Genomic DNA, 230,686 nt, shown 5'->3' with positions numbered 1-230,686 from the left:
TCGACGACCTGGTGGGTGTGATCGCACGACTACGCGAACTGCGCGCCGAGTACGGCCGCGAGAACGAGCCATTCGAAATCCAGACGGTGTGCATCGACCGTTTCGGCAAGGACGGTTACGCAGAGCTCGAAGATGCCGGCGTCACGGACATCATCACCGTGCCTTGGGTTTTCGACGGAATCGGATTCGATGCCCCGCTGGAGGCAAAGCAGGATTCGATGCGCAAATTCGCCGAGCAGTACATCAACTGAGGAGCCGCGATGACCGACGAACACCCCGCCCGCGTCGCGGGTAACGCTTCGCGCGCCGCAGCGAGTGGCAAGAACAAGGAAGCCTGGCTGGACCTCTTCGCCGAGGACGGTTGGGTGGAGGATCCGGTCGGGCCTTCGGGCTTCGATCCCGAAGGCAAAGGCCATCACGGGCGCGAAGCGATCTCCAAGTTCTACGACATGACGATCGCGAACGCGGACAAGCTCGAATTTCTGATCGACGATTCACTGGTGTGCGGCAACGAGAACGTCAACATCGGCAAGATCCGGACCACCATCGGCGGCTCGATCATCGACGCCGAGGGCGTGTTCGTCTATCGCGTGAACGACGACGGCAAGATCGCGTCGCTTCGAGCATTCTGGGAAGTGGACCGTGCGATGAAGACGGCACGCAAAGCCTGAGAACCCACAGTACGAGCGCGGCCCCGGTCATCGACCGGGGCCGCGCTCGTCGTATTCGAATCAGCCTGTCGTACTTGCACCGAGAACCTCGAAATGGTTTCCTGGTTCCCAACGTCGCGTGTCGATGACGGACTGCGTCAGGCATGGAGGCGTCGTACCGCAAGGGGTCACTCATGACCATTTCGTTCAATCACACCATCATCGCCGCAAAAGACCGACAAGAGTCTGCGTGGTTCTTCACTCACATGTTCGGTCTTCCAGGCCCAGTCGAAGCCGGCTACTTTCTCGGCGTTGAACTCGAGCACGGCGTGACGTTGGACTTCGCACAGGTGGAAGAAGGCGCCGAGGTTGCGTCTCAGCACTATGCCTTCCTCGTCTCCGATGATGACTTCGACGGCATCTACCAGCGGATACAGGCGTTGAAACTGGATCACTGGGCCGATCCGCGCCAGTCGAGTACCGGCTTCAACACCAACGACGGTGGGCGTGGGGTCTACTTCCTCGACCCGTCGGGACATTTCCTGGAAGCCATCACCAAACCGTACGGCGGCTGAATTGGAGATTGAACTACAAACGGCGGCGCCTACGGGAGATGAGGGATCCCGCAGACGCCGCCGCAGTTCCAGGTTGCCAACAGGTGGCTTCCCGGAACGTCTACTGTAGTTCCGCGTGTTCGAGAGTGCAGAGGCAACTCCCGAAAACCTACACAGAACCTACTCGCCGGTTACCAGGTCAGTATATGTCCGGATCAGTGTTTGACCGGGCAGCCCGATGTCTTGTAATCAACCTGAAACTCTTTGATGCCGTTGAGCCAGCCCGAGCGAAGGCGTCGGGGATCCCCGAGCCTGGTGATGTCGGGTAGGTGATCGGCGATCGCATTGAAGATCAGATCGATTTCCAGACGGGCCAAGTTGGCGCCGATGCAGTAGTGCGCACCGGTGCCGCCGAATCCGAGGTGCGGATTGGGGTCACGCATGATGTCGAACTTCGTCGGGTTCTCGAAGACGTCCTCGTCGAAGTTGGCCGACGCGTACATCATCACGACGCGATCGCCCTTCTTGATCTTCTGTCCGCCGAGTTCGGTGTCTTCGAGCGCGGTGCGCTGGAAGGAAGTCACCGGGGTCGCCCAACGAACGATCTCGTCGGCCGCCGTCTTGGGGCGTTCCTTCTTGTACAGCTCCCACTGGTCGGGATTGTCGAGGAAGGCAACCATGCCGTGTGTGATGGCATTGCGAGTGGTCTCGTTACCCGCGACCGCAAGCAGGATCACGAAGAAGCCGAATTCCTCTGGGGAGAGCTCATTTCCGTCGATGTCAGCTTCGATGAGCTTGGTGACGATGTCATCGGCGGGACACTTCTTGCGCTGATCCGCCATCTGGTACGCGTATCCCAGAATCTCCATCGACGCTGCCTGCGGGTCGATGTCGAACTCGGGATCGTCGTACGACGTCATCTGGTTGGACCAGTCGAAGAGCTTCATTCGATCTTCCTGCGGCACACCGAGAAGCTCGGCGATTGCCTGCAGCGGAAGTTCGGACGCGACCTGAACCACGAAGTCACCGGCACCGCCGGCAGCCGCGGTCGTGACGATCTTTTCGGCACGCTCGGTCAGTTCCTCGCGCAGGCTGTTGATGGCGCGCGGGGTGAATCCACGAGATACCAGCTTGCGCAGCTTGGTGTGCTCCGGAGCGTCCTTGTTGATGAGAATGAATCGCTGCATCTCGACGTTCTCACGCGGGATGTCGTCGGCGAAGCGAGGAATCGCAGTGTTCTCGTGGGTCGAGAAGATGTCGCTTCGCTGCGAAACTTCCTTGACCTCTTCATGACGGGTGACCACCCAGAAGCCCTCGTCCTGGAATCCACCGATTTCCGGGGGCTGCGGATTCCACCACACGGGGGCCGTCTTCCGGAGTTCGGCGAACTCCTCGAACGGCATGCGTTCCGCGTAGATGTCGGGGTCCGTGAAGTCGATTCCCTCGGGGAATGCGGGCTGTGCCACTGATGTCTCCTGCCCTAAGCCTTTTCATCACAGGGGTGATGGGGATCCGTGATGTGTAACACGTTCTACTCTCATTGAAACACAAGCCTGCTTACTAGGAAAGGAAACGTCGGCAGGTCTTGCTTCCCGCAGAGAACCTGTTCTATTTTTTCATTACAAGGAAAGGAGCCCGCTGTGGGCACACCAGTAATCGTCGAGGCTGTCCGTACACCGATCGGCAAGCGCGGAGGTTGGCTCGCCGGTCTGCACGCCGCCGAGATCCTCGGAGCTGCACAAAAGGGAGTTCTCGACCGGTCGGGAATCGACCCGTTGCTGATCGAGCAGGTGATCGGCGGCTGCGTCACCCAGGCCGGCGCTCAGTCCAACAACATCACGCGCACGGCCTGGCTGCACGCCGGACTTCCGTGGCAGACCGGCGCAACCACCGTGGACTGCCAGTGCGGTTCGGCCCAGCAGGCGAACCATCTGATCGCCGGTCTGATCGCCACCGGCGCCATCGACGCCGGTATCGCCTGCGGCATCGAAGCCATGAGCCAGGTTCCCCTCGGCGCCAACGTCGGCGATCAGGCCGGGCCGCGCCGACCCGCGACGTGGGACATCGACATGCCCAACCAATTCGAAGCTGCAGAACGCATCGCGCGTCGACGCGGACTGACCCGCGACGACATCGAAGCCCTCGGCGTCCGCTCGCAGGCGCTGGCCAAGCAGGCTTGGGAGGAAGGACGTTTCGACCGCGAGGTTCTCGAACTCTCGGCACCCCAGGTCGACAAGGAAGGAAACCTCACGGGCGAGACCAAGGTCGTCAATCGCGATCAGGGCCTGCGCGATACGACGGCGGAGTCCCTTGCCCGACTGAAGCCCGTCCTCGAAGGCGGGATTCACACGGCCGGAACGTCTTCCCAGATCTCCGACGGCGCGGCCGCAGTCCTGCTCATGGACGAGGACAAGGCTCGCGCGCTCGGATTGAAGCCGCGAGCCCGCATCATCGCCCAGGCGCTGGTCGGCTCGGAACCGGAATTCCACCTCGACGGACCGGTGCAGGCAACCAGCCGTGTCCTGGAGAAGAGCGGAATGAAGATCGGCGATCTCGATCTGTTCGAGATCAACGAAGCATTCGCATCCGTCGCACTGTCCTGGGCTCAGGTTCACGAACCTGACTTCGACAACGTCAATGTCAACGGCGGCGCGCTCGCTCTCGGCCATCCGGTCGGCAGCACGGGATCTCGCCTGATCACCACCGCACTGCACGAACTCGAGCGCCGCAACGGCTCGACGGCTCTGATCACGATGTGCGCCGGCGGCGCACTGGCCACCGGAACCATCATCGAGCGTATCTGAGATGACTACTCCCCCAGCCAAACCCAAGGGACTCGACGCTCCGGCGACGGTCAAGATCATCAAGTGGATGTCGAAGGCGAACGTCGCGATGTATCGCGCCACCGACGGGCGGCTGGGTAGCAAGTGGCGGGTCGGCAGCGCGTTCCCTCGCGGGCTGCCGATCTGCCTGCTGACCACCACCGGTCGCAAATCCGGCGAGGAGCGGATCAGCCCGCTGCTGTTCCTCGAGGACGGCGAGAACGTGATTCTGGTGGCGTCGCAAGGCGGTCTTCCGAAGAACCCGATGTGGTACCTCAACATCAAGGCAGACCCGGTGGTGACGGTGCAGATCAAGTCTCGGATCCGCTCGATGAAAGCCCGCGTCGCGGCCGAGGACGAGCGCGCTCGGCTGTGGCCGATGTTGAGGGCGATGTATCCGGATTTCGACAACTATCAGGCCTGGACCGACCGGGTCATTCCCGTCATCGTGTGCGAGCCACTGAAGAGTTAAACGAACTGTTTACAACAAAACGTTTACATTGACCCGGGTTCGTGCCACCCTGGGTTCATGACCGATGACCAGTTCAGACCGATCGATTCCGGCCGCGAACGCGCACATCGCGAGTACGCCGGACTCTTTCGAATCAGCGAGCGCCACGGCGCGACCCCAAGCCAGCGCGCGCGGCAATCTCATCCGGAGATGCTCGAGCCCTACGGCGCGGTGCGCGTCGTGGCTCGTCTTGCGGGTGGCACCGACACACCGCAGCCGAACGAACCCGAGGTCGACGATGCCGACGTCATGGCCGCGTTGACTCTGATCCCCAAGGCCCGAGCCGAAATGGAACAGCTGGAAGCACTGTTCCTCGGGATTGCCCGCGAACGGGGCATGACCTGGCAGGACATCGCTTTCGGGCTGGGACTCGGAAGCACTCAAGCCGCCCGCCAGCGCTACGAACGGCTCGTTCGCCGCACCGGAGGCTGAACGCGTGCCATAACCGGCGAGTTGGAGCACTATTGACTCGTACGGTCCGCACGGCGTTTCGACAGAGCCTCGAACACAGCAAGGAGTCGCATATATGACGACGCATATTCAAGATCAAATCCTGGACCGACGCGAGATCACCTCAGCCCTCGTGCGTGCGCTGGAGCGTCGCCACGAGGTGCTGGACGCAGTGGTCGACAGCAAGGACCACCAGGAGGCACTGACCACCGTCGCGGAACTCCTCGGCACGTCGGAAGCAAATGCCGAAGCAGTTCTGAGCCTCAAGTTCAGCGCACTGACCAAGGCAGCGCGCGATCGCATCCAGGGCGAGCTGGAGAATCTCGACGCCACTCTCGAATGGACGACGCTCGATCGTCCCGCGAGCAGCGGGCAGAACTTCACCCTGCGTCCGTTCAGCGACAGCGCAGAAGACAAGGCACTGTTCACGATTCGCTCGGCCGAGCAGCTCGGCGAAGACGGCAAGCCGTGGAGCGAGGATCGGATCGAAGCCGAGCGCGTCGGCGGTCTCGGTCGGATCGACGACGAGAGCGCTGCCTGGTTCGTCGCCGAGGACGTCTCCGGTGACGGCCCGAAGAGCGTCGGCCTGGTATTCGGCGAACTCGACGGCCAAGAGGTGAACGTGGCGATCTGGATCGCGCCGGAATCTCGCAAGAAGGGCTACGGCACCGCCTGCGTGAAGCATTCGCGGCGCGAACTCGCAGCTGAGTTCCCCGGCACCGTGTTGGTGGTTCGGGCGCCCGCGTAGGCGGCACGCCGCCTGTGAGTGGTTGAGGAGTTCCTGCACTCCTTAACCACTCACAGGGCCGGAGGCCCTACGCCCCGTACACCGGCGTCGGAATCTCCGCCTTCTCCAACAGCGTTGCCACGACGGGCCCGATCTCCTTCGGGTCCCAGCGATCTCCCTTGTCCTCGCTCGGGCCGTGACGCCAGCCCTCCGCGACGGTGATCTTTCCGCCCTCTACCTCGAACACCCGGCCCGTGACGTCCTTGGACTCGGCGCTACCGAGCCAGACGACCAGCGGCGAGATGTTCTCGGGAGCCATGGCGTCGAAGCCCTCTTCCGGAGCTGCCATCGCTTCGGCCATCGCCCCGCCCGCGCCGACAGTCATGCGTGTGCGCGCAGCAGGCGCGATCGCGTTGACACTGACTCCGTAATTCTTGAGCTCGGCGGCGGCCTGGATGGTCATCTCGGCGATGCCGGCCTTGGCCGCGGCGTAGTTGCCCTGGCCGATCGAACCTTGCAGTCCTGCACCCGAACTGGTGTTGATGATGCGTGCGTCGACGGTCTTGCCTGCCTTGGCCTCGGCGCGCCAGTAGGCAGCTGCGTGACGGAGCGGCGCGAAGTGCCCCTTGAGGTGCACGCGAATCACCGCGTCCCACTCGCCTTCGCTCATGCCGACCAGCATGCGGTCCCGCAGGAAGCCTGCGTTGTTCACGAGTACGTCCAGGCCACCGAAGGTGTCGATCGCGGTCTTGATCAGATTCTCGGCGCCCGCCCAGTCGGCGACGTCGTCTCCGTTGACCACTGCTTGACCACCGGCGGCGATGATCTCCGCGACAACCTGCTCGGCCGGACTCTCACCGGTCGCGGAACCGTCGGCACCCGCACCGATGTCGTTGACGACGACCTTGGCGCCCTCGGCAGCAAATGCCAATGCATGCGCACGTCCGATACCGCGGCCAGCCCCGGTGATGATGACTACGCGTCCGTCGACCAATCCACTCATATTTGTCTCCTAATGCACTCTGCTCGGGCTTGTCGGCTCCGCTTGTGTGCTAACTTACCAAGCAATCGCTTGGTTTGGTACACAGACGTAAGGAATCCCGATATGGGCATCAGCACCTCCTCCGACGGAACCGGCATCACCACGGTCACCATCGACTACGCGCCGGTCAATGCAATCCCGTCCAAGGGATGGTTCGAGCTTGCCGACGCCATCCTCGACGCGGGCAAGGATCTCAACACTCACGTAGTGATCCTGCGAGCCGAGGGACGCGGATTCAACGCCGGCGTCGACATCAAGGAGATGCAGGCCACCGAGGGATTCGACGCGCTGGTCGCCGCCAACCGCGGTTGCGCCGCGGCCTTCGCGGCCGTCTACGACTGTGCTGTACCCGTCGTCGTGGCCGTCAACGGATTCTGTGTCGGCGGCGGCATCGGACTCGTCGGCAACGCGGACGTGATCGTCGCTTCCGACGACGCGATCTTCTCCCTCCCCGAGGTCGACCGCGGCGCACTCGGCGCTGCCACACACCTCTCGAGGCTGGTGCCACAGCACATGATGCGCACGCTCTACTACACCGCACAGAGCGTCGACGCACACACACTCAAGCAGTTCGGCAGCGTCTACGACGTGGTCCCGCGCGAGAAGCTCGACGAGTGCGCTCGCGAGATCGCCGCGAAGATCGCCGCCAAGGACACCCGCATCATCCGGTGCGCCAAGGAAGCCATCAACGGCATCGACCCGGTGGACGTCAAGGGCAGCTACCGCCTCGAGCAGGGCTACACCTTCGAACTCAACCTCCTCGGCGTGTCCGACGAACACCGCGACGAGTTCGTCGCCACCGGCAAGCCGCGCGAGAACGCAACCCAGAAGGAAGGCTGAGACAAACATGGCTAGCAAGCGTGACAAGACGAAGTCGCTCGACGAGGTAGTCGGCGAACTCCGCAGCGGAATGACGATCGGCTTGGGCGGCTGGGGATCTCGCCGCAAGCCGATGGCCTTCGTGCGTGCGATTCTGCGTTCGGACATCAAGGACCTGACCGTGGTCACCTACGGCGGACCGGATCTCGGACTGCTGTGCTCGGCCGGCAAGGTCAAGAAGGCGTACTACGGTTTCGTGTCCCTCGACTCCGCGCCGTTCTACGACCCGTGGTTTGCCAAGGCACGCACCGCCGGTGAGATCGAAGTCCGCGAGATGGACGAGGGCATGGTCAAGTGTGGCCTCGAAGCAGCTGCCGCTCGCCTTCCCTTCCTCCCGATCCGCGCCGGCCTGGGTTCGGACGTCCGCAACTTCTGGGGCGACGAACTCAAGACCGTCACCTCCCCGTACCCCGAGGCCGACGGCCGCTCCGAGACCTTGATCGCGATGCCTGCGCTCAACCTCGATGCGTCGTTCGTTCATCTCAATCTCGGTGACAAGCACGGCAATGCCGCGTACAACGGCGTCGACCCGTACTTCGACGACCTGTACTGCATGGCGGCCGAAAAGCGTTACGTCTCCGTCGAACGCATCGTCGAGACCGAGGAACTGGTCAAATCCGTTCCACTGCAGAACCTTCTGCTCAACCGCATGATGGTCGACGCCGTCGTCGAGGCACCCAATGGTGCGCACTTCACGTTGGCCGGCGAAAGCTACGGCCGCGACGAGAAGTTCCAGCGTCACTACGCCGAGTCCGCCAAGACCCCCGAGTCGTGGCAGGCGTTCGTCGACACCTTCCTCTCCGGCAGCGAAGAGGACTACCAAGCCGCAGTAAAGAAGTTTGCCGATTCATCAAAGGCAGGGGAGCAGGCAAAATGAGCGAATCCACCGTCACCCGCGCAGAGTACGTTGTTCTCGCTTGCGCTGAAATCTTCTCCGGTGCAGGCGAAATCATGGCCAGCCCGATGTCGACGTCGTCCACCATCGGCGCTCGCCTGGCTCGACTCACCACCGAGCCCGACCTGCTGATCACCGATGGTGAAGCCCTCATTCTCGAGGACACTCCGGCCGTCGGAACGAAGGGCCCCGTCGAAGGATGGATGCCGTTCCGCAAGGTGTTCGACGTCGTCGCTTCCGGCCGCCGTCACGTAGTCATGGGCGCCAATCAGCTCGATCGCCACGGCAACCAGAACCTCTCCGCCTTCGGCCCGCTTCAGCAGCCGACGCGTCAGATGTTCGGTGTGCGCGGCGCCCCGGGTAACACCATCAACCACGCGACGAGCTACTTCGTCCCCAAGCACTCCAAGCGAGTGTTCGTCGACAAGGTCGACGTGGTGTGCGGTGTCGGCTACGACCAGATCGATCCCGAGAATCCGGCTTACAAGTACCTGAACATCCCCCGCGTCGTCACCAACCTCGGTGTCTTCGACTTCGGCGGACCAGGAAACACCTTCCGCGCGTTGAGCCTTCACCCCGGCGTCACCGCCGAAGAGGTAGCCGAGAACACCTCGTTCGAGGTTGCCGGACTCGCCGAGGCCGGTATCACCCGTGACCCCACCGCCGAAGAACTTCACCTCATCCGCGAAACCCTCGATCCGCGCAACCTCCGGGACCGTGAGGTCTCGGCATGACCCCCACCCTGAAGACCGCGCTGACCGAACTGGTCGGTGTCGAGTACCCGATCGTGCAGACGGGTATGGGCTGGGTTTCCGGTCCCGCTCTCACGTCGGCAACGGCTAACGCCGGTGGTCTCGGCATCCTGGCTTCGGCCACGATGACGTACGACGAGCTCGAGTACGCGATCAAGAAGACGAAGCAGCTCACGGACAAGCCGTTCGGCGTCAACATGCGTGCCGACGCCACTGACGCCCCGCAACGCGCGGATCTGCTGATCCGTGAAGGCGTCAAGGTCGCGTCGTTTGCGTTGGCTCCCAAGAAGGAACTGATCGCCAAGCTCAAGGACCACGGCATCGTCGTCGTGCCCTCGATCGGTGCCGCGAAGCACGCGGTCAAGGTTGCATCCTGGGGCGCGGACGCCGTCATCGTCCAGGGCGGCGAAGGTGGTGGCCATACCGGCGGTGTGGCCACGACATTGCTTCTCCCCTCGGTTCTCGACGCGGTCGATATTCCGGTCATCGCCGGTGGCGGATTCTTCGACGGCCGCGGGCTGGCTGCCGCATTGGCGTACGGCGCTGCCGGTGTCGCAATGGGAACGCGATTCCTTCTCACCAGCGACTCTTCGGTTCCCGATTCCGTCAAGCAGGAGTATCTCAAGCGCGGACTGACGGATACAACAGTCTCCCGCAAGGTCGACGGCATGCCTCATCGTGTGCTCAACACCGACCTGGTCAACAGCCTCGAAGGTTCCAGCTATGCAACCGGTTTGATAGCCGCGGCCAAGAATGCCACGAAGTTCAAGGCCATGACGGGCATGAAGTGGTCGACCCTCGCCAAGGACGGTCTCGCGATGAAGCGGTCGGGTGACCGCACGCTGATGCAGATCATCATGGCAGCCAACACACCGATGTTGCTCAAGGCCGGACTGGTCGAGGGCAATACGGAAGCCGGCGTGCTTGCCTCGGGTCAGGTTGTCGGAATGATCAACGATCTGCCCAGCTGCAAGGAACTGATCGAGAACATCATGGAGGACGCGGCCAAGCGTATCGACGCGCTTGCGGCTCTTCGCTGACGCAGATTCATCCGAGTGCGTCTCCCCCACTGCGCTTTACGCGGAGTCGGAGGAGGCGCGCTCTTTGCGTTTGTCGGACTATCCCGTCTTCTCCTGCTCGAACCCGTCGATCATTCCGAAATACTGCGAGATCGCTGCTGCCGCCATCTGTACGGGAGCGGCGTTCCTCTTGTCTATCGTGCCGCGAATCAAGGGCCCACAAATCGAGAGACCTACTGGCATGTGGTCGAGCACCCCGATTCGCGCGCCGATACAGCCCATCCCGGAATTGCAGATTCCGAACGCAACTGCGTGTTGGCGAACGCCATTGGCGTTGTGCGACGATGCCACCGATCTGTTGCCGGCGCTCAACAGTGACTTCCCGATGGTCGACGCTTGCGCTGGGATACGTGAGCCGACGCGAGTCTGAAGGTCGGGGACCATCAGGCTCCCGATCTTCTGGATGTAGCGCACATGGTTTCCTTCCAACACCCCGAGGTGCACGGCGTGTCCAGTCACGAAATGTAATTGCTGAAGTAGGGGCGTAACCACTCGATCCACTTTGTTTCGATACAGCGAGAGCGCGCCCAGATCTCCTAGCTTGTCGCCTATCTCGTACTCGAGTCCTTCGCGGCGTAGCCAGTTCATCCTCACGAGTTTCAGTAGCATCCGGTGCACGGACGATCGCGGAATCCCGGTTCGGCGCGCCACCTCCCCCAATGTCAGCCGAGGCGCGTCACGAAAGCAGTCCACCACCACCGACAGTCTGTCGAGAGTTGACATGGGGATGGACTCTTCGGTGATCGGTCCGATCAACATCGATGTCTCCGTTCCGGTGGCCCGCCGCTTCGGCAGCCAACATTCGTTCCGCCCATCTGAGCTTCCGTGGACACACGACGCCAGTACGTTTCCCACGCAGCGGGAGATGCATCTGCATGGGCTCTCACCAGCACCTATACCGATGATCGGTCATGTTCGTTGAGCCCGAATCCATCCCTCGTCACAGTGATGACCGGAGCCCATCAGATCATGCGGCGCCGAGCAGAACGCTTCAAAATCAGGAGGACACATGAATGCTTCATCCCCGTCGACAGGCGTGATCATCACCGGCGGCGCATCCGGAATCGGATTGGCCTCCGCCCGCGCGCTCGCGGCGATCCGACGACCAGTCGCTCTCTGGGATATCGACGAGGCAAAAGCGGTCGATCAGGCAGCCGTGATCTCCTCCGAATTCGGCATCGACGCCATCGGAGTGGGAATCGATCTCACGAGAGCGGACGACTACGCGGCCGCATTGGCCACAACCCGTTCCTCACTTCCCTCCATCGGCGGACTTGTTCACTCCGCCGGGGTCGTCGATATCGGATCCCTCGAAGGAGTGACGCTCGACGTGTGGGAGACGGGTATCAACACCCATCTACGTCCGCTCATCCTGTTGGTTCAACAGTTGATGCCTGATTTCACGGCCAATCCCGGTTCGGCAATAGTCGGAATCGCTTCGATCAACGCAACTTTGGGCAATGCAATCAACCCTGTCTACTCCGCTGCAAAGGGTGGGATGTTGTCGATGGTCCGATCGCTGGCGGACCGACTGGGCCCGGACGGCATTCGGATCAACTGCGTCTCTCCCGGACAGATTCTGACCCCTCTGCTTCAGCCGACCGTAGACGCATTGGGTGACGGGGCATTCGAACGACGCATCCTCCTCGGCAGGCTCGGTCGCCCGGAGGAAATCGCACACGCTGTCCGCTTCCTGCTGTCCGACGAAGCAAGTTACATCACCGCAACGGAATTGGTTGTCGACGGCGGCAACATCTCGTCGCAGCGTATGTGACTTGCCCAAAGATTTACCCCCCTTCGACTGTCGTACAACGTCGCTCGGTCCAGCCCACCGGGTGCACTCACGAAAGGAAGAACATGACAATTGCGGATGTCAATGAATCGGAAGAGGTTCGCATCATCGACCAGGGAGAACCTCCCACTCGATTTGCCCGCGGATGGCACTGCCTCGGCCTCGCCAAGGACTACAGCGACGGGAACCCGCATTCCGTCGAAGCTTTCGGTACCAAACTGGTCGTCTTCTCCGACTCGCATGGCGAACTGAAGATCCTCGACGCGTACTGCCGTCACATGGGCGGCGACCTGAGTCAGGGCACGGTCAAGGGCGATTCGATCGCGTGCCCCTTCCACGACTGGAGGTGGGGAGGCAACGGTAAGTGCACCGCGATTCCCTATGCTCGACGTGTCCCCCCGCTTGCCAAGACCCGCGCTTGGACTGCGCTCGAACAAGACGGGCTGCTCTTCGTCTGGCACGACCCCGAAGGCAATCCGCCTCCTGCCGAAGTCGCCATACCGATCATCAAGTCTGCGGAGCACGAGTGGACCGATTGGGTCTGGAAGTCGATAGTCATCGATACGAACTGCCGAGAAATCGTCGACAACGTCGTTGACATGGCGCACTTCTTCTACGTGCACTTCTCGTTCCCCACCTATTTCAAGAACGTCTTCGAAGGACACGTCGCCATCCAGGAGCAGAGCGGCATCAACCGCGACGACATCGTGACCTGGACCGACCCCGACGTACCGAAGTTGGTGTCGAATCTTTCGACAGCGGCCTACCACGGACCGTCGTTCATGATCGACGACTTGCGCTACGTCTACGAGAACTTCACGACCGATTCGGTGCTGATCAACTGCCACTACCCGGTGAGCCCGAACAAATTCGTACTCATGTACGGCATTACCGTCCAGAAGTCCGCAGAGATGCCCGCCGAGTTCGCCGATCAACTTGTCGACGCGATGATCGGATACATCGGTGTCGGGTTCGAGCAGGACATCGAGATCTGGAAGAACAAGACCCGCATCGACAATCCGCTGCTCTGCACCGAGGACGGTCCGGTATACCAACTGAGGCGGTGGTATGAACAGTTCTACGTGGACGTCGCCGACGTCACGCCCGAGATGGTCGACCGTTTCGAATTCGAGATGGACACAAGCAAACCCATCGAAGTGTGGAAGCAGGAAGTCGCTGACAACATCGCACGCAGGGCCGCCGCAGGAGTAGGGCAATGACCATGGAACCGCTGGACTGCGAGCGGTGCGGAACATACGTCCTCGTGGAGAAGAACAGCTGGCATCACACGTCGACCCAGTGGCGATCAGATTCGCGCACGGCATGTTTGGAGTACCGCGACGATGCTGAACCGCCGAGAATTCGATCCGGAAGTTGTTCCGCATTGAGAAATTCCATCAATCAGGCAGCTACCGACGGACGCATAACAGTTCCCGAATGACAATCGTCCTCGCGACCTTAAGGCTCACGTCATAGCGGCGGCCAACTGCTGAGACAACGTACCTTTGTTCTCCACCTCGACGGTGTCGCAGACCTGCCAACGCGCAGTTCTCCGAAGGAGTTCCGCCAACCGCGGCGCAGTGTCGGCGTCCGCGGTGGGTTCGGCCCACGCCGCGCGGACAAGCAGTCGACGGTTCTGACGGTCGTTCTTCAGATCGACTCGGGCGCAGATCTTGTCGTCGAACAACACCGGGAGCACGTAGTATCCGTGAACTCGCTTGTGCGCCGGAGTGTAGATCTCGATCCGGTAGTGAAAGTCGAAGAGCCGCAACGCTCGATCGCGTGCCCACACTACCGGGTCGAAGGGTGACAACAGCGCATCCGCACGGATGGACCTGGGACGCTTCGCTCGCGGATCGATCCACACCTCCCTTGCCTTGCCTCGACGCTCCCAGCCGTCGACGGACACCCGGCGCACGCTGCCGGCGTCTTCGAGTTCCTGCAATGCCGTTCGTGCTTCTGCGCTGGGCAGACGAAAGTAGTCGGCGATGTCGTCGAGGGTGCCGAGACCGTGTGCCTTCACACCCCGCAGCACCAGTTCGCGTATCGCCTCCGACCGCTCGACGTGTGCGTCGAGTATCTCGGGTGCAAGCATCTGCTCGGCCAGGCCGTAACGACGCTCGAAACCGGCGCGCCCCGCCGAGACCACCTCGCCCCAACGGAACAGCGTCTCCAGCCCGACCTTCACGTCGGACCACCCCCACCACGGACCGCGCCGTGTGTTCGCCTCGTGTTCGATCTCGCTCGCCGCCATCGGACCGTTGTCGCGCAACTCCTGCCGCAACCAATCGAGGAAGACACTCCGATCGGAAGCCCACCCGTCCTTGTCACTCAACGCTTTGGCGCGAAACTGGTCCATCCGCCAACGGAACAACGGCCACATGTCCACCGGCAAGAACGTTGCTTCGTGGCCCCAGTATTCGAGGTATCCCGAACCGGGGGCGAAGGCAAGCTGATCGAGTCTGGATTTGTCGTATGCGCCCAATCGCGCATAAACGGGTAGGTAGTGACTGCGTTCGAAGACATTGACCGAGTCGATCTGCAGCACCTGCAGCCGGTCCATCACGCCGACCAGATTGCGACGCGTCACCGTCGTGGGATGCGATTTGCCGAATCCCTGAGCGGCAAGCGCTATGCGACGGGCAGCTGCCAGTGACACGACTTCGCTCATAGTGGGCCAGACTACGCACACTCACCGACACGCTTCAGGCGGCCGAAGCCCGACGGCCGAACAGTACTGCCGACATGAACACCTGCAACATGGCCGCGTTCTCTGCGGCAGCGTCGAACTTCATCATGCGGCCGACATCCGGGACCAGGTTGAGCGCAGCGTGAACTACGAACTTCGCCTCTACTGCCGACAGCTCAGGACGAATCTCGCCGAGCACTCGCGCCCATTCGACCACGTAAAGCTTCTGGCGATTCTTCAGATCGCTTCGATGACTCGGCAGAAGGTTGTTCATCTCGGAGAAGTAGACCGACATCAATTCGTGCTGTGCAAACGACAACTCCACGTACATCGCCGACAGTGACCGGAGCACTTGTTCGTGCGAAGTCGCGGAGTCGAAGACCGCTGCCGTCGCCAAGTCCAAGCGATCTGCAGCTCGATAGAACACGGCGCCGAGAAGCTCTGCCTTGCTGGGAAAGTAGCGGTACATACCGGATGCGTTCAAGCCGGCGGCCGCGGCGATCTCTTCGATGCTGACGTCGTGATACCCGCGAGAGTCGAAGAGGCGCACGGCTTCCTGCAAGAGACGTTCACGTTTGTTCGTGGTCACGGTTCGAGGTAACGAGGACTGCTCCAAGCGGCTAGCGGTGATTGCACCCTCACCTTGATCTATCGCCAGACACGCGTCGAGCAGAACCTTCTCCATCGCTCGCTGGGGCAGCAACAGGTTATGGACGGTGATACTGCCGATGACGCTGAACATCGCTGCCACGACAAGGGTCTCGTCCCTCGCCGTCATCGCGGGTTCGGAACGCGAAAGATACCGGGCTACTCGGCGATTGACCGTACTGGCTTGCGCTCGAACGGATTTCCGATCATCGGTGTCGAGAAACCGGCTCTCCCAACGATAGATTCCGGCCGTACGCCGATTGCGGATCGTCGTTCGTATCACTGCAATCAGATCTTCGCGCAACCGCTGCGCATCGGTTGCCGCAGGCGCAACCGAAACGGCATCGAGGGCACTGGCGAGCGCTCCGGTCAACTCCAGTGCCGCGTGGCGGAACATCGCGTACTTGTTCGGAAAGTGCCGATAGAGCGCCGAACCCGAAATACCGACCGCCGACGCGATGTCGTCGACACTGACAGCAGGATATCCGCGCTCACTGAACGCGATTGCCGCTGCAGCCGCGATCTGCGCCTTGCGGTCCTTTGGTCGCCTCTTGACGGAGTCGGACCTCGGCTGCCGAACAATCCCATTCGACGTCTGCGCGTCGACGAACTGATCGTTCAGGCTCACCGTGTACCCCACTCTCCAGCCCTCACGCACAAAGCACTTCGATCCGCCTGCTCATCAGACGAGAATCAGCATAAGCATGATTCTGAAAACTCGTACACCGATTTCAGCACATCGCGCGTCTAGAGTTTCATACATGCAGGTAACGCTGCCTTTGATCAGAACACACCACTCACCCTTCGCCACCTCCCCCGTTGCTTCCACCGAGAATCTTCGTTAACAAAACGTTGCCTGTGGCCACCAGCAGTGGGTAGGGTCACCGCTCGAAGCATCCAGCCCGCATCCACGAAGCAATCCGACTGACAGATTCGGAATATTCGTAAACATACACAGGATGTCGATATGAACAGTTCCGATATCTCCACGTCAATGAAGGAAACTCGGTCAACAGGGCTGACAGTTCGACGAGAATTTCGGTTCACATAATGCTTGCTTGGACACATATATGTGTGAGATGCTTCACAGGCAGTTCGCTCGACCGCCAGCGCTCGAACAGTTCGAACTCCGTGCCGAACACTGTTGATCTGCAAAGGAATTCAATTAGATGACGTACGAGCTGCCAGCCGCGAAGGGCCCGGTGCGAGACGTAGCGTTACAGGGGGGCTATCTGATCGGATTCTCGGTTCAGGCACTCTTCGGCCTGTTCACGGCAATCCTGCGCAGACGACTCTCATTGCACGAGACGGTTACTCAGACCCTGTTCATCGGTCGCGTCAGCACCGGCCCGTCGCTGCTTCTCATGATTCCGATCGGTGTATTCATCGCCGTCTCGGTCGGTGAACTGGCCGGCCGGATCGGAGCCGGTGGATATTCCGGAGCTGTCGTAGCTTTCATCATCGTCGGTCAGGCCGCGGCGCTGGTGTGCGCGTTGATGATGGCCGGTGTCGCAGGATCGGCGATCTGCACGGATTTGGGTTCACGAAAGATCCGGGAAGAGATCGACGCGATGGAAGTGATGGGCATCGACGTGATCGAGCGCCTCGTCGCACCGAGATTGGTTGCGGCAGTGATCGTCTCCCTTGCACTGTGTTCGATGGTCACCTTCGGCGGTGTGATCGCGTGCTACCTGTACCACATCTACGTCCAGCATCTTCCGGCCGGAACGTTCATGGCAACGTTCAGTCAGTACGGGCGATCTTCCGACTTCGTCATGGCTTTGGTGAAGGCTGCGGTCTTCGGCATCGCTTCGACTTTGGTCGCCACCTTCAAAGGTCTACATGCAAAAGGTGGCCCACGCGGCGTTGCCGACGCAGTCAACGAAGCCGTGGTCATCGCGTTCGCGCTCGTCTTCATCGTGAACACAGTGTTGTCCGCGCTCTACACCGTAATCGTCCCGGCAGTCGGTGAATTCTGATGTCGCTCGTCGATCTCCGTGTTCGAGCACGTCAAGCGAGCAGACCCCTGCGAACCGCGGGCGACGGCCTCGTCTCCCTCGGTCAGCACGTCACTTTCTACGTCCGCACTATCGCATCGATCCCCTTTGCGCTCACCAAGTACCGCAAGCATGTACTCGGTCAGATCAGCGAGGTCAGCTTCGGCACGAACTCCTTGTTGTCCGGCGGCGGCACCATCGGGATCGTCTTCGCGATGTCGCTGGCCGCGGCGATGATGTTGGGCGTCGAGACCCACCGGGGCCTCGAGCTTGTCGGGATGACCTCGCTCTCCGGCATGCTGTCCGCGGTTGCCAACACCCGTGAACTGGCCCCTGTTGTCGTCGCGATCGCGTTGGCCGCCAAGGTCGGAACGGGTTTCACCGCCCAGATCGGGGCCATGCGTATCTCCGACGAAATCGACGCGCTGGACTCGATGGCGATCCGATCGATCCCCTTCCTCGCGGGTACCCGGGTGATCGCTGCCATGATCTGTGTCATCCCGATCTACATGATCGGACTCCTGGCCAGTTACCTCTCGACCCGACTGGTCGTCGTGTTCTTCAACGGCGCATCGGCAGGTACTTACGACTACTTCTTCCATCTGGCGATCTCTCCGCAGGATCTCCTGTACTCGGGTCTCAAGGCCGTGGTGTTCGCCGCTGTTGTCGCGCTGGTTCATTGCGCTTACGGCTACTACGCATCGGGCGGTCCGGCCGGCGTCGGGCAAGCGGCCGGGCGCGCGCTCCGGACTGCGATCCTCGCGATCGGAATCCTCGACGTACTGATGACTTTCGCGCTGTGGGGCCTCGTGCCCCAGATCCCGGGAATGGGGGTCTGAGCCGTGGACAGACTCACTACACGCACGAAGATCGTGTACGCCCTTCGCGGCGCGATCGCCATAGTCGTAGCCGTCGCCGCCGCCGTGACAATGGTTCTACGCGGTTCGGGAAATCTCGAGCAGAGCACCGACATCTTCGTCGCTGTTCCAGCCACAGCCGGTCTCATCAGCGGTGAAGCTCCGGTTCGGTACCACGGCGTCAACGTCGGCCGAATCGGCGAAATCGAATCAGGAACCGCCGAATCCGTTGTGCAGTTGCAGATTCAGACCGATGACGCGTCGAAGATTCCCGCTGACGTGGTGGCTCGCGTTGTTCCACGCACGTTCTTCGGCGACATCTACATTCAGCTCGTGGACAGTCCGAATGAGCAGGGCCAGACGACTCTGGCGGACGGAGACGAGATCCACATGGACGACGGTCCCGAAGCCGTTGCGCTCTACGACGTGTACACCAAGTTGGTGGGCGTCCTCACTGCGATGCAGCCCGAGAAGTTGCAGACAGCCCTGACTGCGCTGGGCCAGGCGCTCGACGGAAACGGAGCCGAGATCGGTACCACGATAGACAATCTCAGTGCCGCGTCCGGCGTACTGACACCCGCCGCACACCAATTCCTCGAATCGACACCCGAATTCAAGTCGGTCGTCGACGCGTTGGACCGTGCGACCCCCGACATTCTCGATACCTTGGCAGCCGCCACAACCGTCTCGAACGACATGGTCGCCAACAGAGCGAATCTCGAGTCCTCGATCGGCGCGGCCGCAGTCTTCGCCGCTACCGTCGACGATTTTGTCGGGGCGAACAACCGAAACATCATCACTGTGATCGATTCCGCCGGAAAGATACTCGCAACCACCGCGGCCAATCCCGGAGGACTGCGTTCCACCCTCGCCAATGCCAGTACGTTCGGCGCCGCGGGCGCTCGAGTCTTCGCCACCGGAAAGTTCGACATCACAGCAGTTGCCACGTTCGCCGAACCGCTCCCATACACGGGTGATGATTGCCCGCAGTATGGTGACTCGCGCGGAGCACAGTGTTCGGGCTCCAACCTGACGCCTGAACAACCCGTCAGTGCCCCGGTCGTGGGCGGCGTAGCCGAAGCGGCCCCCCTGCGGTACCTCGAAGATCAACTACTGGGCGGATCGCCGGAACCCTCGGATACCCCCAACCCGGCAACAACACTGATGTTGGGGCCGATGGTCAGAGGTAACGAGGTGACCGTCCCGTGAAGGTCCGTCCTGGCCAGGTAATTCGGTTGTCACTCTTCTGTCTCACCGGCGTCGCCTGCGCGTCGTTCGTGGCGAACACGTTGTCGGTCCCGGTTCGCGGAAGCACCGATTCGTACTCGTTCGAGTTCACCGACGTCGAAGGACTCAACCCGGGCAACCCGGTCACCATGTCGGGTGTGCGTATCGGCCGCGTGGACTCGGTTGCGTTCGCCGACAACGGAGGCGGGACGAGCAAGGCGATCGTCGACGTCGAAATCGAGTCGCGATATTCCCTCGAGTCGGATGTCCGTGCCGCCGTGCGCTACGGCGACATGCTCGGTGCTCGATATCTGGCACTGACGCAGGACGACAGCGCAACAACGGTATCCGCACGACAGCTCGAACCAGGTGACACGATACCGCTGGCGCAGACAACACCGCCGATCAACTTGACGGCCCTGATGAACGGGTTCAAACCGTTGTTCGCCGCGCTGCAGCCCGAGCAGGTCAACACGCTCACGCGAAGTTTTGTCGAAACCTTCAACGGCCAGGGCCAGGCAATGACCACCCTGCTCGACCAGATCGCGACCATGAGTTCCGGCCTGGTCGACCGTCAGGACGTCTTCGCGCAACTACTCACGAACATGAACACTCTTCTCACCTCCGTCGACGAGCGTCAACCCGAATTAGTCGGTCTGTTGGACGGTTTGAACGATCTGAGTACTTCCGTCGTCGGGCAGAACGATCAACTGGTCTCGCTCTTGGATCAGGGAAACCGCACTGTCTCGTCGTTGGCTCAGATCATGGCCGGGTCGAACGGCGCATTCGGTCAGACCGTGCAACAACTCGAAAGTGTCACCGGGAGTTGGATTGCGAGCACCTACGAGTTCAACAGACTTCTCGTCAACCTTCCCCAGTTCGCCGACGCCGCCAACCGGATCGGAAGTTACGGAAGTTTCATCAGCCTGTATCTGTGCAATTTCACTCTGAAGGCAGGCGACATGGAAGCCAACATCTTCGGTCCGACACACTCGCCGGTGTGCTCATGATGTTCCTGGTCAAGCTGATCGACGTGTTCGTCGGCATCATGCTCTTCCTGTTCAAAGGGGATCGCCGTCGCAGCGGTAGCGGCACCGCTCTCGCCCTGGGCAGTCTCGGAATCTTCGTTCTGGTGGTGGGGCTCGGCGCCGCCTTGGGCATTCCGAAGCTCTGGTACAACGTACGCACGTCGGCATACACAGCGGAGTTGGCCAATGCCAGCGGGCTTTCCGACACCGATCCGGTTTACGTGGCCGGGGTTCCCGCGGGCCGAGTGGATTCGATCGACCTTGCCGGCGACCACGTCGTCGTCAACTTCCGCTTGGACAAGGACCAGCCTTTGGGAAACCAGAGCACGGCGACGGTCAGGCTCAAGACGGTCCTCGGCAAGCGCTACCTGGAGATCGTGCCGGCCGGAGTGGTCGACGACTCCGAGGCGCGGGTCATCCCGCTCTCCCGCACAACCGTGCCGTACAGCCTCGACGACGTCAGCAGTGATGCCACCACTGCGGCAACAGGCGTCGACCTACAGGCGATGGAGTCCATGATGAACACCCTTTCGCAGGTGATTCCCACTGATTCCGATCAGGTGGGCCGGGCTCTGGCCGGAATCAGCGGCGCCTCGGCGGCTTTCGCGCAGAACAGTGAACAGATCGACCAGATTCTCATCACGTCTCGTGAGCTGTCGGACATGGCTGCGGCACAAACCGATTCGATCGTCGGTACTGCGGCCAATGCTCAGACGATCGTTCGAACTCTTGCGATGCGCAAGGACGCACTGACTCAGCTGGTCGACAACCTGACAATCATCATCTCGAAGCTCTCCACCACTTTCGTCGATCGTCAGGACGAGTTCGGAGCCATGACCGACAACCTCGTCGCGGTCACCACCACGCTGAAGAACAACGCAGATCAGATCGACCTGCTGTTGACTCGTCTTCCTTCCGCGCTGCGTTCGGTCACCGATTCAACCGGCACCGGCAATTGGACCGACGTCAACGCGCCGGCGGCCGTGATCCCGGACAATCTGCTCTGCGCGCTCGGCATCATGGAGGGCTGCAAGTGAATACACGAAAAGCCGTCACGGCCATGCTGGTAGTGACCTTGGCGATCGCCCTGCCCGGTTGGTACATATTCGGACGAACAGATCAGTCCAAGACCGTCTACGCCGATTTCAGCTACGTCGGCGGAATCTACGAGGGAAGCAAGGTCACCGTCCTCGGAGTCGGCGTCGGGACGGTCACGTCGGTGGAACCTCGCGGAACTTCTGTTCGAGTAGCGATGTCGATGCCCGACTCCGTGGACCTGCCCGCCGACGCCTCGGCCTATGTCCTCAATCCATCGGTGATCAGCGATCGACACATCGAACTCGGCCCGGCGTACACCGGCGGAGAGACACTGAAAGACGGCGACCAGATTCCGATCGAACGTGCCCACTCCCCCATAGATTTCGACGGCTTGATGGGAAGCGTCAGCACTTTGGCCGACGCATTTGCCGGGGATGGGGGCAATCTCGGCGATCTCGTGAGCCGCGGCGCCGCCGGGTGGCAGGGCCAGGGCGATCAATTCAACACCGCAATTCGCAACCTCAGCACGGCAACCGGAGTTGTCGGCGCTCGGTCGGAAGACATCGGTGCCCTTGTCGACAATCTCAACACTTTGATGAATGCTCTGGACGCACGGCAGGTCAGCCTCGACGAACTTGTCGGCGACCTCGGCGTCCTGGGTGATCAATGGGCGAGCCAGAACATGGACATCTCACAGCCTCTGCAGGATCTGCAGGTGGTCTTCGACCAGTTGAACAGTTTCATGACAACTCACGGCGATGATGTCGGTGCCATAGCCGACAACGTGCGAGTTCTCGGTGACACTCTGGCTGCCAAAGAACCCGGCCTCGCCGAGTTCATGGACCTGGTGCCGTTGATGATGCAGAACCTCTCCCAGACAATCGGTCCTGATCAGCGCGGGCGCATTCGGCTCAACGTCTCGACTGCATTGACTCAGTTCGCGGTGGCGAAACCGCTGTGCGACACCTACAAGTTGCCGATCTGCACCGGAGCCGGGTTCACGAATCCGATTTCCTTCCCCCTCAGCACTTCTGATCCGCTCGGCATCGCCTCCGCGATTTCCGGCGGAGCCGTCCCCGGAGGTGGCAATTGACGCGGCAATCGATTCGAATAATCGCCGGTATCGTGATCATCGGTGTGGGTTCTGCGGCCGTGTTCGCCTTCGGCGGCTGTAGCGCAGGCATTCAAGACCTACCCCTGGGTCGTTCGGCCGACGGTGACGCGTACAACGTGGCGCTGCAGCTGGCCGGCGCCGACGGCCTGGTGTTGGGAGCAGACGTCCGCAGCGGCCAGAAAGTCATCGGTCGAGTATCCGCGCTGTCAGCCGATGTCGTCGGAGCCGATGTGACTCTGAGTCTGGACGCCGCGACGCCATTGCCCGACAACGTCGAAGCTTCCGTCGAACTCCCGTCCGCACTTGGCAATCCGTTCATCAGACTCTTGGTGCCGGAAGTTCCGTCCGGCTCCACGCTCAGCGACGGAGACACAATTCCGGAGTCTCGCACCGAGATCGGTCCGCAGGTCGAAAGTGCGCTTGCCACCCTCGGCACGGTTCTGACCGGAAGCGGCATCGACCAACTCGATACCGTGGTGCGCGAGCTGAACACCGCGTTTTCCGGGCGCTCCGGTGAAGTTCGTTCTCTGACCGAGACCCTCACCTCGCTCATGGCAGAGGCAAGCAGTCACCGCAGCGAGTTCGACGAGGCCGTCGACCTCGCTGCCCGGGTCTCCTCCCAACTGGCCGGCCAACGCGTAGTTGTCGACAACTACCTCGATTCCGTTCCACAGGTGGTGTCGATTCTCGTGGGACAGAAGGATCAGATTGCGAGCCTGTTGAACTCGACCGTTCAGCTCGCCACCAACGCAAACACCATTCTCGACTCGTCTCCCAACGGCCTCGACGCGATGCTGCACGATGCGTCGACCGTTGTCGGGACTCTGGATTCGTTCAACTCGGAGATCGGCCAGACGCTGACGAACATGAACGGGTTGCTCGAAAACTTCACCGGTGCAGTGCAGGGTGACTACCTCGTTTTCGACGGCGCCCTGGATATTCCGGGAACGATCGACAAGCTCTGGAGCGGCGGTATGGCCGGTCAATCGATCGCACCAGCGGGAACTCTCACCGATCTACTTCAGGGAGGTCCGCGTTGAGTCGCCTTGCGCTTGTTCAACTTGTCCTGTTCGCTCTGATCGCTGCTGTGGTCATCCCTTTCGGGATCGTCTACGTGGTCGGCCCTCAGGGTTTCGGGGGTCAAATCCGGCTGCACGCCAACATGTCCGACGCCTTCGGACTGACCAAGGGCACGGTCGTCACGTATCGCGGCGTACAGGTGGGGAAAGTGAGTGAAGTCGAACTCGACGCAGGCACCCGCACGGCTCGGGTGGAACTCTCACTCAACGACAACACCGAGATACCTACCGACAGCGTCGCCAAGGTGACGATGGGGACCGCAGCCGGAATTCAGAATGTCGACATCTACCCCAACACAGACCACGGCCCGTATCTTAGGGACGGCGACGAGATCGCCATGCCCGCGGATCAGCAACCGGTCCAGATGAGCCAGTTGATGCTTCAGGCGTCCGGTGTCTTGGAAGGGATTGATCCACAAGCGATCAGCGACATCGGGACCGAGCTGGGGAATTCGTTCAACGGGCTCGGCCCGAGCTTGGCGACGATGATCGACAACGGTGGGACCATGTCGGCGCAGTTGAACGACCAGTCGGCCGAACTCGCTGCGCTGCTGTCGCGAACCTCCACGTTGGTGGACTCCATGGCGACACAATCGGATTCGTTCGTCCGGGGAATGGCAGCTGCCAAGAACTTCACCGAACAACTCGAATCCAACGCGCCGGTGCTGATCTACCTCACCGATCATTCGCCCGCCGCCCTGAACAGCGCTCAACAGTTGTTCGACAAGTACCACAACACTTTCGGAGCGGTCCTGGCCAATCTCGTCACTGTCGCACCGATCATCTCCGACCGCACAGAGGCCCTGGAAACCGGACTTGTCACGATTCCTGAAGGTCTCGCCAAACTGGCATCCATCGTCAAAGGCGATCGCGCCGACTTTGCCTTGGTTGCGACCCAGGGGCCGGTCTGCAACTACGACACCCCTCGGCGTGAGGTCGGCGATCTGTCTCCCACCAGTCCGAGTCTGGCGATGTACTGTCCCCCCGCCGACGACCTCGTCCAACGCGGAGCACAGAATGCTCCGCGTCCGAACGACCTCGGTTTGCAGAACTCGATCGTCCCGGGCACTCCGATCGGACCGCCCGTCGTCGCAGATCCGATTCTCGTCCCGACCGGAGTCGACGCCCTGAACTACTGGAGATTGATGTTGGAAGGACTGGGAAATGGCACACGGTGACAACGCACTACTCGACGAGACAGAAGCCGAGGTGGCCGAACATCCGACTTCTCCGTCGCTACTTCACCGCCTGAAGGAGCCACGCAACGCACTGATCTCACTAATGGCGGTAGCGCTGGTCGCAGCATTGGCGGTGCTCGGATTCCAGATGTACTCGGCGAATCAGGAAGACACGCTGCGGCAGGAGGCTTTGGACACCGCGCGGGATTACTCGACCATCATGTCCTCCTTCGACTATCAGAACCTCGATGCCAACAAAGACAGCATTGCCTCGATGTCGACCGACGAGTTTGCCGGCACCTACCGAACAATGGTCGATTCACTTCGCGAAGTCGTTGCCGGGGGCCAAGGCCAGGCGAGCGCGACGGCGACAGACGTCGGTATCGAATCGCTGGACAATTCGTCGGCCAAGGTGCTCGTGTTCGTCGACCAACAAGCCAAGAATGTCGCAGCGCCAGAGGGAAACACACAGAAGTACCGCATGGTCGTGTCCCTGGTCCGCTCGGGCGACCGGTGGCTCGTGAGCAACGTCGAGACCAAGTAACTCACCACACGCGGAGGAAGATCCATGCCCACTCACTACCTGGATTCGGAAAAGTCCGAGTCGTCGCTTCGCACCGATCAGACACGCATCACCATCACGGCCGAGCGTAGACGGTGGGCACGTAAGCCCGCACACATCACCGACGCACTCGATTTCTGGTCGTTCGCCGGAGCCGCTGCCAACGTCATCCTGCAACTCGGTTGGCCCGAGGTGGCGTACGGCGTCATGGAGAGCAAGGTCGAATCGGGTGCTCTGACAGCGCATCCGTGGAAGCGTGCACGAACCACGACGCAGTACCTGACGGTCGCGATCCTGGGTGACGAGGAAGAGCGAAAGGCTTACCGCGAGGCCGTGAACTCGGTGCACCGACATGTGAAGTCGGATTCAAACAGCCCGGTCAAGTACAACGCCTTCAATCGCGAACTCCAATTATGGGTTGCTGCATGCCTGTTCATCGGTTTCGAAGACAGTCTTCAGTTGCTGCACGGCAAGATGTCCGAAGAACAGGCGGAGTCGTTCTACAAGTCCGCGTCAACTTTGGGAACGACGCTGCAGGTCACCGAAGAGATGTGGCCGGCCACACGTGCCGACTTCGAGCGCTACTGGAACCTCGGTTGCGAACGCGTCGTCATCGACGAACGCACCAAGCAGTACCTGATCGACTTGGTCAACCTACAGATGATCGCGTGGCCGATACGCCTGGTGTTCCGAAACTTGTTGCGGTTCCTGACGGTCGGATTCCTTCCACCGATCTACCGCGACCAACTCGATCTCGAGTGGACCGAAGACGACCGCCGCCGGTTCGAACACCTCTTCATTTTCGTGTCGTTCGTCAACAGGTTCATCCCACGCTCCGTTCGTCAGGCCGGCAACACCATTCAGATGCGCGACATTCGCCGCCGGATCAAGGCGAGCAAGAATCTCGTCTGAGCCAGCGGCGCGTTATTCGTTGTCAATTCTGCTGCCCTACAGGTAAATCGGGCCGGTCGGTCGACAACAGATCACGGCTAGACATGGGTTCCAGCACGACTGAAAACCGGGTCGAAAAGCCGACAAACCGGGCTGATCGAGTGTCACATTCGCCGCATATCGACGCCGCCGAGGCACGTTTCAGGTGACTTGCATCACATTTCATCTCGTTTATGTAACGCCGGGAGAGGTGGCATATCGCCATGCGACCTGGGAAAACACTCTTTGATGCATTTCTGTTGCACAAACATGTGTCGACACGCCGACCCGTGACCAATCCGTAATCATCTCTTATGGTTGGTGACAGCCCGATCAACCGGGCATTACCGAATCGCCACCGCCCGTCCCACCCCGCGGTTCGGACTCGACAACATTCCTAGTGGTGGGAGCGGAGCTGAGACGGTCACCGTCCTCCGTCGGCGGGACTCGAGAGGATTTACCAAAAATGACCAAGACCACCGTTACCCGTGCACTTGCCTCTGTCGCCGCAGCCGGAGCCCTCGCAGCCGGAGCCCTCGGATTGAGCGCAGGCACCGCATCCGCAGCCACCCACGACTGGTCGGGTGTCGCAGAATGCGAATCTTCGGGCAACTGGGCCGCGAACACCGGAAACGGCTACTACGGCGGACTCCAGTTCAGCCAGAGCACGTGGGAGGCCTACGGCGGAGCGGGCAGCGCCGCCAACGCCAGCCAGGCAGAACAGGTCCGCGTTGCTGAAAACGTCCTTGCCGGTCAGGGCGCCGGCGCGTGGCCGGTGTGCGGACAGTACCTCCGCTGACCCCAGTTCGAGTAGTGCGTCACTGCCCGGTGTTCGTCGAGAATTTCGACGAACACCGGGCAGTGTTGTATACCGATACCTATTTCCCACCACCACTACTGTTGAAAGATGTTACAGCGGTGCGTGATCCGTCGGGATGCCGCGGAGCGAGCGAGGTATATCGACTCGCCTTCCGATCCCCCATCATCCCTCGAAGAGCCATCCACAATTTTTGGGCCGTCCTTGCCAACCGGTTGTGAGAACTGACCGGCGCAGCCGTAGAAGCGTACGGGATGGGGTCCTTACGCACGTAGTGCTCCATAACCCCAGCGTAGCCGTGTTTCGATGCCGAAATGTTCGTTTTCAATCGCTACCTCGCATCCCTCACGGCGACCGAACAAATCGATCCGGCGCACTCGATGGCCCATCCTTGACCAGGCGTGCAAACCGGTCGGGTAAATCGCGTGGCCCGAACACTTCTCGACCACTGTGTGACAAGAGGCGGTCAACGCTCCACCACTCGGAGTGCTCGACCAGCTCGGCGGCCAGCGCTTCGCGCCCCAACGACCCACAGGGCTCGAATACGGTCGCCACCGGCACGAGGAAGTAGTCGTTGATCGCACCGCCCCAACCCGGCAATATCGCCGGGTCACGGATCTCCTCATGCCACACATGGGTGGCTGCGCCGTAGTCGCGCAAGCCGATCTCCTCGTCCAATTCGCGCGCGAGCGCCTCGGACGGGGTTTCGTCTCCTTCCAAGCCTCCGCCCGGAGGACACCAGACCGTCAGCCCACCCCCGGGCGCGATGAGTCGGTAAAGCAGAAGACGGGACTGGTCGTCAACGACCAACCCCCTGGCCGAATGCCTCAGACGCATGAGTGCCACTGTAAACCCGGCTCGCGCCCTGGAACGGTGGATGTGCAGTGCTCACATCAGTATTCAATCACCGTCACGCTCCACGCTCGTAAGTCGTGAGCCTAGGGCAAATCCCAACTCAACCAGCCCTGGTCGACACTCGGAATCCAACCGCCGCATGGCTGTCCGTGCTCCAACGCAAAAACGACGTCCTCCAATAGCGCGGCGACGGAGGGCCAGGTTGTCCCTTGGTCGGCGCTGTCTCCGAGGAATTCGCGTACACATCCGCTTGCTTGACCGGTCCGCGTATCGACGAACAAGAGATCGCCCCGAATGTTGGCAGCTATGGGAATGTATGCCGCCAAGAAGGTGTCAGCCACCGTTCCCGCTGGCTGATCAGGCAAAGCGATGCCACCGGCGGCTGTTGTCGTCTCTCCCCACTCTGTCGTCATCGATTCCCACACAGACGCGACACGATCCAAAGGCAACGGTTGAAACTCCGGAAATATCAGGGCCGAGTGCCCTCCGTCGGGGTTTCCGTTCTGCAAACCGAACCACGTCCGTAGCTCGGCCGGCCACGTCCTGCCCGTAAATGTTTCCACGGATTTCAGGACGTCCACTGGCGCGGGCGGGTCGATAGCGGCAGCCGTTACCGGGGCTTCCCGCTGACACCAACCGTTGAGTCTGCGCCAGTGCTCTTCAACGCTCATGAATGCACGCTATCCCGGCCTCACGGATCCATGACATCTGACGGCCGCGTTCGATCTCGCAGCGGGATTTCTGTCGATAGATTCGAACCATGACTCTTACCGACGCATGGCTCGCCTTCATGGAGGTACTCCGCGACCGTGCACCGGTCACCGCCGCTGCGGTACGTCCGCCTCGGACTCGGTCCGATCGGGAAACCGCCGAACGCGTCACTAATCCATGGCCGGAGGACCTACGCGAGTTCTTCGCCCTGCATGACGGCCAACCCTTCCGCTCCGACGACAACCAGTTCGTCGGCGAAGCCCTACCAGGAGTGGAACTGCTTTCACTCGACCATGTGGTTTCCACGCACAGACGTTGCCGTGAACAATTGCATCCTATCGACTACCTCGGACCCGACTGGCCCATCACCGTTCGAGCACAACACGCAGGTGAAACTGCAGAGATGTTCCTCCCTACCTACATTCCGTTCGCCGAGGACGGAGCCGGTGATTTTCTCTATGTCGATACCCGAGGTGGCCTACACCACGGCTGCATCCGCTATTTCGCCGCCGAAGCCGCCGACGAAGGCGGCTCCCTTTTCGGCTCTCTGGCCGACTACGTGGATTCGGTTCGTCGAAGTATCGAGTCAGGATCCGAGCACTCGTACTTGATGCCGACAGTCACTGACGGCGTGCTGGTCTGGGACGTCGACTTTTCGGATCAGCCGATCCCACATCCCCAGCCGAGCCCGATACCGCTGCACCTGCCGTTTCCGCTGAAGGACTTTCAGCCTTCGCTGGTCAATTCAGATGACGACCTCATCGACCTCGACGCCGTCCGCAAATCTGTCCTCGACACTGCGCAGTCCCTCCACCCCGGTTCGCATGTGCAGGGCGGCGAGGCGATATTTCCGCAGGTCCCGCGCCAGCGCGGGGTGACCGTGAACTCCTACGTCCAGATAGACGGAGTGCCCAGATTTTACCTGACGATCGTCACGGGAGTCGAGAACAACGTCATCGTCTACGAAATGCCTCCAGGAGGATTCGAATTCATAGTCGACGACTGACTTCTCTTGGTAAGTAAGGAGATTCCATGTCAGCGAGACTTTGCTGAGTTGACCTAAATGATCGGCACTTGTCCCCCGTTGTTGCGCCCATTTGATCCAGGCGCGCCGTTCCGGGTCGTCAGGGGACGCCTAAAGTACGGCGAGCGACGCCGATGTGGTCGGGGTCGGGGTATCGGACAGATCTCTATACACGAAATAGTTCCAGTCGATTCATGCGGTCGCTCAGGTGGCACGATCAATCAATAACAGCACGCTCCGGCAGTCCGGCAACCACAACCGCGAGGTTGTATCCCGACATCCGCAGTTCTCCGTTGTCCCCTGTCCTCGCGTACTCCGCATGCCCGAACGCCCGCTCGTGTTTCACTCCATCCGGGGTGATCCCCTCGGCCGTGGACAACCGATGGAACTCGGTGCGCGTCGGATCGCCACCGAAACGGCCGAACCCCGCGATACTGTCGCCTTCCGCTTTCATGACGTAGACGTGCCGGTCGGCGATACCAAGGTCCGACTCCACCTTGGCTCGCACCCCGGGTGAACCGTAGAACACCACGTCGTCGACCGCTGCGCTTGCCCCGCGTTGCAGCGCAAGAGAAGTCGCGAGGGATCCGTAGGAGTGGCCCAACGCGGTGATATGGACTCCGTCGTTGACCGACGCGGCACGAAGACCGTGAAAGAAGCTACCCAATGCGTCGGCGGCTATGCCGGCCTTGGACGATCGACTGACGTCGAAGCTGGCCCGACCGATGTCGAACTTTCCCGGCCCGATCACCTGTGGCGCGTCGTATCCGATCCAGGCGATGGTGGCCACGCTTTCCTTTCGGCCGGCCAGTTCGAGTTGCCGCATCGCCTCGGCTCGTAATCGCGTTGCCTCGCCGACCATTCCGCGCATCGAGTCCTTGACGTTGGTGTTCAGTCCGGGAATCGTCACGGAGATGTGATCCGCTGTGTCCGGATCACCGATCGCAATTGCAGCGAAGCCGCGTTCGCCCGAGCGCATGTCCATGAGCAGTAACCGTCGATCAGGTTCGGCGCGAAACAACTCGTCGAGCGCGTCCAGATCCTCGAGTTTGCGTTCGGCGTACCACTGGCCCGCCCCGGTGTTACTCAGTCTGCCGCCGAAGAACTCGCGGTGAAGTTCTTGCGAGATTCGGACTGAATCATCTTGCAGCCGTGCTCGTTCCGATTGAATTCGATCGAGGTTGGCCGGGCTGCGAATCGCAGCAGGAATGCCGTCGAGGTTGGCGATCAGGCCTGGTGCATGACGCAACATCTGACGCTGCCGATCAGGGCTGAACGCTCGCCACTCCTCCCCCACACGCACAGCTTTGTCACGGAGGTCGGTGCCGACCTGAGACCGCAGAGACAACGCATGATGAAGATCCGCGCTGACCAGCAGTGCCTCACCGATCAGTTCTCGAACTGCGACCTCGAGCAACTGGGCGTGCACGTGGAGCGGGTGACCGTCGGCGATGGGCGCAACAGCAGAGACGGTCCCATCCTGACGAATATGCAAGTCGTCGGCGACGGCCTCTTTGCGCAGCGTATCCAGCCGTCGACGGATGTCGCGAACGCGGTGAGCGACCAGAACGCCTTCCAACCCAGCAGACAGTTGATCCAAGGCTTCGACGTCCCATACGTCGATATCTGTGAGATCCACTCGGGTCAGGACGAACGAGCAGCGATCCGGGCCTGTACTTCCGGGCGACGCAACGGAGGGACGGTCTGAGGTGGCTGTCTGCGAGGCGGCAACGCACTGAGCAGGCGCGTCGTCGTTTCGGTCACCTCACGCACCGCCTGTTCGAAGGCGTCTCGGTTCGCGTCGGACACCTTGGCTATTCCGCTCACCTTACGTACGTATTGGCGAGAGGCCGCCTCGATCTCCTCCGGCGTAGCAGCGGGCTCGAGTCCACGAAGTTCAGTGATGTTTCGGCACATAATTCGACGATAACCCTGCTCACCGACGCCGTCACGGTTCGATACATCAATGTATCCAAACTGCCACGCAGATCCGGGCATCACGGTAGTTTCAGTGAAATTCCCCCAGTGACTGGAAGTAGCCACTAACTCATGGACTCTGCACTCACCTCCGTCGGCCTACCCGCCGCACTCGCCATCATCATGTTCGGCCTCGGGCTTTCCTTGACGGTCGGAGATTTTGCCCGCGTGGCAAAAGCGCCGAAAGCCGTCTCGATTGCCCTGATCTGTCAGTTGTTGTTGCTCCCGGCCGCGGCCTTCGGTCTGGTCACGTTGTTCGACCTCGACCCGCTGCTCGCCGTCGGCATGATGCTCCTCGCCGCATCACCGGGCGGCACCACGGCAAATCTGTTCAGTCATCTGTTCCGCGGCGATGTCGCTCTCAATGTGACACTCACTGCGGTCAATTCGGTGATAGCGGTGGTCACCCTTCCGCTCATCACCAACTTCGCGTTGGGGTACTTCGAACCCGAGGACGCGGACGGCACCCTCGGACTGCAGTTCACGAAGGTACTTCAGGTCTTTGCCGTCGTACTGATTCCTGTCGCCCTCGGAATGTGGGTTCGATTGCGCTCGAGCGCCTTTGCCGAGCGCATGGACAAGCCCGTCCGCATCGGATCCGCGGTGGTTCTGGCACTGGTGATCGTCGGAACGGTTGTTTCCGAGCGCGAGAACATCGCGGACTATCTCGTCGACATCGGCGTCGTCGCTGCCTTGTTCTGCCTACTGAGCCTCTCGATCGGTTACGTCGTTCCCCGGATATTCGGCATCGAGGATCGTCAGGCCATCGCCAGTTCCATGGAAATCGGCATCCACAACAGCACGTTGGCGATCACCATCGCCGTCAGTCTCCTCGACAACGTGCAATTGGCAGTGCCGGCCGCGGTGTACGGCGTTCTGATGTTCCCGCTCGCTGCAGCCTTCGGCGCCGCCATCACCCGCAAGTCACGGACCATGGCCGAAATCGACTAATATCAGGCGGTTTTCGATATAGGTGATCTGGTATCGCCAACCCTACGATCGATACGGACTCAGACCGAAGGGTATCGAAAAAATGCTGACCAACACACCTACCGTGCCGGACGAACGCGTCTGGCAAGAGCTAGTCGACGCACTTACCCGTCGCCAATTCGGCATCGGAGCCGGGATGGCAGCAGTCGCAACTATTCTGTCGTCCTGCAGTTCCAGCGACGGTTCAGGTACCGATGATGACGCTCAAATGCGCACCGTCACCACGCCGTTGGGGACCTACGACATACCTACCAACCCGAAGCGGGTCTTGGCCGTCGACGCCCGAACCGACCTCGAGCTCGCCATTGCCCTGGAACTACCGGTGTTCGGATACAACATCTCGCCCGTCACCAAGTGGGTTCCCGCCGACGGCTCGGCCGAATACCTCAGCGACAAGCCCAATCTGGAGCAGATCCTCGGACTCGCACCCGATCTCATCATCTGCGTCAACGCCGACAACGAGTACTGGCCCGCTGCAAAGCTCCAAGCCATCGCTCCTGTCCTGACGACCGAATCGAAGCAGACGTGGCGGGAGAACCTGACCCGGCTCTCCGATTGGCTGGGCCGAACACCCACCATGGATCGCCTGATCACCGATTACGACGCTCTGATCACCGACATTCGCACTCGACACGCTTCGGCGATCGCGGGCAAAACCGTCGCAAGCTTGTCCTACAGTCCGGACAAGGCCACGATCTACATCGACAGCCTGCCCGTGTCGGAGGAAACGGGAAAGAAGAATCGTCAACCCACCGACATGACGCTCGCCGATATCGGCGGAAGAACATTGAACACAACCGGTTTCGACAATCAGGGACGACTGAGCATCGAAGAGATGGATCGTCTGCAAGACTGCGACGCGTTCATGGTTTCTGTCACCGACAGCAGTGACACCACCTTCGATCAACTCTCGGACAACAAGTTGTGGCAACGACTTCCGGCTGTGCAGGCCGGGAACGTCGCCGTTCTGCAAGGAAGTACGTACTACGGGTCCATCTACACCAACATGTACGTGGCCAAGGGCTGGGACGATCTCTATTCGACGCTCGACTGATCAGCCTTGTCCGTGGAAATGCCGGCCGCTCCCGCGCGGTCGGCTTTTCACGTTTCGAGGTCGATGCCCAACGCTCCGGAGAGGGTCCGCAGACAGATCACTCTCAACTCTTCCTGCGGTATGGAAGGTTGATCGAGCCAGTCGAGGCAGACAGCTCGGACGAACGCGATCCATCCCCGAACTGCAACGGCAGCGAGCTGTCTTCTTTCGCCCTCGAATCCCAGTGCATCGAGGATTCGAATCTGCTGCTGTTCGAGTTCGCGCTCGACAATCGCCCGGATACCGGCCTCGGCCGAGAGCGTCCCGACGTTGATGGCGCGCACTCCCCTGCTGTGCGACTTCACGTACGCGAAGTAGGCGTCCAACCCGGCTGCCACCTGTTCGCGCACCGGTAGCGTCGCATCGGGTGCGGTCACCTCGAGCAGGTGCTGCGATTCGCGCTCGACGATTGCGGCGAAGAAGTCTCGCTTGGTCGGAAAATAGTGGTACATCAACCCGCGCGAGACGCCCGCAATCTCGGCGACCTCTTCGATCCACACATCCTCGTACGAGCGATCGGCAAAAAGTTGCGCGCCGATGTCGAGCAACTGCGTGCGCCGCTGCTCTCGGTCCAGGCGTTTTCGTGGTGCGACCATAGGCAAGTCAGATTACTACTTGACACCGATTCAGTAAGGCGTACTTTGCGTACTAGACATCAATTCAGTAAGCGATCTCACCCCGGGGGACACACAATGAGCGTCGACACCACTCCAGAGGCGACGACCGATGCTCGGATCCCGCATCCGGCGTGGCGCCTGCCGGTCCTCGGGGACGTTCTCGGGATCAATATCCGGACACCGCTGCAGAACTCCGTGAGCATCGGCCGCGAACTCGGCCCGATCTTCGAGAGAAATGTCCTGGGAAATCGCTTCGTCTTCGCCTCGGGCGCGGACATGGTGGCAGAACTGTCCGACGAGTCCCGGTTCGCGAAGCACCTTGCACCTGGAGTCAAAGCACTCCGCGGAATCGGCGGCGACGGCCTGTTCACGGCGTACAACCACGAACCCAACTGGGGCAAGGCGCACAATCTCCTGGCACCGGCGTTCAGCCAGACTGCGATGCGCTCGTACCACCGCACCATGCTCGACGTGGCCGGCGAGTTGGTCGACCATTGGGACAGTCGTGAAAGTGACTCCCCCATCGACGTCTCCGCAGACATGACCAAGCTGACGCTGGAGACCATCGGACGCACTGGATTCAGCTACTCGTTCGACTCCTTCGAACGTGAAGAACAGCATCCGTTCGTCAAGGCAATGGTCGGCGCACTCTCCCATTCGCAGCGCACGACGTTCCTGAAGTCGACCGCCCTCGGGCGAGTGCTCGCACGTCGCGCCGATCAACGTGACGAGGTCCGCAAGGCGTACATGGCCGAGGTTGTGGACGAAGTGATCCGTGCCCGGCGGACAAGTACCGAACCGGGGCCCGAAGATCTTCTCGAACTGATGCTGCGGGCGGCACGCGAAAACGATCCCAACCGTATCGACGAACTGAACATCCGCCATCAGGTCGTGACCTTCCTCGTCGCCGGACACGAAACGACCTCCGGCGCATTGTCGTTCGCGCTGTACTACCTGTCACGAAACCCTGACGTGCTGGCCAAGGCGCAAGCCGAGGTCGACAAGGTATGGGAGGGCGAGGAGCCCGCCTTCGAGAAGATCGCGAAACTTCGATACGTACGACGCGTCCTCGACGAATCATTGCGTCTGTGGCCGACCGCTCCCGCCTACGGGCGCGCGGCGCTCGAAGACACGACGCTCGTCGGCAAGTATCCGATGAAGAAGGGCGATTGGATGCTCGTGCTCATCCCCTCACTTCATCGTGATCCGGTGTGGGGCAACGATCCCGAGGCGTTCGATCCGGATCGCTTCCTGCCCGCCAACATCAAAGCCAGGCCGCCGCACGTGTACAAGCCGTTCGGAACAGGTGAACGCGCCTGCATCGGAAGACAATTCGCTATTCACGAAGCGGTCCTCGTGTTGGGCACCATCTTGCAGAAATACACGATCGAGGCCGATCCGGACTACGAGTTGAAGGTAGCCGAACGGCTCACCCTGATGCCCGAAGGCTTCAACTTGACGGTCCGCCGACGCTGACCTCGCAAAACTGCGTCGCGCAACTCGGTTGAAACAGTCCCGAATGCGGTAATCCCTGAGGTGGCAGCAGCGAGCACTGGCGCACCCTGGGAGTTCACATGACAAAGAGGCCTGCAGTGGGAATCGTCTTACTCTCGGCGGCATTGGCCACGGGAGCTTGCTCGGCAAGCGTCGGGACGCCGCAAGTGGACAAGTCCGAAGTCGCAAGTCAGATCTCCACTCAACTAGCCGAGAAGATCGGCGAGCCACCCGACGACGTGACGTGTCCGGAGAACCTCGACGCCGAAGTCGGCGCATCGATCACGTGCATCCTGACCGAGCAGGGCACCGAATACGACGTCACAGCTACCGTGACCAGCGTTGACGGTGAAAGTGCGAACTTCGACATCAAGGTTGCGGATGTGCCGAACAACTAACTGCTGTGCGCCTTTATTAACCGCCGGCGGTTAATAAAGGCGCACAGCAAGGCGTCAGAGACGCTCGATAATCGTCGCGTTCGCGGTGCCGCCACCTTCACAGATGGTCAGCAAGCCGTAACGACCGCCGGTGCGCTCGAGTTCGTTGAGCAGGGTTGCCATCAGCTTGGTGCCGGTCGCGCCGAGCGGGTGACCGAGTGCGATCGCGCCGCCGTTGACGTTGACCTTGGCCGGATCTGCGCCGATTTCCTTGATCCAGGCCAGGACGACCGGGGCAAAAGCTTCGTTGATCTCGACGATGTCGATGTCCTCGATGCTCAGGCCGGCCTTCGCGAGAGCATGCTTCGTGGCCGGGATCGGCGCACTGAGCATGAAGATCGGGTCGTCGCCGCGTGCGCTGAGGTGATGAATCCGGGCGCGGGGCTTGAGGTTGTACTTCTCCACCGCTTCCGCCGACGCCAGCAGCAGCGCACTCGCACCGTCGGAGATCTGGCTGGCCACTGCTGCGGTCATGCGTCCGTCTTCGACGAGAACCTTGAGCGTCGCCATCTTCTCGAGGCTGGTCTCGCGGGGTCCTTCGTCGACGGTCGCGTCACCCATGGCGACGATCTCGTTGTCGAAGCGACCTGCGGCGATTGCAGCCTTGGCGCGCTCATGGCTCTGCAGGGCCCACTTCTCGAGCTCTTCGCGGCTGATGTCCCACTTCTCGGCGATCATTTCGGCGCCCTTGAACTGCGAGACCTCTTGGTCACCGTAGCGCTCGGTCCAACCGACCGAACCCGAAGTCGGCGTGTCGAATCCGTACTGCTGACCGACGATCATCGCTGCCGAGATCGGAATCTGGCTCATGTTCTGAACGCCGCCGGCAACGATCAGATCCGCGGTGCCCGACAGGATGGCCTGAGCGCCGAAGTGCACTGCCTGCTGGCTCGAACCACACTGACGGTCGACGGTCACCCCGGGAACGTGCTCCGGGAATCCCGCTGCGAGCCAGGACATACGGGCGATGTTGCCGGCCTGGCCGCCGATGGCGTCGACGCAACCGAAGATCACGTCGTCGACGTCACTGGGGTCGATACCGGTGCGCTCGACCAGTGCCTTGACGACGTGCGCACCGAGATCGATGGGGTGCACGCCGGACAGCGCGCCGCCCCTCTTGCCGATCGGTGTGCGAATGGCGTCGACGATGTAAACCTCGGACATAGCGTTAGCTCCTAGTTTCGTTGTGCAGCAATAGTTCTTGAAGTTGATTCAGCAATAGCGTCTGAAGTTGTGGCCGGATCGGAGAGCCCGTCGAGCACGATCGCGAGATATTGAGCCGCGACGGCGTGAGCCGAGAGGGATCCACCCGGGCGGTACCAGCGAACCGCGACCCACACGGTGTCGCGCATGAAGCGGAAGACCAATTCGACGTCGATGTCGGAGCGGAAGGTCCCGTCCGCGACGCCGGCTTCGAGGACGCCGACCCACAGGTCCCGGAATTCGGTGTTGCGCTCGGCCAGGTAAGCGAAGCGCTCGTTCCCGACGAGGTGCTTGACCTCGTCCTGGTAGATCGCCACAGCCGAATGTGAGGCGTCGATGGCCTCGTACGACGTCACGACCAGTGCTTCGAGCGTCGCGCGACTGTCCACCCCCGCCGCGACGATCTCGCGGTATTTTCCGAAGAGTTCGTCGAGGAACTGGTGCAGGATCTCGTCGACCATCGACTCCTTGGAATCGAAATGGTGATACAGGCTGCCGGACAGGATCCCGGCGGCGTCGGCGATGTCGCGGACGGTCGTCGCGCGCACTCCGCGATCGGCGAAGAGCCCCGCCGCGATCTCGAGCAGCTCGTCGCGGCGCCCGGACTTGCCGTTTGATTCGTCGGAATTTCGAGGTGGCGTCATGTATTCAATCCTATCCAGGGCCTTCCCCTGTGCGCGGTCAGCGAGTCCAGGACTCCTTAACCGCGCACGGGGACGCTAGGCCCTCTGCGAAGAAACGGAGACGATCTCGCCGGTCATGTAAGTGGAGTAATCGCTGGCGAGCATCGCGATGACCGTTGCGATCTCCCAGACCTCCGCGGCGCGGCCGTAGGCCTCACCGGAAGCCAACTGGTCGAGCAGTTCCTCACTGGTGACCTTCGCCAGGAACGCGTGACGCGCAATGGAAGGCGAGACCGCGTTGATACGGACTCCGTACTCCGCTGCTTCGATGGCGCTGCACCGAGTCAGCGCCATGACGCCGGCCTTGGCTGCGGCGTAGTGCGCCTGGGAATGCTGCGCGCGCCAACCGAGAACGGACGCGTTGTTCACCAGAACACCGCCGTGGGGAACGCTTTTGAAGTACCGCAGGGCTGCGCGCGTCGAACGGAAGGTGCTGTTGAGGGTGATGTCGAGAACGCGATCCCACTGATCGTCCGTCATGTCGACGACGGGAGTTTCACCGCCAAGGCCCGCGTTGTTGACGACGATGTCGATACGTCCCAACTTCTCGGCGGCGCCGACGAACAACGCGTCGACCTGCTCGGTGCTCGAGACGTCACAGATGATCGATTCGACCTGCTGACCGGGGAATTCGGCCTTCAGCTTCTCCACCGTCTCGCCGAGTCGACGCTCGTGGAAGTCGGAGACGAGAACGTCGCCGCCCTCGAGAAGCACCCTGCGCGCAGTGGAGAAACCGATGCCGGTTCCGGCTGCGGCGGTGATGATCGCCTTCTTGCCCGCGAGCAGTCCGTGGCCCGGGGTTTCCTCCGGCGCAACGGAAAGCGGGGACGCGGCTTTGGTGTCAGACATTAACGGGCCTCTCGGGGAAGACCGAGCACGCGCTCGGAAATGATGTTGCGCTGAATTTCGTTGGAGCCGCCGTAAATCGTGTCGGCGCGGGTGAAGAGGAAGAGGCGTTGCCATTCGTCGAGCTCGAGGTGCTCGGGATCGGTGATGTCCGAGGCATTGCCTTCGGAATCCGCCCACGGTGCAACCAACGACGACGCACCCTGCACGTCCATCGCCAGCTGTCCCAGATCACGATGCCAGTTGGCCCACAACAGTTTTGCGACGGACGCTTCTCCGCCACCGGTTCCGGCGTCGACCGCGTCGAGAGTGCGCATCGCGTGGGCGCGCATCACGCGCAGTCCGACCCACGCGCGGGCGATCTTTTCGCGAATGTGCGGATCCTGGTCACTGCCATTGGCTTTCGCCAGGTCGACGACGCCTTGGAGCTCGCGGGCAAATCCGATCTGCTGTCCGAGCGTGGATACACCGCGCTCGAAGGTGAGCAGCCCCATCGCGATCTTCCAGCCCTCGCCGGGTTCCCCGACCACCAGATCGGCATCGGTGACGGCGTCGTCGAAGAAGACCTCGTTGAACTCCGATGTGCCGGTGAGCTGCTGAATGGGCCGAACTGTCACACCGGGCTGATCCAACGGGACAAGCAGGAAGCTCAACCCCTGGTGACGCTTGGAGCCCACCTCGGTGCGGCAGACCACGAAGCACCACTGCGCGACGTGAGCCAGTGAGGTCCACACCTTCTGGCCGTTGATGATCCACTTGCCGTCTTCGAGGCGTGCGGTCGTGGAGACGTTCGCGAGGTCGGAACCGGCGCCGGGCTCGGAGTAGCCCTGCGACCACAGTTCACTGACCGTGTTGATGCCAGGAAGGAATCGGCGCTTCTGCTCGTCGGTGCCGTACGCGATCAGCGTCGGGCCGAGCAGCTCTTCACCGATGTGGCTGACGCGAGCGGGCGCACCGGCCTTCGCGTACTCCTGATGGAAGATGACCTGCTGGGAGATGCTTGCTCCCCGCCCGCCGAACTCCTTCGGCCACCCGAGGCACGTCCACCCCGACGCTGCGAGGTGCTTGTCCCACTCGAGTCGTTGCTCGAAGAACTCGTGCTCACTGCCGGGGCCGCCCTTACCCTTGAGCTGGGCGAATTTGCCCGTCAAGTTCTCGGCCAACCACTGCGCGACCGTGGCCGCAAACTCGTCGTCCGTCATCTGCCCGTCCGGGCTCTCGCTCTGGTCCACATATGTAAGATAACCTACCAAGCACTTGCTAGGTAGCGTGTCAGGTAGGAGTCCAGTGACCGAACAACCGAGAACCATCCCATCAGCCCTCATCCGGGCCGCCGAGGAGTTCGGTGAGCGCGCGGCTATCGCCGATGGCGACACCCGACTGACCTTCGCACAGCTACATCAGCGCGTCCGCGATTTCGCCGGCGCACTGATCAACCGTGGGGTGAAGGCAGGCGACCGCGTCGTCATCTGGGCGCCCAACACGTACCACTGGGTGATCGCCCTGCTCGGCGCTCAGTACGCCGGCGCAGCCATCATCCCGATCAACACGCGCTACACCGGCACCGAAGCACTCGACATCATCGAGCGCGTCGACGCAGCTGCCCTGGTGGTCGTCGGCACGTTCCTCAAGGCCGACCGGTACCAGCAGTTGCTCGACGCCAATCCGGACCTGAGGATCCCCACCGTCATCCAGGTACCGATCGACGGGGACGACGATTGTGACGGCGTCATCGAGTTCGAGGACTTCCTCGCGCTCGCCACCGACGCCGCCCGCACCGAAGCCGACGCGCGTGCTGCGAAGGTGCAGCCAGACGACGTCAGCGACATCCTCTTCACCTCCGGCACCACGGGACGCAGCAAGGGTGCGATCACCGCGCATCGTCAGTCCATCGCCGTCGCCAAGTCGTGGGGTGAATGCGCCGAGGTCACCGCCGACGACAACTTCCTCATCATCAGCCCGTTCTTCCACACCTTCGGATACAAGGCCGGAATCCTGGTCTGCCTGTTGAACGGTGCGACGATCGTGCCGGTGTCCGTCTTCAACATCGACGACACCCTCGCATTGGTCAGCAGCGAGAAGATCAGCATCCTGCCCGGCGCCCCGACGATCTACCAGACCATCCTCGATCATCCCCGCCGCAGCGAATACGACCTGTCCTCGCTCCGCATCGCGATCACGGGCGCAGCACCCGTGCCGGTTGCTCTCGTCGAGCGCATGCAAGCAGAGCTTTTCGACGCCGTCCTCACGGCATACGGTTTGACCGAGGCAGTGGTCGCGACCATGTGCCGCACCGACGACGACCCGGTCACCGTCTCCACCAGTTCCGGCCGCGCGACAGCCGATTTCGAGGTCAAGATCGGCGACCAGGGTGAGATCCTGCTTCGTGGACCGAACGTCATGCTCGGATACCTCGACGACCCCGAATCCACCGCCAAGGCAATCGACGCCGACGGCTGGCTGCACACCGGAGACGTCGGAACCCTCGACGAGCGTGGCTATCTCGACATCACCGACCGTCTGAAAGACATGTACGTCAGCGGCGGATTCAACGTCTACCCCGCCGAGATCGAGGGCATGTTGGCTCGCCTGCCCGGCGTCCACGAGTCTGCTGCCATCGGCATCCCCGATCACCGGATGGGAGAGGTGGGCCGCGTCTACATCGCCCAACTCGACGGTGCCGGCCTCACCGAAGAGTCGGTGATCGCCTTCCTCAAGGAGAAGATCGCAGGCTTCAAGGTGCCCCGCGAGGTGCGCTTCGTAGATCATCTGCCCCGTAACCCTTCGGGCAAGGTCCTCAAAACGGTTCTGCGCGAGGAACAATCATGACCGTTCCCTTCGAAGCCGACGTCGTGACCTACGAGGTTCGTGACTCGGTCGCCGTCGTGACCTTGAATCGACCCGACTACCGCAACGCCCAGAACTCGGTGGTCACGTACGCCCTCGACGCGGCATTCCAGCGCGCCGTCGAGGACGACGACGTGAAGGTGATCGTCCTGGCAGGCAACGGACCTCACTTCAGTGCCGGTCACGACCTGGGAACTCCGGGACGCGACCATCACGTCGAGTACGAGAACAAGGCCACCATGTGGTGGGATCACGTCGACAAGCCAGGCGGTGACCAGCGTTTCGCCCGCGAGATGGAGGTCTACCTGGGCATGTGCCGCCGTTGGCGGGAGATCCCCAAGCCCACCATCGCGATGGTGCAAGGCGCCTGCATTGCCGGCGGGCTCATGCTCGCCTGGGTCTGCGACATGATCGTCGCGGCCGACGACGCCTTTTTCTCCGATCCCGTTGTCCGCATGGGCATCCCCGGCGTCGAATACTTCGCGCACCCGTGGATGGTCGGTTCACGATTCGCCAAGGAAATGCTCTTCACCGGCGATCGGTTCACCGCGCAACGTGCATACGAAATCGGCATGGTGAACCGCGTCGTCGCCCGCAAGCATCTCGAGAAGGAGACGTTCGAGCTCGCCGGACGTATCGCCGAGATGCCGCGCTTCGGACTGGCTTTGACCAAGAAGGCCGTCAATCAGTGCGAGGATCAGATGGGGATGCGGAACGGCATCGACTCCGTCTTCGGTCTGCATCACTTCGCTCACGCTCACAACGCCGAAGTCGGCAAAGACTCGCTTGGTGGTCTCGACGCCAAAGCTATGGCTGCCAGTGCTCGCGCACCGCAGGAAGGAACAAACTAGTGGATCTCGTATTCGACGACGCCACAACCGCATTCCGTGACGAGGTTCGCTCGTTCCTGGAAGCGAATGTGCCCGCGACTCCCCTGAAGTCGATGGATACCGCCGAAGGCTTCGAAGAGCACCGTCAGTGGGAGCACACACTCGCCGATGCCGGCTACGCCGTCGTCTCCTGGCCCAAGGAACTCGGCGGACGCGATGCGTCCCTGCTCGAATGGGTCATCTTCGAGGAGGAGTACTACCGCTCGGGCGCGCCCGGCCGCGTAAGCCAGAACGGCATCTTCTTGTTGGCTCCCACACTGTTCGAGCATGCAAATGCCGAGCAGTTGGCTCGCATCATGCCGCGCATGGCTCGTGCCGACGACATCTGGGCCCAGGCCTGGTCCGAGCCCGAATCCGGTTCCGACCTCGCTAGCCTGCGTTCGAGTGCGAAGAAGGTCGACGGCGGCTGGCTGCTCAACGGTCAGAAGACGTGGAGCTCACGCGCGAGTTACGCCGACTGGGGCTTCGGCTTGTTCCGCTCCGATCCGGATGCGCAGCGCCACAAGGGCATCACGTATTTCATGTTCGACCTCCGGTCGAAGGGTGTCACCGTTCGCCCGATCGATCAGCTCGACGGTGAGCCCGGCTTCGCCGAGATCTTCCTCGAAGACGTCTTCGTTCCGGACGACCCGGCCAACCCAGGTGAGTCGGGTGTGATCGGAAACGTCAACGAAGGTTGGCGGGTCGCGATGAGCACCGCGAGCAACGAGCGTGGTCTCTCGCTGCGCAGCCCCGGCCGCTTTCTCGCCACCGTCGACCGCCTGCTCGAGCTGTACAAGTCCAGCGGACGCACCGACGACAGCGCTCTGCGCAACCAGGTCGCCGACGCCTGGATCGGCGCTCGCGCTTACCAACTCAACACATTCGGCACCGTCACCCGTCTGGCCGACGGTGGACAGCTCGGCGCCGAGTCCTCGATCAACAAGGTCTTCTGGTCCGAGTGGGATATCGCCACCCACGAGACTGCTCTCGAACTTCAGGGCCCTGAAGCCGAGTTGGCCGACAACTGGATGGACGGATACCTGTTCTCCCTGTCCGGCCCGATCTACGCAGGCACCAACGAGATTCAGAAAAACGTCATCGCTGAGCGTCTGCTCGGCCTACCGAAGGCGGACCGATGAGATTCGCGCTCGACTCCTCCCACCAGGACTTCGCTGCAAGCATCGATGCGCTGCTGACCAAGTCCGACATGCCCGCCGTCATCCGTTCGTGGAACGACGGTGACACCGAGCCGGGCAAGAAGCTCTGGCAGCGCCTCGCCGAGACCGGCGTCAACGGTCTCGTCATCTCCGAAGAGCACGACGGACTCGGCGCCGACGCCGTCGACCTGGTCGTTGCGCTCGAACAGCTCGGTCGGCACGCAGTACCCGGACCGGTCGTCGAAACGATCGCCGTGGCGCCGACGCTCCTGGCTTCCGTTGCACCGGAACGTCTCTCTGCTCTCGCCGAGGGTTCGCTGGCAACCGTCGCAGCTCCCCCGCGCACACCGTTCGCGCTCGACGCCGATGCGGTGGATCTGGTTCTGCTAGCGCAGGACGGTGCCGTATCACTCGGCGTCCCTGGCGAAGCCAAGGCATCAGTGGATCTCTCCCGCAAGCTCTACGAGGTTTCCGCCGGCGAATCACTGGGCTTCGCCGACTTCTCGGCCGCCTTCGACATGGGCGCTCTTGCCACTGCCGCGCAGTTGCAGGGCCTGGGACAGACACTGCTCGAGGTCACCACCGAATACGCGAAGCAGCGCAAGCAGTTCGGCAAGGTCATCGGACAGTTCCAGGCCATGAAGCACCACCTGGCCGAGGTTGCCGTCTCCCTCGAGATGGCTCGCCCCCTGCTGCACGGCGCCGCACTGTCGGTTCGCGATCAGTCGGCCGACGCCTCGCGTGACATCTCTGCGGCCAAGGTCGCGTGCGGGGATGCTGCGTACAAGGCCGCTCGCGTCGGACTCCAGGTTCACGGCGCCATCGGCTACACGATGGAACACGATCTCTCCTTGTGGCTCACCAAGGTACGGGCGCTGCTCACCGCGTGGGGCACACCGTCCGAGCATCGCGCACGCGTCGTCGAAGCGCTGGTTGCATCATGAGCATCGACACCGAAGACCAGGCAGCATTGCGCGCATCGGTACGCGATCTCCTGAGCAAGCATTCCGACTCCGCTGCCGTCCGCGCCGCCATCACCACAGAGATCGGCTACGACGCCGCTTTGTGGAGCAAGCTGTGCGAGCAGATCGGCGTCGCCGCGTTGGCGATTCCGGAGGAGTTCGACGGCGTCGGAGCAGGTTTGGGCGAAGTACACGTGGTCCAGGAGGAATTGGGCCGCACGCTGACCCCGTCACCGATGCTGGGTTCGGCGATTCTTGCCGCACAGGCACTGCTGCTTTCCGGTGACAACGACGCATGCTCGCGACTGCTGCCCGGTGTCGCGTCCGGCGAGAGCACGCTCGCTCTGTGCTGGGCAGGTGCCGCGGGTTGGAGCACCTTCGGCGTCGAGGCAACCGAAGACGCGTTGACCGGCACGGCGTCGTACGTCCTCGACGGACACGTCGCAGACACCCTGCTCGTTCTCACGGCCGACGGGTTCTACGAAGTGGATCCAGCGGCCGAAGGCGTCTCCCGCCGACGCGTCCCCACCATGGATCCGACGCGAACGCTGGCGGAGGTCACGTTCTCCGGTGTTCGTGGTCGGCCACTGGAGTGGTCCGAAGATCTGGTCGATCGGATCCGAACCGTCGTTCTGATCGCCTTGTCTGCTGAACAGGTGGGAGCGGCCGCAGCGATCGTCGAACAGACCGTGGAATACACCAAGTCGCGCAAGCAGTTCGGTCGCGCGATCGGTTCTTTCCAGGCCCTCAAGCATCGGATGGCCGACATGTACACGTTGGTCGAGACGGCGCGCTCGATGACGTACGCCGCCGTGGCGACGCAGTCGGCGGACGACGCGGCAGTGGCGAAGGTCTACTGCTCGGAAGCCTTGCAGCAGATCACCTCCGAAGCGGTTCAGTTGCACGGCGGAATCGCAATCACCTGGGAGCACGACGCTCAGCTGTACTTCAAGCGTGCACACGGCAGCGCTCAGCTCTTCGGTCAGCCGAGCACCTACCTGCCGAGCCTCGCGCAGGCAGCGGGCCTCTAGGAGACGTCGGTGCTTGTTCGCTCGGGATTGCGAGCGAACAAGCACCACTGGTGCCCAGTCAGTGGAATGCCCAGCAGATTAATAGCTCTGGATCGCGCAGAATCGGTCACCAGACAGCTGTCCATCCCACAGACCGGAGTTTTCTCGTGAATCGATTCGACGACAAGCGCGTCCTCATCAGCGGCGCAGGATCCGGAATCGGCCAGGCCACCGTTGCCCGCATCCTGGCAGAAGGTGGCACCGTCGTCGCCGCCGACATTTCCGAGACCGGCCTCGAACAGACGCTGAACACCGCGAAGGACGCCGGCCACTCCGATCGCCTCACCACGGTGAAGGTCGACATCTCCAGCGAAGAGTCTGTTCGCGAACAGGTCGGCGCTGCGCTCAAGGCTCTGGGCGGCCTCGACGTGCTGGTCAACGCGGCGGGCATTCTGCGCTCCGCACACACCCACGAGATGACACTCGATTTCTGGAACACCGTCATCGGGGTCAACCTCACCGGAACATTCCTCATGACGAGGGAGTCCCTGCCGGCACTGCTCGAAAGCGGGGCAGGCGTCGTGGTCAACTTCAGTTCCACGTCGGCCACCTTCGCCCACCCGTATATGACGGCATATGCAGCGTCGAAGGGCGGAATCCAATCCTTCACGCACGCACTTGCACTCGAGTACAGCAAGCAGGGCCTTCGCGCCGTGGCCGTCGCACCCGGCAGCATCGCTTCGGGCATGACCTCCGATCCCGGCTTCCCGGCCGACATCGACTTCACGCTGCTCGGCAAGCTGGCCCCGGCAATCGGTGAGGGTTTCGCTCCCCCGTCCGCGGTCGCCGGCGTGATCGCGATGCTCGCTTCCGAGGACGGCTCGTTTGTCACCGGAACCGAAATCCGCATCGACGGCGGCACGCATATGTGAGTCATAAATCGATCAACAGGTTCTCGTACCGGTCCCCGAATATAACACTAAGGACCGGTACGAAGAATCAGGGAATGTCTCAGATCGCCTCATCTTTCTGCTCGGAGGAATTCGGGTAATTCAAACGCGTCGAATTCCCAAGCGGAATGTCAGCCCTTTCAGGCCACCGGGGTGGCCAGTCCTTCCAGTATCCGGATCGAGGCGATCCCGTAATTAACTTGAATCTCAGCGGGCCCGACTCTCCCACTTCATATTTTGGAAACATCAAGAGACGTGTAGACCTATAGGGCAGGCCCGGAGCCAATTCAACCGACGGGTAGTTTAGCGTGATTATCTTACCCTGACGTTCATATTCAATGGTCTCGCGACCGAAACGATCTATCGAACGTGCTTTCAAGTCATACACGAGGGGGAAAAGACCTGTATCCTCTAATTCTTTGATAATTATCCCTATCTCATTCGCAGCGTCTATCAATCGCTCCGAACTTGGAAAATCTGTATTCCCATGCATTACATCGTTGCGCGTATCACCCAACGATCCAGCCTGACATCTCCGCGACATACTTTTGAGATCTTTAAGTATCATTTCTCTTGAGATTTCACGCAGATTCAGAAACGCACACCGACTCGGAAACGAGAATACCGATGTGCCATAAATACATGGCAACGGAAAGTCTTTCTTAGGTCGTACATACTCCCCCGAACGTGATTCTACAGAAACCAGCCCTTTCGCTAATCGCGCAAACCCCGCCGACAATTGCGATAGCATATTCTTTCCACCGGGTGTCAACCGTAGACGAGGGTCTGCTGTTGGAGACATTTGCTCCACCCACGACAAGGAGTTTGAACCTATATCGAGATCGTAGCTGAATCTCGGGATCTCAAGGTAGTGATCTACGGTAAATGCCCAAGCACAATACGAAAGAGACCTTTGAAGAATCTCCTCAAACGCGACAAAAACATTACTTGATGTACCTCTTAATTCAGATTCATCGGCACCAGATTTCACCAATTCAATCAAGGCGTTGCATTGAGATTTAAGGGACTCAATAATCAAATTTCCTGGAACTATCGGTGCACCGAGTTTCCATTTTAACGCAGCCCCGAAGACGGACCTCCCCTCGCTTAGATAATCAGAAACCCCGTAGTCTTCACCAGCGAAATCCGAAGCCTGACGATTGCTGAGAATCAACCTGTCTATTATTTCATCCGGGGTCTCCTTGACCAGATATGACGCCAACTCGGATTTCAAATCTTTGCCCGGGCTCAAATCAAGTGCGAAAGCTAAATCTTCTGCCGAAAGCACCGAACCTGACCCAAAGTAAATATCGCGGATGAGTTTCGATAGGTTCGATGAAAATCCGGAAACAGTACCGTCGACAAACCTAACCCCGTAAGATCCTATCTCCGCCGATAAATCGTAAGAACCTTCGGGAAAACGAGAGACAACTGACTTTCTTTTTCCATAGGCACTTACACTAATATTCCCGGCCCTAACATTTCGATCGATAGCTCTACAAATCTCTTCGTCCGTAAAATAGAGAATCGCTTGCTCCAACTGCTGAACACTGAATGACTCAATCAAATCAGAAGGATTCGAAAATATTACATTCATCTGCTTGCCGATACGAGTTCTCTCGACAGGATCCCTGCAAATTTCCGAAAATAGTCGCTCGACCACGCAGCGCATCTCTTCAATTGTTAGATCGTCACTAATTACATTAATTAAATCGGTAGAAAATCTTTCTGAAGTTAAACCCATAATCTTTTGGACAATTCGATTTAGGTTTCGCATGGATTCGATATCTCCCTGAGTGGATCTATCCAAGATTTCATCCAGACGATTCTGAGCCTTTGATACGGAACTTTCTCCCGTGGAGATATCCACGGGATGAAGTATTAAGCAGTGAGCCTCGCTGCAAAGATACCCATAAACCTCATGAAATGGAGGCGGAATTGCACGGAATGATCTGCTTCTGAAGGCACCCATTGGTCCCACTACCGTCCGCCCCTCCTGAAAGACTCCTAATGGAAGTTCATCCAGCAGAATCTTGGTCTGCGCCGCAGTCAGTGAGTTCATCCCCGGAAATTTTTCAAATATAAGATCACTGGCAAGACGCCCAAAAACATAAGGATATCGGATCTTGCCATTCAATATCTCTTCAGAAAGTAGCTTCCTAAGCGCATCCGGATCAGTTTCCCTACTAACAAACAGAGAGTCACCGGACCAGATCCTTAGAAATACCACCATCTTGGACTCGTTGGGCTTATGTCGTTTCGCGCGCAGCCTCTCAACATGCTCATTCCCTACCTGATTCAAACTAATTGCATTTACCCAGGAATCAGAAATGCGATACTGCTTGTCGATTATGCATTTTTTTAACAGGCCGACAAGCCCAAGAAGATCGACCAGCCATTCTTGATCCTCGCTCGACCATGCGCTCAGTTTTTGAATATCCAACATGCAAGCAGTGTATTCGATAAGTTCGACTCGCACTTGAGTTCAAGTGCTACAGATCTCGCACCGTTCTTCGGCACGTACAGAAGTTCCCCTAAACCCCTTACTTGCCTACAGTGACATGGGGCGCCACTCTACGGAATAAGGTTCGGTTGGTCATTTTTACATCCGTAACTGTAACGCCGCATCGAAAAATCCGACGTGCGATATACCCGCCCGGACCAACCGACGGCGAACCCCACCGGTCATACTTAGGATTAGTCGATAGGACTACCAAAGATGCCGAGCGAATACCATGGAGAGCCAGCGGTGAGCGAGTCAACAGGCACTACGAACCTCGAGCCCGTGCTGATCAGTCCCGTCGTCGGCGGAAAGATCCGCACCTGGTCCGAGGACGAGACCCGCTTGTGGAGCGTCGACGATCCCGCGGCGCTCGGCGCACTGTTGGGACGCGGTCTCGTAGCCCGTACGACCCTGCCGGACAACAAGTTCCGAGAGGTTGCGTTTCTGGATACCCAGACCCAGGCCCTCACTGTGCAGCCGCGCTTCGCTTCCCCTGACAGCACTGCACTTGCCGCACCGTTCAAGCTCACCGACGCGTCCTCCCCGACCGGCGACGCTTGGGAAGATCTCGAATCGGTACTCGCGTCCATAGCGATCTCCGCTGCTGGACGCGGCGAATTCTGGCTCGCGGAACTCGGCGGGTGGGATTCCCCCCACGAGCCGAACTGCCTCTTCACGACCGTCGACGAATCGGGACTGGCCAACGCGGTCATGGAGGCCACCCCCGCGCCCGCCGGAACCGGCGTCTGGCCGGAGGTTCCGAGCGGACAAACCGGCGTTTCCGTTTCGGCACCAGCCTCACAGGACACCATCGAGGCTGCCGGAATCTTCGCGGTATCAGCGATCGAGACGTGGGGCGTCACACCGTGGGACATCAACCTCACTTTCGGCAAACTGGTCGATTTCGCCTGATCAGCGGCGCCGACACGCGGCGGTGAGTTGTACGTCTCCCCTCAGCCGACGGCTCACGGTTCGTCACAACACGCCCGATGGCGACGACATCGGGCCCCTCGGTGGGCATACTGAGGGAACTGGGGTTACTCCCGGTCACAAATACCCGTGGATCCGCGTCGGGGCGGGTGCGGTCCGACAACACGCGAGCAGCCACAGACACTGGCGGCTCCGAAAGGTTCAATCATGGCAACCGACCAACTACAGACGGTTGTATTGCACGGCGACCAGCTCAAGTACGTCGACCAAGGCAGTGGCCCCGTTGTGGTGCTCATTCACGGCCTACTGGGCGCGCACTCCAATTGGGAGCCGCAGATCGAGACGCTCTCGCGTCATTACCGCGTGATCGCCCCTGATCTCTTCGGACATGGTGCGTCGGACAAGCCTGCCGGCGACTATTCACTCAGTGCTCACGCCGCCACCGTTCGCGACCTCCTCGAAGCCCTCGATATTCCGTCGGCCACCCTCGTCGGTCACTCCCTCGGTGGTGGGATCGCGATGCAGACGCTGTACCTGTTCCCCGACCGGGTGGAGCGGCTGTGCCTGGTGGCCAGCGGCGGACTCGGCCCCGAGGTGAGCCCACTCCTGCGCGCGGCGACTCTGCCCGGCAGCGAACTGGTACTTCCCGTTCTCGCGTCCAGGACGCTGACCGACGTGACGGACAAAGCGCTCGGACTTTTCAACAAGATCGGCCTGTTCAAGCTCGGTGCCAGCGCGAGTGAGGCCCGTAAGAGCTTTGCTTCGGTATCGGACGCGTCGACACGTCAGGCATTTCTGGCGACCGCGCGATCGGTCATCAATTACAACGGCCAAACCGTCAATGCCACTCCGCATTTCGCCAACTTCAAGAACCTGCAGGCACTACTGGTGTGGGGCGAGGAAGACACCATCATCCCCAACGCCCACACCGAGAATGCTCGCGCCGAACTACCGCTGGGGCGGGTGGCGATATTCAAGCGCGCCGGGCATTTCCCGCACCTTGACTATCCGGATCGCTTCGACCGTGTCTTCTCCGAATTCATGACGGACTGCGGAGTCGGTATCGGCACCGGACCCAAGGCCGTCAGCAGCTGAACTAGCTCCCCGCAACCAGCTCTTCGAGGTAGCTCGCCACCCCGTCCTCGTCGTTCGTGGGCAAAATTCGGTCGGCGAGCTCGATGACCTCGGCTCTGGCGTTGGCGGGCGCCAGAGCCGTTCCGGCCCAGGTCAGCATCGCAACGTCGTTGAAGGCGTCACCGGCCGCGGCAACTTCCGACGCGTCGATGCCGTCGATCGCGCACAACTGCGCGAGAGCGCTGGCCTTCGAGACGCCCGCTGCAGCCATTTCCATGTACGGGGCGCCGGAGTGGGTCAACTCCACACCCTCGATGCCCGCAGCGACCGCAGTTCGGTACAGGTCGGCGCTGGGAACCTCGGCATGCCGGGCCACGATCTTGACCATCGGCTCCACGTCCAGCGGCAGCGTATCGGCGAGCACCATCTCGTGCAGGTGCCGGTGATGGTCCGCGAACTCGCACAGAGCGGCATACTCCGGCTCGGCAAAGAACTGCGTGGGTCCGACGTTCGCGAACACGACGCCAGGAATCAGAGCACGAACCTGCTCCATAGCTGTTGCAGCCAAAGATGTTTCGATCGAAACGGTGTCGACGATCTCCGGAGTCCCGTCCGCCAGGTCGAGAATGACAGCTCCGTTGGCACACACAGCTTTACCGCGAAATCCGCACGAGCTCGCCAACGTGTGTACCGAATGCCTGGCCCGGGCCGTCGCCCACACAACTTCGATCCCCGCGAGCCGCGCGTTCTCCATGGCCTGCGCGGTGCGCGCCGAAATCGTTCGGTCGGAGCGCAGCAGGGTGCCGTCGAGGTCGGTTGCGAACATACGAATACGGGTCACCAGACAATGATGGCAGTCCGTTCGCAGCCCTCACCAACTACGTGACATGGGCCGTTGCTCTGTCAATTACTTGCTTGGGCCTCGAGAAGGTGCCGACGCATCTCACCGAAGACCACACCCAGCCGCTCGACATCTCGCGGGCTCAGCAGGTCGAACATGCTCTCCCGTACAGCGGCCACGTGCGCCGGGCTTGCCGACGCCAATTTCTCGGCACCCGAGTCGGTCAGCTCCGCATTAGCGCCCCTCTTGTCGTCGACACACTCGACCCGGCGCACCCACCCGGCACCGACCAGCCGATTGACGGCCCTGGTCACACCACTTCGGGTAGCCATCACAGCGTCGGCGAGCTCACTCATGCGCAGTTGCCGGCCGGGCGCTTCGGCGAGAGCGACCAGCAGTTCGAAATCGGTGAAGGAAATGTCGGAGTCTCGCACCAACTGCTGATCGAGAACACGCTGGAGCAGTCGGGTCGAGTCCAGGTAAGCCCGCCAGGCCGTTTGCTCCGAGTCGCTCAACCACCGCGTCGATTCCATGACACCAGCATATCCGAAGTAGTTGACAACGAAATCAAATGATCTATTCTCAATGTAGTTGATCAGTCAACTACCTGTTCGAAGAGAAGGTTCAACCGAGAGGCGGGCGCTATGAGCGACAACAACGCAGTGCAGTTCGAGGAACGCCGGGCCGAGATCAGGGATCGACATCTGCTCCCCGCCGACAAACGACCCGCATCGACCGCACGCGGCCTGCACCATACGGCCCTGATCAGCAGTGACGTCGAACGAACCGTGAAGTTCTACCAGGATCTCCTCGGATTCCCACTCACCGAGTTGATCGAGAACCGTGACTATCCCGGGTCGTCGCACTTCTTCTTCGACATCGGCAATGGCAACCTTCTGGCCTTCTTCGACTTCCCGGGTCTCGACGTGGGCCCGTACCAAGAAGTACTCGGCGGCCTCCACCACATCGCGATCAGCGTCGAACCTGCCAAGTGGGCGAAGCTGCGCACCCAACTGACCGAGGCCGGCGTCGAACTGATCGAGCACAGCGAGGTCTCGTTGTACTTCCGCGATCCCGACGGCGCTCGACTCGAGCTGATCGCCGACCCTCTCGGCGAGATGTACGGCAATCACGTCCTCTGAAAACTTGCTCTCCCCCACACCCTTCGGAAGGCACACCATGACCTCCACTCTGTCGCAGCCGAACCTCGATATCCGTCGATCCGGGGATCGCTTCAAGTCCAATGCCGGCTGGCTGGACTCGAAGCACTCGTTCTCGTTCAGCAATCACTACGACCCGAAGAACACTCACCACGGTCTTCTCCTGGTCAACAACGACGACATCGTCACGCCCGGAATGGGATTCGACACCCACCCGCACCAGGACATGGAGATCGTCACCTGGGTACTGAGAGGTTCTCTCGTACATCAGGATTCGATGGGGCATTCGGGCGTCATCTACCCCGGTCTCGCCCAGCGGATGAGCGCTGGAACGGGAATCCTGCATTCGGAGAAGAACGATTCGTGGCGACTCGGTGACGTGGCCGGCAGCCATTCCGACAAGCACAGCGACCCGGTTCACTTCATCCAGATGTGGGTCATCCCCGACGAAGCCGGAATCGCCCCCGGCTACGAGCAGTTGGAGATCGACGCCGAATTGCTTGCCGGTGGTCTGGTTCCCGTCGCCTCCGGCATGGACGCGTACGCCGATCACTCGGCAATCCGGATCAAGAACAAGTACGCCGCGATGCACGTTGCGCGTCTGCAACCCGGACAACCTGTGACCCTGCCGGACGCACCGTTCCTGCACGTTTTTGTCGCCGACGGTCAGGCCGCCATGGAAGGCGTCGGAGTGCTCGAACAAGGTGACGCGGTACGCGTGTCCGGCGGCGGAGGTCAGCAGCTCAGCTCCGATACCGGGGCAGAGGTCATCGTCTGGGAAATGCACGCCACCGTTTCGCAGGGATGACATGAAGCCCTTCTCGTACGACGCTTCACCGGCTCGAATTGTCTTCGGCCAAGGGATGATCGATACGATCGCCGAAGAAGTGCGGCGGCTCGGCCGTAGCCGAGTGATGGTGCTGGCAAGTCGTCGACTCGACGCGGTTGCCGCCGCCGTGACCGAATCTCTCGGCGACATGGCGGTGGCCCGCTTCGACGGCGCTGTGATGCATACTCCGATCGAAGTCACGACAGCCGCGCTGAGACTTGCCGAGAACCATCACGTCGACACGGTCGTCGCGATCGGCGGCGGTTCGGCAACCGGGTTGTCCAAGGCATTGGCACTACGAGCGGGGTTCGATCAGATCGTCGTTCCGACAACGTACGCGGGATCAGAAGTCACTCCGGTGTTGGGTGAAACAGAGAACGGACGCAAGACAACTCGCTCCTCTCCCCACATCAGACCGGAAACCGTCATCTACGACGTCGACCTCACTCTCGATCTGCCGCTGGATACCACCGTCACCAGCGCCGTCAACGCGATGGCGCATGCGGTTGAAGCGTTGTACTCCACCGAGTCCAACCCGATCACGGACTTGATGGCGATCGAGGCGATCTCCGGGATCGCCCGTGCGCTGCCGAGCATTGTCGATGATCCGAAAAATCTGGAAGGTAGGGCCGAACTACTGCAAGCAGCCTGGTTGGCCGGAACCTGCTTGGGCACGGTCGGTATGGGGCTTCATCACAAGTTGTGCCACACCCTCGGTGGCAGCTTCGGTTTGCCGCATGCTCCCACCCACACCGTTGTCCTTCCCCAGGCAATGGCGTTCAACGCGCCTGGCGTCCCGGAAGTCATGTCTCGAATAGCGACTGCCTTGGGTGTATCCGACGCCGCCACCGGCGTTTTCGACCTCGTCACCTCGTGCGGCGGACCGACCTCTCTGCGAGAGGTGGGAATGAGTCACGATCAGATCGGCCGTGCAGTCGAACTCGCGAACGCCGCCGCTTATCCGAACCCGCGTGAGATCACCCCGGCAGGCCTGAGCGAACTCCTCGAGAACGCCTGGTCCGGGCGTCGACCCGCCATCAGGTGAGAACGAATCAGGCAGTACCGCCTCGCGGCCTGACATGTTCGAAGATCAGAATCGTCTCGGTCGCAGCAACCGCCGGATGCGCCGAGAGATTGTTGACGACGAAGTCACGCAACTGCGCCGAATCCGTCGTTGCGACGTGCAGCATGTAGTCGTCGACACCGGCAACGAAGTACACGTTGAGCACCGAGTCCAGCTTGGCGAAATCGTCGCCGAGCCGGCTGAGGTGCGACCGTGCGTTGGCCTGCAGTCGAACTGCGATCATCGCCTGCAGATCCATTCCGAGAGCGGCGGGGTCGATGTCCGCATGGAATCCCCTGATCACGCCGTTGTCCACCAAGGCGCGCACACGTCCGAGGCATGTCGACGGCGCAATTCCCGCGATCGCGGCCAGCGCATTGTTCGGAATCCTCGCATCCTTCACCAGCTCTTCGAGCAGAACCCGGTCGATCTCGTCCAACTTCATTGCTGCCCGAACATGCTTCGGCGAGGCAGCCGTCTGAATACCGATTTTTGAACTTTCACGCACCATACATACAGCGTAGAGAATTATCTTCACTTCTCTTCACTATCTGGCGACGAAACTTCATGCTTGGCACCTGCCATTCGAAGAAACAACAGACTCAGTTCGGAGCCGTGTCATGAAGGTCGGAATCCCCCGCGAGATCAAAAACCACGAGTACCGCGTGGCCATCAGCCCAGCAGGCGTCCACGAACTGGTCGGCCGAGGACACGAAGTCGTCATCGAAACGGGTGCAGGCGTCGGCTCCTCGTTCAGTGACGAGGATTTCAAGGCCGCGGGCGCGCAGATCCTCGGATCTGCCGATCAGGTCTGGACGGACGCAGATCTACTCCTGAAGGTCAAAGAACCTATTGCAGAGGAGTATTCGCGACTCCGTAAGGATCAGGTTCTCTTCACCTACCTGCACCTGGCGGCGTCGAAGGAATGCACCGACGCGCTCCTGACGTCGAAGACCACCTCCATCGCCTACGAAACCGTTGTCGGTTCCGACGGTTCACTGCCCCTCCTCGCCCCGATGAGTGAAGTAGCCGGACGCCTGGCACCGCAGGCGGGCGCCTATCACTTGATGCGTCACGGCGGCGGACGCGGAGTTCTGATGGGCGGCGTCCCCGGAGTGCGCCCCGCCAAGGTCGTGGTGATCGGTGCGGGAGTCTCCGGCAAGAACGCCATCGCCGTGGCCTACGGCATGCAGGCCGACGTCACCGTTCTCGACCTGTCGATCGCGCGCCTGCGGGAAATCGACGAGCTGTACCACGGCCAGGTCAAGACCATCACGTCCAACAGCCTCGAACTCGAACAGGCAGTACTCGACGCCGACCTGGTCATCGGCGCAGTGCTGGTCCCCGGGGCGAAGGCGCCGACTCTCGTCTCCAACAGCCTGGTGGCGCGTATGAAGCCGGGTTCTGTCCTGGTCGACATCGCCATCGACCAGGGCGGCTGCTTCGAGGATTCACACGCGACCACGCACGCTGATCCGACGTACCAGGTTCACGGTTCGGTCTTCTACTGCGTTGCGAACATGCCCGGAGCCGTCCCCCGTACGTCCACCTACGCACTCACCAACGCGACGCTTCCGTACGTCGTCGCCTTGGCCGACAAGGGGTGGAAGGACGCGGTCGCGACAGTTCCCGGCCTGGGGTCAGGTCTGAGCACACACGACGGCCTGCTCCTGTCCGACAGTGTTGCATCGGCGCATGGGTACTCGGCTACCACTCTCTGACCCAGGCAGCTCTGACCCAGGCAGCTCTGACCCAGGCAAGGACAGCTCGAGATCGCTAGCCTTGATCCATGAGCATTCCTGACATCACGCTGAATTCCGGAACCACGATCCCGCAACTCGGCCTCGGAGTCTGGCAGGCCACCAACGACGAAACCGAGCATGCAGTACGGTTCGCACTCGACGAGGCCGGCTACCGGCACATCGACACCGCTGCCGCCTACGGAAACGAAGAGGGCGTCGGACGAGGTATCGCCAACTCGTCCGTCGCGCGAGAGGACATCTTCCTCACCACGAAGCTCTGGAATGCAGATCAGGGCTACGAGCCGGCGTTGAAGGCTTTCGACACCAGCATCGACAAGCTCGGCGTCGACTACGTCGATCTCTACCTCATCCACTGGCCTCTGCAGGACAACGACCGACTCCTCCGCACGTGGGACGCACTCGAAAAGATCGCGGAATCGGGCCGCGCCAAGGCAATCGGGGTGTGCAACTTCGAGCCGCATCATCTGCAGCTTCTCGTCGAACGCGGTGGATTGTTGCCCGCAGTCGATCAGGTGGAACTGCACCCGCACCTCACGCAGCACGCCATTCGCGACAAGGCCGCCGAGCACGGGATCAAGGTCGAATCGTGGAGCCCACTCGGCGGTACCAGTAACGCAGGTTGGGGTAAGGCGTCCAAGCCCAACACCCTGCTCACCGACCCGATCATCACACGAATCGGTGACCGCCACAGCAAGACTGCCGCGCAGGTCCTGATCCGCTGGCACCTTCAGAACGGCCTGATCGTCATCCCGAAATCCGTACACGATGCTCGAATCGCTCAGAACATCGACGTATTCGACTTCGAACTCACCGATCTCGACCTGAGCGAAATCGACACTCTCGACGACGGCACCCGCGTCGGCGCGCATCCCGATGAACTCAACATCGGTGCACCGAACTGATCAAGCCGCTCGTTTGGTGGGGCGAAGCGCATCGAATCCGTTTCGCCTCACCATCGTTCCGAGGGTCTTCCACCACGGCCGAGCCGGATCCGGCTCGCTTCCGTCGCCCATCCGGTGCAGCTGATCGGTATGCCACTGCAGGTCGAGTGCACCGTCGAGCATCGAGATGTCGGCAACCTTCCCCAACAACTTCCGCGCTCCGAACTCAACAGTCGGCACGGTCAATCGTTCCCGATCCGATTCCAGGAGAACGGTTGCCGCGTCGGGTATCGTGATCGTCGGCCGGCCGAGGCCGATCACGTCGCACGCGCCGGAAGCCAGTGCCTCGACCATCGCCGATCGCGAGCGGAAGCCGCCGGTGACCGCCAAGGGAATGTCGCCGGCAATCGCTCGGACTGTCTCGGCGTACTCGAGGAAATATGCCTCTCGATCGCGAGTGCTCTGCTTCTGCGCTTTACCCATCATGGCCGGCGATTCATAACTGCCACCGCTGATCTCGATGAGATCCACCGACTCTTCGGTCAACGCGCGCACTACTTCTCGCGACTCGTCTTCCGAGAATCCACCTCGTTGGAAATCAGCCGAGTTGAGCTTGACCGAGACCGCGAATCCCGGAGCAACGGCAGAGCGTATGCGCCGAACGATCTCGATCAGAAAGCGTCGTCGACGCTCAGGATCTCCACCCCACTCGTCCGTCCGCTGATTGGACAAGGGCGAAAGGAACTGCGCAACAAGATAACCGTGCGCTGCGTGTATCTGCACGCCCCCGAAGCCGGAGGACTCGGCGACGCGAGCGGTTTCCGCGAACTTGTCGATGATCTCGTCGATCTCAGCGGTCGAGAGTTCTCGCGGCGTCGCCATTCCCGGAATCTTCAGCGCGATCGCGCTCGGGGCGACCGGTCTACCTCTGCTGGCAATCGGGTTGGATTGCCGCCCTGGGTGGTTCAGCTGCATCCAGATCTCGGCGCCGCCGTTCTTGGCGGTCTTGGCCCAGGCAGTCAGTGCTTCGGCATCACGATCGTCGTCGACGACGACATTGCCCGGTTCGGCGATCTGCGATCGATCGACCATGACATTGCCGGTGATCAGCAAACCGAACCCGCCACTGCCCCAACGACCGTACAGCGTTTCCAAGCGAGTGGACGGTCCATGAGTGCGGTCACCCAGAGCCTCGCTGAGCGCAGCTTTCATCGTGCGATTCCGCAGGATCTGCCCGCAGGGCAAAGTCAATGATTCTCCGAGCGTGGTCATGGATGCCTCTCGTATGAAGGGAAGAAAGTCAATGGCGTGGCGCAGAACCGAAGTGCCGCTTGGTATCGCGCACGAAGCTCGAGAAGATCAGCGAGTTGACCGGTAGCCCGCCGCGCACCGCGAGCGACAGCTTCGGACGCGGCGAGAATGCAAAATTCCACTGCAGTCTCGAACCCACTGCGAGCTCGTCGACGCGGTAGTCCTCCGCGAAGGATTGGAACAGCGGAACATTGGACTGTTCGACGTAAAACGAGTGCCGACGCGTTTCGTCGTCCCAGGTGATGAACTTTTCGCGCATCTGCATCGCACCGCCGCCCACCTCCGCGATTCGGCGCGTGCCGACGCCGTAGGGGCGCGGCGAGGTGTAGTGCACTTTTGTGAGCAGTCGGCACCACGACAAAGGCTCGTCGGCGGTCAGACCGGCCCAGACGGCGTCAGGTTCGGCGGCGAGATCGATCGAGTACGTGAAGATATGCGGTGCCGTGTCGAAGAAATCGACACCGACCGGTTCGAGGTCGAACCAATGTGTCATCGCCTACTCCTGCCCAATTAGCCGTTACATGAAGTTACGGATACTTGACGACCGAAGTCAACCCCCGAAGGCTCAGCCGGACCAAGTCTCAGAACGAGAGAGCCCCTGCAGTGAAGCGATGACCTGTTCGAGCGGCTCGATACTTCGAGTCGTCTGGCACACCGCCACCGCACCTTCGACCGACGTGATCGTCAGGTTTGCCATCGATTTTGCCTGCACTGCAGGATAACCCGCAGTTTCGAGTTGCGATTCGATCAACTTCTGCCATCCCAGCATGACCTCAGCCGACACTTCCGCGACTTCTGGCTCACTGGCACGCGCCAACCCGCCGGCAATCACCGGGCAGCCGATCGCGAAGTCCGAGCGCGTGAGATTGAGTCGCCAGATGTCTCCGACCGCTTCGATCACGTCGGCCGTGGAACCGGTGGCCGCAGCCGAGCTGATTCGTCTGGTGATGATCGCACCAGCCGCGCGCACGGCTTCGACCATCAACTCGGTCTTACCGCCAGGAAAGTGGTGGTAGATCGACCCACGGGGTGCGCCGCTGTGCTTGATGACGTCGCTGAAGGACGTCGCGTCGACACCGTTGCGGCTGATCAGTTCAACCGCACTGCGAATCATGCGATCACGTGAGCTCAGCTCTGCCATGTCACAGATCCTTCGGCCGTCGGTACACCTGTCGACTCATACGCTACGTTATGTATGACGACCTACATAGTGATGGGATGAAACAATGAGTGACGAGACAACCGCGACCGTCGATCCGGCGCAGATGACAGGCCTCGAACTTCTCCGCTGGATGGGAACGCAGGTCAACGACCGACCCAGCATCGGACGCCTCCTCGGCATGGAGATGCGCGAGGTCAACGAGGGATCGGTGAGCTTCGCCCTGACCCCGCGCGCCGATTTCAGCAACCCGCTCGGCACTGTTCACGGCGGCATCTGCGCAACGCTGCTCGATTCGGTCATGGGCTGCGCGGTACACACGATGCTTCCGGCCGGCGTCGGCTACACGACCCTCGAACTCAAGCTCAACTACATCCGCACTGTGCCTCTCGACGGTGACGAGCTGACAGCCCACGGCAGCGTCATTCACGTGGGCGGGCGCACCGCGACCGCAGAGGGCAAGGTCCTCGACAAGAACGGCAAGTTGGTGGCGCATGGAACCACGACGTGCATGATTTTTCGCTGAGCCGACGAAGGATGGCGAGAATGTAGCCGCGCCGACGAAGGATGGCGAGAATGTAGTCGCGCCCGACGTGAGCAGGGTGCGAGTGCCGATGTACGATCGGCTCGTGACCCTGCTCACTGCGCACCTCTGGTGGCCCGACCGCTGACGGTCAGCCGCAACTGCGTGCTGCCCGGACCGACATCGGGTGGTCCAGCAGGCTCCTCTCCAGGATCCCCGATCCGGCAAATGCCGTACGCGTCGTCGCTACGACCGCCAAGATCAGGTACCGAATCCACGAAGGAGAGTTAGTTGACCACCACCCCACTCAACCGTTCGCTCGAGCCTTTGGGCGTCTCCATCCCGTCGAAAGTGCCGACGCACTGGTACAACCTGGCGGCTGACCTCCCCGAGCCTGTTCCCCCGCACCTGCATCCGGGCACTCGTGAGCCGCTCGGCCCCGAGGACTTGGCGCCGCTGTTCCCGATGAACCTCATCGCGCAGGAAGTCGCAACCGAGCGCTACATCGAGATCCCGGAGACGGTTCGCGAGATCTACGGCATGTGGAGGCCCTCTCCCCTGTTCCGGGCGCATCGACTCGAGCGCACTCTGGGCACGCCTGCCCGCATCTACTACAAGTACGAAGGCGTGAGCCCGGTCGGTTCGCACAAGCCGAATACTGCTGTCGCGCAGGCGTACTACAACGCGATCGAAGGAACCACCAAGCTCACCACCGAAACCGGTGCGGGACAGTGGGGTGCGTCGCTGTCGTTCGCGGGCGCGCTGCTCGGACTCGACGTCGAGGTATGGCAGGTTCGCTCGTCCTTCGATTCGAAGCCGTACCGACGCATCCAGATGGAGGCGTACGGCGGAATCTGTCACCCGTCGCCTTCGGACCTGACGGAAGCCGGACGCGCACTGTTGAAGTCGCATCCCGACACCACCGGTTCGCTCGGCATGGCCATCAGTGAGGCCGTCGAGGTCGCTGCGCAGGATCCGAACACGCACTACTCACTCGGTAGCGTGCTGAACCACGTCATGCTGCACCAGACCGTGATCGGTCAGGAAGCAATGGTCCAGCTCGAAGAAGCCGGCGACGCCGTCCCCGACACCGTGTTCGGTTGCGCCGGCGGCGGTTCCAACCTCGCCGGACTCACCTTCCCGTTCCTGGGACGAAACCTTCGCGAAGGCACCAAGACTCGTCTGGTCGCCTGCGAGCCGTCGGCATGCCCGTCCCTCACCCAGGGCGAGTACCGCTACGACTTCGGTGACGTCGCCGGCCTGACGCCGCTGCTCAAGATGCACACTCTGGGTAAGGATTTCGTACCGCCGGCCATCCATGCCGGTGGCCTCCGCTACCACGGCATGTCGCCGATGGTCTCGCACGCGGTCAACCTCGGACTCATGGATGCAATTGCCGTCGATCAGGACGACGCACTCCAGGCAGGTCTGATTTTCGCCCGCGCCGAAGGAATCATCCCGGCTCCGGAATCAACCCACGCGGTTGCCGGCGCTATCGCTCACGCCCGTGCCGTCACCGAACCCGAGGTGATCGTGATCGGGCTGTCCGGCAACGGTCAGTTGGATCTTCCGGCGTACTCGCCTTACGTCTGACGCCGTCGGTGTGGTGGTCTCGTGCGTACGAGGCCACCACACTTCGTCACACCGAGCACGTGGGCTCGATCTCGCGATCGACATCGTGCCGGCCGTCCGCGAAACGAACCGATCAGTTTGATCGATCGGTTACGGTCTTTCGATGCAGCTTCGGTTGAAGGAACATTGGAAACTGGTCGCACTCGGACTGGCATTGCTCGTGGCGATCGCGTTCATCGTCGTATCGGTAATCTCCGACTCCAGTGATGCGGCATGGCCGAAGCAGAAGACAGGCGGTCCGATCGTCGAGCAAGGCGTTGTCGACGTAGACCTCTCCGATCCTCCGCAACAAGCCTGGGAACTCGATGTCCGAGCGCTCACGGACAACCCCGGGGACGTGCTGCTGTCGATGCCTTCCACGCTCGATAGCTACTACGGCTACGGCAACACGTACCAAGTCGGTGACGTGCTGGTGGCCGCGACTGCTTATCCGCTTCCCAAGACCGACGAGTCTTCGTCGAGTCAGGGAGTCGGTGCCGTCACACTCGTCGGGGTGAATCCCGACGACGGAAGTCCGCTGTGGAAAACGCGAATCGGCGGAGTCATCGGCCAGTGCAGTCAGCAGAACGAATCCACGATCATCGCGTGCTGGGGCGATCGACGGATGATCTTTGTCGATACCGCGACCGGAACTCTGATGTCCGACCTCGGAACCGACTTCGATCTCAATGGCGCCACCATCGCCGGAAACACCGTGTACACGTCCGGCGAAAGGATGGACGGAACGGTTCGAACACGAATTCTTGCCAGCGGCACCACAACCAATTTGACTGCCAACTTCGTGCGTACCTTCGAACCAAGTGAGAAGTTCGGAGCCGTCTACACGGTCCCTCACACCGACACTGTCATTGCGATGGAACAGGGCGACGGCGGGGACCCGCAGTACCGCTATCGAATCTACGATCTGCAGTCCGGCGCCGAGCGATTCCGATTCGAGGGCGATTCGCTTGTCCCTACCGGGAACGGATTGTTCCTCACCAGTGTCGGCGGCCGGTCGGGATATGCCGGAACCCAAAACCTCTTGGCTTCCGACGGATCCACGATTCGTGCGATACCGATTCCCTCGTACTCATCGTCGTCCTACCCGAGTAAGCCCTCGACGGCGGTGCCGATGTTTCTCGGCGACGGCGCCTACGATCCGGAGTCGGGTGACGAACTCTGGCGCAGTTCACAAATCGTCAACACCGCGACGGCCGGGACAGGAAGCGCCATCGCCGCAGTGGTAGGAAAAACAATCCTCGTCACGTCGCCGGAGACCCGCACAATCTCGGGTCTCGACGTCGAGAGTGGCCGACAACTGTGGCAAACACCCTGGCAAGACGCGTACTGGGTTCGAAGCGGTGCGACTGATGGCGATCACTTCGTCTTCAGCGACTACACCGGCATGCATTCGATCAGGGCTCGCGACGGAAAGATGATGTGGTCGGTCCCCCTTCCGCCAGAGGTCGATCCGCGCGGAGTCGTCGTCTCGAATGCCGGCAAAAACGTGTCGTTCTCCTGGCAAAACCACTTCACCGTTTGGCGATAGGCCGGCAACATCACCGGTTCAGTGTCGTACTGACCAGCCGGCTCAGCAACCAGCAAATGGATAGACGTACAGCCTCGATGGCCACAATCCAGTCTGGCGCGTTTGTTCAATTTCGGGGGAACGATCTCGAACAACTGCATGTATCTTCGCGACTCCGACTTCGGAAAGATCAGACCAGACCTGCGGTGAAGGGGTGCATACGAATCGCACCGACTCAGGTATCTGATCCAATCCAACGATAAAGGGAGCCAACGCGAATGGATGCTAGATCCCCTGTTTGCAGTCGGCAACAAATAGTCCAGTTCGCGCGCGAACATCTGCGTACCGGGGGACCGAACTCAGACCAAATTCGTCGTCATTTCGGTTTGCAAAAACGCGCGTTCTTCACGCAGCTCGACACCCATCTGGACGATTCTGCACTTTCAATGCCCGAAAAAGTTGCACTCCGCCGCATCTGCCGACAGGAGGATAGAAGGTGCCCGATCAAACGTATGAACGTCTCAGCAGGTCAAGCCAACCCACCCCGGCCGATGTACGACGCGCTTCCTTTCCCACCCCAGAACCATCATGCTTGACGATCGAAAGCCGCCAACTACGTTGAGCCGCTGGATTCTTCCGCAGTCCCCTCTTCTCGGATCGGGATCATCGGAGATCCAACAGCCGCGCGACTTTCAGGCTCAAATGCAAGGCCAACCGGTCGTCGCCGTTTGCCAAGTCTGCTCGTGTTATCTCCTGAATTCGCCGCAAGCGATAGTACAAGCTCCCTCGATGCACACAGAGCGCCTCTGACGTTCGCTTTACGTCACCGGCATTGTCCAAAAAGCTCTCCAGCGTCGCGAGAAGAGCCTCACTTTTCGAGTCCTCATGGCTGAGCAAGGACTGCAAACCTGAGTGAATACTGTTCTCGAGTCGATCCTCCGACAGTTCGGCCAGTAGTCCGTAGACGCCGAGATCCCGATAACGCACAACATTTCCGAGCACCTTGACGACCTGGGCCACATCTGCGGAACGTCTGGACTCTTCGTAGGATTCGCGCACGTGTGCAACCGAGGTTCGCGGTTCACCGATACCGACCCAACATTCGATGTTCTGGCGCCCACTTTCAGACAAGACTCGCTCCCGGGCTGCCACGATCAGCGAGTCCAGATGGGTTTGAGTCGAGCGTTCGGCCACCGATACGATCAACAGACTGTGGTCGGGGCGGTCGAGTTGGATTGCACTGTTCCGCGGGAGCCTCCGTCGAAGCTGATCGACGCCGACGGCAACACTCAGACGATCTCTTTCGGTCAATGTCGACTGGTCGCCAGGACGGAGCAACACAGTGACCACGACTGCTGGACCCGCAGCCAACAAGCCCTCCTCGGCCAACCTGTTTGCCGCGTCCTCGCGCAGCGACCGCTCGCCCGACAGGACGTCTCGAGTAAGTTCCCGCTCCCGACTTCGGGACAACTCGTCCAGCAACTGTTCGCGGTGGAGGATCATCGCTGCCGCATCAGCCGTGCGCCTCAAGACCTCGGCTTGATCCTCGTCAACTTCGCCCTCCGAAGTCAACAGCCAGACGAAGCCCAGCAGCGCATTGCGGTACCGGATCGGCATCCCGACCCGGCCAAGGGTCAGCCCTAGTTCTTCGTTGACGGGAACAGTGAAGAGATCGAGGGCTTCACGGCCTCCACTCGCGTAGATGAAGTCTACGATCTCGCGTGAAACATTCCGCTGTAGAACGGAATTCATTCTGACTGAATCGACGGCACTGTCATGCGAGTTGTACGCGAGCAGACGAATCTGTACATCATCGATCGCAACGGAACGGTCCAGTCGGCGCCCGGTAGTGTCCACCAAATGCTGCAGTTCTCCGACCATGGTCGAACTGTACGAGCCCCCTCTCCGGTTTGCAACATATGCCCAAATTTCTACGTAGAAAATTGAACACATGACAGTGATGCAACTAACTTTCGCACCATAGGCTCGCTTCATGCCAAGCACCCGAGACCCGTGACGTCTTCACTCGGTCCGCAAACCGGCAGACGTGGCAGTGACGAGATCTGTTGCAGCCGTGGGATTTGCGTAATGGGGAGCGAGGCCGGCCGGCACGATCTCCCTCAGACGAAGTCGCCTCCGACCCGAAATCGACAAACGACCTTCGGTCGCCAGTTCAACATCGAATCCCACCGACCTCTTTCAATGTCGAATACCTCGAATGACATCGGTGACCGTGATATCGCAAAGCCGTTGCCATTCAGCATATCCCGAGAGGAATCATCATGACCGGCACAGCAAATGCTCCTGTAGAGCATCAAACCGAGACGTCACCTGGACGTCGATCGGCGCGCCGTAGGGCCCTGATCGCCGGGGCGACAGGCAACATCGTCGAATGGTTCGATTTCACGATCTACGGCTTCACTGCCGCAGTTCTCGCGACAGTGTTCTTCCCTCCGGAGTTCGGCAGTGGCGCACTGCTTGCCACCTTCGCTCTTTACGGAGTCGCCTTCTTGGCCAGACCTGCCGGCGGCATATTCTTCGGACGGCTTGGTGACCGCCTCGGCCGACGGAGATCATTGTCCCTGGCAATTACGCTCATGGGCTGCTCGACAGCGGCAATCGGTCTCCTACCGACGTACGCTTCGATCGGTGTTGCCGCACCGCTGTTGCTGCTGCTGTGCCGATTGGTTCAAGGATTCTCGGCCGGGGGCGAATACACCGGAGCTGCCACCTTCGTCGTCGAGCATGCGCCGTCCCACCGCCGAGGCTTGTACGCAGGGATAATCAGCTCTTCGTCATTTGTCGGCAGCATCTTGGCCACGGTCACAGTCTTGTCATTCAGCTCGGTCGGCGCTGAGCACTTCGCCGACGGAGGATGGCGTTGGCCGTTCATCATCGGAGGCGTTGTCGCCATGGTGGGCCTGTTCATGAGGCTTGCCGTCGAGGAGACTCCGGCGTTCAAGGAAATGCAAGAAAACGATTCCCTTCCAAACCGCCCACTCGCAGATCTGTTCCGCAATCACTGGCGGACTCTGCTCACGTCCTTCGTGTACTTCGCCTCGCTCGGTGTCGTTACTCATATGCTGCTCGGCTACATGCCGACATTTCTGGTTCTCTCAGCCGATGTTCCGAGCACGGTTGCACTGCTGATGACAACCGGCGCTTTGGTTCTCGCAGTACCGCTGTTCATCTTCTTCGGCGCCACAGTCGACCGAATCGGCCGGAGGCCACTCGTCAGAATCGGCATGGTGATGTCAGTTTTCGTCTCGGTGCCCAGCTACATGCTCATCGGTACCGGAAACATTTTCGCGATTGCCGTTGCACTGGCTTCTCTGGTCCTCGCGCTTTCCTTACTCGCGTCCGCTTTGCTCGTAATTCTCGAAATGATGCCGACGCATGCGCGATTCACCGGCACGGCAATCCCCTACAACATCGCATATGCACTTTTTGCAGGGACCGCTCCTCTGGTGTGCGCAGCACTGGTCAACGCCACTGGAAGCGATCTGTCGCCTGCCTTCTATGCGACCGCCATCGCTTTGATCGCGCTTCCCATTCTGTGGCGAGGGATTCCGGAAACGAAAAACTGGTCTGCCACGCAGGGCAGCCCGACGAAGCATTTCTGACAACGGACGCGCCACGGCTGTGATTTTTTGCGCAGCTGTCGATAGCGTTCCGATGGCCGCCACGAGAGAGTTGAGGACGACGAACACCTCTGGACTTTCAGGTGCCAAATTCATTAAGGCAGAGCCGAATCCGAGAAGTCGGGATGAAGCTCTCCAGAGGAAGTCGACGGCGTCGGAATTACCAGAACCCAAGCTTGCCGGATCGAACAACTGTGCTTTCGATCCGGCGAAGCCATCAGTAGAAAGAGAGGCCGAAAGTGCCTACCGACAAGACCGATGCAGTTGTGGTCGGAGCTGGAGTGATCGGCAGCTCCATCGCCTACGAACTGGCCGCTCGAGGCTACGAAGTCCTGGTCATCGACAAGTCTGGTGGTCCGGGCTACGGCTCGACCAGTGCATCCAGTGCGGTTATCCGGTTCAACTACTCCACATTCGACGGTATGGCTGCGGCTTGGGAGTCGCTGCATTGCTGGCAAAACTGGAGCGAGCATCTCAACGCGACAGTCGACGGCGCGCTTGCGAAGTTTCGGCAATGCGGGATGGCACTGCTCGATGTCGACGTCGCGCCCCACGCGCGCACGATCGGATTATTCGAGAAGATAGGAATCGATTACCAGCTTTGGGACGCAACGACACTCGTCGAGAAGATTCCCGGTATCGACGCCGGCAAATACTATCCTCCGAAGCCAGTCGACTCGGAGTCCTTCTTCGCAGATGCCGAAACCACGCTCGGCGCGCTGTACACACCTCAGGCGGGGTTCGTCGACGACCCGCAACTGGCTGCCGCGAATCTTGCTGCGGCAGCACGTTCGCACGGTGCGGTTTTCGCATACAACACGCGTGTAGTGGCAGTCGAGCAGTTGCCTGACGGCATCTGGCAGCTAGGGCTCGACGACGGGGAAAGTGTGAAATCCAAGATTGTCGTCAATGCCGCCGGCCCCTGGTCAGGAGCGTTCAACAAGCTGTCGAACGTCGGGGCCGACTTCAAGGTTTCGGTTCGGCCCTTGCGCCAGGAAGTTCATCACGTCACCGCACCCACTGGCTACAACGACGACGAGATCCTCGGCCCGATGATCGCCGATTTGGATCTCGGAACCTACATGCGAGCCGAACCTGGAAACGGTTTCCTTGTCGGCGGAACCGAACCGGATTGCGATCCGCTCGAGTGGATCGACGACCCTGATACCGCCAACCCGAATCGCACTGTTGCCCGGTTCGAAGCGCAGGTTTTCCGCGCCGCCAGGCGTTTCCCCACCCTGGAGGTCCCGTCACAACCGAAAGGTATTGCCGGCGTGTACGACGCAGCATCCGACTGGACCCCGATCTATGACAAGACAGACAGGCAAGGTTTCTACGTCGCCATGGGCACCAGCGGGAACCAATTCAAAAATGCGCCCATCGCTGGGCGCCTCATGTCCAGGATCATCGACCAGGTGGAAGCTGGACACGATCACGACGCTGATCCCCTGACCTATGTCGGGATGCACACCGGGCTCGAAATCGACCTCGGCGCATTCTCCCGCCTTCGGGCACCCAATGCCGAGTCGACCGGGACGGTCATGGGTTAGAAGTCTTGTCCGGCTTGGAGAATCGATAGCCGCGACAACTGAATAGACACGGCTGTGGGTGTCCACCACGTGGTGGACACCCACAGCCGACTTCTCCTTCAACGGCGTCTACGGAAAATCGCCCTAGAACGTGTCAGCGGCACATCGCCTCCGGGACGGAGAGCTAACGTGCATGGCAGCTCTTCAAGTAGCTCAGGAACGATGCCTGCAGCCCGGTTACGTGCGTCTCGTGCAACAACGCGGTCGAAACATCCTGCGACCGTCCCTTGCCATGCAACTGCTCCACGACGGCGAGAACGTTGCGTGACAGTCCGCGATAGATCGGAATGGGTCCAGTCAGTTCGGCTTCGTTCAGCGTGACGTGCAGCTGCGGAACAACTGAGCCCACGCCACGCTCGGGCAGTGCCTCGACCAGTGTGTGGATCTGGCTGTCGGCGTTCACAACTCCGGGACTACCCGCACCGAAGGTCGCGAATGGGGGCGCGTCGCGCAGCCATGCGTAGAGGGCGAAAAGGCCTCCGTACGAGTACCCGAAGAGTCCGTGCCCGGACTCGCTGACACGTAGCTCCGACGAGTACAGGCGAGGGTGGAGTTCGTTGGTCAGGAAGTCGAGGAAGACGTCCGCGTGGGTGTCTGCCAGCTCCTCGAGGTAGGCGTCCACATACTCCTGGGTCATTGCACCCGAGTCGCGAGCAGCGGCAAGAGTAGCCATCATTTCTTCGCCTACCGGTTCCCCGGGCGGCACGAGATCGCGGTTGCGTAGTCGTGCCCAGTTGGCAGCTTCTTCACCGGCATAACCGACGCTGACCTGGATGTACGGGGCGATCGTCAGATACGGGTCTGCCTGCGTGACGATGAGCGGGGCGGTAAGACCTACAGCCCAGTTGCCGTCCATCACGTATATCAGCGGTAAGGGATCCGTGGAGTCCGCGTAGCCGGGGGGTGTGGTCACCCAGATGCCGTAGCTGTACCCCGACTTCGCCGTGATTTCGAAGTACTCCGTGTCTGCAAAGCATCCGTGCAGCATTGCGCTCATCGAACGTCTCCCTTGACGATATTTCCGGACTTCACGACGAGAACAGCCATGTCCGGATCGGCGAACACCTTTGCGTCTCGGAGTGGGTCTTGCTGCCAGGCAACCATGTCCGCCTGCATACCGACGCGGATCGTCCCGACGCTTTCCCCGATACCGAGAATGTCGGCATTGACGCTGGTGGCCGAAACGAGTGCATGCATCGGCGACTCCAACTCCGCGCGCAAGTGCAACTCCTCACCTCGGCGCTTTTGGTGCGGCCCGATGAGGTCCGAGCCCAGGCCGATCCTCAGGCCTGCTGCGCGAGAGGCCTCGAGCGCTCTGGCCATGCGTTGACGCACTCCGGCTGCACGCTCTCGTATTGCCGGGTCCAGGTCCATGCTTTCGGTGTCCGCCAACTGCTCGACCACGGCGAAGGTGGGGACAAGTGCCACGTCATGTTCCCGCATCAGCTGGGCCGTCTCCGCATCGATGTCGGTGCCGTGTTCCACGCACCGGACGCCGGCCCGCACCGCGTTGCGAATGCCCGCATTGTTGTGCGCGTGGACCGTGACGTAGGTGCCGCGCGACGCTGCTTCTTCCACTGCCACGGAGATTTCCTCGACGGTGAACTGTGTGTCGGTGAGGCTGTCATGGCCTCCGACGACACCGCCGGTGACGCACAGTTTCAGAAATGTTGCGCCTCGGCGGAACGATTCGCGCACGTTGCGTCGTAGCTCGTCGGCATTACCCGACATCAAGGACAAGGCGCAGAGCCCGGGAATGTGGTGCATGTTCCACAGCTCGGTCGGCTCCCACGCGGCCCCGTAGTAGCCGTGTCCACCGGTCTGGCACTGCACAGGACCGCACGAGAGGACGCGCGGACCACGCACCTTGCCGCTCGCGATAACGTCGACGACTCCGCCGTCGATGCCACCGACGTCTCGCACCGTGGTGAAGCCCGCGTCGAGGGCATGGCCCGCGGTGGCGAAGATGCCCGCAGCCAGTTCGGCTGCCGAGAGCTCAAACCCGAATTGCCTTCGGATCGGACTCGAAATGCCCAGGTGGACATGGGCATCGATGAGCCCCGGAGTTAGAAGCATGCCGTCCAAGTCAACCGTGGTCGAACCCGACGGCGCCTGTCCGATCGCGGTGACAATGCCGTCGCTCACGCACACGTCGACTTCGACCGGGTCGGTGCCCGATCCATCCGCGACCATGCCGCCGGCAAACCATACGTCAGTCAAAGGGACCTCCCGAGCATTGGAAACCACTCTCCTAAACACTGGTGAATTCGATATGCGGTACCGTACTCAACAGTGGTGAACCCGTCAATGGAGGTAGCGTGAGATCGCCGGTTGGGGAGGGTCGAGAGCGACTGTTGCAGGCACTGTTCGACGAGTTCGGTGAAACCGGCCCAAGCCCGAAGCTGTCGATGCGCCAAGTAGCGGAACGACTCGGAGTGCACCACACGCTGCTGACCTATCACTTCGGATCACGACCGGGACTCCTCAGCGCCGTGCTGTCGGAAGCTCGCCGCCGTGACAACCTCGTCATCGCCGCGATGGGCAAGGATCTCGGGTTCGCGGCCCTGTGCAGGGCGATCTGGACCTTCTACTCGAACGCCGAGCACGAAGATCGAAGCCGCACCTTTTTTCACCTGGCCGGACTTGCGGTTTACGAGCACAAAGCATTTCAAGATTTCGCCGCCGACCTCGACGATTTGGCGCACCTCCTCGAAGCGGCGGCCCTCCGCGAAGGGTTCACAATGGTGGACGCAAAGCAGCAGAGCATCATCGCAACCGCATGTCTGCGAGGACTGTTGCTACAGAGGTTGCTCACCCCCGACGCCGAGGTCGACGCGGCAGCCGAGCGCTTCATCACCTCGTTGACAGCGTCCACCACGTAAACCCCTCATACACAACCGATCACCCCCGTTCGAGATCACCGGCGCGGGGGCGTTTTCCCTGGGCTCGGGCATGTTTCGGCGTGAGACGGTTCCCTGAGCCCCGGTTGAATGATGGTCGATCACCCTTTCGACATCTGTACGAGCGAAACGCCGAAAGATGCGACAAGTGAATGTATCCCGGCTCAGCAGACACACGACATCATCGACAAGTCCGATGATTCACATGAGTTTCGAAAGTCAGGATTGAATTGTGACCATTACCTTCCGTGCCGCAGAGTTGAACAGCGCAAGTGGGATCTTCCAGCAAGCACTGCTCGGCCAACCCAGTGCAGAGCCACTCGGCGGAGACATCATCACTCGTGCAGATGTCGAGTTCACCAGTGACGACGGCCGCATTCAATCCGGAGTCTGGGAGAGCGAACCGGGAAAGTCGCGGTGGGAGTTCCTCACCCGCGGCGAGATCATCACCATCGTCTCCGGCGCCATGACCGTGGAGGAGGACGACGGCGATCCCGTACATCTCGTTGCCGGTACGAGTGCAATCTTCCCAATCGGATGGAAGGGTACGTGGACGGTCACCGAGACCGTACGCAAGGTGTTCGTCGTATACAACGAATGACCAAGAGAATCCGCAACATCCGACTTTCACGGCCCGTCGTACGGACGGATCTCCCGACGCAGCCCACTTGCCCTGAGTACCTGTCGCTGCACTCCCGCCCTCACGGAATCCTCGGTGCCGATTACTCTCACATGGTTTCTGGCGCGAGTGATCGCCGTGTACAACAACTCCCGAGTCAGCAGTGACGACGCCTCGGCCGGCAACATCACCGATACGGTGTCGTACTGGCTGCCCTGGCTCCGGTGAATCGTCATCGCGTAAACCGTCTGCACCGACGAGAGTTGGCTCGGGTGAATCAGAAACGCATCACTGCCCCGCTGGAATGCGGCAATAGGCACGCCATCCTCACGCTGCACGATCACCCCGGCATCCCCGTTGTAGATCTTCGCCTCGTAGTCGTTGGCCGTCACGAGCAGCGGTTGGCCCGGATACCACCGCGTCGGGTCAAGAAACTGCCCTGATGCCGTGCCGACCCACTCCATCGCCTGCTGCGCCCACCTCCCGACACCGTACGGTCCGTCACGGTGGGCGCACAGAAGGCGGTGCGATTCCAAGCCTTTCAGCGCGCCGATCGCATCACCCACCTCGGCCGACGCCGTCACCACCTCTGAACTCGCAACGATGTCGGCGCGCAATGCGTCAACATCCTCGGGCGAATGGAAGGAGACGGCTGGATCACCGCTGCGCAGGATACGCAGAACCTCAGCGGAATCTCCCGCTCGAACTGCCCTGGCCAACGACGCGATGGTTCCGTCGAAGCGGCGCCCGCGTGAGAGTTGAATGATCCCGCCCCGCAGACGATCCTGTTCATCCGCACTCAATGCCTCTTCGGAACCAGTGGCCGTGAGATCGTCACCCACCAACTGTGTCAGCGTCGGATTTCCACTGACCTTTACCGGGCGGGCGACAAGATCAGCAAGAACAGCGCCCGCGTCGACTGAGGTCAACTGATCGGGATCGCCGACGAGCAGTAGCCGGGCATCGGGGCGAACGGCTTCGAGCAGGCGCGCCATCAACGTGAGGGAGACCATCGACGTCTCGTCGACGACGACCACATCGTAGGGAAGTCTGTTGGTCGCATTGTATTTGAAACGACTCGAACTCCCCCGCTGCCAACCGAGTAGGCGGTGCAGGGTCATGGCCGCGAGTTCTTCGGGAAGGCCAAGGCTCGCGGTCTGCTCACGTACGGACTCCTGCAGCCGTGCTGCGGCTTTACCCGTCGGTGCGGCCAGACCGATGCGAGCATTCGAACCCAATTCCTCCGACAGGAGAGCGAGAATACGTGCGACCGTATGGGTTTTGCCGGTTCCGGGCCCACCGGCGATGACGGTGGTCCACTGTGTCGCGGCGAGAGCAGCTGCTATCCGTTGACGATCCGGCGCGATGGTCGGCCCGTTCTCGTCGACGAACAGCGAATCCAGCCGCGTTCGGACCGCTTTCAGGTCGGCGGGCGGCCACGTGGACGCCCGCTCGTCGAGCACTCGCCGAATCGTCTGCTCCTGCAGAAAATATCGATCGAGGTAGAGGAGTTCACCGTCGTCCGTGTCGACCAGCCGGAGCGGTCTGAGAGGTCCGGCGTTTCCGCCGATCACCAGAGGGCTCAGCCGAAGGGCGGCAACGATCTCCGACGGTTCGGGCCACGGCAACGACGCAAGTTCCTCCTCCGTCGCATTGTCGACGCTCACATCACGCATCCGTCGTAGATCGAGGCATACCGAACCTGATCGCACGGCCCGAACTGCCAACGCCGCGGCCAGCATCACTTCTTCGGAAGTTTCACCGCCCAGGCTGCACACTCTCGTCGCGACATGAACATCGGCGGCAACCAGAACCCCGGCTTCGTTGAAGATTCGCACGATCCCTTTGGCGCGCTGCGCCAATTGCGCCTCGGTCATCGAATCTTCTCCCCTACCGTGTGGGACGCATCAAGACCGGCCAGCAGATCCGATAGTTCAACCGTCAGCTGAGCAGGCGGCTTCCATTCGAAGACACCGCATTCCGGCGGGCTGTCCGGGCCGAGCATCCCACGCACGAATTGATACTGCGCGCCCCCGAGATGACGGTGCGGATCGTAGTCGGGCAGGCGCCACCGCAGATACCGATGCAGTGCAACCGAATACAGCAGTGCCTGCAGCGGATAGTGCGAGCGCATCATCTCCGTCGCCATGAGTTCACGCATGTAGTTGGCAGCCGTCAGATCGCCGCGACCGATCCGGTTGGTCTTGTAATCGACGATCACGAACGACGGGCCCGGGATCCGCAAGACTGCGTCGATACTGCCCGTCAGGAATCCGCGCATCGGTGACGTCTCGACACGGTCCAGATAGTCGGCGTACGACGCCAGAATGTCGTCGGAGGAAAGGTGGCGCCTCAACAGTTCCGATACTCCGCGGAGTGTGACACTCATCGACACCGGATCGTCGCCACCGGCCAGTGGGAGTTCGAAATCGAGTTCGGGAAGACGATCTTTCGGCGCGATCGTGGCCAAGGTTCCGAATCCCAAGGGAGTCTGCATCACCAGATACAGCGCATCCGCGAGTGCTTCGGAGTCGACCTCGGCCGCCCGTACCGAGACCGCCTCGGCGCAACGCATCCCGAGTTCCTCTCTCAGATCTGCCGCAGCCGTATCCACCACCTCGAGCACCTCATGCACCAGCGTGCCGAATGCGGCGCCCGCGGGAAGTTCGTTCATCGGTGAAGGGAACGCCTCCAGGGGCGAGGGGGTAACGGTCCCGAGGTCTACGGAATCCTCTGGCTCGTCGTCCTTTTCGGGATCCTCGACCTCGCTGCCCGTGGTCGTGACCGCGTGGTGCGCTCCGGCGGTGAGTGCCGAGTACGACGTACGACGCCACAGAGTGTCCAGGTCTCGATCGAAACGCGCCGCGGCCAGTTCGGTCACGTCCGCAGCCGCTCTGGACCAGTGGACGGGCGAGGGCGGATGGGGACCAACAGGTTCCACCGAGATCACGTCGGAAGCTGCTGCCGGCCAGGTTGCGAGCCGTGCTGCGGTTGTACCGTCGTCGAGCACCTTCACTACCCGAGCAGGTTCGGCGATGCCGGGTGTACGTCCGAGCATCAACCGGTGCAGCGGCGAGCGGGAGGTCCCGTAGCTGGGTGCCCACCAGAGCACGAGTTGGCACTGCGCCCGGGTCAGCGCCACGTACAGCAGCCGCAGTTCTTCGCCCGCTTCTTCGGCCTCCGCAACAGTCTTTCTGGCGTTGTACCCCGGGCCTTCCTGCCCGCCGACGTCGAGGATGCGGCGTCCCTCCGGGTCGTGCAACAGCTGCGTCGGCGAGTTGAAGCCGCCAACGCTCTCCCAACTGAACGGGACGTAGACGATCGGGAACTCGAGCCCTTTGGTGGCATGCACCGTAGCGATTTGCACTGCGGCAGCGTCACTGTCGAGGCGGCGGCTTCGGTCGGTGGCGCTCCCGGACGTCGGGTCCTTGATCCGATCGGAAAGCCAGCGAACCAGTGCGCTCAACCCGAACGCTTCCTCGGTCGCGACGCGACCGAGGAGTTGTGCGACGTGCCGCAGATCGGTGAAATCTCGTTCGCCGGACGGGGCCGCGAGTACACGCTTCTCCAGGTTTGTTTCGGCAGAGATTCTTTCGAACACAGCCGCAAACCCGACGCGTGCGAACAGCCCGGAATAGGAGCGCAGTTGACCTGCAAGTTCTGCAACGACGTTGTCGCCGTCCTTGTCCAGTTCTTCGGAGGTGCGCCCGAAAATCGGCGAGAGGGCCGTCAACCGGACACGATCGGAGCGATGGGGCTGCTCGATCGCCTGCAACAGCCACAGCCACTGGGTCGCACTGGGTGTCGCGAAAACACTGGACCCTCCGGTCAATACGGAAGGTACACCGACGGCATCGAGAGCATCGCGGATCATCGCCACGTGCTTGTGGGTGCGCACCAACACCGCGACGTCTCCCGGTTCGACCGGGCGTGGATCACCGTCGACTGCCAAGCGGGCATCGCCGCCCAGGAGCGCGACCACGTCTGCTGCGACGTCGTCCGCGACGCGACTGCGAAGTCTGCCTACGGCCGGAAATCCCGAACGATTGAGCGGTCCGGCTCCGGTACGGGGCAGATGGCGTACACGCATCGGCACCGGGCCGAACAACCGAGACTTCTTGTGCGAAGCCTCCACCGGATGCGCGACGATGCCTTCGTTGCCGAGTGCGGCACCACCGTAGAGGTGTTCGAGTGCCGCCAACAACCCTGGGTCGCTACGCCAATTGGTGGTCAACTCCTGGTGCGCATCCGCCTGATCGACCGCATCGAGATAACTCAGGACTTCTGCCCCGCGGAACGCATAGATGGCTTGTTTGGGATCACCGACCAGGACCAGGGTGGTGTGACCGTGGAAGGCCAACCGCAGAATGTCCCACTGCAACGGATCGGTGTCCTGGAACTCGTCGATCAACACGACCTTGAACTTTTCGCGCACCCGACGACACGCGACGGGACCGTATTCCGGATCCGTCAATACACCGTGCAACAGCGTCAGCAGATCGTTGAAGTCGCGAATTCCTTTGGTCCGCTTACGTCGTTCGACCTCGACACGAGCAGCAGCCGCGAAGAGGACGCGCTGACCGGGTGCGGTCTCCTCCTCGCCGTCGGGTTCGAGAATTGCCTGACCATCACCGACTGCGCTTCGGGCGATGGCCAGCGCGTCCTTCGTGGAGAACGGTGGAGACGAGTCCGTCCGGCTGTAGCGGCTGAGGTACAAATCCGAGACGACCTCACTGATCAGGTCGTCGACCGACTCCACAAAAGTTGTGTCCGGTTCGCGTTCCCCGGCGATGCCGAGTCCGTCGAGCATCCTCTGACAGAAACTGTGGGTGGTCGTGATGGTGCCGGCGTCGAACTCCGCGAGAGCGCGCAGGAGTCGACGACGCCGCACGCCGATCTCCTCGTCGTCAGCTGTGGCGAGGTACGCCACCAGATCATCATCCGACCGCCTCGCCGCCTCCGGGTCGACCAGAGCGGCGGACACTCCCGCGAACCTCTCCCTGGCACGCTCACGAAGTTCCTGAGTGGCGGCCCTACTGAATGTCACCAGCAGAACTTGCGAAATGTCAGCGAGGCCTTCGGCAACACAACGGGTCGCGAGTCCGACGATCGCGTAGGTCTTGCCAGTTCCGGCGCTCGCTTCCAACACCGTGGTGCCGGTCGGCAGTGGCCCCAGAAGATCGAAGTCCACGGGTTACTCCGCTCTTTCGTTGGTCAGCAACGGATCCCACAGTCGTCGGGCGAGAACTCCGAACCGAGTCGGTTCCTCGGCCCAGACGAACTCGTCGTCCGACGGCGGATCCGCAGCCAACTCCGCAAGTGTTCGAGCCTCTCCGAAAACGTAAGTGTTGCTCGGATCGATCATCTCGCCGTACTGCCCGGTCCACTGGGTGTCCGCACCGTTTGTCGCATCGTCGACCGACTCCCCACCAAAGCGTCGGCGCGCATATTCGGCTGAAGTCGCGGCCCACATCGGCAACGGGCGCTGCAGCCCCCGCTCCCGTAGGTCCACCAATTGCTGCAGTATCTCGACCGCATTGCCCGGCGCATCGAGCACCGACCGTGCCGCTGCTGTCTTTCCCCGACCCCGTCCGATCGAGACTGCATCGAGCGGACCGGGTCGTCCGTGTGATTTCAAGGCGAGGAGATTGATCCAGGCCGTCATCCGATGTTTAGGCGCCAGTGAGGAATACGACGCTCGCACCACTGAATTGCCGTGCACACCGGTTACCGTTCCGGTGAGACGACGCCCGTTACCGAGGTCTATGTCGACGTCGACAGCTTCGGAGTCTCCGTCGAAGTGCGGCAAGGCAAGTCCGGCAATCTGATCGACCACCCATTCGACGTTGCCCAGAACCGTAGCGCCCAGGTTGTAGGGCGGCAGAGTGCCGCGGCGCCACTCGGCTGCACGAAAATCCGCAGAGCTGCGTCCAGCCAAGCGCGAGAGAAGCATTCGGTCACCCAGAGCCCAGGTGGACAGTGGATCGAGCTCGGTTGCCAGCGAATCCGCGATGTCGTCGTCGAGTTCCGGTACCCGGACGCCGAGGCGTTGGCGCAGAAAACCACGCGCGGGATGTACCAGGAAGTTCACCAAGTCGGCGATGTTAACTTCCTTCGGATGCACCTCGGGTAGCTCGGCCGACAAGACTGTCGGCAATTCGACCGGTGTTCCGGAGGCAGCCCTCGCACCGGCCAGCGCTGCCGTGTCGAAGCTGAACGGCTTGTTCGGCGCGAAGTTTCGATTGTCGAACGATTGCAACGGATGCCGTGTCAGCACTCCGTTGATCGCTTCCGGACCCACCGTCGCACTGAGTACGTCGAGAAGGCCACTGAGGGGGATCGCCGGTGGTCTGACGACACCGGTGACCGGATCGGCACCGGTATACAACAGAATCAGATGTTCGCCCGCAGACATCACGGCATCGAGAAGCAGTTGCCGGTCTTCACTGCGCAGATCACGCTCCCCCACAACGGGATCACGTGACAAGATGTCGTCGCCGTCGACTCCACCGGTTCGAGGGAACACCTCGTCGTCGAGTCCGATCAGCACGACCACGCGATGCGGTACCGAACGCATCGGAACCATCGTGCACACCGTCAGTTCGCCGGTTCGGAAGTTGGCACGCGTCGGTCTGCCCGCGAGGCTGCGCGAGAGCATCGCGCGAACATCGGCCAGACGTAACACCGTCTCTCCGCCGAATTCGACAGCAGCTACCAGTTCGCGGTGGGCCCCCGCGCTCTGCCAGGAATCTGCGGGCGCTGTGTCGGTCAGCAGATCCAGGGCCCGCATCAGCACACGAAGCCATTCGGCCGGTGAATGTGGGCCGGCAAGATCGCGAAGCGAGACGGCCAGGCGATCGACGAACTCTGCGAAACGTCCAGTCAGGTCGATGTCTGTGCCGTCCACGTCATCGAGTGGTAGCGCGAGATCCAACCAGGCATTTTCCGATTCGTCCGCGCTGACCCCCAACAAGATTCGGTCCATGGCGGTGTTGAAGGTGTTCTGCGGAAATGCGTCGAGGCCGAACGTGGCACGCTGCCGACTACCGATTCCCCAGCGAGCACCCGCTTCCGTCGTCCATTCCCGCAGTCTTTCCAACTCGTCGTCGCCCCACGAAAAACGTGTGCGGACAGGCTCGGTCGCGGCCAGGTCGAGAACCTCACTGGCTGTGGCCCGGCCGTCGGCCAATTCGAGGAGAGAGCCGAGAACGGCCAGGACAGGATTGGTCTGACGTAATCCGCGGTCTGCCAGCCTTACTCGAAGGAGATGCCCCGGGTGGCCATGGACGCCTTGCCCGAATGCAGCACGAACCAAAGGTGCGTACGTTTCGACGTCCGGGCACATCACGAGTACGTCGCGCGGCTGCAATGTCGGGTCGTCCTCGAACAATCGGAGCAGACATTCGCGGAGCACCTCGACCTGCCGTGCCGGCCCGTGGCAAGCGTGGACCTGAACTGTCCCATCCGGTTCCGCTGCAACGCTGGGAGCACGATCTGCGATGACATCGGCCTTGACCGTCGCCAGGAGGGATTTCGGGCCGGCTGGTTCGGGAAGATGCACCGACTCGAACTCGGCGGCACCGAGGCTGATCTGAAGTTCACGAACGTCGCGAGCAAGACTCGACAGCAACGGATTGGCGGATATCAGCGCTGACCCGTCTTCCGAACGTCGGATCGTGCTCTCGCTTCGAGGCTGCATGCGCGAGCTCATCTTGGTCCACAGCGCGGGGCTGGGATGCGGGAGCCAGACGTGGACGTCCCGATTCGCACTGAGTGCGCTCAAGATCATTCGCTGATCGACCGGCAGCCGTGTCGGCCCGAAGACCGACAAGCGTTCCGGTAGGTCGACCAAGGCCGGGTCCTCGACCAGCGCGCGGCTCACTTGCCCCAGTCGCTCTGCGGGCCCCGGAACCTCGATCTTGTCCGCGACGATGCACCACAGACGTGCCTGCCATTCGAAATCCTCCGACAGCGCCAATCCGTGTCCGTCGGTCAACCGCCCGGCGGCCCAGTCGATCAGCATCTGCGGGCGTTGCGCGGCATAACTGCGGAAGAGGTCGGTGACATGTGTGGCGGAGGCAAACCGTCGACCTTCACGATGGCCTTCGAGATGTTTCGCCAGGACTCCGCACCAGGGCTCGCCGAGGGACTCGTCGATCACATCGAGAACCGTCCACACCAATCGCGTCGGCGACCATGGGTCGTCGTCAGCCGTGATTCCACTGACCGCGGCCACGGACTCCGCGACCAGGCGCGCGGGTGAAGGAAACGCGATGTTCGCAGAAATTCCGTCCACTGCTGACGGTCCGGACGTGCCTAGCTGGGAGGACAGCCGCTGATTGAGCCAACGCTCGACGCCCTTGGCCGGCACCGCAACAGTTTCCCGGGCGAATGGATCCGACAGCGGGGTACGGAGGAGCGTGGCCAACGCCGAGACCAAGGTGTCCGAACGCTCGGCCCGGTACAACTTCAGCAATCTTCGCTCCCCTCACTCCGTCCAGAGGTCCATCTCACCACGGCGCTATGACAGGAGACGCTGAACCAGCCTCACGCAGCGGTGACGCGTAGGCAACATGACCGCAACCGGACGTTCGTACTGTGCGGGAATGACCAGTCCCGTCACCACACCTCGCCCCGCTGGAACCGGTCTCGACATCTCCGGCCTCGGCAAGACCTTCGAGATGGGTCGTCGGTCGGTGACCGCGCTGACCGACGTGTCCCTTCAAACCAGCGAAGGCTCTTTCCTGTCTCTGCTCGGGCCGTCCGGATGCGGGAAGTCCACCGTTCTCCGCATCCTTGCGGGCCTTGATAGTCCGACGTCGGGAACGGCCCTTGTCAACGGACAGTCGCCGGCCGAGTTACGCAAGCGCCGCGAACTCGGAATCGCCTTCCAGGATTCGGCTTTGCTGCCGTGGCGAACAGTGGCCTCCAACATCAAACTGCCCCTTCAGGTTGCCGGCATCGATCCCGACCCCGACCTGATCGCCGACCTGATCGCTCTCGTCGGCCTCGAAGGATTCGAGAAGGCCAAGCCCGCTCAATTATCCGGCGGTATGCGTCAGCGTGTGTCGATCGCGCGATCGCTCGTGGTCAAGCCGAGTGTCCTGCTACTCGACGAACCCTTCGGCGCGCTGGACGACATGACCCGTCAACGGCTCAACATCGAATTGCTCAGGATCTGGACCGAGAAACCCGCGACCACGTTGATGGTGACTCACGGAATCGCCGAAGCCGTGTTCCTCTCCGACGTCGTCGCCGTCATGACGCCGCGGCCCGGACGCGTCCTCGAAGTCGTGCCGATCGACCTGCCGCGCCCGCGTACACCCGAGATGATGCGTACACCCGAGTTCCACGAGATCCACGACTACCTCTCCGGACTGCTCTTCGGAAAAGCAGGCGTCGCATGACAATTACCGATATCGAGAACGTCGCGACCGCGGCGGCGCAGCCATCTGTGCCCCGCCGGATCCGATTGAAGCGTCCGACGTGGTTCGGTGGTGCAGTCGGCATCTGCGGACTGATCACTCTCTGGTGGATTCTGGCGGCGGCCGGTGTTGCGGGAGGCACGATTCCGACGCCGTGGGTGGTTGTCTCGACGATGTTCGACGACGGTTGGTCGCTGTACGGACCCAATTTCACCGTCACGGCTTCCGGTGCGCTGCAGGGCTTCCTCTGGGGAAACCTGCTGGCGATCACGCTTGCCGTGCTTGTCGTTCTCATTCCGCCCATCGAGGGATTGGCCACACAACTGGCGATCCTGAGCTACTGCACACCGCTGTTGGCGCTTGGCCCAATCATCCTGGTCGTCTTCGGCGGCCGGACCCCCACAATCTTTCTCGCCGCAATGTACTGCTTCTTCACCACGATGGTCGGCACACTCGCCGGCCTGAGATCGGCCGACAAGACGAGCCTCGATCTCGTCGCCGCCTACGGCGGTGGGCGTTGGCAGAAGTTCACCAAAGTTCAACTTGTGAGCGCACTTCCGAGCACCTTTGCTGCCCTCAAGATTGCTGCACCTTCGGCCGTACTGGGTGCAATTCTCGGTGAGTATCTCGGCGGGGTGGACAGCGGGATCGGCGTCGCACTAACGGCCGCTCAGACGTCGTACAACGTCCCGCGAACGTGGGGAATGGCTATCGCCGCCGCCTTGCTCGCCGGTCTGGGGTACGCCGTAGTCGCAGCGATCGCCCGGCTCGTCACGCCGTGGACCAGCGCTCCGGGAGCACAGAAATGACCGCGGTACGAGGAACATTGAGATTCCTCGCCCCGATTGCCATCGCCTCGGCGCTGTTGCTTGTCATCTGGGTGGTCTTCCTCAACGCCTTCCCCCAGGTCGGCCCGCGTGTGGGAAAGACGCCGGCCGACGTCTGGGAGTACCTGTTCTCCGGCCCAAAATCCGCCGACGCTCGTTCGGGCATCATCGACAACCTGTTCATCACTCTGCGCGACGCCGGTGTCGGCTTTGCCGTCGGAATGACTGCCGCGCTCGTGGTGGCATCGATCTTCGTCGTTTCCCGCACTGTCGAACAGACTTTCATGCCCGTTGCAATGCTTCTACGATCTGTTCCTCTCGTTGCGATGACCCCGATCATCGTCCTGATATTCGGCCGCGGAATCGTGGGTGTGACAGTCATGGTTGCGATAGTGGTGTTCTTCCCAGCCCTCGTCATGATCATGGTCGGTCTACGTGCCGCTCCGGCTCAGGCACAAGACCTCATCGCTGCCTACGGCGGGAGTCGTTGGACCGCATTGCGAATGGTGTCCGTGCCGTCCGCACTTCCGGCTGTGTTCGCCGCTGCACGAGTATCCGTACCCGGCGCCTTGATCGGAGCACTGATCGGCGAATGGCTCGGTAGCGGCCAAGGCTTGGGTTCGAGCATGATCAAAGCCATTCCGCGCTACCAGTACAACGAATTGTGGGCATCTATCGTGGTGATCACCGTGGTGTCGATCGTCCTCTACGCCGTGGTCGGGATCTTCGAAAGCATCGCTCTGTCTCGTTTCGGTCCTTCGGCGGGCAAGTCGTGACATCTGTTAACACGACCTCAACAAACTCTCTCTCCCAAGCAAACTGAACGAAACCGACTGGCCCTAGTGTTCCGATTCATGACGCCATTCAAGCCCGTCCGCCAGCTGGACCGCAGGGCCTTCTTCCGCTACTCCGCGCTGACCGGCATCGCAGTCGCCGGTAGTGCGTCATTGCTCGCGTGTAGCAGTGACTCCAGCAGTTCGAGTGGCGGAACCACGGACGACGGTTCCGAATTCGGAACAGTTGCAGTGCAGTTGTCCTGGATCAAGAACATCGAGTTCGCCGGTGAGTACTTCGCTCTCGACAAGGGGTACTACAAGGATGCCGGGTTCGGGAATGTAGACCTGGTGGCAGGCGGCGCAGCCGGCACCGGCGTCGAAGCCGGCCTGGACACCGGCAAGGTGTGGATCGGAATGTCCGCACCGCAGCTCACAGCCCCCGCCGTACTCGACGGACTGGAGGCAAAGATCGTCGGTGCGACATTCCAGAAGAACCCGTTTGCGATTGTCAGTTCCGCTGCGGCACCGATCAACTCACCACAGGACATGATCGGCAAGAAGATCGGCGTCCAGGATTCCAATCAGCTCGTCTTCGGAGCTCTCCTGGCAGCAAACGGCCTGACCGAAAGCCAGATGACGATCGTGCCCGCGCAGTTCGATCCGAGCCCCTTGGCGAACGGCGAGGTGGACGGCTGGGTCTCCTACGTGACCAACGAGCCGATCACACTGGCCGCCAAAGGTTTCCCCAACGCCCACTTCCTCTTCGCGGACTACAACCTGCCGTTGGTCGCCGAATCGTTCACGGTTCTCCAGTCCACCATCGACAACGAGAGGGACAAACTCAAGGCATTCCTGAAGGCCGAGATCCAAGGATGGAAGGATGCGGTCGCCGATCCGGCAGAGTCGGCACGGCTTGCCGTCGAGGTCTACGGCAAGGACCAGAACCTCGAACTCGAAGAGCAGATCAAGGAAGCCACCGCACAGAACGATCTGGTGGTGTCGGCAGATACCAAAGCCAACGGGTTGTTCACGATGACACCACAACTGATCGAACAGAACATCGCGGCACTGTCGAAAGCTGGGCTGGAGATTACGGCGGAGCAACTGTTCGACATGTCGATCCTCGAAGAGGTGTACGCCGAGAATCCGGAGCTGATCTGACTGCCGAGCGTCAGCGAACCTCTCGCGCGAGTACGCCCGAGATGAAAAGCTGTACAAGGACCTCGGCCTTGTACCGGCCATCGGACCCAGCACCGATACAAAGGTTTCCGATGCCTTTGAGCACGTTGTACGCATCGACCCGCGAAGCAGTGCCAACGGACTCGAGCGCTGCCGCGAGGAGGGAGTCACATACCGGGACGAGGCGGTCGACGAAGTAGGTATGCAGAGCGTCGGACCCGGCGCTGTCTCCTTGCAGTGCACCGGCAAGCCCATGCTTGGTTACCAGGAACTCCACGAACAAAGCCACCCATGCCCGCAAAGCCGCCTCGGGCGTTGCACTCTCCGCGAGCATCTGTGGGCCCGCGTCCGCACACGCCTCGACTTGGTGTCGGTATACGGCTACCACCAACTCGGGACGCGTCGGGAAGTGGCGGTAGATCGTCCCCATGCCGACGCCGGCCTTCGCCGCAATCTCCCGCACCGGAGCGTCGACTCCGGACTCCACGAACACTGCTGCCGCCGCGTCGAGCAGCGCCTGCTCGCTTCGACGTGGGCGACCGACTTGCTTGGGAGACGCGACGCGCGACTGCTCGTCCTGGGCATCAGCCATGTGCACTCCTCGCTGACTCACATCATATGTTTGCATTACGGAACAACGCTCCGTAATGTTGCGGAGCGACGCTCCGATAAACAGTATCGCAGGGTGCAGCCTCAGCAAGGAACTTGCCATGACCTCATCAATGATCGACACTCTGAACGGCATCATCGGCGCCGGCACCCCGGTCGTCTCCGTTTCCCCCGTCGAGTTGTTCGCCCCCCGATCGACCTGTCCCGCTGGAAGTACGTGTGTCTGCTCCGGCAGCAGGCACGAACCTCCCCGTTGTGGTGTTCTCCCACGGCAACGGCTGGAACCTCGATGGATACTCGCCACTCACGGCATTCTGGGCATCCCACGGATTCGTGGTGATCCAGCCGACACATCTGGACTCGCGCCGGAACGGTTTCGGGTTCGACCACCCGGTTTTCCCGACGATCTGGACTGAGAGGATCGCGGATCTCACACGCATCCTTGATCAGCTCGACACCATCGAATTTGCCGTGCCCGGGCTTGCCGGCCGCATCGACCGCAGTCGAGTTGCCGCCACTGGTCACTCCTGGGGCGGGCAAACCGCTCAGTCGCTCCTCGGAGCAAGGATCTTCGACGAGGCCGGCCAGGTCGGCCAGGACATGTCCGACAGTCGCGTCACCGCGGGAATCCTGTTCGCGGCAACCGGTCTCGGCGGCGAGAACCTGCATCCGTTCGCGCAGGCGAACTTCCCGTTCATGCGCCCCTCGTTCCAGGAACTGACGACGCCGACACTCGTCGTCGCGGGCGACCACGACCAGTCCAAGATGTCCAGCCGCGGACCTGACTGGTTCACCGACGCCTACACGCACAGCCCCGGAGCCACCGACCTCCTGACCTTCTACGGTGCCGAGCACGCACTCGGCGGAATCGTCGGATACGAAGTCGCCGAGACCACTGACGAGAACCCAGAGCGGGTCGCCGCCATCCAACGGATGAGTACTGCCTACCTTCGGACCACGTTGCGCATCGATGAGACCAGCTGGCCAGCGGCCCGGGCCGCATTCAGCGACAACGCCGACCCGATCGGCCGAGTCGACACCAAGTAATGCGGCAGTGATCCGACTTATTGGCCGAAGTTGAACCTGAGATTCGCATTGATCAAGGTGTTGAGCCGCTTTCGCATTCTGACAACCTCCGCCTCGGGCGGTATCGGATCGTCCAAGAAAAGCGTCCAACGCAGCATCGTGCTGTTTCCGACCGCCTCGATGTCGAATCGGATGACGGCGTCGGGTCGGTCCGGCCAGATCGACGACCAGATCACCAGCTCCGGTTCTTCAGCCCTGACGATCTCCGGTGCGATCTCGCTCTCGAGAAGTTCCAGCCAGTGCCGGGCGGGCTGGCGGTACGGATCGATCAATGCCTCGAACATGAAGCGCGCAGGCGGCGGCTGGCTCCGGCGCCTCGTCGCGACTTGCAGCATGGCACGAGCGTAACCGCCTCTCAAGGGCATACCTCTGCCTTCGCAGTGCTGGATCCACGAAAACTGGGATAAACCGGGCATCGACGGAGGACACTCAGGAGCACATCCGTCTGGGAGGGCCGCTCATGCGTAAACGCCATCAGGTTCTGTTTGCAGTGTCCGCAGCGATCGGACTGTCGCTGACGCCGATCAATGCGTCGGCAACACCGAGCACGGGAGTACACGGAGAAATCCTCGGGCAGGTGACTTTCGACGGCAAGGACTACATCCTGCGCCAGATCACCATCGACCCCGGCGGTTCCACCGGTTGGCACTTCCACGACGGGACGCTCTACGCGCTGATCGCGCAGGGCACGTTGAGCCACTACCGATCCGATTGCTCCGTCGACGGGATCTACAGCGCCGGAAATACTTTGATCGAACCGAGCGGTTCAGATCATGTGCACATCGGAAACAACTCGCAGACAACACCATTGGTGCTCGAGGTCGTCTACGTCAATCCGGCGGGCAGCCCCCTCTCCGAAGATGCTGCGCCTCCTAACTGCCAACTACCCGGCTGACGGGGCAGAAGAGTTAAACCGCACCGGCATCGATTCGAGCCCGGACACGAAGTTGGCCGCACGCCGCTGCAACGGCGCGTCGGTGGCAAGTTCCATGTCCGGCAGCCTGGCGAAGAGTTGCTCGAACATGATCCGTCCCTCCAACCTGGCCAGCTGATTGCCCAGACAGAAATGAGTTCCGAAGCCGAAGGCCACGTGCGGATTCGGTGTGCGGCCGACATCGAACCGTTCGGCGTTCAGGAACACGGACTCGTCGAAATTTGCCGATTCGAAGAGCAGCAGCATCTTCTCACCTGCCTTCAGCTGCGCGCCGAAGAAATCGGTGTCACGGGTCAGGGTTCGAGCCATGTTCTTGATCGGCGAGGACCACCGCAGCATCTCCTCCATTGCCAAGGGAATGGCATCGGGATCGTCGACTAGCTCCCGGCGCTGGTCCGGATGGCGCAGTAGCTGTTCCATGCCGCCGCTGAGCACGTGCCGTGTGGTCTCGTCACCGCCGATCAGGATCAGCAGGGATTCGTTGACGATTTCCTGATCGGAGAGGGCTTCGCCGTCGACCGCACTGTGAATCAACGTGCTCACCAAATCGTCGGCCGGGTCGCTCCTCCGCTCGGCGATGGTTCGCATCATGTACGCGGTGAAATCGACGTACGCAACCATCATGGCCTGCAGTTGATCCTGGGAAGCGTTGCTTCCCAATGCCTTCACCAGATCCTCCGACCACCGCAGAAACAACGCGCGTTCCTCCGGACGGACACCCAACATGTCGCCGATGACGGCCATCGGCAGCGGTGCCGCCAGGTCTGCGACGAAGTCGGCTTCTCCTTTCTCACAGACGGCGTCGATCAGTTGATCGCAGATCTCCCGGATACGGCCGGCCTTGGCTTCGACCTTCTTACGTGTGAAACCCGCATTGACCAAGCGTCGACGTGTGAGGTGCTGCGGGTCGTCCATGTCGATCATCTGCGGCAATGGACCGGTTTCGGGGCGGATGCCACCGGCGTTGGAGAACAGTTCGGGATCCCGCTCGGCTGCGACGACGGCGTCGTAACTCGCGGCCGCGGTGATTCCGTTGGCGTCGTCTCGGTACACGGGCTCGTGATCACGCATCCAGGCGTATGCGTCGCGCACATTCCCGAGGTCTCCGCTGTAGAAGCGTCCGTCGATCAAATCGAAGGTCGGTCTGGTAGCCATCACTCCACCTCTCGCACAACCCTTGCCTCAATAAGTAGAACCTGTTCCTATATAGCGTGGGGCGTTTTCACCGAAGCCGGACCGGAAATCCTCCAGAAGCAGCACGCGAGCCCGCCGGAGCAACGACCAGGAGACACGCATGGACGACGACACCGCCTCAGCGGGCATACCCACTTTCGCCGGCACATCGATACTGGTGACCGGCGGCGGTAGTGGCATCGGCCTGGGCATCGCTCGTTCGCTGGTTGGGTCCGGCGCTCACGTCACGATCTGCGGACGCAACAAGGAGAAACTCGATGCTGCCGCCGAATCGATCCGGCAGTCGAGTCCGGAAGGATCGGTCAGCGTCTCCCCCGCCGACGTCACGATCGAGACAGACGTCGTCGCCGCTGTCGCCGCGGCGGTGTCCGTCACCGGAAAGCTCGACGGAGTCGTGGCCTGCGCCGGCGGGAACGAAACCATCGCACCGGTCACGCAACTCGACGTCGACGCCTGGCGCCGCACCGTCGACCTCAACGTCACGGGGACCATGCTGACGATCAAGCACGGCGCGCGGGCACTGGTGGCAGGAGGCGGTGGATCCATCGTCGCGATCTCGTCGATCGCCAGCAGCAACACACATCGCTGGTTCGGCGCGTACGGAGTCTCGAAATCCGGCGTCGACCACCTAGTGCAGTTGGCAGCAGACGAACTGGGCGCCAGCAACATTCGTGTCAACGCGATCCGCCCGGGGCTGACCCGAACGGATCTGGTCGCGCTCATCACCGACGGTGGCCCCATCCTGGACGATTACCTGGCCAACACGCCGCTCGAACGCGTCGGCGAGGTCGAGGACGTCGCCGGACTCGCTTCCTTCCTCCTCGGACCGCACTCCACCTGGATCACCGGGCAGATCATCAACGTCGACGGAGGCCAAATGCTGCGCCGCGGACCGGATTTCCGCTCGATGCTCGAACCCGTCTACGGCTCCGACGGACTCCGCGGGGTGGTGGCGCCATGAGCTACACGATTCTGGGCAAGAAGGTCGAGATGCCCGTCGAAGTTCGCACCGCGTCTGCCTTCATGGCGTTGTACTCGGTACCCAGCACAACCGCGCAGTCGATCATCGATTACACCGGCTTGACCGTGCTCCAGTACCGTCCCGGCCGGGCGCTGTGCGGCCTGGTTTTTGTCGACTACATCGACGGGGATCTGGGGCCGTACAACGAATTCGGAGTGACGTACATGGTGCGCAGCCACACTGCGCCTCCCGAAACCTCGGTGCTGGGAGATCTACGTTCGCTCGCTGCCGGAACTGCAGGGGCACTCATTCACGAGTTGCCGGTGGACGGCGAGTTCACCAAGGCCGCCGGCCGGGAAATCTGGGGATTCCCGAAGGTGCTCGCCGAGTTCGACACCGAGCACGTCGGCTCGGTAAAGCGCGGATCGGTCTCTCGCGACGGCAAACTCATCACACAGTTGAGTGTGAAATCCGGCGTCAGCGTGCCGGGCGGCGGAGCCAACATGTCGTTGGCCGCGTACTCACATCTCGACGGCGCCACCAGGTGCACGTCGTGGGACATGGCACCGACCGGCGTCAAATCGCGCCCTGGTGGAGCCGAGGTTCAACTGGGCAGTCACCCGATGGCGGCGGAGCTTCGGAAACTGGGACTCCCCCGCCGGGCCCTGATGACCACGACCATCAAGAACCTGGCGATGACGTTCGGGGAGGCCACAACAATCTGAGTGTCGGCCGACGGCACCCCTTTCGGTCACGTGTGACTCGGGCTACACTCCTGGACGGTTGACCAACTCGCGTCAGACCGCCCGAAAGGACACTCGTGCAGATCACCCGACGCACCGTACTGGCAGGCGCTGCCGCCGCACCTGCGCTCGCCGCTCTGTCGACGAACCAGGCCGTCGCAGCTTCGCCGGCACGCACCGTTTCACCCGCACGCACCGACAAGTCGTCGGCGTCACTGCAGGTGGGCGTCGGAATTTCCGACGTGACCGGACCGGTCGCCGAAGTCGGCATGATGGGCTACTCGAGCTTCGATCAACGCGCCGAAGGCCTGCACCAGCGAATGCGCGCACGCGCCTTCATCTTCGAGTCCGGCGGGTCGCGGGTCGCCTACGTGTGCGTCGACAACTGCATGATCTTCCAGTCCGTTCATGACGAGGTCCTGCGCCGACTGGCCGGGAGGTTCGGTGACATCTACACCGAACGCAACGTCATGTTGACGGCCATCCATTCACACGCGGCATGTGGTGCGGCCTCGCACAACTACGCGTACAACCTCGCAGTTCTCGGCTTCGAACTGCAGGTGTTCGAAGCCGAGGTCAACGGCATGGTCGAGGCGATCAGCGCTGCGCACGAGAACCTGGCGCCAGGCACGGTCCGTTTCGGGCGGTCCGATCTCACCGATGCCAGCGTCAACCGATCGCGAGTGGCGTTCGACCTCAATCCCGAAGAGGACAAGGCCTACTACCCCGGTGGCAACGACCACCACATGCGTGTCATGCGGATCAGTCGGGGCAGCAAGGACATCGGAGCGATCAACTGGTTCGCCACCCACTGCGCCTCGCTCACGAACGAGAACCATCTCATCTCCGGGGACAACAAGGGCGCCGCGGCGTACTTCTGGGAGCACGACGACCAGGGCGTGCGCTACCTCGACGGCGACACCAGCTTCATTGCTGCGTTTCCGCAGACCAACAGCGGCGACATGTCACCCAACCTCTTCCTCGAGCCCGGACGCGGACCGACCGAAGACGAATTCGAGAACGCACGCATCATCGGGCTGCGCCAGGTTGCGGCGGCTCGAACTGCCTTCGACGCGGCGTCCGACACCGTCACCGGTGGCGTCGACAGTCGGATCATGTACCTGGACATGGCAAATCAGGTGGTGAGCGGAAGATTCACCCCCGACGGACGCGAGCACCGCACCGCTCCGGCCGCGATCGGCGCGGCAATGAGCGCCGGAAGCGTCGAGGACGGACCGGCAATCCCGATCTTCCCCGAGGGCACCCGAAACCCCATGATCGACGCCCTGGGCGGTATGGATGCTCCTGTGCCTCAATGGCTTCAGGACGCACAGGCGCCCAAACTCGTAGTCGTTCCGGTCGGCCTGCTGCCACCGGGAGGATGGGTGCCGAACGTACTCAAGATCCAGATCCTGCGGATCGGTCAGTTCTACATCGTCGGTGGCCCTGCGGAATTCACCATCGTCTCCGGATTACGAGTGCGTCGAACCGTCGCCGAGGAGCTTGGGGTTCCCCTCGAGAACGTCATCTTCCAGGGATACGCGAACTCGTACTCGAGCTACTGCACCACACCACAGGAATACGATTCGCAGCAGTACGAGGGCGGTTCGACGATGTTCGGTCGTTACACACTGCCGGCCTATCAGCAGGGGTATGCCGCCCTTGCAGCCGCGATGCGCGACGGCACCGAACCTCCTCGCGGCCCCGCTCCGGCCGACCTGTCCGGGTTCCAACCCAGCTTCGGACCTGGCGTCGACTTCGACGAGCCCTTGCCGGGAACACAATTTGGCGACGCAACCGTCCAACCCGGCGACACCTCACCGGGTGGGCAGGTTGCCGTCGAGTTCGTCACCGGCCACCCCAAGAACGACACTCACCGAAACGGGACCTTCTACGAGATCCAGCGCAATACCGGCGGATCCTGGACACGGGTCGCCGACGACAACGACTGGTCCACCAAACTGCACTGGCGCCGGGTCGGGAGCAACGGTTCCGTCGTGCGCATCACGTGGGATGTTCCGGCCGATACTCCGGCGGGTACGTATCGAGTCCAACACTTCGGTGCGTCGAAGGCTCGGGGTAGCGGCGCGATCACGCCCTTCTCCGGGTTGACGTCCGAATTCCGCCTCACCTGACCCGCGTGAACGTATCGCTCCCCTTGTTGGACAAGGGGAGCGATACGTTCACGCGATGGGGTCAGAGCGCAATGGCCAGGTTCAGGCGGCGGTCGGGTGCAGCGAGGTGCTCATCGTCGACTGCTCTGACGCTGCCGGGCGGTCGATCTTCGCCGCGACGATCAGGACCAGCAGACCGGCGACGGTGACCGCCGCCCCCATCCAGATCGGGGAGGTGAAGCCGAGTCCCGCGGCGATGGTGATTCCGCCCAGCCACGCCCCGAGCGCATTGCCGACGTTGAAGGCGGCGATGTTGGCACCCGATGCCATGGTCGGTGCGGCCGACGCGTAGTTCATGATCCGCATCTGCAACCCGGGTACCGTCGCAAAACCGAAGGCGCCCATGAAGAACAGCGAGATCACAGTCATGACCTTGCTCTCCGCGGTGGCGGCGAACACGATCAGAACGACGGTCAGGATCGCGAGAATCCAGACCAGCGCCTTCGTGAGCGAACGGTCGGCCGCCTTGGCGCCGAGGAAGTTGCCGACGAACAGGCCCGAGCCGAAGAGGATGAGCAGCCACGGAACGCTGGACGTCGCGAAGCCGGTCACCTCGGTGAGGGTGAAGGCGATGTAGGTGAACGCTCCGAACATTCCGCCGTAGCCGAGGATGGTGATGATGATCGAGAGCCATACCTGCTTGTTGCGGAACGCCCCCAACTCTCCGCGCAATCCGCCGCCGGTCGTGCTGGCGGGTGTCGTCGGGACGAGTGCTGCAATTCCGATCAGGGCGATGACGCCGATAACGGTGATGGCCCAGAACGTCGAGCGCCATCCGAGTTGCTGGCCCAGCAGCGTGCCGAACGGAACGCCGAGAACGTTGGCGATGGTCAGGCCCGCGAACATCATCGCGATGGCGCCGGCGCGCTTGTTGGGCGCGACCATGTCGGCGGCAACCACCGAGCCGATTCCGAAGAACGCACCGTGGCACAGCGCCGCGACGATGCGTCCGCCCATCATGACCTCGTAGGAGGGAGCGAGCGCGGACATCAGGTTGCCGATGATGAACAGCACCATGAGCGAGAGAAGGACCTTCTTGCGCTCGAAGCGGGTGACGGCAGCGGTCAGGAGGATCGCGCCGATCGCCACCGACAGTGCGTAGCCCGAGATCAGGTAGCCCGCGACGGACTCGGTGACCTCGAAATCAGCCGAGATCTCGGGCAGGAGGCCCATGATGACAAATTCGGTGAGGCCGATCCCGAACCCGCCCATAGCGAGGGCAATGAGACCCAATGGCATCTCGATGTTCCTTTCACAGATTTACGCGTAAGCCGTTAGCGGGCGTGTGCATTAGTTGCAGGCGCGCTATAAATAGTTGCACGCGCGCGCTACATGCGCAAGCTGGTAACCTGGAGGCGCAGGAAACGGACAAGGAGAATCACATGGGGATCGCCGACGACGCCGTCGAAATCCGTTCGCAAGGGTGGCGCACGCTCGCAGCACTGCACGGCGCCCTCGACACCGAACTGGAACGCGCGCTCCAGCGTGAGCACAAACTGTCCGTCGTCGAATACACCGTGCTCGACGCACTGAGCCGCCAGGATGGCTGGCACATGCGGATGGCTCAGTTGGCTCGCGCTGCCGCACTGAGCAGCAGCGCCACGACGCGCTTGGTCAATCGACTCGAAGATCGAGGACTATTGACGCGCATCCTGTGCGCCGACGACCGTCGAGGCATCTACACCGAGCTGACGCCGGCCGGCCGCGAGCTTCTCGAAAGCGCACGGCCGACGCACGACGCCACCCTCGAAGCCGCACTCGACGAGGCATGCAAGACACCCGAACTCGCGCCACTGGTGCGCGCCCTCCACGAGCTCCACGTCGGCTAGAAGTCTGCCGGAAGCAGGGCACGCTCTTTGATGCCCGAGACCACCTGAGCGACAAACACACTCGCATCGACGACCACGCGCCCACCACGCGCGGGGACCAGAACGTCGACGGTGCCGCCGTGCACCTCGTTGTCCCCGATCACCGCGATGTACGGGTCACGGTGAGTGCGTGCCTCGCGGATGCGACGTCCCAACGATCCGTCAGGCGCGATCGCCACTCGAACATCGCGAGCCTCGAGATCGGCCCGCAAACGCTCGGCCTCAACCTGATGCCGGTCGCCGACGGGCAGAATCGAGACTTGGTTGGGTGCCAGCCACGGCGGCATCCGCCCTTCGAACCTTTCGATCAAAAGCGCAGTCATGCGTTCCATCGACCCGAGCAAGCCCCGATGGATCATGACGGGGCGAGCCTTGGATCCGTCCTCAGCGGTGTACTCGAGGTCGAACCGCTCCGGTTGATTGAAGTCGAGTTGCACGGTCGAGAGTGTTTCCTCGCGGCCGTGCGCGTCTCGCACCTGGACGTCGATCTTGGGACCGTAGAACGCTGACTCCCCCTTCGCTTCCACGTACTCGATCGAGCGTGCATTCAGTGCTCCGCGAAGGTGATCCTCGGCGTCCGCCCACTGCTCGTCGGTGCCGAGGTACTGCCCCTCTCCCCCTCTGATCGAGAGGCGGTACTCCCGTTCGGCAATCCCCAGAGTCGAGTAGCAGCGCTCGATCGCGACGAGCGCGACGATCACTTCTGCTTGCACTTGTTCACGACTACAGAAGACATGTGCGTCGTCGAGATTGATCTGTCTGACTCGACTCAATCCGCTGAGAACTCCGGAGAGTTCGCTACGGAACATCGAGCCGAGTTCACGAACGCGGAAAGGTAGCTCGCGATAACTACGACCGCGAGCGGCGAATACCTGAGCGTGATGGGGACAGTTAGCCGGACGAAGGAGAAATGACTCTCCGCCTATCTTCATTTCGGGAAACATGTCGTCCGAGAACTTGGACCAATGCCCAGATCTCTCGTACAACTCTTTCTTCGCCATAACGGGGGTATAGACACCCCGGCATCCGGATCGCGCTGCTTGTTCGGCGGCGAACTTTTCGAGTTCGTTCCTGATGATCGCGCCGTCCGGTAACCAGAGTGGGAGGCCCGCCCCGACGATGGGGGTGGTGGCGAAAAACTCCAGGTCGCGCCCAAGTTCGCGGTGGTCAACGCTCATGAGAGCTCTCCGAATAGTTCAAGGGGAGACGCACACGGAGCGACGAAACAGGAAAGCCCCGGGGCGATAACTCCCGGGGCTGAAAGGGTTCGGTCAGCAGTTGCTAAACGATGCGCCGGAAGAGAACCGGCGTCGTCGTGTTGTGCGCAATACTGACCATGTACGTGAGGTTACATCAACTTCCTACCCACCTACAGCCCGAATTGTCGGGCCTCTATGCTGACGCAACTGGGAAGGCGCAGCAGTAGCCAACGAAACACCCACGAAGAGCGAAGTTTCGGCAATCATGTCCGAACGTGAGGTTCTCGGATATGAGGAGGATGTGCGACGGTGCCGGACCACTTGCTCGAACAGTTGATCACCATTCCTTTGTTCACGGGAATCATCGGGTACATCACCAATTGGTCGGGCGTCCTGATGCTTTTTGCGCCGATCAACTTCCACGGGATCAAAGTGCCCGGACTCAAACTGCTCTTCCCGTTCCTCCCCCGGCGCGTTCAGGTGATCCCCGCGATCACCAGCGACGGCAGATTCGGTTGGCAAGGCATCGTCCCCTCGCGGGCGGAGAAGATGGCGTCGATCGCCGTCGACAAATCCCTCGCGAAAGTCGGCAGCATCGCCGACTTCTATCGCGTCCTGGACCCGGACAGCATCGCCGAGCACTTGGTGAACATTTCTCGCAGTGAAGTGCGCGGCGTGGTCACCAGAATCATGACGGCCGAGAATCCTCAGCTCTGGCACAACCTTCCGACGTCGGTGAAGGAGGCCGTCTTCCGCAAGGTGGAGGACGATCTGCCGGCCAGCGTGCGCATGATCACCGACCGCATCGAAGAGGACATCGACGAGTTCATCGACGCGAAGCTGATGGTGATCCGCTACCTCTCTTCGCACCCCAAACTGCTCAACGACATCTTCCGCACGATGGGCAACAAAGAGCTCAGGTTCATGCAGAACTTCGGCTTCTACTTCGGGTTCCCGATGGGCTTCGTGCTCGTCGGAATCCTCCATCTGGTTCCGCAGTGGTGGGTGCTTCCCATCGGTGGCGTGATCATCGGGTACATCGTGAACTACCTCGGAATCACGATGATCTTCGAACCGATCACCCCCAGCCGTTGGGTGCCGTGGCGGCAGGGACTGTTCCTGAAACGCCGCACCGAGATCATCGCCGGGTACGCAAAAACCCTCGCCGATCACGTCGTGACGCTCGAGAACATCGGCACCGAACTCCTCGAAGGTCCCCGCTCGGACCGAACGCGGCGGATGCTCGATCAGGTACTGCGCGAATCCGTCGACGACGCAGCCGGCTGGGCAAAGTCGGTGGTCAAGATGACCGTTGGTTCGCAGAGCTACAAGCGTCTGCCCGGCCTGGCCACCACCGAAGTGCTCGACCTGTACCCAAGGGTCTTCGAGGACGCGGAGTTCGCCGAGAACCAGTCGGAGAAGATTCGTGTCTTCGTCACCGAACGCATGAGCATCCTTTCACCGGAAGATTTCAGCGAACTACTACGCTCAGCCGTCAAGCAGGACGAGTGGCTGTTGTTCGTACACGGGGCCGTGCTGGGCTCGTTTGCCGGTTTCCTACACCTCGCAATATTCGGAGTATGAGCATGAGTGAGCACGACCATCGCATGATCGTCGAAGCGGAATCGTACGACTGGGCTGCGGACATCGCGCCGGTCGAATCCGTCGAAAAGCGTCTGATCCGTAGCCTTGTCGGGCTTACCGCCACGACGACGCTCACGTCGATCAAGCTGACGGGTTGGGCTTTCGGAACGGCGAAGGAGGCGACGCGGCAAATCGTTCAGGCCGCCGCCGAAGCCGCGGCAGAGGCTGCAGAATCCGCCAACGTGCAATCCGAACGTCGGGCCGAGAACACCAACGGAGACGGCTCGCGGACGGAGAACCTGCGGGCGGCAATGGCTACTCGTACCAATCGCAAACAGAGCGTCGAGGCCACTCTCGCGGCGCTGCGGGCACGTGGTGACAGGTTGCTGGATCGTTCCGCGGACGTGACCGATCGCGACGATCTGCACCCGGCCTACGACCGGATCCTCGACGAGATCGCACCCGACGAAGCTCGAATTCTTCGGCTGTTGGCCACCTCCGGTGCGCAACCGAGCGTGGACGTACGCACGGCGCGGCCGTTCGGTGTCGGCTCGGAGATGATCGACGAGGGTCTGTCGATGATCGGAGAACTGGCAGGCTGTCGTCATCTGGACCGCATCAGCGCGTACCTGAACAACCTGCATCGGCTCGGTTTGGTGGCGTTCTCACGCGAGCCCGTCGAGGCCGACCGGTACCAGGTCGTCGAGGTACAGCCGTCGGTGATCGAGGCGGTCAAGCGAGCCGGACGATCCAACAAGATAGTGCGTCGTAGCATCCTGCTGACGCCGTTCGGTGACGACTTCTGTCATACCTGTTTTTCTCTGTAGGGCCTCCGGCCCTGTGCGCCTTTTTGGTAGTTACCACTACCAAAAAGGCGCACAGGGGGGCTTGCCCCCTACAGCCAGGTATCTTCTGTCGTGGTCGTCAGGAACGCTTCCAGATCGTCACGCCAGGTAGCCGGAACAGTCTTGTCCGGCTCGATGCCCGTGTACTGCCCGCGATAGAAGAGCAGCGGGCGTTCGGTCTTGATCTCACTCATCGACGAAACCCGACCGAAGACGACGTAGTGATCGCCGCCGTCGTGGACGGTTTCCACCGTGCAGTCGATGTGTGCAAGGGACTTGTCGATGATCGGCGAGCCCAGAGGCGATGGCGTCCAATCGATGCCCGCGAACTTGTCCGGCTCACGTGACCCGAAACGAGCACACACCGCCTGCTGTTCCTCCGCCAACACGTTGACGGCGAACTTACCGGTCCGCTCGATTGCCGCCCACGACCGAGAACCCTTGGTGGGGCAGAACAACACCAAAGGCGGGTCGAGTGACAGGGCCGCGAAAGACTGACATGCGAACCCGACAGGCTCACCGTCGTCGACTGTCGTGATGATGGTGATACCCGTGCAGAATTGCCCGAGAACCGTGCGGAACTGGCGTGGATCGATCGCCTGCTCCGCACTCACCGACGCGTCGGGCGAACTCACGGCTTCATTCCCACCGTGAAGTCGTGACCCCACAGGCTCACGGCCGTGCTTTCCCTCGCGATCCAGTTTTCGTCCTCGACCTCTAGCCCCTCACAACCGAATTCGATGTCGAACCCGCCTGGAGTCTTCATGTAGAACGAGAGCATCTCGTCGTTGACGTGGCGACCGAGAGTCGCCGACATCTTGACCTTCTTGCGCAGTGCCCGGTCGAGGCACAGTCCGACGTCGTCGGAGTTCTCCACTTCGAGCATCAGGTGCACGATGCCCGTCGGGTTGGGCAACGGCAGGAACGCCAAGCTGTGGTGACGCGGGTTGCAGCCGAGGAACCTCAGCCACGCCGGGTCGCCGTCCGCGGGCCGGCCGACCATCTGCGGAGGCAGACGCATCGAGTCGCGAAGCTTGAATCCGAGTACGTCGCGGTAGAACCGCAGCGAAGCATCGTCGTCATCGGTGGTGAGCACGACGTGGCCGAGGCCCTGCTCACCCGTCACGAACCTGTGCCCGTACGGGCTCACGATCCGGCGGTGTTCGAGAGCAGCTCCGTGGAACACCTCGAGGGAGTTGCCCGAGGTGTCCTCGAACGCGATCATCTCGACGACGCGACGGTCCTTGAGCTGCTCCGCCGTGCCTTCCTTGAACGGAACACCGGCTGCCGACAACCTGTCACGGATATCCTGCAGCTCAGCGGCATTCGCGGTTTCCCAACCCGAGACGAGCAGACGGTCCGTGTCGTTCGGAACGATGACAAGACGCGCCGGGAAGTCGTCCATACGCAGATACAGCGATTCCGCGTCGACGCCCTTGCCCTCGATCATTCCGAGGATCTTGAGTCCGTATTCGCGCCACGCAGCCATGTCGGTGGCCCCGATGCGCATGTACGCCAGAGATCGAATACCCATCATTTACCTCCGTCGAGCAGGAAGTCGGTTGCGAGCCGGTTGAATTCGTCGAACTTCTCGAGCTGCGCCCAGTGACCGCAACCGCCGAAGACGTGGAGCTGCGCGCGCGGGATCATCTTGAGCGCGACCAGTGCGCCGTCGAGAGGGTTGACCCGATCCTCACGGCCCCAGATCAGCAACACACGCTGACGAAGCTTGTACGCCTCGCGCCAGAGCATGCCGAGCTCGAAGTCACCGCTGGAGAAGGACTTACCCATCGCCTTGGCCGCAGCCAGCGACTCGGGAGTGCTGGCGGCAGCAAAACGTTCGTCGACGAGTTCCGGCGTGATCAGCTTCTGATCGAAGACCATGATCCGCAGGAATGCTTCGAGGTTTTCTCGGGTGGGCTGGTAGCTGAACTTTCCGAGGTTCTTGACGCCCTCGGTGGGGTCCGGCGCAAACAGGTTGACACTCAGACCGCCGGGGCCCATCAGAACGAGGCGACCCGCACGGTCCGGGTAGTCGAGCGCAAAGCGAACAGCAGCGCCACCACCGAGCGAATTGCCCAGCAGATCAACGCGACCGGTGATCTCGAGCGTGTCCAGGAGATCGTTGAGCGCCGACGCACTGTGCACGAAGTACTGCGGATGCTCCGTCGGCTTGTCGGACTGCCCGTAACCGGGCTGATCGACCGCGATGACGTGAAAGCTCTTCGCCAACACCGGAATGTTGCGGGCGAAGTTAGACCACGACGACGCGCCTGGGCCACCGCCGTGCAGCAGCACGATGGTCTTTTCGTTTCCGACGCCCGCCTCGTGGAAGTGCAGTTTCAGATCGGGGCGCACTTGCGCGAACCGTGAAGTGGACTCGTAGGTGAGGGCTTCTTCGGTGGTTGTCACTGAGCCTCCTCTAGACCATCGTGTCGGTGATCGGCAGACCGAATTCGCCGGTTCCGAACATGACGTACGCGCGTTCGGGATCGTTGGCGGCGTGGACGCGACCAGCGTGAGCATCGCGCCAGAAACGCTGGATAGGAGTGCCGTTCTGCAGCGCCGTGGCGCCGGAGTTCTCGAAGAGCTTGTCGATCGAGGCGATCGCGCGGCCCGTGGCGCGCACCTGGTCACGTCGAGCGCGCAGCCGCAGTTCCATCGGAACCTCTTCGCCCGCAAGGATCAACGCGTACTCGTCGGCGACGTTGCCGGAGAGCTGACGCCACGCGGCGTCGATGTCGCTGGACGCTTCGGCGATGCGCACCTTGGCAAACGGATCGTCCTTCGACTTCTCGCCGGCGAACGCAGCGCGCACACGCTTGCCCTGGTGCTCGACGTGCGCTTCGTAGGCGCCGTAAGCCATTCCGACGATCGGTGCCGAGATCGTGGTGGGGTGAATGGTTCCCCACGGCATCTTGTAGACCGGCGCGGTGTTCTTCTCGAGGCCCGGGGCGGTCAATTCGCTCATCGCCCGGAAGCTCAGAACGCGATGCTTGGGAACAAAAACATCCTTGACCACAACGGTATTGGAGCCGGTTCCACGCAGGCCGACCACATTCCACACGTCGTCGATCTGGTAGTCCTCGCGAGGAATCAGGTAGCTCACGAAGTCGACCGCGCGGCCGTCTTTGAACACCGGACCACCGAGAACGGCCCAGCTGGCATGGTCACAACCCGAGGACCACGCCCACGCACCGTTGACCTTGTATCCGCCCTCGACTACTTCACCCATACCCATCGGGGCGTAAGAGGACGAGATGCGAACGTCAGTGTCGTTGCCCCACACGTCTTCCTGCGCCTGCTGAGAGAAGAGGGCGAGGTGCCAGTTGTGTACCCCGATGATCGAGGAGACCCACCCTGTGGAACCACACGCGCTGGCGATCTTCTTGACCGCGGAGTAGAACAGCACCGGATCGGCTTCGTATCCGCCCCACTGCTTCGGCTGCAGCAAGCGGAAGAAGCCTGTTTCCTGAAGAGCCTTGATGGACTCGTCGGGGATACGACGCAGATCCTCGGTCTCCTGTGCGCGCTCGCGCAGTGCCGGCAGTAGTGCGTCGAGCCTCTGCATCACCTCGTGGCTGTCATGGTTACCCACTTCGACGCTCCCGTCTTCCTCGATCGGTTGGTTCACTTACACTTGAGACTAGAACACGTTCTCTTTTCTGTCGAGACGCTGACAAAGGTCCCGTTTGTGGCCGCAATGCTGTAACAAGTGCCCCCAAAATCTGGCGGAACCGGATCGAGTTCTATAACGTGTTCTACTAACAGCTAGAAGGGATGTGAGGTCACAATGGCGCAGATTCGCGAGATCGACGTCGGAACGGTGCAAACTCGTTTCGCCCGCGGTTGGCACTGCCTGGGTCTACTGAAGACCTTCAAGGACGGCAAACCGCACGCGATCGAGGCTTTCGGTACGAAGCTCGTGGTGTTCGCCGACAGCAAGGGCGACATCAAAGTTCTCGACGGATACTGCCGTCATATGGGTGGTGACCTCACACAAGGCGAGGTCAAGGGCGATTCCATCGCCTGCCCCTTCCACGACTGGCGCTGGGGCGGCAACGGCAAGTGCACCGGCATTCCTTATGCCCGCCGCGTGCCTCCGCTCGCACGCACCCGCGCGTGGACGACCCTCGAGCAGAACGGTCAGCTCTTCGTCTGGAACGACCCCGAGGGCAATCCGCCGCCCGAAGAGATCGTGATTCCTCGTATCGAGGGCGCGTACAGCGACGAATGGACCGACTGGACCTGGAACTCCATGGTCATCGAGGGGTCCAACTGCCGCGAGATCATCGACAACGTGGTCGACATGGCGCACTTCTACTACATCCACTACGCCTTCCCGACGTACTTCAAGAACGTCTTCGAAGGTGAGATCGCCACTCAGTACCTCAACACCACGGGCCGTCCCGACATCGGAATGGCCTCCCAGTACGGCGGCGACACGCTGCTTCGCTCCGAAGCTGCGTATTACGGACCGTCGTACATGGTCAATCCCCTGTGGAACAGCTACAGCGGATACGAGGTCGAGAGTGTTCTGATCAACTGCCACTACCCGATCAGCCCGGACTCGTTCGTGCTGCAGTGGGGCGTGACGGTGAAGAAGCCGACGGGTGTCTCCGACGAGATGGCCGACAAGTTGGCCGGCAAGTTCACCGAGGGCATCAGCGAGGGATTCCTGCAGGACGTCGCGATCTGGAAGAACAAGACCAAGATCGAGAATCCCCTTCTCTGCGAAGAAGACGGCCCCGTCTACCAGCTACGACGCTGGTACGAGCAGTTCTACGTGGACAAGGCCGACGTCACCGAGAAGATGACGCAGCGCTTCGAGTTCGAGGTGGACACCACCAAGGCAAACGAAGCCTGGCACGCCGAGGTCGAGGAAAACCTCGCACGCCAGAAGGCCGAGAAGGAAGCTGCAGCAGAAGCGGCAAAGAAGGAAGCAGAGGTCTAGTCGTGAGCGCCTCGATCGGAACCGACGCACGGTGGGCTCGTTGGGCCAAGGCACCGGACTTTGCCGGGCAAACGGAACGGCTCGAGGCGATCGCGGCCCAGACGATCGAGGACAAGCACGAATACCTCGACTCGGGTCTGCAGGAAGTCGACTGCAAGGCATGCGGCGCGTGCGTACTGGTTCGCAAGAACACGTACAAACACACCAGCGTTCAGTGGACTTCCGACCCGGCGCTGCGTTGCCACACCTTCAAAGAGGCAATTGCTTCCGGGCAGTCGTCGGCATTGAAAGACGGATGCCCGAAACTGCACGACAGCATCGCCGACGCGGTTAGGGACGGCACCATCACGGTGCGTGATCCCGAGGTCAGCTGACCTGATTGTGTAGAACGAGGGCCGACCCACGGGTCGGCCCTCGTTTTACGTTCCAGCGCCCGCGCGTCCGTCAGGCAGGCGGTCGCACCTTTCGTGCAGCCACCGCGTAGACGTCGCTCGACGTGGTGAGAGAGTTCTTTCCGCTGGCCGCCGGCACTCCCCCGCGTAGATTCACGGCCCAGTTGAGCGCACCCAGCGGTCCACACCCGCTGGCTCCCGGCGCCGCAAACACCGCATCCGAATGTGGGACTGCCGGGAACACTGCACCGGGGAACTCACCGATAGGTTCCGACGGAGGGTTTCCGGTTGTGGTCAGGTGAAGGTTGATCGGATTCGAAACCGAACCGATGTAGCAATCGTCACCGAGCAAGGGATTAGACAGTTTCAATCGAACAGGCATGGTGAGTTCCTGCTCAAGAACCTTCAGATCCGGCACTCCCACCGATTCCACCGTCGCGCTGATCTGAGTCAGTCCCAGCGGAGTATCGATCCCGAGAGCACCTCCGGGTACCGAAATCGGATTGGAATAGACCCCGTTGGACCCGTCCTGCTTGGCGACGAACGTCTCGATGAAACTGTTGTCCGGCTGGGTCGCGTATTTCACTCCGCCCGCAACCTTGAGGCTTCCGTCCGGGATCGGCACCGAAAGTGCGCCCAATTTCATGGTCCCTCCGCGAACTACGACGCTGGCGCACGTCGTCACCTCGAGATCCTCGATCGGGCACGTGCCCCAACCGTCGAAGGTCAACGGATCAACCGCTGCCGCACCGGAGGAACCGAGCGATCCGCTGCCGGAAGACCCTGACGATGATTCGTCGGCAATTGCCACACCTGCACCGGCCATGACAAATGTTGCAACTAGCGCGACTGTCGACATCACTCGAGATTTGTTGCGGCTCTTCATCTTCGAATTCCTCCACCGTTGACGGAAATTCACGAGAGCCACCCCCTGCGGATCGCACCTCGATCTACGCCCGGCACGCTACCGAGAAGTGAGACGCGGATTCACACATAACGACGATATTTCCCACCAAAGAACTACGGCGATCACGCTCGATCGAACTTCCGTCCTAGCCCGGAAACCGTATCGATCCTGTCGGCTCAGTTCGGTTCGACTGTGCCCGAACCGATGACCTGATCGAGGAACGGCCCGAACATCTCCCCCAGGTTCTCGGCGATCTGATCGGGGGTACCGAAAGACAACGTCACGTGACTGATCGCCAGACGCACTATCGTGCTGCCGAACATCTCGGCATGGATGCGGTCGACGTTCGCCCAACTGGTCATGAAGATCTCGGCCAACCTCGCGCTCGCATGTTCGAGCAGCGGAGTCCCGTCAGTGGTGACCAAGCTCAGCAGGTCGTGCTGCGGCCGGGGACCGACAATGCTGACCACCATCGGATCCCGGGCACCGGCGTCGAAGAAGGCACGGAAGGCTGCCGAGACCGCGCCCCGCGGATCCGAATGATGGAGCGTTACTTCGCGTTCCACCTCTTCGAGGAACTCGTCAACGAAACGGATGAGGTATCCGGACGCCAATCCCTGGCGGGACGTGAACTCCTTGTACAACGTCTGCCGGCTCATGCCCGCAGCTTCCGCGATATGCGCCATCGTGATGTCGTTCCACGATTTCTCGGTCAAGAGTTCGCGTGTGGCGTCGAGCGCTGACGCACGGAGGAGTTGACGAGCTGCCTCGTGGTACGGGACACGGGCACGAGCGGTGGACATATCGGGAAGATTTCCATCGCCCGTGCTCGGTGTCAAAACGGTGGACACGCAAGCCACAGAAGTCACGAGTGCACTCAGAGCACCGGTGAGGCGACAAGACCCGCCGCAAGTTCGGTCAGATCCCTGTTTGTATCGGCGAGTACGTCGGCGCTGATGTCCGGGGAGCGTTCGATAAGGGTTCGCACGGCACGAATGTCCTTCGGCCGGCCCACGCTCACAGCACCGACGATATTTCCGTCGCGCATGCAGATCGCAGTGAAGTCATAGGAGTCCAAGTCTCCTCGAACTATTACGGTGTCGTCCGCGCCTGGCCAACCAGCTACTTGAATGTTGCGGCCGAATTGGTTCGACCAACTCCAAGGGACGGATTCGAAGGGTTCTTCCTTCCCGACGATGGTCTTGGCAACTGCAACTGCGTGGTCCTGCGCGGTGTTCCAGTGCTCACCACGGTGCATGCCGCCGAGAAAACCGTTGGGCACGTTGGCCACATCGCCGATCGCGTACACATCAACGACGGAGGTCCGGAGGTATCGGTCTACCGAAATCCCGTTGTCCACCGCAATACCCGCAGCAGCAGCCACATCGGTATCGGGCAAGGATCCGATTGCGACGACGGCCAAGTCCGCTGTCCACTCGCGTCCGTCACGCGCGCGTGCGGTGACACCGTCGGCACCTGTCGTCAGCGTCTCGAGGTCGACTCCCGTCTGCAAGTCGACGCCCGCCAAGGCGTGCAGCGCGGCGATCTTCTCCGCTATCGACGGTGGAAGCAGCCTGGACAGGGGCAACGGTTGCGCTTCGAGAACCTGCACACTGCAACCCAAGTCGCGTGCCGTTGACGCCACCTCCGATCCGATCAAGCCACCGCCGACCACCAAAAGCGAGGATCCTTCGATCAGCTGGGATTGCAAGCGTCGCATGTCTGCGATATCTCGAAGATAGTGAACACGCTCGGAATCTTCGTTCTCCAACCGTCGGGACCGTCCACCCGTGGCAAGAATCAGAACGTCGTAGTCGATGCTGTCACCGTCGGCTAAAAGTACTGTGCGGGAATCTGTGTCGATACTCGTGACAGTTGCGCCGATCCGAAGATCGATACTCTGCTCGGTCCAGAAAGTCGACGGCCGCAACCGAACCCGATCGAACGACGCTTTCCCGGACAGTAGCTCCTTCGACAGCGCCGGGCGGCGGTACGGCTCCTCAGGTTCGCTGCCGATCAGGATGATGCTGCCGCCGAACCCTTCCTTGCGCAGGGCCTGCGCGGCACCGGAACCGGCGATGCCCGTGCCCACGATCACGACGGTGCGTGTGTCGGGCTCGCTGACCGCTGTCATCAGCGGTTCACCTCCACCATTTCGAAATCGACTTTGGCGGCACCACAATCAGGGCAGGACCAGTCTTCGGGAATCTCGTCCCAGCGAGTACCCGGCTCGATACCGTCGTCGGGCCAGCCGATCGCTTCGTCGTATTCGAACCCGCACTGGAGGCAGCGGAACAATTTGTAAGCAGTGGCAGTCTCGGACATCGGTTTTCCTTTCACCGGTGGGTATTTCGATCAGGATTGCGTGACGAGGGTGAAGTCGACCTTCTCGCGGACGCCGCAGTCGGGGCAGCACCAGTCGTCCGGGATACTCGACCACGGCGTGCCGGGCGGAAAGCCTTCTCGCGCAGCGCCGGTCGATTCGGTGTACGTGTAGTCGCAGATCGGGCAGATGTAGGCGTTCATGCGTTCACCCCGTAGGCTGCGAGGATCTTGGCCCGCTTCTTCGGCGCGATGTTGACCTGAGTGATGTCACCTCGGTAGTGCTCGAGAACGCGGTGGTCCATCACCTTGCGCCACAGGGGCGGAACTGTGGCGAGCATGATCATGCTGGCGTAGCCGCTCGGGAGCTGAGGGGCCTCTTCCATACTGCGAAGCGCCTGGTAGCGCCGTGTCGGATTCGCATGATGATCGCTGTGCCGCTGCAAGTGATAAAGGAAGACGTTGGTGCAGATGCGATCACTGTTCCAGCTGTGCGCCGGCGTGCATCGCTCGTACCGTCCGCTTGCGGTTTTCTGACGCAGGAGTCCGTAGTGCTCGAGGTAGTTGATCGCTTCGAGCAGCGAAAACCCGATGAACGCCTGGATCACGAGGTACGGCGCGATGCCGATCCCGAATACTGCAAGCGCGACACCGAACAGAACAACCGACATGAGCCAGGCGTTGAGCACGTCGTTCTTGATGCTCCAGTGCGTGGTGCCCAAACGCTCGAAGCGGGTCTTCTCGAGATGCCACGCCGACTTCAATCCCCCGCCGACGCTGCGCGGCCAGAAACCGTAGAGGGTCTCACCGAAGCGCGAGGTCGCCGGATCTTCCGGAGTCGACACTCGCACATGGTGGCCACGGTTGTGCTCGAGGTAGAAGTGACCGTAAGCGCTCTGCGCGAGAACGATTTTGGACAACCAGCGCTCGACGCTCTCCTTCTTGTGCCCGAGTTCGTGGGCGGTGTTGATGCCGATTCCGGCCGTCACACCGATCGTCACTGCGAGTCCGATATTGGAGAGAACGCTCAAATCCCAACGCGCCCAGATGTAGCAGGACAGGAAGAAGGCCGTGTACTGCAGCGGCAGATAGGCGTAGGTGCACCACCGGTAGAAGCGGTCGTTCTCGAGTTCGTCGATCACCTCGTCGGGCGGATTCTTCCCGTCCTCACCCGCCAGGATGTCGATGACGGGAATGAGAGCAAACGCGATCAGTGGGCCGGTCCACCAGAAGACATTCCATCCGGTGGCGGTAACAAGCCCCACGGCGATGAAAGTTGCCGATGACGGAATCAGCGCCAACAGCCACAAGTAGCGTTTCCGGTCTCTCCAAGTTGCGAGCCGACCATCTGGCTCGGTGTACACCAACGCAGCCATCGAATTCTCCAGTTCTCGTTCGGATCAGTGCGTGCGTCCTGCGCGGTAATCCGCGACACGAACAACATCTATGTATAGAGAGTGGACAAATGATGGCGTTTTGTCAACGATTTTCAAGGTAAAACCTTTACAAACATGTCAATTTGTACATCTAGATGAACCCTCCGTTCGGGCTGATCGCAAATCTTCCGCCACCGCGCCACACTCGCTACAAAAGTGGAATGGGGACGTCAACGTGCGCAATATGCGCCAAACACCGAGGAACAGGCCCGCTCGTCAGCCCTCGAATATTCGAGGACGACTTCGTCGTTGTCTCCCATCGGCCCCCTCCACCACACGGACGTTCGGTTCCTGGATATGTGTTCGTCGAGACCCGTCGACACGTGTCCGGGTTGCCTTCACTATCCGAACCTGAAGCACTCGCCATCGCACACGCGGTCTGGTGCGTCTCACGTGCCCTCGACTCGGAATTGACTCCGGAATTCGTGTTCTCCGCGATCGCTGGGCTAAGCGTCCCCCACTTTCATCAGCACGTTTTCGTCAGACCTTTCGGCGCTCCGAGTTCAGTGAGTTGGAACGACGTCGATTCATGGGACGACGCGCCACGCGTCGACGAGGTCGAGCTCACGCTTCTGTGCAGGAGAATCGCGCTCGGCTTCGAAGACGAGCAATAGCGCAAAACAGTCGGTGCGCGGACGAACAGTCGGCGCGAGACGCAACCTCTCGATGTCCGATTTGCGCGAATTTCCCCAAAACAAAAGTTCGCGTACCCATACTGAAATGACCGACTGTCCCCGACGTGAGTGGGTCCTCATGGATACCGACGTATTGGTAGCGGGCGCCGGCCCGATCGGATTGACCACCGCGATCGAGCTGCGCAGACGCGGTATCTCCTGTCGAATAGTCGACCCCCTCGACGAACCGCGGCAATACGCGAAAGCAGTCGGGATTCAGCCACGCACTCTCGAACTCTTCGAGAACATGGGGGTGCTCCGCCAGGCACTCGACGCCTCGACATTGATGCGCGGTCAGATCATGTACACGAACGGCGTCGAGGTCGGCCGCGTCGACCTCACCCTCCCCGACGACGTTCCTTACTGGTTTCTCTGCCTGCCTCAGTACTCGACGGAGCGCATCCTCACCGAGCGCCTCACCGAGTTGGGAACAACCGTCGAACGCGGAGTCGGCCTCACCGCATTCGAACAGTCCGACGACGCCGTCACCTGCACCCTCAGCGACGGCAGCACTGTGACAGCCCGGTACCTTGTGGGTTCCGACGGCGCGCACAGCGTGGTCCGCAAAGGGCTGGGCCTGAGCTTCGAGGGCGGCGCGTTTGCCGAGAGCTACATGCTCGGCGACGTCGAAGTCGACTGGTCGATACCCAGCGGCTACTCCGTCCGCGCCAACCACACCGCCGACGACGGAACCACCGACGACCTACTCGTCTGCATCCCACTTCCCGGACACAAGCGGTACCGCATGTCGATGCTCGTTCCGGACGAGTTGATGCCGGACGAATCGTCGAACAAAGCCGCTGTACAACACGGTTTTTCAACCGGAAAGACACCTGAACTCCATCACATCCAGGCTGTGCTCGACAGACTGTCCCCAGAACCGACAACCGCCTCGATGCTGCGATGGTCCTCGGTCTTCCGCATCAGCCACCGCATCGTCGACGCTTACAGCCGCGGACGCGTTTTTGTCGCCGGCGACGCCGCGCACATCCATCCCCCGACTGGCGCGCAGGGCATGAACACCGGGATCCAGGACGCCCACAATCTTGCGTGGAAGATAGCGCTCGCCGTCAAAGGTGTTGCGGAAGCGGATCTTCTCGAGACCTACGACGCCGAAAGGCGGCCGGTCGGTGAAGAAGTCGTCGGGATGACGGTCCGAAATGCTCGAGAAGGAATCGGTTCGGGAGAGTCCTCCATCGACACGGCAATGCGGCGCCAGGCTCAATTGTTGATCGACTACTCGGAGAGTCCGCTGAACACCGGGCGTAATTCTTCGAGTCCACACGTTCAACCGGGCGAGCGTGCACCCGATGCACGCGGAATGCGCCGAGACGGTGTGCAGTATCCAATTCGGTTGTTCGACTTGCTGTCCGGAGTCGACCACACGTTACTGCTGACTTCGGACGGATCCGCGGAGAGCATCAACAGCTTGGAGAAGGTCGCCGACGCCGCAATTCGATCAGCGCACGGCTTGCTGGACGTCTACGCGATAGTGCCACCGGGAACCGTGACCGTCGACTCGCTGGTGCCGATCATCGAGGACAACGCCTCGCAACTGTGCGCCGCGTATGAGGTCGAAGGTACGGCGGCGCTGGTCATTCGCCCCGACGGCTACCTCGGATTCCGTGGTCACCCGGAGAACGTTTCCGATTACTTCACAAAAGTGTTTGCCGTCAATCAGGAATGAGCGAAGCGAACATCAACCGAATCTCGGGCGAGAGCTTCATCAACTCGACGTATCCACCCAACGGCCCGGCATCGATGTAGGAGAACTCCATGCCGGCGCCCTCTACCCGACCTTGTTGCACCACCGACATTCCGCGACGCTCGGCCTCGAGCAACGTCGCCTCGTAATCGCCTGGAACCCAGGCCATGTGATGAACTCCGACGCCGTGAGTCTCCAGGAACTCCGTGTACAGGTTGCGTCCGGACACTGGTTGGATCAACTCGAGCTGTTGGCTGCCCGCATATCCGATCGACACGTGAACGACATAGTCCGCGGGCTCACCTCGATACGTTGTGGTCTCGGGACCAAAGGCGATGTCTGGCATACGTAGCCATCGCTCCACTCCCCACTGCCGAGTGAACTCCTGTTCGGCGGCCTCGATCTCCTCGACCACCCAGCAGATCTGGAAGATCGGTCCCGAGACCAACGGGGTCATGCCATTTTTCCGTTGTCCACCGAGTAGACGGCCCCGTGTATCGCCGAGGCGTCGTCGGAGGCAACGAAAGCCACCATCTTCGCAACGTCCTCGGCTTCCATCAAGCCACGCGGCGAGGCAACCTTCATGACGAGGTCGAAGTCGACTCCGTCGGGGAAGGTGAATCCGGTAACTTGAGGAGTCATCATGCCGCCGGGGCAGATTGCGTTGACACGCAGAGACTTTCCGGTGAACTCCATCGCCATCGCTCGGGTTAGTCCGATGAGTCCGTGCTTGGCAGCGCAGTATCCAGCCGAGTACGCCTGCCCTTCCAGCCCCGCGATCGAGGAGACGTTGACTATGTTGCCGCCCCGCTCCAGCAAGTGCGGCAGTGCTGCTCGGGAAACGAAGAACGGTCCGTTCAGATTGACCGCAAGGTCATGTGCCCATTCGGAATCCGCAATATCCGCCGTATGACGAAGCGAGTGCGATCCCGCCACGTTGACGAGGATGTCGATACCACCGAGTTCGTCGACACACGCTTGCACGGCCGCATCACACTGAGCGGAATCCGAGACGTCCGTCGCCGCGAAACGACGCTCTCCATCCGCGCCAACCACCTCGACCATCGACTGTCGCAGCTTTTCCTTGTCGCGGGCGATACCGAAAACCTGTGCGCCCCTGCGGTGGAGAATCTCGGTGACGGCGCGCCCCAACCCTGAGGACGCGCCGGTTACCAAGGCCACTTTTCCGGCCAGTACGTCTGCCATGGGCTAGGAAGCCGCTGCTTCGCGCTGGAGTTCCAGCGCAATGTCGATCAACTGATCTTCCTGTCCGCCGACCAACTTGCGCTTACCTGCGCGCACCAACAGTTCCGCGGACGACACTCCGTACCGCTCGGCCTGACGCTCGGCATGCTTGAGGAAGCTCGAGTACACGCCGGCGTAGCCCATCATCAGTGCCTGACGATCGAGCAGGCACTCCTGCGGCATTGCCGGGCGCACAACGTCTTCGGCTGCATCGGCGATCGCGAAGAAGTCGATACCGGTCTTGACTCCGATCTTGTCGCAGACACCGACAAACGCCTCGACCGGGGCGTTGCCGGCGCCGGCACCGAACCGACGGGTACTACCGTCGATCTGCTTGGCTCCCGCACGAACTGCCGCAATGGAATTGGCGACGCCCAGGCCCAGGTTCTCATGTCCGTGGAAGCCGACCTGAGCGTCGTTGCCGAGTTCCTGAACCAGCGCCTCGACGCGATCGGATACCTGCTCGAGCACAAGTGCGCCGGCGGAGTCGACCACGTACACACACTGGCAACCCGCGTCGGCCATGATGCGAGCCTGCTTGGCCAGCTTCTCCGGCGGAATCGAGTGAGCCATCATGAGGAATCCGACTGTTTCGAGTCCACGCTCACGCGCGAGGCCGAAGTGCTGGATGGATACGTCTGCCTCGGTGCAGTGAGTTGCGATGCGGCAGATGGACGCACCGTTGTCCTGTGCGATGACGATGTCGTCCTTGATGCCCAATCCGGGCAGCATCAGGAAGGCGATCTTCGCGTTGGTCGCCGTCTCGACTGCAGCTTTGATCAGTTCCTGCTCGGGAGTCTTCGAGAAGCCGTAATTGAAGGAGGACCCGCCGAGGCCGTCGCCGTGAGTGACCTCGATGACCGGCACTCCGGCTCCGTCGAGGGCACCGACGATGGCTCGTACTTCGTCGACGGTGAACTGATGACGCTTGTGGTGGGAGCCGTCGCGCAGCGATGTGTCGGTGACGCGGATGTCCCAGCTCGAATCGAAATGAATCATGTCGCTCATGCCTTCACACTCAGAAGCTTCTGGGCGATTTCCTCGCCCACCTTGGTGGCTGCTGCCGTCATGATGTCGAGGTTGCCCGCGTACGGCGGCAGGAAATCGCCTGCGCCTTCGACCTCGACGAACGTGGTGACCGTTGCATAGCCACCGGAAACGACGCTCGGTTCGTCGAACTGCGGTTCGTTGAGCAACCGGTAGCCGGGCACGTACTGCTGGATGTCCTTGACGACGCGGTGAATGGAGTCGGTGATCGCGGCCTGATCGGCGTCTTCGGGGATAGCGCAGAAGATTGTGTCGCGCATGATCATCGGCGGGTCCGCGGGGTTGAGGATGATGATCGCCTTGCCGCGCTGTGCGCCGCCGATGGTCTCGATACCGCGGCTGGTGGTCTTGGTGAACTCATCGATGTTCGCGCGAGTTCCCGGGCCGGCGGACAACGATGCAACCGAGGCGACGATCTCGGCGTACGCCACGTCGACGACACGTGATACCGCGTAGACGATCGGAATGGTTGCCTGCCCACCGCAGGTGATCATGTTGACGTTGGGTGCGTCCAGGTGCTCACGCAGGTTCGCGGGCGGAACCACAGCCGGGCCGACCGCGGCCGGCGTCAGGTCGATGGCACGGATACCGGCGGCCTCGTAGCGTGGTGCTGCCTCGCGGTGCACGTATGCCGACGTCGCCTCGAAGACCAGGTCCGGTTTCTCCGCCTGGCTGAGCAACCAGTCGACGCCCTCGGCGGAGGTCTCGAGTCCCATCTTGCGGGCGCGCGCCAATCCTTCACTCTCGGGATCGATTCCGATCATCCATCGCGGTTCGAGCCACTCGGAACGCTGCAGTTTGTACAACAGATCGGTACTGATGTTTCCCGATCCGACGATCGCCACACTTGCCTTGGTCATGACTACTCCTACGTGAACTGAAGAGAGACGGAACCGAGGCCGCTGAACTCGGCTCGGAAGTTGTCGCCTGGATGAGCGTCGATCGCTCGCGTGCACGAACCCGGCAGAACGATGTCGCCGGCCTTGAGCCGAACTCCGAACGTGTCGACCTTCTGCGCCAACCACGCGACAGCGGTGACCGGGTTACCGAGAACCGCATCGCTGCGCCCCTCCGCAATCCGCTCCCCGTTGCAGGTCAGCACCGCGTCGATGGCCTTGATGTCGATGTCCGACGGGCGAACTCGTTCCTTGCCGAGGATGAACCCGGCGGAGGACGCGTTGTCCGCGATGGTGTCCGAGAGGCCGATCTTCCAGTCCTTGATCCGGCTGTCGATCAACTCGATGGACGGCGCATAGGCGACAGTAGCGTCGATGACGTCTTGTTCGGTGCACCCGGCGCCCGGCAGATCTGCTCCCAGAATGAAGGCGACCTCCACCTCGACGCGCGGGAAGCAGAAGCGCGACGTGTCGACCGGACGGTTCTCGAACTCTTCCATCTCGGCGAGCAGGTGACCGTAATCTGGCTCGTCTACGCCCATCATCTGCTGCATCGCCAGTGACGAGAGTCCGACCTTGTGTCCGACCACCTTTGCGCCACCGGCAACACGACGCCGGATGTTGATGAGCTGGATCTCGTAGGCGTCGACGACGTCGATGTCCGGATACGTGGCGATCAGCGGGCTGATCGGAGCGCGATCCCGTTCCGCCGAATCAAGATGGTCGGCAAGTTCGCCGCGGATCTGCGTCGAGAGCATCGTTCAGGCCTTTCCGACTGTGGAGAATGCGGCTGCGTGCTGACCGGCTCGTCGTCCGGAGAATACGCAGTCGGCGAGCGACAAGCCGCTCACATACGAGTTGGAACAGATACCGACCGCGGTACGGCCGGCGGCGTACAGACCAGGGATACCCTCCCCGGCCTCGTTTTTCACCATGCCGGACGATTCGTCGACCACCAATCCACCGAGCGTGAGCATCGGGCACGGATTCATCATGTTGGGCTTGATCGAGACGTCGTACATCGTGAACGGCGCAGACAGTATCGGCCTGACGAAGTCCGACGGTTTACCCATCGGATCAGGTTGTCCGGCAGCGGCAGCGGAGTTGTGCGCGTCGACGGTGGCTTGAAGGCCGGCGACGTCTATCCCCGCTTTGCGGGCGACCTCGGCAATGGTGTTGCCACGCAATGCAGTACGCATCATTCCGGTGGTCTGTACCCGCTGGAACCACATCGACTGGTCACTTATCTGCGATTTCGCTTCGCGAACGAGTTCGGAATCTGCCAGCAGCCAACCGATTCCGCTGCTCTTCTCCGCCATCGCCTGACCGAGAGCGGCACCGTAACGGGACTCGTCGACGATTCGCGCACCGGATTCACCCACCAAAATGGAACCGAGAAAAGCACTCGGCGGGACGATGAATCGCCAGGCGGACACATTCCCGAGCTTGTCGGTGGCTCCCCCGGCTTCGACACCGAGGTTGATGCCTTTGCCATCGTCCCCGGAGGTGCCGAGCGGGATACCGCCCTTGTAGGCGGGAGCATGGGTACGCATCATCTCGCGATTGGACACGAAGCCGCCGGCGCTGAGGATCACGCCGCCGCGTGCCTGGATACGAATCCGCTTGGCGTGCTTCTTCTCGATCTTCGCGATCAGTGCGTCGAGAATCGTGCGCAACTGCGGTGCGTAGACGCCGGGCTTGGAGGACAAGGACCCGAGCGTCGCGTGACGGCGACGAACTCCGGCCGGTGCGTCACGCAGCGTCAGTGCTTCGACGCCGATCACCCGGCCGTCCTCGATGATCAGCCGGTCCGCTCGCGTCTGGCCGAGCAACTGGACGCCCTTCGCCTCCGCGGACTTCGCGAGCGGGCCGTACAGCATCTTTCCCGACGTGCCACGCCCCTTGGCGCGATGACCACGCGGAGCAGGTTTTGCGATGTCACGGAACCCGCCGGCCGATTCGCTACCCGAGAAGTAGAGGTAGTGCTTGTTGCTCGGGTACGACGTCTTGTACGGACAGAGTGAGGCCTCGAACGGCACGCCGTGACTGCGCAGCCAGTCGATCGACGCCGGGCTCTCGTCGACGAACCGGCGCAGAGTCTGCGGCGTCACAGCGTCACCGACCTCGCGGTTCAGGTAGGCGAGCATGGCTTCGGGACTGTCCTCGACACCGGCTTCCTTTTGAATCACGGTGCCGCCGCCGGCGTAGTAGATTCCTCCGGAAATCGTGCTGGCCCCACCGCCGAGCGCTCGGTCGATCGCCAAAACCGACGAACCGGCCGCTACAGCTTCGAGCGCCGCACTGGCGCCCGCCACACCGAACCCGACCACAAGGACGTCAACCGAAGTATCCCAGGTCACACCGCACCATCCTCAATCTCACTGCAACGTGTTTCGTTATCAATGACAACGTCCGGAAATACTTCCTGGCAGAAAGCATGGACTGACACCCCCATCATTCTATAACGTGTTCTACATGAGCAAGCAGGAATACGACATCGTCGTCGTCGGCAGTGGTGCCGCAGGTATGACAGCGGCCTTGACCGCAGCCCACCAGGGCTTGAGTGTGGTCATCGTGGAGAAAGCCGCCCACTACGGCGGATCGACCGCCCGTTCCGGTGGTGGGGTCTGGATCCCCAACAACGAGGCACTTCAAGCGGACGGTGTCACCGATACACCGGAGGCCGCACGTTCCTACCTGCACAGCATCATCGGCGACGTTGTCGCTCCCGAACGCATCGACACCTATCTCGAGCGCGGTCCCGAGATGCTCTCGTTCGTGTTGAAGAACAGCCCGCTCGAGCTGCAGTGGGTTCCCGGCTACTCCGACTACTACCCGGAAGCACCCGGCGGACGCCTCGGTGGCCGCAGTGTCGAGCCCACCCCGTTCGACGGCAACAAGTTGGGCGCCGACCGCAAGAACCTCGAGCCCGACTACGTCAAGGCCCCCAAGAACTTCGTCATCACCCAGGCCGACTACAAGTGGCTCAACCTGCTGATGCGCAATCCTCGCGGACCCCTGCGCGCCATGAAGGTCGGCATGCGATTCCTCGCAGCGAAGGCCACCAAGAAGGATCTACTGGTTCGCGGCCAGGCACTGGTCGCCGGTATTCGACTCGGACTTCAGTCCGCCGGAGTACCCATCCTGCTGAACACCCCGCTGACCTCCCTGTACACCGAAGACGGCGCTGTTCGCGGCGTCAACGTCATCGTCGACGGCGAGGAGCAGGTCATCCGCGCTCGCCACGGAGTCGTGTTGGGATCCGGCGGATTCGAGCACAACAAGGAAATGCGTGAGAAGTACCAGCGCGCACCTATCGGCACCGAATGGACCGTCGGCGCGAAGGCAAACACCGGCGACGGTATCCGCGCAGGCCAAGAAGTGGGCGCTGCAGTCGATTTCATGGACGACGCCTGGTGGGGCCCGTCCATTCCGCTGACCGGCGGACCGTGGTTCGCTCTCTCCGAGCGCACCCTCCCGGGCTGCATGATGGTCAACATGTCGGGCAAGCGCTTCGGCAACGAGGCTGCTCCGTACGTCGAGGCGACCCATGCGATGTACGGCGGTGAGTACGGTCAGGGCGAGGGCCCCGGCGAGAACATCCCGACGTGGATGATTCTCGATCAGCGCTACCGCAACCGCTACACGTTTGCCGGTATCACTCCCCGCTCCCCCTTCCCCGGCCGCTGGCTCAAGGCCGGCATCGTGGTCAAGGCGGGAACCATCGCCGAATTGGCAGAGAAGACAGGGCTTCCCGTCGCATCGCTGACCGAAACCGTCGATCGGTTCAACGGCTTCGCGCGCAACGGCAAGGACGAGGACTTCGGACGCGGTGACAGTGGTTACGACGCGTACTACGGCGATCCCCGACTGAAGAACCCCAGCCTCGCCGAAATCAGCAAGGCTCCGTTCTACGCCATCAAGATGGTTCCGGGTGACCTCGGCACCAAGGGTGGTATCTGCACCGACGTCAACGGCCGAGCACTACGCGAAGACGGAAGCGTCATCGACGGCCTCTACGCGGCTGGCAACGCGAGCGCTCCGGTCATGGGCCACACCTACGCCGGACCAGGCGCGACCATCGGTCCCGCAATGACTTTCGGTTACTTGGCCGTACTCGACATCGTCGAGCGTGCGAAGAAGGCCGAGACAACCGAAGCACCTGCAGCTGAAAAGACGGCGGTCGACCATGCCAATTGATCCGAAGATCGCACTCGGCGCCGAGCTTGCGCCACAAGAGTTCTCGTGGACCCCGTCGGACGTGCAGCACTACCACTTGGCCCTGGGGGCAGGTGCTCGTCCGCTTGATCCGAACGAGCTTCGATACCTCGACGACGAAAAGCCTCAGGTACTACCCACCTTTGCCACCGTCGCCGCCAACTTCCACGCCACCGAAGCACCGAAGGTGTCGTTCCCCGGCGTCGAAATCGATCTGGCGAAGGTAGTCCACGGGAGCCAGGAAGTCACTGTCCATCAGCCGATCCCGGCAAGTGGAAGTGGCCGCACCACAACTCGAATCGCCGAGGTCTGGGACAAGGGCAAGGCCGCGGTGATCGTGCAGGAATCCGTCACGGTCGACGCCGAGGGCAACCCGCTGTGGACAGCTCGCTCGTCCATTTTCGCCCGCGGCGAGGGTGGTTTCGGGGGTGAACGTGGTCCGTCGGAGTCGATTACGCTTCCGGATCGCGAAGCAGATGAGACAGTGGTGACGCCTGTGCTTCCACAGCAGGCTTTGCTGTACCGGATGTGTGGTGATCGGAATCCGTTGCACTCGGATCCGCAATTCGCCTCCGCGGCAGGCTTTCCAGCGCCTATCCTGCATGGACTGTGTACTTACGGAATGGTCTGCAAGACCGCAGTGGATACCATGCTCGACGGCGACAGCAGTCGGGTAGCCGGATTTCGGGCCCGCTTTGCCGGGGTCGTATTTCCCGGCGAGAACTTGAGTATCCAGATCTGGAAAGACAATGGGCGACTCCTGATCTCAGCTTCTGTACTGGAGCGCGAAGCTCCTGCCCTGGCTGACGTAGTTCTCACTCTTGTCTGATACCAACCTGTCTGATACCCACCTGTTAGAACTCACCGTAGTTCTCGAACCCGATGGAGTAGCCCGAAGATGACGGCACAAGACGAAAAGTTCCGACTGTCCCGACGAGGTTTCATGGCCGCTGGAGCCGGCGCCGTGGCAGCGACCGCATTCGCCGGCTGGACGCCGGCCTACGCCGTCCCCGCCGGCTCTTCCGGCTCCGCGGGTGGTCCCGTGTCCACCCTCACACCGCCGCCTGCCTTCCCCGAAGGCATCGCGCTGTACCAGCAGGCATATCAGAACTGGTCCAAGGAGGTCACCGCAGGACCCGGCGCGACCCTCGACGCCATCACGACCGCACTGCAGGCACAGGGCCTCGGGTTCGCGAACCTGCCGGCGCCGGGTGTGTTGACCATTGCCGGCTGCCTCGCCGTCGACGCTCACGGCGCAGCTCTCCCCGCCGAAGGCGAAGCACACGTTCCCGGACAGACTTTCGGCTCACTCTCCAACCTCGTCACGTCCCTGACCGCAGTGGTCTGGAACGGCAGCGAGTACGCACTGAAGACGTATGCACGTAGCGACGCGGCGATCAAGCCGCTGCTGACTCACCTCGGACGCACCTTCCTCACCTCCGTCACCTTGCAGGCCGCCCCCAACTACCGCATGCGCTGCGTCAGCCACACCGACATCGGTTGGCAGGAACTCTTCGGCGCCCGCGGAGCGTCCGGACGCACCTTCGAGAAGTTCGTCCGCGAAAACGGTCGCGCAGAAGCAATCTGGTACCCCTTCACCGAACGCCCGTGGATGAAGGTGTGGTCACTTGCACCCACCAAGCCGCCGTTCTCGCGTGAGGTGACCGGACCGTACAACTACATCTTCTCCGACAACCTCCCGGAGCCGGTCACCGACATGATCGGCCAGATCAACTCCGGAAACCCGGGCATCGCACCGGCATTCGGGCAGATCATGTACGCCACCACCGTTGCCGGACTCGCCGCGACGTTCTCCAACGACCTGTGGGGATGGTCCAAGGACGTCCAGTTCTACATCCGGGCCACCACCCTGCGCCTGACCGAGGGCGGCGGAGCCGTCATCACCTCGCGCGCCAACATCGGCCAGGTCATCCACGACTTCACCCAGTGGTTCAACGGTCGCATGGAGTACTACCGCTCTATCGGACAGTTCCCCCTCAACGGCCCCGTCGAAATCCGTTGCTGCGGCCTCGATCAACCGTCGGATGTCGAGGTCGACTCGGCAGGCGCCCCCACCATCTCGGCCATGCGCCCGCGCCCCGACCATCCGGAATGGGACACCGCCATCTGGCTCAACGTCCTCGGCGTCCCCGGAACCCCCGGCATGTTCGCGTTCTACCGCGAAATGGAACAGTGGATGCGTAATCACTACAACAACAACGACGCCACCTTCCGCCCCGAGTGGTCCAAGGGCTGGGCGTTCGGCCCCGACAAGCCGTACACCGACACCCCGATCATCACCCAGGGCCTCCCCCAGACCTACCGCGACGGCGTCCCATCGAGCGACAACTGGGACACCGCCAACGCCGCATTCAACGCGTTGGATCCGCACAAGGTCTTCAGCAACACCTTCCTGGACCAGTTGCTGCCTTGAGGTTCAAGTACTGAGCGCACACTCTGACAACTCGACGGTCGTCGCCACTCCCTTTACTTTCGGGAGTGCGGCGGCCGTCGTGCGTTGCAGTGAGCGGGATGAAGGAGTCCCCCCGCATCCCGACGAGGCAGCTGCCTCAATCGCGATCAGGATGGATCGCCTCGTGCATACTTTCCACTGCCCTGGCGTGAGTTGAGAGCTCGGACCGAGCCGACCGAATCGTGGCGCTGTCGCTGCGTGCCCCCGGCTCGGACGACGACGAGTCCTCTCCGGGGTTCGGCGCGCCACCAGCTGGATGCTCGGAGGAGCCGGTGCGCTCTTCCCTCTCCGCGCGGGCGCGCAACAACGACTCGGACTTCGGGGTATTTCGCATCGGAGCATTGTCCCAGATCCATCTCCTATGACTCACATTGAGCGCTCTCACCCCCGGCGACCAGGCCGTTCCTGAATATCAACACCTGAATGTTCGCAACAAAATATCTACAGCGGTCAGGGTAGACATTCTCGCGAGGCTGTTGTATCTTTTTTCTCGTAGCAAGGAACGAGTCAAGAGATGCGGGAGAGATGAACTACCCGCAAGCAGTACCGCAGGGCAGGGACGTGCCGGGGCCGAATTCGTGTGTGAGTGTGTAGTCGGACCCGGCACCCCCCTTCAAAGCGGCTACCGGATGTCTTGTGCGAGTCCGGAAGTTCGAAAGAATGCAGTTATGTAAGTAAGTTCAACCCCATCCGGCCCCCGGCGCTCCTCGCGCCGGGGGCCCCGTCCGTTCAGCGAAAGAAGCGAGCCATTCCGGCAGATACACCACCGGGGGACCCCTCCGGCAGATTCGACGACGAGAACTATCCTGCGTACAGCATGGGACATGCGGCCGAGATCCTCGGTGTCAGGCAAGCTTTCCTTCGTAGCCTCGATGCCGCGAAACTACTTACCCCGCAACGCTCTGAGGGCGGACATCGCCGCTACTCCCGCTACCAGCTGCGCATCGCAGCCCGCGCGCACGAACTCGTAGCCAACGGCACGGCGCTCGACGCGGCTTGCCGCATCATCATCCTCGAAGACCAACTCACCGAAGCCCGTCGCATCAACGCCGAGCTTCAGCAAGCGCAGGACCTGCGAGAGGAACCGGACGCGGCACCCGAATGAGGACTGCACTGGAACAGCAGTTGCGCCTATACGGTCGATCTGACCCCTCCTCCTTCCAACTGCGGTAAATTCGGCCAATTGGGACATTGCTCGGCGTCGGTTGCTCGATTTCCACATCGAAGGGATCGCAGGCATGACTTCCTCCCACCACCGCGCTCGGGTGCGGCTGTCTGCTCTGTCGATCGCCTTGACCGTTGCCATTGCAACCGCTGCGTGCAGTTCCGACGATGACTCCGCAACAAACACGGGCAGCGCCTCTCCCAGCACCTCGAGCAGTCGGGAATCCACCGAGATCACGGACATCGTCCGCCGCCAAGTGGCCGACTTGGGCCTCAGTGCCGCTGTGTTCGGGGTGTGGCGAGGCGACGACGAAGTTGCTCTCGGCGCCGTCGGAGAGTCCCCTGTCGGAGTTCCGGCGACAACCGACATGCAGTTGCGCGTCGGCCAACCGATGGAACCGATGCTCTCGACAGTCCTGCTGCAACTCGACGAAGAGGGAACGCTTCCCCTCGATCAACCGATCGCGAAGTGGGAACCGAACTTTCCACGCGCAGACACCATCACTCCGCGAATGCTGGCCAACAGCACGTCGGGCATCTCCGACTACGTGACCGATCCACAGTTCCTCAAACTCTTCACGGACAACCCGATGAAGGGCTGGACTTCTCGAGAGATCCTGGATCTTGCCAACTCCCGCCCGCCGTTGTTCGAACCCGGCACCAGTTGGGCGTACGCGCACAGCGACCTGACGCTGCTCGGCGACGTCATGGAGAAAGCGACTGGAAAACCGCTGGGCGAACTACTTCAGCAGCGCGTCTTCGATCCACTCGGGATGGATCACAGCAGCGTTGTACTCACGTCGCAGATGGACGAACCGATCCTGCACGGTTACACCAATGAACGTGGAGTATTCGAAGACTCCACTTTCTGGAATCCGACGGCGTTCCTGCACAGCGGAAACATGAACGCGCCTGTCGCCGACGTCGGAAAGTGGGTGCGCGCACTGGGAACGGGAGAGTTACTATCCGACAAGGCTTTCGAGCAGCAGATGGCGCCGACGACTGCGGGCTTGGGAAGTATGACGGCGGACAAGTTCTTTTCCTTCGGGACCGGGCACCTCGACGGCTGGCTGGTGATGAACCCGTCGTACGGCGGTTACAACGGTCTCGCGCTCTACTACCCCGACTCGAAGACGACGATCGTCGTCTACGCCACACTCGGGCCGACAACCAACGCGGACCTCAACAACGCCGTGTCGATGGGGAAGGAGATCGGAACCCTCCTCGAGCCGGATCACCCGCCGCAGGTACCGACGCCGTGACGCCCCACACACGCTGGTAGTAAACAGCGCCGGTCGGCAACTTCCTGTTTACGCACGGATTACCTCCAGGACTTATCGCCCCATCACCATTCTCTTCAGTACCGAACGAAACGCGTCGGACCGCGGGTTGTCTCGCCAGTGAACGAGAACGTAGATAGATGGGGACAGGCCCGATGAGGAAATACGCGATGTCAGTGGCATGCACGGTTGCAGTCACAGCGGGGGTGACTCTTGTGATGTCGGTACCTGCCGGAGCGGACCCGAATGACGGTGGGTCGTGCCCGGCCGGTGCGGTATTCGCGGTCGGCGGAACGTGGGATCCGACGGGACAAACGACGCAACCCGTCACCGACCGCTACGTCGCCCAGGGTTACGCCTCCAAGCCGGTGACCTACCCCGCCAGCTTCTGGCCGCTCGGCGAACAGACGTACGACCAGAGCGTTGCCGCCGGCGCCCAGACGCTTCGCACCGAAGTCAACGCTTTCCACGCTCAGTGCCCGGGCAGCGAGATCGTCGTCACCGGATACTCACAGGGAGCACGGATTGCCGGCGACGTTCTCGGTGACATCGCACGTGACGGATCCATTCCCCAATCGCAAGTCGAAGGCGTCCTCTACGCCGACCCTCGCAACTCGGCCGGGGGCATCGAAACCGTAGTGCCCAATGTCGTTCCGGGAGCGACGATGTCCGGAGCACGCGGCGGATTCGGAGACATCGCAGTGCAGGAAGTCTGCATCGAGGGTGACGGCATCTGCAACATGCCCAAGCCGCGTGATGCGCCCGAGGTGTTCGTGGATTCGGTCTTCGGCTACTTCACGAAGCACAACACCTACACGCCGATGATGTCCGAGCCCGCTCCGCCTGCTCCCCCGGCGCTGCCGCAGACACCGTCGGTGCCACTGCAACCGGCTGACGTCGCCACTGCGATCGTGACACGGGTCGTCGAGAACATCACTCCGTATCTGAGCGCTGCACTCGCCACCGTGCTGACGAAGTAACGCGACACCGCTTGTTCGGCTGACTGAAAGTCGACCGATTCGTACAAGTCGAGGACCACCCGCGCCGTGCACCATCGAATACATGCTCACCTTCATCGTCAGATACGGGTACGTCCCGTTCATGCTCTTGGGAATCAACGGAGCCGCAATCGCGCTGGCGGCATCCGGCGCGCCGAAATGGTCACTGGTGGCATTGATTCTCGTCGCAGTGGTCTGCTCTTTCGCGGCCGAACGGACGCTTCCCTACGAATCTTCGTGGAATGCCCCCGGACCGGACAGGTTTCGCGACGCGGTCCATGCGTTTGTCAACGAATCTCTCATCCTGGTCAGCGTCGCGGTCATCCCGTTGATGGCAGCGGTGATTCCGTTCGACGGGCTGTGGCCGATCGGTCTTCCGTTTGTCGTTCAGGTCGTCTTCGCAGTGTTGGTTGCCGATTTCGGCATCACCGTCGTGCATTTGATCAGCCACAAGGTTGGATGGTTGTGGCGTTTCCACGCGGTTCATCACAGCCTCGAACGGTTCTACGGTATGAACGGACTGATGAAGCACCCCGTACATCAGACTTTCGAAACCGCCGGTGGCGTCCTGCCACTGATCCTCCTCGGGATGCCCGTTCCAGTTGCCTCGGCGCTCGCGGTTTGTGTCGCTGTCCAACTCCTGCTTCAGCATTCGAATGCCGACTACCGCATCGGCCCCCTGCGCCCGATACTCGCCCTCAACGCCGGCCACCGATTCCATCACCTGAAGTGGGCGGGAATCGGTGACGTCAATTTCGGTTTGTTCACTCTGATCTGGGATCACCTGTTCCGCACTTATTCTTTCGATCCGGAAAAGCGATTCAGCAGTGACGATCTCGGAATGGCGGCCAAGCCCGACTACCCGAACGACTACCTCGGCCAGTTGGCCGAACCGTTCCGGAGACAGAACTGACGGACGATCGGTGGAGATTCAGCCCGCGAGTACCCGTCGCATGACGGGCTTGGCTGCAAACGCACTGGCCAACACCAACGCGATCCCCACAGCCAGGGTGACGCCCAACTGAACCAGCGCCATCGGAGTGGTCAATACGGCTGCCCCTGCCAGCGGGAAGAGGAACAGCAGTGCAGCGCCGGCGCCGGCCAGTGCCATCACCACCACGGGAGTGCGAACGTGCCGCATGCGGGCGCTGTCCATCACCTCGACAGGTGTACCGGCCAGAGTCAGACTCCGATACAGCTCACGGTTGTCGAGGATCCCGGATACCTGGGTGAGCGCAGACGAGATTGCCGCCAAAGTGAATGTTGCTCCGAGAGTGAACAACACCCCGGTTCTCATGTCCGCGAACAGGAACTCCTGCCCTGGCTGCAAATCCTGCCCTTCCCCGTTGCCGATCGCGGCGAGGAGAGATGTGCCTGCGGCAACAAAGCTGGCCATCGTCACACCGCTGACCTTGCGCCACACAGCCTTCGGATTATCCAAGACCCGACGCGCCGCAATCAGCGAAGCACCGTCTTTGGCGCATTTGAGCATGATCCGTCCAAGCAGCGAAATGACGAACGGACCGACCAACGCAACAACGCCGAAGCAGAGACCAAGGCCCACCAGGATTGCCGCGATGCTTGCCGCGGAGCCCCCGAATGCACTCCATCCCACAAGAACCCCCACCCCAGCCACCGCGAAGATCATCTTCGGTGCGGCGCTGGGATTGCCCGCCGTGACGCCCAACGGGCTCACGAACACCTGGCGCATCCCGAGCATCGACGTCAAAGCAGCCAGGATGGTCATTCCGAATACGATGCCCACCAGCGGAAGTGCGCCTACCCAAAGCTCACTCCACTCGAATGTCCGACCTTGAAATCTCAAGAGAGCTACGAGCGGCAACGCGAGGAGGTATCCCACCACACCGATCAACGCACCGGCCAAGCCCTGGATACCCGATTCCGCAGCGCACAGCGCAACGATCTGGCGAGGGGTGGATCCGATGAGTCGCAGCGAGGCAAGTCGTTCGTCGCGACGGCGCGCGCCCAAGCGGGCCGCCGCCAGACCGAGAGTGACGGCTGGAACGATCATCAACACCGAAGCAACCCCTGCGAGCGCTAGGTACGCCTCGGCTTCGGGTTCGCTCGATCTGCCCGCAAATGCACCGTAGCCGCCGAGCACCGTCAGCAACAACGTCGTCGAGGCGGCAAATGCGGACACTGGGAGCGCGAAGGTACTCAAGGCCTTTCGGCCTTCACCTCGCACCGTCATCAATGCAACGCGCGCTGTGGCCTTCATGCCGCCACCTGTGTCCCGACGAGCGAACCGGCCTGCATCATCATCGTGCGATCACACCACCGAGCGACTTCGGCATCGTGAGTGACGACGACCAACGCAGAACCGATCTGTTGAGCCGAATCACGCAACACCCTCATCACTTCCCAACTCGTCTGCGCGTCGAGGGCACCGGTCGGCTCGTCTGCGAAGAGAACGGCGGGTTTGGTCACCAACGCTCGCGCAATCGCCACACGTTGCGACTGCCCACCCGACATCTGACCCGGGCGACGGTCCTGCAGCCCGTCCAGTCCCAATGGCGCGAAGAAGCCGTGCGCCGTCCGCTTGGCTTCGGCGATGGACAACCCGTTGAGCACCAAGGGCAAAGCGACGTTCTCGATCGCCGGAAGCTCCGGCAACAGTTGGCCCGATTGAAAAACGAATCCGTACGACTCGCGTCGGAGGCGGCTGCGGTCGTTCTCACCGAGGTTCTCGATATGCCTGCCGCTCAGCAGGATTGCTCCCGAGTCGGGCTTGACGATTCCTGACATGCAATGCAGCAGAGTCGACTTGCCCGACCCTGAAGGACCCATGATGGCCGTAGCAGTACCGGCGCGCACTTCCAGCGATACACCTCGGAGCACTGGAACGTCGCCGTACGACTTGCCCAGCGCGTGGACCGACAGGACTGCGGGTGCTTGTGCGTTGTTCATGATTCCACCTTCTCGTGAACCCCTCGCCAGCACATCGGCCCAGCGCACGATCTTCGAACCGAGTGCGGTCCTACCGGAGGATGACCGGACCCCGAGCTCTGTCAGGGTCGTCACTATGATTTCCGACATGACCTGGTCCGGCGCCGTCCACATGGAGCCCGGAATTCTCATGTTCACCGGCGCAGTGGGATCCGCGCACATGCATTCGCACGCCGCTGTTCAGATCATGATCATCGACGACGGGGACGTCACGGTCACGGACGGGGACGGCCACAGTGAAGTCGTGCGGTCCGTGGTCATTCCATCCGGGGCGGTCCACGCGTTGTCCGCCTCCGAGGGTGCGCGGGGACGGGCGATTTACATTGACTCCACCACCGGGATGGGTCTGCGCATCAGGCCACCGGAGCCGGGCCGCGGTGGTGTGGCCGACTGGTCGGACCGTGGGCAGACCGCAGTAGCGATGACGGACCGCGGCGCTGATTCGGATCTGGAATACGCAGCGAGGCTGATCGATTCACTGTCCGAAAGTAGACAGCCGTCGAGCGTACGCGCTCTTCACCCGGCGCTCGAGCATGCCCTGACGCTACTTCACGAGCGACTTTCAGGGCCGATAACGCTGACGGACACCGCCGCGCTGGTCTCCATCTCACCTGGCCGATTGGGAAGAATCTTCAACGATCAACTGCAGATGAGCTTTTCGACCTACATTCGTTGGTTGCGGCTACGACGTGCCATGGAAGTGATGAGCAGTGGCGCAACCCTGACAACCAGTGCACACGAGGCCGGTTTCACCGACAGCGCCCATCTCAACCGGATCTGCCACAGTATGTTCGGGCTCACGCCCAGCGCCGCGACCGGCGGCCTCACCTGGAATTGACGCTACTCCTCAACTGATGCTGCCCGCCGCCGACCTCGCCAGTAGCGACAGACGACTGTAGAGGCGCGCCAACCCCGGCACGTCCCGGAGGCTGCCTGCCACTTCTTCGACGTAGGCGTCGGCGTAGATCGTCAGCCGCGCATCGACGTCATAGAGAACATCGACGACATTCGCGAAACGGCGAAGGGCAAATTCCGACGCCTGGGCGAGCACCGGCACTCCGAAGATCACCCAGTCGTCGAAGCGTGCGGCGAGCGCGAGATAATCGGCAGCCGCGGTCGAACCAGCGCACAGCACCTCGAAATCGAACCAGACGACACCGTCTCGAATCGCCGAGCACTCCAATGTGCGTGTGCCTATCGTCAATTCGACACTTTCGCCCGAAGGCCGCGTAATTCCCGAGCCGAGGAGGAATTCCCCTGTCGCAAATCGGTAGTCCCCGGCACCTGGCTGTCCTGCCGTCCGATAGTCGACGGAGCCACCCAACTCGATCACCTCGAGAGTCCGCTCCATCAACTCGATCGACGGAACGAACTGCTCGTGAAAAAGCGGATTGGGAAGAAGATCGGTCGGCGGAACATTGGACGTGACGACAACAGTCACGCCTTTCGCGACGATTGTGTCGAGAACCCTTGCCATGAACATGGCGTCGGCGACGTCGTCGAGGTGGAACTCGTCGAAACAGAGCACACGGATTCCATCGACGACGTGATCCAGTGCCACGCCCATCGAGCCGAGTTCATGCGCCCGAGAGTGCAGATCTGCAAAGAACCGATGAAAGTGAATGCGCCGCTTGCCGACCGGGAGCCCGTCGTAGAACTCGTCCATGAGCATCGTCTTCCCGCGGCCGACGCTACCCCAGAGATAGATCCCACCCCCGACCTCACCGCCCGAGATCCGGGCCTGCAGTGCGTCGAGGGCTTCGCGTGCCGCCAACTGCTCTTCGTCCAGTAGCATAAGACTCCTCTACGTCTGTAGAGTCGAGGCTAGTGATCGAAGGCAAATCGAGTCAATGTGACCCTCACGACGCACCATCTGCAGCATGCAACATCGACAACAAGGAACGACATGAAGCCTGATCGCAGAGCCCTCATCGCGGCATCCGCCGTCACGATCATCGCCGAGCAGGGCCCGCGTGCACTCACCCATCGGGCGGTTGATCAGTCCCTGGAACTTCCTGCCGGTTCGACGTCGTACTATTTCCGCACTCGCGAGGCACTACTCGAAGCAACCGCATTGCACATCGTGCACCGGTCACGTTCGATATTCGACGAACTCCGCGAGAGGCCCAGCGATCCTGCTGCCCTGACGGCCGAGTATCTCGATGATCTTCTTTCGCACCGCAGACACGAATTGATCGCGAGATATGCACTGCTCTTGGAAACTCCCCGAGATTCGGCATTGCCCCAACTCCTCGAAGACAGCCTGTTTTCACGGGAGAAGGCAAGGCCTGTCTTCGACATCATTGGCGTTGACGATCCTGACGTCGCCGCCGAAAATTTTCTGAGCCTTCTGGAGGGCTTGATCTTCGACTACTGCCTCGGAGCGCGTAGCCGAGATCCCCGCTCCTCCGAAACCGTTCGGCAACTTCGGATCCCGATCGACATCTATCTGCGCGGAGTTGGTGCCGCCTGAAAGATGTTGGTCAGCAGAGGCTTCCGGTGCAGGGCCGTTGACCAGAGAACAGTGCCGCGACAAACGGGGTGCTGTCTGGAACCGAAGCCGGAACGGTTCCCAGATGATCAGTGGGATAGGTATGGAATGCAAAGTCGACACCGTTGGCAGTAAGGTCGGCCGCGAACTTCAGTGTCAGCGGTGCCGGAACATCGATGTCCGACAACCCCTGACCGATGAAGAACGGGCGGTCGTATCCTGCGGTCGGCACAGTGAGCAGGTCACGCGCAGCCTCCATGAATACTGGATTGTCCAGCGACTTCGTCAGCACCTGCCCGAGTGTGACGGTTCCGTACTTCGTGCGCGCCTCGGTGTAGCACATGTTGTTCTCGACGTCATCGAGGATGGTCTTGCCGAGCGGGGTCAGATACGAGTCGATGTCGATATCCGGCCGCGAAGCACGCAGTCCGTCAAGAACGTTCGCGATGTAGACCGTCGTACCCTTGAGCGGAAGCGCCGGAAAAGCCGGACCACCGAGCGGTAGAAGATTCTCGATGTTCGAGGGGACGCCAGTGGCGACAGCGCCGCGGTAGTCCAACTCCGGCGCGTAAGCAGTGGCAAGCGAAGCGGTGAACATAGTCGCCTGCCCGCCCTGCGACTGCCCCATCGCAACCCATGCGCTCGACAGGTCGTCGTCGACCGCACGAGCGGCACGCACCATGTCCACAACGCTGTGTGCAGCGGAACGACCGTCGAGATACGGGTGAACACCGGGTGTTCCGAGCCCCACGTAGTCGGTGGTCACGACCGCGTATCCCTGCTCCAGCCAGTGACCCAGATGCGTCGCGGTCCGTTCGAGTGGAACACTGCTGCTCGGCGCACACTGATCCGCGACACCCACCGTCCCGTGCGCGTAGGAGATGATCGGCCAACCACCCTCGGGCGGAGCTCCCTCTGGGCGAAACACCACACCGGTACTCGTCATCGGCGCATCCTTCGGGCCCGTCGACCAGTACGTCACCTTCGTTGCGCTCACGGCACCCGGGATCACCCGGTCGGGACCGAGCAACTCCTGACTCACGACAGCACCCGGAGCATCGTTCGGTTCCGCTCCGGCCGGCGCCGCAACTGTCAACGCCACCAACGCACTCGCACTCAGTCCGACGAGCGTCCTACACAGTCGCTTACTCACGTACTTCTCCTACCGATTGCGGTGACGATGCATATGTGGTGATCGGCCCCACATCAGCTGATCGAGTTCAGACCATAGAACAGCCTTACCATTTGGTCAACCTAAATTCCCGCTCCGCATCTACCGTCGTGACACGCCTGCTCGGGTAGGGTGGCGGTGTTCGATACGTGCAGGTCCCCCGCGAGATCAGGAGGCCGAAAGGCTCTCTCATGTCAGCACCTGATCTCCCGACCTTCCCTGCTTCGCAGCAGAAGTCGGTGGCCGCGATCCTCCGAGCAGCAGGTTGCGTCTTCGCCGAAGACGAGGCTCGCCTACTTCTTCACACCGCACGCTCTCGCGATGAACTCGACGCGATGGTCGACCGACGAGTTGCCGGCGAACCACTCGAGCCCGTCCTCGGATGGGCCGAGTTCTGCGGCTTGCGCATTCACATCGACTCCGGAGTCTTCGTCCCACGCCGGCGCACCGAGTTCCTCGCCCGGCAGGCCTGCTCACTTGTCACCACAGGAAGCGTCGTCGTCGACATGTGTTGCGGCTCAGGAGCTGTCGGTGTTGTCCTGCAGTCGACGCTCGACGCCGTCGATTTGTACGCGGTAGACGTGGAACCGGCCGCAGTGCGGTGCGCTCGCCGAAACATCACACCGCCCGAGCGTGTACTCGAAGGCGATTTATTCGAACCACTGCCGACGAAATTACTCGGTCGCGTGGATGTCGTCGTCGCCAATGCACCTTACGTCCCCACCGAATCGATCAGGCTGATGCCGCCCGAAGCCCGTCTTCACGAACCGCTGGTCTCGTTGGACGGCGGTACCGACGGACTGGACCTGCAGCGTCGCATCATCGCGGACGCCGCGCCGTGGCTACGACCGGGTGGCTGTCTTCTCGTCGAGACAAGTACGGAGCAGGTCGAAATGACTGTTGAAACATTCACTCGGGGAGGGTTTCTCACTCGGGTGGCAACCTACAGCGAGACCGCGTCGACCGTGGTGATCGGTCAGCGTTGAAGGCGATCGGATCCTGGCGTGGACCACTCCCGAGCGCGGGCGGCAAAGCCGTCGACAAAAAGCCCGAACGCGCGATCGACGCGGGCCCGGTCCCCGGTGGCCAGAAGATCCATCGACAGACCCCGCATTTGCGAGAGCAACAGAGTAGCGACAGAGGCAACATCGTCCTCGGGGCAACCCGCTTGTCGTAGACCGGCTTCCAGTGCCTCGATCCAATCGCCCACAAAACGGTCCAGGAACCGTCCGTAGCGGTCGCGGTCGCCGAGCGCGAGGGCGTAGATCTCGACCATCACCCGGAACCGCGGCAGGACCTCCGGCGTCGTACGTTCGGTCCACCACGCAGTCAGCACTGTCGCCGGATCGACCCCCGGTTTCATCGGCACCGCAATCGGAATGGACTCACCACGCATGTTCTCGATGACCTCGGAGAGCAGATTCTCCTTGCTCTCGAAATGGTTGAGCAACGACGCATGCGACACACCCACGGCCTTGGCGAGCTGCCTCACCGTCAATTCCCCGACACCGTTGTCGATGACGTAGCGGGTCAGCGCGTCGAGCAACTCCTCACGTCGCCCGGCGTATCTCAGGCTGCGTTTGTCGATGCGTTCGGGCTCCGGCACATATCCACCCTACCGGCCGGAATCACCAGGTCAGCGGCTGACTGCCTTCTGATACCGACGAATAGCGAACGGCACGAAGACGATCAGCAAACCGAAAGTCCACAACAACGACGCGATGACCGGATTCTGCAATGGCCACGCATCCGGAACCGTCATCGCAGGATTGGTATTGCCGAACAATTCACGCACCGCCTGAGTCACCGCCGACACCGGATTCCATTCGGCGATCACTTTGAGCGGGCCGGGAAGATTGGTGGTCTCGACAAAAGTGTTCGCGATGAACGACAGCGGAAAGATGACGATGAAGCTCGCGTTGTTGAATACCTCCGGTGTCCGGATCCAAAGCCCGACAACAGCCATGACCCACGACAACGCGTACGCGAAGAACAGAAGCAGCGCATAACCCGCCACCGCTTCGAGGAAACTGGAGTGAATCCGCCACCCGACCAGAAGACCGGTCAACGACATGACCACCAAACTGATGACGTTGATCAACACGTCACTCGATGTTCGGCCGGTCAGCACGGCAGACGGAGCCATGGGCAGCGATCGAAATCTGTCGATGATTCCTTTCTGAATGTCTTCGACCATCCCCAAACCAGTCCAGGTAGCACCGAATATGACCGTCTGCGTGAAGATTCCGGCGATCAGGAATTCTCGATACGACGTGCCCGGGACGGAGATCGCACTGCCGAACACATACGCGAACAAGAGCACGAACATGATCGGCGACAAAGTGGTGAACACCAGCAGATCCGGAACGCGCTTGATCTTGATCAAGTTTCGCCTGGCGATGGTCAAACCGTCTTCGAGCGCCATCTGCACGGTCATTTCTGATCCTCCAGTTCAGCCTGGTGCCCGGTCAGTGTGAGGAAGACATCGTCGAGAGTGGGTCTGCGCAAGCCGACGTCGAATACGCGGATGCCTCGTGCCGACAGAAGATTCAGCGCCGCGACCAACGCGTCGGTGCCGTCGTCGACAGGAACGGTGACGCGACGGACATTCTCTTGAACCTGAATGTCCCCCACGGCAAGCGAGCGCAATTCCTCGCGGACGATGTCGAGATGCTCGACCTCGTGCACACTCAGTTCAATGCGCTCACCCCCGACCCGCGCCTTCAACTGATCTGCAGTACCGCGCGCAATGACCGAGCCGCGGTCGATGACGGCGATCTGGTCGGCCAACCTCTCGGCTTCCTCCATGTATTGCGTCGTGAGCAACAGCGTGGTCCCCTGAGCCACCAACCCTTCGATGACGTCCCAGAGACCGAGTCGCGCCCGAGGATCGAGGCCGGTGGTCGGCTCGTCGAGAAACAACACCTGTGGCCGAGCAACCAATGCGCCGGCGAGATCGAGACGTCGCCGCATTCCACCGGAATAGCCCTTGACCGGCCGATCTCCAGCCTCGACGAGATCGAACTGCTCGAGCAATTCACGCGCTCGGGCCTTACTGCTTCGGGCGCCGAGGTGATACAGCCGCCCGACCATGTCCAGATTCTCGTAGCCCGTCAGGTACTCGTCGACCGCGGCGTACTGACCCGAAGCACCGATCTTGGATCGCAACGCCCGCGCATCCTCGACCACGTCCAGCCCGGCAACCTTGGCGCGTCCACCGTCGGGAATGAGCAGCGTCGTGAATATCCTTACCGCAGTGGTTTTTCCGGCGCCGTTGGGGCCCAACAGAGCCATCACCGAACCCTCGCGCACTTCCAGGTCGATGCCGTCCAATGCCGTGACGTCGCCGTACTTCTTGACCAGCCCCTCGGCCACAATCGCTTCGGTCATGAGCCCTCCCGCATCGGTAATCCGTCGGTAGTCCGTTCCCCAGTGTGACCCAGGAGGCCGACACATTCCAGGATTTTTCACGCAACAGTCCGAAACGCTGCACCACAGAACAGACCACCACCCCCCGGATTGCCAGAAACATCACCTCCCAGGGTCACCTAGGATCTCCCGGTCTCGGGTACCTGGTTGATTCCAGTCGAAGATAACGGTGACGACGAAGATCGGGTGCGTCCGTCGACTCACCCGATCTTCGTTGCGCCATCGGTTTCGGCTGCAATTGGTAACTCGGGCAGCGATACCGCCCCCGTCCGCTCCACCTTCACTGCCAACGTCACAGCGGCGGCCAGTGCTGATACGCCCGCTCCGATCCAGTACAAAACCGCGAACGAATGCAGGGTCGGCACAGCGCTCGCACCGATCACCACCGTTGAACTGGCCAATACCGCTGCCGCAACGGCGCTTCCGGTGGAGGTACCGACCGAACGGAGCAGGCTGTTGAATCCGTTGGCCGAGGCAGTCTGATGGATCGGCGCAGATTCGGTGATCAGAGTCGGCATGGCTGCCAGGGAAAATGCCACACCGGCCGATACCACGGCAGCGCCGATCACGATATTGACCAGCGTCGGCGTCAACAGCACACGCAAGACGTATCCGATTGCGATGACGATCGCTCCTGAGGCCAACGTGGCCTTCGCTCCCCATCGCCTCGTCACCTTCGACGACACCGGCGCCAATCCGATCATCAGGACTCCGCCCGGCATCATCGCCAGTCCGGCTTCGGCAGCCGAGAGTCCGAGACCGTCCGCCGACGCCAGGGGCAACTGAAGTTCCTGCGTTGCCGCCAACGCGCTGATGAACATGGCAAAACCGAGTAATACTGCGCAGACGTTCGAAACCAGAATCGGAGCGCGAAGGGAAGTCCGCAGATCGACCAGCGGTGCCGGCGTGTGCAGTTCCCACGGAATCCATCCACAGAGCAAGACCACGCCGGACGCGATCAGAACCAGAACCTCGGGGCTTGCCCAGCCCCATTCGGTTCCTTTCGAAACGGCCAGCAGCAGTGCAGTCATAGCGAGCGTGAGGACTGTGGCTCCCAGAAAGTCGAAGCGTCCGCGACTCTTCACAGCCGATTCCGGCACCACCAGAGGCAAGACGACTATCAGTACGACCCCGAATCCACCGGTGACCCAGAAAAGCGCGGGTAGCCCCCAGTGCGCCGAGATCACCCCCGCCATCGGCATACCGAACATGCCGCCGATCCCCAACGTCGCACTCATGAGAGCTACTGCACCACTGAGCTTTTCCGGAGGAAGGACATCGCGCATGATGCTGATTCCGACGGGCAGAAGTGCCGTCGCGAACCCCTGCAACGAGCGTCCGAGGATCAGTAACCAGAAACTCTGGCTGAGCGCCGCAACCATGCAGCCGACGATCATCACGGCAAGGCAGACGAGCATCATCGCGCGCTTTCCGAACATGTCGGCGAGTCTGCCGATGAGAGGGGTCGCGACGGCACCGGTCAGCAATGTCGAGGTCACCAGCCACGAAGCGGTGGCCGACGATACTCCCGATGCCGTCGCGAACTCGGGCAGCACCGGCACCACCAAGGTCTGTTGCAGCGCGACCACCACGCCGCTCAGACTCAGGACGCCGACGACCCACCCGGTCCGCGCTTTCGCGCGAACGGTCTTGTCCGTCAAGCGTTCGAGCGAGCGGCGACTCCGGCGTCGACAGGAACCACGATGCCACTCATGTGGGCACTCGCGTCGGCGGCGAGGAACAGGACTACTCGCGTGATCTCGAAGGGATCCAGCCAACCGACCGGCTGCGCATGCAGAGTCGCGTACACGGGTTCGACGTCGTCTGCCGTCGGCGATTCGAGGTCAGGCCGCATCATCGCGTACATCATGTCGTTGTGAATCATCGGCGTCGAGATGTTCCCCGGTGCAATAGCATTCACGGTCACACCCGAGTTTGCCAGTTCGAGCGACACACTCTTCGTCAAACCGATGACGCCCCATTTGGAGGCGCCGTACGCCGCCATCTGGGTGCCACCAGATCGACCCATCATCGAGGAAATCGTGATGATGCGACCGTAACCACGTTCCGCCATTCCACCTGACACGGCCGCAACGGTGTTGAACACACCGGTCAGGTTCGACGAGATGACTTCGTTCCACTGTGCCGACGTCATCGACGTGATCGGAGCGGGCACGGACACACCGGCATTCGCGACGGCGATGTCGACACGGCCGAACTCGGCTTCAGCGCGGGCAACGAGCGCGTCCATTGCGTCGCGATCAGCAGTGTCTGCCTTGACGGCAATGCAGCGACGACCGGTGGCTTCCACCAAACGAACGGTTTCCTTCAGATCCTCCTCGTTTGCGAGGGGATAGGCGACGACATCACTGTTCTCGCACCGGTCGCAGATCACGATGTCCGCGCCACGCTCCGCGAATGCGACAGCGTGGGCGCGCCCCTGACCGCGTGCGGCGCCGGTGATCAGTGCAACTTTTCCTTCGAAGCTGCCTTCGAGGCTGTTCATGCCGTCTCCTAGTTCGTCGTATGCAAGCGTGCGCTGTACTGCATGCGTACTCCGAACCCGCCCGAAAGAAACAGTCGATCCCGGACAGCGGGAATCCAGCCGATCACTGGTAAACGGCGGTCTCGAATTCCAGGTATCCGTTGATGGATCCAGCGTCCGCGAACGGCAGAATCTGCGTTGCCCAGAACCCGCCGACGCCGGTCTGCCGGTCGATCCAGTAATAGAGGTTGGCAAGACCCGCCCAAGCCAGCGATCCGGCCGGCCTACCGGTGGGTGCCACCTCTTCATTTGTCATGAAGGAGTATGCCCATCCCTTGGGCACACCGGGGAAGAATTCCGCATCGTTGGATAGCGTCGGGAGAACTCCGGGCAACAACCCCACGTGCTGGCCTTCGAGCCCGTTCTGAACGGCTGCAGCTACCGTCTCCGACGACAACACGCGACCCGAAGTGCCCGCGCCGTCGTTGAGCCACATACGAATGAACTTCATGTAGTCGCCGACAGTGCCGTGCAAACCGTGACCACCCATGTGCACCTCGGGTTCGGCCGGAAGCTCGAATCCGATGAGCGGAGTGAGGCTTCCGTCGCTCTCACGCTGATGGATCGGCGCAAGTCGATCCTTCATCGACGGGCTCATCGTGAATGCCGTATCGGCCATCTCGAGAGGTTCGAAGATGCGCTCACGCATGACATCGCCGAGTCGCTGACCTCGAATCGACTCGACGACCTGTCCGGCCCAGTCGATGTTGGTGCCGTACTCCCACTTCTCACCCGGGTCGAAGAGCAGCGGTGTCGTGAGCGCCGCTTTGCTACACGTGATCACGCTGGGCTGCCCATGTTCCTGCGAGAGCCGGTTGTACGACTCGTTGAAGAAGTCGTAGCCGAACCCTGCAGTGTGAAGGAGCAGCATGCGAGTGGTGATGTCACGCTTGGGTTCCCGAAGAACGGGGTTTCCGCCGGCGTCGAAACCGTCCAGGACCTTCAGCTCACCGATTTCGGGAACATAGGTCGCCGCAGGTGCATCGAGATCGAGCAATCCCTCCTCCACACATTGCAGGACAGCGGTACCGGTGATCGCCTTGGTGGTGGAGAAGAGCGCAAAGGTTGTATCGAGGGTCATCGGAACGTCGGAACCGAGAGTCCGCTCGCCCGCAGCACCCTCGTAGATGTTGCCTTCTCGATCCGTAATCATCGCGACCACACCCGGGACTCGGTCAGCCCCCTGAGTTGCTCGCGCCAGCACGTCGTCGAGGTGCTGCTTCGAAAGGGGCTTCCGCGCAATATCTTCGATCGTCACTGCATTTCTCCATCCGACTTGCAACTTGTCTTGTCGAACAGAATGTAACGGCGATCACACACCCGGCTCTGCCTCGAAACGGCAGGAAAACTGTCTCGTTTCGGCAGAACCGGGCAGAGATTGGAGTCAGCTCTGGGGCGCTCCGATATTCACCAGCCAGGAAATGCCGAATTTGTCTGTACAGGCGCCGAATTCGTCGCCCCACATCTGCTTCTCGAGTGGAACGCTCACCGTTCCCGTTCCCGACAACTGCTCCCAGTACCCGCGCAGCACATCGCCGTCGTCGCCGCTGAGGCTGACCGTGATGTTGTCGCCGGGGTTGTACGGCATGCCGGGCGGAGTGTCGGCACCCATCAGGGTGTATCCCTGATCGGTTTCGAGCATTCCGTGCATGATCTTGTCGCCGCCTTCACCGGGATTGCCGAACTCACCGAACGTGCTCAGCGCCAGCGTGCCACCAAAGATTTCTTTGTAGAACTCCAACGCCTCACGGGCATTGCCGTTGAAGCTGATGTACGGATTGAGTCGAGTTGCCATGACGTACTCCTAGCTCGTGGGATTGCTGTCACGTTCGATTTCAATCCTTGCAGAACGCTCCGACACGAAACAACGGATCACGGCAGTTCATCGAGTGCGTAAAACGATCGTCATGACCGTTCAAACAACTGTCCTCAGAGTCGATTCCGGGTCTCGGAAGGCAACTCTCCGAACCGTTTCCGGTATGTGGCCGCAAACATGCCCAGATTGACGTAGCCCCAGGCGTTGGCGATTTCGGAGACGGTTCTCCCGTCGGAACGCAACAGTTCGCCGCGTACACCCTCCAACCGACGCGCGCGCAATCGTTGCCCCGGCGTGGTGTCTCGGTACCGTCGAAATCCCGCAGTGAGCGCCCGGACACTGACACCCACCGCAGCCGCGATCTCCGATGCCGTCGGCACCGAGCGAGCAAACGTATCGATGTACTCCTCTGCCGATCGCACGTAGGCCGGTTCGGCGGAGGCGACGTCGACGCCGAGTTGCAACCCGGCCTGCGTCGCCCACTCGTCGAGAAGCTGAGCCGCGATGAGTTCTTGAACCCTGGCACCCAGCCTTTCGCTCGACATCGCCTCAGGCGACTCTGCAATTGCGCGAACGACGTAGTCCATCAATGCCAGCCAACTCGAGCCCCGCCCGCCGATGGTGCACTTGTGCCGCCACAGACGGTCGTCGGGAACCGACCCGAACCATTGCATGGCGTGATCGGCGACAAGCTGATGCGGCACAGTGAGATTCAGCTGCAGATGATCTTCGTCGAATTCGACGAAGTAGTCGGTCCGGCTACAGTCGGCGACAAAGGTCTCCCCCACGGCAGTATTCACCGCAGTTCCTCCGCCGAGGGCATGTCGACCGTTGCCTCTGATAGTCGTCAGAACCAGAATGTTTCCGGCCTCAGGCGAACATTCACCGACGGAGACCGGAATCCCGTAACAGAATCTGGTGACGTCGATCTTGCCGACTGCCGCGGAGTACATGTCCGAAGCCGGCTTCAACCGACTTCCGATCGGCGTGACCGTATACGGCATGTAGATGTTGTCGGACCACTCTTTGATGCGGTCCCAGTCCCGAGAAAAGGCCTGGTGATGCTGCATAGTGGGCTGGCCGGCCGCGTCGATGAGCAAGGCATCCTCGAACATGGTTCGAGTATCGCACCAGGGCCCGGGAAGGTCACGCGAAGTGAGCTGACGTGATCTCTGGCTGTACGGCGGCGGGTCGTGTTGCAGCAAAAAGCAGCGAATCCACCGCGGTCCCCCGGATCACCATGTGTGCCCTCATTCGCCCCTCCTCCTCCATTCCGATTTTGGTGAGCACCGACGCCGACGCCGAGTTCTCGGGACGACACGTTGCTTGCACTCGCTGCGCTCCGAAGCGAGCAAAGGCGAATTCCAGAACCGCGCGCCCCGCCTCCGACGCATAGCCTCGCCCTTGGAACTTCGGGTTCACGACAAAACCGAGTTCCGCCCGCCGGTGCGCGGCGGATACTTCCCACACAGCTACCGAACCGATGACCGCTCCATCGGCCTTCGACGTGATGGCCAGGGTGAACGTGCGACGTTCGACGAGCGCAGCTTCGAGTGCCGCGTCCGCCAGGAATGCCCTGGTCACCGCGGGGGTGTTCGGCCCCCAATCAACATATCTACAGACGGCAGGGTCGGACGCGTACTGATGGACGGCACCTTCATCCGCGGCAGTGAAATCTCGAAGAACAAGGCGTTCCGTAGTCAACGTGAACATCCAGCGATCCTAGAGCGAGCCCAAAAGCACCTCTTGACTCGAACGCATGTTCGAGTATGATTTGGGGAGGGGATCGGGGGATTCAATGAGTGTCTTGTTGTCGGACGTGGTTTCGGGTTCTGCGGTGGGGTTACGTGGACGTCTGTGGCAGTTGTCGGCTGCTGAGTTACGTGCGGCTGCGGTGTCGGCGAGCGCGGAGATTCTTCGTCTCGAGGCTGTGCGGGTGGCAGTGGTCGACGAACTCTCGATGCGCCCGGATGATCAGGTGATCGCCAGCCGCGGGGTCGGTTCGTGGTTGGCGGCGAACACCATGTTGCAGGTTCGGGACGGGAAAAAGATCGCCGCGTTGGGTGCAGCTTTGCGGCCGTTTCCGGCGGTGGCGGCTCGGTTCGATGGCGGGGATTGCTCGTTCGATCATGCTGTGTTGATCGTGGCGTTCTGTGAGTCACCGCCGAAGGGGATGCCGGAGGAGGCGCTACCGAAGTGCATCGATTTGTTGTTGGCGGCTGCGTCGGGTGTGGAAGCGACGACGACGAAAGTGCGGAACGTGATCGCGACCTTGGAGCGGTTGTTCGAATCGGATGAGATCCCGCCCGCCGAGGATGTCGATCTCAACGAGTTGCGGATCGCCTCGACATTGAACGGTCGAGTGGTGGTGCGCGGCGATTTCGATGCCCTGACCGGTGAAATGCTGTTGTCGGCGTTGTCGAATCTGACGATGCCGACCCCGGCACCGGATGGGACGCCGGATGCTCGGTCGGCGGCGAAACGCACGGCTGACGGGTTCACCGAACTGATCCGCCGCTATCTGGACTGCGCCAAGACCGGTACCGATGGTGGTCAGCGTCCGCATGTGAACGTGCACATCAATGCTCGTGATTTGGCGGAGCATCGGGATTGTGCCGCACAGTCTTCGGATTCGGGTGATGACGGCTCACTGGAGCTGTCCGATCTTGATGTCGGGCACATGCCCTGGCTCGGGCCACTCTCGGTCTCGCAGACCCGACTCCTCGGGTGCGATTGTTTCCTGTCCACTGTTCTGCTCGACGATCACGGCGCGCCCTTGGATGCGCAACCAGGAAAGAGGCTGGTCACCGCCGAACAACGGACTGCGTTGATCGCCCGAGACAGAGGCTGCGCGTTCCCCGGCTGCACATGTGTACCGGCCTGGACCGATGCACACCATATCCGGCACTGGGCCAACGGCGGCCCGACGGTGATGAACAACCTGGTCCTGCTGTGCCGTTCGCACCACCGGTTGATGCACCGGAAATCAGGGCTCGTCGGGAAGTGGGCGATTCGGATCGGTGTCGACAACAACCCGTGGTTCATCCCGCCACCCTCGATCGACCCCGGACAGCAACCCAGGCCGGCGAACACCACCTTCAAAACCTGAGAGGTCAAACCTCTTTGGCGACAACAGAACACGAACCGAGCACCGCATCGAAGGAGACCTCGATGCGGTGCCAACCGGCCGTGACGCTTGATGAAGCTGTGCCCACGATAATCAGCGAGTCAGCACAAGCCCCGATGTCGGAACGCCCGTTCCCGCAGTCACCAGTACATTCTCGACGGAGTCGACCTGGTTGACCGAAGTACCGCGGATCTGCCGAACACCCTCGGCGATACCGTTCATCCCGTGAATGTATGCCTCGCCGAGCTGTCCACCATGGGTGTTGATCGGAAGCTTGCCGCCGAGTTCGATTGCGCCACCGGCGATGAAGTCCTTTGCCTCTCCCCTGCCACAGAAACCGAGTTCCTCGAGCTGCATCAGAACATAGGGCGTGAAGTGGTCGTAGAAGATCGCCGTCTGCATGTCCGACGGGCGCAGCCCACTTTGTGACCAGAGCTGATCGCCGACAAGGCCCATCTCCGGTAGGCCGGTCAAACCGTCGCGGTAATAGCTGGTCATGATGTATTGATCTGCCCCGCTGCCCTGTGCGGCGGCAGCGATAACGGCGGGGGTGTTCTTCAGATCTTTGGCTCGTTCTGGCGAGGTGACGACGATCGCGATGCCGCCGTCGGACTCCTGGCAGCAATCGAGAAGATGCAAAGGTTCGGCGATGAACCGCGAATTCTGATGGTCCTCGAGGGTAATCGGTTTTCCGTAGAAGAACGCCTTCGGATTGGTGGCTGCATGCTTACGGTCCGCGACGGCGATTCGACCGAAGTCCTCGCTGGACGCTCCGTATACGTGCATGTATCGCTGCGCGACCATCGCGACAAACGATGCAGGAGTACCCAATCCGTGAGGATAGGAAAAGGCGTTATCCGTGCCCGACGAATTGACCTGCGCCACAAGGCCGGAGTTCACCTGCCCGAAACGCGCACCCGATCGCTCGTTGAACGCGCGGTAAGCGACGACGACGTCTGCGACGCCGGTGGCAACAGCCATGGCGGCCTGCTGAATCGTCGCCGCAGCGGCACCGCCTCCGTAGTGAATGCGGCTGAAGAACTTGAGGTTCGGAATCCCCACCGAACGAGCTACTGCCACTTCGGTGTTGGTGTCCATGGTGAACGAGGTAAGACCGTCGACGTCGGCGGGTGTCAGACCGGCGTCGTCCAACGCGGCTTGAACAGCCTCGGCGGCCAGTCGCAGTTCACTGCGACCGGAATCCTTCGAGAAATCCGTGGCTCCGATTCCGACGATCGCTGCCTTGCCGGACAATGCGCTCATTCAATGTCTCCGTTTTCAGTGTCTCCATTCGAGCCCGACGCCGGAAATGCCAGTGTGACCTGTGCGGTGATGTGATCTCCCAGGCTGTTCTTGCCGACCACCGCGAGTGACACGAGATCCTCGTCGTAGGAGGTCACCGTTCCGGAGAGCGTCAAGGTGTCGTAGGCGTACCAGGGGACTCCGAGGCGGAGTTTGATCGACGTGAGTACAGCCCGCGGTCCTGCCCAATCGGTCACGAATCGCTGCACCAAGCCGGTGTCGGTGAGGATGTTGACGAAGATGTCCTTCGAGCCGCGTTTCTGTGCGAGATCGCGGTCGTGGTGAACATCTTGAAAATCGCGGGTAGCGAGCGCCGCCGAGACCACAAACGTCGGGTCGCCGTAAATCGAAAGCTGCGGAAGAACCTCTCCCACAGTGATATCCGTCGTCGAAGTCATCGTCACTCCTTCACCGCAGAAACCGCAGACACCGCAGACACAGAAACCGGCTGCCAGGCGTACAGAGTCCAGGGAGTTCCCCCGGTCTCGTCGTCTCCGGGGAAGTCGAGGTAGATCGCCTCCACCTCCATTCCGATCGACACACTCGACGGATCGACGCCGCGCAATTCGCCGAGCATCCGCACACCCTCAGGCAGTTCGACCAGGGCAACGACGAACGGCAACGACCGACCAGGAACCTTGGGGGCGTGGTGAACGACAAAGCTGAAGACCGTTCCCCGACCTGACGCCACCACGTAGTCGGTCTGCTCCGACTTGTCTTTCCAGATCGCGGGCACCGGCGGGTGCTGTACCGAACCGTCCGCACGCAGTTGAATACGCAACTCGTGTGCGGCGACACCGTCCCAGAAGAACTGCGTGTCGAGGGATGCTGTCGGACGCAGCATTCGAGATGCGTCCAGGTCCGCAGGCACGTCAGTGGAGGAACTCTCGCTGACTGGCGGCGCGAACTTCAAGATCCGGAACATCATCTCCGAGACCAGTTCTTCGCCGACCCGCCAGAAGCTGCGAGTAGTGAAGAACCATCCTTCACCAAGACCTGTTTTCTTGGGTCCCACAACGTCTTCCAACACCGAGGAGATGGTGACTTCTTCACCCGGCTTCAAATAGCGGTGGTAGATCTGATCGCAGTTGGTCGCGACGACGGACGTGAATCCGGCCTCGTCGAGGATGTCCGTCATCCGGCCCAACGGATCGTCGGCTTCTCGAATTGCCCCCAGACCGCGCATCGTCCATACCTGCGCCATCGCCGGCGGTGCGACTATTCCGTCGTGTCCGGCGGCGCGGGCAGCCGATTCGTCGACGTAGATCGGGTTCTCGTCACCGATCGCCTCGACCCAGTTGCGGATCATCGGCAGGTTCACGGGGTCCCGGCCGGCGCGAGGAGCGCTTGGCCCGTCCTCTCGAACCCGCTCGGCAGCAGTGAGAATGGGATCTGACACGATTTGTTTCCTATCTCGGAACGCGAGGAAGCTTCAGGCCGGCGGTCGCAATCAGTTCGCGCATCACCTCGTTGACTCCACCGCCGAAGGTGATCACCAGGTTGCGCTTGATCTGCATGTCCAACCACTCCATGAGATCAGCAGTTTCGGGATCGATCGGATTTCCGTACCGCCCGACGATCTCTTCCGCCAGTCGACCGACCCGCTGGATACGCTCGGTCGCAAACACTTTGGTTGCCGAAGCGTCGGCGATATCCACCGAATCCGAATCACTCGACGCCACTTGCCAGTTGAGCAGCTCATTGAGGCGGTACGTCGCATGAATTTCGCCGAGCGCGCGCCGTACGTCAACGTGATCAAGCAGGTTTTCACGCTTGGCCCAATCGAAGACGTGGTCGTAAATCCCTGCGACACGACCTGCCGGACCGAGCATGACGCGTTCGTGGTTGAGCTGCGTCGTGATCAAGCGCCAGCCCTGATTCTCCTCACCCACAAGCATGTTCGCCGGAACGCGAACGTCCTCGTAGTAGGTGGCGTTGACATGATGCGCACCGTCGCAGGTGATGATCGGGGTCCAGGTGTAGCCGGGATCTTTGGTGTCCATGATCAGGATGGAGATGCCGCGGTGCCTTGAATCGGCAGACCCTGTCCGCACGGCGAGCCACACGTAATCGGCGTCATGCCCGCCGGTGGTGAAAATCTTCTGGCCGTTGACGACGTACTCGTCACCATTTCGTGCCGCCGAAGTGCGCAGTGCTGCAAGGTCGGTGCCGGCTTCCGGTTCGGTGTAGCCGATCGCGAAGTGCACTTCACCGGCGAGGATCGCGGGCAGGAATTTCTGCTTCTGCTCCTCGCTGCCGTACTTCTGCAGAGTCGGGCCGACGGTCTGCAACGTCACCGAAGGCAGTGGGACATCCGCCCGCACAGCCTCGTTGACAAAAATCTGCTGCTCGACTTCACCGAACCCACGTCCGCCGAACTCCACCGGCCAGCCGACGCCGAGCCAGCCGTCCTTGCCCATACGACGGATGACCTCGCGATAGGTAGGGCCATGCCGCTCCACGCGCATGATCTTGGCCTCTTCGGGCGAGATCAGCGTCGAGAAGTAGCGTCGAAGTTCAGCTTGCAATGCGCGCTGACTGTCGGTCAGATCGATGAACACCGGGCCCCCACGAGGTCGAGTCGCTGCGAAGCACCGCCGAGCAGGCGTGCCAGGTCTTTTGCAGTCGAGTAGTAACGATGAAGTGGATACGTGACGTCGACGCCCAGACCGCCGTGCAGGTGGTGAAGCACCTGCATCGTGGCAGGCACTTCTTGGGCGATCCAGTACGCCATGACGTCGAGGTCCGACTGGGCGTCCAGGCCCTCCGACACGCGCCAGGACGCCGACAACGCCGCGACATGAAGGGTCCGGGAGGTGACGTACGCGTCGGCTATCTGTTGTGAGACTGCCTGGAACGTGGCGAGCGGCTTACCGAATTGCTCACGCGAGCCGACATGTGCCGCAGTGAGATCGACGGCGCCGGACACCAAACCGTCTGCAACGGCTCCGATGCTTGCCGTGGCGATCCGGTACAGCGTCTGGACGGCTTCCTCGCCGGCACCGAGAAGTTCACCGACTGCCTCGTCCATGGTGACTGCGAACTCCGGACTGCCGGACGCACTGGGAGTCGGCGTCAATGCGACGCCGGCGGCGGTCGGATCGACGAGAACGACTCCGGCGTCGGTGGGCACAAGAATTCTGTGTGCGCTCGCCGCGAAGGGAACGGCAAGCACCGTCCCGCTGACGCGATACCAGTCGCCCGACTGCTGCGCGGTGGTCGACGGCTGTGCCGGGAACTGCTGACCCGGCTCACCGAGCGCCGCGGTGAACACCCGTCCGGCGCCGACTCCGGTGAGCAATTCTTCCTGTTGAGCGTCGGTCCCCAGAGCGACTATGGGGAGTACACCGAAGCCGAGGGTTGCGAGAGCCGGAATTGGAGCGGCGGCCCGGCCGACCTCGACGAGGAGGGAACCGACGTCGGCGACGGAGAGTCCCTCGCCGCCCAGACGCTCGGGCAGGGCCAACGTGAGCAGGTCGGCATCGGCGAATGCCGCCCAGAGCGCGTCCGGCTCCAGTTCGCGGGCAAGGAGCGCGGTAGCCACCTCGGCTACCGCTTCCTGGGTTTCATCGGGAGTGAAGTCCACGCTGGCAATCCTGTCTCTGATGTAGAACGTGTTCTAGTTGTATCACCAACGTGGACATTTCTAAAGGCCTCTACTCACGCCGTCTAATCACGGGGCAGGCCCAGAATTCTCTCCGCGGCGACGGTCAACAGAATCTGCGTGGTTCCGCCGGCAATCGACAGGCATCGCGTGTTGAGGAACTCACGCGAAAGCGGGCCCTCCACCCACCCGGCAGTACCACCCAATTCCATGGCGAACTCCGCGACATTCTGACGCTGGCGCACGCCCACCAGCTTGCGGACGCTCGACGCCGGACCCGGATCCTGACCGTCCAATTGCCGCAGTGTCGTGCGCAATTCCAGCAGTGAGCCCACCATGGCGGTTCCGATCAGCCCACCGAGCTTGTCTGCCACCACAGGATCGGGGTCGCCGGCCAGCTCGAGCAATTCCTCCATCGCACCGCCGAGCGAAGAGCCACCGCTCATTGCGACCCGCTCGTTGGCGAGGGTCGTTCGGGCCAGTTTCCAGCCTCCACCGAGCTGGCCGACGACGCACTCGTCCGGGACGAAGACGTCGTCGAGGAAGACTTCGTTGAACAGGGCATCTCCGGTGATCTCGCGCAGCGGCGAGATCCGAATCCCAGCCGTCTTCATGTCGAGAAGGAAGTACGTGATGCCCTTGTGTTTGGGAACCTCGCGATCGGTCCTGGCGAGGCAGATGGCCCAGTCAGCTTCACGCGCAAGCGAAGTCCAGACTTTCTGGCCGTTCAGCTTCCAACCGCCGTCGACCTTTTCCGCGGTCGTGCGCAGTGCCGCAAGATCCGAACCTGCGCCGGGTTCACTGAAGAGCTGGCACCAGGTGATCTCGCCCTTGAGCGTCGGAGTCGCAAATCTTTCGATCTGCTCCGCACTGCCGTGCTCGAGGATGGTCGGCACTGCCCACCAGCCGATCACCAGATCGGGTCGGCCGATACCGACGGCCGCCAATTCCTCTTCGATCAGAATCTGTTGCGCGGCCTTGGCGCCCCGGCCGTACGGCTTGGGCCAGTGCGGCGCAAGGTAGCCCGATTCGGCCAACGCGTTGCGCTGCTCGGATTCGGGCAGCGTCACCAATTGCGCTACCTCTTCGCGAATTTCGGACCGGTCGGATTCGAGCTCACTCAAGTCGATCTGAAGGTGACGCCGTGCGCCGCCGATCGTCAATTCCGCGACGCGTGCGCGCCAATGAGACGATCCGCCCAGAATCTGCCGGAGCGACAGTGCTCGACGAAGGTAGAAGTGCGCCTCGTGCTCCCAGGTGAATCCGATGCCGCCGAGCACTTGAATGCAGTCTTTTGCCGTGTCGACAGCGGCATCCAGAGACACCGCGGCGGCCACTGCTGCGGCGATCGGAAGTTCGTCGCCCGACTCGGCAGCGACTGCACCATCCCAGGCGACGGCTCCGGCATTCTCTACGCGACAGAGCATTTCGGCGCAGATGTGTTTGATCGCCTGGAACGAGCCGATGGGCTTTCCGAATTGTTCGCGAATCTTCGCGTACTCCACCGCAGTACGCAGGCTCCACGCCGCGATTCCGGCAGCTTCGGCTGCCCCCAGTACCGCCGCGAGATCGGAAACCGATCCTGGCGCAATGTCATCGAGGATTCGGTCGGCGTCGACCGTCACTCGATCGAAGGAGACTCGCGCCAGTGGTCGCGACTTGTCGATGGTGTCGACCGCTTCGTAGGTCACGCCTTCGCTGTCTCCGTCGACGAGAGCCCAGACGACACGCGAGCCTTCGTCTTCGGACACGACGCCCGCCGACACGAGTACCGATACGCCCGAATCGCCGCCCCAGGCGTAACCTCCTTCGCCATGAAGCTCGATGCCGCCGGACGCATTCGCCGTTGCCGCAACTGGACTTTCGTCCAATACGACGGCACACGGCAGCGCACCGTCGGCGAGCGTTTCGGACCATCGCTTGGCAGCGGGCGACGAACTACGCCCCACCACCAGAGCTGCGAGTGCAGTCGTGAGAACAGGACCCGGCACGAGTTCGATTGCCGCCTGCTCGAGCATTGCTGCGAGATCGACGATTTCGGCCCCGGCTCCGCCTACCGCTTCGGGAACGGCGACCGAAAATATCCCGAGAGACGCGAACTCGGACCATTTCTCCCGCCACGAAACTGCTGGTCCACGGCGTACCATGTCCATCGGCGTGGCCGAGCGAGCCCAGGCCTCTATCGATTCCTGGACCGCCCGCTGTTCATCGGTCGTGGCGATTGTCACAACTGGTTCCCGCCTCTCGATAAGTGACACAATTGTTTAGAACGTGTTCTAATATGACACCTGGCCAAGAGTCAAGGCGCGAAGGAATTTGTCGATGACCACAACATCCCGATCCCGCTCCAACGCGGTTGCTTCTGCAACGCTCGGGGACGACGATCTCAGCTCCAACGCGCAACGTGAACGCCGCAAGCGGATTCTCGACGCAACACTCGCCTTGGCGTCCAAGGGCGGCTACGAGGCTGTTCAGATGCGCGCCGTGGCCGAGCGTGCCGACGTCGCAGTCGGAACGCTCTATCGCTACTTCCCGTCCAAGGTTCACCTACTGGTGTCCGCCCTGGCACGCGAATTCGAGAAGATCGATTCCAAGGGCAAGATCCCACCTGGAACCAGCCCGCTCGAGCGGATGCAGCTGATCCTCAGCCTCATCACCCGCGCGATGCAGCGCGATCCGCTCCTCACCGAAGCGATGACTCGCGCGTTCATGTTCGCCGACGCCTCCGCAGCGGCCGAGGTCGATCAGGTGGGCCAGTTGATGGACCGCCTCTTCGCACGAGCGATGACCGAAGAGGAGCCAACCGAAGAGCAGTTGGCGATCGCGCGCGTGATCTCCGATGTGTGGCTGTCCAATTTGGTGGCATGGCTCACGCGACGCTCTTCGGCTACCGATGTCGCCAATCGACTGGAATTGACGGTTGAACTGCTGCTCGGTGACGGAACTCGGAAACCCGAATAGACATCCTTTGTCGCATCTGTCATTTTTGCACTGATCGGCCGGAAACGTATCGAGCCAGGAGTCGCTGCATCACCTAGATTTGAAGAGGTGAGCGCACAAGATCTGTCCATCGAACTCCGCCGAGCGCTGTCAGGCGTGGCACGCACGCCGCGTCTGCTCGTAGCCTCCGACTACGACGGGACGATGGCACCCATCGTCGCCAACCCGGACAAGGCGTATCCCCGGGCGGAAACGGTGCGTGCGCTTCGCTCTCTCGCCAGCCTCGCGTCGACGACGGCTGCCGTGATCTCGGGCCGCGCCCTCAAGGATCTGGCTGCGCTGTCCCGACTTCCCGCCGAAGTGCAGTTGGTCGGCAGCCACGGCTCCGAGTTCGACATCGGATTCGTCCACGCGATCGACGCCGACGCCAGGAAACTGCTCGACGAGATCGTCACCGAGTTGGGCCGAATCGCCGCCGACACCCCTGGGGCAACGGTGGAGAAGAAGCCCGCCAGCGTTGCACTGCACGTACGCAACACCAGTGCCGACGACGCCGAGAAGGCGCTCATCGCCGTCCGCACCGAATCGGCACTCTGGCCAGGCGTTCAGGTCACCGAGGGCAAATCGGTGGTCGAGTTGGCTGTCATCGCCACCGACAAGGGGCACGCACTCGACTTGATTCGCCATCAGGACGGCGCAACCGCTGCCGTCTTCATCGGCGACGACGTGACCGACGAAAAGGCGTTCAGCAGGCTTCAGGGGCCGGACATCGGAATCAAGGTCGGCAGCGGGGACACCGTCGCCGACTATCGCGTCGACAGCACCGAGGACGTCGCTGCCGCTCTGGCATTCCTGCTCGACGAGCGTCGTACGTGGCTTTCCGGCGCCGACGCTCCGCCCATCGAGCGACTCTCGATGCTCGCCAGTCCGCGCACCGTCGCTTTGGTGACCCCGGATGCGACGCTGACCTGGTTGTGTCACCCGGAACCGGATTCAGCGGCCGTCTTCGCACACCTTCTCGGCGGAACCGGGGCCGGCCACTTCTCGGTCGGGCCTCGACGCACAGCCTTGCCGCTGAGCCAGAAGTACATCGACAGCACGATGACAGTTCAGACCCGCTGGGCGAGCCTGTCCGTCACCGACTACCTCCCCCACGACGTCCCACAGGGACGAACCGACCTGACCCGCATCATTTCCGGTCAGGCCGACGCGATCGTCTCGTTTGCACCCCGTCCCGAGTTCGGCCAGGGTCAGGTCACGCTCGAGGTCGTCGACGAGGGCATTCGGGTCCTCGGCACCAACGAGCCGTACGTACTCCGCTCCCCCGGTGTGCTGTGGAACATCGCCACCGACGGAAACCAGCAGACCGCCCACGCCATCGTCGAGCCGTCCAAGGGTGACGTCGTCCTCGAATTGCGCTGCGGAACAGAAGAAATCGGCCCGTCCGACGTTCCGGAACTCGAGCGTCGAGCGACCTCGGAGGCCTACTGGTCCGATTGGGCCAAGACGCTCGAACTCCCGAAGCTGAAGCCGGACTTGATGAAACGCTCTGCACTGACCTTGCGCGGGCTGGTTCATGCCGATTCCGGTTCCATCATGGCCGCCGCCACAACATCCCTGCCGGAAGAGATCGGCGGAGTCCGCAACTGGGACTACCGCTATTGCTGGTTGCGCGACGCCGCCCTCACCGCAACAGCTCTCGTGAGCGTCGGATCCACCGACGAGGCCGAGAACTACCTGGACTGGGTCCACCGCGTGCTCGAAACACTGCCGGGACCCGAGCGCCTGCACCCCCTCTACACGCTCTACGGGACTTCGCTACCGCCAGAGGCCGTCATCGATTCACTTCCCGGATACGCCGGCTCCCGGCCGGTCCGCGTCGGAAACGCCGCGAATCAGCAGGTTCAACTGGACGTGTTCGGCCCGATCGTCGAGCTCATCGTCGAACTGGCGAATGCACGCGAAAAGGCCGGTGATCCCGATCCTTTGAGCGACCGCGACTGGGAACTGGTGTGCGCCATGGTCGAAGCAGTGCAGCGGCGCTGGTTCGAACCCGATCACGGCATCTGGGAAATTCGCGACAACCCGCGCCACCACGTCTATTCCAAGGTTATGGGCTGGGTCACCGTCGACCGCGCCGTCGATCTTGCGACCCGCTTTTCTCGCGAGGCTCTGCCCGAGTGGGCGGAACTGCGTGACCAGATCGCCGACGAAGTACGACACAAAGGCTGGAAGGACGACGTCCAGTCGTACACCGCAGCCTACGACGGTACCGATCTCGACGCGGCGACTCTGCACATCGGACTGTCGGGGCTGATCGATCCGACGGATCCGCGCTTTGCAGCGACCGTCGTAGCCACCGAGGCTGAACTACGCAGCGGCTCAACGGTATACCGCTACCATCACGACGACGGTCTGCCCGGCATCGAAGGTGGGTTCCACCTCTGCGCCGCCTGGCTCGTCGAGGCATACCTACTGATCGGGCAACGCCTGCAAGCAGAGGCACTGTTCGACCAGTTGGTCGCGGCAGCGGGTCCCACCGGACTGCTCGCGGAGGAGTACGACCCCATCGCGGAACGCTCACTGGGCAACCACCCCCAGGCGTACAGCCATCTGGGCTTGTTGCGCTGCGCCCAACTCCTGGCGTGAGCGCTACCCCTTGATCCGACCTGATGTTCGCCCGGCCAGTAGTTCGGTGTCGAGCATCTCGACTATCGGAACGCCGGATCCGGACGGCGACATCAAGAGCGCACCGGCACGCCGGCCCTTCTCTTCCTGGGGCTGGCGCACCGTTGTGAGTGATTCACGCAGCGCCTCGTCGACGCCGTCGAATCCGGTGATCGACAGTTGGCCAGGTACATCGATGCCCTGCCAGCGCGCCCAGTCCAAAGCGCCGAGAGCCAGCACGTCGGTGGTGCAGACCAGTGCGGTGATCTCGGGGTTGGTCGCGAGAGCTTCCGCCGCCGCCGAGTGCCCGGACTGCGATGTGTGGACGTACCGCTCGATCACGGTGAGTGAGAGTGGGTCCATGTCGGCCGCCACCATCGCGTCGCGCACTCCTTCGATCCGCTCACGCTGGACGTGGAAGTGTGGGGACTTGAGTCGTTCCTGGCTGACGACGCCGTCCATCCGGTCGCGCCCCAGCCTCATGCAGAGCACGCCGATGTCGCGGTGGCCGAGCCCGATGAGGTAATCGGCGACCTTGCGCATGGCAGCGCGGTCGTCGATGCCCACGAGGGATGCACCGGGAATCTCGCGCGGCTGGTCGCAGACGACGATCGGAATGTGACGCTCGAGCACGGCAGCGAGATACGGATCGTCGTCGGCCACGGAGTAGACGACAAAGCCGTCGACGCCCGCCTGCTGGACCACGGCTGCAGCATCCACCTCGTCGCGGCCGGGCCCGGCCGGGATGAGCAGCAAGCCCTGGCCGGCGTCCTCACACGATTCCGAGAGACCTGCAAGGAAGCTCATGGCGGCCGGGTCACGGAACGAATAACTGAGTGCTTCGGTGAGCAGAAGACCGACGGCACCGGCTTTGCGAGTTCGCAGGGAGCGGGCGACCGGATCAGGTCCGGGGTATCCGCGTCGCTTGGCCGCTTGGAGCACTCGATCCCGCAGCTCGACGGAGAGCTGATCGGGTCGGTTGTACGCGTTCGAGACTGTAGTTCTCGACACATTGAGCTCGGCGGCAAGCGACGCCAAAGTGGCTTGACGGCGTGGCTGACGGGACCGGGGCATAAACGGACGTTAGCCGTAGTGCCCGCAGACGGCGCGTTGGGGCTGAACCGAAGGTGAACTACCAGCGACTATGCGCTAATGTGTAACGGTAACGGTTTCCAATAGCATTTAGCCCAGCCTTTGTTCAGGAGAAAAGCACGTGCGTTCGTCGTCGAAATTCCGCACCGCCACCGCCCTCGCGGCCGTCTCGGTCGCCGCAGCATTCGCGCTCACCGCGTGCAGCTCAACCTCCTCGAAGGACGACGGCATCACCGTCGTCGCATCGACGAACGTGTGGGGCGACGTCGCGCAGGCCGTCGCCGGCGACAAGCTGACCGTGACGTCGATCATCAACGAGCCGTCCGCGGACCCGCACTCGTTCGAGGCGACTCCCGCCGATGCCGCCAAGATCACCGACGCATCGCTCGTCGTCTACAACGGTGGCGGCTACGACCAGTTCATCACCGACGTCCTCGACGCAGGCAAGGGCGAGCAGAAGACGGTCAACGCCTACAACCTGCTCGACGGCGGCATCCACGCCGGCGAAACCGCGGGCGAATCGCATGACGGTCACACCCACGGCGCAGTCAACGAACACGTCTGGTTCGACATCCCGACCGTCGACGCCGTCGCACATTCGGTGGCCGATCAGCTGAGCGCTCTCGATCCGGACAACGCGGCGACCTACGAGGACAACGCGAAGGCATACAGCCAGAAGCTCGCCGGCGTCACAGCGATCACCGATTCCATCGCCGCTGCCCACGCGGGCGCACCGGTGGCTCAGACCGAGCCGATCGCGCACTACCTCCTGGTCGCAGCTGAACTGAAGGACGCAACTCCCGAGGAGTTCACCAGCGCCATCGAAGACGGCAACGATCCGTCACCGGCCGCAATCGCCGCAACCCGCCAACTCCTCTCGGAGAAGCAGGCCCGCGCACTGGTCTACAACATCCAGACGCAGGACAAAGTGACCCAGGACATGCGCACCACAGCCGAAACCGCCGGAGTGCCCGTCGTCGAGGTTACGGAGACTCTCCCCGAGGGCCTGGACTACATTCAGTGGCAGACGCAGACCGCGGAGTCGCTCGCAAACGCCCTCTCTGCCCAGTAATTATTTGCCCCACCATTTCCGAGAAGAACCGATCGGCTTGTGACAGAAACTTCCGCGAATACTCCTGTGCCCCCTGGTAACACCGTGCCTTCTGGTAACACCGCGCCTTCAGAGGCCTCCGTGCCCGCTGTGACGCTGAAGGACGCTCGATTGTCCTTCGGCGCCCGCACATTGTGGGACGGGCTCGATCTCGAGGTACAGCCAGGTGAGTTCATCGCCGTACTCGGGCCGAACGGGTCGGGCAAGACCTCGCTCCTGAAGATTCTGCTGGGCCAACTACAACTCAGCGGCGGTAGTGCACAGATCGTCGGCACGCCGGCACGGGCCGGGAACTCACACGTCGGGTACATCCCGCAGCAGAAATCGATCGACGACGGCCTCCCGCTCCGCGGCCGCGACCTGGTCGGCCTCGGCGTCGACGGTCACCAGTGGGGTACGGGCCTACTGCGTCGGGGTCGTCGCCGCAAGATCGTCGACGACGCCATCGCACAGGTCAGCGCCCAGTCGTTCGCCGACGCTCCCATCGGTTCCATGTCCGGCGGTGAGCAGCAGCGACTGCGGATCGCACAGGCTTTGGTCGGCGACCCGCGGATACTGTTGTGCGACGAGCCGCTGCTCAGCCTCGACCTCGCCAACCAGCACCTGGTCTCGACGCTGATCGACAAGCGGCGGCGCAGCCACGACACCGCGGTGCTGTTCGTGACGCACGAGATCAATCCGATCCTGCCGTTGGTGGATCGAGTGCTCTATCTGGTGGACGGTAAATTCCGGATCGGGACGCCGGCCGAAGTGATGACGTCCGAGGTTCTCTCGGATCTGTACAACACCGACGTCGAAGTGTTGCAGGTTCGTGGCCGCCTCGTCGTGATCGGCACCGGAGACGCCATCGACGCGCTCGGCAGCGCAGGCGGACTACGCCCGGGAGAAGGCGTTCACCATTCTGATGAGGATCACCACCAGTGAGTAACAAGTTCACCGACGCGATGTCGCGGATGTTCGACGTGTCCGCCACCGTCGACCTACTGCAGTACGACTTCGTCCAACAGGCGTTGATTGCCGGTGCCATCCTCGGATTGTTGGCCGGCATCATCGGGCCGCTGATCGTGAGCCGTCAGATGTCGTTCTCGGTGCACGGAACGAGTGAGCTGTCACTGACGGGCGCATCCGCCGCACTTCTCGTCGGTGTGGGCGTCGGCTTCGGTGCCATCGTCGGATCCGTGGTCGCGGCAGTGCTGTTCGGACTGCTCGGAGCCAAAGCGCGCGACCGAGATTCGGTGATCGGCGTGATCATGGCTTTCGGCCTCGGCCTGTCGGTGTTGTTCCTCTGGGCGTACGACGGTCGCACGGGAACCAGCTTCTCGTTGTTGGTCGGACAGATCGTGGCGCCGGGAAACAGCGGTCTCGAACTTCTGCTGCTGTGCGCGGTCATCGTGATCGGCACACTCGGATTCATCTACCGCCCTTTGCTGTTCGCAAGCACCGACCCCGAAGTTGCTGCAGCTCGCGGTGTTCCGGTCCGGGCACTGTCGATCGTGTTCGCAGTGTTGGTCGGCATCACCGCAGCACTCGGCGTACAGATCGTCGGTGCTCTGCTGGTGATGTCGCTGCTGATCACCCCCGCAGCGGCCGCCGCGTACGTCACGGCAAGCCCACTCAAGGCCACGATCCTCTCCGTCGTGTTCGCCGAACTGGCAGCCGTCGGCGGCATCCTTCTCTCGCTGGCCCCCGGCGTTCCCGTCTCGAGTTTCGTCACCTCGGTCTCGTTCGTGGTCTACCTGATATGCCGACTCTTCGGATCCGCACGTCGCAAGAATGCCGGACGGATTCCGGCGCACGCCTGAACACCGAGAGCCCATACCTACCTAGAATCGAGGTATGGGCTACAGCGTTGATCTGAACAGCGACCTCGGCGAGGGCTTCGGAGCCTGGACCCTGGGCGACGACGACGCCATGCTCGAACTTGTCACCAGCGCGAACATCGCCTGCGGATTCCATGCCGGCGACCCGACAACGCTGTTGGCGACTTGCGAATCCGCCGCCGCCCGCGGCGTCCGGATCGGCGCGCAGGTGGGGTACCGAGACCTCGCCGGTTTCGGCAGACGCTTCATCGACGTCTCCCCGAAGGACCTCACCGCCGACGTCATTTATCAAGTAGGGGCGCTCGACGGTTTGGCTCGTGTCGCCGGATCGCGGGTCACGTACGTCAAACCCCACGGCGCGCTCTACAACGCAATAGTCCATCACCGACGGCAGGCGCGGGCCGTGGTCGCCGCCGTCGTTGCCTATGACAGTTCGCTACCTGTTCTCGGACTACCGGGTTCGGTGTTTCTGGAAGAGGCGCGCGAGGCCGGTCTCGACGTGGTCGCCGAGGCTTTTGCCGATCGTGCGTACACGGCGGAAGGCACCCTGGTCCCCCGCACCGAGTCGGGCGCCGTTCTGCAGGACCCGACACTTGTTGCAGAGCGGGTTCGGCGAATGGTCGTCGACGGCGAGTTGGACGCAGTCGACGGGAGCACGTTGAAAGTCTCTGCCGCATCGGTGTGCGTGCACGGTGACAGTCCGGCAGCCGTCGACATGGCCGTGGCAATCCGCACTCTCCTCGAATCTTCCGACGTCGAGATCACGCCGTTCACATGATCGCGATCCTGCCCGCCGGTGAATCCGCAGTCCTCGTCGAGTACGACGAACTGCCGAGTGTGCTGGGCAACTTCAGGGCTCTCGACGCCAGTCGGATCCCCGGCGTGATCGACCTGATTCCCGCGGCGCGAACCATCTTGATCGAGTACGACAACACGATCACCGCGCACCAACTGGTGGAGAAATGGGTACGTGGGGCCGTACCGATCGAACTCACAGCAGACGAGAGCGGGTCTGCTGTCGAGATTCCGGTCCGCTACGACGGCCCCGATCTCGTAGAGGTGGGCAAGCTGACCGGCCTCGGGGTCGACGGTGTGATCGACGCTCACACGGCTGCGTCGTGGACCGTCGCGTTCATCGGTTTCGCCCCCGGCTTCGCGTATCTGACCAGCAACGAGAGAAAGCTCGAAGTTCCACGTCGATCGGACCCGCGCAGGCAGGTCCCGGCCGGTGCAGTCGGGTTGGCCGGACAATTCTCGGGCGTCTACCCGCGTAGCTCCCCGGGCGGCTGGCAGTTGATCGGAACGACGGAACTGTCGGTGTGGGATGCCGAGCGCCGCCCGCCGGCGCTGCTTCTACCCGGCACCACAGTCACCTTTGTCCGTGCATGATTTTGGTGCAAGCATGATTTTGGTGTCTTCACCGCGCTGTTGCGGGACAATGGATTCATGGCCTGGCTCGAGGTTGTGCGTACCGGCCCGCTCGCCACAGTTCAGGACCGCGGGCGGAGAGGCTACGGCGCCCTCGGGGTCGGAAGATCCGGCGCCGTCGACATGATCTCGCACGACAGCGCCAACAGACTCGTAGGCAACACTTTTCGAGCAGCAACCATCGAAGTCACCGCTGGGGGTTTCGCTATGCGGGCCGTCGGTTCGATGACGGTGGCAGCGACAGGCGCGCGGGTGCCGCTGGCCGTCGACGGACGGCCGGCACCTGACTACGCGAGCATCCATCTGGGTAGTGGCAGCATTCTCGAATTGGGTTACAGCACAACCGGGTTGAGAACGTACATCTCTGCACGCGGTGGCGTCGACGTCCCGCAGGTACTCGGAAGCAGATCCACCGACACGCTCTCCGGAATCGGGCCGCCGCCGCTCGCCGCCGGCGATCTGCTCCTCCTCGGGGCCGAGGAAGGGACGTGGCCCACCGAAGAGTTGATTCCACCGCCGGCACCTGCACTCGGCGCAGTTCCGATCGAGATCACGCTCGGCCCCCGAAATTCCTGGTTCACCGCCGCATCCGTTCACGCGCTCCTTCACACCACGTGGAAAGTCACCGAACACACCAACCGAGTCGGGGTCCGGCTACAGGGCCAAGGGCCTTTGCATCGCTCACACACCGAGGAATTGCCGAGCGAAGGCGTCGTGACGGGATCCATCCAGGTGCCACCAGGCGGCCAGCCCGTCGTGTTCCTCGCCGACCATCCCGTGACCGGCGGATACCCGGTCATCGCCGTCGTTTCCGACGCCGGGATTGCGTCGCTGGCACAGCTGCGGCCCGGCAGCACCATTACCTTCAAGGCCACTACTCGGCCGTCGTAGCGCTGATAGTCTCAGCCGCGCCAGCAATGCTGCCGGCGGCGCTCGGCCGTCGCCAAAACCTGAAGGACTGTCACACTATGAGCCCTAAGAGCAGCACACTTGCTCTCGGAATAGCGTCACTGATCACTGCTGCACTCGTCTTGTCCGGATGCAGCAGTTCGGAAAGCGGCGACGCCGTCTCCAGTGATACCAACACCAGTGAGACCACTGCTTCCGAAAGTTCTGCATCCTCGCCGTCTGCCGCTGCCGCGACGCCGACTTTGCGGGACGGAACACCGTTCATCGGTGAGCGGACGACGATCGAAACCGGCGACGACCCCGAAGCGCCGAGCATCAGCGTCAGCCTCCCGCCGAGCTGGACTCACGGCGAGAACATCCCTGCCGGCGTTACGGACGCGTTGTCCAGCAACAGCCAGGAACCCAGCGGTTTCATGCCGAACACCACGGTGACGGTCGAAAACCAGGGCACCGCAACAAAAGACGAGGTTCTTGCCGCTGCGCGTGAAACGATCGCCACTCTCGACGGGTGGACCGAGGTGAAGTACACCGAGATCGACGTCGACGGACAGCAGGGTTTCCGCCTCTCCGGAACCTGGACCGCCCCAAACCTGGACGTTCCGCTCTACGCCGTCATGACGGTCGTCGCTTACCAAGCCGACGACAACTCGCCGGTCTACCTGGTCAGCTTTGCAAACCAGTTCACCGACACGACGAACATGCAGACCTCCAACCAGGTGGAAGAAATCAACACCTCGATCGAATTCGGCTGAGCACCTGATGGTCCCCCCCCCCCCCCCCCCCCCCGCCGTTTCACAACTCTCGCCTAGCTCGAATCGAACAGGCCGCTGAGGGAACCGAGGCCACCACTCAACGAGCCGAGCGATCCGATTCCGCCACCGGTTCCGGGGCCAGTGGGATCAACCGGATCAACGGGATCGACCGGGTCAACCGGATCGACCACATCCGCGGCGCGGACAGTGATGGACGGGCCCAAGTTGGCGAAATTCGCACTCGACTGGAATCCGTTGCCCATCACCGTGGCACCTACCGCCAATCCACTTCCGTACACGGTTCCCGGCGCACACGAAGCAGTAACCGTGTAGCTGGTCTTCATGGTCACCGGTTTGCTGCCGTTGTTGATCCAGCCGGCACTGGTCACCTCGAGCGTCGTGGCTGTCAGTTCCGGCGTTTCAGTGGTTTCGGTCATCGTCCCGCCAACGTGAAACTTCGTGACCTTCGCCGAGCCCGGGACAAAGGTCAAGCATGCGGCATGCGTCTCGGTGAACCTGCTGATATACCCGTCGATTCCGCTCTTCTTCGACACTGTCGTGTAGGTGATCGTGTCACCGATCTTCGGCGACGCATTGTCCACGGTGCGAGTAAATGTGTAGGCACCGGAAGTTGCTGTCTCGGCAGTCGCGACTCCCGCACCCAGCGCGCTTGCGCCCACAGCAAGAGCAATCACCCCCAAACCAGCTCCAACGGTGGACAGACTACGATTCCTGGATCCAAACTTTGCCACGAACAATCTCCACTCTGTGTGGTTCCAGGACAACCGAATTCATTGATTACTGGAACTTGTTGCAACCCGACTCTCGAAGTACGATACAGTCGACCTGGACATTCGCCCAGCTTTTCGTCGAAATAGTCGACAATCAGTTAACGGCAGGCAATCGACACCGAAAAAGTCCTCTCAATTCGGACTTTTCCGTAAATTCTGCCGAACTGATACATAAGCAAGCGTCCGATAGGTTTCAATGGTTACCGCGGCGCAACCTTTGAAGAGTCATCCCATCGCCGTCAGCGTGAACCCCTCGAACGGAGAATTTCATGTCACGTTTTTCAATGCGCAAAACACTCACCGGAATCGCAATCGCTGCACTTGCCACCAGCGGACTCGTGATGACCGCAGGCACCGCGAGCGCCGATGCCACCCACCCGTCCGCGGCAACGGTCAACTCCTCCAACGTCCGAATCACCAAGAGCATCGTGGGCGACGGCGAAGTTGCACCCGGCGGCAAAGTCACCGTGCGCACGGTCATCTCCACAACAGGCCACCCCGAGCGTTACGTCGACCAGTTCGTCGACCGCTACCCCGCCACGTTCAAGTACATCCAGGGCACGGCAACGGTCAACGCGTGGCACTTGATCGGCGGTCAGAAGACCGAATCCGTCACGCCTTCGGTTGACACTGCCGCCCGAACCGTGAATGTGCCCAGCACCGGCTGGCTGATCTCACCCACCGGAAGCAAGACCGTGACGATCGAGGCGCAGTACCTCGTCGCCGACGATGCACCGATCGGCTCGTACCAGGAAATGTCGAGCTCGATCGGTATCTCGACGTTCAATACCGAACAGAACATCAGCGGCGTCTACGCCAAGATCCGCGCCAAGAACCCCGGCGAGGCGGCCGCATCGGGCTCGGCAGATCTGGGCTTCGGCTCTTCTGACGGCGAGGGCGGAACCGGTTCGGCCGGATCCTCCATCCTCGACAACCCGGCCGGCTTCATCTCCGACATCATCAGCGGTGTCCTGGCCAACGGCAGCTGATTCACTCGCTCCGCCTGCTCCACCTGTAAACACTCCGTCGGGGAATGTGTTCGAGGGTGGCATCGAGTCTTCGGACTCGGTGCCACCCTCGATCTTTTGTGGCGATCACACTCCGTCGCGCCTGCATCAAAGAACCAAATAGGAAAGCATTACCTAAGTCATTCGCGGTATGATCCACCGATGAGTTCCACAGGATTTCCGTACTGGGCTGTGCCGGCAGGCCGGTACGTTCCGCTCCCCTTCTCGATGACGACGTCCACCATCGGGCGTGATCAGAAGCGCGCGTGGCGTGAGATCCGCCATCCCGAACACGAACTCCTCTGGGGCGCTTCCGGCGAGATGAGCGCGTACATCGACGACGTTCGTTGGCAGATACCACCGACGGTCGGCATGTGGATTCCGGCTGGAACTCCACGGCGCATCACGCTCGGCGCATCCACCGAGGCTCGTTTCACCTATTTCCGGCCCGAGTCGTTCCCCCACCCGTGGACAAAACCCGCGATCATCGGCATCGACGACGTCGTCAAGACGATGCTCATCCATCTGCACCAGCGAAATATGCCTACCGAGGCTCGCTTGCGCGCCGAATCCGTAGTCTTCGACACGCTCGCGCCCATCGAGGCGGCTGATGTCGCAGTACCGATGCCCGCCGATCCCCGGGCCCTCGCCGTTGCACGCCGCCTGATCGCCGACCCCGCCGATCAACGCGGGCTTGCCGATTGGGCCTACGTGGTCGGCGGAAGCCCCCGCACCCTGAGCCGCGTGTTCTCTCAAGGCACGGGGATGTCCTTCACCGAGTGGCGAATTCAAGTTCGCGTCCGCGCTGCGATGTCCTATCTCGCTGCGGGCGTTCCTGTTTCGACGGTAAGCCGTCGCGTCGGATACGAAACCCCCAGCGCCTTCACCAGCGTGTTCCGCAAGGTCACCGGACGCACACCGAAGAACTACTACTCGGACGCGTGCGAGTTGTCAGCCTAACTGGTCAGAACCCGTTCATCTTCGAGACGAGTTCCGCGAAAGCATATTTGACGCTCAGCGACGTGGGTGAAGCCAAGGCCATGACTCGTGCCAGACCGAGCTGCTGAATCAGCCTGCCGTCCTTGACTGCCGGCAGGTCGGCAAACAACTTGTCCCCCATCAATCCGGGGAGCCCCTGCCCACTCGCGTCGTTGAGCACGATCACGTCCGCGTCCAGTTCGTTGTACTGTTCGCGCGATGCAGTCACCGACCCCTGGGTGTCGCCGCACAGCTCTGCGCTTCCGGCCGACTGCTTCAGTCCGAGCTGGGACATCAGGATGACTCGGCCGTCGTCAGCGCAGTAATTGGTGAGGCCGTCGATGTTTCCCGAGAGGAAGGTCAAGGTTTTCCCGTTCAGATTGGGGGATCCGGCAGCCAGGTCGGCTATGGAATCGTCAGTTTCCTCGATCAGCTCGGCAGCCCGCTTCGGTTGGCCGAGTACTGATCCGATGGTCGACAACTGTTCCTGCCACGTGGTCGCCCATGCGGTCTCCTTGAACGGAATGGTGGGTGCGATCTGGGAAAGACGTGCATAGTCGTCTTCGGTGATTCCCGAGACCACTGCGATGATCACGTCCGGCTCCAACGCCAGGATCTGCTCGAACGGCACACCGGACGTGCTGTCGAGCAACGTGGGTTCGACATCGCCCAACAATTCTTCGTCCCACGGCAGGATGCCGTTCTCCAAGCCTGCCCCACTGAACGACTCCATGGCGACGGGTGTCTTGCCCAGTGCGAGGACCGAATCCTGGCTGTTCCAGCCGATCGTCACGATCCGCTGAGGTTCGGTCTCGATGGTGGTCGACCCGTACGCGTGATCAACGGTGACCGGCAGCGCGCCGGCCTCGGCCAACTGCGTCGTGCCCTCCGACGCTGTTGACTCGGTGCTGCTCTGGCAGCCTGCGAGCAGGGCAATCGCGGCCAACGCAGCCACTATTCGGGTAGTGCTCTTCATCTTCTGTCAGCTCTCTTCGCAAACGTACTTTGTTTCGACCAGCCAGGTATATCGAGACCCGATCCCGGTAATGGGGTGTCGATACTCCATCTGTCCGCTGCCGCGTAGCCCTTGGCATCTGCGAGCACTTTCCGCACTCGCACCGGCTCTACCGTAGAACTGCACAACGAGTGTTCAGATCTGGGCGAGGAGTTTCACGAGTGTCAGCGCTGCCCGAAACTCGTTCCGGTCCGATGGAGATGATCCGAGTCGGATCATTCTCCTCCGGACGCGGCCCGCGACTGGTTGCAGCCGTCACCGGGCAGGCGTCGTATCAGGTAGCTCAAGCCCTCATCCCGGTGCTGATCGGCACCGTCGTCGACCGGGCAATCGGAAAGTCCGACAGCACAGCACTTCTCGTGTGGCTTGCGGTGCTGTGTGCTCTGTTCGTGGGACTCGCTCTGTCGTGGCGCATCGCAGTTCGCCTGAACACGCAGGTCTTCGTCTACGGCGAACACGACCTACGACTGAATGCTGCCAGACGAATACTCGATGCCAGGGGGATGAAAGCTCAGCGTTCGACCGGTGAAGTTCTCACCATCTCTACCTCGGATGCCTCACACGTCTCGGGCTTCTCCTGGGTTGTCGCCGAACAGGGCTCGGCATTTGCGGGGCTCGCCGCGGCAGTGATTTCGCTTGCCTTCGTCTCGTGGCCGCTCGCACTGATCGTCGTACTCATCACCGCTGCGCAGCTCATATTCATCCACAAGATCAGCGGTCCGTTGGACGAGCGCGTGTATGCAGAGCAGAAGAAGGCAGCCGAGGCAGGCATGCTTGCAACGGATTTCACGCTGGGACTGCGGGTACTGAAGGGTTTCGGGGCTGAACCCACCGCCCTGTCGCGATACGTCAACGCGAGCCGGGAGTCGATGAAGGCAGCGATCCGGACGGTCAGAGCAATGTCCAGCCTGACCGCGCTCAATTCCGGGGTCTCCGCGTTGGTGCTGGCTTCGGTTGCGCTTGGAGCCGCGTGGATGGCGCATCAAGGCACGATCACCGTGGGCAACTTCGTCACCGTTGTCGGCTTGAGCAGAGTGATTGCCGGTCCGATGGAAACGCTGGGGTTCTTCGGTGCCGAACTCGCTGCCAAGCGAGGTTCCGCGCGCAGACTTTCCGAACTGTTGGCCGAGCCACACCTGATCGAATCGCTGGCCGCCACGGCCACGACCGAACCTGCCAGAAGTGGAGACGCCCTATTGATTTCGGCGGACAACGGAACTGTCGTCTCAGCTCGACGCGGAGAAGTGGTGGGCGTGCGCGCTGACGATTCCGCCGACCGACTGGCACGACAACTCGCCTATCAGACCCCGCTCGCCCCCGACTCTTACTTCGTATTCGGCACCGATGCAACCGACCTCGGCCCGGACGGAGTTCGTGATCAGGTGTTCGTCTCCGCCCATGAAGGAACCGTGTTCACCGGCACCGTCTTCGACAATCTGGCTGCACCGAACGTCGACTCGTCGGCAATGACGTCATCTGCGCTCGACGACGTGTTGACGCATCTGCCCGACGGCCACCTCTCCGAGGTAGGCGAGCAAGGAAAGAAACTCTCCGGAGGTCAACGCCAACGCCTTCTCCTCGCCCGCGCTCTCCATCAACCCCAGCCGATCCTGGTCCTCCACGAACCCACCACTTCCGTGGACTCTGTCACCGAGCATCGAATTGCACACTCGCTGAGAAACTTCCCCGACAAGGCCATTCTGGTGATCACCTCGAGCCCGACCCTGCTCCATTCGTGTGACCGTGTCGTCACGATCGACCACGGCGTTCGGGAGGGAGAGTCGCTGTGACCGATACCCTTCCGGATGCATCTGCTGTTCCGGTTGTATCTGCCCTGCCGATCGCGTCGACCAAGCAGACCGTCCGCGCATTGATCGCACTGCTTCGGCCACGCAAGCGAGCGCTCGCACTCACGACCGTCGTGCTTCTCTCTGCTACGGCCTGCGGCCTGTCCACCCCGGCACTGCTCGGACTCATGGTCGATGCGGTCACGGAGGGCAAACCGTTTGCCTCACTCCTGCGTATCACCGCGTTCATGCTCGGCGCAGCGGCAGCAGGGGTTGCGCTGACCTGGTGGAGCACACAGCTTCTGGCGAACGTCGCGCAGAACGTGCTGGCCGACCTTCGTGAGGACGTGTTCGCCGCCACCCTCGCGCAGCCGTCGTCACTGGTCGAGGATGCCGGAACCGGTGATCTGATTTCCCGGGTCTCGGGCGACGTCGAAGCGGTAAACACCGTCATCGCGCGAGTACTACCCGCCACCGTGTCTGCCCTGTTCATGATTTCACTGACGCTTGTCGGTGTGGGAGTGATCGATTGGCGCTTCACCGTGGCAATCGTTGCCGTTGCGCCGATTCACTATTTCGCTCTTCGTCATTTCCTCCGACGCTCCGGACCCGTCTACCGACGCTCTCGCGCTGCGCAGGCCAGGCGGGGACAACAGCTCATCGAAACTCTCGGAGGCGCAGGCACTGTCACTGCCCTGCGGCGAACAGACGAGCACATCGACCGAATCGCCGAGACCTCCGAGCATGCCATCAGCTTCGACATGCAGGCAGTTCGCCTGCGCACCAACTTCTTCGCCCAACTCAACGGCGCCGAACTGCTCGGACTGGCCGCCGTCCTGAGCGTCGGCTACTGGCTCGTGACCACAGACTCGGTGTCCATCGGGGCCGCTACCGCCGCCGCCCTCTACTTCCACAGTCTGTTCAGCCCCATCGCGGTATTTCTCTCGAACATCGACGAATTGCAGGATGCGGGTGCCAGCCTGGCTCGCCTGATCGGAGTCACCGCGATGCCCAGGCGGCCCACGAGCATTCCTGCCTCGGCTCGGTCCGAACCCATCGGCGTCGAGGTGGACCGGGTTTCCTACTCGTACGACAACTCCACCCCGGTGATCGATTCGATCTCGATCTCGATCGCACCGGGGGAACGAATCGCCGTCGTCGGAAGCAGCGGCGCCGGAAAGACCACGCTCGCCAAACTGATTGCCGGCATCATTCCCGTCGGGGACGGGCGAATCACCGTCGACGGCACACTGATTGACGACCTGAGTGATGCCGAACTTCGGCACGAAGTCGTCCTCGTCAGCCAGGAAGTTCACGTGTTCGTCGGGACGATCGCCGACGATCTCCGGTTGTGTGCACCAGATTCGGACGATGCGAAGATCGCCGAAGCCGTCGACACGATGAAAGCTCAATGGATTCATGAACTTCCGGACGGACTCGAGACCAGGGTCGGGGCCGGTGGGTACCAGTTGACGGCAGCGCAGGCACAGCACATAGCCCTCGTCCGACTGGCTCTGCTCGATCCTCCCGTCGTCATCCTCGACGAGGCGACTGCCGAAGCCGGAACCACCGCAGCCGGTCTACTCGATCAGGCAGCCGAACTAGCAGTCACCGGCCGGACCGCCGTGGTGATCGCACACCGGCTGAGCCAAGCAGTCCGCGCCGATCGCATACTCGTCATGAGCGGTGGCCGCGTAGTCGAGAGCGGGACACATGACGAACTGATCGGCGCGGACGGTTCCTACGCTGCACTGTGGGAAGCCTGGTCGGTACGGAGCTAGAACCCCGCCAGACTCACCCGAAAGCCGTTAGAACTCAGCTGCTACGACGCCTGCGGGCGATGTCCGCCAGGACGACTCCGGCGGCAACCGAGGCGTTGAGCGACTCGACCGGACCGGCCATCGGAATCGACAGGATCGCGTCGCAGTTCTCGCGGACGAGGCGCGAAAGGCCCTTGCCCTCGGAACCGACCACGATCACAACGGGACCGCTGCCGTCGAAATCGTCGAGAGTGGTGTCGCCCTCGGCGTCGAGACCGACGACCTGAACACCCTTCGATGCCCAGTCCTTGAGCGTGCGGGTGAGGTTGGTTGCCCGAGCAATCGGCAAACGAGCGGCAGCGCCGGCGCTGGTACGCCAAGCGACAGCACTCACGCTCGCGCTACGACGCTCCGGAATCACGACGCCGTGTCCACCGAAAGCTGCGACCGAGCGCACGACGGCACCCAGGTTGCGGGGATCGGTGATGTTGTCCAGCGCGACGAGCAGCGGCGGCTCGGCATGCTTGCGTGCCTCCGAGAGAAGATCGTCCGGGTGCGCGTAGCGGTACGGCGGAACCTGCAGGGCGATGCCCTGGTGAAGACCGTTGGCGCTGAGGCGATCCAGATCGGTGCGGGGGACCTCGAGGATCGAGATGCCGGCATCCGCAGCGAGCTGAACGGATTCCTTCAGTCGATCGTCGCTCTCGGTGCCGACGGCGACCCACAGTGCAGTCGCGGGAACGCCGGCGCGTAGGCACTCGACCACCGGGTTGCGTCCGAGCACTGTCTCGGGACCGTCGAGAACCTTGCGGCGCGGGATGCTTGGTGCGTGCCTCGGCGGGCGGCGTAGCGCCACGCCCTTCGAGACCGCGACGGTGCTTACCGCCGGAACCGGCAACCTGGCCCTTCTTGGTGCCGCCCTTACGGACTGCGCCGCGCCTGCTCGAGTTTCCAGCCATTGTTACTGCCCTGCCTTAAGGGACCATTCGGGTCCGTCGGGAGTATCGGTTACTTCGATACCCGCCTTGATGAGGCGATCGCGGACCTCGTCCGCCACCGCCCAGTTCTTTTCCGTACGTGCCTGCTGCCGACGATCGAGATCGGCCCGCACCAACACGTCCAAAGCTTCCATTGCCGTCTCGGTGTCGCCACCGGACTGCGTCCAATGCTCGTCGAGTGGGTCGACGCCCAGGATCGCGAGCATGGCCCGCACCTGGCCGGCAGCCACCCGAGCCGCGTCGAGATCACCGGCAGCGAGCGCGGAATTACCCTCGCTCGCCTTGCCGTGAATCTCGGCCAACGCGATCGGCACCGACAAGTCGTTGTCGAGAGCCGCCGCGAAACCTTCGGTCCACGTACCGAGTTCGACGCCACCCGCACGCTTGTGTGTGCGCAGGACGAACGACTCGAGCCCCTGGTAGGACTTCGCACTTTCGTCCAACGCCTCGTCCGAGTACTCGAGATTGGAACGGTAGTGCGCACTACCGAGGTAGTACCGAAGTTCTTGCGGACGAACCTTCTTGAGCACGTTCGGCACCGAGAGAACGTTGCCCAACGACTTGGACATCTTCTCGCCACTCATCGTGACCCAGCCGTTGTGCAACCAGTACTGAGCGAAATCGTCGCCGGCGCACTTGGCCTGCGCAATTTCGTTCTCGTGGTGCGGGAAGACGAGATCGCGTCCACCACAATGGATGTCGAATGCCGCCCCGAGGTAGAACTCCGCCATGGCCGAGCACTCGAGGTGCCAGCCCGGACGGCCGGGTCCCCACGGCGTCGGCCACGAGGGCTCACCGGGCTTGACGGCCTTCCAGAGGGTGAAGTCGCGAGGATCACGCTTGCCCTCGGCCGCACTCTCGCCCTGATGAACGTCGTCGAGTTTGTGGCCGGACAGTGCGCCGTACTCGGGGTAGCTCTGCACGTCGAAGTAGACGTCACCGCCCGCCGCGTACGCGTGGCCGTTCTCGATCAGACGTTCCATCATCTCGACCATCTGCGTCACGTGACCGGTGGCCCGCGGCTCGATGGACGGCGGCAGCACACCCAGTTGGTCGTAGGCCCACGTGAACGACCGCTCGAACGTCGCCGCCCACTCCCACCAAGGTCGACCGGCGCCGGCGGCCTTGTTGAGAATCTTGTCGTCGATGTCCGTCACGTTGCGCACGAAGGCAACGTCGTTGCCGTGCGCCAACAGCCAGCGTCGCAGCACGTCGAAAGCGACGCCGCTACGAACGTGTCCGATGTGAGGATCACCCTGAACTGTCGCCCCACACAGGTACACCGATGCATGTCCGGGGGCCAACGGAACAAAATCCCGAAGGGCCCGCGTACCGGTGTCGTATAGGCGCAGGGTCACGACCAGCGATCTTACCTGTCGTGTTCGGTTGTCATGACCAACGCGGTGGCCATGGCGGCGATCCCCTCGCCGCGACCGGTCAAGCCGAGGCCGTCCGTGGTGGTCGCGGACACCGAAACAGGCGCGCCGAGAATGTCCGAGAGCACCTTCTGTGCCTCGTCGCGACGTGGCCCGATCTTCGGACGGTTGCCGATGACCTGCACCGCGGCGTTGCCGACGGCGAACTGGTTCTCTTCGAGCAGTCGGCGAACCTCGGCAAGCATTCGAGCGCCGCTCACGCCGTCCCATTCGGGCCTGCCGGTGCCGAAAACCGAACCGAGGTCACCGAGGCCCGCCGCAGAGAGCAACGCGTCACACAGCGCGTGGACGGCGACGTCGCCGTCCGAATGGCCCGAGCACCCGTCTGCTTCCTCGAACAGCAACCCGGCCATCCAGCAAGGACGACCGACCTCGATGGGATGAACATCCGTGCCGAGACCGACGCGCATCTAATTTCCGTCCTGTGAATCCGCACTCAACGCTGTCTCCGAGCTCAGGAGCGCCCGTGCAAGGACCAGGTCGAGCGGAGTGGTGATCTTGAAGGCGAGGGCGTCGCCGGGAATCGTCTGCACCGAAACACCGAGCCGCTCGACCAGAGCGGCGTCGTCGGTCGCGGCGACGTCACCGGCGTCGTACGCACTGCGCAGGACGTCGGTGGAGAATCCTTGGGGAGTTTGAACCGCACGCAACTCCGAACGCAGAGGCGTACCGGTGACTGCGCCGAGTACGTCGACCGACTTGATCGTGTCGGTAACCGGAAGTACCGGGATGACAGCGGAGCTGCCGGCTCGGAGAGTGTCGACGACGCGCGCGATCAACGCCGGCGGTGTCAATGCCCGTGCGGCATCGTGCACGAGTACAAAATCTGCGTCGCCGGCAGCACTGAGGCCGGCTCGAACCGAATCGGTTCTTTCGGCACCACCGCCGACGACGTCGACGTCCGCTGCACGACCGAGGTCGGCTACGACGGATTCGACCAGTTCAGGCGGCACAATGACAACAACGCGGTCGATCGCTCCGGATTTCCGGAGTCCATCGACCGCGCGTGCAAGCATGGTGCACCCACCGAGTTCGACAAATGCCTTGGGCAATTTCTCGCCCAATCGCACTCCCCGACCTGCGGCAGGTACCAGGGCTACTACTGCCACTGTCAGCTTTGTTGTGTTGCAGTCAGGACGCGGCCGCGAGGACCTCGTCGAGAATGGTCTCTGCCTTCTCGGTGTCAGTGCCCTCGGCGAGCGCGAGCTCTCCGACGAGAATCTGACGAGCCTTGGCGAGCATGCGCTTCTCACCAGCGGAAAGTCCGCGGTCCTGCTCACGACGCCACAGGTCACGAACAACTTCTGCAACCTTGTTCACGTCACCTGAGGCAAGCTTCTCGAGATTTGCCTTGTATCGACGAGACCAGTTGGTGGGCTCTTCGGTGTGCGGTGCTCGCAGAACCTGGAAAACCTTGTCGAGGCCTTCTTGGCCGACCACGTCACGAACTCCGACGTACTCTGCGTTGTCTGCAGGAACCCGTACTGTGAGATCGCCTTGAGCGACCTTCAGAACCAGGTACTCCTTCTGCTCACCCTTGATGGTGCGGGTTTCGATAGCTTCGATCAGCGCCGCACCGTGATGGGGGTATACGACGGTGTCTCCGACCTTGAAAATCATGTGTCCCGTGCCCCTTTCGATTCCACTAGTTTAACACGTGAAAGAACCGACCACTCATCAACTGTGCAGGTCAGGGGCATCCTTGCTCGAGCGTAGGGGTTGACAGGGCTTGTTGTACGTGCATTCAACTGGTCTGGAGCACCCCTGCGTAACGGACTGAAAGCCCACGCAGACAACCGTTGTGGCGACCCGACGGCCAGCCCGCGGGACCTTATCTACTACTCTGCCTAGTGGAGTGCGAACCTGACGCCGTGGAGGACAAATCGTGACTGCTATCCGTAAGCCGACTCGTCGAGTCGCTACCGCCATTGCACTGGCTGCAGGCGCAGCCATCGCGCTGTCCGCTTGCGGTTCCGGACAGGTGAGCCAGACCGCCGTCCAGCAGGCCGCCGTGAACGGCAACAGCGCCGACCTCGGTGAGATCGCACTGCGCAACGTGCACATCGCTTACCCCTCGTCCGAGGAGTACAGCATCGAGCCGGGCGGCAACGCCGTGCTCGCGTTCACCGTCGTGAACGACAGCGCCGAGACCACGGACAAGCTCGTCAGCATCACCACCGATTACGCAGCACGCGTCATCGCAGGTGAAGAGGTAGGTGGCTTGACGATCAAGCCGCAGACGTCGCTGCAGGCCGGTCAGTTGCCCGCAGGCGAAGGCGCCGCGACCGAGGCCGAGACCCAGATCAAGAACAACGAAGAGAACGACGACGCACCCGCTGCGCTCTCTCTCGTCGTTCTGCAGGACATCAAGGCAGGCGTTCGCCCCGGCTTGACCGTCCCGATCACCTTCAAGTTCGAGAAGGCCGGATCGGTCACCGTCGACGTACCTGTCGACGCAGGCCCGCAGCTCGAGCGCAACGAGTCGGACAAGTCGCCCGACGTTGCAGAAGCTGGGCACTGAGCCTCGAATTATCAAGGCGCACAATGCGCCTCGCAGAACAACTTCAAAATCACACTAGAGGCGGGGTCCATGTCGGACCCCGCCTCTAGTCTGTCCCGGTGGCCAAAGTGAAATCGAACTACCGCTGCTCCGAATGCCAGTCGGTAGTGCCCAAGTGGGTCGGTAGATGTCCGGACTGCGATTCGTGGGGCTCGATGACCGAGGTCGCCGTAGTGGCACCCGTCGCCAGTCGCGCCGGCGCCTCACTCGCCAAAGCAGGATCAAGCGCCGTGCTGCCTACGACGCCGGCCACGCCGCTGACACAGATCGACAGCACCTCGACGCAGGCCAAACCCACGGGGATCGGTGAGTTGGACCGCGTCCTCGGCGGTGGCGTCGTACCGGGTTCGGTGGTGCTGCTCGCGGGCGAGCCCGGCGTCGGAAAATCGACGCTACTTCTCGAGGTCGTCTACCGCTGGGCGATGCGCAGCGCGGATGATCGAGCGTTGTACGTCACGGGCGAGGAGTCCGCCGGTCAGGTTCGACTTCGGGCAGATCGCACCAACTCTGTCCACGAACGGATGTATCTGGCGGCCGAATCCGATCTCGCGACCATCCTCGGCCACATCGAGCAGGTCAAACCGACACTGGTCATCGTCGACTCGGTGCAGACCATGCTTGCTGCCGACGTCGACGGGGTCGTTGGCGGCGTGACTCAGGTCAAGGCCGTCACCAGCGCCCTGACCTCCCTGGCCAAGGCCAGTGGAATTCCGGTGCTTCTGATCGGCCACGTCACCAAGGACGGCGCCGTCGCCGGTCCGCGCTCGCTCGAGCATCTCGTGGACGTGGTTCTGCACTTCGAAGGTGACAAGCACTCCACCCTGCGCATGGTCCGCGGCGTGAAGAACAGATTCGGTGCGGCCGACGAGGTCGGATGCTTCGAGCTGAGCGAGCAGGGCATCAACGAGATCAGCGATCCGTCCGGCCTGTTCCTGCATCACCGTGAAGAAGCTGTGGAAGGCACTGCCGTCACCGTGATGATGGACGGTAAGCGACCTCTACTCGGTGAAGTTCAGGCGCTCGTCGCCGCCACGCCGCTACCGACACCTCGCCGAGCCGTCAGCGGGCTCGACACCGCCCGTGTGGCCATGGTTCTGGCCGTGTTGGAGCGCCGCGTCGGAGTGTCGATCTCGAAGGCCGACGTCTACGCCGCGACCGTCGGCGGTATGCGGATGACCGAGCCGGGTGCCGATCTGGCTCTCGCCATTGCGGTCGCTTCCGCCGTGAAAGCCAAACCCGTCCCCAAGGGGCTCGTCATCCTCGGCGAGGTCGGACTCGCCGGGGAGGTTCGACGGGTTGCCGGGGTGAACCGACGGCTGATCGAAGCTGCCCGACTGGGATTCACCAGCGCCATCGTGCCGGTCGATTCCGGCCCGAACATTCCCGGCATGCGCGTCAACGAAGTAGCGAATCTGGCCGAGGCACTGGCCTACGCCGGATTGATGGGCGGCAAACAAGCCCCCTCTCGCCCCAAGCTCACGCCGGTGAAGTGATCGTCGTTCGGCCGACTACCTCGTCAGACCGACGAGGTGCCGAACGGGGACGTCGGTTCGCCGTCCACGAACTCCTTGGTCTTGGCGAAGTGTTCCGAGGTGATGGTCAGGAACAGTCCCCGGGACGTTCCCACCACCGTGTCCGGATCCGCTGTCGGACCTTCGACGATCACCGCTTCTGCACTGGTGTAGACCTTGCGGCGTACAACGCCGTCGATGCGAGCCCGGAATTCGAGCACCGATCCCAACGGGATCGGCCGGGCGAAGTCGATCTCGAGGTGCCCGGTCACCACCGGCGAGCCGAGAGCCATACATGCCATACCTTGAGCCTCGTCGAATGCCGTCGACAGAATGCCGCCGTGAATGACACCTGGACCGCCCTGATACTTCTTGGCGACCTCCAGACGACCGGTCACTTCCAGTCCGTTACCAGCCCTGAAACTCATCGCCATTCCCGCAGGCTGGTCGTCGCCGCAGCCGAAGCATTTCGACCAGTGCTGAGGCAGCTTCTCGCCGGCGGCCGGAAAGAATTCGACCGGCTCCGGGACAGTCAGGTCATCAGGCAGGGTCCAGGTACTACTCATGGATAGGTAATCTAAACGGGGATCCGTCCGGCGCAGGCATCGGACCCGACCGAAGTGACATCGACCTCAGCAGGGAGTTTCTCAATGATCAGTGCGATGGCGGACACACAGTCGTCGTCGGCATTGCGAGAGACCATCGCCAGGTTGGCGCCGGGTACCGCTTTGCGAGACGGGCTCGAACGAATTCTGCGCGGCCGTACCGGCGCGCTGATCGTCCTCGGATACGACGAGGAAATGGAAGCGCTGTGTGACGGCGGATTCAACCTCGACGTGGAGTTCGCACCGACCCGATTGCGCGAGCTGTCGAAGATGGACGGCGCGGTTGTCCTCTCGACGGACGGCACACGCATCGTGCGTGCCAACGTCCAGCTGGTTCCCGATCACAAGATTCCCACCGTCGAATCCGGCACGAGGCACCGCGCTGCCGAGCGCACGGCAATTCAGACCGGCTATCCCGTGGTCTCGGTCAGTCAGTCGATGTCGATCGTCAGTGTGTACGTCGGCGGCATCCGGCACGTCATCGACGGCTCGGCCACCATACTTTCGCGCGCCAACCAGGCCGTCGCGACGCTCGAACGATACAAAGCGCGACTCGACGAAGTGACACGGCAACTGTCGGTCGTCGAGATCGAGGATTTCGTGACTCTGCGCGACGCGTTGACCGTCGTACAGCGCCTCGAAATGGTTCGCCGCGTGTCGATCGAAATCGAACAGGATGTCCTCGAACTCGGCACCGACGGTCGCCAGTTGGCACTGCAGCTCGAAGAACTGGTCGGCGACAACGACATTGCACGTCAACTCATCGTTCGGGACTATCTTGCCGGTCCCGAACCCATCGGCACCGCGGCGATGGACAACGTCCTCGTCGCACTCGATCGCGTCACCGACGCCGATCTACTCGATCTCACGACTCTTGCGCGTGTTCTCGGTTATCCGGGCACGATCGAAGCCCTCGACACTCCGATGACTCCTCGCGGATATCGCGTGCTGATGCGTGTACCTCGATTGCAGTTCCATCAGATCCACCGGCTGGTCGGATCCTTCGGCACTCTCCAGTCGCTGCTGGCCGCTACGGCTGCTGATCTGCAGTCGGTCGAGGGCATCGGCGGGCTGTGGGCGCGTCACATCCGTGAGGGACTTTCCCGGCTCGCGGAAACGTCGATCACCGGATCCTTCAACTAGCGGGCCTGTTCGGGCTTGCCCGCGCTCATGCGATGTTGAACGGCTCCGGGGAGCTTCGCAGTGCACCGAGCTGCCCGACAACCGTGTAAGCGCCTGCGCCCACCGGATTGCGCTCGGGGTTCTGCGCGGTCGCGCACTCGGGGGTCGACGTCGTGGCCGACCAGGCGACCTTGAACGCAGCTTGCTCGCCGGGCGCGAGATTGCGTACGTCGGCTGCGGGCTGTGGGTAGCAGTCGACGTTGGACCACAACCGGGTCTTGCCGTCGATGCTGTAGACGAGCACCTGCTGAAGGCCGCCCGCCAGATCTCGATCACAGGGTGCCGAACCGATGTTGGTGATGACGATCGTGAACGACGGCTCTTCGCCGGGAGCGAAGGTCGCCTTGTCTGCGGTGGCCTTGACTGCCAGCGACGAGTCGGCGCACTGACCGGCCGGGACCGGAGCCCCGGTGGTCGACGAAGAGGAAGAAGACGAAGACGAAGACGATCCCGAAGCCTGCGTGCCCGAGCCACCTGATCCACCGGCAGCGCCGCCACCCGAGCCACCGCCACCGTCCGGCGCGTTGGAGCCGGAAGGGTTGGGGGTGAAGGAGACGTCCGTCGTCAGCGAGGAACTCGCAGCGGCCGAATCGGCCTCCGGGGTATCACTTCCACCGCCGAAGAGGGCGGACGCCGCCCAGATGATCAACGCCAGTGCAATGACGGCGGCACCAATGGCCAGCGCCCGGCGACGCCAGTAGATCTCGGGGGGCAGTGGTCCATTAGGTTCCAACACGGACTCAACGGTAGTTGGCGCAGGGTCCACTAACCGTCAGCTGAGGCGGCGTGTCGGTACCCATTGTCTGCTGCCAGGTACCACTGCCCCGGAAGATCTAACCCTCGACGGTCTCGACGCTCTCGCCGATGTCGCCGACCGCGCCCTGAACTCGCATGTGACCGTCGGACAATGTGTACGTGACGCCGACGATCGCGCACGCACCCTTGTCCACCTTGTCGGCGATGATCCGGGACCTCTGCATGATCAGCGAGCCGGTCTCCACGACGTGACGGCCTTCGAGTTCGTCCACGGTGGACAAGCCCTCGTTGCGGCCCATCAGGATGGACGGAGCAACACGCTCGACCACACTGCGGATGAATCCGTCGGGAACTGCGCCCTTGTCCAGGGCGTCGAGCGTTGCCTTCACGGCACCGCAACCGTCGTGCCCGAGGACGACGATGAGCGGCACGTTGAGCACGTGAACCGCGTACTCGATGGAACCGAGCACCGAATCGTCGAGCACGTGACCTGCAGTGCGCACGACGAACATGTCGCCGAGACCCTGGTCGAAGATGATCTCGGCGGCTACGCGCGAATCACCGCAACCGAACAGCACCGCTGTGGGGTGCTGCCCATCGACGAGTTTCGCGCGGTCCGCGATTCCCTGGCTGGGGTGAATGGACGCGTCGTTGACAAATCGCTCGTTGCCTTCGCGAAGGGACTTCCAAGCGGAAATGGGGCTTGATCGTGGCATTCACTCATTGTGCACCCGCCGCATTTCGGGCTCTCGCCGGGAAGGTTGCGTGGACGCAAACGAAAGTTCCGCGTCGACATTCGCGCCCGGTGATGAAGTGGCCGAAATGGAACTTACTTCAGAGTCAGTTTCCTGATACCGTCTCCGAACGTGACCTGGAGCACTTCGAGCTCCCGAGTGTGATCGAAGAAACCCGACCAGAACGATTCGGCCGGAGAGGGGGATGGCGTGAGCACCGAAGCTACGACGACCGGGAATGGAACAACCGGGGAAACAACTGCTGTCTCCCCCGCCAAGACGAACATGTTCTCGAACCTGCTCTCCGAGATCGGACTGCTCTTCACCTTCACCGTTCGCGTGTGCGTTGCGGCGTTCACATCTCTTCGACACAAGCGCCTCGCCTGGCGTGAGGCGCTCGACCAGATGTGGTTTCTCGCCCACGTCACCTCGGTCGCGTCCGCTCTGGTGATGATTCCCCTCGGTGTCGGGGTAGCACTGCAGATCGGTGCGCTCGCAGATCAAATCGGCGCGGGTGCGTACAGCGGTGCCGTCGTCGCGTTCCTCATCATCGGACAGGCCGGCCCCCTGGTGTGCGCCCTGATCATCGCCGGTGTCGGCGGTTCCGCAATCTGCGCAGATTTGGGAGCGCGAACGATACGCGAGGAAATCGATGCACTCGAAGTGCTCGGTCTACCCGTGCTCGAACGCCTGGTCGTACCCCGGATGATCGCCATTGCCGTCGTCTGCCTCCTACTGAACTCGATAGTTCTCGTAATCGGTTTGGGCGCAAGCCTCTTCGTTCACGTCCTGATACTCGACGGCAACGCACAGAGTTTCCTGCGCAATCTCGTTCAATTCAGTCAACCCAGCGACTTCGTCGTCTCCGGCATCAAAGCCGTTGCCTTTGCTCTCATCTCGGGAATCGTGGCCTGCTACAAGGGCCTGACCGTCAAGCGCGGAGCTCAAGGCGTCGGCGACGCAGTCAACGAGACCGTCGTGCTCTCGTTTGTCCTCGTGTTTGTCGCCAACCTCGCAATTACTCAGTTCTACCCACTGTTCGTCTCGGTGAAAGGTGCCTATTGATGCACCTGCCCATCGCAATTCGTGCCAAGCGGGTCAGTTCGCGGACCGTCGACGGCCTGAGTCGACTCGGCGATCAGTTCACGTTCCACGCGCGTGTCATCACCTCGATTCCGGCAACCCTCAAGCGCTATTGGCGTGAAGTCGCCCGTCTCGTCGCCCAGGTGGCATTCGGTTCGGGCACCCTGCTCGCCGGAGGCGGCAGCGTCGTCGTGATCTTCGCGATCTCGTTCTTCGCCGGTTCCCAGATCGGACTCGAGGGCTACCGCGGACTCAACCTCGTCGGCCTCGCACCGCTGTCCGGCGTGATGTCCGCCATCGCGAATACTCGCGAGGTGGCACCACTCGTTGCCGCAATCACCCTGGCAGCCAAGGTCGGAACCGGATTCACCGCGCAGCTCGGAGCGATGCGGATCTCCGAGGAAATCGACGCGCTCGAAGTCATGGCGATTCCCTCGCTGCGGTACCTGGTCACCACCCGAATGATCGCGGCGCTCATCGCGGTGGTCCCGCTGTACCTGGTCGGCCTGTTTGCTTCGTACATGGCAACGGCGCTTGCGGTGATCCGGGTCAAAGGCCAGTCGGAGGGAACGTACGGCTACTACTTCAGTCTTTTCCTCTCTCCCAACGACATCTGGTTGTCCTTGATAAAAGTCATGGTGTTCGCGGTCGTCGTGACCCTCGTGCACTGCTACTACGGTTACACCGCGACGGGTGGACCCGAAGGCGTCGGACGAGCCGCCGGACGAGCGTTGCGCACCAGCATCGTCTTCCTTGCATTCACCGACGTCGCGATGACCATTGCGCTGTGGGGACTCAAACCTCACGTACCCGGGCTGACCGGATGATCGTCACGAATTCCAGCCGAATCACCCTGGCACTGCGGGGTTTACTCGCCGTGGTCATCCTGATCCTCGCCTACGTCTTCTTGTTCAGCAGAGGTACGGACTCCACCGGTTCCACACCGCAGGTCAGTGCTGTCGTCCCCGCCAGTGCCGGTGCGCTGCGAGTCGGATCCTCGGTACAGTACCGCGGCGTCGTCGTCGGCGCTGTGGCCGAGATCGAGCCGGGCACCACCGCTTCGACTGTCTCACTCGCGATCGACGAGGGAGCGTTCGAGGACATACCGTCGACAAGTCAGGTGCGACTGATGCCCCGCAACATCTTCGGCGACTTCTTCGTAGACCTGATTCAACCTGACGGACTCTCGCGTGGTCCTGCTCTCGTGCCGGGTACCGAATTGGTATCCGATCAGTCCGAAGTCGCGGTCCAGCTCTACCAATCGATCTCACGGATCTACTCGCTCGTTTCTTCCCTCGACCCCGCCGACATCAACGTCGCACTCACGGCAGTCTCGGACGCGTTGAGCGGCAAGGGAAACCAGATCGGCGAATCGCTCGATTCAGTCCACCAAGCGTTGGTCGGTGCGCAGCCCGTCATCGACGGACTCGGTGACGACCTCGACGACATAGCCACCCTCGCCGACAGTCTCTCGACGAGTGCGCCGGACATGCTCGCCGCATTCGAGAACTCCATCACCACATCCAAGACCGTCGTCGAGAAATCCGACGGGTTGGCGGGGCTTCTGCGTGCCGGCACCAGCACGGGAGCTGCTGCCACGAGTCTGATCGGTGACAATCGCGACCGCATGATCACCTTGGTCGACGACGCCGATTCCCTGACCGGCGCAATCACTTCGCGGCCGGACCACATCACCACCTTCTACAACGGCCTGCGCAATCTCACGATCAAGCTCCCGCCCGCGTTGGCGCATGGTCCGTGGCTCAGCACCGATCTACGGCTGTCCGTCACAGATCTGTATCCGTACGGAAAGACCGACTGCCCACAGTACGACGGAACCCGCGGACCCAACTGTCCTGCCGCCGCGACCGCGTTCGGCGGAACCGTCGGCCCGGTCGGCAGCCCTGCCGAACAGTCCCTGATCTCGGCTCTCACCCAGGGCGGTACAGCTTTGGACACTCTCGTGGCGGGGCCGGTATTTCGCGGCACGACGGTGGTGGGCGGATGAGCGTGAAGAAATCTCTGATCAGGTTCGGACTGTTTGCTGCACTGTCGATTCTCGCCACCGTGGTTGTGGTGAGCACCCTGATCAACCCAGTCTCCGGGTCGAGTTCGCAGTACCGGGCCGTCTTCGTCAATGCCTCCGGCCTGGTCACCGGCAGCGATGTTCAGATCGCCGGGGTGCGAGTAGGGCGCGTCGACAGCGTCGAGCTGGTGAACAACCAAGCCGTCGTCGGCTTCGAACTCGAATCTGCACAACGTATTCCGTCCGACGGTCGCGCTGTGGTGAGGTACGCAGACCTGTTGGGAGCGCGAACAATTTCGATCGAACCCGGACAGGCCGAACGCGCAACAGGCAACTACCTCTCCCCCGGGGCCACAATTCCCGTGGAACAGACTCAGCCGGCGATCGACCTCACCGACATCCTCGGCGGATTCCGTCCCCTGTTCGACGCACTTGACCCCGCAGAAGTCAACGAGCTTGCCGCACAGGTCGTCCAGGTATTCCAAGGACAAGGTTCCACCATCGAAAGCCTGCTGGAGCGCACTGTTGCCGTCACCGAGAACTTGACGTCCCGGGACGCGATCTTGGACCAACTACTGAACAACCTCGACCGGGTCCTTACCGTGACCACGACGAATCGACCCAACTTCGTCGAGATGATCAACACGCTCGACACACTGGTCGGCGGTTTGGCACAGGACCGCCAACAGATCTCGGCCGCAGTGGATTCCGCAGGCGCACTGACTTCTTCACTTCAGGACTTGGTGACGGGCGTGGAACCGGACTTGGCTGGCGCGCTGACTTCGATCGATCAGTCGGCTCGCGTCGTCGTCGACAATCGTGAGTCGCTGGCGACCGGTATCACCGCTTTCGATCAACTGTTCACCCAGTTGGGGATCGCGATGAGCTACGGAAGCTGGGCGAACATCTACATCTGCAACTTCCGGCTCAGCGCGCTGGACCAATCGGTGACCCTCGGCGGCCCCGAGCGTTCGGCGGTGTGCCGATGAACTGGCTCACCGTCAAGAACCCGGTCCGCAACGGAATCATCTGCATCCTCGTCGGAGTCGGTGTGGTTCTGGCCGCACTCGTTGTCCCTCAACTGATCTTGAAGGTCAAGACCAACGAGTACCACGCCGTCTTTGCCAACGCCACCGGGTTGACGCAGGACGATCCGGTCAACGTCGCGGGAGTCCCGAGCGGGGTGGTCACCTCGTTGGCGGTCAGCGGCAACTCGGTTGAAGTCACCTTCCGACTCGACGACGGCGTCACTCTCGGCGAAGACTCCCGTGCGGACATCAAGATCTCGACTCTGCTCGGCCGACGCTCGCTCGACGTCACTCCGAACGGATCGCGCTCGTTACCCGCAGGTTCGACCATCCCCATCGAGAACACGAGCGTTCCCTTCACTCTCGACGATCTCGGTCGAGGAGCACAATCCACGTCGGAAAACCTTGATCTGCAACAACTGCGAAACATGCTGACCGTGGTGTCCGACAACTCACCGGACGATCCCGAACTCATTCGCCGCTCACTCGAGGGAATCGACGCACTCTCCGGAGTAGTCAACGACAACGACGTTGCGCTCCGTTCCCTTCTCACCGGAGCGCAGCAGACGACCGCAACACTGATCGAGCAGAAGGACACTCTGGAAACCCTTCTGGGGAATGCGGATCTGGTGATATCCACGATCGCCGACCGGCGAGATGTGCTGAATGCGCTTGTACAAGACCTCAATCAGTTGAGCACCACACTTGCCCAGTTCCTGGGCGACAACCAGGCTTTGATCGACTCGGTCATGGGAGACATCCACGTGGTGACGGGAGTTCTGTCCGAGAACGAACAATCACTGACCACACTGCTCGACAACTTCGCCCCCAGCGTCCGCTACGTCACCAACGCAACCGGTAACGGCAACTGGCTCGACCTCAACTCACCCTCCACCCTCATCCCGGACAACTGGTTGTGCGTCGTCGGGCTCGTTCAGGGGTGTCGATGACCACGACCGTCAAGAAACTCGCCGTGCTGGCAGCGATTGTGATCTGCGCGATCGGTGCCGTCCTGTTCGTCACGCGTGACGAACACAGACTCACTCTCACCGCCGAATTCACCTCGACCGACGCTATCTTCACCGGGAACACAGTGACGATTCTGGGAGTTCCCAGCGGGAGGGTCGAGAGCGTCACGCCGGAAGGGTCCCGGGTACGAGTGGCGCTGAGCCTGCCATCCGGAACACGTATACCCGCCGACGCGCAGGCCTGGGTCCTGTCTCCCTCGGTCATCAGTGACCGCACGATCGAACTCGGCCCCGGCTACGAGGACGGTGAGTTCCTCACCGACGGCGCGGTGATCCCTCTCGAACGCACTCACTCCCCGCTGACGTGGGACCAACTCACCGCATCGGTGAACGAATTGACGGTGGCGCTCGGCCCTGGCGCCGACGGCGGCGGGATCGGTGACCTCATCGGAGAAGGCGCCCACGCGTTGGACGGCAACGGGCAAGCATTCAACGATGCCGTTCGGTCCATCTCACAGGCCAGTTCGGTGCTGGCGGGTGCAAGTCCCGACATCTCCGAACTGGTGAAGAACCTGAACACCCTCGTGCAGTTGATCGCGGACAACCAGACCAAGGTCGACTCCCTGTCGAACTCGGTGACAGTCACCGCCCGCACGTTCAGCGCCCAGCGAGAAGACATCAGCGGGGCGCTCGATTCCCTGACCACGTTGCTCGGACAGGTCTCAGCGCTACTCGCCGAACACGGCGAGGCGGTCACCGCCGATCTGGGTACGCTCGCACAGTTGGCCGGTGCAGTCGCGACCAAACAGGATCAACTGCGCGAGATCATCGAAACGGCACCAACGGGATTCGAGAACGTCGCCAACCTCGTCACCGAAGAAGGCCGAGCCAGAGCACGATTGAACGTCGCCACCGATCTCTCACAGTTCGACACGACGAGAGAACTGTGCGAGAAGATGCCGATACCGCTGTGCACAGGGCCGGGAATCGTCAATCCCATCGAATTTCCTTCGGCAGGCAGCTCCGACCTGGCACGCATCCTCGGTGGGGGTAACTGATGGCGTCGAACAAGTCCGTGGTGAGCGTTGTCGTGGCACTTGTCATCGCCGCGCCATTGACCGGCTGCAGTCTCAACTTCCAGCACCTCCCCCTCGGACGCGGTCTGCCAGGAGAGTCGTACCCGCTGAACATGGAATTCGTCGACGCGTCGTTACTTCCCGTCGGCGGCGAGGTGCGGATCGGCCAGGCATTGGTCGGCAGAGTCACGTCGATGAGCGCGCAAACCTTTGCAGCCGTGGTACATACCGAAATCGCGTCGGACATCGAACTACCTGTCGGCACCCGCGCTCGGATCGAGCTGTCGACCCCGATCGGCGATGCGTTCGTCAACCTCGAAGTTCCGGTCGATCCAGCGGGCCCCATTCTCGAACCAGGTTCCACCATCGAGCGATCGGAGACCGTGCGCGGACCCGATGTCGCACAACTGCTCGGCGCCGTCGGAACTCTGTTGAACGGCAGTGGGTTGGCGCAGGTCAAGAACATCGTCAGTGAGGCTGATCAGATTCTCGACGGCAGGGAGGAGACGATCCGCGATCTGCTTGCACGCCTTGACACTTTTCTCGGAACACTTGACGACCGAAAGGAATCGATCAATTCGGCACTGGATTCGCTGAACCGGCTCAGCGCTCTGATCGGTGACGAGAGCACCACGATCGACGAAGGCTTGCGCACACTCACACCCGCATTGGGCGTGATCGCCGACCAACGACAACCGCTCCTCGATCTACTCGACGAAACCGATCGGCTCAGTACCGCAACCAATTCCGTACTCGACCAGTCGGCCGACCAGATTTCCGAGATCACCGGACGACTGTCACCCATCCTCGACCAGTTCTCGGCAATGGGCCCGACACTGAGTGAGACCATGTCCAACCTGGACAACGCAAGAGTGCTCCTCGAGCGCGCCAGCCCAGGTGATTACGTGAACATCGACCTCGACGTCGATGTCGAGGGCACCGTGACCGGGGTGCTCAACGAGATAATCCCGGGCGCCGCACCGCCACTGCCACCTCTGCCCGCCTCCGATCGGGAACTGCCGATCACGACACCCCTGCAAGGAGGAACGCGATGAAGAACCGAACCGTCTATTTCGAGATCGTCGCCTTTCTCCTCATCGCGGTGGTCAGCACGACGTACGTACTCCGGCAAGTCGGTGCCGGAGATCCGTTCACCGGAACCTTCTCGGTCACCGTCGAATTGGAGAACGCAGCCGGGATCGCACCGGGTTCGGAGGTGGCATACCGCGGCGTCACTGTCGGCGACGTCGAGTCGGTGGAGGTGGACTCTGCCCAGGACCTCGTCGTGATGACGTTGAGCATCGCCGCCGACAAACAGATCCCCAACGATTCGCATGTGGCCATCAGCCAGGACACCGCCGTTCCGGTATTGAAAGTTCAGTTGTCCTCGCAGACCGACGGCGGCCCGTATCTGGTTGAAGGTTCCGTCGTTCCGACTGAGCGCACTTCGATCCCGGTCGCGTTGGGAACCGTGATTGCGAATTTCAACGCTGCTGCCGACACCGTCGATCCGGCAGACCTGCGAACCCTCTCGCACGAACTCGGCGAGGGATTGAACGGATTGGGTCCGGATCTGCAGGCGCTCGTCGACAACTTCGACGTGCTCGCGCGCACTGTCCAATCCGATCAACCGCGTGTCAACACACTCGTCGAGAACTCGCGCTCACTGTTCACTGCGAACGAGGAAAATGTTGACGCTCTTCCCGAAGTTGCACTCACACTTCGCCAATTGACAGATCAGGTACGAAACTCCGATCCGCAACTGCGCACACTCCTCGATCGAAGCCCGAGTGTTCTCGACAATCAGATACTGCCTCTCATCGAACAGAGTCGTGAGCCGTTCAGTCTGCTGTTGGCCAATTCTCTCGTCTCCACTCAGATCGTCACTGCACGGATGCCCGCCGTCGATGCCTTGTTGGTGGTGGTGCCCAAAGGATTCGAGAAGTTCGGAAGTATCGTCAAAGACGGACGGGCACAGCTTGATCTGATCACAGCACTCGGACCGGTCTGTATCTACGACACGCCCCGGCGATCGGTACAGGACACCTCACCGACCACGCTCGACAAGAACCAACACTGCGCGGACCAGTCGGGCCGGATCCAGAATCGCGGATCGCAGAACGTCCCCACCGGAACTGGAACGATCGACGGGGTTGCCGAATACGATCCTGCCCTCGGAACGGTCGCAGCCGGTGACGGAACGTCGATTCGTCTGGGCCTCAACGGTGGTCAGAACACCGTTCTCGGTGACAACTCGTTTGCCGCACTACTAGTACAAGGAACGCAATGACCGAGACAACCGAACCCCAGACGCCCACAATCGTCGACAAGCCCAAGCGGCTTCGCAAGCAGACCGTAGCGATCGTTGCCGGCGCCCTGGTCGTGGTCGCGGCGCTCGGATGGGGCGCATTCGCGACCTGGCAGAAATCGGTCGACGAAAACGCGCGTATCAGCGCCCTGGACAGCGGACGGCAATTCGCCACTGATCTTGCGACGTACAACTTCCAGAACCTCGATCAGAATCTTTCCGTGGTCCGTGACAATTCTGTCGGCGAATTCGCCGGTCAGTACGCCCAGGTGGCAGCCAACTTGCAGAACATGATCGTGCAGTATCAGGCGACCTCGTCCGCTCAGATCATTTCAGCCGGGTTGGCGAGCAGTGATCGCGACAACGCCGAGGTGCTCGTGTTCCTCGATCAGACGATCACGAACACCAACTCCCCCGATCCGAGAATCGACCGCAACCGGATGCAACTTTCGCTGGTCCGCGAGGACGGCGAGTGGAAACTGAGTAACGTGCAGTTGTTGTGACTTCGTCGCGGCGTAGTATCTCCCCGAGCATTATCGAGCGATAGCTAGGGGACCACGTATGGCCACGAAAGATTCGGCGAAGGACGCCACAGCCAGTTGGCGACGGATCGAGCCGCTCGAGCTGACTCCTATCCTGGAAGCCGCCCTCGAAGGATTCTACGACAACGGGTTCCACGGTACTTCGATACGCGAGATCGCACGCCGCGTCGGCGTGACGATCCCCGCCCTCTACTACCACCACCAGAGCAAAGAAGGGATCCTCCTTGCTCTGCTGGAGATTTCGACCAGTGACGTCCTCGCTCGTGCCCACAGCGCGTACGCCGACGGCGGAGACGACCCTCGACAACAGCTCACCAACGTCGTCGAAGCGATCGTGCTTCGTATGACGACCCGCTCTCGGTTGGCAGCCCTCGAGGGGGAAGTGCGCTACCTCAGCCCCGAACACCGACAGCGATATCGTGTCGTACGCAAGGGCGTCGAAGAATTGGTGCTCGGCATAGTCACCGAGGGTTCGGAACGAGGTCTCTTCTCAGTAGCAGACGTGCCCGAGACCACCCGCGCACTTCTCGCGATGTGCCAGTCGATTCCGCGCTGGTATCACGCCGAGGGAGAACTCACCCCGGAAGAGGTAGCTCAGAAGTACGCCGTCATCGCACTGAATACGGTTGGATGCAAGCCCGGCCGCAAGCGTGCACGTTGATTCTCATACTGTCGAATATCGCGCCCGAAGTTCGCGCTTGAGGATCTTGCCCGTAGCACCCAACGGAAGTTCCGTGACTATCTCGATGGACTTGGGGCACTTGTAGCCGGCAAGTCGGCTTCGAACGAAACCTGAAATCGAGTCGGTATCGAGTTGATGCCCTGCAGCAGCAACTACGACGGCTTTGACCGCCTCGCCCCACAGTGGATCCTCCACTCCAATGACGGCAACTTGGGATACTCCCGGATAGTCGGCGATGACCGATTCGACTTCGATGGGATAGACGTTCTCTCCACCCGTGATGATCATGTCCTTCATCCGATCGGTGATGTAGACGTAGCCCTCGCTGTCGACCCGTCCCACGTCGCCGGTATGGAACCACCCGTCGGTATCTATCGCAGCGGCAGTCTCTTCCGGCCGTCGGTAGTAACCTTCGGTCGTTTGCGGAGACCTGACATAGATCTCGCCGGCCTCGCCGACCGCAACTTCCTCGCCTTCCGGTGACATCACCTTCAAGTCCACCCAGGGGTAGGGTTTTCCGACCGAGCGCAGCAGTCCGACCTTCTCGCCGTCCACCGCATGGTCACAAGAATCGAGTTGTGTTACTGCTCCATGCGTTTCGGTCAGCCCGTAGACCTGGAACAGGGGCTTGCGGAACGTCTCGAGAGCTCGCTTCAAGACCCATGGTGTGATCGGCGAGGAACCGTAAGCGATGGATCGGAGAGTTGCGAAATTGCGCTCTCGCGCGCCTGGTACGTCGACCAGCATCCCGATGACGGAAGGCACGAGAAAGGTATTGGTGATACTCATCCCTTCCAGTACTTCCAACAGACCGGCAGGTGTGAATTCTGAGAGAACGACGTTATGGGCGCCATTCGCAAGTCCCACGAGCGCCCAACCCAATCCACCGATGTGGAACAGGGGCATCGCACACAAGCTGACCGAGGATTCGTCGAATCCCCATGGCCCGCCGGTTCGCGTGCATGCCTCCAGGTTCCTGTTGGATGTGAGAACACCTTTGGGTTTTGCCGTCGTTCCGGATGTATACAGTTGCAGTACAACGTCGTCCAGGCTTCCGCGCCATCCCGGATCGACCGAACTTGCGCCTGCCGATCGCGCTTCGTAGTCGAACTCCTCGGAACCGTCGATCTTCACGACACGCAGCTTCGCCCCTTCCGATGCCTGCACCGCCGAGACCACACCCTCGAATTCACTGTGGAAGAACAACACACGAGCGTCCGCGTCGGCGAGCACCTCGGCAACCTCGGCGCCGGACAACCTCCAATTGATCGGGATTGCCACTGCCCCGATCTTCGCTGCCGCAAGTACGATCTCGACGACTTGAGTCGAGCCTCTGTCCACCACGGCCACCCTGGTTCCAGATCTACAACCCAGGTCGAGAAGAACGTTGGCCAGCCGACTGGTGCGGAGGTCGAGCTCGGCAAACGTCATCGACCCGTCTCGACCTGTCAACGCGAGGGCGTCTGGTCGTGCAGCAGCGTGGCGTCGAGACTCATCGGCAAGGCGATATTGCGAGCACATCGTGAAAAGCCCTTTCTGGATTGGACGTAACTTCCGGCCCGGGCGCGTGGACGACACCGGGCGCTATCAGAACCGACGAACTCTCGACGAGCTATTGCATCGCCTCGATGTGTTTCATCACGTCCGGGTACCGACGTAAGTGGGCACCGCCGTTGACATCGAGAACCTCGCCCGTGATCCACGAAGAAGCATCAGAAGCGAGGAAGAACACCGCTTCGGCAACGTCGCGTGGCAACCCATTACGTCCGAGCGGAGTGTTCTCGGTGAAGTCCGCCTGAATAGCCGGCACACCGGTGAGACCCTCGACAAGTGGCGTTTCGACAAGACCTGGCGAAACCGCGTTGACGCGTATCCCCCGGTCTCCGAGTTCGAGTGCCGCAACCTCGGTGAGCATGGCGAGGCCAGCTTTGGCGGAGCAGTATCCTGCAAAACCTGCAGCCGCCTGGCGTGCGTTCAATGAGGTAATGGAGACGATCGATCCACCGGCAGTCATGGCACGCGCCGCATGCTTGATCACGAAGAAACCTCCGGTGAGACAGATGTCAACGGTTCGCCGCCAACTTTGCGCCTCCAAATCCGTTATGTAACCCGGCAGATTCACCCCGGCACAATTGACCGCGATATCCAGCCGACCATGCTGCGCCTGGGCCCCCTCGAATATCACCTTGACCGATTCTTCGTCGACGACGTCGACCCGGACTGCTTCAGCTCGCCCACCGAGTTCTACGGCGCGTTTCCGCCCGCCTTCGATGTCGATGTCGCCTATCACGACGCTCACACCTTCGGCAGCCAGCAATTGCGCTGTTGCCCAACCGATACCGGATGCTCCGCCGATCACGACGGCTACTGCACCTTCCATTCGCCCCGGCATCAGCGAGGAATGTTCTCGTAGTACGGGACAACGATTTCGTCAGTACTTGTGACGTCACCGAGCATCATCGTCGTGATGGGGTGGACTACGTGCGGGTCCACCTCGACGTTGATACATGCGGGAACTCCCGCGTCGAACGCGCGTTTCATAGCGTCGGCGATGGAGGCGACATCCTTAACACGCTCACCGTATCCACCGAAGGCCTCGGCGATCTTCTCGTATGCGCTGTCTGCGAGTTCGGATACGACAATTCCTTCGTCCCCGTACACCGCTTCCTGGCCGTGGATCGACATTCCCCACACTGCATTGTTGAATATCACTGTCACAACAGGTATTCCATGACGGGCCATTGTGTCGAATTCCTGGATGTGGAATCCTGCCGCGCCGTCACCGGTAATGAGCACAACGGGTGATTCCGGTCGTGCCCGATGTGCGCCGATTGCGAAACCGGGCCCCACACCCAGGCATCCGAGGTAGCCGAGCCTCAAGACACCACCAACCTCTTCGGTGGTAGTGAAGAACTCGCCCCACGACGGCGCCTCGGCACCGTCCATCACGAAAGTAGTACCGGGCGGGCAGGCTTCGACGATCGCGCGCGCTGCAAAGTACGGATGCGCCTTACCGCTTTCCGTCGCTTCGTCCTCGAAACCATGCCGGTGCGCATGTTTCGCACTGGTGGCGGCATCGACCCAGGAACTCCAATCGGGCCATTGACGTTGATCAGCAGCAGTTTTCAAAGCGATGAGCGCTTCTCGACAGTCGGCAAGTATCGGAACGTCCACGTCCTGCATACGCCCGATTTCGGACGCGTCGACGTCGATCTGGACCAACCGCGCACCGGGGAACAAGCTGGTGCGTCCGCCGGTGAACATCCCGGCTCGGGCACCGACAACGAATACCACGTCGGGGGTCGGATACCCAAGGGCAGGTAACGAGCCGATCGCCAACAGTCCGCCGCCGGCCAGTCGATGGCTTGCGGGTACCGCTCCATCGGACTTCCCGGGGTAGAACACCGGCACGTCCACCGTTTCCGCGAACGCCACCAGCGCCGCGCTCGCATGGGAGAAAGTGACGCCACCTCCGATCACAATGGCGGGGTTCGTCGCTTCACCGAGCAGATCGAGAGCGGCCTCGACCGCTGCAGCAGTCGGCCCCGACCTCGCACTCACGGTGTAGTTCACCGGAAATCTCACGGTGTCTTCGTCGGCTTCACCGAACATCACGTCGATCGGCACTTCGAGCAGCACCGGCCCCGGAATTCCGGTCGTCGCCTTACGAATTGCCAGAGCAACTATCTCGGGGACGCGTGCCGGATCGGTGATGCGGTATGCCCACTTGGTCACCGGAACAGCTGCGGCAATCTGATCGAAACCACCCTGAAGCGGATTCGTCTCGGTCTCACGCATCGGCGGAGCACCGACGACGAAGATAGTCGGCGTGCGATCGAGGAGTGCATTGGTCAGCGCGGTGTAGACATTCGTGAAGCCCGGGCCGGAGGTGACTACACAAACGCCGTAATTGCCCGTCACTCGCGCGTACGCATCCGCAGCGTGTCCCGCAGTGGCTTCGTGTCGGGTGTCGGTGAGCCGGATGCCGTGACGTCGACAGGCCACGAGGAAAGCATCCAAGTGCCCTCCGTGCAGGGTGAAGACATCGGTTGTGCCCGCTTCAGCTAGTGCTCTGGCAAGTAATTCGCCACCGTTGACAATCATGTATTTCCTTCCGGAGTTTGCCGCTTGATTAACGATCGCTAAGTCATTCCACTGTATCGTGGGTCACAGTGCGACGCCAGAGTGGCATTATGCGAACACATGGCACGAAATTCCCCTCAAACCGATCGAATCGTCATGCTGACCGAACTGCTGGCATCCGACCCCACGGCGGGGCGGAGCCTCGCCGATATCGCACGACACCTCGGCGTCGCAAAGGCGACCTGCTACCCCATGGTCGTCGCTCTCGCCGAGGCCGGCTGGCTCGTCCGTCACCCGATCCGCAAGACCTACCAACTCGGCCCGGCGCTAGTCCCCATCGGCCAAGCCGCTTCCCGCGCAATCGATGTCGTCGATCTTTCACGCACCGTCATGCAAGAACTGGCCGACACATCCGAACTGGCCTGTCTCGGATTCATCCGATCCGGCGCCGACCTCGTTGTCGCCGAGGCAATTCAACCGCTCTCCAAGCGCAGCGGAACTCTCGGCTTGCGCATCGGCGACAATGTGCTGATGGCACCTCCACTGGGTGCAGGCCTTGCCGCATGGTTCGACGAGAACGACCTCCACGAATGGTTTCTCCTCGGCAAGGAGGCATTGGACACGGAGGCCGCACTTCTACGGTCGGAGTACGAGCCAATCCTCACGGCCATTCGAGAGCGCGGGTTTGCCGTGGAATGCTTTCGCCAACAAGAACGTTCAATTTCCGACGCCGTCGCCGAGATGCGCGGCCCGGGAGTCGGCGGCCAGAGGGCAGCACTCGCACTGAGAGAAGCGCGACGTCTTCTGTCCGCGGATGTCGCGGTCGGAACACTCGACCTCGACGGCAATTATCAATTGCTGTCCGTCAATGCCGTCGCCTTCGCCCAGGACTCGACACAGGCGCTGATCCTCTGCTTGGTCGATGCCCCGTCACCACTGACCGGGGAGCGGATCGCCGCACTGGGCAAGCTCGTGAGTGAAGCCGCCGATCAGGTCACCACTCTCATGCACGGCCGGACACCTCGACCATTGACATCCACAGGCGGAGCAACATAGCTTGTGAGTCAAATGACTTATGTAACGATCGCTAAGTCATGAGTGTGGCGGTTTGCCTACGTCCACGTGAGCGCCCCGATCCCCGCACACCCACCCACCGCAAGGAGCCTGCATGATTCTCACTCACTCCGCCCTTTACATAGACGGAACCTGGCAATCACCGACGATTTCGGACGCCATCTCGGTGCACTCGGCCAGTACAGAAGAGAAGATCGGCAGCGTGCCGGGCAGCGCAACCAACGACGTCGATTCTGCCGTCGCGGCGGCGGGCCGGGCCTTTCGGACGTGGTCGCGACTCGAGCCTGCCGACCGAGCCGACGCCTTGGATCGATTTGCCACAGCCTTGGGGCGTCGCGCCGACCTCACAGCCCGATTGGTCAGCCAGCAGAACGGAATGCCCGTATCGATCTCCACTGTCGCTGAAGGACAGGGACCTTCAGGGCTTTTGAGCTATTACGCCGCGCTTGCCCGCACGACCGAGCTCGAAGAACCCCGTCACGCGCTGGCCGGAACGGGAACCACCATCGTTCGGAAAGAACCGATCGGTGTTATTGCCGCGATTGCACCGTGGAACTTCCCATCTCTTCTCGCAATGATGAAAATCGCCCCCGCGCTCGCATCGGGATGCACCGTCGTACTGAAGCCGTCACCCGAGACCTTGCTCGACGCGTTCGTCCTCGCCGAGGCCGCAATGGAGGCCGGTCTTCCTGCCGGTGTTCTCAACATCGTCACCGGCGGACCCGAAATCGGCAAATACCTCGTCGCTCATCCGGGTGTACACAAGGTCGCGTTCACTGGCTCTACACCGGCAGGCCGACACATCGGAGCAACCTGCGGACGACTTCTGCGTCCGGTATCGCTCGAACTCGGCGGCAAGTCCGCCGCAGTCATTCTCGACGATGCGGACCTCGACGCGACGATGGCAGGTTTGGCGACGGCATCGTTGATCAACACTGGACAAACCTGCTACGCCTCGACAAGAATTCTCGCGCCCGTCGGACGCTACGAGGAAGTGCTCGATGCCGTCACCGCAATGGTCGAGTCGCTGCCGGTGGGCGACCCGTTGGATCCCACCACCTTCATCGGCCCTCTCGTGAGCGCCGGGCAGCGCGAACGTGTCGAGTCCTTCATCGCCGCAGGCACTGCGGAAGGCGCACGGATCACGACCGGCGGATCACGACCGCGCACACTCGAGCGCGGATGGTTCCTGGAGCCAACCGTTTTCGGTAACGTCTCCGCAAACCACACGATTGCAACCGAAGAGATCTTCGGCCCCGTACTCTCTGTCATTCCATACACCGACGAGGCACAGGCCATCGCAATCGCCAACGATTCCGAGTACGGCCTCGGTGGAACCGTGTGGACTGCCGACTTCGACCGCGGGATGGAAATAGCCCGCTCAGTCGATACCGGTTCGTTCGGGATCAACGGCTACACACTCGATTTCGGGGCACCGTTCGGAGGCACCAAGGCCAGCGGCATCGGTCGCGAGCTTGGACCGGAAGGCCTGGCCGCATACTTCCAGACCAAATCGATCTTCACCACGGCCTGATTCGTCACCTGCGCCATCAATGGCCGGAAATCGTCGAGCACATGATGATTGCACACTTATTTAACGATCGTTAAGCTAAGTTGAATGCAATAACCGCGACAGAAGATCAAGGAAGTATTCAGTGGCCGTGCGATCCAGTGACCAGTACCGAAAAGGGCTCAGCGACGATCGCCGAGTCTTCTACCGAGGCAAGAAGATTTCCGATGTCTACGCCGAACCCGAACTGACTCTCGCAGTAGATCATTCAGCACTGTGCTACGACATCGCCGACGATCGACCCGACCTCGCGGTCACCGATGTCGACGGCGACCCAGTCAGCGCGTTCTACGTGGCGCCGACATCTGCGGACGACCTGATTCGTCGCGGCGCCCTGATCGAGGAAGTATCGCGGCGCGGCGGCGGAACCATCGTCCTCAAAGAGGTGGGCAGCGATGCGCTGTTCGCCCTTCTTCGTGCAACCAGCGGTGAAGGTCTCGAGAATGCGCGCGCTTTCTACAAGCGGGTCTGCGACGGCGATCTCGCACTCGCCGTCGCGCAAACCGACGTCAAGGGTGACCGGTCACTTGGACCGCGCCAACAGGCAGACCCAGACCTCTACCTGCACATCGTCGACGAGGACGCCGACTCCATCACCGTGCGCGGCGCGAAGTGCCACACTTCGTTCTCGGCGAACGCCGACGAGTTGATCGTGCTGCCCACCCGCGCAATGGGCCCCGAAGACGCCGACTACGCAGTGTCCTTCGCCATCCCGATCGACACACCAGGTCTCGAGCTGTACGTCTCTCCCTACGCAGCCGGAGAACGCAACTCCTTCGAATTTCCGATCTCCACGAAACACAAACTCCTCGAATCGCTCACCGTCTTCAACGATGTCCGAGTACCGAAAAATCGAGTCTTCCTCAACCGTCAACCCGAACTTGCCGGACCACTCGCGTTGGCGTTTGTCGATTACCACCGTTTCACCGCCATCAACTACAAGTTGCCCCTACTCGACATCATGGTCGGAGCAGCTTCACTGATCGCCGAGGCCAACGGCATCAACAAGGCAGGCCACGTGAAGGGCAAGATCACCGAACTGATCACCTGGAGCGAGACCGTGCGCGGACTGGCTCAACTCGCCGCCGTTCGATCAAAGCCAGGAGCACACGGTGTCAGGCAACCAGATCCGCTTGCCGTCAACATGGCCAAATACCACTTCGCACATGGATTCCACAACGCGGTCGCCATCCTCACCGATCTCTCAGGTGGCCTCCTCGCCACCGGCCCCGGCGGTGAAGACTGGGAGAATCCCGAAATTCGTGTAGTTCTCGAAAAATACTACGCTGCAGCAGTTCCTGCCGAAAAGCGTCTCCGTCTACTCAACTTCATTGCGGATCTGACCGCCCGCGACTACGGCGGATATCAGTCAGTCCTGGCCACGCACGCAGAAGGATCACTCGAGGCCGAGAAACTGCAGATCTCACGCTCCTTCGATCCGACGAGGGCACGCGAATACGTCAGTGACCTCGCCGGAATATCCCACCTCTGACCATTCGTCCCGAGAGAACAACAAGGATTTTCATGATCTCGACAGCATTCACGGAAACGTTCGGCGTTCGCCACCCCATCGTCCAAGGTGGAATGCAGTGGGTCGGCAGAGCAGAACTCGTCGCAGCCGTTGCCAATGCCGGCGCATTGGGATTCATCACTGCACTCACGCAGCCGACGCCGGCCGACCTGGCGAACGAAATCGCCCGATGCCGCGACCTGACCGACCAACCGTTCGGCGTCAACCTCACAATTCTGCCGTCGATCACGCCACCGCCGTACGACGAGTACCGCCAGGTGATCGTCGACTCAGGCGTGAAGATCGTCGAGACCGCAGGTTCCAATCCCGGTCCTCACCTGCCGATCTTCCATGACGCCGGAATCAAAGTGCTCCACAAGTGCACAACAGTCCGACATGCGGTCAAAGCACAGGATCTCGGTGTCGACGGAATCAGTATCGACGGATTCGAGTGCGCCGGCCATCCAGGGGAAGACGATGTCGCAGGCTTGGTCTTGATTCCAGCTGCCGCAGAAAAGATTTCGATACCCATGATCGCTTCCGGCGGCTTCGCCGATGCACGTGGTCTGGTCGCCGCGCTGGCGCTCGGAGCAGACGGCATCAACATGGGTACGCGATTCATGTGCACCACCGAGTCTCCGATCCACCAGAACATCAAAGAAGCCATCGTCGCTGCAGACGAAACACAGACCGAACTGATCTTCCGACCACTCCGCAACACTGCACGCGTGGCAAGCAACATCGTCAGCCGAGAGGTTGTCGACATACTCTCCCGCGGCGGACAATTCGAGGATGTGCGCGACCTGGTAGCAGGAGCGCGTGGGCGAAGCGTATACGAAACCGGTAATCCCGACGCCGGTATCTGGACGGTCGGCACATCACAGGGGCTGATCCACGACATCCCCACCGTCGACGAGTTGGTCCAGCGCATGGTGTCCGAAGCAGAGGCCATCATCGGGGCACGCTTGCGTTCGATGACCGAACGCGTTTCCGTCTAGGACAGGAGAGCAACCCATGCGTCGAACACTGTTCACAGCCGACCACGAGGCCTACCGAGAGACTGTGCGCGAGTTCATTGCCCGCGAGATCACGCCTCACTACGACAGCTGGGAAGAAGCCAGGCTCGTCGACCGATCAGCGTGGCTCGCGGCCGGCAAGATGGGTATTGTCGGCCTGGCCGTCCCCGAACAATACGGAGGCTCGGGTGAACTCGACTACCGGTACCGGTACGTGGTCGCCGAAGAGATCGCCCGTACCGGCACCACCTCGTTCGGCGCCGGACTAGGCCTTCAGGATGACATCGTCATTCCGTACATCGCCGACCTCGGCACAGACGAGCAGAAAGCACGTTGGCTACCTGGTATGGCTGCCGGTGAACTCATCTGCGCCATCGCGATGACCGAACCGGGTACCGGCAGTGATCTGCAAGGCATCAAGACCTCCGCTGTTCGAGATGGCGACGACTGGATCTTGAACGGACAGAAGACGTTCATCACCAGCGGAATTCACGCCGACATCGTCATCGTTGCGGCCCGCACCGATCGCAAAGCGGGGTCGCGGGGATTCAGCCTCCTCGTGGTCGAACGCGGGATGGACGGATTCACCCGCGGTCGCAAACTCCACAAGGTGGGGTTGGCGGGTCAAGACACAGCCGAGTTGTCGTTCGACAACGTAAGAGTCCCGGCAAGCAACCTCCTGGGCGAGGAGGGCGGAGGCCTCATTCATCTCATGGAGCGTCTTCCCCGTGAGCGTCTGTCGATCGCCGCGAGCGCAATCAGTTCCGCGCGTGCGGCCTACGAATGGACCAAAGACTACGCGTTCGACCGCACCGCCTTCGGCAAGCCGATCGGCGACTTCCAGAACACTCGATTCGCCCTCGCCGAGATGCTGACCGAGATCGACGTGACACAGGCATACGTCGACAACGCCGTCCTGGCCATCAACGACGACCAACTGTCAGCAGTCGAAGCGGCACAGGCGAAGTGGTGGGCCAGCGAACTTCAGAAGCGCGTCGTGGATCGTTGCGTACAACTACACGGTGGATACGGCTACATGATGGAGTACCCGATCGCCCGGGCCTACGTAGACAGCCGAATCCAGACCATCTACGGCGGAACCACCGAAATCATGAAGGAGATAATCGGTCGCGACATCGCAAAGAGTTGATCAGCACCGAGAACGACCGTGGTCCCGAACATCCTGTGTTCGGGACCACGGTCGTTGTAAGCGCCGTTCTCGCTTCGTCTATCCGAAGACTGCTGCGCGCTTTTCCTGAAACGCCGCAACTCCTTCGGCAAAATCACCACTACCCAACAGGTCGATCTGGCCTACGCGCTCGCGTGTGAACGCATCACCGAGTTCGGTGAGCGTAGCGTCGTTGATCGCCTTCTTGGTAAACCGAAAAGCAGGGGACGACCCGGCGACCAATCGGTGGGTCAGGTCTGCCAATTCCACCGCGAAGGCGTCGTCCTCGCACACGTGTGAGACCAGGCCGCAGTCGAAAGCATCTCGAGCGGATAATCTTTCGGCCAGCAGCGCCATGCGCATCGCGCGCGCGCGACCGATCGACGCTGCCACCAGTGCGGTAGCTCCACCGTCCGGCATCAATCCCACCTTGGTGAACGCGAGCAGAAAGTAACTCGACTCCGCCGCGAGCACGAGGTCGCACGCCAAAGCCAGCGAAACACCCACACCTGCGGCAGGGCCTCGTACCGCAGCGACCACCGGAAACGGAAACTCTCGAATGGTCTGCACCAAGGCATTGGCGGCATCGATCGTGTCCGCCGACGGCGGACCGGACAACGTCACGTCCGCGAGGTCCGCGCCCGTGCAAAAGGCCTTGCCCTCTCCTTCGAGAACCGCCACCCGCACGTCCGAGGATTGTGCGTGCTCGACGAAGATCGTGGCAAGTCTCTCCAGGGTTTCGGTAGTCAACGCGTTCATTCGCGCTGGCCTGTTGACAACTATGCGGAGCACCCCGCCGTCTTGGCTCGCGTAGACATCCGGTCGCGTTTCGGTCATTGAAATTCCTTGTCAGTCAGACTCGATCGAGTTGTGCTACAAAAGTTGATCTTCGCGATCCATCGACGATGAGTAGGGGGCAACGTAAGAACGATCGAGAGAGGCTGTCGCGACATTCCTCACCTGTACTTCTTCCCTCAGCCGCCCAGCCAATCCTTCGTCACGACGGTGGTGTCGGCCCCGGGTGGCCGAGCACCTAACGGCTGCTCAGTCCTGGAACGGGAGAACCGCGGCGCGGGTGCCGCCTGCACTATTCCGTCGGCCTCGACAAGAGTTCCCCGCTGGGCAAGATGCGGGTGCAGCGCGGCTTCGGCGAGACTCAGGACAGGAGCAACACAAGCGTCCGTCGATTCGAACAACGCTGCCCAGGCGTCTCGCGTGCGCGACGAAAACGCCTCCGTGAACCGTTCTCGGATTGTGGGCCAACCCCTTCGATCCATCTGTTCAGGCAACGATTCCGGCGCGATATCCAGGCCTTGGAGGAGCGCCGCGTAGAACTGCGGTTCGAGGGCACCGACTGCTACGAACTTGCCGTCCGAACATTCGTAGGTGTCATAGAACGGCGTGGAACCGTCCAGGAGGTTGGTTGCACGTGAGTCACTCCACTGTCCGCTCCCTCGCAACGACCACATCATCTGCGCCAACACCGAAGTTCCGTCGACAATTGCGGCATCGACCACTTGTCCTTTGCCCGAACTCTCTCGCTCGTACAAGGCAGAGACGATTCCGAGGATCAAGAACATGGAGCCACCGCCGAAGTCCCCGACGAGGTTCAGCGGAACCGTGGGTTTCTCGGCCGGACCGATGGCGTGCAGGACTCCGGTCAGCGCCAGGTAAGTAATGTCATGCCCCGCCCGCTGCGCGAGTGGGCCGTCTTGGCCCCATCCGGTCATACGTGCGTAGATCAGCCGGCTGTTGAGTTCGGTGCACACGTCGGGACCGAAACCCAGCCGCTCGGTCACACCGGGCCGAAAACCTTCCAGGAGCACATCGGCTTTCGAGACGAGGGCTCTCACCAGCTCTCGGCCTGACTCGGTCTTGAGGTCGGCTTCCACCGACCGTCTCCCCCGCAAAAGTTGGTCCTGCTCCCGTGGCGAGATCTCGAGTCCACCAGACGGACGCTCGACTCGAACTACGTCCGCTCCGAGATCTGCAAGCATCATCGCAGCGTGTGGCCCCGGCCCCAACCCGGCGAGTTCCAGCACGCGAACACCGTGCATCGGGCCGCTCATCCGACGGATACCTCCCCTGAATAGTGTTCGCGCAGTTTCCCTTTGACCAGTTTTCCGGTCGGAGTTCGAGGTAGATCCGTACTGAACACGAGTCGCCTCGGCAACTTGTACTTGGCGATCTGTCCGCGCAAATGAGAAAGCAGTTCGTCGCGAAGCGCATCGCCGGCTTCGGCTTCGGGGACTGGCTCGACGACAGCCATCACTATCTCCCCCATCTCGTCGTCGGGCAACCCGATCACCGCCGCGTCCAATACCGAGGAATGCTCGATCAGCACGTTCTCGATCTCCTGCGGGTATATGTTCACACCACCCGAGATGATCATGAAGGACTTACGGTCGGTCAGAAACAGATAACCCTCCTCATCCATGAAGCCGACATCACCCGTAGTCGTCCAGGTCGGGTGGGCGGGATGCTGTGCTTCCTTGGTCTTTTCGGGCGCATTGTGATAATTGAAGGGCAATTCGTCACGTTCGAAGTACAGCGTACCCACCTCGCCGGAGGGTAGATCTTCGCCGTTCTCCCCACATACGTGGAGCACTCCCAGTGCGGCTCGCCCCACTGTGCCCGGCTTTCGCAGCCACTCGTCCGAGTGAACAATGGTCATGCCGTTGAGTTCCGTCGAGGAGTAATATTCGTCCAGAATCGTTCCCCACCAATCGATCATCTTTCGCTTCACATCGACAGGGCACGGTGCGGCTGCGTGGACGGCAAGTCGCAGAGACGATATGTCGTAACGGTCTCGGGTTTCCTGTGGCAGTTTGAGCATGCGCACGAACATTGTCGGCACCCACTGGCTGTACGTGACGCGATAATGCTCGATGTATTCCAGGGCCTTTTCCGGATCGAACCGATTCATCATCACTACGGTGCCACCCAGCGCCTGGACCGACGCGCACGTCCGGAGCGGAGCGGCATGATAGAGCGGCGCCGGGGACAGATAGATGTCGTCTTCGGTTACACCCCAAACACTTTGGTTCATTGTCGTCATCTGATCGCCGGGATCCTGTATCCGGCGATTCGGTAGAGCCGGTTTGATGCCCTTGGGACGGCCGGTTGTTCCCGACGAGTACAACATGTCGGCGCCGCGCGGTTGATCCGGGAGCGGTATGTCCGACTCCATGTCAGCCGCCTGGTCGAGGGAGTCGTATCCGTCTAGTTGACCGCCGAAGGAAAGCCTGGTCACCTGCCGGGGAACGAGTTCGGACAGCGTCTCTGCCAGCTCGCCCAGAGCAGCATCGACGATGACTACCTTTGCCTCGCAGTCCTCAACGATGTATGCACCTTCCGGAGCGGTCAGGTGCCAGTTGACCATCGTCAGGTAGACACCGGATCGCATAGCCGCCCAGTAGATGTCGAAGACCTGAACGTTATTGGTGGCGAGCACGGCCAGGTTGTCGCCTCGCCGCAACCCGAGTCCGTGGAGCACTCGCGCAATCCGAATCGAATTCGATTCCAATTGCGCGAACGTCACCGCTTCACCGGTCTCGGCAACGATTACCGCGGCCTTATCCGGGTTTGTCGCAACATACGCTCCGGGATACATGGTTTACTCCAAGGTTCGTTCGCTAAGGTCGTTTGTTCACAAAGTTGTTCGTGTAGAGATCATTCGAGAGACAGCGCGACTTTTCCTACCGCCGTACGCTCACGCAACGACTTCAATGCATCGGCGGCACGCGCCAAGGGGTAGAGGGTGGGCTCGGGCACCCTCAGAGCTCCCGACTCGAGCAGGGGGTAGAGCTCCTGCCATTGACGCGCCAGATACTTGGGATCAGTTTTCAGATATTCACCCCATCCTGCACCGGTAACCGAAATATTCTTCAGGAGAAGTCGATTGACTTTGACCGTGGGAATATCACCGCCGGTGAATCCCAAAACGACCAGGCGCCCGTTCGGCGCAAGGCTGCGCAGGCTGTCGGTGAAGCGGTCACCACCGACCGGATCGAGAATGATGTCGACACCGCGCCCATTCGTAATCCCTTGGACGCGTTCCTTCCACCCGTCGACCGACACGACGTGCGTTGCCCCGGACTCCGCGGCGATTTTCTCCTTCTCGCCTGTACTCACGACAGCGACGGTCTCCAGACCGAGCGCTGACGCGACATGCAACGCGGCCGTACCCAATCCACCGGCCGCGCCGTGAATCAGGACGGTCTCGCCGGCACGGTATCGCGCGCGTTCGTCGAGGGCGAAATGCGCAGTCAGATAATTCAGGAGAAATCCCGAGCCGGCCGAGAGCGAGACCGCATCAGGCAGAGCAAAGACATTGGACGGCGCGACCGCAACGGTCTGCTGCCACGCACCTTCCCCGGCCGTAAGCACGGCCACGCGCCGCCCGGGTGTGAAGCCGGACCCGGGTGGCGCGCTCCGAACGGTACCGGCGCCCTCAACCCCTAGCGCGCAGGGTAATTCGCGCACCGTTTGGTAGCTGCCCGTGGTCTGGAGAAGATCGGGGAAACTCACTCCGGCGGTGTGCAGATCAATTACCACCAGTGCCGGATCGACAGGTTCGTCGACATCGACCAACGACAGACCTCCGGGCCCCGTCGCCTCCACCAAGTGGACTGCTTTCATTCAAACTCCTCGGACTGGTCCCGGCGACTTCGTTGACAAACGGAATCCGCCGTAGCAACAGTTTAACGATCGTTAAGTAGGACTCTACGGCGACAGGCAGACCATGGCAATGGCGTCTGCCCGCGGGACGCCCCCGGGCCGTCGTCCTCGACGATGTTCGCGAAGCCACACTGGCAGGGAGCGGTTTTCGATCAGGTCGTCAGTACAGGTAATCCTCGCCGCTGGCGCGCACGGTTATGTCACTGATGCTGATACCCCATGGTTGATCAATGATGTGAACAACAGCGTCGGCCAGATCGTCGGGCTTGATCAGCCAGTATTCGATGGAGTCGACGTCCTTCTGCCCGGGGCTGAGGGTGCCGTCGGTTAGATGCCCGACGTTCTCCATGTAGGTTCCCGCACGTTGACCGGTGAGACCCAGGATCGCGTTCTCATTGACGATCCAGCTCGCCAAGTTTGTTCCTGTCACGCCTGTGGGCTTGACCGTCGTCACCTTGATCTTGCCCTTGGCTTCGATTCGCAGTGAATCCGAGATCGTGGTGACTGCAGCCTTGGTCGCGCTGTAGACGCCGGAACCGTCGATGCCTGCGTTTCCGAAGATCGACGAGATGTTGACGACTTGACCGCGTCCCTGCTCGATCATCTGGTCGTATACGGCGGAGATTCCGTTCACGACGCCCTTGATGTTGATGTCGATTGCCTTGTGCCACTTCTGCCACGCACGTTCGTGATCGGCGAAATACGCGAGAGGCATGACGCCTGCGTTGTTGACGAGTACGTCGAGCGCTCCGTACTCCGAAATGCCGTGCTGCGCCGCGGCGATGACCTGATCCATGTCGGTGACGTCGGCAATCTTGTAGGTACCGGTGAATCCCGCGGCCGCGATACCGTCAAATACAGTCTTCAGGCCCGCCTCGTTGATGTCCACGCCGACGACTTTGGCGCCCTGCGCTGCCACCTTCTCGGCGATGAGTTGACCGAACCCACCGCCTGCACCGGTGATGAGAATGACCTTGTCCTGCAAGTACTGAGACATAGCTGTTTCCTCTTGTTCTGGATCTCGGGTTCGTTGTGGGTCAGACGATGTCGATGGCATCGAGGACTGCGGCGACGGTCTTGCGGTCGCCGGAAACCTCGACGGCAGACCGCCATGCAGATCGGGTGGTCCCCCACCGCAGGAATTCGGTGGCCTGGGTGGTCGCGACGTTCTCCGGCACGTCGTCAGCTTCGGTGACGGTCACTCCCCCATCGCCATGAGAGATGACGAAAGTGCGCTCGGTGGCGCCGTTGAGGCGCAGTGCCACAGGCGATGTCAAGGCGGCGGCGACAGCTTCGCCGCACATCTGCGGGAGCCCCGCAACCATCCAGTCGATCGCCGGATCGACAGCGGCCGCCACGTCGATCTCACCGTGAGGAAACGGTCCGAACGGCGACAGAAGATCCGACGTCAAATGGACGAGATGGTCGAACGACACTGCGTCACTGAGCTGATGAAGGCGATAAGTCCCGAGGTCGAGCATCTCGAGTGTGTTGTTGCGAAGCTCCTCTGTCTGCAGCGCGGCCAACGTCGCGAGTCCCGCTTCGGATTGTTCCCGGTAGTAGTCCAGGATCTGCTCGTGCGGTAGATCGGCACGCTCGCGGACGGCAGCATCGTTGAGCCGCTCGGACTTTCCACTGGGGTTCGGCGGGAACACCAGATCCGGATCGGCGATGAAGTTGAAGAAGAACGCCATGTGACCGATGAGATCGTGGACGCGCCAACCGTGGCACGCACTGTCTGCTTCCCACTCGGTCGTGCCGAACTGCTCGGCGATTTTCACTGTGTTTTCTGCCAGCGCACGAGCGCCGGCGAGTCCTGCGTCGGACATGGTGGCTCGATTCTTACGAGGATGCGAGGAAAATGGATTTGAGCTGCTGGTACGCCGCGAGCCCTTCGGGACCGAGTTCACGACCCAGGCCGCTGGCTTTGACTCCACCGAACGGTGAACCCCAGTCGAGGTTGAAGGTGTTGACACCGAACGAGCCGGTCTCGACACGTCGAGCAATTGCGATACCGCGTTCCTCGTCGGAGGTCCATACAGTCCCACCGAGGCCGTACTCGGAGTTGTTGGCAAGCGCGACAGCCTCATCGACGTCGTCGTATGAAATGACTGACAGCACCGGCCCGAATACTTCCTGCCGTGCGATGGTGCTGTCGTTGTCGACATCGGCGAACACCGTGGGCTGCACGAAGAATCCGGTGTCGAGGTCGGCGGGGCGTCCGCCACCCGTGGTGACAGTTCCGCCCTCCGAGCGTCCCTGGTCGATCAAGGACAGCACACGTTCCTGTTGCCTTGCGCTTACCATCGGGCCGACGAACGTCGACGGTTCCATCGGGTCGCCGACCTGCAGACCCTCGGCCATCGCGGTAATGGCGTCGACGTACGTCCGACTATGGCTGCGGGGAACCAAGATTCGAGTCGACATATAGCACGTCTGCCCACTGTTGAGCAGGGATGCAGTTGCCAGACCGGTTACCGTCTCCTCGACATCCGCGTCGTCGAGGACCAGGGCCGCCGACTTGCCACCCAACTCCAAGGTAACGGGGCGAAGCATACCGCCACACACCGTGCCGATGTGTCGACCGGCCGCAGTGGATCCGGTGAAGGCTACCTTGTCGATCCCGGGATGCGCCACGAGATACTGACCGATCTCCGGTCCGCCAGTCACGATGTTGATGACACCCGCGGGAAGTTCTGCCGCAATGGCGGCTTCGGCCAATATATAAGAGTCCAAGGTGGTTTCGGGAGAGGGTTTCAGCACGACGGTGCATCCCGCAGCAAGAGCCGGGGCGATCTTGAACATCGAAAGCACAGCCGGGAAGTTCCAGGGCGCGATGGCAGCAACGACACCGATCGGCTCGCGTCGCACGATTGTCGTACCCGGCATCGGTTGGCTGGCCCGTCGCTCTTCGGTAGGCATCGACTCGGCGAGGCCTGCGCAATAGCGCAAAAGCTGGACGGGTGCGGCCCCCTCGGCGAAACGGGCGAGCTCGATAGGCATGCCGTTCTGGTGAGTGACCGCCGACGCGCGGTCTTCGGATCGTTTCTCGAGTTCGTCGGCGAACCTGCGGATGACACGCGCACGTTCTGCGGCGGAAAGATCGGCCCAGTCATTCCGTCGCAACGCTTTTCGAGCCGCTGATACAGCTGCGTCGACATCCGTCGATACGGAGGCGGGGAACGAGCCTATCTGCTGCTCTGTGAAAGGTGATACGGCTCGGATGATTTCGGAAGTATCCGGTGATCTCCACAGTCCATCGATGAACAGTGCAGTGCGGTCGGTGAGTGTTGTCATTTCTGGCTCCTCCAGGGATGGCGCTCGACGTTGAACCAGCCAACCTGTGTTGATCATCACTGCTCAGGCGACGAGAAAATTGACATCATGCGCCAATTTATTTACATTTCGACACATGGCAGATCTGATCAGTGCCTCGTCGCTGACGCGACTGCCCGAGTTGATCTCCGAACTCGGTGGAGATCCGTACGAATTCCTCGACCGTGTGGGCATCGATCCGGCCATCATCGGCGCGTACGACCACTTCTTGCCGTTCAGTGCCTTGTCCACGCTGCTCGGACTCTGCGCGGATGAATTGGAGTCGCCCGACTTCGCACTCAGGCTCGCAGGCAGACAGGACCCGGACATTCTCGGTCCGGTTGCCATCGCGGCCCGCAGTGCCGAGACAATCGGAGATGCGTTGCATGACGTCGCCCGATACGCGCACGTGTACAGTCCGGCGTTGGCGGTCGATCTGACAGTCGGCGACACCGAGGTGTCCTACGGACTCGATACCGTGCTGCATCGACTTCCGTATCGGTCCCACGTCGTGGAACTGGCGATGGGCGTAACGCTTCAGACGTTCCGGATGATGGCCGGCCCGGATTTCCATCCGACGCACATCTCGTTTCAACATCCACGTATCTCCGAAATGCGCAGGTACGTAGAGCATTTCGGTTGTTCCGTCGAGTTCAGCTCGGATCGGAATCTGTTGACCTTTCCGCGCGGAGTCATGCAGCGCCACCTGCCCCGGGTGGATCCGTTGGCCTACGACTTCGCCGTGCGTTTCATGGCGGGTCGAGATCCGGATGTCGCGTTCCACGACGCGGTGTCGGCTTTGATCGTGCGTTCCCTGCCTGCGGGTGCAGCCACACTGAAGCAAGTCGCGACATTGATGATGCTGCACCCGCGAACATTGCAGAGACGATTGGCGTTGGAAGGCAAGGCGTTCGAATCGCTCGTCGACGATTCACGACGCGAACTTGCTCTCGGTCTTCTCTCGAACAGAGACGTGTCCCTCTCCGAAGTGTCACGCCAACTCGGCTATTCCGAACCGAGCACCCTCACTCGAAGCTGTAGGCGTTGGTTCTCCACAACGCCCCTGGAGAAGCGGAGGGCACTTACCCGCCGCACTGGTTGACCGCATGAGCTACAACGCCGACGGTTCGAAGGTCGTAGCGGCTCACCACCGGGGGCGTGGGAGATGGGATGAGAACAGATCTGGCATTGCGTCACTGCAACGGTCGGGAAACACCGCCTCTCGCTTTTCCAGAAACGCCGCAACACCTTCACGAACGTCAGCCTGAGCACCGCGAGCATTAATTCCGATGCTCTCGACGCGATGCGCGACCATGGGATGTTCGACTCCCAGCATGCGCCAGATCATCTGACGCGACAGGGCAACCGATACCGGCGCGCTGTCACGGGTCAGGCTATGCGCGAGCGCCGTCGCCTCCCCTGGAAGATCTTCGCGCGAATGCAGTCGGTAGACCAACCCGGCCGAAAATGCTTCCGCAGCAGTGAAGATCCGTCCGGAGTAGATCCAGTCGAGGGCTCGCTGGAGCGGAACCAGTTTCGGCAGCAACCACGACGAACACGACTCTGGCACGAGTCCTCGCCGATTGAAGACGAAACCCATCCTGGCGTCGTCGGCGGCCAAGCGAAAGTCGGCCGCAAGAGTCATGGTGATACCCACGCCGACCGCCGGTCCGTTGATGGCCGCAATGATCGGCTTCAATGAATCGAACATTCGCAGGACGACGCGTCCGCCGCCGTCCCGACGTAGATCGTCACCGTCCCGACGTAGATCGTCACCGTCCGCGTCAGTTCCGTTCGACTCGGCGCTCCATTCGGAGAATGTCTCTGCCCCCGAGGACAGATCTGCCCCCGCGCAAAACGCGCGGCCCGCTCCCGTCAGGATCACCGCGCGCACAGCGTCGTTCGCGTCGGTGGAGTCGAACGCTTCGATGAGCTCGTTTTCCATCGTCGTGGTGAATGCGTTCAGCTTGTCCGGTCGATCGAGGGTGATCACGGCGATACCGTCTTCGATACTCATCGATATGTGTTCCACAGGTACCTCTTTCTCCGGGTGGCGATCAGCGAACGATAATCGGTATTCTGCCCATATCGGCAGTTCAAGACGGTTCCTTTCCATCAGGTGTGTCCCGCGACTGTTCGGCTCTAAGCTGGGCAAGACGCAGGCACCGAGGAAATGAGAAGGAAACCGAACAATGAGTGGGGCGAAGACAGTCGTTGTCCGGCAACTCATACTCGATTCCGCTGTCCGAAACATGAACGAGCGCGGCTATCACGGGACGTCCATGCGTGACATCTCCGCCGGCGCCGATCTCACTGTCGCGTCCATCTACCATCACTTCAAATCCAAGCAGGAAATCCTTCAAGAAATCATGATTCGGGCGCTCCACGACGCCATCAGCATGACCCGCAGTGCACTGCTGCGCTCCGGCGGCGACCCGAAAGACCAACTGCAAGCAATCGTCCGCGCTTGGGTCATGTTCCATACGACCAGGCGCGAAGACGCCCTCGTAGGAGCGACAGAATTGCGCAGCTTGGACGAATCGGGTCACCGTCTGGTCGTAACCCTGCGTGACGAGCAGGAAAGCATGTTTCGCGACGTCGTCGAACGCGGCATTGAAGAAGGTGCTTTCCACACTCCCTTTCCCCGAGATGCCGTGCGCGCCATCATCAACATGGGGCAGCAAGTCTGTGTGTGGTGGCGCGTCGACGGACCGATGAATGCGGAAGATATCGCGTCTCGGTACTGCGCATTGGCGACCGCGATGATCGAATCAAGCTGAGCTGGGCGACACCTCCGCCAAAGAAGATCTGAAGGGTCGCATTGGCTGAAGCCACTCAACGCCGTCGATGTGCGAGACCAGCGTGCCTCGACTTTCGTCCGCACCCCCGCCGCTCGAATCGGTATCTCCATTCCTGAGACCTGCATCACTGACTAATCATCATCTCAGGCGAACGATCGTTTGGCAACAGATTTCGAATCGCACCCTCCTTGCGGAGAAAGTCGCTGCAAAAACGCACTTTTCCCGACTATTGACATTTAACGATCGCTAGGTCAATGATGACTCGCAGCCGAACGATCGTTTGGCAAATTCGGAACGAAGGAGTGCGGGCCACATGACCACCTCCGCATTGCCACGAGATGACGCTGCACACGTCGCCGGCGGCCTCGACGTGGTCACCTTCGCCACCCGACTTTGCGAGCGCCTCCGGTACGGCAATGGCGGCGAGATATGACTTCTCGTATCGAAGAACCCACTCGCACTTGGATATTGCGTCACCACCTTTCGACCCAATACCCGGCGAGCACGATTCCGTCTGGTGCCGGCGCTCGGGACAAGCTCGTCGTCGGCCGCACACCCAACTTGCCGCAACTCACGTCCTGACCGAACTCAACTGAACGACCCCACAGAGAGCGAATCGCGATGACCAACAACACCGAATCTGCGGTGGAGCGCCCGGGCAGATCTCGGCGCGCGTCCTTTGCAGCCGCTATCTCCACTTCCCTGGAGTGGTACGACTTCTTCATCTACGCGACTGCCGCCGCGCTCGTGTTCAACTCGACGTTCTTCGCCACCGACAGCGAGGTGGTCGCTGCAATGAGTTCGTTTGCCACCGTCGCAGTCGGATTCATCGCCCGTCCTATCGGTGGTGTGCTCGCCGGTCATTTCGGTGACCGGTACGGCCGAAAGCCGGTGCTCGTTGCCGCCGTGGTCCTCATGGCGGTGGCAACCTCCTTGGTGGGTTTCGTCCCCAACACCAATGTCGTGTGGCTTGCCCCGGCCATCCTCGTGACGCTGCGAATCTGCCAGGGCTTGGCCGTGGGAGCACAGTGGGGCGGGGCCGTATTGCTGGCCACCGAGAACGCACCGGCGGACCGCCGCGGGCTCTTCGGCAGCTTCGCCCAACTCGGTGTTCCGATCGGTGTGGTGCTGGGCAATATCGTGTTCCTGGTCCTGACAGCAACTCTTGCGGCTGATTCGTTCCTCTCCTGGGGATGGAGGATCCCGTTCTGGATCAGCTTGGTCATGCTTCCAGTGGCATTCCTCATCCATCGCTATCTCGAAGAAACCCCCGAGTTCAAGGCACTCGCAGAAAAACTCGCCGAATCTCCGGTCGTTCGGAAGTCCCCCATTCTCGAAGTGCTCAAGAAGAATCCAGGCACAGTCCTCGCTGCAGCAGGCGCCAATGCCATCGGCGTGATCTTCTTCTACACGATGATCACCGGTTCGGTTCAGTTCGCGACCACCTACCTGGAAATACCGCGGTCGACGGTCCTCACCTACATCCTGATCGCATGTGCAATACAGATTCCCCTGGTTCCGCTGGCGGGATATCTGTCCGACCTCTACGGTCGCAAACTGGTCTTCGGCCTCGGCACCGCAGCCATGATGCTCTGGGGTATCCCGATGTGGCTGATGATCGGTGGATCCAGCCCGGACACGATCTGGCCGTTTGCCGTCGCGGTTATCGTCGGCGTAGTAGCAATGTCCCTCCAAACTGGCACGCAGGGAACACTATTCGCTGAACTGTTCCCACCGGAGATTCGATTCTCCGGCGCTTCACTCGGTTATCAGATCTCCGCAATCATCGGAGGTTTCGCGCCGATGATCATGGTGATGCTGATCAACGGAAATCCGGACAACGCATGGAAGGTCGGTTCCTTCCTCGCCGCTGCCGGTGCTATCGGATTGATCTGCCTCTACGTGATCATTCGCCGATACTCCGGAACCTCGCCGACCGTCGCAAGCACCCGTGTGGAGACCGCGAACGCTCAGTACGCATCATGATCAACCTGGGGTGAGTGGTCTCGATGCCACTCACCCCAGGTTTTCGGGTACGAGAAATCACTGTCGGCGACTGCCGATAAAGTGGCGTCCACAAGTCGACGTGTCCTTCGTCGACCAGGAGCACAGGTTCGAGGAGTGTGTCGGTAGCAGTGGCAGTGGAATCTTCGGTGCTGCTGAAGTGGTACTCCGAGACGGCTCGCGACCTGCCGTGGCGACGCGAGGGCGTCAGTGCCTGGCAGATCCTGATGAGCGAGATCATGCTCCAGCAGACGCCGGTGGTGCGCGTTGCGCCAATCTGGGAAGAGTGGGTCGAGCGCTGGCCGGTGCCGTCGGCGATGGCAGCGTCGAGCCAGGCAGAGGTGCTTCGCGCGTGGGGCAAACTCGGTTATCCACGACGCGCGCTGCGGTTACACGAATGCGCGGGCGTCCTGGCTGCCGAGCACGGTGACGTGGTCCCGGAAGACGTCGATACCCTGCTCTCGCTACCGGGAATCGGTTCGTACACCGCCCGCGCCGTCGCGTGTTTCGCCTACGGACAGCGAGTGCCTGTGGTGGACACCAACGTACGACGCGTAGTTGCGCGAGCCGTCCACGGCAATGCGGAACCCGGGAACCCGTCCAACACGCGAGACCTCGCCGACGTCGCGGCGCTGCTGCCGAGGACGCGTGCGCGCGCCGCCACCTACAGCGCCGCTCTCATGGAACTCGGTGCACTGATCTGCACGGCGCGGAACCCGAACTGCGAGAACTGCCCTTTGCCGAACTGCGCGTGGGTCGCTTCGGGCAAACCGGCACACACCGGACCACCCAAGAAGGTGCAGAAGTTCGCGGGCACAGATCGCCAGGTTCGTGGAAAATTGATGGCCGTTCTTCGCGAGAGTCACCGTCCGGTCGAGCGCGCGCAACTCGACATCGTCTGGCCGGCCGATCCGGGTCAGCGTGACCGTGCGTTGCATTCACTGCTGGTCGACGGACTGGTCGAGCAGACCGACGACGGCCTGTTTGCGCTGGCCGGAGAGGGTACGGCTTAGCCGACTCGCAGCGGGGTGCATTCTTCGGCTGTGGGTTCGTCGGTCTGGAGCGGTGCGACTTCCGGATCAGAACGCCGAAGTACAGCAGGAACGGCAGGCACCACTGGATCGCAGGGCGCAAGTGTCGGAATCTGTAGGGCAGCGCCGGGCGGGGGCCCGCTGGTGGAGGTCGCCGACTCGGCGCCGATGTTCGGGCTATCCGTGGACACCGCGCGCGACCCGTCTGGGGACAGCGCGATCAGCAACCCCGTCAACATGAGTAGAAGCGGCAGTACTATTGCCGCCGCCCGCCGGACCCTGTTGACGGGCCGGACAGCCATGCCGCCACCGGACCGAACTTCGCTTCCGCGATCGGCCGCTACCAGCGCAGCCCCTATCGCCAGTTGGGTCCGCTCGCCGAGAAACAGGAAGCCGAGACCTGCCAGTTCAGCGGCTTCCGCGGACGGCTGCCGAGAGTCTTCCTTCACGAGCATCGCGACGAGCATCTTGGGCACAGGGTCTCGTTCGGCGACGAGGAGGTCCAATGTCGCAGCAAATGTCGAGCTGTCCGCAAGCAACTCGGCCGTGTCGTAACGATGCGCCGAGTCCACGACGCCTGCTCTCGGGTCGACGGCCGCGATCACGGTCTCACTGCCGTCCGGCCAGAACGCGAGAATCGGCGAAACACCAATGAGAGCGTCGACCGTCCGCAGGTAGGCAAGCCGTGCGTCGAGACCGTTGACCAACTCGACGTTCTCGAAAGGACTGGAGGACAACGAATCCGAGACAAGTTCGCGCACGTCCGCACGCTCGCACATCACTCCGACGACGGTGGGGCACAGATTCGAGCGCAGGGCTCGACCGGTGGCGACCTCGGCCGCGGAGGCGAGTGCGCGCGCCGACGCTTGCGGAGAGGGAACAGTCCCGTCTGCACCCCAGGGGTGACGGAACTCGTCGATCGAGCCAAGAAGGGGTGTGTCCGCATCTACGAGAGCTGTTGAAATTGACTGATTTTCGAATACAACGCCCAGGCTTTCACGCACTGGATCCTCCATTGACTGCTACTGACTGTTACGAGTGTTGCCATTCCTGCGAAGCTGTATCAGAACGTCAGGCCACCGACCGCCATTGCACCTGGTTCCAGCACCACATCCACCGGCGCTCGGCCGTCGACTGTGACGCGATACGTCCCCGGTAGCAGTCCGACAAACGAGAAGTGACCCTCGAACGGTTTCACCGTCCGCGCTGTCGCGTGCCCGCATTGATCGACGCCGTCGATCACCACCGCCTCCGAGATGCCCGATGTCACCAGACCTGAGATTCGTCCATCTGCCGAGACAGCAGCCCACTGGCTTCTCTGACCACCAACAGAAATCCCGTACGGATCACACACTCCCGGGGTGGTCGCCACCCGCACCGTGACATCGCCCGACCGCACGCGAACCGCCCCCCGATCTGCGGTGACCAGTGCAGCGATCGGTAGACCGTCGGCGTCTTCCCGCTTTCCCGCAGTCATCGTCGCCGTTCGGGTGAAGTACCGGTCCGCTTCCAGATTGCCTATCAGGCAATGTAATCCGACCTCGTCGACACCCGAGCCGTCTCCGCAGTAGTCAGGCACGGACGGCAGAACGAAACCTCGAGGCACCGGAAGTTGCACGACCACGTCGGAGAGCGGGTTGCCCCGGACACCGATGTCGATGACATACGTCACCGGATCACCCTCTCGGACAATGCCGTTGGACGGGCCCGAATCGAGCCCTGGACCGTCAGCGGGATCGAAGGGCGGTGCACCGTCAATCGCCGTCAGCTCGACGGTGAAGGGAGGCACGAACTCTCCCTCGGCCGCCAATCGAACATCCGACTGCATCGGCAGCAAGCCGAGCGCAGCAGCGCCGACCACCAGAGCTCCGGTCACGACAACTATGCCGATACCTCGCACTCCTCGGCGCCACGCTCTCGGCCGGAGTCCGACGACAACGGCCTTCGACCGCACCTCTGACAGACGAGTTCTCACGACGCTCCTTCGATGTCTGACTCTCGGGCCTCCGACAGGCGCTCGCGGCCACATTTGGCGAATCCCGAGCTACGTTCAATAGAAGTCGCTCGAGGGACTCGAAAGCCAATGGTGACGGCGTGATTGTGTGGGTGAACTTCTCTCAGCCGGGGTGAATTCCCGGGTGAATTGCCCGGGATGGCACGCTCTGGATTCGCACCAGCTACGCTCCTCCCTGTAGATAGATGGATCGAGACAATCCGCCCAAACTCTTCAATCATTGCGGGGCGCGAAAGCAGAAAGGGTCCGCGTTGATGTTCGGGATGGACGGCCACGACTGGGCAGCTATTCCCGAAAGGCGCACCCTCGCGACGTCGATTCCCCGGCAAGCGCTCTTCGACAAACTTGACCGACGTGCCGCGCTGACCATCGTCCGTGCACCGAACGGCCACGGGAAATCGTCGTTGATCGCATCGTGGCTGCGCGCCCATTTGGCATCCGAACGAATACTCGTCTGGGTCTCGGCCCCACGGCCCTCGTCGACACTCGAAGATTTCTGGGCCGTTGTCCTCGATCGAATCCACGCTGCCGGAATCGCACTGCCCGACGTCGACGATCTCGCCGATCCTTTCACCGCTGTCGCCAAATCCCTGAACGCCCTCAGCCGCCCCGTGCTGCTCGTGCTGATCAGGCCGGATCTGATATCGGAACCAGAGTTGGACGATCAGTTGATCGAACTCCTCGCCCTCTGTCACAACCTGGACCTCGTGGTCACGCTCTCGGGCTTCGGCATGTTCTCCGAGCCGTACCTGCTCGACACCGACCACGAGGTGATAAGCGCGAGTGAGCTGTTGTTCACGAGAGCCGATACCGCCCATTTGCTCGCACAAACTGACGTACACACGACTGACGGTGATGCCGAACAAATCACATCCCTGACAGGTGGGCTGCCAGCGCTGGTTCGTGTCGCCGTTCCCGCCGTCCAGACATCGGGTAGCCGCAACCGCGAGCAGATGATCAGGAAGAACATCGCGCAGGCGATCGACGACTACGTGAACAAATCCGTTCTCATGACCGCTGATCATGTGAAACAACTCGAGTTCCTGCTCGCGACGGCCTTTGCGCGATCGATCACCGTCGACATCGCCGCCATGCTGTTCGAGTCCCAACACCCTGAGGATGGCGAGACCGTTCATCAGATTCGCGTGCGCCTGGCGATACTGGAGACAGCCGGGTTGTTGTCACGGGTCGAGACCGAAGCCGAAGAAACCTGGGAGCTGCCGCCTGCAATTCGTCGATCGATACTCGCGCACCAAAAGCGCGCTGGAGTCGATCCGGCGCAACGTCTTTCGTTCCTCGCACACAACCGACTCGACCACGGTCATCACGCGTCGGCGCTGGACTACGCGGTCGAGGCACAGAACTGGACCCTGGCAGTAGACATCGTCGAGCAACACTGGGTGACGATGATCGTCCACAATCTGGACTCGGTTCGCTCTGCTCTCCAACGGATTCCGGCGGAAGCAGCGGACAAACACTCTGCCGTGGAGGCAGGGCGCGCACTGTTCACGATGCATCCGAGCGAGCGCTCGACGGTAGTCGACTTGCTACCCGAATCGCCGGCAGAACTGTGGGCTCTCGGCGCTGAGGCCGGCGCGAAGGACGCCTTGAGCATTGCCTGCGTTCAATCGATCATGCTCAGGATGGCAGGCGAGTACGGGCTCGCAGCAGAAACCACCAGGCGCCTGTCTCATCTCAGTCGCAGTGCGCTGGAGAACAACCCGGAAGCGGTCAGCGCACAGCTCCCTCTCATGCGACTTCAATGGGCGATCAATTTTCAATTGAGCGGCAGGTTCACAGAATCCACGATCAAGGCTCGAATGGCGTACCACGGCGCCCTGTCTCATGGAGTCGACTTCATCGCTCGTAACTCTGCGGGAAGTGCCGCCCTGAATTGGGCGCTGGCTGGTGAGCCGCGGCAGGCCACACACTGGTCCGAACTCGAACAGAAGCATCCGGACCCCGGCGGTTGGCTCGAACCTGTGGTCAAGATCGCCGGCCTGACAGCACGGGCGCTCACTGCTCTCGACACACTCGACTTCGACGACGCACGTCTCGCATTGACCGAACTCGGTCTTCCGTCCGACACCGAGGAACTGTGGGCATTCGTCGTCTATGCGCATTGCCAATTCGCCTTGACCTCCGGCGACCACACTGCGGCACTACTGTTGCTCCACAATGCGATCGAAGCACATTCCAAGCAGTACACGGCTACATCTTTCGCGCTTCCTCTGTTGCAATCCGCAGAGATCGATCTCTTGCTCGCTCTCGGACAGGGGAACAATGCCGTAGCACTGGCCAAGGAGATCATCGATCCTGCAGCCAACCCGTGGACGCTCACGTCGGTGGCGCGTTTACGTCAGCGGATCGGCCAGAACGAGGCCGCGGTGGCGCTGTGTCACCAGTTCGACTGGTCTGGCGTATCCTATCCGCGGGCACAGATGGAATCGCTTCTGGTGCAAGCGGTTGCCCACTCCGAGCTGGGTGAGCCACGCCTCGCCTCTCAGGAGTGGTCCAGAGCGTGCAGCATCGCGGATCAGACCGGGCTTCTACGTTCGTTCGCGACCATCGCATCGGCGGACGTCGAGAAACTCGAATCGATGGCCGAAACGAAATCGCGTGCACTCGACGAATTCTCGAAAAGGTCTCCTGCGGAATCTTTTCCGGAATTCGTACATATCGTGGAGCTGACCGAACGCGAACAGAAAGTCCTCTCACTCCTGGCGCTCGGCATGGGGTCGGCTGCGATGGCCGACAAACTGTACGTGTCCGTCAACACCGTCAAGACTCAACTGCGCACTCTCTACAAGAAGCTCGACGTACACAATCGAAACGAAGCGATCACGAGGGCACGCCAACTGCGCTTGCTGTAGTCGGGGTCGGATCTGATTTCGGACTACATTCTGTAGGCATGAGCACCGATTCCTGCGTCTTCTGCAAGATCGTCGCGCTGACCGAGCCGGCGATTCTCGTTCACGAGAGCGAGACAACTCTCGCATTCCTCGATGCACGGCCGGTGAGTCGCGGACACACCCTGGTGGTCCCCAAGCGTCATGCAGAGAACCTCGATGCTCTCGAAAGTCACGAAGGCGCAGAGATGTTCCGCGTCGGCACGCTCATCGCCGGAGCTCTACGCCGCTGCGACATCGCCGCTGACGGAGTCAACTTTCTCGTCAACGACGGGCGTGCCGCGGGCCAAACCGTGTTCCACTCGCACCTGCACGTCGTCCCCCGCCATCGCGGCGACAAGGCGAAGTTCGCTGCCGGACTCCTGGCCAGGCGAGCCGTCGAGCTGGAGCAGGTGGGCGCGTCGATCCGAAGTCAGCTCACGGTCTGAAGGAATTCCGTCACCACTTCGCGATAGCGCTGCGGTTGATCGTCGTGGACCAGGTGGCCTGCATCGGCAATACGTACGTACCGAGTTCCCGGCCTCTCGGCCATCTCTCGCATCTGTCCCTCGGGGGTGATGGTGAACTCTCCCTCGATCAGCAAGGTCGGCACCTCGATCGCCTTCCACTGATCCCAGAAATGCCTCGTGCCCCACTCCTCCGAGATGTCGCGGAAGGTCGACACGTCGCCGTGCAGGTACCACCCGTCGTCGCGGCGGTCGAAAGAATCGAGAAAGTACTGGCCGGCGACGGGGCCGAAGAATTCCTTCATCGCCTCCTCGGAAGCAAACGGCTGCGGCCACGCCGAGATCATCTGCGCCCAGTCCGCAGCGGTGCGTCCACGAAAGTCCGGGGCCATGTCTTCGAGGACCAGCGCACAAACCTTTTCGGGATGCGCGGCGGCGAAGCACCACGCATGCAGAGCCCCCATCGAATGACCGATCACGATCATCGGCTCCTCGATGGACGCAACCGCCGATGTCAGGTCCTCGACGAATGCCTCGGTAGTCAGTGCCGCTGGCGCCGGCCTGCCGTGACCGGCAGCGTTGAAGGTGTAGACGTGGCCGAACTCGCGGATCCACGGCACCTGGCGTCGCCACGTTCGGGAGCTGCCCATGAGGCCGTGCAACAACAGAATCGGTTGTCCCGTTCCACCTTCGTCATGCAACACGAGTGTCACGGTACGCGGTGAAGGTGCGCGGGTAATGTCGCTTGCATGGCAGTCGTGAAGATCAATGCAATCGAGGTCCCCGAGGGCGCCGGCCCCGAACTGGAGAAGCGCTTCGCAGCACGCGCTCACGCAGTCGAGAACTCCCCGGGCTTTCTCGGATTCCAACTCCTCCGCCCCACCGCCGGTGAGAGCCGCTACTTCGTGGTGACTCAGTGGGAGTCCGAGCAGGCGTTCGCCGATTGGCGTGACGGCCCCGCCCGTGAAGCCCATTCCGGCGAGCGCGCGAAGCCCGTCGCTTCGGGCGCGTCGTTGCTCGAATTCGAAGTTGTCCTGGACGTCGCCGCAAAGAGCTGATCTCGAGCGATTGTGCCTGCCTTGGCGGGCACAATCGACGGTCATCTCGGCTTCACGCGTTGACACGGTGCGGGCTGTAGTGCAAAAGTTCGCATGTAAACGCGATGGTCCGACAGGAATCCGGTGAAAGCCCGGAGCGGTCGCGCCACTGTAATTCGAGGTGAAGTGCCTTTTTCGGCACGACAATTTCGACAGCCAGACACTTCGGCCATCGCATGGACCTAGGGGACGCGAAAATCCCAGGAGGCTTCGATGGCTCTCGCCTATTCTCCCGATACGTCGATCGATTCGACTCGTCTTGCTTTCCTCGCCGCTGCAGTAGTTCTGTTCGCGATGCTGGCTCTCTACCTGGTCGGATTCGACCAGGGCGCTATCTCTCGCACCGGCATGTACATGCATGAATTGATGCACGACGGTCGACACTTGATGGGCCTGCCGTGCCACTAGTCGACAATTTCACGAAGCTTCTCATTCGTGGTTTGTTGGCTGGTCTGATCGCAGGCATCCTTGCCGGCGGAGTTGCATTCGTGCTGGGTGAACCGCACGTCAACGCTGCCATTGCGATCGAAGAAGCCAACACCGCCACCGGTGAGGTTTCCGGCGAAGCCGCTGGGCATTCGCACGGTGACGAAGAAGAACCACTGGTGAGCCGCGACGGACAGCGCACCGGGCTGTTCCTGGCCACGGCGCTTGCCGGACTGGCACTCGGGGCGATCTTCTCGGTCGTTGCCAATTACGCTCGACGACTCACCGGAATGTCCGGGCCGTTGTTGGCGATCACAATCGCCGTCGGTGGTTGGCTGGCTATCGAGGCTGTCCCCTTTTTCAAGTACCCGGCCAATCCGCCGGCCGTCGGAGATCCCGACACCATCAACCAGCGCACACTGCTGTGGCTGGCCGCCGTGATTCTCGGGCTGCTGTCCGTCACCGCGGCAGCAGCGGCGGCAAAGGCAGTTTCCGGGCACGAGTTCCTCAGCGTGCGCATCGCTGCTCCGGTGGCTGCGTTCCTGGTGATCGCCACGATCGGTTACGTCTCGCTTCCCGGCATCAACGAGGTGGGCGAGGACTTCCCGGCAACTCTGCTGTGGGAGTTCCGACTTTCCTCGCTCGCTACGCAGGCGACGCTCTGGCTCGTACTCGGGTTGGCATTCGCCTTCCTTACCGAGCGCGCGACCAAGAACACCGAAGTAGCAAAAAAGTACGCCCTTCGCTGAACCTGCTGTGCGCCTTTATTAACCGCCCGCGGTTAATAAAGGCGCACAGCAGTTCTTTTTCAGCTCAGATGATGCACTTCTTGCAGTCCGTACACCGGCGTCGGGATGCCCTCGTAACGCGCCTTCAATTGCAACGCCAAGTACAGCGAGTAGTGGCGCGACTGGTGCAGATTGCCTCCGTGGAACCACAGCGCTTCCTGCTGCGTCGGCTTCCACATGTTGCGCTGCTCGCCTTCCCACGGTCCCGGATCCTTGGTGGTATTCGAGCCCAGGCCCCACACCTTGCCGACCTTGTCGGCGGTGTCCTGACCGATCAGATCCGCCACCCAGCCGTTCATCGAGCCGTAGCCGGTCGCGTAGACCACCACGTCGGCAGGCAATTCCGTACCGTCTTCGAGGATCACGCTGTTCTCGGTCAGCTCACGAATGTTGCCGTGCGCGAGCTTGATGTCTCCATTGGCAACCAGTTCGGCAGCGCCGACATCGATGTAGTAGCCCGAGCCACGGCGTAGGTACTTCATGAACAGGCCCGAACCGTCGTCGCCCCAGTCGTGCTCGAAGCCCGCCTTCTCGAGGCGATCGTAGAAATCCTTGTCGCGCTCACGGATTGCGTCGTACACCGGGATCTGGAACTCGTGCATGATCCGGTACGGCAGCGAACCGAACGTGAGGTCCGCCTTGTGTGTCGTCATGCCGGCGGCCAGTGCTCGCTCCGAGTACAGATCGCCCAAGCCCAAATCCATCAGCGAATCCGACTTCACGATGTGCGTCGAGCTGCGCTGCACCATCGTGACGTCGATACCGTTCTCCCACAGTGCGCCGCAGATGTCGTGCGAGGAGTTGTTGGCCCCGATCACGACGACCTTCTTGCCCACGTACTGATCCGGGCCGGGGTGCTTGCTCGAGTGGTGCTGATCGCCGAGGAACTTGTCCTGCCCGGGGAACGTCGGAACGTTGGCCTTGCCGGACATACCCGTCGCCATCACCAACTGCTTGGGACGCAACGTCAACTTCTCGCCGTTGCGGTTGACCTCGACGGTCCATTCCTGGGTCTTCTCGTCGAACGACGCCGAGGTGCAGGTCGTGGAACTCCAGTACGGAACCTCCATGACCTTGGTGTACATCTCGAGCCAGTCGCCGATCTTGTCCTTGGGCGCGAACACCGGCCAGTTGTCGGGGAACGGCATGTAGGGCAGGTGGTCGTACCAAACCGGATCGTGCAGGCACAGGGACTTGTAGCGTCCGCGCCACTGATCGCCGGGTCGCTCGTGGCTGTCGATCACGATGGCCGGTACTCCGAGCTGACGCATCCGGGCGCCGAGCGCGATGCCGCCCTGGCCGCCGCCGACGATCACGACGTAAGGCTGTGTGGTGTAACCGAGTTCGCGGTCTTCGATCTCCTTCTGCTCGGCCCACGTGATGCGGTTCGGGTCTGCCCCATGCTTGGCGCCGCGCGGACGACGAGTGCCCTTACCTTCTTCGTACCCCTTCAACTCCTGCAGCGACGTCAGCAGGGTCCAACCTTCATCTCCCTTCAAACGAAGGTGTCCGTGCGCGCGACCGGTTGCAGTCTCGAACTCGATCCAGGCTGACGTGACGCCGTCGGCTTCGTCGGGTGTCTCGGTGGTCCGGAATCCCGAAGGATCGGTGTCGTCGAGTCGCGCGGAGAGCATGTCGGCGATCTGCTCGCGACCTTCGACGGTCTTGATGTTCCAGGTGAACGACACCAGGTCTCGCCAGAAGCTGTCGAGTGCGAATTTGCCTGCCACACGCTCGATGTCACGAGCCGCGAGGGCCGACTCGAAATCCGCCAGCCAGGCGTCGACGCGTTCCTGAGGTGTCACCGCCGTCAACTTCACCTCGGGGGTGACTGCGGAATCGATGGTTTGCGTCATCACTTCTCCTTGTTTGTGAATGTGACACACAGCACATCCCATAAGTGGCCCCGGTCACAAGCGTTGCAGTCTGTTGCAATCAGCGGGCGCGGTGCCGCCGCCCGATACCGGTTACCCGCACCGATGTGCGGGCAACCGACTCACCCCTCAGCAGGCTTGAATCTGCCGAGTCCCAGCGACTGAAATCCCACGACGTAGAACAGCGTCCACAACACGGCCCAGTCCACGAAACCCAGTGCATTGCCGTGCAATCCGTCGACAACTGCCGGCTCGTGAAGAATGTGCTCTGCTGCAAAGCGGTAATAGAACAAGAATGTGACCACCGCGAGCACAAACGTGAGCAGCGCGCGGATCGCCAGGTTGACCCCGTCCGCAAAGCCCGTGGGTTTGTTACCGAAGGCGTTGGCCCAGAAGATCATCCAGAAAGCCCAGCACACACCGAGCTGCGCCGGGAACTGATGGACCACACCGCCCAACTCGGCAACGGCATCGCTTCCCAAAAGTGCCTTCACCACCGGAAGCGCCACGAAGTACAAGCCGGTTCCCACGGCGAAGTTACCGATCGTGGCTGCGAGCGCCGTCTTACCCCCGCCGCCGAACAGTCGCCACGGCCAGTTGTCGAGCGTCTGGCCAGTCAGGATCACAACCACCACGACGCAGTAGAACCACCCGAGCACGGTGTCGACGGTCATCAACGGATCCGTGGCGGACAGCGACACGGACGGCAGACCGAACACGAAGTACAGCGCCAGCGTCGGGACGGCGACAAACGCGATCTCACACAAACCCACCAACGGCTGCTTCATCCCCAGGGAAGTCCACGGCCGATGCTGCCAGTTCAGGACCACCATCACCCAGGTCCCGAAGCCGAAGAGTACGAACAGCGCACCCGCGAAATATCCGAGGCCGCCCTCACGATCGGCCGCGAAATCCGGGTACAAACTCCCCAAGCCGTTTGCCAGGAGCCACGTCACCACGACGGCGAAGACCGCGGTCGCGACCATGATCGCCAGGCCTTTCGCCGGCTGCGGGAGTCGATCGAAGCCGGCGAACTCGCAGTTGAAGCCGATGAACACCACAAAGAGGATCGCCCAGAAAAGCGCTGCATTGAACGGCAACGGGTAGAAATTCCACGGGCTGGTGGTCGGATCGGCGAGCAGGTACCAACTCGCAACCGCCAGCACGAGAACGATCACGAGGTTCGCGATCCCGAACCCGATCCAGCGGCGTGACGGTTGTCGGCTCGGCGTGGCCGGTTCCGTGGGTGTGTCGACTGTAGCGGTCATGTTCCCTCTCCCAGATTGTCTCGCAAGATGATTCGCGAAGTGGTTGCGCAACTATGGAGCCGTCGCGCGGGACATCGGGAGGGTTGCCGAGGGTTGCAACCGCTGCCCCATTCTGCGGAATTGCAACACGGTGCAACCCTTCCGCATTGTGGTCGCCGTCACATACAAATCACTCACCGGTTCCCAGGCAACCGGTTCACTGCTTACGAGGAGAAACTGCATGAGCATCACGGGCAAGGTAGTACTGGTCACCGGCGCCGGCCAAGGCATCGGACGCGGAATCGCTCTCCGCCTCGCCCACGACGGCGCCGACATCGCGTTGGTCGACCTCGACCAAACCAAGCTGGATGCGGTTGCCGACGAGATCAGACAGATCGGCCGTCGTGCAACGACGTTTGTCGCCGACGTCAGCGATCGAGCGCAGGTCAACGCAGCCGTCGAACATGCACACCAGGAATTGGGCGGATTCGACGTCATCGTCAACAACGCGGGAATCGCTCTCGTCGGCCCGATCTCCGACGCGACGCCGGAAGAGGTCTCCAAGATCTGGAGCGTCAACGTCGACGGCGTCCTGTGGGGAATTCAAGCTGCAGCAGCAAAGTTCCAAGCGCTCGGTCAGCGCGGAAAGATCATCAACGCGTCATCCATCGCCGGTCACGACGGGTTCGCCATGTTAGGTGTTTACAGCGCAACAAAATTCGCGGTCAGGGCCCTCACTCAGGCTGCAGCCAAGGAATACGCTTCCGACGGAATCACCGTCAACGCGTACTGCCCCGGCGTCGTGGGCACCGACATGTGGGTGACGATCGACAAGAGGTTCGCCGAATTGACCGGTGCACCAGAGGGCGCCACCTACGAGAAGTTCGTCGGCGGAATTGCGCTGGGTCGAGCTGAAACCCCCGACGATGTCGCCGGTTTCGTCTCGTACCTTGCCGGGCCCGATTCCGACTACATGACCGGTCAGGCCGGTCTCATCGACGGCGGCCTCGTCTACCGCTGACCGAGGTGTCTTCACTGAAAGCGGCGTCTTCGCTGAAAGCGGTGTCTTCACTGAAAAAGCGGTTGCCAGAGCCTGCGATGCCGCCCGGCGAGGATCCTCGCGACTACGCGAGGACCCTCGCCGCGGTGTACGACGCGACGATGGCCGGAGACCGCGCACCGGCCCGCCCCAGGGACGTGGTCCGCCAATCGTGGCAACGCCTGCGCGAGTTAGGTATCGACCCCGAACACAACCGGGTCGAACCGTCCATGGACGTCGCCGAACTCGATCTCCGTCGTCGTGAGTCCGGACTGTACGACGTGCTCGACGACGTGACGCGTGGACTCGAATCGGTTACCGCGAGCGGTGAGAACATCATGGTCGTCGCAGATCTTCGCGGAACTGTTCTGTGGCGCAGCGGGTCCCATCGTGTACTGGACCAAGCTGCGCGTCTGGGATTTGTCGAGGGTGCGAACTGGGCCGAGGACAGCGTCGGCACCAACGCCATCGGAACGGCATTGGTGTCACGACAGGCGGTTCAGATCTTCTCGGCGGAACACTATGCGCGCAGCCATCATCCGTGGACCTGCGCGGGGGCACCCATCCGCGATCCGCGGGACGACCGTGTCATCGGCGTCGTCGACATCAGTGGTCCCGCCAAGACCGTCCACCCCACCACACTCGCTCTGGTCGACGCCGTCGCACGCCTCGCGCAATCACACCTACGCGACAAGCATCGGGACAATCTCGATCAATTGCGTTCTGTTGCAGGGCCGATGCTTGCACGTAGCGGATCACCGGCATTGGTGATCGATACTCATGGCTGGGTAGCGGCGGTCGATGCGCTACCTCATCGCTCGCGCGTGCTGCTCCCCGCGGCTTTGGCTCCCGGCAGGACGTGGTTCCCCGCTTTGGGTCTGTGCGAACTGGATCCACTTCCCGGCGGGTGGGTGGTCCGGCCGATCGCCACCGGCGAGAAAATCAGTGCGCCCACGGTGCATATCGATCTGCGCGATTCCGAGAACATGTCGGTGACCGTCACGTCGGGGTTGGGCGAATGGGCCTACTCCCCGACCCAGCGGCATGCGGAGATTCTGTTTCTCCTCGGATCCGAGAGGCGTGGACTGACCGCATCGCGGTTGGCGCAGGATCTTTTCGGTGACCCGGCCCGCACGGTGACCGCGCGGGCCGAGATGTCGCGTCTGCGCAAGAACCTTGCCGGAGTTGTTGCAGCGCAGCCGTACCGGTTCGTCGATGCAGCGCACGTCACGCTTTCCTGCCCCGACGACGGTGCACATCTGTTGCCGTTCTCGAACGCCCCGGCAGTTCGTGCCGCTCGCCTTACTCAGGCCGGTTCGGAGGCCTGAGTGAGCAACTGCAGAAACACCTCTTCGGGTTGAGCGCCGGATACTGCGACCGCACGGTTGGCGACGAAGAACGGAACGCCGCTGACCTGCAGTTGGCGGGCCATGGACAGATCTTCGCGAACAGCCTCGGCTGCGGCATCGGAGCCCAGTTGCTCGCGCACGACGTCGGCGTCGAGGCCGACGCTCACGGCCAGCTCGACCAGCACCTCACGGTCGTCGATCACCTTGCCGTCGCTGAAGTGCGCTTTGAACAGCGCTTCGAGGAGTTCGTTCTGCCGCTCACCCGCGAGATGCAGCAACCTGTGCGCATCAAAGGTGTTGGCGGCGATCACGGTGTCGAAGTCCAAGGTCAAGCCGACCTCGGCTGCCGTCGCGCTGACGTGGGCAAACATCTGACGTACCTGATCAGGCGCCATCCCCTTCATTTCGACCAAGGCGTCGAGTTCGGTTCGGCCCTCTCCCACCGGGGTCTCCGGAGCGAGCTGGTACGAGCGCCAGATGACGTTGACGCGGTCCTTGTTCTCGAAACGATCCAGCGCCGAGAGGAACCTGGTCTTTCCGATGTAGCACCACGGACAAGCGACGTCCGACCACACTTCGATGGTCACGTCTTGGTCAATCACGATTTGATCAGTCACCGAAGGTGCAACAACGAACAGGGTCGGGATTAGTCCCGAGTCACGTCACAAGGCCACACCGGAACGCGATCAACGATGCACTCACGCGGTTGGGCACACCCAGCTTGCCGAACAGCGAAGAGATATGCGTCTTGACGGTGGTCTCACCGAGGTACAGCCGCTCCGCGATGACGCTGTTGGCCGCGCCTGTCGCCAGGATTGTCAACACTTCGCGCTCACGCTCGGTGAGCGAAGCGAGGGGAGTCAGGTCGGGTGTTTGCCGACGCGGTGCCGAGGCCACGATGGCACGTAGAGAATCGGAGCTGAACAACGAGTGGTCCGACGCCACCACCCGTACTGCCTGCTGGAACGCCTGTGGGGCCGCGTCCTTGCTCAGAAAACTGTGCGCGCCCGCCTCGACCGCCTGCACGACCATGTCGTCGACGTCGAAGGCGGTCATCGCAATGACCTTCGGCGGATTGCTCATGGTCATCAACTCTCGGGTGGCCTCCAAGCCACCGACCCGTGCCATCTTCAGATCCATCAGCACCACGTGCGGACGAAACCGAGTGACTTTGGCTGCGACCTGATCGCCGTCCTCGGCCTCGGCAACCACCACGATGTCCGGCGCTGCTTCCAGGATGTCCTTCATTCCGCGCCGAACCCAGGCGTCGTTGTCGACGATCAAAACTGTGATGCGCGAGTCAGCGTCCATAGTGCGCTCAGATTACCCAGAGCCCCCGACAGTCGGAGGGTGGGAGGGTTACGACGACCAGGGCACCCAGCAACTGACGAGGAAATCGTCCCCCAGCGCGCCTGCCTCCACCTTGCCGCCGATTTCTCTTGCCTGTTCGGCCAACCCGCGTAAGCCGGACCGCGAACCGATCGACGTCATGGGTGCAAGCTCGCTCAGCTTGTTGCGTGCGAGGATACGAATTCCGTCGTGCGGCGACCCGGTCACCGAAATGACGAGCATCTGGTCGCTCGCGTACTTCTGGACGTTGGTCAACGATTCCTGAACGACGCGATAACAGACGTGCCCCGCCAACATTCCGACATCACCCGGGAGCAGCTCCGATTCGAGACGGCAGTGAATGCCCGCGGCGCGTGCACCGTTGACCAGATCGCCGATCGCGTCGATCCCCTGGTGCCCGCCGTGTTCGCGGCGATCACCGCTTCCCCTGAGCACTCCGACGATTCCCTTCAATTCGTCCAAAGCCTCGTGCGCGGTGGTTCTGATCATCGCAGCGGTGTTGACGACCTTCTCGGGATTGTCTGCCGCGCTGACCTGTAACCCACCGGCGAACAACGAAATCCGGCTCAGACTGGCCGCGATCGTGTCGTGCATGTCGCGCGCGATCCGCGTTCGTTCCTCGGTGCGAATCATCTCGTCGCGCATCACGTCTGTTTTCTCGGTGGCAAGATCCCGTACGTGTTCGGCCTCGACGAGTTCGGTTCTGGTCCGAATCAGGAGCGAGAGCGCCACGACGATGCCGACCATGACGGCTGCGACGAGCCACGGGATCCAGATGGCGACGTCGTATTGAACAACCGCCGAACCGTCCTTGGGTTTCATCGTTCCCATCGTGAGAACGGAGTACTCACGATTGCGAAAAGCGTCGTAGGTCAACGAAATTCCGCACGCGACGAAGACAGCTGCCGCAGCGGCAGCAAGCCGAGGCCCACGCGCGATCCGAGCAACGGCGAACAATGCGATGAGCGCCGCCGTCGCATCGGTGGGGAAGAACAACGGGCCGACCAGCGTGATCGCCAGAACCACCCAGGGATACTGATGGCGCCACACAAGCGATATCCCACCGGCCACGCCCAGGACGAACCCGATACCGACCAATACCGGTGGCATATTTCCCGACGCGCCTGCGATGCCCACCGTCATGAAGGAACAGAAAAGGCTGAACGCGACAGCGGCGGTAGTCCATACGCGTCGTCGCACAACGGTTCCTTTGGTGGTGATCACCGAGCAAGCGTATCCACCGCCACCGACGCCTCGAATCAGCCGAACGGGTGGACGAACCGCCAGGCTCCGACCGAAAGGATGAGGCGGACCGATCTTTCGACCGAAGCGGTGAGCAGTCCTCACATCGTTGACTTGTGCCATACCAACTCTCGAAAGGCGCACATCATGCGATCACTCCGCACTCCCCTCGCCCTCCTCGCCGTCGGCGCAGCCCTGTTCGCAACCATCGCCTCGGGCGAGACCGACGAAGCGAAGAAGGTCGACGACAACGGTTCTTCCGCCGCACCTGCGGCCGCCTTCGGAATCGGTGACGTCGTCGAACTGGGCGACTGGCGCGTCCAGGTACACGGCGTCGTCGATCCCTACGTCTCGACCAATCAGTTCATCACCGCTGATCCCGGAAACCGCTACGTCGTGGTCGACACCGAGGTCACCAACAACAGTGACAAGCCGTCGACGGTCTCGTCGATGATGTGCTTCGAACTGCAGGACTCGGCAAACAAGTCGTACAACATCACGTTCACCGACAGCAGCACGTCGAGTGTCGACGGAGAGCTTGCGCCGGGCGCTGCCAAGCGAGGCGAATTGGCGTACGAGGTCCCCGAAGCCGCCACCGGTCTGCGCCTTCAGTTCAAGTGCGATCTGTTCTCGTCCGGCTCGGCAACCATCAACCTGTCGTGAATCGTCCGGGCGATCTGCTGCTGAATCCGTGGGCACTGGTCTCGGTGGCCGTCATCTTGATCAACGACCACGTACTCAAAGGGGCATTCGGGAACACGATGACGGGCAAGCTGTCCGACGTCGCCGGTGTGTTCCTGCTTCCCCTGCTTCTGCTCTCGGTTCTCGAGGTGCTCAGGCGAAGTCTGGTGGGGCGAGCAGCGATCGCCTGGTCCATCGCGGTCACGGGGATCGGCTTCGCCGCCGTGAAGGTGATACCGCCGATCGGCGACGCATACGAGTGGGTGATCGGGTTTCTCCGCCTGACCGCAGGAGGATTCCGCGGAGATCTCTTGCCGATCCTGGTCTATCGCGATCCCTCGGACCTGTGGGTGCTCCCGATCCTGTTCGCGAGCTACCTGGTCGTCACACACCACCGCGCTCGGGCGCCGGAGGGGGCGCCCGAGCGCGAGATGATCAGTCCAGGGCCGCATCCAACGTGATGTCGACGCCGGTCAGTGCCTTGCTGACCGGGCATGTTTCCTTGGCCGCCTGGGCAACCTTGGCAAAACCGTCGGCGTCGAGGCCGTCGACCTCGGCGCGAACGGTGAGCTTGATTCCGGTGAGCTTGAATCCGACCGTGTCGGGGCCGAGTGACACGTCCGCGGTGATGTCGAGGCTCTGCGGGGTCCCGCCGGCCTCGGCGATCAGGGCCGACAATTGCATCGCATAGCAGGACGAATGCGCCGCGGCGATGAGTTCCTCGGGGCTGGTGGTTCCGCCGGCCTCCTCAGCTGCGCGCTTGGGGAACGACACGTCGAAGGTGGCGACGCCCGAGCTGGTGAGTTCCACCTGTCCCGATCCGGCCTCGAGGGTGCCGTTCCAGGCGGTGCGTGCGGTACGAGTTGGCATTGCTGTCCCTACTTCCGTCTTCACATGATTCGGTGAACGCCTTGCGATCACGAACCTACCCGCGATACGTGAAGTCACACCTACTGTTTCGGGCGGGACTACCCGAGGAGCGTCGCGGACAGCAGTTTCTCGACGCGGGCCTGCGCGGAGTTCTCCGAGGAAAAGTGCACGATTCGGCCGATGTCGAAGACCAGTCCGAGCGCCGCGTGGACGAGAAACCGCGCTTGGACGATCGACAACTCCGGACGCGCCTCGACACACAAGTGCGCCCACTCCTCGACGTTCAAACGCTGAATGTTGCGCAACTCGGTCCGTGATCGATCCGGCAAACTGCCGATCTCGGCAAAGTACACGGCCAACAGTTCGCTGGTTCCGAACGAAACCTCGACGTACATCTTCGCCAACGTCTCGACGGCCGCGAGAGGAGTCTCCGACTCAGCCAACGCCGAGCCCAACGTCATAGTCAGACGATCGGACGCACGGTGGAAGGCCGCAGCAAGAAGGTCGGCCTTGCTCGCGAAGTGCCGATACACACTCGACGCGTTGATACCCGCCGCGGCACCGATCTCCTCGATGCTCACGTCGTGGTAGCCGCGCTGATAGAACAGCAACACTGCTTCCTGAAGCAGCACTTCGCGTTTCGACGTCCGTACGAGGCCTGTTTTGCGTTCGGACGCCCCTGCCCTCGCGCCGTCCTCCTCGGCAGCGGGCAATTCGACGCCGATGACGGACCAGCATGCCGCAAGAATCAGCGCTTCGATCTGCTTGGCGGACAACGCGGATCGATGACCGGTGATACTGGCGATCACACTGAGCACGGCGGGCGCGATGAGTTCTACATCCGCCGGGTCGAGTTCCGGACGAACCGCTGCCAGCGGCTCGGCGATCCGAAGATTGAGCGTGCGCATTCCCACCCGCAATTGCTCACGATCCTCGTCGACCAGGTACCTGCCCTCCCATCGGTAGAGCCCTCCCCGGCGCCGATTCTCGATCGTCGCGCGGATGACACCCACCATCGTGGAGTTCAACTGCTCGCGTGGATTTTCGTTTCCGTGCACAGCTGGATCGCTGGCATCCAACAACGCCTGCGTCAGGTTGTTCACGGTGTAGACGAACAGCGCGTATTTCGTGGGGAAATGACGATAGAGGGCCGGACCGGAAATTCCGACCTTCGCTGCGATCTCGTCGATACCCACCGCATGGTAGCCACGTTCGCTGAATGCTTCCGCAGCAGCGGCCGCGATTTGTGCCTTCCGATTCTTCGGACGCGTCCGTGGTGCAGGGTCGCTGCCACGCACGGAGACGCGTGTCTGTCCGGGCACCTGACCCTCCACTTCCGTTGCTTTCTCTTGCACTGCCTTCGTCCGCTGCACCGCACTTCCACGGGCGCGAGTCCGAACGGATCATGTTAACCGTCGCGAAGGTCGCAATTCGCGCCCGGTACTGCTTCACCCGAAACCCTACAACGCAGTTGTAGCGGCGGACGGATTCCGGAAAAAGAGTCTTGACACCCGCTCTCTCAGCGGTGTTATGTTAGTGACGATTCGCATAACCTCGCACCTAGTCCGCTGGCGGGCTCGTTCCCTGCGGCGTGAAGTTTTCTTCGCCCGCAAGAGGGTTCGATGCCGAATGACCGACCGTAAGAAAGTAGTTGTGAGCAGATGATTCGCACTCGCTTCACCGAAATGTTCGGCGTTGACCATCCCATCGTGCAAGGGGGCATGATGTGGGTGGGACGGGCAGAACTTGTTGCGGCCACGGCAAATTCCGGCGCCCTCGGGTTCTTGACGGGCCTCACTCAACCCACACCGGAAGACCTCGTCAAGGAAATTGCTCGAACCCGCGATCTCACCGACAAGCCTTTCGGCGTCAATCTCACTATTCTGCCGTCGATCACGCCGCCGCCGTACGCCGAATACCGCCAGGCGATCATCGAATCCGGGATCAAGATCGTCGAAACCGCCGGTTCCAATCCGATCGATCATCTTCCGCATTTCAAGGACGCGGGCGTGAAGGTTATCCACAAGTGCACTGCAGTTCGACATGCGGTCAAAGCCGAGAGACTGGGCGTCGACGCCGTCAGCATCGACGGCTTCGAATGCGCCGGGCACCCAGGCGAGGACGACATACCAGGGCTCATTCTGATTCCGGCGGCCACGCAGCAACTCACGATTCCGGTGATCGCTTCAGGCGGAATCGCAGATTCACGTGGACTCGTCGCGGCGCTTGCGCTCGGAGCAGACGGCGTCAACATGGGAACTCGCTTCATGTGTACCGTGGAATCCCCTGTCGCACAATCGGTTAAAGAGCAGATTGTCGCAAACACCGAACGCGACACCAAGCTGATCTTCCGGACCCTTCACAACACCGCGCGCGTAGCCGCGAATGCGATCAGTGCCGAGGTCGTCGACATCGAAGCACGTGGCGACGCGCAGTTCAGCGACATTCAGCATCTGGTAGCCGGAGCCCGCGGACGCAAGGTCTTCGAGGACGGCGACCTCGATGCAGGCATCTGGTCCGCCGGACAGAGCCAAGGATTGATCAACGACATCCCGACCGTCGCAGACATGATCGACCGCATGGTCTCGGAGGCCGAACACCTCATCACTTCACGGCTTTCCGGATTCGTCACCGCTGTGAGCGCGGCATGACCGCCACCGCCGAGACGGGCTTTCGCTCCGAAATCACCGACGGTGTACTGCGATTGACCTTCGACCGCCCGAAGCGGATGAACGCGATCGATCTGCCCACGATGACTGCTTTCGCAGCTGCCGTCCACGACGGCGGCGCAGACCCGGCCGTTCGCACCATCGTCATCACCGGATCCGGTCGAGCGTTCTGCACCGGCGCCGACCTCGCCGCAGCGGCCGTCAACCCCGCAGACCCGAAAGTCGTCATGGATGCGGCGACGTCGCTGATTCGCGCCATCACCAGCGCCCCGGTCCCGGTGATCGCCGCGGTCAACGGTCCGGCCGCCGGCGTCGGAGTGTCCATCGCTTTAGCCGCGGACCTG

General features: G+C 61.7%; 218 protein-coding genes, 3 pseudogenes and 1 riboswitch (1 of these 222 cut by a window edge). Of the genes and pseudogenes, 121 read left to right on the top strand and 100 right to left on the bottom strand.

The genetic code is table 11. From position 1 onward, the window contains the following. From YH3_RS06305 to YH3_RS06295, 3 genes are all read left to right on the top strand, one after another. A protein-coding gene (locus tag YH3_RS06305) for a TIGR03619 family F420-dependent LLM class oxidoreductase (RefSeq protein ID WP_019746978.1) crosses the window boundary here: on the top strand, positions 1–251 show its final stretch. Its footprint begins 613 nt before the window's first position; 251 of the gene's 864 nt are visible here — the last part of the coding sequence; the start codon falls outside the window, past its left edge; the stop codon is at positions 249–251. Positions 252–260: 9 nt separating this feature from the next. Then, a complete protein-coding gene (locus YH3_RS06300; protein ID WP_007734269.1) occupies positions 261–671 on the top strand; it encodes a nuclear transport factor 2 family protein in 411 nt (136 codons plus the stop codon). A 173-nt stretch (positions 672–844) separates the two neighbouring features. Then, complete coding sequence (locus tag YH3_RS06295) at positions 845–1,225, top strand: VOC family protein (RefSeq protein ID WP_058227668.1); 381 nt, start codon at positions 845–847, stop codon at positions 1,223–1,225. Positions 1,226–1,419: 194 nt separating this feature from the next. Here the strand turns inward: YH3_RS06295 and YH3_RS06290 are convergent, their stop codons facing one another. Further along, a complete protein-coding gene (locus YH3_RS06290) occupies positions 1,420–2,670 on the bottom strand; it encodes a cytochrome P450 (RefSeq protein ID WP_007734267.1) in 1,251 nt (416 codons plus the stop codon). A 174-nt stretch (positions 2,671–2,844) separates the two neighbouring features. Here YH3_RS06290 and YH3_RS06285 point away from each other — a divergent pair, with 174 nt between their 5' ends. The 4 genes from YH3_RS06285 to YH3_RS06270 all read left to right on the top strand — a co-directional run bounded on the left by YH3_RS06285 (position 2,845) and on the right by YH3_RS06270 (position 5,735). Continuing rightward, complete coding sequence (locus YH3_RS06285) at positions 2,845–4,008, top strand: steroid 3-ketoacyl-CoA thiolase (protein ID WP_058227631.1); 1,164 nt, start codon at positions 2,845–2,847, stop codon at positions 4,006–4,008. Between the two features lies 1 nt (position 4,009). Continuing rightward, entirely contained in the window at positions 4,010–4,498 is a 489-nt protein-coding gene (locus YH3_RS06280) for a nitroreductase family deazaflavin-dependent oxidoreductase (RefSeq protein WP_050655745.1), read from the top strand. Between the two features lie 57 nt (positions 4,499–4,555). Continuing rightward, positions 4,556–4,969 (top strand): hypothetical protein, encoded by a 414-nt coding sequence (locus YH3_RS06275; protein ID WP_007734258.1) that lies wholly within the window; start codon positions 4,556–4,558, stop codon positions 4,967–4,969. Between the two features lie 94 nt (positions 4,970–5,063). Beyond that, positions 5,064–5,735 (top strand): GNAT family N-acetyltransferase, encoded by a 672-nt coding sequence (locus YH3_RS06270; protein ID WP_003945460.1) that lies wholly within the window; start codon positions 5,064–5,066, stop codon positions 5,733–5,735. A 67-nt stretch (positions 5,736–5,802) separates the two neighbouring features. Here YH3_RS06270 and YH3_RS06265 read toward each other — a convergent pair whose 3' ends face one another. Continuing rightward, entirely contained in the window at positions 5,803–6,717 is a 915-nt protein-coding gene (locus YH3_RS06265; protein WP_003945561.1) for an SDR family oxidoreductase, read from the bottom strand. Positions 6,718–6,819: 102 nt separating this feature from the next. Between YH3_RS06265 and echA20 the strand changes: the two genes are divergently transcribed. The 4 genes from echA20 to YH3_RS06245 are packed head-to-tail and all read left to right on the top strand — an operon-like array spanning position 6,820 to position 10,322. Continuing rightward, positions 6,820–7,596 (top strand): (7aS)-7a-methyl-1,5-dioxo-2,3,5,6,7,7a-hexahydro-1H-indene-carboxyl-CoA hydrolase, encoded by a 777-nt coding sequence (gene echA20 / locus YH3_RS06260; protein ID WP_003945611.1) that lies wholly within the window; start codon positions 6,820–6,822, stop codon positions 7,594–7,596. 7 nt (positions 7,597–7,603) lie between these two features. Next, complete coding sequence (ipdA, locus tag YH3_RS06255) at positions 7,604–8,512, top strand: cholesterol ring-cleaving hydrolase subunit IpdA (RefSeq protein WP_003945662.1); 909 nt, start codon at positions 7,604–7,606, stop codon at positions 8,510–8,512. Further along, on the top strand, positions 8,509–9,264 hold the full coding sequence (locus YH3_RS06250; protein ID WP_003945796.1) for a CoA-transferase subunit beta: 756 nt from the start codon (positions 8,509–8,511) through the stop codon (positions 9,262–9,264). The genes ipdA and YH3_RS06250 overlap by 4 nt, the downstream gene beginning before the upstream one ends. Next, entirely contained in the window at positions 9,261–10,322 is a 1,062-nt protein-coding gene (locus tag YH3_RS06245; protein ID WP_064443127.1) for a nitronate monooxygenase family protein, read from the top strand. Before YH3_RS06250 ends, YH3_RS06245 begins: the two co-directional genes overlap by 4 nt. Before the next feature lie 78 nt (positions 10,323–10,400). On the opposite strand, the gene YH3_RS06240 is transcribed toward YH3_RS06245, so the two are convergent. Next, a complete protein-coding gene (locus tag YH3_RS06240) occupies positions 10,401–11,120 on the bottom strand; it encodes an IclR family transcriptional regulator (RefSeq protein ID WP_050655743.1) in 720 nt (239 codons plus the stop codon). A gap of 250 nt (positions 11,121–11,370) precedes the next feature. Between YH3_RS06240 and YH3_RS06235 the strand changes: the two genes are divergently transcribed. Both YH3_RS06235 and YH3_RS06230 read left to right on the top strand, forming a co-directional pair. Continuing rightward, positions 11,371–12,135 (top strand): SDR family NAD(P)-dependent oxidoreductase, encoded by a 765-nt coding sequence (locus YH3_RS06235; protein WP_007734247.1) that lies wholly within the window; start codon positions 11,371–11,373, stop codon positions 12,133–12,135. An 83-nt stretch (positions 12,136–12,218) separates the two neighbouring features. Beyond that, on the top strand, positions 12,219–13,373 hold the full coding sequence (locus YH3_RS06230) for a Rieske 2Fe-2S domain-containing protein (RefSeq protein ID WP_042449476.1): 1,155 nt from the start codon (positions 12,219–12,221) through the stop codon (positions 13,371–13,373). A gap of 245 nt (positions 13,374–13,618) precedes the next feature. On the opposite strand, the gene YH3_RS06225 is transcribed toward YH3_RS06230, so the two are convergent. Beyond that, on the bottom strand, positions 13,619–14,824 hold the full coding sequence (locus YH3_RS06225) for a winged helix-turn-helix domain-containing protein (RefSeq protein ID WP_064443126.1): 1,206 nt from the start codon (positions 14,822–14,824) through the stop codon (positions 13,619–13,621). 34 nt (positions 14,825–14,858) lie between these two features. Then, entirely contained in the window at positions 14,859–16,118 is a 1,260-nt protein-coding gene (locus YH3_RS06220; RefSeq protein ID WP_007734242.1) for a TetR/AcrR family transcriptional regulator, read from the bottom strand. Positions 16,119–16,659: 541 nt separating this feature from the next. Between YH3_RS06220 and YH3_RS06215 the strand changes: the two genes are divergently transcribed. The 11 genes and pseudogenes from YH3_RS06215 to YH3_RS06165 form a co-directional block, all read left to right on the top strand. Further along, positions 16,660–17,469: an ABC transporter permease gene (locus YH3_RS06215; protein ID WP_003945485.1), complete on the top strand. Its 810-nt coding sequence runs from the start codon at positions 16,660–16,662 to the stop codon at positions 17,467–17,469. Further along, positions 17,469–18,326: an ABC transporter permease gene (locus YH3_RS06210; protein WP_003945491.1), complete on the top strand. Its 858-nt coding sequence runs from the start codon at positions 17,469–17,471 to the stop codon at positions 18,324–18,326. Before YH3_RS06215 ends, YH3_RS06210 begins: the two co-directional genes overlap by 1 nt. Positions 18,327–18,329: 3 nt before the next feature. Continuing rightward, positions 18,330–19,553, top strand: coding sequence for an MCE family protein (locus tag YH3_RS06205; protein ID WP_064443125.1), 1,224 nt, complete (start codon positions 18,330–18,332; stop codon positions 19,551–19,553). Further along, positions 19,550–20,581 (top strand): MCE family protein, encoded by a 1,032-nt coding sequence (locus YH3_RS06200; RefSeq protein ID WP_064443124.1) that lies wholly within the window; start codon positions 19,550–19,552, stop codon positions 20,579–20,581. The genes YH3_RS06205 and YH3_RS06200 overlap by 4 nt, the downstream gene beginning before the upstream one ends. Beyond that, positions 20,581–21,636, top strand: coding sequence for an MCE family protein (locus YH3_RS06195; RefSeq protein WP_064443477.1), 1,056 nt, complete (start codon positions 20,581–20,583; stop codon positions 21,634–21,636). The genes YH3_RS06200 and YH3_RS06195 overlap by 1 nt, the downstream gene beginning before the upstream one ends. Continuing rightward, positions 21,633–22,730, top strand: a complete 1,098-nt coding sequence (locus YH3_RS06190) for an MCE family protein (protein WP_003945762.1) — start codon at positions 21,633–21,635, stop codon at positions 22,728–22,730. The genes YH3_RS06195 and YH3_RS06190 overlap by 4 nt, the downstream gene beginning before the upstream one ends. A 32-nt stretch (positions 22,731–22,762) precedes the next feature. Next, a complete protein-coding gene (locus YH3_RS06185) occupies positions 22,763–23,791 on the top strand; it encodes an MCE family protein (RefSeq protein ID WP_238592527.1) in 1,029 nt (342 codons plus the stop codon). Further along, on the top strand, positions 23,788–25,008 hold the full coding sequence (locus YH3_RS06180; RefSeq protein WP_064075633.1) for an MlaD family protein: 1,221 nt from the start codon (positions 23,788–23,790) through the stop codon (positions 25,006–25,008). Before YH3_RS06185 ends, YH3_RS06180 begins: the two co-directional genes overlap by 4 nt. Further along, on the top strand, positions 24,995–25,552 hold the full coding sequence (locus YH3_RS06175; RefSeq protein WP_054827261.1) for a hypothetical protein: 558 nt from the start codon (positions 24,995–24,997) through the stop codon (positions 25,550–25,552). The genes YH3_RS06180 and YH3_RS06175 overlap by 14 nt, the downstream gene beginning before the upstream one ends. A 24-nt stretch (positions 25,553–25,576) precedes the next feature. Further along, positions 25,577–26,482, top strand: coding sequence for an oxygenase MpaB family protein (locus tag YH3_RS06170; protein ID WP_064443123.1), 906 nt, complete (start codon positions 25,577–25,579; stop codon positions 26,480–26,482). A 484-nt stretch (positions 26,483–26,966) separates the two neighbouring features. Further along, a pseudogene (locus YH3_RS06165) lies at positions 26,967–27,293 on the top strand (transglycosylase family protein); the annotation flags it as partial. A gap of 369 nt (positions 27,294–27,662) precedes the next feature. On the opposite strand, the gene YH3_RS06160 reads toward YH3_RS06165, so the two are convergent. Next, the gene (locus YH3_RS06160) at positions 27,663–28,154 is read right to left on the bottom strand and encodes an NUDIX domain-containing protein (protein ID WP_082845696.1); all 492 of its coding nucleotides are present in this window, start codon (positions 28,152–28,154) and stop codon (positions 27,663–27,665) included. A gap of 101 nt (positions 28,155–28,255) precedes the next feature. After that, complete coding sequence (locus YH3_RS06155; RefSeq protein WP_154100282.1) at positions 28,256–28,843, bottom strand: hypothetical protein; 588 nt, start codon at positions 28,841–28,843, stop codon at positions 28,256–28,258. Positions 28,844–28,932: 89 nt separating this feature from the next. Here YH3_RS06155 and YH3_RS06150 point away from each other — a divergent pair, with 89 nt between their 5' ends. Further along, positions 28,933–29,889: an SMI1/KNR4 family protein gene (locus tag YH3_RS06150; RefSeq protein ID WP_058227638.1), complete on the top strand. Its 957-nt coding sequence runs from the start codon at positions 28,933–28,935 to the stop codon at positions 29,887–29,889. Between the two features lie 235 nt (positions 29,890–30,124). Here YH3_RS06150 and YH3_RS06145 read toward each other — a convergent pair whose 3' ends face one another. Both YH3_RS06145 and YH3_RS06140 read right to left on the bottom strand, forming a co-directional pair. Continuing rightward, positions 30,125–31,546 carry an alpha/beta hydrolase gene (locus YH3_RS06145; protein ID WP_058227639.1) on the bottom strand — a complete coding sequence of 474 codons (1,422 nt, stop codon included), beginning with the start codon at positions 31,544–31,546 and terminating at the stop codon, positions 30,125–30,127. Between the two features lie 5 nt (positions 31,547–31,551). Continuing rightward, positions 31,552–31,824: a DUF2277 domain-containing protein gene (locus tag YH3_RS06140; RefSeq protein WP_003945457.1), complete on the bottom strand. Its 273-nt coding sequence runs from the start codon at positions 31,822–31,824 to the stop codon at positions 31,552–31,554. 132 nt (positions 31,825–31,956) lie between these two features. Between YH3_RS06140 and YH3_RS06135 the strand changes: the two genes are divergently transcribed. Together YH3_RS06135 and YH3_RS06130 are read left to right on the top strand one after the other, a co-directional pair. Then, positions 31,957–32,835 carry a bile acid:sodium symporter family protein gene (locus YH3_RS06135; RefSeq protein WP_003945620.1) on the top strand — a complete coding sequence of 293 codons (879 nt, stop codon included), beginning with the start codon at positions 31,957–31,959 and terminating at the stop codon, positions 32,833–32,835. Between the two features lie 82 nt (positions 32,836–32,917). After that, positions 32,918–33,928 (top strand): ABC transporter substrate-binding protein, encoded by a 1,011-nt coding sequence (locus YH3_RS06130; protein WP_064112460.1) that lies wholly within the window; start codon positions 32,918–32,920, stop codon positions 33,926–33,928. A gap of 47 nt (positions 33,929–33,975) precedes the next feature. On the opposite strand, the gene YH3_RS06125 is transcribed toward YH3_RS06130, so the two are convergent. After that, entirely contained in the window at positions 33,976–34,563 is a 588-nt protein-coding gene (locus tag YH3_RS06125; protein WP_003945528.1) for a TetR/AcrR family transcriptional regulator, read from the bottom strand. Between the two features lie 96 nt (positions 34,564–34,659). Between YH3_RS06125 and YH3_RS06120 the strand changes: the two genes are divergently transcribed. Further along, positions 34,660–36,060, top strand: coding sequence for a cytochrome P450 (locus YH3_RS06120; protein ID WP_064443122.1), 1,401 nt, complete (start codon positions 34,660–34,662; stop codon positions 36,058–36,060). Between the two features lie 98 nt (positions 36,061–36,158). Beyond that, positions 36,159–36,476, top strand: a complete 318-nt coding sequence (locus YH3_RS06115; RefSeq protein WP_020906277.1) for a DUF4333 domain-containing protein — start codon at positions 36,159–36,161, stop codon at positions 36,474–36,476. Between the two features lie 54 nt (positions 36,477–36,530). On the opposite strand, the gene YH3_RS06110 is transcribed toward YH3_RS06115, so the two are convergent. The 4 genes from YH3_RS06110 to YH3_RS06095 all read right to left on the bottom strand — a co-directional run bounded on the left by YH3_RS06110 (position 36,531) and on the right by YH3_RS06095 (position 40,479). Beyond that, on the bottom strand, positions 36,531–37,679 hold the full coding sequence (locus YH3_RS06110) for an acetyl-CoA C-acetyltransferase (RefSeq protein ID WP_003945727.1): 1,149 nt from the start codon (positions 37,677–37,679) through the stop codon (positions 36,531–36,533). An 11-nt stretch (positions 37,680–37,690) separates the two neighbouring features. Further along, positions 37,691–38,362 (bottom strand): TetR/AcrR family transcriptional regulator, encoded by a 672-nt coding sequence (locus tag YH3_RS06105; RefSeq protein ID WP_064443121.1) that lies wholly within the window; start codon positions 38,360–38,362, stop codon positions 37,691–37,693. A gap of 75 nt (positions 38,363–38,437) precedes the next feature. Continuing rightward, positions 38,438–39,250 carry an SDR family oxidoreductase gene (locus tag YH3_RS06100; RefSeq protein ID WP_003945582.1) on the bottom strand — a complete coding sequence of 271 codons (813 nt, stop codon included), beginning with the start codon at positions 39,248–39,250 and terminating at the stop codon, positions 38,438–38,440. Continuing rightward, the gene (locus YH3_RS06095; protein ID WP_007734188.1) at positions 39,250–40,479 is read right to left on the bottom strand and encodes an acyl-CoA dehydrogenase family protein; all 1,230 of its coding nucleotides are present in this window, start codon (positions 40,477–40,479) and stop codon (positions 39,250–39,252) included. Before YH3_RS06095 ends, YH3_RS06100 begins: the two co-directional genes overlap by 1 nt. 55 nt (positions 40,480–40,534) lie before the next feature. Between YH3_RS06095 and YH3_RS06090 the strand changes: the two genes are divergently transcribed. The 6 genes from YH3_RS06090 (at position 40,535) to YH3_RS06065 (ending at position 47,027) form a co-directional block, all read left to right on the top strand. Continuing rightward, positions 40,535–42,076: a FadD3 family acyl-CoA ligase gene (locus tag YH3_RS06090; RefSeq protein ID WP_064443120.1), complete on the top strand. Its 1,542-nt coding sequence runs from the start codon at positions 40,535–40,537 to the stop codon at positions 42,074–42,076. After that, positions 42,073–42,945: an enoyl-CoA hydratase gene (locus YH3_RS06085; protein WP_054188068.1), complete on the top strand. Its 873-nt coding sequence runs from the start codon at positions 42,073–42,075 to the stop codon at positions 42,943–42,945. The genes YH3_RS06090 and YH3_RS06085 overlap by 4 nt, the downstream gene beginning before the upstream one ends. Further along, positions 42,945–44,105: an acyl-CoA dehydrogenase family protein gene (locus tag YH3_RS06080; RefSeq protein ID WP_007734181.1), complete on the top strand. Its 1,161-nt coding sequence runs from the start codon at positions 42,945–42,947 to the stop codon at positions 44,103–44,105. The genes YH3_RS06085 and YH3_RS06080 overlap by 1 nt, the downstream gene beginning before the upstream one ends. Then, a complete protein-coding gene (locus YH3_RS06075; RefSeq protein WP_064443119.1) occupies positions 44,102–45,067 on the top strand; it encodes an acyl-CoA dehydrogenase family protein in 966 nt (321 codons plus the stop codon). The genes YH3_RS06080 and YH3_RS06075 overlap by 4 nt, the downstream gene beginning before the upstream one ends. Continuing rightward, positions 45,064–46,116 (top strand): acyl-CoA dehydrogenase family protein, encoded by a 1,053-nt coding sequence (locus YH3_RS06070; RefSeq protein WP_003945931.1) that lies wholly within the window; start codon positions 45,064–45,066, stop codon positions 46,114–46,116. Before YH3_RS06075 ends, YH3_RS06070 begins: the two co-directional genes overlap by 4 nt. Before the next feature lie 146 nt (positions 46,117–46,262). Next, a complete protein-coding gene (locus tag YH3_RS06065; RefSeq protein ID WP_054827265.1) occupies positions 46,263–47,027 on the top strand; it encodes an SDR family NAD(P)-dependent oxidoreductase in 765 nt (254 codons plus the stop codon). Positions 47,028–47,106: 79 nt separating this feature from the next. On the opposite strand, the gene YH3_RS06060 is transcribed toward YH3_RS06065, so the two are convergent. Beyond that, the gene (locus tag YH3_RS06060; RefSeq protein ID WP_064443118.1) at positions 47,107–49,491 is read right to left on the bottom strand and encodes a hypothetical protein; all 2,385 of its coding nucleotides are present in this window, start codon (positions 49,489–49,491) and stop codon (positions 47,107–47,109) included. A gap of 303 nt (positions 49,492–49,794) precedes the next feature. Between YH3_RS06060 and YH3_RS06055 the strand changes: the two genes are divergently transcribed. Both YH3_RS06055 and YH3_RS06050 read left to right on the top strand, forming a co-directional pair. Further along, on the top strand, positions 49,795–50,460 hold the full coding sequence (locus YH3_RS06055; protein ID WP_064443476.1) for a hypothetical protein: 666 nt from the start codon (positions 49,795–49,797) through the stop codon (positions 50,458–50,460). Positions 50,461–50,685: 225 nt separating this feature from the next. Beyond that, complete coding sequence (locus YH3_RS06050) at positions 50,686–51,573, top strand: alpha/beta fold hydrolase (RefSeq protein WP_064443117.1); 888 nt, start codon at positions 50,686–50,688, stop codon at positions 51,571–51,573. 1 nt (position 51,574) lies between these two features. Here YH3_RS06050 and YH3_RS06045 read toward each other — a convergent pair whose 3' ends face one another. Both YH3_RS06045 and YH3_RS06040 read right to left on the bottom strand, forming a co-directional pair. Then, positions 51,575–52,393 (bottom strand): HAD family hydrolase, encoded by an 819-nt coding sequence (locus YH3_RS06045; protein ID WP_003945542.1) that lies wholly within the window; start codon positions 52,391–52,393, stop codon positions 51,575–51,577. 62 nt (positions 52,394–52,455) lie between these two features. Further along, complete coding sequence (locus YH3_RS06040; protein WP_007734171.1) at positions 52,456–52,926, bottom strand: MarR family winged helix-turn-helix transcriptional regulator; 471 nt, start codon at positions 52,924–52,926, stop codon at positions 52,456–52,458. Between the two features lie 111 nt (positions 52,927–53,037). Here YH3_RS06040 and YH3_RS06035 point away from each other — a divergent pair, with 111 nt between their 5' ends. From YH3_RS06035 to YH3_RS06025, 3 genes are read left to right on the top strand one after another with little or no spacing between them, the layout of a single operon-like run. Next, positions 53,038–53,535: a VOC family protein gene (locus YH3_RS06035; protein ID WP_054781329.1), complete on the top strand. Its 498-nt coding sequence runs from the start codon at positions 53,038–53,040 to the stop codon at positions 53,533–53,535. A 37-nt stretch (positions 53,536–53,572) separates the two neighbouring features. Continuing rightward, the gene (locus YH3_RS06030; protein ID WP_064443116.1) at positions 53,573–54,361 is read left to right on the top strand and encodes a pirin-like bicupin family protein; all 789 of its coding nucleotides are present in this window, start codon (positions 53,573–53,575) and stop codon (positions 54,359–54,361) included. 1 nt (position 54,362) lies between these two features. Next, on the top strand, positions 54,363–55,427 hold the full coding sequence (locus tag YH3_RS06025) for a maleylacetate reductase (RefSeq protein ID WP_058227649.1): 1,065 nt from the start codon (positions 54,363–54,365) through the stop codon (positions 55,425–55,427). Positions 55,428–55,434: 7 nt separating this feature from the next. On the opposite strand, the gene YH3_RS06020 is transcribed toward YH3_RS06025, so the two are convergent. Beyond that, positions 55,435–55,956, bottom strand: a complete 522-nt coding sequence (locus YH3_RS06020; RefSeq protein ID WP_064443115.1) for an Lrp/AsnC family transcriptional regulator — start codon at positions 55,954–55,956, stop codon at positions 55,435–55,437. A 109-nt stretch (positions 55,957–56,065) separates the two neighbouring features. On the opposite strand from YH3_RS06020, the gene ald reads away from it, so the two are divergent. Together ald and YH3_RS06010 are read left to right on the top strand one after the other, a co-directional pair. After that, positions 56,066–57,166, top strand: coding sequence for an alanine dehydrogenase (ald, locus tag YH3_RS06015; protein ID WP_054188063.1), 1,101 nt, complete (start codon positions 56,066–56,068; stop codon positions 57,164–57,166). A 68-nt stretch (positions 57,167–57,234) separates the two neighbouring features. Then, positions 57,235–58,110 carry an aldo/keto reductase gene (locus tag YH3_RS06010; RefSeq protein WP_007734162.1) on the top strand — a complete coding sequence of 292 codons (876 nt, stop codon included), beginning with the start codon at positions 57,235–57,237 and terminating at the stop codon, positions 58,108–58,110. On the opposite strand, the gene YH3_RS06005 is transcribed toward YH3_RS06010, so the two are convergent. The 3 genes from YH3_RS06005 to YH3_RS05995 all read right to left on the bottom strand — a co-directional run bounded on the left by YH3_RS06005 (position 58,111) and on the right by YH3_RS05995 (position 60,541). Next, positions 58,111–59,361 (bottom strand): NADH:flavin oxidoreductase/NADH oxidase family protein, encoded by a 1,251-nt coding sequence (locus YH3_RS06005; protein WP_007734160.1) that lies wholly within the window; start codon positions 59,359–59,361, stop codon positions 58,111–58,113. It abuts the gene before it with no gap. Positions 59,362–59,389: 28 nt separating this feature from the next. Beyond that, entirely contained in the window at positions 59,390–59,893 is a 504-nt protein-coding gene (locus YH3_RS06000) for an SRPBCC family protein (RefSeq protein ID WP_019746932.1), read from the bottom strand. Between the two features lie 72 nt (positions 59,894–59,965). Then, positions 59,966–60,541 carry a TetR/AcrR family transcriptional regulator gene (locus YH3_RS05995; protein ID WP_064443114.1) on the bottom strand — a complete coding sequence of 192 codons (576 nt, stop codon included), beginning with the start codon at positions 60,539–60,541 and terminating at the stop codon, positions 59,966–59,968. 85 nt (positions 60,542–60,626) lie between these two features. Between YH3_RS05995 and YH3_RS05990 the strand changes: the two genes are divergently transcribed. The 3 genes from YH3_RS05990 to YH3_RS05980 all read left to right on the top strand — a co-directional run bounded on the left by YH3_RS05990 (position 60,627) and on the right by YH3_RS05980 (position 64,242). Next, entirely contained in the window at positions 60,627–61,085 is a 459-nt protein-coding gene (locus YH3_RS05990; RefSeq protein WP_003945940.1) for a PaaI family thioesterase, read from the top strand. Positions 61,086–61,373: 288 nt separating this feature from the next. Then, a complete protein-coding gene (locus YH3_RS05985; RefSeq protein ID WP_042920478.1) occupies positions 61,374–62,675 on the top strand; it encodes a TrpB-like pyridoxal phosphate-dependent enzyme in 1,302 nt (433 codons plus the stop codon). Between the two features lie 142 nt (positions 62,676–62,817). Then, a complete protein-coding gene (locus YH3_RS05980) occupies positions 62,818–64,242 on the top strand; it encodes a PQQ-binding-like beta-propeller repeat protein (protein WP_064443113.1) in 1,425 nt (474 codons plus the stop codon). Positions 64,243–64,884: 642 nt separating this feature from the next. Here the strand turns inward: YH3_RS05980 and YH3_RS05975 are convergent. Then, positions 64,885–66,102 (bottom strand): CdaR family transcriptional regulator, encoded by a 1,218-nt coding sequence (locus YH3_RS05975; RefSeq protein WP_003945591.1) that lies wholly within the window; start codon positions 66,100–66,102, stop codon positions 64,885–64,887. Between the two features lie 401 nt (positions 66,103–66,503). Between YH3_RS05975 and YH3_RS05970 the strand changes: the two genes are divergently transcribed. Further along, positions 66,504–67,844, top strand: coding sequence for an MFS transporter (locus YH3_RS05970; protein WP_042449436.1), 1,341 nt, complete (start codon positions 66,504–66,506; stop codon positions 67,842–67,844). A 257-nt stretch (positions 67,845–68,101) separates the two neighbouring features. After that, positions 68,102–69,412 carry an FAD-binding oxidoreductase gene (locus tag YH3_RS05965; protein WP_042449434.1) on the top strand — a complete coding sequence of 437 codons (1,311 nt, stop codon included), beginning with the start codon at positions 68,102–68,104 and terminating at the stop codon, positions 69,410–69,412. Positions 69,413–69,575: 163 nt separating this feature from the next. On the opposite strand, the gene YH3_RS05960 is transcribed toward YH3_RS05965, so the two are convergent. Continuing rightward, positions 69,576–70,448, bottom strand: a complete 873-nt coding sequence (locus YH3_RS05960) for an alpha/beta hydrolase (protein ID WP_064443112.1) — start codon at positions 70,446–70,448, stop codon at positions 69,576–69,578. Next, a complete protein-coding gene (locus YH3_RS05955; protein WP_238592526.1) occupies positions 70,445–71,671 on the bottom strand; it encodes an amidohydrolase family protein in 1,227 nt (408 codons plus the stop codon). Before YH3_RS05955 ends, YH3_RS05960 begins: the two co-directional genes overlap by 4 nt. A gap of 98 nt (positions 71,672–71,769) precedes the next feature. On the opposite strand from YH3_RS05955, the gene YH3_RS05950 reads away from it, so the two are divergent. Beyond that, on the top strand, positions 71,770–72,333 hold the full coding sequence (locus YH3_RS05950; protein ID WP_007734140.1) for a TetR/AcrR family transcriptional regulator: 564 nt from the start codon (positions 71,770–71,772) through the stop codon (positions 72,331–72,333). Positions 72,334–72,583: 250 nt separating this feature from the next. Then, positions 72,584–72,952, top strand: a complete 369-nt coding sequence (locus YH3_RS05945; protein WP_007734139.1) for a cupin domain-containing protein — start codon at positions 72,584–72,586, stop codon at positions 72,950–72,952. Positions 72,953–72,978: 26 nt separating this feature from the next. On the opposite strand, the gene recD is transcribed toward YH3_RS05945, so the two are convergent. The 3 genes from recD to recC are packed head-to-tail and all read right to left on the bottom strand — an operon-like array spanning position 72,979 to position 81,446. Beyond that, positions 72,979–74,847 carry an exodeoxyribonuclease V subunit alpha gene (gene recD, locus YH3_RS05940; RefSeq protein WP_054188060.1) on the bottom strand — a complete coding sequence of 623 codons (1,869 nt, stop codon included), beginning with the start codon at positions 74,845–74,847 and terminating at the stop codon, positions 72,979–72,981. After that, a complete protein-coding gene (locus YH3_RS05935; RefSeq protein ID WP_064443110.1) occupies positions 74,844–78,161 on the bottom strand; it encodes a UvrD-helicase domain-containing protein in 3,318 nt (1,105 codons plus the stop codon). Before YH3_RS05935 ends, recD begins: the two co-directional genes overlap by 4 nt. Before the next feature lie 3 nt (positions 78,162–78,164). After that, the gene (recC, locus tag YH3_RS05930; RefSeq protein ID WP_064443109.1) at positions 78,165–81,446 is read right to left on the bottom strand and encodes an exodeoxyribonuclease V subunit gamma; all 3,282 of its coding nucleotides are present in this window, start codon (positions 81,444–81,446) and stop codon (positions 78,165–78,167) included. Positions 81,447–81,543: 97 nt separating this feature from the next. Between recC and YH3_RS05925 the strand changes: the two genes are divergently transcribed. The 4 genes from YH3_RS05925 to YH3_RS05910 all read left to right on the top strand — a co-directional run bounded on the left by YH3_RS05925 (position 81,544) and on the right by YH3_RS05910 (position 85,159). After that, positions 81,544–82,377, top strand: coding sequence for an ABC transporter ATP-binding protein (locus YH3_RS05925; protein WP_003945415.1), 834 nt, complete (start codon positions 81,544–81,546; stop codon positions 82,375–82,377). After that, positions 82,374–83,204, top strand: coding sequence for an ABC transporter permease (locus YH3_RS05920; protein ID WP_042449422.1), 831 nt, complete (start codon positions 82,374–82,376; stop codon positions 83,202–83,204). Before YH3_RS05925 ends, YH3_RS05920 begins: the two co-directional genes overlap by 4 nt. Next, positions 83,201–83,998, top strand: a complete 798-nt coding sequence (locus tag YH3_RS05915) for an ABC transporter permease (RefSeq protein ID WP_003945590.1) — start codon at positions 83,201–83,203, stop codon at positions 83,996–83,998. Before YH3_RS05920 ends, YH3_RS05915 begins: the two co-directional genes overlap by 4 nt. Before the next feature lie 78 nt (positions 83,999–84,076). Beyond that, positions 84,077–85,159: an ABC transporter substrate-binding protein gene (locus YH3_RS05910; RefSeq protein WP_031332841.1), complete on the top strand. Its 1,083-nt coding sequence runs from the start codon at positions 84,077–84,079 to the stop codon at positions 85,157–85,159. A gap of 10 nt (positions 85,160–85,169) precedes the next feature. Here YH3_RS05910 and YH3_RS05905 read toward each other — a convergent pair whose 3' ends face one another. Beyond that, complete coding sequence (locus YH3_RS05905) at positions 85,170–85,769, bottom strand: TetR/AcrR family transcriptional regulator (RefSeq protein ID WP_050655894.1); 600 nt, start codon at positions 85,767–85,769, stop codon at positions 85,170–85,172. Between the two features lie 118 nt (positions 85,770–85,887). Between YH3_RS05905 and YH3_RS05900 the strand changes: the two are divergent. Next, positions 85,888–86,833 (top strand): annotated as a pseudogene (locus tag YH3_RS05900) (alpha/beta hydrolase family protein). Positions 86,834–86,850: 17 nt separating this feature from the next. Here YH3_RS05900 and YH3_RS05895 read toward each other — a convergent pair. Further along, entirely contained in the window at positions 86,851–87,207 is a 357-nt protein-coding gene (locus YH3_RS05895; RefSeq protein ID WP_050655893.1) for a hypothetical protein, read from the bottom strand. Positions 87,208–87,332: 125 nt separating this feature from the next. Between YH3_RS05895 and YH3_RS05890 the strand changes: the two genes are divergently transcribed. Then, entirely contained in the window at positions 87,333–87,767 is a 435-nt protein-coding gene (locus YH3_RS05890; protein WP_050655887.1) for a cupin, read from the top strand. On the opposite strand, the gene YH3_RS05885 is transcribed toward YH3_RS05890, so the two are convergent. Next, positions 87,756–88,961, bottom strand: coding sequence for a cytochrome P450 (locus YH3_RS05885; protein ID WP_064112430.1), 1,206 nt, complete (start codon positions 88,959–88,961; stop codon positions 87,756–87,758). The two genes, YH3_RS05890 and YH3_RS05885, sit on opposite strands and share 12 nt — an antisense overlap. Before the next feature lie 139 nt (positions 88,962–89,100). Between YH3_RS05885 and YH3_RS05880 the strand changes: the two genes are divergently transcribed. The 3 genes from YH3_RS05880 to YH3_RS05870 all read left to right on the top strand — a co-directional run bounded on the left by YH3_RS05880 (position 89,101) and on the right by YH3_RS05870 (position 92,839). Beyond that, complete coding sequence (locus YH3_RS05880) at positions 89,101–89,961, top strand: SDR family oxidoreductase (RefSeq protein ID WP_047269612.1); 861 nt, start codon at positions 89,101–89,103, stop codon at positions 89,959–89,961. After that, positions 89,958–90,686 carry an acetoacetate decarboxylase family protein gene (locus YH3_RS05875; protein ID WP_003945787.1) on the top strand — a complete coding sequence of 243 codons (729 nt, stop codon included), beginning with the start codon at positions 89,958–89,960 and terminating at the stop codon, positions 90,684–90,686. Before YH3_RS05880 ends, YH3_RS05875 begins: the two co-directional genes overlap by 4 nt. 95 nt (positions 90,687–90,781) lie before the next feature. Continuing rightward, positions 90,782–92,839 carry a neutral/alkaline ceramidase gene (locus YH3_RS05870; RefSeq protein ID WP_064443108.1) on the top strand — a complete coding sequence of 686 codons (2,058 nt, stop codon included), beginning with the start codon at positions 90,782–90,784 and terminating at the stop codon, positions 92,837–92,839. 81 nt (positions 92,840–92,920) lie between these two features. Here YH3_RS05870 and YH3_RS05865 read toward each other — a convergent pair whose 3' ends face one another. Further along, a complete protein-coding gene (locus tag YH3_RS05865) occupies positions 92,921–94,117 on the bottom strand; it encodes an MFS transporter (RefSeq protein WP_064443107.1) in 1,197 nt (398 codons plus the stop codon). A 143-nt stretch (positions 94,118–94,260) separates the two neighbouring features. Here YH3_RS05865 and YH3_RS05860 point away from each other — a divergent pair, with 143 nt between their 5' ends. Next, a complete protein-coding gene (locus YH3_RS05860; protein WP_064443106.1) occupies positions 94,261–94,707 on the top strand; it encodes a MarR family winged helix-turn-helix transcriptional regulator in 447 nt (148 codons plus the stop codon). On the opposite strand, the gene thrS is transcribed toward YH3_RS05860, so the two are convergent. After that, a complete protein-coding gene (thrS, locus tag YH3_RS05855) occupies positions 94,704–95,924 on the bottom strand; it encodes a threonine--tRNA ligase (RefSeq protein WP_064443105.1) in 1,221 nt (406 codons plus the stop codon). The two genes, YH3_RS05860 and thrS, sit on opposite strands and share 4 nt — an antisense overlap. A gap of 330 nt (positions 95,925–96,254) precedes the next feature. On the opposite strand from thrS, the gene YH3_RS05850 reads away from it, so the two are divergent. Both YH3_RS05850 and YH3_RS36585 read left to right on the top strand, forming a co-directional pair. Further along, positions 96,255–97,529: a DUF445 domain-containing protein gene (locus tag YH3_RS05850; protein ID WP_007734105.1), complete on the top strand. Its 1,275-nt coding sequence runs from the start codon at positions 96,255–96,257 to the stop codon at positions 97,527–97,529. A gap of 2 nt (positions 97,530–97,531) precedes the next feature. Then, positions 97,532–98,356, top strand: coding sequence for an Abi-alpha family protein (locus tag YH3_RS36585; protein WP_007734103.1), 825 nt, complete (start codon positions 97,532–97,534; stop codon positions 98,354–98,356). Between the two features lie 68 nt (positions 98,357–98,424). On the opposite strand, the gene hsaB is transcribed toward YH3_RS36585, so the two are convergent. Genes hsaB through hsaA form a run of 4 tightly spaced genes read right to left on the bottom strand, consistent with a single transcriptional unit; the run spans position 98,425 to position 101,972 of the window. Further along, on the bottom strand, positions 98,425–99,009 hold the full coding sequence (hsaB, locus tag YH3_RS05840; RefSeq protein ID WP_003945677.1) for a 3-hydroxy-9,10-secoandrosta-1,3,5(10)-triene-9,17-dione monooxygenase reductase subunit: 585 nt from the start codon (positions 99,007–99,009) through the stop codon (positions 98,425–98,427). Continuing rightward, positions 99,006–99,908: an iron-dependent extradiol dioxygenase HsaC gene (hsaC, locus tag YH3_RS05835; RefSeq protein ID WP_003945585.1), complete on the bottom strand. Its 903-nt coding sequence runs from the start codon at positions 99,906–99,908 to the stop codon at positions 99,006–99,008. Before hsaC ends, hsaB begins: the two co-directional genes overlap by 4 nt. Continuing rightward, positions 99,908–100,786: a 4,5:9,10-diseco-3-hydroxy-5,9,17-trioxoandrosta-1(10),2-diene-4-oate hydrolase gene (hsaD, locus tag YH3_RS05830; protein ID WP_064443104.1), complete on the bottom strand. Its 879-nt coding sequence runs from the start codon at positions 100,784–100,786 to the stop codon at positions 99,908–99,910. The genes hsaC and hsaD overlap by 1 nt, the downstream gene beginning before the upstream one ends. 10 nt (positions 100,787–100,796) lie before the next feature. Beyond that, positions 100,797–101,972 carry a 3-hydroxy-9,10-secoandrosta-1,3,5(10)-triene-9,17-dione monooxygenase oxygenase subunit gene (hsaA, locus tag YH3_RS05825; protein ID WP_029254465.1) on the bottom strand — a complete coding sequence of 392 codons (1,176 nt, stop codon included), beginning with the start codon at positions 101,970–101,972 and terminating at the stop codon, positions 100,797–100,799. A gap of 195 nt (positions 101,973–102,167) precedes the next feature. On the opposite strand from hsaA, the gene YH3_RS05820 reads away from it, so the two are divergent. Together YH3_RS05820 and YH3_RS05815 are read left to right on the top strand one after the other, a co-directional pair. After that, positions 102,168–103,328, top strand: a complete 1,161-nt coding sequence (locus tag YH3_RS05820) for a Rieske 2Fe-2S domain-containing protein (protein ID WP_003945847.1) — start codon at positions 102,168–102,170, stop codon at positions 103,326–103,328. Between the two features lie 2 nt (positions 103,329–103,330). Next, positions 103,331–103,702, top strand: a complete 372-nt coding sequence (locus tag YH3_RS05815) for a hypothetical protein (protein WP_003945499.1) — start codon at positions 103,331–103,333, stop codon at positions 103,700–103,702. Between the two features lie 70 nt (positions 103,703–103,772). Here the strand turns inward: YH3_RS05815 and YH3_RS05810 are convergent, their stop codons facing one another. The 6 genes from YH3_RS05810 to YH3_RS05785 form a co-directional block, all read right to left on the bottom strand. Then, positions 103,773–104,606, bottom strand: coding sequence for a hypothetical protein (locus YH3_RS05810; protein ID WP_003945441.1), 834 nt, complete (start codon positions 104,604–104,606; stop codon positions 103,773–103,775). Positions 104,607–104,803: 197 nt separating this feature from the next. After that, on the bottom strand, positions 104,804–105,430 hold the full coding sequence (locus YH3_RS05805) for a TetR/AcrR family transcriptional regulator (RefSeq protein ID WP_007734097.1): 627 nt from the start codon (positions 105,428–105,430) through the stop codon (positions 104,804–104,806). A 74-nt stretch (positions 105,431–105,504) separates the two neighbouring features. Further along, entirely contained in the window at positions 105,505–106,761 is a 1,257-nt protein-coding gene (locus YH3_RS05800) for an NAD(P)/FAD-dependent oxidoreductase (protein ID WP_058227280.1), read from the bottom strand. Further along, the gene (locus YH3_RS05795; protein WP_050655879.1) at positions 106,761–106,952 is read right to left on the bottom strand and encodes a rubredoxin; all 192 of its coding nucleotides are present in this window, start codon (positions 106,950–106,952) and stop codon (positions 106,761–106,763) included. Before YH3_RS05795 ends, YH3_RS05800 begins: the two co-directional genes overlap by 1 nt. A gap of 30 nt (positions 106,953–106,982) precedes the next feature. Then, positions 106,983–107,153, bottom strand: a complete 171-nt coding sequence (locus tag YH3_RS05790) for a rubredoxin (protein WP_007734092.1) — start codon at positions 107,151–107,153, stop codon at positions 106,983–106,985. Then, complete coding sequence (locus tag YH3_RS05785) at positions 107,150–108,325, bottom strand: alkane 1-monooxygenase (protein WP_003945652.1); 1,176 nt, start codon at positions 108,323–108,325, stop codon at positions 107,150–107,152. Before YH3_RS05785 ends, YH3_RS05790 begins: the two co-directional genes overlap by 4 nt. A gap of 813 nt (positions 108,326–109,138) precedes the next feature. Between YH3_RS05785 and YH3_RS05775 the strand changes: the two genes are divergently transcribed. Then, the gene (locus tag YH3_RS05775) at positions 109,139–110,746 is read left to right on the top strand and encodes an FAD-dependent monooxygenase (protein ID WP_047269616.1); all 1,608 of its coding nucleotides are present in this window, start codon (positions 109,139–109,141) and stop codon (positions 110,744–110,746) included. On the opposite strand, the gene YH3_RS05770 is transcribed toward YH3_RS05775, so the two are convergent. Genes YH3_RS05770 through YH3_RS05745 form a run of 6 tightly spaced genes read right to left on the bottom strand, consistent with a single transcriptional unit; the run spans position 110,733 to position 116,312 of the window. Beyond that, entirely contained in the window at positions 110,733–111,221 is a 489-nt protein-coding gene (locus YH3_RS05770; RefSeq protein WP_047269617.1) for a VOC family protein, read from the bottom strand. The two genes, YH3_RS05775 and YH3_RS05770, sit on opposite strands and share 14 nt — an antisense overlap. Further along, the gene (locus tag YH3_RS05765) at positions 111,218–111,970 is read right to left on the bottom strand and encodes an SDR family NAD(P)-dependent oxidoreductase (RefSeq protein WP_064443103.1); all 753 of its coding nucleotides are present in this window, start codon (positions 111,968–111,970) and stop codon (positions 111,218–111,220) included. The genes YH3_RS05770 and YH3_RS05765 overlap by 4 nt, the downstream gene beginning before the upstream one ends. Positions 111,971–111,973: 3 nt before the next feature. Continuing rightward, on the bottom strand, positions 111,974–113,017 hold the full coding sequence (dmpG, locus tag YH3_RS05760) for a 4-hydroxy-2-oxovalerate aldolase (protein ID WP_007734084.1): 1,044 nt from the start codon (positions 113,015–113,017) through the stop codon (positions 111,974–111,976). Continuing rightward, complete coding sequence (locus tag YH3_RS05755) at positions 113,014–113,916, bottom strand: acetaldehyde dehydrogenase (acetylating) (RefSeq protein WP_050655875.1); 903 nt, start codon at positions 113,914–113,916, stop codon at positions 113,014–113,016. The genes dmpG and YH3_RS05755 overlap by 4 nt, the downstream gene beginning before the upstream one ends. Before the next feature lie 8 nt (positions 113,917–113,924). Then, positions 113,925–114,710, bottom strand: a complete 786-nt coding sequence (locus tag YH3_RS05750; protein ID WP_042449395.1) for a 2-keto-4-pentenoate hydratase — start codon at positions 114,708–114,710, stop codon at positions 113,925–113,927. A 3-nt stretch (positions 114,711–114,713) separates the two neighbouring features. After that, entirely contained in the window at positions 114,714–116,312 is a 1,599-nt protein-coding gene (locus tag YH3_RS05745) for an FAD-binding protein (protein ID WP_064443102.1), read from the bottom strand. Positions 116,313–116,427: 115 nt separating this feature from the next. On the opposite strand from YH3_RS05745, the gene kstD reads away from it, so the two are divergent. The 3 genes from kstD (at position 116,428) to YH3_RS05730 (ending at position 120,604) form a co-directional block, all read left to right on the top strand. Beyond that, positions 116,428–118,152 (top strand): 3-oxosteroid 1-dehydrogenase, encoded by a 1,725-nt coding sequence (gene kstD / locus YH3_RS05740; RefSeq protein WP_007734077.1) that lies wholly within the window; start codon positions 116,428–116,430, stop codon positions 118,150–118,152. Beyond that, positions 118,142–118,999: a MaoC/PaaZ C-terminal domain-containing protein gene (locus YH3_RS05735; RefSeq protein ID WP_003945880.1), complete on the top strand. Its 858-nt coding sequence runs from the start codon at positions 118,142–118,144 to the stop codon at positions 118,997–118,999. Before kstD ends, YH3_RS05735 begins: the two co-directional genes overlap by 11 nt. A gap of 69 nt (positions 119,000–119,068) precedes the next feature. Further along, the gene (locus YH3_RS05730) at positions 119,069–120,604 is read left to right on the top strand and encodes a cholesterol oxidase substrate-binding domain-containing protein (RefSeq protein ID WP_064443101.1); all 1,536 of its coding nucleotides are present in this window, start codon (positions 119,069–119,071) and stop codon (positions 120,602–120,604) included. 136 nt (positions 120,605–120,740) lie between these two features. Here the strand turns inward: YH3_RS05730 and YH3_RS35535 are convergent, their stop codons facing one another. Beyond that, positions 120,741–120,977 (bottom strand): hypothetical protein, encoded by a 237-nt coding sequence (locus tag YH3_RS35535; RefSeq protein WP_007734072.1) that lies wholly within the window; start codon positions 120,975–120,977, stop codon positions 120,741–120,743. 483 nt (positions 120,978–121,460) lie between these two features. Between YH3_RS35535 and YH3_RS05725 the strand changes: the two genes are divergently transcribed. The 4 genes from YH3_RS05725 to YH3_RS05710 all read left to right on the top strand — a co-directional run bounded on the left by YH3_RS05725 (position 121,461) and on the right by YH3_RS05710 (position 124,998). Continuing rightward, entirely contained in the window at positions 121,461–121,748 is a 288-nt protein-coding gene (locus YH3_RS05725; protein ID WP_003945791.1) for a MerR family transcriptional regulator, read from the top strand. 133 nt (positions 121,749–121,881) lie between these two features. After that, a complete protein-coding gene (locus YH3_RS05720; RefSeq protein ID WP_050794088.1) occupies positions 121,882–123,069 on the top strand; it encodes a serine hydrolase in 1,188 nt (395 codons plus the stop codon). A 188-nt stretch (positions 123,070–123,257) separates the two neighbouring features. Further along, a complete protein-coding gene (locus YH3_RS05715; RefSeq protein WP_003945630.1) occupies positions 123,258–124,067 on the top strand; it encodes a PE-PPE domain-containing protein in 810 nt (269 codons plus the stop codon). An 82-nt stretch (positions 124,068–124,149) separates the two neighbouring features. Further along, positions 124,150–124,998 (top strand): sterol desaturase family protein, encoded by an 849-nt coding sequence (locus tag YH3_RS05710; RefSeq protein ID WP_064443100.1) that lies wholly within the window; start codon positions 124,150–124,152, stop codon positions 124,996–124,998. Between the two features lie 18 nt (positions 124,999–125,016). Here YH3_RS05710 and YH3_RS05705 read toward each other — a convergent pair whose 3' ends face one another. After that, positions 125,017–126,324, bottom strand: coding sequence for an FtsX-like permease family protein (locus YH3_RS05705; protein WP_064443099.1), 1,308 nt, complete (start codon positions 126,322–126,324; stop codon positions 125,017–125,019). Beyond that, positions 126,321–127,166, bottom strand: coding sequence for an ABC transporter ATP-binding protein (locus YH3_RS05700; protein ID WP_007734065.1), 846 nt, complete (start codon positions 127,164–127,166; stop codon positions 126,321–126,323). Before YH3_RS05700 ends, YH3_RS05705 begins: the two co-directional genes overlap by 4 nt. On the opposite strand from YH3_RS05700, the gene YH3_RS05695 reads away from it, so the two are divergent. Next, a complete protein-coding gene (locus tag YH3_RS05695; RefSeq protein WP_042920562.1) occupies positions 127,141–127,890 on the top strand; it encodes an AraC family transcriptional regulator in 750 nt (249 codons plus the stop codon). The genes YH3_RS05700 and YH3_RS05695 overlap by 26 nt on opposite strands. A 9-nt stretch (positions 127,891–127,899) precedes the next feature. On the opposite strand, the gene zapE is transcribed toward YH3_RS05695, so the two are convergent. Next, the gene (gene zapE / locus YH3_RS05690) at positions 127,900–128,847 is read right to left on the bottom strand and encodes a cell division protein ZapE (RefSeq protein ID WP_042920508.1); all 948 of its coding nucleotides are present in this window, start codon (positions 128,845–128,847) and stop codon (positions 127,900–127,902) included. Between the two features lie 111 nt (positions 128,848–128,958). Between zapE and YH3_RS05685 the strand changes: the two genes are divergently transcribed. Beyond that, positions 128,959–129,525, top strand: coding sequence for a TetR/AcrR family transcriptional regulator (locus YH3_RS05685; RefSeq protein ID WP_064443098.1), 567 nt, complete (start codon positions 128,959–128,961; stop codon positions 129,523–129,525). A 10-nt stretch (positions 129,526–129,535) separates the two neighbouring features. Here the strand turns inward: YH3_RS05685 and YH3_RS05680 are convergent, their stop codons facing one another. Then, the gene (locus YH3_RS05680; RefSeq protein ID WP_064443097.1) at positions 129,536–130,696 is read right to left on the bottom strand and encodes a lipase family protein; all 1,161 of its coding nucleotides are present in this window, start codon (positions 130,694–130,696) and stop codon (positions 129,536–129,538) included. Positions 130,697–130,905: 209 nt separating this feature from the next. Here YH3_RS05680 and YH3_RS05675 point away from each other — a divergent pair, with 209 nt between their 5' ends. Then, entirely contained in the window at positions 130,906–131,700 is a 795-nt protein-coding gene (locus YH3_RS05675) for a putative protein N(5)-glutamine methyltransferase (protein WP_064443096.1), read from the top strand. On the opposite strand, the gene YH3_RS05670 is transcribed toward YH3_RS05675, so the two are convergent. From YH3_RS05670 to YH3_RS05630, 9 genes are all read right to left on the bottom strand, one after another. Then, positions 131,691–132,320, bottom strand: coding sequence for a TetR/AcrR family transcriptional regulator (locus tag YH3_RS05670; protein ID WP_007734052.1), 630 nt, complete (start codon positions 132,318–132,320; stop codon positions 131,691–131,693). The two genes, YH3_RS05675 and YH3_RS05670, sit on opposite strands and share 10 nt — an antisense overlap. A 30-nt stretch (positions 132,321–132,350) precedes the next feature. After that, positions 132,351–133,151, bottom strand: a complete 801-nt coding sequence (locus tag YH3_RS05665) for an ABC transporter permease (RefSeq protein ID WP_003945537.1) — start codon at positions 133,149–133,151, stop codon at positions 132,351–132,353. After that, positions 133,148–134,104: a daunorubicin resistance protein DrrA family ABC transporter ATP-binding protein gene (locus tag YH3_RS05660; RefSeq protein WP_003945489.1), complete on the bottom strand. Its 957-nt coding sequence runs from the start codon at positions 134,102–134,104 to the stop codon at positions 133,148–133,150. The genes YH3_RS05665 and YH3_RS05660 overlap by 4 nt, the downstream gene beginning before the upstream one ends. A 239-nt stretch (positions 134,105–134,343) precedes the next feature. Beyond that, the gene (locus YH3_RS05655) at positions 134,344–135,804 is read right to left on the bottom strand and encodes an MFS transporter (protein WP_064443095.1); all 1,461 of its coding nucleotides are present in this window, start codon (positions 135,802–135,804) and stop codon (positions 134,344–134,346) included. Then, positions 135,801–136,649 (bottom strand): mycofactocin-coupled SDR family oxidoreductase, encoded by an 849-nt coding sequence (locus YH3_RS05650; protein ID WP_003945658.1) that lies wholly within the window; start codon positions 136,647–136,649, stop codon positions 135,801–135,803. Before YH3_RS05650 ends, YH3_RS05655 begins: the two co-directional genes overlap by 4 nt. Before the next feature lie 103 nt (positions 136,650–136,752). Beyond that, the gene (locus YH3_RS05645) at positions 136,753–137,892 is read right to left on the bottom strand and encodes a serine hydrolase (protein WP_238592586.1); all 1,140 of its coding nucleotides are present in this window, start codon (positions 137,890–137,892) and stop codon (positions 136,753–136,755) included. 180 nt (positions 137,893–138,072) lie between these two features. Further along, a complete protein-coding gene (locus tag YH3_RS05640; RefSeq protein WP_047269632.1) occupies positions 138,073–138,483 on the bottom strand; it encodes a VOC family protein in 411 nt (136 codons plus the stop codon). A 134-nt stretch (positions 138,484–138,617) separates the two neighbouring features. Next, entirely contained in the window at positions 138,618–139,619 is a 1,002-nt protein-coding gene (locus YH3_RS05635) for an AraC family transcriptional regulator (RefSeq protein WP_050655866.1), read from the bottom strand. Between the two features lie 31 nt (positions 139,620–139,650). Continuing rightward, positions 139,651–140,217 (bottom strand): GNAT family N-acetyltransferase, encoded by a 567-nt coding sequence (locus tag YH3_RS05630; RefSeq protein WP_047269633.1) that lies wholly within the window; start codon positions 140,215–140,217, stop codon positions 139,651–139,653. Between the two features lie 85 nt (positions 140,218–140,302). On the opposite strand from YH3_RS05630, the gene YH3_RS05625 reads away from it, so the two are divergent. Further along, positions 140,303–141,613: an HNH endonuclease signature motif containing protein gene (locus tag YH3_RS05625; RefSeq protein WP_064443093.1), complete on the top strand. Its 1,311-nt coding sequence runs from the start codon at positions 140,303–140,305 to the stop codon at positions 141,611–141,613. Between the two features lie 111 nt (positions 141,614–141,724). Here the strand turns inward: YH3_RS05625 and YH3_RS05620 are convergent, their stop codons facing one another. From YH3_RS05620 to YH3_RS05595, 6 genes are all read right to left on the bottom strand, one after another. Then, positions 141,725–142,894 carry a lipid-transfer protein gene (locus YH3_RS05620; RefSeq protein ID WP_019746856.1) on the bottom strand — a complete coding sequence of 390 codons (1,170 nt, stop codon included), beginning with the start codon at positions 142,892–142,894 and terminating at the stop codon, positions 141,725–141,727. Further along, the gene (locus tag YH3_RS05615; protein WP_042920527.1) at positions 142,891–143,331 is read right to left on the bottom strand and encodes a MaoC family dehydratase; all 441 of its coding nucleotides are present in this window, start codon (positions 143,329–143,331) and stop codon (positions 142,891–142,893) included. The genes YH3_RS05620 and YH3_RS05615 overlap by 4 nt, the downstream gene beginning before the upstream one ends. Before the next feature lie 2 nt (positions 143,332–143,333). Next, on the bottom strand, positions 143,334–144,335 hold the full coding sequence (locus YH3_RS05610; RefSeq protein ID WP_051649499.1) for a bifunctional MaoC family dehydratase N-terminal/OB-fold nucleic acid binding domain-containing protein: 1,002 nt from the start codon (positions 144,333–144,335) through the stop codon (positions 143,334–143,336). 7 nt (positions 144,336–144,342) lie between these two features. Next, the gene (locus YH3_RS05605; protein WP_007734012.1) at positions 144,343–145,494 is read right to left on the bottom strand and encodes an acyl-CoA dehydrogenase family protein; all 1,152 of its coding nucleotides are present in this window, start codon (positions 145,492–145,494) and stop codon (positions 144,343–144,345) included. Further along, a complete protein-coding gene (locus tag YH3_RS05600) occupies positions 145,479–146,519 on the bottom strand; it encodes an acyl-CoA dehydrogenase family protein (protein ID WP_042920532.1) in 1,041 nt (346 codons plus the stop codon). The genes YH3_RS05605 and YH3_RS05600 overlap by 16 nt, the downstream gene beginning before the upstream one ends. An 83-nt stretch (positions 146,520–146,602) precedes the next feature. Continuing rightward, positions 146,603–148,765 (bottom strand): acyl-CoA dehydrogenase, encoded by a 2,163-nt coding sequence (locus YH3_RS05595; protein WP_007734000.1) that lies wholly within the window; start codon positions 148,763–148,765, stop codon positions 146,603–146,605. Positions 148,766–148,859: 94 nt separating this feature from the next. Here YH3_RS05595 and kstR point away from each other — a divergent pair, with 94 nt between their 5' ends. Together kstR and otsB are read left to right on the top strand one after the other, a co-directional pair. Further along, positions 148,860–149,498 (top strand): cholesterol catabolism transcriptional regulator KstR, encoded by a 639-nt coding sequence (kstR, locus tag YH3_RS05590; RefSeq protein WP_003945752.1) that lies wholly within the window; start codon positions 148,860–148,862, stop codon positions 149,496–149,498. Positions 149,499–149,585: 87 nt separating this feature from the next. Beyond that, entirely contained in the window at positions 149,586–152,126 is a 2,541-nt protein-coding gene (gene otsB / locus YH3_RS05585; RefSeq protein ID WP_003945932.1) for a trehalose-phosphatase, read from the top strand. 3 nt (positions 152,127–152,129) lie between these two features. On the opposite strand, the gene YH3_RS05580 is transcribed toward otsB, so the two are convergent. Beyond that, complete coding sequence (locus tag YH3_RS05580) at positions 152,130–153,218, bottom strand: LacI family DNA-binding transcriptional regulator (RefSeq protein ID WP_003945452.1); 1,089 nt, start codon at positions 153,216–153,218, stop codon at positions 152,130–152,132. 139 nt (positions 153,219–153,357) lie between these two features. Between YH3_RS05580 and YH3_RS05575 the strand changes: the two genes are divergently transcribed. From YH3_RS05575 to YH3_RS05545, 7 genes are all read left to right on the top strand, one after another. Continuing rightward, positions 153,358–154,308 (top strand): metal ABC transporter solute-binding protein, Zn/Mn family, encoded by a 951-nt coding sequence (locus YH3_RS05575; RefSeq protein ID WP_042920537.1) that lies wholly within the window; start codon positions 153,358–153,360, stop codon positions 154,306–154,308. Positions 154,309–154,428: 120 nt separating this feature from the next. Next, positions 154,429–155,271: a metal ABC transporter ATP-binding protein gene (locus YH3_RS05570; protein ID WP_020723636.1), complete on the top strand. Its 843-nt coding sequence runs from the start codon at positions 154,429–154,431 to the stop codon at positions 155,269–155,271. Continuing rightward, on the top strand, positions 155,268–156,149 hold the full coding sequence (locus YH3_RS05565) for a metal ABC transporter permease (RefSeq protein WP_064443092.1): 882 nt from the start codon (positions 155,268–155,270) through the stop codon (positions 156,147–156,149). The genes YH3_RS05570 and YH3_RS05565 overlap by 4 nt, the downstream gene beginning before the upstream one ends. 34 nt (positions 156,150–156,183) lie before the next feature. Next, on the top strand, positions 156,184–156,945 hold the full coding sequence (locus tag YH3_RS05560; RefSeq protein WP_064443091.1) for a LamB/YcsF family protein: 762 nt from the start codon (positions 156,184–156,186) through the stop codon (positions 156,943–156,945). Beyond that, positions 156,942–157,556: a 5-oxoprolinase subunit PxpB gene (gene pxpB / locus YH3_RS05555; RefSeq protein WP_082920533.1), complete on the top strand. Its 615-nt coding sequence runs from the start codon at positions 156,942–156,944 to the stop codon at positions 157,554–157,556. Before YH3_RS05560 ends, pxpB begins: the two co-directional genes overlap by 4 nt. A 57-nt stretch (positions 157,557–157,613) precedes the next feature. Beyond that, complete coding sequence (locus tag YH3_RS05550; protein ID WP_064443090.1) at positions 157,614–158,486, top strand: biotin-dependent carboxyltransferase family protein; 873 nt, start codon at positions 157,614–157,616, stop codon at positions 158,484–158,486. A 77-nt stretch (positions 158,487–158,563) separates the two neighbouring features. Continuing rightward, the gene (locus YH3_RS05545; RefSeq protein WP_039973380.1) at positions 158,564–159,256 is read left to right on the top strand and encodes an LpqN/LpqT family lipoprotein; all 693 of its coding nucleotides are present in this window, start codon (positions 158,564–158,566) and stop codon (positions 159,254–159,256) included. A gap of 53 nt (positions 159,257–159,309) precedes the next feature. Here YH3_RS05545 and YH3_RS05540 read toward each other — a convergent pair whose 3' ends face one another. Next, positions 159,310–159,951: a hypothetical protein gene (locus tag YH3_RS05540; protein WP_064443089.1), complete on the bottom strand. Its 642-nt coding sequence runs from the start codon at positions 159,949–159,951 to the stop codon at positions 159,310–159,312. Between the two features lie 365 nt (positions 159,952–160,316). Between YH3_RS05540 and YH3_RS05535 the strand changes: the two genes are divergently transcribed. Together YH3_RS05535 and YH3_RS05530 are read left to right on the top strand one after the other, a co-directional pair. Next, positions 160,317–161,036, top strand: coding sequence for a hypothetical protein (locus YH3_RS05535; protein ID WP_003945935.1), 720 nt, complete (start codon positions 160,317–160,319; stop codon positions 161,034–161,036). Positions 161,037–161,216: 180 nt separating this feature from the next. After that, positions 161,217–162,014 (top strand): AraC family transcriptional regulator, encoded by a 798-nt coding sequence (locus YH3_RS05530; protein WP_031332820.1) that lies wholly within the window; start codon positions 161,217–161,219, stop codon positions 162,012–162,014. A 4-nt stretch (positions 162,015–162,018) separates the two neighbouring features. Here YH3_RS05530 and YH3_RS05525 read toward each other — a convergent pair whose 3' ends face one another. Beyond that, positions 162,019–163,008 (bottom strand): iron-siderophore ABC transporter substrate-binding protein, encoded by a 990-nt coding sequence (locus YH3_RS05525; RefSeq protein ID WP_003945426.1) that lies wholly within the window; start codon positions 163,006–163,008, stop codon positions 162,019–162,021. A 200-nt stretch (positions 163,009–163,208) separates the two neighbouring features. On the opposite strand from YH3_RS05525, the gene YH3_RS05520 reads away from it, so the two are divergent. Then, positions 163,209–164,837: an ABC transporter ATP-binding protein gene (locus YH3_RS05520; RefSeq protein WP_064443088.1), complete on the top strand. Its 1,629-nt coding sequence runs from the start codon at positions 163,209–163,211 to the stop codon at positions 164,835–164,837. Continuing rightward, positions 164,834–166,615 carry an ABC transporter ATP-binding protein gene (locus YH3_RS05515; protein ID WP_064443087.1) on the top strand — a complete coding sequence of 594 codons (1,782 nt, stop codon included), beginning with the start codon at positions 164,834–164,836 and terminating at the stop codon, positions 166,613–166,615. The genes YH3_RS05520 and YH3_RS05515 overlap by 4 nt, the downstream gene beginning before the upstream one ends. 34 nt (positions 166,616–166,649) lie before the next feature. Here the strand turns inward: YH3_RS05515 and rlmB are convergent. The 5 genes and pseudogenes from rlmB to carD form a co-directional block, all read right to left on the bottom strand. After that, a pseudogene (gene rlmB, locus YH3_RS05510) lies at positions 166,650–167,553 on the bottom strand (23S rRNA (guanosine(2251)-2'-O)-methyltransferase RlmB). 2 nt (positions 167,554–167,555) lie between these two features. Further along, positions 167,556–168,950: a cysteine--tRNA ligase gene (gene cysS / locus YH3_RS05505; RefSeq protein ID WP_003945830.1), complete on the bottom strand. Its 1,395-nt coding sequence runs from the start codon at positions 168,948–168,950 to the stop codon at positions 167,556–167,558. 11 nt (positions 168,951–168,961) lie between these two features. Further along, positions 168,962–169,438, bottom strand: a complete 477-nt coding sequence (gene ispF / locus YH3_RS05500) for a 2-C-methyl-D-erythritol 2,4-cyclodiphosphate synthase (protein WP_047269647.1) — start codon at positions 169,436–169,438, stop codon at positions 168,962–168,964. Next, on the bottom strand, positions 169,439–170,137 hold the full coding sequence (gene ispD, locus YH3_RS05495; protein ID WP_003945606.1) for a 2-C-methyl-D-erythritol 4-phosphate cytidylyltransferase: 699 nt from the start codon (positions 170,135–170,137) through the stop codon (positions 169,439–169,441). Positions 170,138–170,159: 22 nt separating this feature from the next. Beyond that, positions 170,160–170,648 (bottom strand): RNA polymerase-binding transcription factor CarD, encoded by a 489-nt coding sequence (gene carD, locus YH3_RS05490; RefSeq protein ID WP_003945666.1) that lies wholly within the window; start codon positions 170,646–170,648, stop codon positions 170,160–170,162. 265 nt (positions 170,649–170,913) lie between these two features. On the opposite strand from carD, the gene YH3_RS05485 reads away from it, so the two are divergent. Beyond that, positions 170,914–171,549, top strand: coding sequence for a lipoprotein (locus tag YH3_RS05485; RefSeq protein ID WP_007726888.1), 636 nt, complete (start codon positions 170,914–170,916; stop codon positions 171,547–171,549). Between the two features lie 98 nt (positions 171,550–171,647). After that, entirely contained in the window at positions 171,648–173,081 is a 1,434-nt protein-coding gene (gene radA / locus YH3_RS05480) for a DNA repair protein RadA (RefSeq protein ID WP_003945739.1), read from the top strand. A 23-nt stretch (positions 173,082–173,104) separates the two neighbouring features. Here the strand turns inward: radA and YH3_RS05475 are convergent, their stop codons facing one another. Beyond that, positions 173,105–173,665, bottom strand: coding sequence for a PaaI family thioesterase (locus tag YH3_RS05475; protein ID WP_003945494.1), 561 nt, complete (start codon positions 173,663–173,665; stop codon positions 173,105–173,107). A gap of 96 nt (positions 173,666–173,761) precedes the next feature. On the opposite strand from YH3_RS05475, the gene disA reads away from it, so the two are divergent. Beyond that, positions 173,762–174,847 carry a DNA integrity scanning diadenylate cyclase DisA gene (gene disA / locus YH3_RS05470; RefSeq protein WP_024487741.1) on the top strand — a complete coding sequence of 362 codons (1,086 nt, stop codon included), beginning with the start codon at positions 173,762–173,764 and terminating at the stop codon, positions 174,845–174,847. A gap of 25 nt (positions 174,848–174,872) precedes the next feature. On the opposite strand, the gene YH3_RS05465 is transcribed toward disA, so the two are convergent. Further along, positions 174,873–175,622 (bottom strand): DUF4232 domain-containing protein, encoded by a 750-nt coding sequence (locus YH3_RS05465; protein WP_064443473.1) that lies wholly within the window; start codon positions 175,620–175,622, stop codon positions 174,873–174,875. A gap of 97 nt (positions 175,623–175,719) precedes the next feature. Beyond that, positions 175,720–176,358 carry a carbonic anhydrase gene (locus tag YH3_RS05460; RefSeq protein ID WP_007726896.1) on the bottom strand — a complete coding sequence of 213 codons (639 nt, stop codon included), beginning with the start codon at positions 176,356–176,358 and terminating at the stop codon, positions 175,720–175,722. A gap of 228 nt (positions 176,359–176,586) precedes the next feature. On the opposite strand from YH3_RS05460, the gene YH3_RS05450 reads away from it, so the two are divergent. From YH3_RS05450 to YH3_RS05405, 10 genes are read left to right on the top strand one after another with little or no spacing between them, the layout of a single operon-like run. Beyond that, positions 176,587–177,441, top strand: coding sequence for an ABC transporter permease (locus tag YH3_RS05450; protein WP_003945667.1), 855 nt, complete (start codon positions 176,587–176,589; stop codon positions 177,439–177,441). Next, positions 177,441–178,286, top strand: coding sequence for an ABC transporter permease (locus tag YH3_RS05445; RefSeq protein WP_003945610.1), 846 nt, complete (start codon positions 177,441–177,443; stop codon positions 178,284–178,286). The genes YH3_RS05450 and YH3_RS05445 overlap by 1 nt, the downstream gene beginning before the upstream one ends. Beyond that, the gene (locus tag YH3_RS05440; RefSeq protein ID WP_003945917.1) at positions 178,283–179,467 is read left to right on the top strand and encodes an MCE family protein; all 1,185 of its coding nucleotides are present in this window, start codon (positions 178,283–178,285) and stop codon (positions 179,465–179,467) included. Before YH3_RS05445 ends, YH3_RS05440 begins: the two co-directional genes overlap by 4 nt. After that, on the top strand, positions 179,464–180,474 hold the full coding sequence (locus tag YH3_RS05435) for an MCE family protein (protein ID WP_050656749.1): 1,011 nt from the start codon (positions 179,464–179,466) through the stop codon (positions 180,472–180,474). Before YH3_RS05440 ends, YH3_RS05435 begins: the two co-directional genes overlap by 4 nt. Beyond that, a complete protein-coding gene (locus YH3_RS05430) occupies positions 180,471–181,463 on the top strand; it encodes an MCE family protein (protein WP_064443472.1) in 993 nt (330 codons plus the stop codon). The genes YH3_RS05435 and YH3_RS05430 overlap by 4 nt, the downstream gene beginning before the upstream one ends. Beyond that, the gene (locus YH3_RS05425; RefSeq protein ID WP_037132219.1) at positions 181,460–182,539 is read left to right on the top strand and encodes an MCE family protein; all 1,080 of its coding nucleotides are present in this window, start codon (positions 181,460–181,462) and stop codon (positions 182,537–182,539) included. Before YH3_RS05430 ends, YH3_RS05425 begins: the two co-directional genes overlap by 4 nt. Further along, positions 182,539–183,612 (top strand): MCE family protein, encoded by a 1,074-nt coding sequence (locus YH3_RS05420; RefSeq protein WP_064443086.1) that lies wholly within the window; start codon positions 182,539–182,541, stop codon positions 183,610–183,612. Before YH3_RS05425 ends, YH3_RS05420 begins: the two co-directional genes overlap by 1 nt. After that, entirely contained in the window at positions 183,609–184,847 is a 1,239-nt protein-coding gene (locus YH3_RS05415; RefSeq protein ID WP_064443085.1) for an MlaD family protein, read from the top strand. Before YH3_RS05420 ends, YH3_RS05415 begins: the two co-directional genes overlap by 4 nt. Beyond that, complete coding sequence (locus YH3_RS05410) at positions 184,844–185,368, top strand: hypothetical protein (protein WP_042451875.1); 525 nt, start codon at positions 184,844–184,846, stop codon at positions 185,366–185,368. The genes YH3_RS05415 and YH3_RS05410 overlap by 4 nt, the downstream gene beginning before the upstream one ends. A gap of 58 nt (positions 185,369–185,426) precedes the next feature. After that, positions 185,427–186,068, top strand: coding sequence for a TetR/AcrR family transcriptional regulator (locus YH3_RS05405; RefSeq protein WP_042451878.1), 642 nt, complete (start codon positions 185,427–185,429; stop codon positions 186,066–186,068). Between the two features lie 3 nt (positions 186,069–186,071). Here YH3_RS05405 and YH3_RS05400 read toward each other — a convergent pair whose 3' ends face one another. The 3 genes from YH3_RS05400 to YH3_RS05390 form a co-directional block, all read right to left on the bottom strand. Beyond that, on the bottom strand, positions 186,072–187,610 hold the full coding sequence (locus YH3_RS05400) for a long-chain-fatty-acid--CoA ligase (RefSeq protein WP_064443084.1): 1,539 nt from the start codon (positions 187,608–187,610) through the stop codon (positions 186,072–186,074). Positions 187,611–187,701: 91 nt separating this feature from the next. Continuing rightward, positions 187,702–188,481 (bottom strand): SDR family NAD(P)-dependent oxidoreductase, encoded by a 780-nt coding sequence (locus YH3_RS05395; protein ID WP_064443083.1) that lies wholly within the window; start codon positions 188,479–188,481, stop codon positions 187,702–187,704. Beyond that, positions 188,481–190,193, bottom strand: coding sequence for a thiamine pyrophosphate-binding protein (locus tag YH3_RS05390; RefSeq protein WP_064443082.1), 1,713 nt, complete (start codon positions 190,191–190,193; stop codon positions 188,481–188,483). Before YH3_RS05390 ends, YH3_RS05395 begins: the two co-directional genes overlap by 1 nt. 99 nt (positions 190,194–190,292) lie before the next feature. On the opposite strand from YH3_RS05390, the gene YH3_RS05385 reads away from it, so the two are divergent. The 5 genes from YH3_RS05385 to YH3_RS05365 all read left to right on the top strand — a co-directional run bounded on the left by YH3_RS05385 (position 190,293) and on the right by YH3_RS05365 (position 196,492). Continuing rightward, complete coding sequence (locus YH3_RS05385) at positions 190,293–191,228, top strand: helix-turn-helix domain-containing protein (RefSeq protein WP_064443081.1); 936 nt, start codon at positions 190,293–190,295, stop codon at positions 191,226–191,228. Between the two features lie 112 nt (positions 191,229–191,340). Then, positions 191,341–192,780, top strand: a complete 1,440-nt coding sequence (locus tag YH3_RS05380) for an aldehyde dehydrogenase (protein WP_064443080.1) — start codon at positions 191,341–191,343, stop codon at positions 192,778–192,780. Between the two features lie 121 nt (positions 192,781–192,901). Continuing rightward, positions 192,902–194,308: a 4-hydroxyphenylacetate 3-hydroxylase N-terminal domain-containing protein gene (locus YH3_RS05375; protein WP_064443079.1), complete on the top strand. Its 1,407-nt coding sequence runs from the start codon at positions 192,902–192,904 to the stop codon at positions 194,306–194,308. A 32-nt stretch (positions 194,309–194,340) separates the two neighbouring features. Beyond that, complete coding sequence (locus YH3_RS05370) at positions 194,341–195,324, top strand: nitronate monooxygenase family protein (protein WP_042451892.1); 984 nt, start codon at positions 194,341–194,343, stop codon at positions 195,322–195,324. A gap of 16 nt (positions 195,325–195,340) precedes the next feature. Then, positions 195,341–196,492, top strand: a complete 1,152-nt coding sequence (locus tag YH3_RS05365) for an acyl-CoA dehydrogenase family protein (RefSeq protein WP_054826793.1) — start codon at positions 195,341–195,343, stop codon at positions 196,490–196,492. Between the two features lie 78 nt (positions 196,493–196,570). Here YH3_RS05365 and YH3_RS05360 read toward each other — a convergent pair whose 3' ends face one another. From YH3_RS05360 to YH3_RS05330, 7 genes are all read right to left on the bottom strand, one after another. After that, positions 196,571–197,347, bottom strand: a complete 777-nt coding sequence (locus tag YH3_RS05360) for an enoyl-CoA hydratase (protein ID WP_042451896.1) — start codon at positions 197,345–197,347, stop codon at positions 196,571–196,573. Positions 197,348–197,484: 137 nt separating this feature from the next. After that, the gene (locus tag YH3_RS05355; protein ID WP_064443078.1) at positions 197,485–198,579 is read right to left on the bottom strand and encodes a CaiB/BaiF CoA-transferase family protein; all 1,095 of its coding nucleotides are present in this window, start codon (positions 198,577–198,579) and stop codon (positions 197,485–197,487) included. After that, positions 198,576–200,123 carry an acyl-CoA synthetase gene (locus YH3_RS05350; protein WP_064443077.1) on the bottom strand — a complete coding sequence of 516 codons (1,548 nt, stop codon included), beginning with the start codon at positions 200,121–200,123 and terminating at the stop codon, positions 198,576–198,578. The genes YH3_RS05355 and YH3_RS05350 overlap by 4 nt, the downstream gene beginning before the upstream one ends. 59 nt (positions 200,124–200,182) lie before the next feature. Then, entirely contained in the window at positions 200,183–201,151 is a 969-nt protein-coding gene (locus tag YH3_RS05345) for an NADPH:quinone oxidoreductase family protein (RefSeq protein WP_064443076.1), read from the bottom strand. Positions 201,152–201,350: 199 nt separating this feature from the next. Then, complete coding sequence (locus tag YH3_RS05340; protein WP_019749697.1) at positions 201,351–202,187, bottom strand: SDR family oxidoreductase; 837 nt, start codon at positions 202,185–202,187, stop codon at positions 201,351–201,353. A gap of 40 nt (positions 202,188–202,227) precedes the next feature. Further along, positions 202,228–203,019, bottom strand: coding sequence for a maleylpyruvate isomerase N-terminal domain-containing protein (locus YH3_RS05335; RefSeq protein WP_042451910.1), 792 nt, complete (start codon positions 203,017–203,019; stop codon positions 202,228–202,230). A gap of 13 nt (positions 203,020–203,032) precedes the next feature. Then, positions 203,033–204,487, bottom strand: coding sequence for an aldehyde dehydrogenase (locus YH3_RS05330; RefSeq protein ID WP_064443075.1), 1,455 nt, complete (start codon positions 204,485–204,487; stop codon positions 203,033–203,035). Between the two features lie 115 nt (positions 204,488–204,602). Here YH3_RS05330 and YH3_RS05325 point away from each other — a divergent pair, with 115 nt between their 5' ends. Further along, positions 204,603–205,607 (top strand): AraC family transcriptional regulator, encoded by a 1,005-nt coding sequence (locus tag YH3_RS05325; protein WP_064443074.1) that lies wholly within the window; start codon positions 204,603–204,605, stop codon positions 205,605–205,607. Between the two features lie 42 nt (positions 205,608–205,649). Here the strand turns inward: YH3_RS05325 and YH3_RS05320 are convergent, their stop codons facing one another. Next, a complete protein-coding gene (locus tag YH3_RS05320) occupies positions 205,650–206,537 on the bottom strand; it encodes a crotonase/enoyl-CoA hydratase family protein (protein WP_064111586.1) in 888 nt (295 codons plus the stop codon). 160 nt (positions 206,538–206,697) lie between these two features. Here YH3_RS05320 and YH3_RS05315 point away from each other — a divergent pair, with 160 nt between their 5' ends. From YH3_RS05315 to YH3_RS05305, 3 genes are all read left to right on the top strand, one after another. Then, positions 206,698–207,285, top strand: coding sequence for a TetR/AcrR family transcriptional regulator (locus YH3_RS05315; RefSeq protein WP_042451920.1), 588 nt, complete (start codon positions 206,698–206,700; stop codon positions 207,283–207,285). Between the two features lie 642 nt (positions 207,286–207,927). After that, the gene (locus YH3_RS05310; RefSeq protein WP_042451923.1) at positions 207,928–209,292 is read left to right on the top strand and encodes an MFS transporter; all 1,365 of its coding nucleotides are present in this window, start codon (positions 207,928–207,930) and stop codon (positions 209,290–209,292) included. Positions 209,293–209,441: 149 nt separating this feature from the next. After that, complete coding sequence (locus tag YH3_RS05305; protein WP_007726916.1) at positions 209,442–210,323, top strand: A/G-specific adenine glycosylase; 882 nt, start codon at positions 209,442–209,444, stop codon at positions 210,321–210,323. On the opposite strand, the gene YH3_RS05300 is transcribed toward YH3_RS05305, so the two are convergent. Continuing rightward, complete coding sequence (locus YH3_RS05300; RefSeq protein WP_238592525.1) at positions 210,320–211,345, bottom strand: hypothetical protein; 1,026 nt, start codon at positions 211,343–211,345, stop codon at positions 210,320–210,322. The genes YH3_RS05305 and YH3_RS05300 overlap by 4 nt on opposite strands. A 59-nt stretch (positions 211,346–211,404) precedes the next feature. Beyond that, positions 211,405–212,316 carry a hypothetical protein gene (locus YH3_RS05295; RefSeq protein WP_054781752.1) on the bottom strand — a complete coding sequence of 304 codons (912 nt, stop codon included), beginning with the start codon at positions 212,314–212,316 and terminating at the stop codon, positions 211,405–211,407. A gap of 224 nt (positions 212,317–212,540) precedes the next feature. Here YH3_RS05295 and YH3_RS05290 point away from each other — a divergent pair, with 224 nt between their 5' ends. Together YH3_RS05290 and YH3_RS05285 are read left to right on the top strand one after the other, a co-directional pair. Then, entirely contained in the window at positions 212,541–215,228 is a 2,688-nt protein-coding gene (locus YH3_RS05290; protein WP_082920531.1) for a LuxR C-terminal-related transcriptional regulator, read from the top strand. A 38-nt stretch (positions 215,229–215,266) separates the two neighbouring features. Further along, on the top strand, positions 215,267–215,692 hold the full coding sequence (locus YH3_RS05285) for an HIT family protein (protein ID WP_003945905.1): 426 nt from the start codon (positions 215,267–215,269) through the stop codon (positions 215,690–215,692). Here the strand turns inward: YH3_RS05285 and YH3_RS05280 are convergent. Beyond that, the gene (locus YH3_RS05280; protein WP_064443470.1) at positions 215,677–216,414 is read right to left on the bottom strand and encodes an alpha/beta fold hydrolase; all 738 of its coding nucleotides are present in this window, start codon (positions 216,412–216,414) and stop codon (positions 215,677–215,679) included. The genes YH3_RS05285 and YH3_RS05280 overlap by 16 nt on opposite strands. A 45-nt stretch (positions 216,415–216,459) precedes the next feature. Here YH3_RS05280 and mhuD point away from each other — a divergent pair, with 45 nt between their 5' ends. The 3 genes from mhuD to YH3_RS05265 all read left to right on the top strand — a co-directional run bounded on the left by mhuD (position 216,460) and on the right by YH3_RS05265 (position 217,982). Continuing rightward, positions 216,460–216,768, top strand: a complete 309-nt coding sequence (gene mhuD, locus YH3_RS05275) for a mycobilin-forming heme oxygenase MhuD (protein WP_007726927.1) — start codon at positions 216,460–216,462, stop codon at positions 216,766–216,768. 88 nt (positions 216,769–216,856) lie between these two features. After that, a riboswitch (cobalamin riboswitch) is annotated at positions 216,857–216,996 on the top strand. Positions 216,997–217,020: 24 nt separating this feature from the next. Beyond that, a complete protein-coding gene (locus YH3_RS05270) occupies positions 217,021–217,215 on the top strand; it encodes a CbtB domain-containing protein (protein ID WP_003945915.1) in 195 nt (64 codons plus the stop codon). After that, on the top strand, positions 217,206–217,982 hold the full coding sequence (locus YH3_RS05265) for a CbtA family protein (protein WP_064443072.1): 777 nt from the start codon (positions 217,206–217,208) through the stop codon (positions 217,980–217,982). The genes YH3_RS05270 and YH3_RS05265 overlap by 10 nt, the downstream gene beginning before the upstream one ends. Before the next feature lie 59 nt (positions 217,983–218,041). Here the strand turns inward: YH3_RS05265 and YH3_RS05260 are convergent, their stop codons facing one another. Next, on the bottom strand, positions 218,042–219,877 hold the full coding sequence (locus YH3_RS05260) for an NAD(P)/FAD-dependent oxidoreductase (RefSeq protein ID WP_058039316.1): 1,836 nt from the start codon (positions 219,875–219,877) through the stop codon (positions 218,042–218,044). Positions 219,878–220,017: 140 nt separating this feature from the next. Then, entirely contained in the window at positions 220,018–221,163 is a 1,146-nt protein-coding gene (locus YH3_RS05255) for a hypothetical protein (RefSeq protein ID WP_064443071.1), read from the bottom strand. 220 nt (positions 221,164–221,383) lie between these two features. On the opposite strand from YH3_RS05255, the gene YH3_RS05250 reads away from it, so the two are divergent. Then, a complete protein-coding gene (locus tag YH3_RS05250) occupies positions 221,384–222,163 on the top strand; it encodes an acetoin reductase (RefSeq protein ID WP_054831662.1) in 780 nt (259 codons plus the stop codon). Positions 222,164–222,240: 77 nt separating this feature from the next. Beyond that, positions 222,241–223,509 carry a GAF domain-containing protein gene (locus YH3_RS05245; protein ID WP_020968367.1) on the top strand — a complete coding sequence of 423 codons (1,269 nt, stop codon included), beginning with the start codon at positions 222,241–222,243 and terminating at the stop codon, positions 223,507–223,509. Here the strand turns inward: YH3_RS05245 and YH3_RS05240 are convergent. The 3 genes from YH3_RS05240 to YH3_RS05230 are packed head-to-tail and all read right to left on the bottom strand — an operon-like array spanning position 223,488 to position 226,245. Then, complete coding sequence (locus tag YH3_RS05240) at positions 223,488–224,132, bottom strand: DsbA family protein (protein ID WP_223304575.1); 645 nt, start codon at positions 224,130–224,132, stop codon at positions 223,488–223,490. The two genes, YH3_RS05245 and YH3_RS05240, sit on opposite strands and share 22 nt — an antisense overlap. Positions 224,133–224,187: 55 nt before the next feature. Further along, the gene (locus tag YH3_RS05235; protein WP_064443069.1) at positions 224,188–224,841 is read right to left on the bottom strand and encodes a response regulator transcription factor; all 654 of its coding nucleotides are present in this window, start codon (positions 224,839–224,841) and stop codon (positions 224,188–224,190) included. Between the two features lie 48 nt (positions 224,842–224,889). Then, positions 224,890–226,245 carry a sensor histidine kinase gene (locus tag YH3_RS05230; RefSeq protein ID WP_054781748.1) on the bottom strand — a complete coding sequence of 452 codons (1,356 nt, stop codon included), beginning with the start codon at positions 226,243–226,245 and terminating at the stop codon, positions 224,890–224,892. Between the two features lie 24 nt (positions 226,246–226,269). Between YH3_RS05230 and YH3_RS05225 the strand changes: the two genes are divergently transcribed. Both YH3_RS05225 and YH3_RS05220 read left to right on the top strand, forming a co-directional pair. Continuing rightward, positions 226,270–226,785, top strand: a complete 516-nt coding sequence (locus YH3_RS05225) for a DUF4352 domain-containing protein (protein WP_003945701.1) — start codon at positions 226,270–226,272, stop codon at positions 226,783–226,785. After that, entirely contained in the window at positions 226,782–227,264 is a 483-nt protein-coding gene (locus YH3_RS05220) for a hypothetical protein (protein ID WP_064443068.1), read from the top strand. Before YH3_RS05225 ends, YH3_RS05220 begins: the two co-directional genes overlap by 4 nt. Here YH3_RS05220 and YH3_RS05215 read toward each other — a convergent pair. Both YH3_RS05215 and YH3_RS05210 read right to left on the bottom strand, forming a co-directional pair. Continuing rightward, complete coding sequence (locus YH3_RS05215) at positions 227,239–227,673, bottom strand: OsmC family protein (RefSeq protein WP_007726950.1); 435 nt, start codon at positions 227,671–227,673, stop codon at positions 227,239–227,241. The genes YH3_RS05220 and YH3_RS05215 overlap by 26 nt on opposite strands. A gap of 98 nt (positions 227,674–227,771) precedes the next feature. Then, on the bottom strand, positions 227,772–228,995 hold the full coding sequence (locus tag YH3_RS05210) for a TetR/AcrR family transcriptional regulator (RefSeq protein ID WP_233405645.1): 1,224 nt from the start codon (positions 228,993–228,995) through the stop codon (positions 227,772–227,774). 339 nt (positions 228,996–229,334) lie between these two features. On the opposite strand from YH3_RS05210, the gene YH3_RS05205 reads away from it, so the two are divergent. Both YH3_RS05205 and YH3_RS36580 read left to right on the top strand, forming a co-directional pair. Further along, positions 229,335–230,324 carry a nitronate monooxygenase family protein gene (locus tag YH3_RS05205; protein ID WP_019746804.1) on the top strand — a complete coding sequence of 330 codons (990 nt, stop codon included), beginning with the start codon at positions 229,335–229,337 and terminating at the stop codon, positions 230,322–230,324. Beyond that, positions 230,321–230,686 (top strand): enoyl-CoA hydratase-related protein (locus tag YH3_RS36580; protein ID WP_238592524.1); only part of this gene is annotated, 366 nt, incomplete at its 3' end. The genes YH3_RS05205 and YH3_RS36580, both read left to right, overlap by 4 nt.

The organism is Rhodococcus sp. YH3-3, from assembly GCF_001653035.1.
Lineage (GTDB): Bacteria > Actinomycetota > Actinomycetes > Mycobacteriales > Mycobacteriaceae > Rhodococcus_F > Rhodococcus_F qingshengii.
The sequence above is the reverse complement of the archived record's forward strand: the minus strand, read 5'-3'. Positions and strand labels throughout refer to the sequence as shown.

What these genes read in the sequence shown, in the direction of transcription:
- YH3_RS06300 (WP_007734269.1), top strand. Translation starts at nt 261, where the DNA reads ATGACCGACGAACACCCCGCCCGCGTCGCGGGTAACGCTTCGCGCGCC.
- YH3_RS06295 (WP_058227668.1), top strand. Translation starts at nt 845, where the DNA reads ATGACCATTTCGTTCAATCACACCATCATCGCCGCAAAAGACCGACAA.
- YH3_RS06280 (WP_050655745.1), top strand. Translation starts at nt 4,010, where the DNA reads ATGACTACTCCCCCAGCCAAACCCAAGGGACTCGACGCTCCGGCGACG.
- YH3_RS06275 (WP_007734258.1), top strand. Translation starts at nt 4,556, where the DNA reads ATGACCGATGACCAGTTCAGACCGATCGATTCCGGCCGCGAACGCGCA.
- YH3_RS06270 (WP_003945460.1), top strand. Translation starts at nt 5,064, where the DNA reads ATGACGACGCATATTCAAGATCAAATCCTGGACCGACGCGAGATCACC.
- YH3_RS06265 (WP_003945561.1), bottom strand. Translation starts at nt 6,717, where the DNA reads ATGAGTGGATTGGTCGACGGACGCGTAGTCATCATCACCGGGGCTGGC.
- echA20 (WP_003945611.1), top strand. Translation starts at nt 6,820, where the DNA reads ATGGGCATCAGCACCTCCTCCGACGGAACCGGCATCACCACGGTCACC.
- ipdA (WP_003945662.1), top strand. Translation starts at nt 7,604, where the DNA reads ATGGCTAGCAAGCGTGACAAGACGAAGTCGCTCGACGAGGTAGTCGGC.
- YH3_RS06250 (WP_003945796.1), top strand. Translation starts at nt 8,509, where the DNA reads ATGAGCGAATCCACCGTCACCCGCGCAGAGTACGTTGTTCTCGCTTGC.
- YH3_RS06245 (WP_064443127.1), top strand. Translation starts at nt 9,261, where the DNA reads ATGACCCCCACCCTGAAGACCGCGCTGACCGAACTGGTCGGTGTCGAG.
- YH3_RS06240 (WP_050655743.1), bottom strand. Translation starts at nt 11,120, where the DNA reads ATGTTGATCGGACCGATCACCGAAGAGTCCATCCCCATGTCAACTCTC.
- YH3_RS06235 (WP_007734247.1), top strand. Translation starts at nt 11,371, where the DNA reads ATGAATGCTTCATCCCCGTCGACAGGCGTGATCATCACCGGCGGCGCA.
- YH3_RS06230 (WP_042449476.1), top strand. Translation starts at nt 12,219, where the DNA reads ATGACAATTGCGGATGTCAATGAATCGGAAGAGGTTCGCATCATCGAC.
- YH3_RS06225 (WP_064443126.1), bottom strand. Translation starts at nt 14,824, where the DNA reads ATGAGCGAAGTCGTGTCACTGGCAGCTGCCCGTCGCATAGCGCTTGCC.
- YH3_RS06215 (WP_003945485.1), top strand. Translation starts at nt 16,660, where the DNA reads ATGACGTACGAGCTGCCAGCCGCGAAGGGCCCGGTGCGAGACGTAGCG.
- YH3_RS06210 (WP_003945491.1), top strand. Translation starts at nt 17,469, where the DNA reads ATGTCGCTCGTCGATCTCCGTGTTCGAGCACGTCAAGCGAGCAGACCC.
- YH3_RS06195 (WP_064443477.1), top strand. Translation starts at nt 20,581, where the DNA reads ATGTTCCTGGTCAAGCTGATCGACGTGTTCGTCGGCATCATGCTCTTC.
- YH3_RS06175 (WP_054827261.1), top strand. Translation starts at nt 24,995, where the DNA reads ATGGCACACGGTGACAACGCACTACTCGACGAGACAGAAGCCGAGGTG.
- YH3_RS06170 (WP_064443123.1), top strand. Translation starts at nt 25,577, where the DNA reads ATGCCCACTCACTACCTGGATTCGGAAAAGTCCGAGTCGTCGCTTCGC.
- YH3_RS06160 (WP_082845696.1), bottom strand. Translation starts at nt 28,154, where the DNA reads ATGCGTCTGAGGCATTCGGCCAGGGGGTTGGTCGTTGACGACCAGTCC.
- YH3_RS06155 (WP_154100282.1), bottom strand. Translation starts at nt 28,843, where the DNA reads ATGAGCGTTGAAGAGCACTGGCGCAGACTCAACGGTTGGTGTCAGCGG.
- YH3_RS06150 (WP_058227638.1), top strand. Translation starts at nt 28,933, where the DNA reads ATGACTCTTACCGACGCATGGCTCGCCTTCATGGAGGTACTCCGCGAC.
- YH3_RS06140 (WP_003945457.1), bottom strand. Translation starts at nt 31,824, where the DNA reads ATGTGCCGAAACATCACTGAACTTCGTGGACTCGAGCCCGCTGCTACG.
- YH3_RS06135 (WP_003945620.1), top strand. Translation starts at nt 31,957, where the DNA reads ATGGACTCTGCACTCACCTCCGTCGGCCTACCCGCCGCACTCGCCATC.
- YH3_RS06130 (WP_064112460.1), top strand. Translation starts at nt 32,918, where the DNA reads ATGCTGACCAACACACCTACCGTGCCGGACGAACGCGTCTGGCAAGAG.
- YH3_RS06125 (WP_003945528.1), bottom strand. Translation starts at nt 34,563, where the DNA reads ATGGTCGCACCACGAAAACGCCTGGACCGAGAGCAGCGGCGCACGCAG.
- YH3_RS06120 (WP_064443122.1), top strand. Translation starts at nt 34,660, where the DNA reads ATGAGCGTCGACACCACTCCAGAGGCGACGACCGATGCTCGGATCCCG.
- YH3_RS06115 (WP_020906277.1), top strand. Translation starts at nt 36,159, where the DNA reads ATGACAAAGAGGCCTGCAGTGGGAATCGTCTTACTCTCGGCGGCATTG.
- YH3_RS06110 (WP_003945727.1), bottom strand. Translation starts at nt 37,679, where the DNA reads ATGTCCGAGGTTTACATCGTCGACGCCATTCGCACACCGATCGGCAAG.
- YH3_RS06105 (WP_064443121.1), bottom strand. Translation starts at nt 38,362, where the DNA reads ATGACGCCACCTCGAAATTCCGACGAATCAAACGGCAAGTCCGGGCGC.
- YH3_RS06100 (WP_003945582.1), bottom strand. Translation starts at nt 39,250, where the DNA reads ATGTCTGACACCAAAGCCGCGTCCCCGCTTTCCGTTGCGCCGGAGGAA.
- YH3_RS06085 (WP_054188068.1), top strand. Translation starts at nt 42,073, where the DNA reads ATGACCGTTCCCTTCGAAGCCGACGTCGTGACCTACGAGGTTCGTGAC.
- YH3_RS06075 (WP_064443119.1), top strand. Translation starts at nt 44,102, where the DNA reads ATGAGATTCGCGCTCGACTCCTCCCACCAGGACTTCGCTGCAAGCATC.
- YH3_RS06070 (WP_003945931.1), top strand. Translation starts at nt 45,064, where the DNA reads ATGAGCATCGACACCGAAGACCAGGCAGCATTGCGCGCATCGGTACGC.
- YH3_RS06060 (WP_064443118.1), bottom strand. Translation starts at nt 49,491, where the DNA reads ATGTTGGATATTCAAAAACTGAGCGCATGGTCGAGCGAGGATCAAGAA.
- YH3_RS06050 (WP_064443117.1), top strand. Translation starts at nt 50,686, where the DNA reads ATGGCAACCGACCAACTACAGACGGTTGTATTGCACGGCGACCAGCTC.
- YH3_RS06040 (WP_007734171.1), bottom strand. Translation starts at nt 52,926, where the DNA reads ATGGAATCGACGCGGTGGTTGAGCGACTCGGAGCAAACGGCCTGGCGG.
- YH3_RS06035 (WP_054781329.1), top strand. Translation starts at nt 53,038, where the DNA reads ATGAGCGACAACAACGCAGTGCAGTTCGAGGAACGCCGGGCCGAGATC.
- YH3_RS06030 (WP_064443116.1), top strand. Translation starts at nt 53,573, where the DNA reads ATGACCTCCACTCTGTCGCAGCCGAACCTCGATATCCGTCGATCCGGG.
- YH3_RS06025 (WP_058227649.1), top strand. Translation starts at nt 54,363, where the DNA reads ATGAAGCCCTTCTCGTACGACGCTTCACCGGCTCGAATTGTCTTCGGC.
- YH3_RS06020 (WP_064443115.1), bottom strand. Translation starts at nt 55,956, where the DNA reads ATGGTGCGTGAAAGTTCAAAAATCGGTATTCAGACGGCTGCCTCGCCG.
- ald (WP_054188063.1), top strand. Translation starts at nt 56,066, where the DNA reads ATGAAGGTCGGAATCCCCCGCGAGATCAAAAACCACGAGTACCGCGTG.
- YH3_RS06010 (WP_007734162.1), top strand. Translation starts at nt 57,235, where the DNA reads ATGAGCATTCCTGACATCACGCTGAATTCCGGAACCACGATCCCGCAA.
- YH3_RS06005 (WP_007734160.1), bottom strand. Translation starts at nt 59,361, where the DNA reads ATGACCACGCTCGGAGAATCATTGACTTTGCCCTGCGGGCAGATCCTG.
- YH3_RS06000 (WP_019746932.1), bottom strand. Translation starts at nt 59,893, where the DNA reads ATGACACATTGGTTCGACCTCGAACCGGTCGGTGTCGATTTCTTCGAC.
- YH3_RS05995 (WP_064443114.1), bottom strand. Translation starts at nt 60,541, where the DNA reads ATGGCAGAGCTGAGCTCACGTGATCGCATGATTCGCAGTGCGGTTGAA.
- YH3_RS05990 (WP_003945940.1), top strand. Translation starts at nt 60,627, where the DNA reads ATGAGTGACGAGACAACCGCGACCGTCGATCCGGCGCAGATGACAGGC.
- YH3_RS05980 (WP_064443113.1), top strand. Translation starts at nt 62,818, where the DNA reads ATGCAGCTTCGGTTGAAGGAACATTGGAAACTGGTCGCACTCGGACTG.
- YH3_RS05975 (WP_003945591.1), bottom strand. Translation starts at nt 66,102, where the DNA reads ATGGTCGGAGAACTGCAGCATTTGGTGGACACTACCGGGCGCCGACTG.
- YH3_RS05970 (WP_042449436.1), top strand. Translation starts at nt 66,504, where the DNA reads ATGACCGGCACAGCAAATGCTCCTGTAGAGCATCAAACCGAGACGTCA.
- YH3_RS05960 (WP_064443112.1), bottom strand. Translation starts at nt 70,448, where the DNA reads ATGAGCGCAATGCTGCACGGATGCTTTGCAGACACGGAGTACTTCGAA.
- recD (WP_054188060.1), bottom strand. Translation starts at nt 74,847, where the DNA reads ATGACCGAGGCGCAATTGGCGCAGCGCGCCAAAGGGATCGTGCGAATC.
- YH3_RS05925 (WP_003945415.1), top strand. Translation starts at nt 81,544, where the DNA reads ATGACCGCAACCGGACGTTCGTACTGTGCGGGAATGACCAGTCCCGTC.
- YH3_RS05920 (WP_042449422.1), top strand. Translation starts at nt 82,374, where the DNA reads ATGACAATTACCGATATCGAGAACGTCGCGACCGCGGCGGCGCAGCCA.
- YH3_RS05915 (WP_003945590.1), top strand. Translation starts at nt 83,201, where the DNA reads ATGACCGCGGTACGAGGAACATTGAGATTCCTCGCCCCGATTGCCATC.
- YH3_RS05910 (WP_031332841.1), top strand. Translation starts at nt 84,077, where the DNA reads ATGACGCCATTCAAGCCCGTCCGCCAGCTGGACCGCAGGGCCTTCTTC.
- YH3_RS05905 (WP_050655894.1), bottom strand. Translation starts at nt 85,769, where the DNA reads ATGGCTGATGCCCAGGACGAGCAGTCGCGCGTCGCGTCTCCCAAGCAA.
- YH3_RS05895 (WP_050655893.1), bottom strand. Translation starts at nt 87,207, where the DNA reads ATGCTGCAAGTCGCGACGAGGCGCCGGAGCCAGCCGCCGCCTGCGCGC.
- YH3_RS05890 (WP_050655887.1), top strand. Translation starts at nt 87,333, where the DNA reads ATGCGTAAACGCCATCAGGTTCTGTTTGCAGTGTCCGCAGCGATCGGA.
- YH3_RS05885 (WP_064112430.1), bottom strand. Translation starts at nt 88,961, where the DNA reads ATGGCTACCAGACCGACCTTCGATTTGATCGACGGACGCTTCTACAGC.
- YH3_RS05880 (WP_047269612.1), top strand. Translation starts at nt 89,101, where the DNA reads ATGGACGACGACACCGCCTCAGCGGGCATACCCACTTTCGCCGGCACA.
- YH3_RS05875 (WP_003945787.1), top strand. Translation starts at nt 89,958, where the DNA reads ATGAGCTACACGATTCTGGGCAAGAAGGTCGAGATGCCCGTCGAAGTT.
- YH3_RS05865 (WP_064443107.1), bottom strand. Translation starts at nt 94,117, where the DNA reads ATGCCATTGGGTCTCATTGCCCTCGCTATGGGCGGGTTCGGGATCGGC.
- YH3_RS05860 (WP_064443106.1), top strand. Translation starts at nt 94,261, where the DNA reads ATGGGGATCGCCGACGACGCCGTCGAAATCCGTTCGCAAGGGTGGCGC.
- thrS (WP_064443105.1), bottom strand. Translation starts at nt 95,924, where the DNA reads ATGAGCGTTGACCACCGCGAACTTGGGCGCGACCTGGAGTTTTTCGCC.
- YH3_RS36585 (WP_007734103.1), top strand. Translation starts at nt 97,532, where the DNA reads ATGAGTGAGCACGACCATCGCATGATCGTCGAAGCGGAATCGTACGAC.
- hsaC (WP_003945585.1), bottom strand. Translation starts at nt 99,908, where the DNA reads ATGGGTATTCGATCTCTGGCGTACATGCGCATCGGGGCCACCGACATG.
- YH3_RS05820 (WP_003945847.1), top strand. Translation starts at nt 102,168, where the DNA reads ATGGCGCAGATTCGCGAGATCGACGTCGGAACGGTGCAAACTCGTTTC.
- YH3_RS05810 (WP_003945441.1), bottom strand. Translation starts at nt 104,606, where the DNA reads ATGAAGAGCCGCAACAAATCTCGAGTGATGTCGACAGTCGCGCTAGTT.
- YH3_RS05805 (WP_007734097.1), bottom strand. Translation starts at nt 105,430, where the DNA reads ATGTCCACCGCTCGTGCCCGTGTCCCGTACCACGAGGCAGCTCGTCAA.
- YH3_RS05800 (WP_058227280.1), bottom strand. Translation starts at nt 106,761, where the DNA reads ATGACAGCGGTCAGCGAGCCCGACACACGCACCGTCGTGATCGTGGGC.
- YH3_RS05795 (WP_050655879.1), bottom strand. Translation starts at nt 106,952, where the DNA reads ATGTCCGAGACTGCCACTGCTTACAAATTGTTCCGCTGCCTCCAGTGC.
- YH3_RS05790 (WP_007734092.1), bottom strand. Translation starts at nt 107,153, where the DNA reads ATGAACGCCTACATCTGCCCGATCTGCGACTACACGTACACCGAATCG.
- YH3_RS05785 (WP_003945652.1), bottom strand. Translation starts at nt 108,325, where the DNA reads ATGGCTGCGTTGGTGTACACCGAGCCAGATGGTCGGCTCGCAACTTGG.
- YH3_RS05775 (WP_047269616.1), top strand. Translation starts at nt 109,139, where the DNA reads ATGGATACCGACGTATTGGTAGCGGGCGCCGGCCCGATCGGATTGACC.
- YH3_RS05770 (WP_047269617.1), bottom strand. Translation starts at nt 111,221, where the DNA reads ATGACCCCGTTGGTCTCGGGACCGATCTTCCAGATCTGCTGGGTGGTC.
- YH3_RS05765 (WP_064443103.1), bottom strand. Translation starts at nt 111,970, where the DNA reads ATGGCAGACGTACTGGCCGGAAAAGTGGCCTTGGTAACCGGCGCGTCC.
- dmpG (WP_007734084.1), bottom strand. Translation starts at nt 113,017, where the DNA reads ATGAGCGACATGATTCATTTCGATTCGAGCTGGGACATCCGCGTCACC.
- YH3_RS05755 (WP_050655875.1), bottom strand. Translation starts at nt 113,916, where the DNA reads ATGACCAAGGCAAGTGTGGCGATCGTCGGATCGGGAAACATCAGTACC.
- YH3_RS05750 (WP_042449395.1), bottom strand. Translation starts at nt 114,710, where the DNA reads ATGCTCTCGACGCAGATCCGCGGCGAACTTGCCGACCATCTTGATTCG.
- kstD (WP_007734077.1), top strand. Translation starts at nt 116,428, where the DNA reads ATGAGCAAGCAGGAATACGACATCGTCGTCGTCGGCAGTGGTGCCGCA.
- YH3_RS05735 (WP_003945880.1), top strand. Translation starts at nt 118,142, where the DNA reads ATGCCAATTGATCCGAAGATCGCACTCGGCGCCGAGCTTGCGCCACAA.
- YH3_RS05730 (WP_064443101.1), top strand. Translation starts at nt 119,069, where the DNA reads ATGACGGCACAAGACGAAAAGTTCCGACTGTCCCGACGAGGTTTCATG.
- YH3_RS35535 (WP_007734072.1), bottom strand. Translation starts at nt 120,977, where the DNA reads ATGCGAAATACCCCGAAGTCCGAGTCGTTGTTGCGCGCCCGCGCGGAG.
- YH3_RS05725 (WP_003945791.1), top strand. Translation starts at nt 121,461, where the DNA reads ATGGGACATGCGGCCGAGATCCTCGGTGTCAGGCAAGCTTTCCTTCGT.
- YH3_RS05720 (WP_050794088.1), top strand. Translation starts at nt 121,882, where the DNA reads ATGACTTCCTCCCACCACCGCGCTCGGGTGCGGCTGTCTGCTCTGTCG.
- YH3_RS05715 (WP_003945630.1), top strand. Translation starts at nt 123,258, where the DNA reads ATGTCAGTGGCATGCACGGTTGCAGTCACAGCGGGGGTGACTCTTGTG.
- YH3_RS05710 (WP_064443100.1), top strand. Translation starts at nt 124,150, where the DNA reads ATGCTCACCTTCATCGTCAGATACGGGTACGTCCCGTTCATGCTCTTG.
- YH3_RS05705 (WP_064443099.1), bottom strand. Translation starts at nt 126,324, where the DNA reads ATGAAGGCCACAGCGCGCGTTGCATTGATGACGGTGCGAGGTGAAGGC.
- YH3_RS05695 (WP_042920562.1), top strand. Translation starts at nt 127,141, where the DNA reads ATGACCTGGTCCGGCGCCGTCCACATGGAGCCCGGAATTCTCATGTTC.
- YH3_RS05700 (WP_007734065.1), bottom strand. Translation starts at nt 127,166, where the DNA reads ATGTGGACGGCGCCGGACCAGGTCATGTCGGAAATCATAGTGACGACC.
- zapE (WP_042920508.1), bottom strand. Translation starts at nt 128,847, where the DNA reads ATGCTACTGGACGAAGAGCAGTTGGCGGCACGCGAAGCCCTCGACGCA.
- YH3_RS05685 (WP_064443098.1), top strand. Translation starts at nt 128,959, where the DNA reads ATGAAGCCTGATCGCAGAGCCCTCATCGCGGCATCCGCCGTCACGATC.
- YH3_RS05675 (WP_064443096.1), top strand. Translation starts at nt 130,906, where the DNA reads ATGTCAGCACCTGATCTCCCGACCTTCCCTGCTTCGCAGCAGAAGTCG.
- YH3_RS05665 (WP_003945537.1), bottom strand. Translation starts at nt 133,151, where the DNA reads ATGACCGTGCAGATGGCGCTCGAAGACGGTTTGACCATCGCCAGGCGA.
- YH3_RS05660 (WP_003945489.1), bottom strand. Translation starts at nt 134,104, where the DNA reads ATGACCGAAGCGATTGTGGCCGAGGGGCTGGTCAAGAAGTACGGCGAC.
- YH3_RS05650 (WP_003945658.1), bottom strand. Translation starts at nt 136,649, where the DNA reads ATGAACAGCCTCGAAGGCAGCTTCGAAGGAAAAGTTGCACTGATCACC.
- YH3_RS05640 (WP_047269632.1), bottom strand. Translation starts at nt 138,483, where the DNA reads ATGGCAACTCGACTCAATCCGTACATCAGCTTCAACGGCAATGCCCGT.
- YH3_RS05635 (WP_050655866.1), bottom strand. Translation starts at nt 139,619, where the DNA reads ATGTTCGAGGATGCCTTGCTCATCGACGCGGCCGGCCAGCCCACTATG.
- YH3_RS05630 (WP_047269633.1), bottom strand. Translation starts at nt 140,217, where the DNA reads ATGTTCACGTTGACTACGGAACGCCTTGTTCTTCGAGATTTCACTGCC.
- YH3_RS05625 (WP_064443093.1), top strand. Translation starts at nt 140,303, where the DNA reads ATGAGTGTCTTGTTGTCGGACGTGGTTTCGGGTTCTGCGGTGGGGTTA.
- YH3_RS05620 (WP_019746856.1), bottom strand. Translation starts at nt 142,894, where the DNA reads ATGAGCGCATTGTCCGGCAAGGCAGCGATCGTCGGAATCGGAGCCACG.
- YH3_RS05615 (WP_042920527.1), bottom strand. Translation starts at nt 143,331, where the DNA reads ATGACTTCGACGACGGATATCACTGTGGGAGAGGTTCTTCCGCAGCTT.
- kstR (WP_003945752.1), top strand. Translation starts at nt 148,860, where the DNA reads ATGACCACAACATCCCGATCCCGCTCCAACGCGGTTGCTTCTGCAACG.
- YH3_RS05580 (WP_003945452.1), bottom strand. Translation starts at nt 153,218, where the DNA reads ATGCCCCGGTCCCGTCAGCCACGCCGTCAAGCCACTTTGGCGTCGCTT.
- YH3_RS05560 (WP_064443091.1), top strand. Translation starts at nt 156,184, where the DNA reads ATGGGCTACAGCGTTGATCTGAACAGCGACCTCGGCGAGGGCTTCGGA.
- pxpB (WP_082920533.1), top strand. Translation starts at nt 156,942, where the DNA reads ATGATCGCGATCCTGCCCGCCGGTGAATCCGCAGTCCTCGTCGAGTAC.
- YH3_RS05550 (WP_064443090.1), top strand. Translation starts at nt 157,614, where the DNA reads ATGGCCTGGCTCGAGGTTGTGCGTACCGGCCCGCTCGCCACAGTTCAG.
- YH3_RS05545 (WP_039973380.1), top strand. Translation starts at nt 158,564, where the DNA reads ATGAGCCCTAAGAGCAGCACACTTGCTCTCGGAATAGCGTCACTGATC.
- YH3_RS05535 (WP_003945935.1), top strand. Translation starts at nt 160,317, where the DNA reads ATGTCACGTTTTTCAATGCGCAAAACACTCACCGGAATCGCAATCGCT.
- YH3_RS05530 (WP_031332820.1), top strand. Translation starts at nt 161,217, where the DNA reads ATGAGTTCCACAGGATTTCCGTACTGGGCTGTGCCGGCAGGCCGGTAC.
- YH3_RS05525 (WP_003945426.1), bottom strand. Translation starts at nt 163,008, where the DNA reads ATGAAGAGCACTACCCGAATAGTGGCTGCGTTGGCCGCGATTGCCCTG.
- ispF (WP_047269647.1), bottom strand. Translation starts at nt 169,438, where the DNA reads ATGCGCGTCGGTCTCGGCACGGATGTTCATCCCATCGAGGTCGGTCGT.
- carD (WP_003945666.1), bottom strand. Translation starts at nt 170,648, where the DNA reads ATGATTTTCAAGGTCGGAGACACCGTCGTATACCCCCATCACGGTGCG.
- YH3_RS05475 (WP_003945494.1), bottom strand. Translation starts at nt 173,665, where the DNA reads ATGAGTAGTACCTGGACCCTGCCTGATGACCTGACTGTCCCGGAGCCG.
- disA (WP_024487741.1), top strand. Translation starts at nt 173,762, where the DNA reads ATGGCGGACACACAGTCGTCGTCGGCATTGCGAGAGACCATCGCCAGG.
- YH3_RS05460 (WP_007726896.1), bottom strand. Translation starts at nt 176,358, where the DNA reads ATGCCACGATCAAGCCCCATTTCCGCTTGGAAGTCCCTTCGCGAAGGC.
- YH3_RS05445 (WP_003945610.1), top strand. Translation starts at nt 177,441, where the DNA reads ATGCACCTGCCCATCGCAATTCGTGCCAAGCGGGTCAGTTCGCGGACC.
- YH3_RS05440 (WP_003945917.1), top strand. Translation starts at nt 178,283, where the DNA reads ATGATCGTCACGAATTCCAGCCGAATCACCCTGGCACTGCGGGGTTTA.
- YH3_RS05435 (WP_050656749.1), top strand. Translation starts at nt 179,464, where the DNA reads ATGAGCGTGAAGAAATCTCTGATCAGGTTCGGACTGTTTGCTGCACTG.
- YH3_RS05430 (WP_064443472.1), top strand. Translation starts at nt 180,471, where the DNA reads ATGAACTGGCTCACCGTCAAGAACCCGGTCCGCAACGGAATCATCTGC.
- YH3_RS05425 (WP_037132219.1), top strand. Translation starts at nt 181,460, where the DNA reads ATGACCACGACCGTCAAGAAACTCGCCGTGCTGGCAGCGATTGTGATC.
- YH3_RS05420 (WP_064443086.1), top strand. Translation starts at nt 182,539, where the DNA reads ATGGCGTCGAACAAGTCCGTGGTGAGCGTTGTCGTGGCACTTGTCATC.
- YH3_RS05415 (WP_064443085.1), top strand. Translation starts at nt 183,609, where the DNA reads ATGAAGAACCGAACCGTCTATTTCGAGATCGTCGCCTTTCTCCTCATC.
- YH3_RS05410 (WP_042451875.1), top strand. Translation starts at nt 184,844, where the DNA reads ATGACCGAGACAACCGAACCCCAGACGCCCACAATCGTCGACAAGCCC.
- YH3_RS05405 (WP_042451878.1), top strand. Translation starts at nt 185,427, where the DNA reads ATGGCCACGAAAGATTCGGCGAAGGACGCCACAGCCAGTTGGCGACGG.
- YH3_RS05400 (WP_064443084.1), bottom strand. Translation starts at nt 187,610, where the DNA reads ATGTGCTCGCAATATCGCCTTGCCGATGAGTCTCGACGCCACGCTGCT.
- YH3_RS05395 (WP_064443083.1), bottom strand. Translation starts at nt 188,481, where the DNA reads ATGCCGGGGCGAATGGAAGGTGCAGTAGCCGTCGTGATCGGCGGAGCA.
- YH3_RS05390 (WP_064443082.1), bottom strand. Translation starts at nt 190,193, where the DNA reads ATGATTGTCAACGGTGGCGAATTACTTGCCAGAGCACTAGCTGAAGCG.
- YH3_RS05385 (WP_064443081.1), top strand. Translation starts at nt 190,293, where the DNA reads ATGGCACGAAATTCCCCTCAAACCGATCGAATCGTCATGCTGACCGAA.
- YH3_RS05380 (WP_064443080.1), top strand. Translation starts at nt 191,341, where the DNA reads ATGATTCTCACTCACTCCGCCCTTTACATAGACGGAACCTGGCAATCA.
- YH3_RS05370 (WP_042451892.1), top strand. Translation starts at nt 194,341, where the DNA reads ATGATCTCGACAGCATTCACGGAAACGTTCGGCGTTCGCCACCCCATC.
- YH3_RS05365 (WP_054826793.1), top strand. Translation starts at nt 195,341, where the DNA reads ATGCGTCGAACACTGTTCACAGCCGACCACGAGGCCTACCGAGAGACT.
- YH3_RS05360 (WP_042451896.1), bottom strand. Translation starts at nt 197,347, where the DNA reads ATGACCGAAACGCGACCGGATGTCTACGCGAGCCAAGACGGCGGGGTG.
- YH3_RS05355 (WP_064443078.1), bottom strand. Translation starts at nt 198,579, where the DNA reads ATGAGCGGCCCGATGCACGGTGTTCGCGTGCTGGAACTCGCCGGGTTG.
- YH3_RS05350 (WP_064443077.1), bottom strand. Translation starts at nt 200,123, where the DNA reads ATGTATCCCGGAGCGTATGTTGCGACAAACCCGGATAAGGCCGCGGTA.
- YH3_RS05345 (WP_064443076.1), bottom strand. Translation starts at nt 201,151, where the DNA reads ATGAAAGCAGTCCACTTGGTGGAGGCGACGGGGCCCGGAGGTCTGTCG.
- YH3_RS05340 (WP_019749697.1), bottom strand. Translation starts at nt 202,187, where the DNA reads ATGTCTCAGTACTTGCAGGACAAGGTCATTCTCATCACCGGTGCAGGC.
- YH3_RS05335 (WP_042451910.1), bottom strand. Translation starts at nt 203,019, where the DNA reads ATGTCCGACGCAGGACTCGCCGGCGCTCGTGCGCTGGCAGAAAACACA.
- YH3_RS05330 (WP_064443075.1), bottom strand. Translation starts at nt 204,487, where the DNA reads ATGACAACACTCACCGACCGCACTGCACTGTTCATCGATGGACTGTGG.
- YH3_RS05325 (WP_064443074.1), top strand. Translation starts at nt 204,603, where the DNA reads ATGGCAGATCTGATCAGTGCCTCGTCGCTGACGCGACTGCCCGAGTTG.
- YH3_RS05315 (WP_042451920.1), top strand. Translation starts at nt 206,698, where the DNA reads ATGAGTGGGGCGAAGACAGTCGTTGTCCGGCAACTCATACTCGATTCC.
- YH3_RS05310 (WP_042451923.1), top strand. Translation starts at nt 207,928, where the DNA reads ATGACCAACAACACCGAATCTGCGGTGGAGCGCCCGGGCAGATCTCGG.
- YH3_RS05290 (WP_082920531.1), top strand. Translation starts at nt 212,541, where the DNA reads ATGGATCGAGACAATCCGCCCAAACTCTTCAATCATTGCGGGGCGCGA.
- YH3_RS05285 (WP_003945905.1), top strand. Translation starts at nt 215,267, where the DNA reads ATGAGCACCGATTCCTGCGTCTTCTGCAAGATCGTCGCGCTGACCGAG.
- mhuD (WP_007726927.1), top strand. Translation starts at nt 216,460, where the DNA reads ATGGCAGTCGTGAAGATCAATGCAATCGAGGTCCCCGAGGGCGCCGGC.
- YH3_RS05270 (WP_003945915.1), top strand. Translation starts at nt 217,021, where the DNA reads ATGGCTCTCGCCTATTCTCCCGATACGTCGATCGATTCGACTCGTCTT.
- YH3_RS05260 (WP_058039316.1), bottom strand. Translation starts at nt 219,877, where the DNA reads ATGACGCAAACCATCGATTCCGCAGTCACCCCCGAGGTGAAGTTGACG.
- YH3_RS05255 (WP_064443071.1), bottom strand. Translation starts at nt 221,163, where the DNA reads ATGACCGCTACAGTCGACACACCCACGGAACCGGCCACGCCGAGCCGA.
- YH3_RS05250 (WP_054831662.1), top strand. Translation starts at nt 221,384, where the DNA reads ATGAGCATCACGGGCAAGGTAGTACTGGTCACCGGCGCCGGCCAAGGC.
- YH3_RS05245 (WP_020968367.1), top strand. Translation starts at nt 222,241, where the DNA reads ATGCCGCCCGGCGAGGATCCTCGCGACTACGCGAGGACCCTCGCCGCG.
- YH3_RS05235 (WP_064443069.1), bottom strand. Translation starts at nt 224,841, where the DNA reads ATGGACGCTGACTCGCGCATCACAGTTTTGATCGTCGACAACGACGCC.
- YH3_RS05230 (WP_054781748.1), bottom strand. Translation starts at nt 226,245, where the DNA reads ATGGCACAAGTCAACGATGTGAGGACTGCTCACCGCTTCGGTCGAAAG.
- YH3_RS05225 (WP_003945701.1), top strand. Translation starts at nt 226,270, where the DNA reads ATGCGATCACTCCGCACTCCCCTCGCCCTCCTCGCCGTCGGCGCAGCC.
- YH3_RS05215 (WP_007726950.1), bottom strand. Translation starts at nt 227,673, where the DNA reads ATGCCAACTCGTACCGCACGCACCGCCTGGAACGGCACCCTCGAGGCC.
- YH3_RS05205 (WP_019746804.1), top strand. Translation starts at nt 229,335, where the DNA reads ATGATTCGCACTCGCTTCACCGAAATGTTCGGCGTTGACCATCCCATC.